This window comes from Bhargavaea sp. GQ12 (assembly GCF_059758705.1).
This window is the reverse complement of record NZ_JCAXEU010000001.1, coordinates 1-225379: the sequence shown is the minus strand read 5'-3', so window position 1 is coordinate 225379 and position 225379 is coordinate 1. Positions and strand designations below refer to the sequence as shown.

At 54.8% G+C, this 225379-nt stretch carries 228 protein-coding genes, 1 tRNA gene, 3 pseudogenes and 1 riboswitch (1 of these 233 cut by a window edge); of the genes and pseudogenes, 66 read left to right on the top strand and 166 right to left on the bottom strand.

Going from position 1 to position 225379, the window contains the following annotated elements; all coding sequences use genetic code 11:
• From AC6CHQ_RS01160 to AC6CHQ_RS00990, 35 genes are all read right to left on the bottom strand, one after another.
• Window positions 1-273: the 5' portion of a DNA-directed RNA polymerase subunit beta gene (locus AC6CHQ_RS01160; RefSeq protein WP_092054470.1), read on the bottom strand. It extends 207 nt beyond the left edge of the window; 273 of the gene's 480 nt are visible here — the first part of the coding sequence; its start codon is at window positions 271-273; its stop codon lies off the left edge, out of view.
• 27 nt (window positions 274-300) lie between these two features.
• Entirely contained in the window at window positions 301-1296 is a 996-nt protein-coding gene (locus AC6CHQ_RS01155; protein ID WP_092054471.1) for a rod shape-determining protein, read from the bottom strand.
• 153 nt (window positions 1297-1449) lie between these two features.
• The gene (locus tag AC6CHQ_RS01150; protein WP_092054474.1) at window positions 1450-1743 is read right to left on the bottom strand and encodes a sporulation transcriptional regulator SpoIIID; all 294 of its coding nucleotides are present in this window, start codon (window positions 1741-1743) and stop codon (window positions 1450-1452) included.
• Window positions 1744-2033: 290 nt separating this feature from the next.
• Window positions 2034-2702, bottom strand: coding sequence for a M23 family metallopeptidase (locus AC6CHQ_RS01145; protein ID WP_251239012.1), 669 nt, complete (start codon window positions 2700-2702; stop codon window positions 2034-2036).
• A gap of 30 nt (window positions 2703-2732) precedes the next feature.
• Window positions 2733-3716 carry a stage II sporulation protein D gene (gene spoIID, locus AC6CHQ_RS01140; protein WP_498080582.1) on the bottom strand — a complete coding sequence of 328 codons (984 nt, stop codon included), beginning with the start codon at window positions 3714-3716 and terminating at the stop codon, window positions 2733-2735.
• A gap of 185 nt (window positions 3717-3901) precedes the next feature.
• Window positions 3902-5203: a UDP-N-acetylglucosamine 1-carboxyvinyltransferase gene (murA, locus tag AC6CHQ_RS01135; RefSeq protein ID WP_498080581.1), complete on the bottom strand. Its 1302-nt coding sequence runs from the start codon at window positions 5201-5203 to the stop codon at window positions 3902-3904.
• Window positions 5204-5623: 420 nt separating this feature from the next.
• Window positions 5624-5860 (bottom strand): DUF1146 family protein, encoded by a 237-nt coding sequence (locus AC6CHQ_RS01130; RefSeq protein ID WP_092054486.1) that lies wholly within the window; start codon window positions 5858-5860, stop codon window positions 5624-5626.
• A gap of 123 nt (window positions 5861-5983) precedes the next feature.
• Window positions 5984-6388, bottom strand: a complete 405-nt coding sequence (locus AC6CHQ_RS01125; protein WP_251239010.1) for a F0F1 ATP synthase subunit epsilon — start codon at window positions 6386-6388, stop codon at window positions 5984-5986.
• Between the two features lie 24 nt (window positions 6389-6412).
• The gene (gene atpD / locus AC6CHQ_RS01120; RefSeq protein WP_092054492.1) at window positions 6413-7828 is read right to left on the bottom strand and encodes a F0F1 ATP synthase subunit beta; all 1416 of its coding nucleotides are present in this window, start codon (window positions 7826-7828) and stop codon (window positions 6413-6415) included.
• Between the two features lie 54 nt (window positions 7829-7882).
• On the bottom strand, window positions 7883-8740 hold the full coding sequence (gene atpG / locus AC6CHQ_RS01115) for an ATP synthase F1 subunit gamma (protein WP_092054495.1): 858 nt from the start codon (window positions 8738-8740) through the stop codon (window positions 7883-7885).
• 40 nt (window positions 8741-8780) lie between these two features.
• Window positions 8781-10292 carry a F0F1 ATP synthase subunit alpha gene (gene atpA / locus AC6CHQ_RS01110; protein ID WP_092054498.1) on the bottom strand — a complete coding sequence of 504 codons (1512 nt, stop codon included), beginning with the start codon at window positions 10290-10292 and terminating at the stop codon, window positions 8781-8783.
• A gap of 26 nt (window positions 10293-10318) precedes the next feature.
• A complete protein-coding gene (locus tag AC6CHQ_RS01105) occupies window positions 10319-10858 on the bottom strand; it encodes a F0F1 ATP synthase subunit delta (protein ID WP_498080580.1) in 540 nt (179 codons plus the stop codon).
• Complete coding sequence (gene atpF / locus AC6CHQ_RS01100) at window positions 10855-11391, bottom strand: F0F1 ATP synthase subunit B (RefSeq protein ID WP_177168373.1); 537 nt, start codon at window positions 11389-11391, stop codon at window positions 10855-10857. Before atpF ends, AC6CHQ_RS01105 begins: the two co-directional genes overlap by 4 nt.
• Window positions 11392-11532: 141 nt before the next feature.
• Window positions 11533-11745 carry a F0F1 ATP synthase subunit C gene (atpE, locus tag AC6CHQ_RS01095; RefSeq protein WP_008296656.1) on the bottom strand — a complete coding sequence of 71 codons (213 nt, stop codon included), beginning with the start codon at window positions 11743-11745 and terminating at the stop codon, window positions 11533-11535.
• Between the two features lie 62 nt (window positions 11746-11807).
• Window positions 11808-12518 carry a F0F1 ATP synthase subunit A gene (gene atpB / locus AC6CHQ_RS01090; protein WP_092054504.1) on the bottom strand — a complete coding sequence of 237 codons (711 nt, stop codon included), beginning with the start codon at window positions 12516-12518 and terminating at the stop codon, window positions 11808-11810.
• Window positions 12519-12525: 7 nt separating this feature from the next.
• A complete protein-coding gene (locus tag AC6CHQ_RS01085) occupies window positions 12526-12918 on the bottom strand; it encodes an ATP synthase subunit I (protein ID WP_251239007.1) in 393 nt (130 codons plus the stop codon).
• Between the two features lie 265 nt (window positions 12919-13183).
• A complete protein-coding gene (gene wecB, locus AC6CHQ_RS01080; protein ID WP_498080579.1) occupies window positions 13184-14305 on the bottom strand; it encodes a non-hydrolyzing UDP-N-acetylglucosamine 2-epimerase in 1122 nt (373 codons plus the stop codon).
• A 14-nt stretch (window positions 14306-14319) separates the two neighbouring features.
• Window positions 14320-14949 (bottom strand): uracil phosphoribosyltransferase, encoded by a 630-nt coding sequence (gene upp, locus AC6CHQ_RS01075; protein WP_251239005.1) that lies wholly within the window; start codon window positions 14947-14949, stop codon window positions 14320-14322.
• Window positions 14950-15365: 416 nt separating this feature from the next.
• The gene (gene glyA, locus AC6CHQ_RS01070; protein ID WP_498080578.1) at window positions 15366-16637 is read right to left on the bottom strand and encodes a serine hydroxymethyltransferase; all 1272 of its coding nucleotides are present in this window, start codon (window positions 16635-16637) and stop codon (window positions 15366-15368) included.
• Between the two features lie 3 nt (window positions 16638-16640).
• Window positions 16641-17258, bottom strand: coding sequence for a TIGR01440 family protein (locus AC6CHQ_RS01065; protein ID WP_092054522.1), 618 nt, complete (start codon window positions 17256-17258; stop codon window positions 16641-16643).
• Window positions 17259-17284: 26 nt separating this feature from the next.
• Entirely contained in the window at window positions 17285-17722 is a 438-nt protein-coding gene (rpiB, locus tag AC6CHQ_RS01060) for a ribose 5-phosphate isomerase B (RefSeq protein ID WP_092054525.1), read from the bottom strand.
• A gap of 82 nt (window positions 17723-17804) precedes the next feature.
• Complete coding sequence (locus AC6CHQ_RS01055) at window positions 17805-18251, bottom strand: low molecular weight protein arginine phosphatase (protein ID WP_424237122.1); 447 nt, start codon at window positions 18249-18251, stop codon at window positions 17805-17807.
• A gap of 29 nt (window positions 18252-18280) precedes the next feature.
• Window positions 18281-18778 (bottom strand): manganese efflux pump, encoded by a 498-nt coding sequence (locus AC6CHQ_RS01050; RefSeq protein ID WP_498080577.1) that lies wholly within the window; start codon window positions 18776-18778, stop codon window positions 18281-18283.
• 63 nt (window positions 18779-18841) lie between these two features.
• Window positions 18842-19873 carry an L-threonylcarbamoyladenylate synthase gene (locus AC6CHQ_RS01045; RefSeq protein ID WP_498080576.1) on the bottom strand — a complete coding sequence of 344 codons (1032 nt, stop codon included), beginning with the start codon at window positions 19871-19873 and terminating at the stop codon, window positions 18842-18844.
• 26 nt (window positions 19874-19899) lie between these two features.
• Complete coding sequence (locus tag AC6CHQ_RS01040) at window positions 19900-20469, bottom strand: stage II sporulation protein R (protein ID WP_251238999.1); 570 nt, start codon at window positions 20467-20469, stop codon at window positions 19900-19902.
• A gap of 65 nt (window positions 20470-20534) precedes the next feature.
• Window positions 20535-21401 (bottom strand): peptide chain release factor N(5)-glutamine methyltransferase, encoded by an 867-nt coding sequence (gene prmC, locus AC6CHQ_RS01035; protein WP_498080575.1) that lies wholly within the window; start codon window positions 21399-21401, stop codon window positions 20535-20537.
• Window positions 21388-22464, bottom strand: a complete 1077-nt coding sequence (gene prfA, locus AC6CHQ_RS01030) for a peptide chain release factor 1 (RefSeq protein WP_092054541.1) — start codon at window positions 22462-22464, stop codon at window positions 21388-21390. The genes prmC and prfA overlap by 14 nt, the downstream gene beginning before the upstream one ends.
• A gap of 149 nt (window positions 22465-22613) precedes the next feature.
• On the bottom strand, window positions 22614-23225 hold the full coding sequence (locus AC6CHQ_RS01025) for a thymidine kinase (RefSeq protein WP_092054691.1): 612 nt from the start codon (window positions 23223-23225) through the stop codon (window positions 22614-22616).
• A 195-nt stretch (window positions 23226-23420) separates the two neighbouring features.
• On the bottom strand, window positions 23421-23636 hold the full coding sequence (gene rpmE, locus AC6CHQ_RS01020; RefSeq protein WP_092054544.1) for a 50S ribosomal protein L31: 216 nt from the start codon (window positions 23634-23636) through the stop codon (window positions 23421-23423).
• A gap of 290 nt (window positions 23637-23926) precedes the next feature.
• Window positions 23927-25213 (bottom strand): transcription termination factor Rho, encoded by a 1287-nt coding sequence (rho, locus tag AC6CHQ_RS01015; RefSeq protein WP_498080574.1) that lies wholly within the window; start codon window positions 25211-25213, stop codon window positions 23927-23929.
• A 105-nt stretch (window positions 25214-25318) separates the two neighbouring features.
• The gene (glpX, locus tag AC6CHQ_RS01010; protein WP_251238994.1) at window positions 25319-26284 is read right to left on the bottom strand and encodes a class II fructose-bisphosphatase; all 966 of its coding nucleotides are present in this window, start codon (window positions 26282-26284) and stop codon (window positions 25319-25321) included.
• A 107-nt stretch (window positions 26285-26391) separates the two neighbouring features.
• Window positions 26392-27687 carry a UDP-N-acetylglucosamine 1-carboxyvinyltransferase gene (gene murA, locus AC6CHQ_RS01005; RefSeq protein WP_251238993.1) on the bottom strand — a complete coding sequence of 432 codons (1296 nt, stop codon included), beginning with the start codon at window positions 27685-27687 and terminating at the stop codon, window positions 26392-26394.
• 29 nt (window positions 27688-27716) lie between these two features.
• The gene (gene fsa / locus AC6CHQ_RS01000) at window positions 27717-28364 is read right to left on the bottom strand and encodes a fructose-6-phosphate aldolase (protein ID WP_251238992.1); all 648 of its coding nucleotides are present in this window, start codon (window positions 28362-28364) and stop codon (window positions 27717-27719) included.
• An 83-nt stretch (window positions 28365-28447) separates the two neighbouring features.
• Window positions 28448-29305 (bottom strand): class II fructose-bisphosphate aldolase, encoded by an 858-nt coding sequence (locus AC6CHQ_RS00995; RefSeq protein ID WP_251238991.1) that lies wholly within the window; start codon window positions 29303-29305, stop codon window positions 28448-28450.
• A 94-nt stretch (window positions 29306-29399) separates the two neighbouring features.
• Window positions 29400-29756: a response regulator gene (locus tag AC6CHQ_RS00990; RefSeq protein WP_251238990.1), complete on the bottom strand. Its 357-nt coding sequence runs from the start codon at window positions 29754-29756 to the stop codon at window positions 29400-29402.
• A gap of 165 nt (window positions 29757-29921) precedes the next feature.
• Between AC6CHQ_RS00990 and AC6CHQ_RS00985 the strand changes: the two genes are divergently transcribed.
• Window positions 29922-30440, top strand: coding sequence for a DUF2529 family protein (locus tag AC6CHQ_RS00985; RefSeq protein WP_498080573.1), 519 nt, complete (start codon window positions 29922-29924; stop codon window positions 30438-30440).
• 189 nt (window positions 30441-30629) lie between these two features.
• Here the strand turns inward: AC6CHQ_RS00985 and pyrG are convergent, their stop codons facing one another.
• The 17 genes from pyrG to speE all read right to left on the bottom strand — a co-directional run bounded on the left by pyrG (window position 30630) and on the right by speE (window position 52318).
• A complete protein-coding gene (gene pyrG, locus AC6CHQ_RS00980; RefSeq protein WP_092054558.1) occupies window positions 30630-32228 on the bottom strand; it encodes a CTP synthase in 1599 nt (532 codons plus the stop codon).
• Window positions 32229-32372: 144 nt separating this feature from the next.
• Entirely contained in the window at window positions 32373-32918 is a 546-nt protein-coding gene (gene rpoE / locus AC6CHQ_RS00975; RefSeq protein WP_498080572.1) for a DNA-directed RNA polymerase subunit delta, read from the bottom strand.
• A gap of 72 nt (window positions 32919-32990) precedes the next feature.
• Complete coding sequence (locus AC6CHQ_RS00970) at window positions 32991-33149, bottom strand: hypothetical protein (protein ID WP_177168376.1); 159 nt, start codon at window positions 33147-33149, stop codon at window positions 32991-32993.
• A 104-nt stretch (window positions 33150-33253) separates the two neighbouring features.
• Window positions 33254-36517, bottom strand: a complete 3264-nt coding sequence (gene icmF / locus AC6CHQ_RS00965; RefSeq protein WP_251238987.1) for a fused isobutyryl-CoA mutase/GTPase IcmF — start codon at window positions 36515-36517, stop codon at window positions 33254-33256.
• The gene (locus AC6CHQ_RS00960) at window positions 36514-37173 is read right to left on the bottom strand and encodes a TetR/AcrR family transcriptional regulator (protein ID WP_251238986.1); all 660 of its coding nucleotides are present in this window, start codon (window positions 37171-37173) and stop codon (window positions 36514-36516) included. The genes icmF and AC6CHQ_RS00960 overlap by 4 nt, the downstream gene beginning before the upstream one ends.
• Window positions 37170-38309, bottom strand: coding sequence for an acyl-CoA dehydrogenase (locus AC6CHQ_RS00955; RefSeq protein ID WP_092054570.1), 1140 nt, complete (start codon window positions 38307-38309; stop codon window positions 37170-37172). Before AC6CHQ_RS00955 ends, AC6CHQ_RS00960 begins: the two co-directional genes overlap by 4 nt.
• A 284-nt stretch (window positions 38310-38593) precedes the next feature.
• Window positions 38594-39730, bottom strand: coding sequence for an acyl-CoA dehydrogenase (locus AC6CHQ_RS00950; protein ID WP_251238985.1), 1137 nt, complete (start codon window positions 39728-39730; stop codon window positions 38594-38596).
• Between the two features lie 42 nt (window positions 39731-39772).
• Window positions 39773-40624 (bottom strand): 3-hydroxybutyryl-CoA dehydrogenase, encoded by an 852-nt coding sequence (locus AC6CHQ_RS00945; RefSeq protein WP_251238984.1) that lies wholly within the window; start codon window positions 40622-40624, stop codon window positions 39773-39775.
• Between the two features lie 2 nt (window positions 40625-40626).
• The gene (locus AC6CHQ_RS00940; RefSeq protein ID WP_424236663.1) at window positions 40627-41832 is read right to left on the bottom strand and encodes an acetyl-CoA C-acetyltransferase; all 1206 of its coding nucleotides are present in this window, start codon (window positions 41830-41832) and stop codon (window positions 40627-40629) included.
• Window positions 41833-42016: 184 nt separating this feature from the next.
• Window positions 42017-44173, bottom strand: a complete 2157-nt coding sequence (locus AC6CHQ_RS00935) for a (Fe-S)-binding protein (protein ID WP_424236664.1) — start codon at window positions 44171-44173, stop codon at window positions 42017-42019.
• Window positions 44174-44383: 210 nt separating this feature from the next.
• A complete protein-coding gene (locus AC6CHQ_RS00930; protein WP_498080571.1) occupies window positions 44384-45874 on the bottom strand; it encodes an adenosylcobinamide amidohydrolase in 1491 nt (496 codons plus the stop codon).
• Complete coding sequence (locus AC6CHQ_RS00925) at window positions 45867-46868, bottom strand: FecCD family ABC transporter permease (RefSeq protein ID WP_498080570.1); 1002 nt, start codon at window positions 46866-46868, stop codon at window positions 45867-45869. The genes AC6CHQ_RS00930 and AC6CHQ_RS00925 overlap by 8 nt, the downstream gene beginning before the upstream one ends.
• Window positions 46861-47841, bottom strand: coding sequence for an ABC transporter substrate-binding protein (locus tag AC6CHQ_RS00920; protein ID WP_498080569.1), 981 nt, complete (start codon window positions 47839-47841; stop codon window positions 46861-46863). The genes AC6CHQ_RS00925 and AC6CHQ_RS00920 overlap by 8 nt, the downstream gene beginning before the upstream one ends.
• Window positions 47842-47991: 150 nt before the next feature.
• Window positions 47992-48122, bottom strand: a riboswitch (cobalamin riboswitch).
• A gap of 252 nt (window positions 48123-48374) precedes the next feature.
• Window positions 48375-50045 carry an arginine--tRNA ligase gene (gene argS / locus AC6CHQ_RS00915; RefSeq protein WP_498080568.1) on the bottom strand — a complete coding sequence of 557 codons (1671 nt, stop codon included), beginning with the start codon at window positions 50043-50045 and terminating at the stop codon, window positions 48375-48377.
• Entirely contained in the window at window positions 50042-50476 is a 435-nt protein-coding gene (locus tag AC6CHQ_RS00910) for a YwiB family protein (protein ID WP_424236667.1), read from the bottom strand. The genes argS and AC6CHQ_RS00910 overlap by 4 nt, the downstream gene beginning before the upstream one ends.
• Before the next feature lie 130 nt (window positions 50477-50606).
• Window positions 50607-51479 (bottom strand): agmatinase, encoded by an 873-nt coding sequence (gene speB / locus AC6CHQ_RS00905; RefSeq protein ID WP_498080567.1) that lies wholly within the window; start codon window positions 51477-51479, stop codon window positions 50607-50609.
• The gene (speE, locus tag AC6CHQ_RS00900) at window positions 51476-52318 is read right to left on the bottom strand and encodes a spermidine synthase (protein ID WP_498080566.1); all 843 of its coding nucleotides are present in this window, start codon (window positions 52316-52318) and stop codon (window positions 51476-51478) included. The genes speB and speE overlap by 4 nt, the downstream gene beginning before the upstream one ends.
• A 214-nt stretch (window positions 52319-52532) precedes the next feature.
• On the opposite strand from speE, the gene AC6CHQ_RS00895 reads away from it, so the two are divergent.
• Complete coding sequence (locus tag AC6CHQ_RS00895; RefSeq protein WP_424236670.1) at window positions 52533-54593, top strand: transglycosylase domain-containing protein; 2061 nt, start codon at window positions 52533-52535, stop codon at window positions 54591-54593.
• Between the two features lie 277 nt (window positions 54594-54870).
• Here AC6CHQ_RS00895 and AC6CHQ_RS00890 read toward each other — a convergent pair whose 3' ends face one another.
• From AC6CHQ_RS00890 to AC6CHQ_RS00880, 3 genes are read right to left on the bottom strand one after another with little or no spacing between them, the layout of a single operon-like run.
• Window positions 54871-55389: a YwhD family protein gene (locus AC6CHQ_RS00890; RefSeq protein ID WP_092054625.1), complete on the bottom strand. Its 519-nt coding sequence runs from the start codon at window positions 55387-55389 to the stop codon at window positions 54871-54873.
• A 60-nt stretch (window positions 55390-55449) separates the two neighbouring features.
• On the bottom strand, window positions 55450-55956 hold the full coding sequence (locus tag AC6CHQ_RS00885) for a YwgA family protein (protein ID WP_092054627.1): 507 nt from the start codon (window positions 55954-55956) through the stop codon (window positions 55450-55452).
• A 19-nt stretch (window positions 55957-55975) separates the two neighbouring features.
• A complete protein-coding gene (locus tag AC6CHQ_RS00880) occupies window positions 55976-57274 on the bottom strand; it encodes an HD domain-containing protein (RefSeq protein ID WP_092054708.1) in 1299 nt (432 codons plus the stop codon).
• 211 nt (window positions 57275-57485) lie between these two features.
• Here AC6CHQ_RS00880 and AC6CHQ_RS00875 point away from each other — a divergent pair, with 211 nt between their 5' ends.
• Window positions 57486-58115 (top strand): RsfA family transcriptional regulator, encoded by a 630-nt coding sequence (locus AC6CHQ_RS00875; RefSeq protein WP_092054630.1) that lies wholly within the window; start codon window positions 57486-57488, stop codon window positions 58113-58115.
• Window positions 58116-58205: 90 nt separating this feature from the next.
• Here the strand turns inward: AC6CHQ_RS00875 and lipL are convergent, their stop codons facing one another.
• On the bottom strand, window positions 58206-59048 hold the full coding sequence (lipL, locus tag AC6CHQ_RS00870) for an octanoyl-[GcvH]:protein N-octanoyltransferase (protein ID WP_285858805.1): 843 nt from the start codon (window positions 59046-59048) through the stop codon (window positions 58206-58208).
• Between the two features lie 209 nt (window positions 59049-59257).
• Here lipL and hemQ point away from each other — a divergent pair, with 209 nt between their 5' ends.
• Complete coding sequence (gene hemQ / locus AC6CHQ_RS00865; protein ID WP_251238973.1) at window positions 59258-60010, top strand: hydrogen peroxide-dependent heme synthase; 753 nt, start codon at window positions 59258-59260, stop codon at window positions 60008-60010.
• Window positions 60011-60205: 195 nt separating this feature from the next.
• Here the strand turns inward: hemQ and AC6CHQ_RS00860 are convergent, their stop codons facing one another.
• Window positions 60206-61063 (bottom strand): hypothetical protein, encoded by an 858-nt coding sequence (locus tag AC6CHQ_RS00860; RefSeq protein ID WP_498080565.1) that lies wholly within the window; start codon window positions 61061-61063, stop codon window positions 60206-60208.
• 84 nt (window positions 61064-61147) lie between these two features.
• Here AC6CHQ_RS00860 and AC6CHQ_RS00855 point away from each other — a divergent pair, with 84 nt between their 5' ends.
• Both AC6CHQ_RS00855 and gerQ read left to right on the top strand, forming a co-directional pair.
• Complete coding sequence (locus AC6CHQ_RS00855) at window positions 61148-61567, top strand: cell wall hydrolase (RefSeq protein WP_251238971.1); 420 nt, start codon at window positions 61148-61150, stop codon at window positions 61565-61567.
• A 20-nt stretch (window positions 61568-61587) separates the two neighbouring features.
• Window positions 61588-61956, top strand: a complete 369-nt coding sequence (gene gerQ, locus AC6CHQ_RS00850) for a spore coat protein GerQ (protein ID WP_092054642.1) — start codon at window positions 61588-61590, stop codon at window positions 61954-61956.
• A gap of 234 nt (window positions 61957-62190) precedes the next feature.
• Here the strand turns inward: gerQ and AC6CHQ_RS00845 are convergent.
• The 17 genes and pseudogenes from AC6CHQ_RS00845 to AC6CHQ_RS00765 all read right to left on the bottom strand — a co-directional run.
• A pseudogene (locus AC6CHQ_RS00845) lies at window positions 62191-62448 on the bottom strand (DUF423 domain-containing protein); the annotation flags it as partial.
• Between the two features lie 201 nt (window positions 62449-62649).
• On the bottom strand, window positions 62650-63381 hold the full coding sequence (locus AC6CHQ_RS00840) for a hypothetical protein (protein ID WP_498080564.1): 732 nt from the start codon (window positions 63379-63381) through the stop codon (window positions 62650-62652).
• A gap of 1 nt (window position 63382) precedes the next feature.
• The gene (locus AC6CHQ_RS00835) at window positions 63383-63850 is read right to left on the bottom strand and encodes a hypothetical protein (RefSeq protein ID WP_498080563.1); all 468 of its coding nucleotides are present in this window, start codon (window positions 63848-63850) and stop codon (window positions 63383-63385) included.
• Complete coding sequence (locus AC6CHQ_RS00830) at window positions 63847-64194, bottom strand: hypothetical protein (RefSeq protein ID WP_498080562.1); 348 nt, start codon at window positions 64192-64194, stop codon at window positions 63847-63849. Before AC6CHQ_RS00830 ends, AC6CHQ_RS00835 begins: the two co-directional genes overlap by 4 nt.
• Window positions 64191-64316 (bottom strand): hypothetical protein, encoded by a 126-nt coding sequence (locus tag AC6CHQ_RS00825; protein WP_498080561.1) that lies wholly within the window; start codon window positions 64314-64316, stop codon window positions 64191-64193. Before AC6CHQ_RS00825 ends, AC6CHQ_RS00830 begins: the two co-directional genes overlap by 4 nt.
• Before the next feature lie 17 nt (window positions 64317-64333).
• On the bottom strand, window positions 64334-64516 hold the full coding sequence (locus tag AC6CHQ_RS00820) for a hypothetical protein (RefSeq protein ID WP_498080560.1): 183 nt from the start codon (window positions 64514-64516) through the stop codon (window positions 64334-64336).
• 117 nt (window positions 64517-64633) lie between these two features.
• Window positions 64634-65008, bottom strand: coding sequence for a cysteine-rich VLP protein (locus AC6CHQ_RS00815; RefSeq protein ID WP_498080559.1), 375 nt, complete (start codon window positions 65006-65008; stop codon window positions 64634-64636).
• Window positions 64995-65189 carry a hypothetical protein gene (locus tag AC6CHQ_RS00810; RefSeq protein ID WP_498080558.1) on the bottom strand — a complete coding sequence of 65 codons (195 nt, stop codon included), beginning with the start codon at window positions 65187-65189 and terminating at the stop codon, window positions 64995-64997. The genes AC6CHQ_RS00815 and AC6CHQ_RS00810 overlap by 14 nt, the downstream gene beginning before the upstream one ends.
• Window positions 65173-65727 (bottom strand): HNH endonuclease, encoded by a 555-nt coding sequence (locus tag AC6CHQ_RS00805; RefSeq protein ID WP_498080557.1) that lies wholly within the window; start codon window positions 65725-65727, stop codon window positions 65173-65175. Before AC6CHQ_RS00805 ends, AC6CHQ_RS00810 begins: the two co-directional genes overlap by 17 nt.
• A gap of 137 nt (window positions 65728-65864) precedes the next feature.
• Window positions 65865-66182 (bottom strand): hypothetical protein, encoded by a 318-nt coding sequence (locus AC6CHQ_RS00800; RefSeq protein WP_498080556.1) that lies wholly within the window; start codon window positions 66180-66182, stop codon window positions 65865-65867.
• 106 nt (window positions 66183-66288) lie between these two features.
• The gene (locus tag AC6CHQ_RS00795; protein ID WP_498080555.1) at window positions 66289-66510 is read right to left on the bottom strand and encodes a helix-turn-helix domain-containing protein; all 222 of its coding nucleotides are present in this window, start codon (window positions 66508-66510) and stop codon (window positions 66289-66291) included.
• Between the two features lie 100 nt (window positions 66511-66610).
• On the bottom strand, window positions 66611-67273 hold the full coding sequence (locus AC6CHQ_RS00790) for a hypothetical protein (RefSeq protein ID WP_498080554.1): 663 nt from the start codon (window positions 67271-67273) through the stop codon (window positions 66611-66613).
• An 85-nt stretch (window positions 67274-67358) separates the two neighbouring features.
• A complete protein-coding gene (locus tag AC6CHQ_RS00785) occupies window positions 67359-68780 on the bottom strand; it encodes a TOTE conflict system archaeo-eukaryotic primase domain-containing protein (protein ID WP_498080553.1) in 1422 nt (473 codons plus the stop codon).
• 3 nt (window positions 68781-68783) lie between these two features.
• The gene (locus AC6CHQ_RS00780; RefSeq protein WP_498080552.1) at window positions 68784-68969 is read right to left on the bottom strand and encodes a DUF5659 domain-containing protein; all 186 of its coding nucleotides are present in this window, start codon (window positions 68967-68969) and stop codon (window positions 68784-68786) included.
• An 80-nt stretch (window positions 68970-69049) separates the two neighbouring features.
• Entirely contained in the window at window positions 69050-69232 is a 183-nt protein-coding gene (locus AC6CHQ_RS00775) for a hypothetical protein (RefSeq protein ID WP_498080551.1), read from the bottom strand.
• 396 nt (window positions 69233-69628) lie between these two features.
• Window positions 69629-69847, bottom strand: a complete 219-nt coding sequence (locus AC6CHQ_RS00770) for a hypothetical protein (protein ID WP_498080550.1) — start codon at window positions 69845-69847, stop codon at window positions 69629-69631.
• Entirely contained in the window at window positions 69831-70058 is a 228-nt protein-coding gene (locus AC6CHQ_RS00765) for a hypothetical protein (RefSeq protein ID WP_498080549.1), read from the bottom strand. The genes AC6CHQ_RS00770 and AC6CHQ_RS00765 overlap by 17 nt, the downstream gene beginning before the upstream one ends.
• A 161-nt stretch (window positions 70059-70219) precedes the next feature.
• Between AC6CHQ_RS00765 and AC6CHQ_RS00760 the strand changes: the two genes are divergently transcribed.
• Window positions 70220-70540 (top strand): helix-turn-helix domain-containing protein, encoded by a 321-nt coding sequence (locus AC6CHQ_RS00760; RefSeq protein ID WP_498080548.1) that lies wholly within the window; start codon window positions 70220-70222, stop codon window positions 70538-70540.
• Window positions 70541-71139: 599 nt separating this feature from the next.
• On the opposite strand, the gene AC6CHQ_RS00755 is transcribed toward AC6CHQ_RS00760, so the two are convergent.
• The 7 genes from AC6CHQ_RS00755 to AC6CHQ_RS00725 form a co-directional block, all read right to left on the bottom strand.
• The gene (locus AC6CHQ_RS00755) at window positions 71140-71580 is read right to left on the bottom strand and encodes a hypothetical protein (RefSeq protein ID WP_498080547.1); all 441 of its coding nucleotides are present in this window, start codon (window positions 71578-71580) and stop codon (window positions 71140-71142) included.
• 1705 nt (window positions 71581-73285) lie between these two features.
• Window positions 73286-74044, bottom strand: a complete 759-nt coding sequence (locus AC6CHQ_RS00750) for a helix-turn-helix domain-containing protein (protein WP_498080546.1) — start codon at window positions 74042-74044, stop codon at window positions 73286-73288.
• Window positions 74045-74179: 135 nt separating this feature from the next.
• On the bottom strand, window positions 74180-75151 hold the full coding sequence (locus AC6CHQ_RS00745; RefSeq protein ID WP_498080545.1) for a tyrosine-type recombinase/integrase: 972 nt from the start codon (window positions 75149-75151) through the stop codon (window positions 74180-74182).
• Between the two features lie 106 nt (window positions 75152-75257).
• On the bottom strand, window positions 75258-75635 hold the full coding sequence (locus AC6CHQ_RS00740; RefSeq protein WP_251238952.1) for a DUF423 domain-containing protein: 378 nt from the start codon (window positions 75633-75635) through the stop codon (window positions 75258-75260).
• Window positions 75636-75657: 22 nt separating this feature from the next.
• On the bottom strand, window positions 75658-75921 hold the full coding sequence (locus AC6CHQ_RS00735; RefSeq protein ID WP_092054647.1) for a YwdI family protein: 264 nt from the start codon (window positions 75919-75921) through the stop codon (window positions 75658-75660).
• 80 nt (window positions 75922-76001) lie between these two features.
• A complete protein-coding gene (locus AC6CHQ_RS00730; RefSeq protein ID WP_092054650.1) occupies window positions 76002-76685 on the bottom strand; it encodes a uracil-DNA glycosylase in 684 nt (227 codons plus the stop codon).
• A 5-nt stretch (window positions 76686-76690) separates the two neighbouring features.
• Window positions 76691-77410 (bottom strand): DUF4230 domain-containing protein, encoded by a 720-nt coding sequence (locus AC6CHQ_RS00725; RefSeq protein ID WP_498080544.1) that lies wholly within the window; start codon window positions 77408-77410, stop codon window positions 76691-76693.
• Between the two features lie 191 nt (window positions 77411-77601).
• Here AC6CHQ_RS00725 and thiD point away from each other — a divergent pair, with 191 nt between their 5' ends.
• The 4 genes from thiD (at window position 77602) to AC6CHQ_RS00705 (ending at window position 81173) form a co-directional block, all read left to right on the top strand.
• A complete protein-coding gene (gene thiD / locus AC6CHQ_RS00720; RefSeq protein WP_251238948.1) occupies window positions 77602-78435 on the top strand; it encodes a bifunctional hydroxymethylpyrimidine kinase/phosphomethylpyrimidine kinase in 834 nt (277 codons plus the stop codon).
• A gap of 149 nt (window positions 78436-78584) precedes the next feature.
• Complete coding sequence (locus AC6CHQ_RS00715) at window positions 78585-78935, top strand: YojF family protein (RefSeq protein WP_092054659.1); 351 nt, start codon at window positions 78585-78587, stop codon at window positions 78933-78935.
• Window positions 78936-78948: 13 nt separating this feature from the next.
• Window positions 78949-79650 (top strand): bacillithiol biosynthesis deacetylase BshB2, encoded by a 702-nt coding sequence (bshB2, locus tag AC6CHQ_RS00710; protein WP_251238947.1) that lies wholly within the window; start codon window positions 78949-78951, stop codon window positions 79648-79650.
• 164 nt (window positions 79651-79814) lie between these two features.
• A complete protein-coding gene (locus AC6CHQ_RS00705; protein WP_498080543.1) occupies window positions 79815-81173 on the top strand; it encodes a YjiH family protein in 1359 nt (452 codons plus the stop codon).
• Between the two features lie 82 nt (window positions 81174-81255).
• Here AC6CHQ_RS00705 and AC6CHQ_RS00700 read toward each other — a convergent pair whose 3' ends face one another.
• Window positions 81256-82131: a GNAT family N-acetyltransferase gene (locus AC6CHQ_RS00700; protein ID WP_498080542.1), complete on the bottom strand. Its 876-nt coding sequence runs from the start codon at window positions 82129-82131 to the stop codon at window positions 81256-81258.
• A gap of 102 nt (window positions 82132-82233) precedes the next feature.
• The gene (locus tag AC6CHQ_RS00695; protein ID WP_251238944.1) at window positions 82234-83178 is read right to left on the bottom strand and encodes an L-threonine 3-dehydrogenase; all 945 of its coding nucleotides are present in this window, start codon (window positions 83176-83178) and stop codon (window positions 82234-82236) included.
• 184 nt (window positions 83179-83362) lie between these two features.
• On the opposite strand from AC6CHQ_RS00695, the gene AC6CHQ_RS00690 reads away from it, so the two are divergent.
• Window positions 83363-84010, top strand: coding sequence for a hypothetical protein (locus AC6CHQ_RS00690; RefSeq protein ID WP_251238943.1), 648 nt, complete (start codon window positions 83363-83365; stop codon window positions 84008-84010).
• Between the two features lie 24 nt (window positions 84011-84034).
• Window positions 84035-84193 (top strand): S41 family peptidase, encoded by a 159-nt coding sequence (locus AC6CHQ_RS00685; RefSeq protein ID WP_177168225.1) that lies wholly within the window; start codon window positions 84035-84037, stop codon window positions 84191-84193.
• Between the two features lie 55 nt (window positions 84194-84248).
• Here the strand turns inward: AC6CHQ_RS00685 and AC6CHQ_RS00680 are convergent, their stop codons facing one another.
• The 9 genes from AC6CHQ_RS00680 to AC6CHQ_RS00640 all read right to left on the bottom strand — a co-directional run bounded on the left by AC6CHQ_RS00680 (window position 84249) and on the right by AC6CHQ_RS00640 (window position 93302).
• The gene (locus AC6CHQ_RS00680) at window positions 84249-84536 is read right to left on the bottom strand and encodes a DUF6958 family protein (RefSeq protein WP_092049304.1); all 288 of its coding nucleotides are present in this window, start codon (window positions 84534-84536) and stop codon (window positions 84249-84251) included.
• 11 nt (window positions 84537-84547) lie between these two features.
• Complete coding sequence (locus AC6CHQ_RS00675; RefSeq protein WP_251238942.1) at window positions 84548-85738, bottom strand: glycine C-acetyltransferase; 1191 nt, start codon at window positions 85736-85738, stop codon at window positions 84548-84550.
• 50 nt (window positions 85739-85788) lie between these two features.
• Complete coding sequence (locus tag AC6CHQ_RS00670; protein WP_251238941.1) at window positions 85789-86103, bottom strand: DMT family transporter; 315 nt, start codon at window positions 86101-86103, stop codon at window positions 85789-85791.
• A complete protein-coding gene (locus AC6CHQ_RS00665) occupies window positions 86103-86438 on the bottom strand; it encodes a DMT family transporter (RefSeq protein ID WP_092049310.1) in 336 nt (111 codons plus the stop codon). Before AC6CHQ_RS00665 ends, AC6CHQ_RS00670 begins: the two co-directional genes overlap by 1 nt.
• A gap of 99 nt (window positions 86439-86537) precedes the next feature.
• Window positions 86538-87605 (bottom strand): hypothetical protein, encoded by a 1068-nt coding sequence (locus tag AC6CHQ_RS00660; protein ID WP_092049312.1) that lies wholly within the window; start codon window positions 87603-87605, stop codon window positions 86538-86540.
• Window positions 87606-87691: 86 nt separating this feature from the next.
• Complete coding sequence (locus tag AC6CHQ_RS00655; RefSeq protein WP_092049314.1) at window positions 87692-88324, bottom strand: YczE/YyaS/YitT family protein; 633 nt, start codon at window positions 88322-88324, stop codon at window positions 87692-87694.
• Between the two features lie 34 nt (window positions 88325-88358).
• The gene (ybaK, locus tag AC6CHQ_RS00650) at window positions 88359-88847 is read right to left on the bottom strand and encodes a Cys-tRNA(Pro) deacylase (RefSeq protein WP_092049316.1); all 489 of its coding nucleotides are present in this window, start codon (window positions 88845-88847) and stop codon (window positions 88359-88361) included.
• Between the two features lie 14 nt (window positions 88848-88861).
• Window positions 88862-91033 carry a DNA topoisomerase III gene (locus AC6CHQ_RS00645; protein WP_251238940.1) on the bottom strand — a complete coding sequence of 724 codons (2172 nt, stop codon included), beginning with the start codon at window positions 91031-91033 and terminating at the stop codon, window positions 88862-88864.
• 304 nt (window positions 91034-91337) lie between these two features.
• Window positions 91338-93302, bottom strand: a complete 1965-nt coding sequence (locus AC6CHQ_RS00640; RefSeq protein ID WP_251238939.1) for a cation:proton antiporter — start codon at window positions 93300-93302, stop codon at window positions 91338-91340.
• A gap of 142 nt (window positions 93303-93444) precedes the next feature.
• Here AC6CHQ_RS00640 and AC6CHQ_RS00635 point away from each other — a divergent pair, with 142 nt between their 5' ends.
• Both AC6CHQ_RS00635 and AC6CHQ_RS00630 read left to right on the top strand, forming a co-directional pair.
• The gene (locus AC6CHQ_RS00635; RefSeq protein ID WP_092049322.1) at window positions 93445-94485 is read left to right on the top strand and encodes a hypothetical protein; all 1041 of its coding nucleotides are present in this window, start codon (window positions 93445-93447) and stop codon (window positions 94483-94485) included.
• A 64-nt stretch (window positions 94486-94549) separates the two neighbouring features.
• On the top strand, window positions 94550-94735 hold the full coding sequence (locus tag AC6CHQ_RS00630; protein WP_092049324.1) for an SE1832 family protein: 186 nt from the start codon (window positions 94550-94552) through the stop codon (window positions 94733-94735).
• Between the two features lie 54 nt (window positions 94736-94789).
• Here the strand turns inward: AC6CHQ_RS00630 and AC6CHQ_RS00625 are convergent, their stop codons facing one another.
• The 3 genes from AC6CHQ_RS00625 to AC6CHQ_RS00615 form a co-directional block, all read right to left on the bottom strand.
• On the bottom strand, window positions 94790-96250 hold the full coding sequence (locus AC6CHQ_RS00625; protein ID WP_251238938.1) for a phospholipase D family protein: 1461 nt from the start codon (window positions 96248-96250) through the stop codon (window positions 94790-94792).
• 149 nt (window positions 96251-96399) lie between these two features.
• Window positions 96400-96951 (bottom strand): RNA polymerase sigma factor, encoded by a 552-nt coding sequence (locus tag AC6CHQ_RS00620; RefSeq protein WP_251238937.1) that lies wholly within the window; start codon window positions 96949-96951, stop codon window positions 96400-96402.
• A 1017-nt stretch (window positions 96952-97968) separates the two neighbouring features.
• Window positions 97969-99225, bottom strand: coding sequence for a hemolysin family protein (locus AC6CHQ_RS00615; RefSeq protein WP_251238936.1), 1257 nt, complete (start codon window positions 99223-99225; stop codon window positions 97969-97971).
• A gap of 157 nt (window positions 99226-99382) precedes the next feature.
• Between AC6CHQ_RS00615 and AC6CHQ_RS00610 the strand changes: the two genes are divergently transcribed.
• Window positions 99383-100774, top strand: a complete 1392-nt coding sequence (locus AC6CHQ_RS00610; RefSeq protein WP_092049331.1) for a dipeptidase — start codon at window positions 99383-99385, stop codon at window positions 100772-100774.
• On the opposite strand, the gene AC6CHQ_RS00605 is transcribed toward AC6CHQ_RS00610, so the two are convergent.
• Entirely contained in the window at window positions 100735-101334 is a 600-nt protein-coding gene (locus tag AC6CHQ_RS00605) for a nitroreductase family protein (protein ID WP_092049333.1), read from the bottom strand. The two genes, AC6CHQ_RS00610 and AC6CHQ_RS00605, sit on opposite strands and share 40 nt — an antisense overlap.
• Window positions 101335-101396: 62 nt before the next feature.
• Here AC6CHQ_RS00605 and AC6CHQ_RS00600 point away from each other — a divergent pair, with 62 nt between their 5' ends.
• Window positions 101397-101969 (top strand): glycerol-3-phosphate acyltransferase, encoded by a 573-nt coding sequence (locus AC6CHQ_RS00600; protein WP_177168226.1) that lies wholly within the window; start codon window positions 101397-101399, stop codon window positions 101967-101969.
• Window positions 101970-102110: 141 nt separating this feature from the next.
• Window positions 102111-102962, top strand: a complete 852-nt coding sequence (locus tag AC6CHQ_RS00595) for a DegV family protein (RefSeq protein ID WP_092049337.1) — start codon at window positions 102111-102113, stop codon at window positions 102960-102962.
• 61 nt (window positions 102963-103023) lie between these two features.
• On the opposite strand, the gene AC6CHQ_RS00590 is transcribed toward AC6CHQ_RS00595, so the two are convergent.
• Both AC6CHQ_RS00590 and AC6CHQ_RS00585 read right to left on the bottom strand, forming a co-directional pair.
• Window positions 103024-103524 carry an amidase domain-containing protein gene (locus AC6CHQ_RS00590; protein WP_251238934.1) on the bottom strand — a complete coding sequence of 167 codons (501 nt, stop codon included), beginning with the start codon at window positions 103522-103524 and terminating at the stop codon, window positions 103024-103026.
• 202 nt (window positions 103525-103726) lie between these two features.
• A tRNA-Ala gene (locus AC6CHQ_RS00585) sits at window positions 103727-103799 on the bottom strand.
• 71 nt (window positions 103800-103870) lie between these two features.
• Here AC6CHQ_RS00585 and AC6CHQ_RS00580 point away from each other — a divergent pair.
• Window positions 103871-104893 carry a DUF2804 domain-containing protein gene (locus tag AC6CHQ_RS00580; protein ID WP_251238933.1) on the top strand — a complete coding sequence of 341 codons (1023 nt, stop codon included), beginning with the start codon at window positions 103871-103873 and terminating at the stop codon, window positions 104891-104893.
• Between the two features lie 40 nt (window positions 104894-104933).
• Here AC6CHQ_RS00580 and AC6CHQ_RS00575 read toward each other — a convergent pair whose 3' ends face one another.
• The gene (locus AC6CHQ_RS00575; RefSeq protein ID WP_349773648.1) at window positions 104934-105656 is read right to left on the bottom strand and encodes a glycerophosphodiester phosphodiesterase; all 723 of its coding nucleotides are present in this window, start codon (window positions 105654-105656) and stop codon (window positions 104934-104936) included.
• Between the two features lie 136 nt (window positions 105657-105792).
• On the opposite strand from AC6CHQ_RS00575, the gene AC6CHQ_RS00570 reads away from it, so the two are divergent.
• Window positions 105793-106347 carry a YusW family protein gene (locus AC6CHQ_RS00570; RefSeq protein WP_092049343.1) on the top strand — a complete coding sequence of 185 codons (555 nt, stop codon included), beginning with the start codon at window positions 105793-105795 and terminating at the stop codon, window positions 106345-106347.
• Window positions 106348-106522: 175 nt separating this feature from the next.
• The gene (locus tag AC6CHQ_RS00565; RefSeq protein WP_498080541.1) at window positions 106523-107584 is read left to right on the top strand and encodes an acyltransferase family protein; all 1062 of its coding nucleotides are present in this window, start codon (window positions 106523-106525) and stop codon (window positions 107582-107584) included.
• 149 nt (window positions 107585-107733) lie between these two features.
• On the opposite strand, the gene AC6CHQ_RS00560 is transcribed toward AC6CHQ_RS00565, so the two are convergent.
• Window positions 107734-109557 carry an ABC transporter ATP-binding protein gene (locus AC6CHQ_RS00560; protein ID WP_498080540.1) on the bottom strand — a complete coding sequence of 608 codons (1824 nt, stop codon included), beginning with the start codon at window positions 109555-109557 and terminating at the stop codon, window positions 107734-107736.
• Window positions 109550-111280 carry an ABC transporter ATP-binding protein gene (locus tag AC6CHQ_RS00555; RefSeq protein WP_498080539.1) on the bottom strand — a complete coding sequence of 577 codons (1731 nt, stop codon included), beginning with the start codon at window positions 111278-111280 and terminating at the stop codon, window positions 109550-109552. Before AC6CHQ_RS00555 ends, AC6CHQ_RS00560 begins: the two co-directional genes overlap by 8 nt.
• Before the next feature lie 176 nt (window positions 111281-111456).
• On the opposite strand from AC6CHQ_RS00555, the gene AC6CHQ_RS00550 reads away from it, so the two are divergent.
• Genes AC6CHQ_RS00550 through AC6CHQ_RS00535 form a run of 4 tightly spaced genes read left to right on the top strand, consistent with a single transcriptional unit; the run spans window position 111457 to window position 114116 of the window.
• A complete protein-coding gene (locus AC6CHQ_RS00550) occupies window positions 111457-111831 on the top strand; it encodes a GntR family transcriptional regulator (RefSeq protein WP_251238929.1) in 375 nt (124 codons plus the stop codon).
• Window positions 111831-112736 (top strand): ATP-binding cassette domain-containing protein, encoded by a 906-nt coding sequence (locus tag AC6CHQ_RS00545; RefSeq protein WP_498080538.1) that lies wholly within the window; start codon window positions 111831-111833, stop codon window positions 112734-112736. Before AC6CHQ_RS00550 ends, AC6CHQ_RS00545 begins: the two co-directional genes overlap by 1 nt.
• The gene (locus tag AC6CHQ_RS00540) at window positions 112705-113433 is read left to right on the top strand and encodes a hypothetical protein (protein WP_498080537.1); all 729 of its coding nucleotides are present in this window, start codon (window positions 112705-112707) and stop codon (window positions 113431-113433) included. Before AC6CHQ_RS00545 ends, AC6CHQ_RS00540 begins: the two co-directional genes overlap by 32 nt.
• A complete protein-coding gene (locus AC6CHQ_RS00535) occupies window positions 113430-114116 on the top strand; it encodes a hypothetical protein (RefSeq protein WP_498080536.1) in 687 nt (228 codons plus the stop codon). Before AC6CHQ_RS00540 ends, AC6CHQ_RS00535 begins: the two co-directional genes overlap by 4 nt.
• 54 nt (window positions 114117-114170) lie before the next feature.
• On the opposite strand, the gene AC6CHQ_RS00530 is transcribed toward AC6CHQ_RS00535, so the two are convergent.
• Window positions 114171-115097: a DMT family transporter gene (locus AC6CHQ_RS00530; protein WP_498080535.1), complete on the bottom strand. Its 927-nt coding sequence runs from the start codon at window positions 115095-115097 to the stop codon at window positions 114171-114173.
• Between the two features lie 219 nt (window positions 115098-115316).
• Here AC6CHQ_RS00530 and AC6CHQ_RS00525 point away from each other — a divergent pair, with 219 nt between their 5' ends.
• A complete protein-coding gene (locus AC6CHQ_RS00525; protein WP_498080534.1) occupies window positions 115317-117008 on the top strand; it encodes a putative bifunctional diguanylate cyclase/phosphodiesterase in 1692 nt (563 codons plus the stop codon).
• Window positions 117009-117054: 46 nt separating this feature from the next.
• On the opposite strand, the gene AC6CHQ_RS00520 is transcribed toward AC6CHQ_RS00525, so the two are convergent.
• The 3 genes from AC6CHQ_RS00520 to AC6CHQ_RS00510 form a co-directional block, all read right to left on the bottom strand.
• A complete protein-coding gene (locus tag AC6CHQ_RS00520) occupies window positions 117055-117501 on the bottom strand; it encodes a threonine/serine exporter family protein (protein ID WP_092049363.1) in 447 nt (148 codons plus the stop codon).
• The gene (locus tag AC6CHQ_RS00515; protein ID WP_092049366.1) at window positions 117498-118259 is read right to left on the bottom strand and encodes a threonine/serine exporter family protein; all 762 of its coding nucleotides are present in this window, start codon (window positions 118257-118259) and stop codon (window positions 117498-117500) included. Before AC6CHQ_RS00515 ends, AC6CHQ_RS00520 begins: the two co-directional genes overlap by 4 nt.
• Window positions 118260-118332: 73 nt before the next feature.
• Window positions 118333-120471 (bottom strand): beta-propeller domain-containing protein, encoded by a 2139-nt coding sequence (locus AC6CHQ_RS00510; RefSeq protein ID WP_498080533.1) that lies wholly within the window; start codon window positions 120469-120471, stop codon window positions 118333-118335.
• A 171-nt stretch (window positions 120472-120642) separates the two neighbouring features.
• Between AC6CHQ_RS00510 and AC6CHQ_RS00505 the strand changes: the two genes are divergently transcribed.
• Window positions 120643-121956 (top strand): short-chain fatty acid transporter, encoded by a 1314-nt coding sequence (locus AC6CHQ_RS00505; RefSeq protein WP_251238922.1) that lies wholly within the window; start codon window positions 120643-120645, stop codon window positions 121954-121956.
• 387 nt (window positions 121957-122343) lie between these two features.
• On the opposite strand, the gene AC6CHQ_RS00500 is transcribed toward AC6CHQ_RS00505, so the two are convergent.
• The 4 genes from AC6CHQ_RS00500 to AC6CHQ_RS00485 all read right to left on the bottom strand — a co-directional run bounded on the left by AC6CHQ_RS00500 (window position 122344) and on the right by AC6CHQ_RS00485 (window position 127938).
• Window positions 122344-123537 carry an acyl-CoA dehydrogenase family protein gene (locus AC6CHQ_RS00500; RefSeq protein WP_251238921.1) on the bottom strand — a complete coding sequence of 398 codons (1194 nt, stop codon included), beginning with the start codon at window positions 123535-123537 and terminating at the stop codon, window positions 122344-122346.
• 15 nt (window positions 123538-123552) lie between these two features.
• On the bottom strand, window positions 123553-124719 hold the full coding sequence (locus AC6CHQ_RS00495; protein WP_092049376.1) for a saccharopine dehydrogenase family protein: 1167 nt from the start codon (window positions 124717-124719) through the stop codon (window positions 123553-123555).
• A gap of 21 nt (window positions 124720-124740) precedes the next feature.
• Window positions 124741-126219 (bottom strand): aldehyde dehydrogenase family protein, encoded by a 1479-nt coding sequence (locus AC6CHQ_RS00490; RefSeq protein WP_498080532.1) that lies wholly within the window; start codon window positions 126217-126219, stop codon window positions 124741-124743.
• A 177-nt stretch (window positions 126220-126396) separates the two neighbouring features.
• A complete protein-coding gene (locus AC6CHQ_RS00485) occupies window positions 126397-127938 on the bottom strand; it encodes a DHA2 family efflux MFS transporter permease subunit (RefSeq protein WP_245744204.1) in 1542 nt (513 codons plus the stop codon).
• Window positions 127939-128143: 205 nt separating this feature from the next.
• On the opposite strand from AC6CHQ_RS00485, the gene AC6CHQ_RS00480 reads away from it, so the two are divergent.
• The gene (locus tag AC6CHQ_RS00480) at window positions 128144-129037 is read left to right on the top strand and encodes a TetR/AcrR family transcriptional regulator (RefSeq protein WP_498080531.1); all 894 of its coding nucleotides are present in this window, start codon (window positions 128144-128146) and stop codon (window positions 129035-129037) included.
• A gap of 69 nt (window positions 129038-129106) precedes the next feature.
• On the top strand, window positions 129107-129898 hold the full coding sequence (locus AC6CHQ_RS00475; RefSeq protein ID WP_498080530.1) for a TIGR00266 family protein: 792 nt from the start codon (window positions 129107-129109) through the stop codon (window positions 129896-129898).
• A 70-nt stretch (window positions 129899-129968) separates the two neighbouring features.
• Here AC6CHQ_RS00475 and AC6CHQ_RS00470 read toward each other — a convergent pair whose 3' ends face one another.
• On the bottom strand, window positions 129969-130253 hold the full coding sequence (locus tag AC6CHQ_RS00470) for an AbrB/MazE/SpoVT family DNA-binding domain-containing protein (protein ID WP_092049384.1): 285 nt from the start codon (window positions 130251-130253) through the stop codon (window positions 129969-129971).
• A 134-nt stretch (window positions 130254-130387) separates the two neighbouring features.
• Between AC6CHQ_RS00470 and AC6CHQ_RS00465 the strand changes: the two genes are divergently transcribed.
• Window positions 130388-131902: a DASS family sodium-coupled anion symporter gene (locus AC6CHQ_RS00465; protein WP_498080529.1), complete on the top strand. Its 1515-nt coding sequence runs from the start codon at window positions 130388-130390 to the stop codon at window positions 131900-131902.
• Between the two features lie 61 nt (window positions 131903-131963).
• On the opposite strand, the gene AC6CHQ_RS00460 is transcribed toward AC6CHQ_RS00465, so the two are convergent.
• Entirely contained in the window at window positions 131964-133070 is a 1107-nt protein-coding gene (locus tag AC6CHQ_RS00460; protein ID WP_177168229.1) for an SEC-C domain-containing protein, read from the bottom strand.
• Between the two features lie 149 nt (window positions 133071-133219).
• On the opposite strand from AC6CHQ_RS00460, the gene AC6CHQ_RS00455 reads away from it, so the two are divergent.
• The 3 genes from AC6CHQ_RS00455 (at window position 133220) to AC6CHQ_RS00445 (ending at window position 135820) form a co-directional block, all read left to right on the top strand.
• Window positions 133220-133606 carry a UPF0158 family protein gene (locus AC6CHQ_RS00455; protein WP_092049388.1) on the top strand — a complete coding sequence of 129 codons (387 nt, stop codon included), beginning with the start codon at window positions 133220-133222 and terminating at the stop codon, window positions 133604-133606.
• 29 nt (window positions 133607-133635) lie between these two features.
• Entirely contained in the window at window positions 133636-134532 is an 897-nt protein-coding gene (locus tag AC6CHQ_RS00450; RefSeq protein ID WP_251238917.1) for an SDR family oxidoreductase, read from the top strand.
• A gap of 106 nt (window positions 134533-134638) precedes the next feature.
• The gene (locus AC6CHQ_RS00445; protein ID WP_092049392.1) at window positions 134639-135820 is read left to right on the top strand and encodes a M20 metallopeptidase family protein; all 1182 of its coding nucleotides are present in this window, start codon (window positions 134639-134641) and stop codon (window positions 135818-135820) included.
• 261 nt (window positions 135821-136081) lie between these two features.
• Here the strand turns inward: AC6CHQ_RS00445 and AC6CHQ_RS00440 are convergent, their stop codons facing one another.
• On the bottom strand, window positions 136082-137194 hold the full coding sequence (locus AC6CHQ_RS00440) for a mandelate racemase/muconate lactonizing enzyme family protein (RefSeq protein ID WP_498080528.1): 1113 nt from the start codon (window positions 137192-137194) through the stop codon (window positions 136082-136084).
• Between the two features lie 113 nt (window positions 137195-137307).
• Here AC6CHQ_RS00440 and AC6CHQ_RS00435 point away from each other — a divergent pair, with 113 nt between their 5' ends.
• The 5 genes from AC6CHQ_RS00435 to AC6CHQ_RS00415 all read left to right on the top strand — a co-directional run bounded on the left by AC6CHQ_RS00435 (window position 137308) and on the right by AC6CHQ_RS00415 (window position 140830).
• Entirely contained in the window at window positions 137308-137514 is a 207-nt protein-coding gene (locus AC6CHQ_RS00435) for a hypothetical protein (RefSeq protein WP_498080527.1), read from the top strand.
• A gap of 461 nt (window positions 137515-137975) precedes the next feature.
• Window positions 137976-138335: an early set domain-containing protein gene (locus tag AC6CHQ_RS00430; protein WP_498080526.1), complete on the top strand. Its 360-nt coding sequence runs from the start codon at window positions 137976-137978 to the stop codon at window positions 138333-138335.
• Window positions 138336-138484: 149 nt separating this feature from the next.
• Complete coding sequence (locus tag AC6CHQ_RS00425; RefSeq protein WP_498080525.1) at window positions 138485-139696, top strand: DUF819 family protein; 1212 nt, start codon at window positions 138485-138487, stop codon at window positions 139694-139696.
• 67 nt (window positions 139697-139763) lie between these two features.
• Complete coding sequence (locus AC6CHQ_RS00420) at window positions 139764-140126, top strand: SCP2 sterol-binding domain-containing protein (RefSeq protein ID WP_498080524.1); 363 nt, start codon at window positions 139764-139766, stop codon at window positions 140124-140126.
• 41 nt (window positions 140127-140167) lie between these two features.
• On the top strand, window positions 140168-140830 hold the full coding sequence (locus tag AC6CHQ_RS00415; protein WP_498080523.1) for an HAD family hydrolase: 663 nt from the start codon (window positions 140168-140170) through the stop codon (window positions 140828-140830).
• 50 nt (window positions 140831-140880) lie between these two features.
• On the opposite strand, the gene AC6CHQ_RS00410 is transcribed toward AC6CHQ_RS00415, so the two are convergent.
• From AC6CHQ_RS00410 to AC6CHQ_RS00400, 3 genes are read right to left on the bottom strand one after another with little or no spacing between them, the layout of a single operon-like run.
• Window positions 140881-141453, bottom strand: coding sequence for a 5' nucleotidase, NT5C type (locus AC6CHQ_RS00410; RefSeq protein ID WP_498080522.1), 573 nt, complete (start codon window positions 141451-141453; stop codon window positions 140881-140883).
• A gap of 1 nt (window position 141454) precedes the next feature.
• Window positions 141455-142567 carry a bifunctional diaminohydroxyphosphoribosylaminopyrimidine deaminase/5-amino-6-(5-phosphoribosylamino)uracil reductase RibD gene (gene ribD / locus AC6CHQ_RS00405; protein ID WP_498080521.1) on the bottom strand — a complete coding sequence of 371 codons (1113 nt, stop codon included), beginning with the start codon at window positions 142565-142567 and terminating at the stop codon, window positions 141455-141457.
• On the bottom strand, window positions 142554-143315 hold the full coding sequence (locus AC6CHQ_RS00400) for a GTP cyclohydrolase II (RefSeq protein WP_498080520.1): 762 nt from the start codon (window positions 143313-143315) through the stop codon (window positions 142554-142556). The genes ribD and AC6CHQ_RS00400 overlap by 14 nt, the downstream gene beginning before the upstream one ends.
• Window positions 143316-143499: 184 nt before the next feature.
• Between AC6CHQ_RS00400 and AC6CHQ_RS00395 the strand changes: the two genes are divergently transcribed.
• Complete coding sequence (locus tag AC6CHQ_RS00395) at window positions 143500-144030, top strand: helix-turn-helix domain-containing protein (RefSeq protein ID WP_251238909.1); 531 nt, start codon at window positions 143500-143502, stop codon at window positions 144028-144030.
• Window positions 144031-144091: 61 nt separating this feature from the next.
• On the opposite strand, the gene AC6CHQ_RS00390 is transcribed toward AC6CHQ_RS00395, so the two are convergent.
• The 13 genes and pseudogenes from AC6CHQ_RS00390 to AC6CHQ_RS00330 all read right to left on the bottom strand — a co-directional run bounded on the left by AC6CHQ_RS00390 (window position 144092) and on the right by AC6CHQ_RS00330 (window position 158409).
• Window positions 144092-144529, bottom strand: coding sequence for a hypothetical protein (locus AC6CHQ_RS00390; protein WP_498080519.1), 438 nt, complete (start codon window positions 144527-144529; stop codon window positions 144092-144094).
• Window positions 144530-144548: 19 nt separating this feature from the next.
• On the bottom strand, window positions 144549-145001 hold the full coding sequence (locus tag AC6CHQ_RS00385) for a DUF5085 family protein (protein ID WP_498080518.1): 453 nt from the start codon (window positions 144999-145001) through the stop codon (window positions 144549-144551).
• Window positions 144998-145453, bottom strand: coding sequence for a hypothetical protein (locus tag AC6CHQ_RS00380; protein WP_498080517.1), 456 nt, complete (start codon window positions 145451-145453; stop codon window positions 144998-145000). The genes AC6CHQ_RS00385 and AC6CHQ_RS00380 overlap by 4 nt, the downstream gene beginning before the upstream one ends.
• A gap of 36 nt (window positions 145454-145489) precedes the next feature.
• Complete coding sequence (locus AC6CHQ_RS00375; RefSeq protein ID WP_498080516.1) at window positions 145490-146242, bottom strand: hypothetical protein; 753 nt, start codon at window positions 146240-146242, stop codon at window positions 145490-145492.
• Window positions 146242-147798: a ribonuclease YeeF family protein gene (locus AC6CHQ_RS00370; protein WP_251238905.1), complete on the bottom strand. Its 1557-nt coding sequence runs from the start codon at window positions 147796-147798 to the stop codon at window positions 146242-146244. Before AC6CHQ_RS00370 ends, AC6CHQ_RS00375 begins: the two co-directional genes overlap by 1 nt.
• A gap of 18 nt (window positions 147799-147816) precedes the next feature.
• Window positions 147817-148143, bottom strand: a complete 327-nt coding sequence (locus tag AC6CHQ_RS00365; protein WP_251238904.1) for a YwqI/YxiC family protein — start codon at window positions 148141-148143, stop codon at window positions 147817-147819.
• A gap of 15 nt (window positions 148144-148158) precedes the next feature.
• On the bottom strand, window positions 148159-148515 hold the full coding sequence (locus AC6CHQ_RS00360) for a YwqH-like family protein (protein ID WP_498080515.1): 357 nt from the start codon (window positions 148513-148515) through the stop codon (window positions 148159-148161).
• On the bottom strand, window positions 148512-149063 hold the full coding sequence (locus tag AC6CHQ_RS00355; protein WP_498080514.1) for a type VII secretion EssA family protein: 552 nt from the start codon (window positions 149061-149063) through the stop codon (window positions 148512-148514). The genes AC6CHQ_RS00360 and AC6CHQ_RS00355 overlap by 4 nt, the downstream gene beginning before the upstream one ends.
• Window positions 149053-151908 carry a type VII secretion protein EsaA gene (gene esaA, locus AC6CHQ_RS00350; RefSeq protein WP_498080513.1) on the bottom strand — a complete coding sequence of 952 codons (2856 nt, stop codon included), beginning with the start codon at window positions 151906-151908 and terminating at the stop codon, window positions 149053-149055. The genes AC6CHQ_RS00355 and esaA overlap by 11 nt, the downstream gene beginning before the upstream one ends.
• Window positions 151905-156385, bottom strand: a pseudogene (gene essC, locus AC6CHQ_RS00345) (type VII secretion protein EssC). The gene esaA and the pseudogene essC overlap by 4 nt, the downstream one beginning before the upstream one ends.
• A gap of 38 nt (window positions 156386-156423) precedes the next feature.
• Window positions 156424-157730: pseudogene (gene essB / locus AC6CHQ_RS00340) on the bottom strand (type VII secretion protein EssB).
• A 69-nt stretch (window positions 157731-157799) separates the two neighbouring features.
• Window positions 157800-158039 carry an ESX secretion system protein YukD gene (gene yukD / locus AC6CHQ_RS00335; RefSeq protein WP_498080512.1) on the bottom strand — a complete coding sequence of 80 codons (240 nt, stop codon included), beginning with the start codon at window positions 158037-158039 and terminating at the stop codon, window positions 157800-157802.
• Between the two features lie 76 nt (window positions 158040-158115).
• Window positions 158116-158409, bottom strand: a complete 294-nt coding sequence (locus AC6CHQ_RS00330) for a WXG100 family type VII secretion target (RefSeq protein WP_092049442.1) — start codon at window positions 158407-158409, stop codon at window positions 158116-158118.
• Window positions 158410-158966: 557 nt separating this feature from the next.
• Here AC6CHQ_RS00330 and AC6CHQ_RS00325 point away from each other — a divergent pair.
• The 4 genes from AC6CHQ_RS00325 (at window position 158967) to AC6CHQ_RS00310 (ending at window position 165060) form a co-directional block, all read left to right on the top strand.
• Window positions 158967-161486: a bifunctional 2',3'-cyclic-nucleotide 2'-phosphodiesterase/3'-nucleotidase gene (locus AC6CHQ_RS00325; protein ID WP_498080511.1), complete on the top strand. Its 2520-nt coding sequence runs from the start codon at window positions 158967-158969 to the stop codon at window positions 161484-161486.
• A gap of 154 nt (window positions 161487-161640) precedes the next feature.
• On the top strand, window positions 161641-163098 hold the full coding sequence (locus AC6CHQ_RS00320) for an alanine/glycine:cation symporter family protein (RefSeq protein WP_498080510.1): 1458 nt from the start codon (window positions 161641-161643) through the stop codon (window positions 163096-163098).
• 86 nt (window positions 163099-163184) lie between these two features.
• Entirely contained in the window at window positions 163185-163598 is a 414-nt protein-coding gene (locus AC6CHQ_RS00315; RefSeq protein ID WP_251238895.1) for a pyridoxamine 5'-phosphate oxidase family protein, read from the top strand.
• 133 nt (window positions 163599-163731) lie between these two features.
• Entirely contained in the window at window positions 163732-165060 is a 1329-nt protein-coding gene (locus AC6CHQ_RS00310; protein ID WP_498080509.1) for a GTPase family protein, read from the top strand.
• 92 nt (window positions 165061-165152) lie between these two features.
• Here AC6CHQ_RS00310 and AC6CHQ_RS00305 read toward each other — a convergent pair whose 3' ends face one another.
• Together AC6CHQ_RS00305 and AC6CHQ_RS00300 are read right to left on the bottom strand one after the other, a co-directional pair.
• A complete protein-coding gene (locus AC6CHQ_RS00305) occupies window positions 165153-165809 on the bottom strand; it encodes a hypothetical protein (protein WP_092049454.1) in 657 nt (218 codons plus the stop codon).
• A gap of 116 nt (window positions 165810-165925) precedes the next feature.
• Window positions 165926-166447, bottom strand: a complete 522-nt coding sequence (locus AC6CHQ_RS00300) for a cupin domain-containing protein (protein ID WP_092050733.1) — start codon at window positions 166445-166447, stop codon at window positions 165926-165928.
• A gap of 319 nt (window positions 166448-166766) precedes the next feature.
• On the opposite strand from AC6CHQ_RS00300, the gene AC6CHQ_RS00295 reads away from it, so the two are divergent.
• From AC6CHQ_RS00295 to AC6CHQ_RS00275, 5 genes are all read left to right on the top strand, one after another.
• Window positions 166767-167294 carry a sigma-70 family RNA polymerase sigma factor gene (locus AC6CHQ_RS00295; protein ID WP_424236725.1) on the top strand — a complete coding sequence of 176 codons (528 nt, stop codon included), beginning with the start codon at window positions 166767-166769 and terminating at the stop codon, window positions 167292-167294.
• A 59-nt stretch (window positions 167295-167353) separates the two neighbouring features.
• Complete coding sequence (locus AC6CHQ_RS00290) at window positions 167354-167686, top strand: YflT domain-containing protein (protein WP_498080508.1); 333 nt, start codon at window positions 167354-167356, stop codon at window positions 167684-167686.
• 103 nt (window positions 167687-167789) lie between these two features.
• Entirely contained in the window at window positions 167790-168425 is a 636-nt protein-coding gene (locus tag AC6CHQ_RS00285) for a YfbR-like 5'-deoxynucleotidase (protein WP_498080507.1), read from the top strand.
• Between the two features lie 196 nt (window positions 168426-168621).
• Window positions 168622-170004, top strand: coding sequence for an NADP-specific glutamate dehydrogenase (gene gdhA / locus AC6CHQ_RS00280; protein ID WP_092049462.1), 1383 nt, complete (start codon window positions 168622-168624; stop codon window positions 170002-170004).
• Between the two features lie 144 nt (window positions 170005-170148).
• Window positions 170149-171117, top strand: a complete 969-nt coding sequence (locus AC6CHQ_RS00275; RefSeq protein WP_424236727.1) for a proline dehydrogenase family protein — start codon at window positions 170149-170151, stop codon at window positions 171115-171117.
• A gap of 61 nt (window positions 171118-171178) precedes the next feature.
• On the opposite strand, the gene AC6CHQ_RS00270 is transcribed toward AC6CHQ_RS00275, so the two are convergent.
• Window positions 171179-172318, bottom strand: a complete 1140-nt coding sequence (locus AC6CHQ_RS00270) for a M20 family metallopeptidase (RefSeq protein WP_498080506.1) — start codon at window positions 172316-172318, stop codon at window positions 171179-171181.
• A gap of 349 nt (window positions 172319-172667) precedes the next feature.
• Here AC6CHQ_RS00270 and sda point away from each other — a divergent pair, with 349 nt between their 5' ends.
• Window positions 172668-172814: a sporulation histidine kinase inhibitor Sda gene (sda, locus tag AC6CHQ_RS00265; RefSeq protein WP_498080505.1), complete on the top strand. Its 147-nt coding sequence runs from the start codon at window positions 172668-172670 to the stop codon at window positions 172812-172814.
• Between the two features lie 98 nt (window positions 172815-172912).
• Here sda and hutI read toward each other — a convergent pair whose 3' ends face one another.
• The 5 genes from hutI to AC6CHQ_RS00240 form a co-directional block, all read right to left on the bottom strand.
• Window positions 172913-174166: an imidazolonepropionase gene (hutI, locus tag AC6CHQ_RS00260; protein WP_498080504.1), complete on the bottom strand. Its 1254-nt coding sequence runs from the start codon at window positions 174164-174166 to the stop codon at window positions 172913-172915.
• A complete protein-coding gene (gene hutU, locus AC6CHQ_RS00255) occupies window positions 174163-175854 on the bottom strand; it encodes a urocanate hydratase (protein ID WP_498080503.1) in 1692 nt (563 codons plus the stop codon). Before hutU ends, hutI begins: the two co-directional genes overlap by 4 nt.
• Window positions 175855-176027: 173 nt before the next feature.
• Entirely contained in the window at window positions 176028-178046 is a 2019-nt protein-coding gene (locus tag AC6CHQ_RS00250; protein WP_251238882.1) for a TRAP transporter permease, read from the bottom strand.
• Complete coding sequence (locus tag AC6CHQ_RS00245) at window positions 178033-178509, bottom strand: DUF1850 domain-containing protein (RefSeq protein ID WP_251238881.1); 477 nt, start codon at window positions 178507-178509, stop codon at window positions 178033-178035. Before AC6CHQ_RS00245 ends, AC6CHQ_RS00250 begins: the two co-directional genes overlap by 14 nt.
• Entirely contained in the window at window positions 178506-179501 is a 996-nt protein-coding gene (locus AC6CHQ_RS00240; protein WP_498080502.1) for a TAXI family TRAP transporter solute-binding subunit, read from the bottom strand. The genes AC6CHQ_RS00245 and AC6CHQ_RS00240 overlap by 4 nt, the downstream gene beginning before the upstream one ends.
• Before the next feature lie 212 nt (window positions 179502-179713).
• Between AC6CHQ_RS00240 and AC6CHQ_RS00235 the strand changes: the two genes are divergently transcribed.
• Window positions 179714-181396 (top strand): DUF2207 domain-containing protein, encoded by a 1683-nt coding sequence (locus tag AC6CHQ_RS00235; RefSeq protein ID WP_498080501.1) that lies wholly within the window; start codon window positions 179714-179716, stop codon window positions 181394-181396.
• Between the two features lie 66 nt (window positions 181397-181462).
• On the opposite strand, the gene AC6CHQ_RS00230 is transcribed toward AC6CHQ_RS00235, so the two are convergent.
• Window positions 181463-182143 (bottom strand): LrgB family protein, encoded by a 681-nt coding sequence (locus AC6CHQ_RS00230; protein ID WP_177168232.1) that lies wholly within the window; start codon window positions 182141-182143, stop codon window positions 181463-181465.
• Entirely contained in the window at window positions 182143-182496 is a 354-nt protein-coding gene (locus AC6CHQ_RS00225) for a CidA/LrgA family protein (protein ID WP_092049490.1), read from the bottom strand. The genes AC6CHQ_RS00230 and AC6CHQ_RS00225 overlap by 1 nt, the downstream gene beginning before the upstream one ends.
• 162 nt (window positions 182497-182658) lie before the next feature.
• On the opposite strand from AC6CHQ_RS00225, the gene AC6CHQ_RS00220 reads away from it, so the two are divergent.
• The gene (locus AC6CHQ_RS00220; RefSeq protein WP_498080500.1) at window positions 182659-183450 is read left to right on the top strand and encodes an SDR family oxidoreductase; all 792 of its coding nucleotides are present in this window, start codon (window positions 182659-182661) and stop codon (window positions 183448-183450) included.
• A 179-nt stretch (window positions 183451-183629) separates the two neighbouring features.
• Window positions 183630-185033, top strand: coding sequence for a purine-cytosine permease family protein (locus tag AC6CHQ_RS00215; RefSeq protein WP_251238877.1), 1404 nt, complete (start codon window positions 183630-183632; stop codon window positions 185031-185033).
• A 94-nt stretch (window positions 185034-185127) separates the two neighbouring features.
• Here AC6CHQ_RS00215 and AC6CHQ_RS00210 read toward each other — a convergent pair whose 3' ends face one another.
• Window positions 185128-186657 (bottom strand): solute symporter family protein, encoded by a 1530-nt coding sequence (locus AC6CHQ_RS00210; protein WP_092049497.1) that lies wholly within the window; start codon window positions 186655-186657, stop codon window positions 185128-185130.
• Between the two features lie 2 nt (window positions 186658-186659).
• Entirely contained in the window at window positions 186660-187037 is a 378-nt protein-coding gene (locus AC6CHQ_RS00205; RefSeq protein WP_498080499.1) for a DUF485 domain-containing protein, read from the bottom strand.
• Between the two features lie 310 nt (window positions 187038-187347).
• On the opposite strand from AC6CHQ_RS00205, the gene AC6CHQ_RS00200 reads away from it, so the two are divergent.
• Window positions 187348-187653, top strand: coding sequence for a DUF3243 domain-containing protein (locus tag AC6CHQ_RS00200; protein WP_092049500.1), 306 nt, complete (start codon window positions 187348-187350; stop codon window positions 187651-187653).
• 83 nt (window positions 187654-187736) lie between these two features.
• Here the strand turns inward: AC6CHQ_RS00200 and AC6CHQ_RS00195 are convergent, their stop codons facing one another.
• The 7 genes from AC6CHQ_RS00195 to AC6CHQ_RS00165 all read right to left on the bottom strand — a co-directional run bounded on the left by AC6CHQ_RS00195 (window position 187737) and on the right by AC6CHQ_RS00165 (window position 193128).
• Window positions 187737-188264: a DinB family protein gene (locus tag AC6CHQ_RS00195; protein WP_285858751.1), complete on the bottom strand. Its 528-nt coding sequence runs from the start codon at window positions 188262-188264 to the stop codon at window positions 187737-187739.
• Complete coding sequence (gene pcp / locus AC6CHQ_RS00190) at window positions 188200-188817, bottom strand: pyroglutamyl-peptidase I (protein WP_251238874.1); 618 nt, start codon at window positions 188815-188817, stop codon at window positions 188200-188202. The genes AC6CHQ_RS00195 and pcp overlap by 65 nt, the downstream gene beginning before the upstream one ends.
• A gap of 6 nt (window positions 188818-188823) precedes the next feature.
• On the bottom strand, window positions 188824-189234 hold the full coding sequence (locus tag AC6CHQ_RS00185; protein ID WP_251238873.1) for a PaaI family thioesterase: 411 nt from the start codon (window positions 189232-189234) through the stop codon (window positions 188824-188826).
• A gap of 127 nt (window positions 189235-189361) precedes the next feature.
• Complete coding sequence (locus AC6CHQ_RS00180; RefSeq protein WP_498080498.1) at window positions 189362-190510, bottom strand: bifunctional cystathionine gamma-lyase/homocysteine desulfhydrase; 1149 nt, start codon at window positions 190508-190510, stop codon at window positions 189362-189364.
• Complete coding sequence (locus tag AC6CHQ_RS00175) at window positions 190473-191435, bottom strand: PLP-dependent cysteine synthase family protein (RefSeq protein WP_251238871.1); 963 nt, start codon at window positions 191433-191435, stop codon at window positions 190473-190475. The genes AC6CHQ_RS00180 and AC6CHQ_RS00175 overlap by 38 nt, the downstream gene beginning before the upstream one ends.
• Before the next feature lie 55 nt (window positions 191436-191490).
• Complete coding sequence (locus AC6CHQ_RS00170; RefSeq protein WP_251238870.1) at window positions 191491-192132, bottom strand: class I SAM-dependent DNA methyltransferase; 642 nt, start codon at window positions 192130-192132, stop codon at window positions 191491-191493.
• Window positions 192133-192696: 564 nt separating this feature from the next.
• Window positions 192697-193128, bottom strand: coding sequence for a hypothetical protein (locus tag AC6CHQ_RS00165; RefSeq protein ID WP_092049518.1), 432 nt, complete (start codon window positions 193126-193128; stop codon window positions 192697-192699).
• A 115-nt stretch (window positions 193129-193243) separates the two neighbouring features.
• Between AC6CHQ_RS00165 and hisC the strand changes: the two genes are divergently transcribed.
• On the top strand, window positions 193244-194302 hold the full coding sequence (hisC, locus tag AC6CHQ_RS00160; RefSeq protein ID WP_498080497.1) for a histidinol-phosphate transaminase: 1059 nt from the start codon (window positions 193244-193246) through the stop codon (window positions 194300-194302).
• 36 nt (window positions 194303-194338) lie between these two features.
• Here hisC and hisJ read toward each other — a convergent pair whose 3' ends face one another.
• Window positions 194339-195118 carry a histidinol-phosphatase HisJ gene (hisJ, locus tag AC6CHQ_RS00155; RefSeq protein ID WP_498080496.1) on the bottom strand — a complete coding sequence of 260 codons (780 nt, stop codon included), beginning with the start codon at window positions 195116-195118 and terminating at the stop codon, window positions 194339-194341.
• Window positions 195119-195217: 99 nt separating this feature from the next.
• Here hisJ and AC6CHQ_RS00150 point away from each other — a divergent pair, with 99 nt between their 5' ends.
• The 8 genes from AC6CHQ_RS00150 (at window position 195218) to hisIE (ending at window position 201450) form a co-directional block, all read left to right on the top strand.
• The gene (locus tag AC6CHQ_RS00150; protein WP_498080495.1) at window positions 195218-196045 is read left to right on the top strand and encodes an ATP phosphoribosyltransferase regulatory subunit; all 828 of its coding nucleotides are present in this window, start codon (window positions 195218-195220) and stop codon (window positions 196043-196045) included.
• A gap of 92 nt (window positions 196046-196137) precedes the next feature.
• Window positions 196138-196740: an ATP phosphoribosyltransferase gene (gene hisG, locus AC6CHQ_RS00145; RefSeq protein ID WP_498080494.1), complete on the top strand. Its 603-nt coding sequence runs from the start codon at window positions 196138-196140 to the stop codon at window positions 196738-196740.
• Window positions 196741-197988 carry a histidinol dehydrogenase gene (hisD, locus tag AC6CHQ_RS00140; protein ID WP_498080493.1) on the top strand — a complete coding sequence of 416 codons (1248 nt, stop codon included), beginning with the start codon at window positions 196741-196743 and terminating at the stop codon, window positions 197986-197988. It abuts the gene before it with no gap.
• Entirely contained in the window at window positions 197988-198560 is a 573-nt protein-coding gene (hisB, locus tag AC6CHQ_RS00135) for an imidazoleglycerol-phosphate dehydratase HisB (RefSeq protein ID WP_498080492.1), read from the top strand. Before hisD ends, hisB begins: the two co-directional genes overlap by 1 nt.
• Complete coding sequence (gene hisH / locus AC6CHQ_RS00130; RefSeq protein ID WP_251238863.1) at window positions 198557-199204, top strand: imidazole glycerol phosphate synthase subunit HisH; 648 nt, start codon at window positions 198557-198559, stop codon at window positions 199202-199204. The genes hisB and hisH overlap by 4 nt, the downstream gene beginning before the upstream one ends.
• Window positions 199201-199905, top strand: coding sequence for a HisA/HisF-related TIM barrel protein (locus tag AC6CHQ_RS00125; protein WP_498080491.1), 705 nt, complete (start codon window positions 199201-199203; stop codon window positions 199903-199905). The genes hisH and AC6CHQ_RS00125 overlap by 4 nt, the downstream gene beginning before the upstream one ends.
• A 143-nt stretch (window positions 199906-200048) precedes the next feature.
• On the top strand, window positions 200049-200837 hold the full coding sequence (gene hisF / locus AC6CHQ_RS00120; protein WP_251238861.1) for an imidazole glycerol phosphate synthase subunit HisF: 789 nt from the start codon (window positions 200049-200051) through the stop codon (window positions 200835-200837).
• Entirely contained in the window at window positions 200827-201450 is a 624-nt protein-coding gene (gene hisIE / locus AC6CHQ_RS00115) for a bifunctional phosphoribosyl-AMP cyclohydrolase/phosphoribosyl-ATP diphosphatase HisIE (RefSeq protein ID WP_251238860.1), read from the top strand. The genes hisF and hisIE overlap by 11 nt, the downstream gene beginning before the upstream one ends.
• A 179-nt stretch (window positions 201451-201629) precedes the next feature.
• Here hisIE and AC6CHQ_RS00110 read toward each other — a convergent pair whose 3' ends face one another.
• The 14 genes from AC6CHQ_RS00110 to AC6CHQ_RS00045 all read right to left on the bottom strand — a co-directional run bounded on the left by AC6CHQ_RS00110 (window position 201630) and on the right by AC6CHQ_RS00045 (window position 216440).
• Window positions 201630-203135: a class I adenylate-forming enzyme family protein gene (locus tag AC6CHQ_RS00110; protein WP_498080490.1), complete on the bottom strand. Its 1506-nt coding sequence runs from the start codon at window positions 203133-203135 to the stop codon at window positions 201630-201632.
• 166 nt (window positions 203136-203301) lie between these two features.
• Window positions 203302-204378: an ABC transporter ATP-binding protein gene (locus AC6CHQ_RS00105; protein ID WP_498080489.1), complete on the bottom strand. Its 1077-nt coding sequence runs from the start codon at window positions 204376-204378 to the stop codon at window positions 203302-203304.
• A complete protein-coding gene (locus AC6CHQ_RS00100; protein WP_498080488.1) occupies window positions 204375-206072 on the bottom strand; it encodes an ABC transporter permease in 1698 nt (565 codons plus the stop codon). The genes AC6CHQ_RS00105 and AC6CHQ_RS00100 overlap by 4 nt, the downstream gene beginning before the upstream one ends.
• Window positions 206073-206085: 13 nt before the next feature.
• Window positions 206086-207114 (bottom strand): ABC transporter substrate-binding protein, encoded by a 1029-nt coding sequence (locus tag AC6CHQ_RS00095; protein ID WP_498080487.1) that lies wholly within the window; start codon window positions 207112-207114, stop codon window positions 206086-206088.
• Window positions 207111-207878, bottom strand: coding sequence for a 5'/3'-nucleotidase SurE (gene surE / locus AC6CHQ_RS00090; protein WP_498080486.1), 768 nt, complete (start codon window positions 207876-207878; stop codon window positions 207111-207113). The genes AC6CHQ_RS00095 and surE overlap by 4 nt, the downstream gene beginning before the upstream one ends.
• The gene (locus AC6CHQ_RS00085; protein ID WP_498080485.1) at window positions 207856-208677 is read right to left on the bottom strand and encodes a sugar phosphate isomerase/epimerase family protein; all 822 of its coding nucleotides are present in this window, start codon (window positions 208675-208677) and stop codon (window positions 207856-207858) included. The genes surE and AC6CHQ_RS00085 overlap by 23 nt, the downstream gene beginning before the upstream one ends.
• Window positions 208674-209510: a PHP domain-containing protein gene (locus AC6CHQ_RS00080; RefSeq protein WP_498080484.1), complete on the bottom strand. Its 837-nt coding sequence runs from the start codon at window positions 209508-209510 to the stop codon at window positions 208674-208676. The genes AC6CHQ_RS00085 and AC6CHQ_RS00080 overlap by 4 nt, the downstream gene beginning before the upstream one ends.
• Before the next feature lie 266 nt (window positions 209511-209776).
• Complete coding sequence (locus AC6CHQ_RS00075) at window positions 209777-210664, bottom strand: class I adenylate-forming enzyme family protein (RefSeq protein WP_498080483.1); 888 nt, start codon at window positions 210662-210664, stop codon at window positions 209777-209779.
• 118 nt (window positions 210665-210782) lie between these two features.
• Window positions 210783-211523 carry a 3-oxoacyl-ACP reductase FabG gene (gene fabG, locus AC6CHQ_RS00070; protein ID WP_251238851.1) on the bottom strand — a complete coding sequence of 247 codons (741 nt, stop codon included), beginning with the start codon at window positions 211521-211523 and terminating at the stop codon, window positions 210783-210785.
• A complete protein-coding gene (locus AC6CHQ_RS00065; protein ID WP_251238850.1) occupies window positions 211520-211834 on the bottom strand; it encodes an alpha/beta fold hydrolase in 315 nt (104 codons plus the stop codon). Before AC6CHQ_RS00065 ends, fabG begins: the two co-directional genes overlap by 4 nt.
• A 307-nt stretch (window positions 211835-212141) precedes the next feature.
• The gene (locus AC6CHQ_RS00060) at window positions 212142-213524 is read right to left on the bottom strand and encodes an ABC transporter substrate-binding protein (protein ID WP_498080482.1); all 1383 of its coding nucleotides are present in this window, start codon (window positions 213522-213524) and stop codon (window positions 212142-212144) included.
• A 41-nt stretch (window positions 213525-213565) separates the two neighbouring features.
• Complete coding sequence (locus AC6CHQ_RS00055; protein ID WP_092050739.1) at window positions 213566-214378, bottom strand: carbohydrate ABC transporter permease; 813 nt, start codon at window positions 214376-214378, stop codon at window positions 213566-213568.
• Between the two features lie 2 nt (window positions 214379-214380).
• Entirely contained in the window at window positions 214381-215313 is a 933-nt protein-coding gene (locus AC6CHQ_RS00050) for a carbohydrate ABC transporter permease (RefSeq protein ID WP_251238848.1), read from the bottom strand.
• Entirely contained in the window at window positions 215310-216440 is a 1131-nt protein-coding gene (locus AC6CHQ_RS00045) for an ABC transporter ATP-binding protein (protein WP_498080481.1), read from the bottom strand. Before AC6CHQ_RS00045 ends, AC6CHQ_RS00050 begins: the two co-directional genes overlap by 4 nt.
• Window positions 216441-216600: 160 nt before the next feature.
• Here AC6CHQ_RS00045 and AC6CHQ_RS00040 point away from each other — a divergent pair, with 160 nt between their 5' ends.
• Window positions 216601-217509, top strand: coding sequence for a glycerophosphodiester phosphodiesterase family protein (locus tag AC6CHQ_RS00040; protein WP_498080480.1), 909 nt, complete (start codon window positions 216601-216603; stop codon window positions 217507-217509).
• A 323-nt stretch (window positions 217510-217832) separates the two neighbouring features.
• Entirely contained in the window at window positions 217833-219575 is a 1743-nt protein-coding gene (gene ggt / locus AC6CHQ_RS00035) for a gamma-glutamyltransferase (RefSeq protein ID WP_498080651.1), read from the top strand.
• Between the two features lie 57 nt (window positions 219576-219632).
• Here the strand turns inward: ggt and AC6CHQ_RS00030 are convergent, their stop codons facing one another.
• On the bottom strand, window positions 219633-221024 hold the full coding sequence (locus tag AC6CHQ_RS00030) for a YfcC family protein (protein WP_498080479.1): 1392 nt from the start codon (window positions 221022-221024) through the stop codon (window positions 219633-219635).
• A gap of 145 nt (window positions 221025-221169) precedes the next feature.
• Window positions 221170-222090, bottom strand: a complete 921-nt coding sequence (locus AC6CHQ_RS00025) for a patatin-like phospholipase family protein (protein WP_498080478.1) — start codon at window positions 222088-222090, stop codon at window positions 221170-221172.
• A gap of 141 nt (window positions 222091-222231) precedes the next feature.
• Here AC6CHQ_RS00025 and AC6CHQ_RS00020 point away from each other — a divergent pair, with 141 nt between their 5' ends.
• Window positions 222232-222708 carry a GNAT family N-acetyltransferase gene (locus AC6CHQ_RS00020; protein ID WP_424236753.1) on the top strand — a complete coding sequence of 159 codons (477 nt, stop codon included), beginning with the start codon at window positions 222232-222234 and terminating at the stop codon, window positions 222706-222708.
• A gap of 41 nt (window positions 222709-222749) precedes the next feature.
• Here the strand turns inward: AC6CHQ_RS00020 and rbsK are convergent, their stop codons facing one another.
• A complete protein-coding gene (gene rbsK, locus AC6CHQ_RS00015) occupies window positions 222750-223628 on the bottom strand; it encodes a ribokinase (protein ID WP_424236754.1) in 879 nt (292 codons plus the stop codon).
• Between the two features lie 120 nt (window positions 223629-223748).
• Entirely contained in the window at window positions 223749-224108 is a 360-nt protein-coding gene (locus AC6CHQ_RS00010; protein WP_251238842.1) for a SpoIIAA family protein, read from the bottom strand.
• A gap of 163 nt (window positions 224109-224271) precedes the next feature.
• On the opposite strand from AC6CHQ_RS00010, the gene AC6CHQ_RS00005 reads away from it, so the two are divergent.
• Window positions 224272-225309 carry a PTS sugar transporter subunit IIC gene (locus tag AC6CHQ_RS00005; RefSeq protein ID WP_251238841.1) on the top strand — a complete coding sequence of 346 codons (1038 nt, stop codon included), beginning with the start codon at window positions 224272-224274 and terminating at the stop codon, window positions 225307-225309.
• The last annotated feature ends 70 nt before the right edge of the window (window positions 225310-225379 follow it).

Here is a 225379-nt window from a genome sequence, read left to right as displayed (position 1 = left end):
TTTCGTTGCTTCCGCTTTTCCTGCAGGTTTCTTTTTGGCGGACACCCGTGCTTTTTCCCGTTCTGCCGTGCGGTTCGTCGCCTTGAACACCTTACCGCCTGCCTGTCCCGCAACCGGTACAGTTTTTGGCGCACGCTGCTGCCTTTTCTGGACTTTCTGGCGCTCGGCAGTCCGGTTGGACGCCCGCAACGTGCCTGTACCGGCTGAACCGGTGTTTTTCCGGTTAACGGACCGTCGGCCTGTATTCTGTTCACGCTTTTCTTTTTCAGTCATTGCAATCTCCCTAATCCATGCACTGATTTAGCCTTTGACGAATGCCGGCCTCTGCCTGTCCAGCATGATCCCTGTTCCTTTAACGACACATCCGAGCGGATCGTCCGCTAGGTAGACGGGAACTTTCAGCTGCTCGGACAAAAGTCCGTCGATGCCCTGAAGAAGGGCACCTCCACCGGTCAAGATGATTCCACGATCGATGATATCCGCCGACAGTTCCGGCGGTGTCTTTTCCAGGACGTTCTTCGCGCCCTGTACGATCGTCATAACCGACTCTCGGATGGCACCGGCAATCTTGTCCGAATCGACTGTGACAGCCCTGGGAAGGCCGCTGACAAGGTCCCTGCCCCGGATATCGACTGTCTTTTTCTCAGCACCCGGGAGTGCCGTCCCGACTTCTTTTTTGATGAACTCCGCAGTCGGCTCACCGATATGCAATTTTTCATGCTTCCGAATGTACTGAAGAATCATTGCATCAAATGTGTTCCCGCCGACCTTGACGGATTGGCTTGTGACGATACCGCCCATCGACAGGACCGCGATGTCGGTCGTTCCTCCGCCGATGTCGATGATCATGTTGCCGCTCGGCTGGAAAATGTCCATTCCGGCTCCAATGGCGGCCACTTTCGGTTCTTCCTCTATGTATACGCGCCTTGCGCCCGCCTTGAGCGCTGCGTCCTGGATCGCCTTCTGCTCCACGGCCGTCACTTCTACAGGGCAGCAGATCAGGATCCTCGGCTTTCTCAGAAAGCCTTTCACACCGAGACGGTCGATGAATTTTGTGAGCATCGCTTCTGTCATATCGAAATCGGCGATGACACCGTCTTTCATCGGGCGGATGGTCCGGATGGTTCCTGGCGCACGGCCGAGCATCCTGTAGGCCTCATCTCCGACCGCCAGCACCTGTTTTGTTTTCGGATCGATCGCGATGACCGACGGCTCGTTCAGTACGATGCCGCTCCCCTTGACGTGGATCAGCGTATTTGATGTGCCGAGATCGATTCCGATATCCTTGTAGAACATATCCGTGCTCCTTCCGTCCGGTTTCCGTACGTTTTTCTGCCTTGTCCCATTTTATCATAGCGGCACACCAATGAACATATAGGAATCAGGGAGTCCGTTTCATGAAAAAAGCGCCCCGGCGGACCGGCTGAATGCCGGACGCGGATCGCTTTTTCAGGATTTCGGGGCCGCCGGCTCCTTGCATCCGCCCGGACCGGTTCGGGTGCGGCGCCACTTGTCGCGCGTCGCTTCGCCGCCGCGGAGATGCCGGATCGCCTTGTGATAGGCCAGCACCTCCGCCACTTCCCTGGCAAGCTCCCCATCAACATTCGGGAGCCGCTCCGTCAGATCCTTGTGGACGGTGCTTTTGGAATACCCCGTCGAGCGGGCAAGTGCCCGGACGGTCGCCCTCGTCTCCAGCAGCAATTCCCCCAACTTCAGGCATCGGCGCCGGATATGTTCGTGCACGTTCTCTTCCTTTCCTCATGTAGGAACGCTTTTCACAACATATGCTGGCGCAAGGGAAATCAGACCGGTTGGAAGCAAATCGACTTAAGGAAGAAAAGCGGAGGCGGCTCTGTGTTGACGGATTTTCGATTGCAACGCTTCTTTATGTCAACGTCTCAGTCGGGTATGGCAACGTCTCAGCAGAGTATGGCAACGTCCCAATGTACTATGTTAACGTCTCACCCCTTACCGGTCCCCCCGTAACATTAAAAACCGGGCAGCACGACGCTTGGTCGGCTGCCCGGCTGAGATCAGAATGCCAGGTAATTCCCCGGATTCACCGCGACACCATCTTTTTTCACTTCGAAGAGCAAGTGATTGCCTGCAGTAGGATTCCACTCATTCGCCGCTGTTGTCGCAATTGTAGCACCTTGTGCGACCTGGTCGCCTTTTTCCACGAGAATGCCCGTCACCGAACCGTAGCTGGTCACAAGCCCATCAGCATGCTTGATGGTGACTTTGTTGCCCATGAATTCATCGACCACGACGTCTTCCACCGTTCCGCTCAGCGCAGCCTTCACCTCGAACGGCTCATCACCATTCGAGAGTGAGATCCCGCTGTTCGTCACATACGTCTGATTAAAGACGAGGAGGGCCTTTTCGCGCTGCTCTGAATCTGCTTCCATGTCATAGTATTCCTGCAGCACGGATACATTGTCGAGAAGGGCTTCATCAAACGGGAATTTCATCGTTTCGTTGGAGGCATTGGTTTCAAGAGTGACTTCCCCGCCTCCGCCGCCTGCCGGATCACCGGATTGCGACACTTGCGCCTTTTCTCCTGCATCGTCGTTCGTTACTGCCTGATAGGTCCAGACCATCCCTACGAATAAGACCGCGAAACCTGAATAGATGGCCGGCCACAACCAGCTTTTGCGATTCTTGTTCTTCTGAGAAGGATTATTCGGTTTCTCTTCTCTCATTATCATCACCTCAACCGCATTGTTGGCAGGTTAAGGGGATTTTAAACACTCCGGATCGTCAGCTTCCAATTTTTTTATTGTCGTTCCATCATAATAGTGGAATAAAATCTTTTCGGCAGGCCAACCTTCGCGCGCGTATGCTTCCGCACCGTATTGGCTCATGCCGACACCATGGCCATACCCCTTTGTGAAGACATGGACAATTTTCTTTTTCGGATCATAGGCGATGTCAAAGTCCGTTGAGCGGAGCCCGAGCTTTTCACGCATTTCCCGGCCTTCCATCGTAAAGCCGTCGGCCTCCGCCTGCTGCACACGGCCGGTCTCGTTCCGCTTTAGCCTCAGCGTTCCAAAACGTACCGCATCCCAGCCTCCCCCGAGAAGCTTGTCCCACTCACTCAGTGAAAATGTTTCCGAATCCTCGAACCTCGGAGAAACGTCGGCATCTTCCGGGCTGTCCACACTGCGGAGATATGGAATGTCCGTGCCGCCGTAATTTTTCGCTGTTTCGGTCTTGCCATTGCTGGTGGAGTGGAACATGGCGGAGATGAGTTCCCCTTCATGGATAAGTACCATGCCCTCCGTCTCGGCCACCGCTTCCCTCACTTTCTTCTCGTTTTCCGGATAGTCCTTGTCCCACTCATTTTTCCGCTCGGCCACCGGCTTGTACACCTGATGGGCCGTGTCTTTACGGATCGGCTCCTTGCCCCCGGCGGTCACCCGGAGTGCATATGTGCGCGCCGCAATGGCCTGCGCCTTTAATGCCTCCTTGCTGAAGCCGGGCGGCATTTCGCCCGAGACGACTCCTGCCACATATTCCTCAAGCGGTACCGGCTCCGCCTCCCCTTCGACCGTCAGAAGGACCTGGCAGGCTCCTGCCCCTTCCTCCGACACGGCGGCCTGTTCAGGTTCAGCCGTTGAAGGAAGGTTGTCCCCGACGGCTTCACTCGGCTTCTTGAATAGGATCGGTAAGGAGAACAGCATGATGATAAGCCCCAAAGCAATCAACTTTTTCATATCGGATTCTATGTATCGGGCTGAACGGATATGAAAAAGCGGACCGCCTATGGCCGGTCCGCTCATTCGTATAGATAAGGATAAGATCGATGATTACATGATTGGTATCGTAAGTGCGGCCACCGGCGGGAACCGGTCTGCCACGGACCGTTCATGGGAGGCGCCAAGTGCGCCCACCCGACTGATCATACGAGTTCTTTTTCCTTTTCGTCTGCAGTTTCGCCGTCATTGACACGGGTGATATCCGCTCCGAGACTCGCAAGCTTTCCGTGGAAGTCGACATATCCGCGGTCAAGGTGAATCAGTTCTGTCACCCGTGTGATGCCTTCAGCAGCAAGTCCCGCAAGGATCAGTGCGGCAGCGGCACGCAGGTCGGTTGCCGCCACTTCGGCACCCTGCAGGCTGGACGGACCGTTCATGATCACAGAGCGGCCCTCGATTTTCACATTCGCGTTCATGCGGCGGAATTCTTCGACATGCATGAAGCGGTTCTCGAATACGGTCTCAGTAAGGACTCCTGTGCCTTCCGCAGTCAGCATGAGCGCCATCACTTGGGACTGCATGTCTGTCGGGAAGCCGGGATATGGCATCGTCTTGATATCGACCGAACGCAACGGCTTTTCGGCACGGATCCGGAGACCATTGTCGGTGTCTTCGATTTCGATGTTCATTTCCTTAAGCTTGGCGATCAGCGCCGCATTATGCTCAGGTACCGCATTTTCAATCGTTACATCGCCCTTTGTGATCGCCGCGGCAACCATGAATGTGCCCGTTTCGATCCGGTCAGGGATGATGTGGTGAGTGGCCCCGTGCAGTGAACGGACGCCCTCGATGCGGATTGTATCCGTTCCCGCACCGATGATGCGGCCGCCCATTTCGTTGATGTAGTTCGCAAGGTCGACAATCTCCGGCTCTTTTGCAGCGTTCTCGAGGATTGTCGTCCCTTCCGCAAGAGCTGCCGCAGACATAATGTTCTCGGTCGCGCCGACACTTGGGAAGTCCAGGTAGATGCGTGCACCTTTCAGGCGGCCATCCACTTTCGCTTCTACGAAGCCGTTGCCAGTTGTAATTTCGGCGCCCATCGCCTCAAAGCCCTTCAGGTGCTGCTCGATCGGGCGGGAACCGATGGCGCAGCCACCCGGTTGTGCCACGCGGGCGAATCCGTTGCGCGCGAGCAGCGGACCCATAACGAGGATCGACGCCCGCATTTTCCGTACATATTCGAACTGTGCCTCGCTGGAAAGCGGAGCCGATGCATCGATCCGCACTTCATTGCGCTCCGCATCAAACTCGACCTTTGCATTAAGGCTCCTTAAAACTTCATTGATCGTGTATACATCAGTCAGAATCGGGACATCCTTGATGATGTTCGTCCCATCCGTGGAAAGGAGTGCCGCGGCAAGAACAGGCAATACCGCATTCTTTGCTCCTTCGACACGAACCGACCCTTTCAGCGGTCGGCCACCCTTAATAATAATTTTCTCCAATATAAGTCCCTCCGGCTTCTCTCTCGTATCCAAGTGTTCCATTGTCTGTTTTTACTTGCAACGTCAGGTGCGGCCCGCCCCTGGAAAGCCTATCCTATAGGGATTCCGCGGGTCCGTTCTTAAAAAAACACAAACCATAAACAGTTTACAATGCTTCCAGCCCTGTTTCAAGAGAAGAGCTGGCCTGCAGGCACTGACAATCGCAATTCGCCATACTTTCAACATACTATACGTCGAATCTTCGCGTTTTGTGTCGGTAAGCGCCCATTTGAAAGTGCAGGGCTTCTTGCCTATTTTTTTCATTCCCTATGAAATTTGTGTTAAACAGCTTCCTGTCTTTTTTCTTATCTGTCCTTCATGGACGGAGACAGGAACACACCATAACGGATGCTCCGCGCGCCCGTCCATGAAGGACAGCCCTCAGCCGAAAAGGCTGGGGAGCTGCCTTGACCAATAGGATATGTCCAGGAAGAAATTCGATACAGCGGAACCGATGGCGATACTTAGCAGAATATACAGGAGCTGTGCCTGAAACACTTTGTTCTTCCGGATCCAGCTTTCGGGCATAAGCGCCTGCAGTGCATAAAAAGCAACTGCGATGAAAAAGATATGGGAAATAAGCCCTGTCACAGACTGGAAGGCAAAATATTGATCCAACTCCGCAAACCGCCTTTCTGAATAGGTTCTCCTGAAGAATCCGGATTTCTCAGTCCTTCATGCCAAAAAATAAAAAGAAAGCGGGCAGATCAACTCTGCCCGCTTTTCTCTGTGAGGATATCGTTAGATTTTGCCTTTCGCGACGTCCAAACGGTTCATCGCGCGACTGAGTGCCAACTCTGCACGCTTGGCATCCAGGTCCCCCTGCTTTTGCTGAAGACGCTGTTCGGCACGCTTCTTCGCCTCAATGGCGCGGGCAGTGTCGATATCTTCCGCAAGCTCGGCGGACTGGGCGAGGATCGTGACCTGATCCGGACGGACTTCCAGGAATCCGCCGCTGACCGCCACACGTTCTGTGGACGAGTCTTTGTTCAAGCGGACGGCGCCGATTTCAAGCGGCGCAACCATCGGGATGTGACCCGGAAGAATACCGAGTTCACCGGTCGTAGTGACCGCGATGACCATGTTCGCATCCGAATCATATACCGGACCGTCGGGAGTGACGATATTCACTTTGATTGTGCTCATGCTTTTCCCTCCTGGTCAGGATAATCAGACTTCTACGCCCATTTCCTTCGCTTTTGCAATGACTTCCTCGATGCGTCCGACAAGTCGGAAAGCATCTTCCGGCAGGTGATCATAGCGGCCTTCGAGGATTTCCTTGAAGCCCTTGACCGTTTCCGCTACCGGAACATAAGAACCTTTCTGGCCGGTAAACTGCTCGGCCACGTGGAAGTTCTGGGAAAGGAAGAACTGGATGCGGCGGGCACGGTCGACGACAAGTTTGTCTTCGTCGCCCAGCTCATCCATACCGAGGATGGCGATGATGTCCTGGAGCTCACGGTAACGCTGGAGCGTCTGCTGGACCTGAGTCGCCACTTCGTAGTGCTCTTCGCCGACAATCTCTGGCGAAAGTGCGCGGGAAGAGGATGCCAGCGGGTCAACCGCAGGGTAGATCCCCATCTCGGAAAGCTTACGCTCAAGGTTTGTCGTCGCATCAAGGTGAGCGAATGTCGTTGCAGGAGCCGGGTCAGTGTAGTCATCGGCAGGGACATAGATCGCCTGGATCGATGTGACGGACCCTTTGTTCGTGGATGTGATCCGCTCCTGGAGTTTACCCATCTCGGTTGCCAGCGTCGGCTGGTAACCAACCGCGGAAGGCATGCGGCCGAGAAGGGCCGATACTTCGGAACCGGCCTGCGTGAACCGGAAGATGTTGTCGATGAAGAGAAGCACGTCCGCGCCTTTTTCGTCACGGAAGTGTTCAGCCATTGTCAGGCCTGTCAGAGCAACACGCATACGTGCGCCCGGCGGCTCGTTCATCTGGCCGAAGACCATCGCAGTCTTCTTGATAACGCCGGAGTCGGACATCTCGAAGTAGAGGTCGTTCCCTTCACGGGTACGTTCACCGACGCCCGCGAACACGGAAATACCGCCGTGCTCCTGTGCGATGTTGTTGATGAGTTCCTGGATGAGGACCGTCTTGCCGACGCCCGCTCCGCCGAAGAGGCCGATCTTACCGCCCTTGATGTAAGGAGCGAGAAGGTCAACGACTTTGATGCCTGTTTCAAGGATTTCAACATCAGTTGTCAGTTCCTCGAATTTCGGCGCATCGCGGTGGATAGCATCACGGGGTTCGGATGCAGGGATTTCCTCGTTAAGGTCGATTGTGTCGCCGAGGACGTTGAATACACGTCCGAGCGTTACGTCTCCGACAGGAACCGAAATCGGTGAGCCTGTGTCGGTGACAGCCGCTCCGCGCTGAAGGCCGTCCGTGGAGGACATGGCGATCGTGCGGACGGAGTCGTCGCCCAAGTGAAGGGCAACTTCAAGCGTCAGTGTTTGCGCCTCTTCGTTCGGGCGCGCAATCTGGACTGTAAGGGCATTGTAGATCTCAGGCATGTTGTCGCCGTCGAATTTTACGTCGACGACCGGACCCATGACCTGGAGGACATGTCCTTGGTTCATGCTGTTCCCTCCTGTCTGTATGCTGCGGGAGCCATGCATGGACAGGGCCGGCGCTTATTCGAGCGCCGCGACCCCGCCGACGATCTCCGTAATTTCCTGGGTGATCGCTGCCTGGCGCGCACGGTTGAATGAAAGTGTCAAATCGTCGATCAGTTCCTTCGCGTTATCGGTCGCCGCCTTCATCGCGGTCATCGACGAAGCGTGCTCGGAAGCCTTGCCGTCAAGCAGAGCGCCGTACATCAGGCTTTCCGCGTATTGCGGTAGGAGCACTTCGAGGATGGCTTCAGCTGAAGGTTCGAACTCGTAGGAAGCGGTCGATTTCATCGAAGAGAGGTCAGTCAGCGGAAGGACCTTTTTCTCGGTCACTTCCTGGCTGATCGCACTCACAAAGTGGTTGTAGTACATGTACAGCTCATCGTACTCACCGTCGATGAATTTGCCGACTGCTTCACGCGTGACGTCTTTGATTTCGGCAAAGGTCGGGTGATCCGAAACGCCGATGACGCTCTGGATCACGTTATATCCGAGCTTGTTAAAGAAATCAACGCCGTTGCGTCCGATGGAAAGGATGACGACTTCATCTTTGGATGTGTGCCGTTCACGGATTTTGCCGAGAGCCGCCTTCAGGACGTGGGAGTTATAGGCCCCCACCAGTCCACGGTCGGAAGTGATGACGAGATAGGCGGTCTTCTTGACCGGCCTGCTCTCGAGCATCGGATGCGTTGCGTCCGGTGCGCCGGCTGCAATCGCCCCGATCACCTCCTGGATCTTCTCCATATACGGGTTGAACGACTTTGCGTTCAATTCCGCCTTGCTCAGTTTTGAAGCCGATACCATGTGCATCGCCTTCGTGATCTGGCTTGTTTTTTTCGTGGAGTTAATCCGGCTCTGGATTTCGCGTAATGATGCCATCGGTTGTTCACCACCTTCTCGTTATTGGATCTGCCGGAACTTAGTCTTCGGAGCGGACGAATGTCTTCTTGAATGCGTCAAGCGCAGCTGTCATGTCTTCATCAGCCGGAAGTGCCTTAGTTGTACGGATGTGATCCAGAACGTTCGTGTGGTTGCTGTCGAGCCAGCTCAGGAATTCCGCTTCGAAACGGCGGATGTCCTGAACCGGAACATCGTCGAGATGACCGCGGGTCAGCGCATAAAGGATCGCAACCTGCTTTTCGACTTTGATCGGCTTGTTGAGGTCCTGCTTCAGGACTTCAACCGTACGCGCACCGCGGTCGAGCTTCGCTTTTGTTGCAGCGTCAAGGTCCGAGCCGAACTGTGCGAACGCTTCGAGTTCACGGTAGGCAGCCAGGTCAAGACGGAGCGTACCGGCAACCTTCTTCATCGCCTTGATCTGCGCGGAACCGCCGACACGCGATACGGAAAGACCCGCGTTGATCGCCGGGCGGACACCCGAGAAGAACAGGTCGGACTGAAGGAAGATCTGTCCGTCAGTGATCGAGATCACGTTCGTCGGGATGTAGGCGGAGATGTCCCCTGCCTGTGTCTCAACGAATGGCAGTGCCGTGATGGAACCGCCGCCGAGGTCGTCGTTCAGCTTCGCTGCACGCTCAAGAAGACGCGAGTGAAGGTAGAAGACATCACCCGGATAAGCTTCGCGGCCCGGAGGACGGCGGAGCAAGAGGGAAAGTTCACGGTAGGCAGCAGCCTGCTTGGACAGGTCATCGTAGACGATGAGGGCGTGCTTGCCCTGGAACATGAATTCTTCAGCCATCGTTACCCCTGCGTATGGTGCGAGGTAAAGAAGCGGTGCAGGATCGGATGCGCCTGCGGAGACGACGATCGAGTAGTCGAGTGCACCGTTTTTGCGGAGAGTTTCCACAAGGGCACGGACTGTCGATTCTTTTTGTCCGATTGCGACGTAGACACAGATCATGTCCTGGTCAGCCTGGTTGATGATCGTATCGACCGCAACAGTCGTTTTACCGGTCTGGCGGTCACCGATGATCAGCTCACGCTGCCCGCGGCCGATCGGAACAAGTGCGTCAATCGCCTTGATACCGGTCTGGAGCGGCTCATCGACCGATTTACGTGCCATGACGCCTTGCGCCGGGCTTTCGATCGGGCGTGTTTTCGTTGTGTTGATCGGGCCGAGTCCGTCGATCGGCATGCCGAGCGGGTTCACGACGCGGCCGATCAGTTCTTCACCGACCGGAACTTCCATGATCCGGCCCGTACGGCGGACTTCGTCGCCTTCCTTGATGTCCGTGTAAGGTCCAAGGATGACGATACCGACGTTGTTTTCCTCGAGGTTTTGCGCCATGCCCATGACACCATTGGAGAACTCAAGGAGTTCACCGGCCATGACGTTATCGAGGCCATGCGCGCGTGCGATTCCGTCACCGATCGTGATAACGGTACCGACATCGCTGACTTCCAACTCAGATTGGTAGTCCGCAATCTGCTGTTTGATGAGAGCGCTGATTTCTTCAGCTTTGATGCTCATGCATGTCACCCCTTCATTTCAAAAGATTATGCATTCACGAGATCACGCTTAAGGTGATCAAGTTTTGTTCTGAAGCTGTTGTCGTAGATCCGGTTCCCGATACGGATGCGGAGTCCGCCGATAAGCGAAGGATCCACAATGTTCACGATGCGGAGCGACTGCATGCCGACTTTGCCGGCGAATGCAGCGGAAAGCTCCTGCTGTTCCGTATCGGAGAGCGGCCGGGTCGAGTACACCTTTGCTTCCGCGATGCCTGCTACTTCGTCAACGAGAGTAATGAAGTTGTCTGCAACATTCACTGTCTCGGATAGGCGGCCGGCATCGGAGAGTACGTACAGTGTATTGAGCGTCAGCTGGTCCGAGCCGTTGAACAGCTTGGCCAAAAGCGCCTTTTTCTCCCGGTTCGAAAGTTTAGGGGAAGTAAGGAGCGTACGGAGTTCCTGCGTCTGCGCGAACACCTTGCGGATCTCGCCCATTTCTGCGCTGATGACTTCCGTCTTCCCTTTTTCGCGGGCCACTTCAAACAGCGCTAGCGCATAGCGCTTGGCTACAGTGGACTCGCTCATCGGCCTTCCCCTGCCTTCTGGATCGTCTCCTCGATGAGGGCACGGTTGTCCTCTTCAGAGACTTCCTTGCCAAGAACCTTCTCTGCCGCAAGGATGGACATCGAGACGAATTCTTCGCGTACGGCCTGGATGGCCTTGTCTTTCTCGTTGGCGATTTCCGCCGCCGCATTTTCTTTCAGGCGGGCTGCTTCCGCACGTGCGGTTTCCATGATCTCGGCACGCTGGGCATCACCCTGCTGCTTAGCATTCTCAACAATCGCCTGTGCTTCCGTACGTGCTTCTTTAAGGAGCGCGCGCTGCTCTTCAAGCAGCTTGGCGGATTCGGAGCGGCTCTTTTCCGCTTCCTCGATTTCGGAAGCGATCAGTTCAGCGCGCTGGTCCATGATGCCCATAAGAGGGCCCCATGCGAATTTTTTGAGAAGAAGCATGAGCAACGTGAAGAAGAAGAGCGTGGCGAGGATGTCACCGGTGTTCAATTTATCCAAAAACCCATCGCCGGCAGATGCCGCCAATACGAACTGGTCCAAAGACACGATTGTCTCACTCCCTTCGGAAACTAGGGAAGCCGGCGGACCGGCTTCCGTCTGATGGTGCTTCATTTCAAATATCCGTACATAAAGGAATGGCGAAGGGATTCAAAAGATGCTCTTCGCCATTTATTCATTGCCCTATGATTATCTGTTCATTACGATGAACGCGATAACGACTGCGATGATCGGAAGGGCCTCGACGAGTGCGACCCCGATGAACATGGTCGTCTGAAGGACGCCGCGTGCCTCTGGCTGACGTGCAATACCTTCTACTGTCTTGGAAACGATGAGACCGTTACCGATACCGGCGCCAAGTGCGCCCAATCCTACTGCGAGTGCTGCTGCAAGAAGACCCATTTTATAATTTCCTCCTAAAAAGTTGGTTTTGTTTTGTCGCCCGCTAAGCGGGAATTATATGATCAATGATCAGTCTGTACCTTGTGGGACATGTAGACCATCGACAACATAACGAAGATGAACGCCTGGATCGTCCCGATGAAGATCGAGAAGCCCTGCCAGGCCATTGCCGGGAGAATCGCGCCCAGGAAGCCGCCGACGCTTGCAGTTGCGAGGCCGGCGAGGAGTCCGATGAGGATCTCACCCGCATAGATGTTTCCGTAAAGACGGAGACCGAGTGTCAGCGTGTTGGCGAATTCCTCGATGATCTTAAGCGGCGTCATAAATGCGAGCGGCTTGGTGAAACCGAGGAAATAGTTTTTCACGCCTGCCATCTTGACGCCGTAGTAATGCGTCAGGACGAGTACCATGACCGCCAGGGTCATTGTGATGGTCGGATCTGCTGTTGGAGATTTCCACCAGAGCACATGGTCGTAAGCGATAGCGAATGGAAGGCCGAGCATGTTCGCGACAAAGATGAACATGATGAGCGTCAGGGCGAGCAGGTGGAACCGGCCGCCTGTTTTCCAGTCCATGTTGCTCTTGATGATCCCCTTCACGAAATCCATGACCCATTCCATGAAGTTCTGCATGCCTGTCGGCTTCAGTTTCATATTGCGGGTCGAGATGAACGCAATGAGGAAGACTACGAGGCATGTCACCGCCAACATCAGGATGTTGGACGGGTTGAACGTCAGCCCAAGAAATTCCCACTTGGGGTTTACGTGGTTCATTAAATGTTCACCTCTCTTTCCCCCCAGGATCCGGGTGTTTCAGTTGCGAGATGATCCGTTCCGCCAAAAGGAACAGATACGGAATCATCAGCCCGATCACCGTAGCGATCAGATTGAATGTCTCCGGCAGCGAAACCGCGATGGCCGCTGCCGCGATGCCTGATGCGAAGCGGAGTCCGGAGCCCAGGGAAGGCGCCTTTTTCCCTTCTGCCAGGTTGCGGTCGAACCGTTCCATCCTCCTGGTGAGAATCCAGAAGTTATACAGACCGAAAAGGACCCCGAGGATGAGCCCGGCAAATACAGTCGGCCATGGGGAAAATCCCCAACCAAGGGCAAGCATTGCAAGCAAAAAAAAGAGAGCCCTCTTCTGCCTATTATGGATTTGCCGTAAGTTCTCCATTTTTCGAGGTCCCCCGCATCATGATTTCCGGACGGTTTCCGTCTGTCGGAGCGAGTATGATAGAATGCAGTCAAAGCAAGCGGACAAGCGTCAAAAACGCCTGAAACCCTTGTCATTCTTACCCTTTCAAAGCATACAATAGGGGTATTTTGATGTCAATTGATTCCCGTGAAATTCTTCACAAGCGACCACCTTTGTCAAAGATTCGACAAATTCACAAAAGACATCCGCAACCGGCATTTGAGCCTTTTGCGGGTGTCTTTTTTTAGCGGTTTCGCCCGAGGTATTCCTTCAGGGCGCTGACGATCCGTTCAGATGCATGGCCGTCACCGTACGGGTTTGATGCATGCGCCATCCGGTCGTAGGCTTCACTGTCGCTGAGGAGTTCATCCGCAAGGCGGAAAATGGTCTCCTCATCAGTGCCCGCAAGCTTCAGCGTACCGGCTTCAATGCCCTCCGGCCGCTCGGTCGTATCCCTCAGGACAAGCACCGGCTTGGCGAGCGATGGTGCTTCTTCCTGGATGCCGCCGGAGTCGGTGAGGATAAGATGGGAGCGCGCAGCAAAGTTATGGAAATCCACCACTTCAAGCGGCTCGATCAGCCGGACACGCGGATGGCCCGCCAGGATTTCATCCGCCACTTCCCTCACTGCGGGGTTCAGGTGGACCGGATAAATGACCCGGGTGTCTTCATGCTTGTCCAGCAGACGGCGGATCGCCCGGAACATATGACGCATCGGTTCACCGAGGTTTTCCCTGCGGTGCGCCGTCATGAGGATCAGACGGCCTTCAGATGCCCAGTCAAGAAGCGGATGCTCGTAATCATCCCGCACGGTCGTCTGCAGTGCATCAATCGCCGTGTTTCCGGTGATGACGATGCGGTCTTCAGGCTTCCCTTCCGCAATCAGATTGCCGGCCGATTTTTCAGTCGGCGCAAAATGAAGGTCTGCAAGAACGCCGGTGAGCTGGCGGTTCATCTCTTCCGGATACGGGGAGTACTTGTCCCATGTGCGGAGTCCCGCCTCCACGTGGCCGACAGCGACGTGGTTATAGAACGCGGCGAGCCCTGCGATGAAAGTCGTCGATGTATCCCCGTGGACAAGCACGATATCGGGTTCGGCTTCCTTCATGACCCGGTCGAGGCCCTCGAGACCGCGGGCCGCCACATCGGTGAGCGTCTGGCGCGCTTTCATGATATTCAGGTCGTGGTCTGGCGTAATATCGAATGCCTCCAGGACCTGATCCAGCATTTCGCGGTGCTGGGCGGTTACAGTGACGATCGATTCGATCGTGTCGGGATGCTTTTCCAGTTCCAGGACGAGTGGCGCCATTTTGATGGCCTCCGGGCGCGTCCCGAAGATCGTCATCACTTTCCACCGTTTTGTCAATTCAGTCACACTCCTTACTTCGTTCCGTACAGCCGGTCCCCGGCGTCGCCGAGTCCCGGGACGATGTAGCCGTGTTCGTTCAGCTTTTCATCAAGAGCCGCGATGTAGATGTCCACATCAGGGTGAGCATCGGCCAGCACTTGTACCCCTTCCGGAGCTGCAATCAGGCACATGAACTTGATGTTCGTCGCGCCGCGAGCCTTCAGGGAATCGATGGCGGCGACCGCCGATCCGCCTGTGGCCAGCATCGGGTCGACTACGATGAATTCCCGTTCGCCTACGTCGGACGGCAGCTTGGCATAGTATTCCACCGGCTTGAGTGTTTCCGGGTCCCGGTATAGCCCGATGTGTCCGACTTTGGCAGCCGGAATCAGCTCCAGAATCCCTTCCACCATGCCAAGCCCGGCACGGAGAATCGGTACGATGCCGAGCTTTTTCCCGGCGAGCACATAAGATTCCGCCATCATGACCGGTGTTTCCACTTCTGTCTTCTGAAGCGGCATGTCCCTCGTGATTTCGTAAGCCATCAATGTGGCGACCTCATCGACCAGCTCCCGGAATTCCTTGGTTCCCGTATTGACGTCCCGGATGAACGTCAGCTTATGCTGGATGAGCGGGTGGTCGAACACATGCACTTTTCCCATCGTTTCACTCTCCTGTTCAGCGCCGGCAGGACCGGCCTGTTTGTTCAAACCGGGCCGTAGCCCGGCTTTTCTGTTTCAACCTCGTTCATTATAACAGTCGCACGGGCTCATGCACAGTGAAGGAGGAAACAGGTAATGAAGAGGTTGTCGGGAATGAACATGGAGGCGGGACGCGAGATTTTTCGTACTCGGACCTGGAGGCGCTGGATCTTTCGTAAGCAAACTTCCGCGATTCGCACGCGAACCCTGAGACGTTCACATACTTCACTGAGACGTTCACATACTCCACTGAGACGTTCACATACTCCACTGAGACGTTCACATACTCCACTGAGACGTTCACACACTCCACCCTACGGTCTCCTACTCTATGAAAAATAGCCATTCCCCGCTTTCGGGGAATGGCTATTTGCTGATCAGCGCTCTGCTGCTGCTGTTTCTTCTTTTGTTTCATAGAGAGGGAATTTCGAAGTAAGAGCAGCGACGCGCTCTTTAGCTTCCTGTTTCACGGCTTCGTCTTCGTGGTTTTTCAGGAGCTTGGCCATGATGGCGCCGATTTCTTTCATTTCTTCTTCCTTGAAGCCACGAGATGTGACCGCCGGTGTGCCGATACGGATGCCGGATGTGACAAACGGCTTTTCCGTATCGAACGGAATCGTGTTTTTGTTGACGGTGATGCCGACTTCATCAAGCACGTGCTCAGCAACCTTGCCGGTGATGCCCACGGAACGGAGGTTGAGGAGAAGCAGGTGGTTGTCTGTGCCGCCGGACACGAGATCGATGCCTTCCGCTTTCAGGGATTCGCCGAGCGCCTTGGCATTCTTGACGACCTGTCCAATATATTCTTTGAACTCCGGCTTGAGCGCTTCGCCAAATGCGACTGCTTTTGCGGAGATGACGTGCATAAGCGGGCCGCCCTGGAGGCCAGGGAAGATCGACTTGTCAATCTTCTTCGCGAACTCCTCTGTCGTCAGGATGATGCCGCCGCGAGGTCCGCGGAGTGTTTTGTGGGTTGTCGATGTCACGAAGTGTGCGTGCGGAACCGGGTTCGGGTGAAGACCTGCAGCGACAAGGCCTGCGATGTGTGCCATATCGACCATGAAGTACGCACCGACTTCATCAGCGATTTCGCGGAACTTCTTGAAATCGATTTCCCGCGGATATGCACTTGCCCCTGCAACGATGAGCTTCGGCTTGTGCTCGAGGGCTTTTTGGCGGACATCTTCATAATCGATCGTTTCGTCGCCTTCGCTGACGCCGTATTCGACGAAGTTGTACTGGACGCCGGAGAAGTTGACCGGGCTGCCGTGTGTGAGGTGGCCGCCGTGGCTCAAGTTCATGCCGAGCACAGTGTCGCCATGCTCAAGGATAGTGAAGTAGACAGCCATGTTCGCTTGGGCACCGGAGTGCGGCTGTACGTTCGCGTGCTCTGCACCGAAGATTTCCTTCAGGCGATCTCGCGCGATGTTTTCAACAACATCAACGTGTTCGCAGCCGCCGTAGTAGCGCTTGCCCGGATAGCCTTCCGCGTATTTGTTGGTCAGTACGGAACCTTGGGCTTCCATGACCGCTTCGGATACAAAGTTTTCGGAGGCAATCAGTTCAATGTTGTCTTGCTGGCGCTTTTTTTCTGCCATAATCGCTTCATATACTGCCTGGTCCTGGTACTTCACGTTTTCGAGTTGCATTCTTCATTCCCCTTCCATTTCATCTGTTTGTGATGATTCCAAATCGAAATCATCCATTTCCTCTTCATCCCGTTCGGGAACGTAGACCGCGCGGGCTCCACCGATCAGTTTAGGCCGGGTGGTGGCGGCTGTGACGACCGCCTCCCCGATCCGCTCGACAGTTGTACGGAGCGGAACGGCAACCTGGCGCAGCTGCATCCCTATGAGTGTCTGGCCGATATCAATGCCCGCATGCGCATGTACGCCTTCTACGACAACAGGGTCGTCCATCTGGCGATAGGCATGGGCCGCCATCGAACCGCCCGCCTTTTGCACAGGGATTACCGAAACTTCATCCAGCCCGTACTTCTCGGCCGCTTCGCGTTCAACTGTCACGGCACGGTTGATATGCTCACATCCCTGGAACGCGAGCCACAGTCCGTTCCGCTCCGCGAACTCACGGAGCGGGCCATAGAGGATCGCCGCAATATCCATCGCTCCGGCCGTGCCGATCCTGCTCCCCGCCACTTCGGACGTGGAGCAGCCGACGACAAACAGCCGGCCCGGGCGGAATTCCGCCTGTTCCTCAAGCTGGCCCAAGATCTCCTCCAGCTGCAGCTTCCATAATTGACGCGCATCCAAGAAGACCAACTCCCTTCAGGACGAAATCACTGTTCCATCTCTGTCAGCTTTTCGATTCGGCGTTCGTGGCGGCCGCCTTCGAACTCGCCTTCCAGCCAGGTCCGGGCGATTTCCCTCGCCAGCCCCGGCCCTACGACGCGTTCGCCCATCGCCAGCACATTGGAATCATTGTGCCCGCGTGTCGCCTTTGCGCTGAATACATCATGGCAAAGCGCGCAGCGGATGCCCTTGACCTTATTCGCTGCGATCGACATGCCGATGCCTGTCCCGCAAATGACGATACCCCGGTCGAATTCACCGTCCGCCACACGCTGCGCAACCGGCTTTGCGTAATCAGGATAGTCAACGGAGCCGTCATCTTTAGGCCCGAAGTCTTCATATTCAATACCCATCTCGTCCATCAGATCGATGATCTCGGCGCGCAAACGGTTGCCGCCGTGATCGGAAGAAATCGCTACTTTCATCCGCTTCCCTCGTTTCCGATATATTTCAACACCATCATATCATTATTTGACAAATAAAAATACAGCCCATAAATGGACTGCACTACATATTGCGCCGGAGCGAATCAGCCAAAACCGAAATCGCCTGCCGCAGTTCTTCGAATGTCTGCCTGTATTCTTCCTTACTGCCGCCATATGGATCAGCGATATCCCACTCCCCGACGCCTGTATAGGCATTGAGGGTGAAAGTCTTTCCGGATGCTTCCCGGACCGAACGTTCCAGCATCCGTTTATGGGCATCCGTCATCGTGAGAATGAGATCCGCCCACTCGACGGCTTCCCGGTCCGCCGGGGAAGACGTGCCGGGTTCATCAAAACCCGCCTCCCGGATCAGAGCCGCCGAATGGCCGGATACCGGCGCACCCGGATAAGCCGAGATGCCCGCAGAGCGGACAGAGACCCCCGTGATCCGTTCGGCTTTCAGTATCGCTTCTGCCATCGGGCTCCTGCATGTGTTCCCCGTGCAGACGAAAAGAATATTCAATCCCATCACCGCCCTAGCTTCCGATCTTCCTCCGCTCAGCCGATCAGCGGGAGAACTCCCATCGCGGCAAGGCCGAGACCGCCGGCCACCCGGAGCTTCCGTCCCCCGAGAAATGCGGCCGCCCCCCGGACATAGAGGGCTGCGCAGGACAGGACAAACGCGCTGACTCCTGCACTGAGGATGAATCGGACCATATCTAATTGAAGCATACCAAACGACACGCTAACCGAAAAGGAATCGATACTGAGCAGTGCCGCAAGCAGGTAGGGAGGCATCTTCACATCTGCGCCTTCCTCGCTCAGCATCATATGGATTCCGAGAAGAATCAGCATCAGTGCGGACAGGTAGACCCCCAGGCCGGCCAATAGTTCAGCCGCCGCTCCGCCCGCCACAAATCCGGCAATCGGAAAGGCCATATGAAGCACACCTGTCCAGACGGCAAGCATCAGGCGCTTTCGCCGGAGCGGCAGGACCGTATAGACCGCAGCCACATCCATCGCCGTCAAAAGACCCGCAACCGGTTCCTGCCACATCCGTTTTCCCTCCGTTCCGACTCTGTCCAGCTTATGCGGAACGGCATGGGCATATGTAGGGGTTCATCCGGGGTATCGGCGTCCTCCGGCCGCCTTGTTCAGGCGGTTCATGACGGCTCCGCCGATACCGGCGTCATCGACCGTCACGGCAAGCACGATGTCAGCTTCAGTCCCGTCGCAGGCGCGGAGTGAAGCATACAGTTCGGCGGAGACGGAGACAGGATCATTTAGCCTCCCTGTCGGGAAGTACCAATCCGCTCCCGACGCACCAAAACCTTCCGGCGCGACAAGGGCGACCTTTTTGCCCTCGCTGTGCAGCTGACTGACAGCATTTATGATCCGCCCCGCATCCGGTCCGATCATCCAGACCGGCGCCTCCGGTGAATAGTGAGTGTACTTCATCCCCGGCGAACGGGGGGCATTTTCCCCGGCATCGGCCGCTTCTGCGGAGTGGTTGACCTCACCGATGACAGGACGGAGCATGTCCGCTGTCACTGCACCCGGACGCAGGATGGCCGGCGGTCGGGAAGTGAGATCAAGGACAGTCGACTCGATGCCGATGCCTGTCGCGCCGCCGTCCAGTATGTAGGGGATTTTGCCGCCCATATCGGCGGCGACATGTTCTGCATGTGTCGGGCTTGGCTTGCCGCTTGTGTTCGCGCTTGGTGCGGCGACCGGAAGACCGGACGCGCGAAGCAGCCCGAGTGCTGCCGGATGATCAGGCATCCTGAGGCCGACTGTATCCAGCCCAGCCGTCACGGACGGTGCGAACACACCCGGCTTTGCCGTCACGATAAGCGTGAGCGGTCCCGGCCAGAATGCCTCTGCGCATTTTTTGGCGGTTTCAGGCACGTCCTCCGCGTAGCGTTCCAGTTCCCCGGCCGTACCGATATGCACAATCAGCGGGTTGTCAGAAGGGCGTCCCTTGGTACGATAAATGTCCCGCACAGCTTCTTCATTTGTGGCATCTGCCCCCAGGCCGTACACGGTCTCTGTCGGGAACGCGACGAGTCCGCCATTTAACAGGATGTCGGCAGCATCAGCAAATTTTGATTGATCGCCTTCTCCCGTGAGTTGTGCCATGACCGTTTCCATTCGGCATCTCTTCCTTTCTGCCGGTCTTAACCGAACAGCGACTTCAGCCATTCGATGATGAAAAAGGTGACCGGCTCCTCTTCTGTTTCCTCTTCTTCCGCTGCAACTTCACCCGGTTCGCATACATCCGAAAAAAGTGCGCACCACCAGTTGTCCCCGCGGCCGCTTCCGAGCATCACGACAAGAGAATCTGTCCTGGTCTGCGGGATGTAACCCCCGCCCACCACTTTAGGTGGGAAAAATGCCGACCCGTGCATCACGCGGACTGGTATGCCGCCTGATGCTGCTTCGGCGGCAAGTGTCATCTCCGGGATGAGCGCCTCGATTCCGGAAGGATCTGTGAGCGCGGCTTGGTTGAGCAGTCGGCTGACCTCGCCGGCCACGCCGGCTTTAACCAGCTGTGCCTCTGCAGTATTACTATCGGCGATGACCCGGACACGGAACGCTTCCTGCGCCTCTTCCCCTGCTGCTCCCGACAACAGGATCAGTGCGCATTGGAGTGCGATCAGCACGAGCATGAATTGAATAAATGGGAAGATGGCAAGCCAGATTTCCCGGCGGCTGCCTTTCCTCTTAATATTGTAATCTGTCAGCATCTGGAACGACCTCCTTGACCGCATTATGGGCAGGAGGCCGGCAACCTATTCAATCAAACTAGAATTTATTGCTGCTTTATCTCACAGAATACCATCCGGTCCTTGCCGTTGATGTCCCGGACGACTTCAACCACAGCATCCGGAAAAGCATGCTGGAACAGCTTCCGGACAGCCGATCCCTGGTCATGGCCGATTTCGACTCCGATCAATCCCGTTTCCGACATCAGATCCGGAAGCGAGTCGGCGAGCGTACGATAATGGGCAAGCCCCCTGTCCGCCGCGAACAGCGCACCATGCGGCTCGTGGCCGGTGACCGTATCGGACATGTCCATTTTATCCTGAGGATCGATATAAGGTGGGTTGGAAAGGACGATATCCCACCGGGTGCCGGCAAGCGGTGCAGCCATATCCCCTTCCAGGAACGAAACCTCCGCCCCCAGCTGCTCCGCGTTTTCACGTGCGACCCGGATCGCAGCAGATGAAATGTCCGTCGCCGTCACATCCGAATCCGGCCGCTCCAACTTGAACGTCACGGCAATCGCGCCACTCCCCGTTCCGATGTCGGCCATCTTCAGACCGCCTTTTGCGGGCCAGATCCGCCCGGCCCGGGCGAGCGCGCCCAAGACCAGCTCCTCCGTTTCCGGCCTTGGAATGAGGACATCCGAAGTGACCGTGAAGAGCCGACCGCAGAATTCTTCCTTGCCGGTCACATATTGTAGCGGAACACCTGCCGCCATTCGCGCAATCCCTGCAAAGAAGCGGTTCCGCTCATCTTCTCCGACCGGTTCACGCAGCCGGATAAGCAGCTGTGTGCGGCTCAGGCCAAGCACGTCCATCAGAAACAGTTCCGCTGCATGCGGTTCTCGGCCCGCTTTCATTAGTTGTTCTTTCCCATCCGCGAGAATCGCGGCAGCCGTATTACTCTGCCGCATCCAGCGACTCCAGACGCGCAGCCTGTTCTTCCATGATGAGCGCGTCGACCACTTCATCGAGCTTCCCGCTGATAATTTGGTCCAGCTTCTGAATCGTCAGGCCGATGCGGTGGTCGGTCACACGGTTTTGAGGAAAGTTGTACGTCCGGATGCGTTCGGAGCGGTCCCCGGACCCGACTGCGGATTTGCGAATTGCGTCATACTCCGCCTGTGCTTCCCGGTGAAACTTGTCATAGACCCTGGCACGCAGGACCTTCATCGCTTTTTCCTTGTTCTTGATCTGGGATTTTTCGTCCTGGCAGGAGACGACGATTCCGGTTGGCAAGTGCGTCAGCCGTACTGCGGACATCGTTGTGTTGACCGACTGGCCACCGGGTCCGCTTGACGCAAATGTATCCGTGCGGATGTCTTTATCATGGATGTCGATTTCAACTTCTTCCGCCTCGGGCAGGCAGGCAACCGTCGCGGTCGATGTATGGATACGGCCGCCTGATTCCGTCTCGGGCACTCGCTGGACGCGATGCGCCCCGTTCTCAAACTTGAGCCGGGAATAGGCGCCGCTTCCACTGATCATGAAAATGATCTCTTTAAAGCCTCCGAGCCCTGTCGGAGATGCGTCGATCACGTCGGTCTTCCAGCCTTTCGACTCAGCGTATCGGCTATACATCCGGAACAGGTCGCCCGCGAAAAGTGCTGCCTCGTCTCCCCCTGCCGCCCCGCGAACTTCCATGATGACGTTTCTCGAATCGTTCGGGTCCTTTGGCAAGAGCAGGAGCTTCAGCTTTTCCTCCATTTCCCCGATGTCTGTTTCTAGCCCCGAGACTTCTTCTTTCACAAGCTCCTTCATCTCGGCGTCCAGCTTATCCTCAAGCATCTCTTTTGCATCCGATAGCTCGTCGGAAGCTTTTTTGTAGGCCCTGTATACTTCGACTGTCTCGGCGATCTCCGACTGTTCCTTCGAGTACTTCCGCAGCAGGCCAGTGTCCTGCACGACCCCCGGATCGCTCAGCAGTTCATTGAGTTTTTCATAGCGGTCTTCAACCGCCTGAAGGCGTTCATACATAAGGGATTCCTTCCTCCCGCATCTTCAGATTGGCATCAGGGAGCCCCTACGGTCCCCTAAAGTCATTGTTCCGGTTCATTCATCCAATCATTATAACTCAAAAAGCACCCGGCCGTCATCGGCCGGGTGTATCGGTCATGCATTGTGGATTAGCTTTCTGCCTCTGAGCGATTTTTCACACTCACTCCATTCGGCACTTCATGGTGAAGTCTGCAACGCGGTTCATAGGCTTCCTCCGCGCCGACGAGGATGACCGGGTCATTATAGTGCGCCGGCTTCCCGTCGATCAGCCGCTGTGTCCGGCTTGCCGGCGACCCGCAAACCGCGCAGACCGCCTGGAGTTTCGTAACAAGTTCCGCGGTGGCCATGAGTTCCGGTATCGGGCCGAACGGCTCTCCGCGAAAATCCTGGTCAAGCCCCGCGATGATGACACGGTAGCCATGGTTCGCAAGTTCCGCAACGGTCTCTACGATCCCCTCATCAAAAAACTGGGCTTCATCGATTCCCACCACATCTACGGTATCATCGATATGGCGCCAGATATCGGCCGCTTTGGCAACCGGCAAGGCCACGATCTCATTACCGTTATGGCTGACGACCGCTGTCTCACTATACCGGTCGTCAATCGCCGGCTTAAAAACGGCGATTGATTGTTTGGCGAACTGGGCTCGGCGGACACGGCGAATCAGTTCTTCGGACTTCCCCGAAAACATGCTGCCGCAAATTACCTCGGCCCAGCCTCCCTGCATTGAAACGAACATCCGGTTTTCCCCTTTCGACCTCAGGGGCACTCCCCCGATCCTGGCTTTCCAGGTTTCCATCTTAACGGATTTCGAGAAGTATTTCCCGTCTTTATTTTTGTCGGTGGATATGTTATAGGAACTGCGTGACCCGCTTATCCAGCGCATGCAAAAACCCGCCCGCCGCGGGTGCGGCGGACGGGTTTTATGCAGGAATTACTCCTGGCCTTCTTCTTTGAGGCCATATTTCTTGTTGAAGCGGTCGATACGGCCGTCGGCTGCAGCGAACTTCTGGCGACCCGTGTAGAATGGGTGGCACGCGGAGCAGACTTCAACTTTGATGTCTTCTTTCACGGAACCAGTTTCGAAAGAGTTGCCGCAAGAGCAAGTAACTTTCGCTGTCTTGTATTCCGGGTGAATGGCTGTTTTCATGAAATTCTTCTCCTCTCGCCCTGAACCATCTGGAACAGAGTTAAATTATCGTACTGCAGCCTTACACGGCCATACAGGCGAGCCGTATATGCTGTCAGATAGTCGCAAACTTACACAGAACATTATAGCACCGTATCCGGGTTAATGCAAATGATAAATCCGGGTCCTTGCACAGGACTTTTCAATAATAAAATGGCCTCTGCCCGTTGTCAATCAGAGAATACCGTAAGGCTGATCCGAACAGGAAGTGCTCACATTCAAAGCTTTCCGATTTCCCCTTCCCGTCCTTATTATAGCAGTCCCTTGCCGCCCCGCTTTTCCTTCATTTCACGGTTCAGCAGCTCGAAAAATTCTTCGTTGGTTTTCGTGCCGCGAAGCTTTTTCAGGAAGCGTTCGGCAAAGTCCGGGGTGTCAGAGAAGGTGCGGCGGATGGCCCATAGCTTGTCGAGGCGCCCTTTCGGCAGGAGGAGTTCCTCTTTCCTCGTGCCGGAGCGGCGGATGTCGAGAGCAGGGAAAATGCGGCGCTCGGCAAGGTGCCGGTCCAGGTGGAGTTCCATATTGCCTGTTCCCTTGAATTCCTCATAGATGACATCATCCATCCTGGAGCCGGTGTCTACAAGAGCTGTTGCAAGAATCGTCAGGCTGCCGCCTTCTTCCAGGTTACGCGCAGCGCCGAAAAATCGCTTTGGACGGTGGAGCGCAGCCGGGTCGATCCCGCCCGACAGTGTCCTGCCGCTCGGCGGAATGACGAGGTTGTAGGCACGTGCAAGCCGGGTGATCGAGTCCATCAGGATGATGACATCCCTCTTGTGCTCGACCAGGCGCATCGCCCGTTCAAGTACAAGCTCGGCAACTCTCACATGGTGGTCCGGCAGCTCATCGAACGTCGAGCTGACGACATCCGCGTCGACGGAGCGCTCGATATCGGTCACTTCTTCCGGACGCTCATCAACAAGCAGGACGATGAGTTCCGCCTCCGGATGATTTTCAGTGATGGAATTCGCGATCTCTTTCAGGAGCTGGGTCTTTCCCGCCTTCGGCTGCGCGACGATGAGACCGCGCTGGCCGAATCCCACCGGGGAGACGATATCCATAATCCGTGTCGACAATTGATGCGGCTCTGTCTCCAGCTTGATCTTACGTTCCGGGTAGAGCGGGGTCAGCGCAGGAAAATGGACGCGTTCTTTCGCAGTTTCCGGGTCCTCCCCGTTCACTGCCCCGACCTGCAGCAGGCCGTAGTAGCGCTCATTTTCTTTGGGCGGCCGGACCTTGCCGCTCACCCGGTCACCGTTCCGCAGGTCAAAGCGGCGGATCTGGGAAGCCGAAATATAAATATCTTCCATGCTCGGCGAATAGTTGATCGGTCGGAGGAAGCCATAGCCCTCTGTCGGGATGATTTCCAGCACGCCTTCCATGAAGAAATAGCCTTCCTGTTCGGCGCGCGATTTAAGGATTGCAAAAATCAGTTCTTTTTTCGTCAGTTTGCTGTAGTAGGAGATATTCAGCTTACGGGCCAGGCCGTATAGCTCTTTAAGGGTCTTTTCCTTCATGCCAGCCAGTGTGAGTTCTTCCGCCATCGGGCGGTCACCTCTTTTCGTTCAGTTGGGGATATCAGCAGCCCGAGGGCGTATGCGAAGTGATGAAGAAGGAGATGCCCGGCGTTTCCGCCGGGCATGGGTTGATCAGTATTCCATGACGTAATGCGGCTTTTTCTGAAGGCTGTGACGGCCTTCGACAAAGCGCACTGTACCTGACTTGGCACGCATGACAAGAGAGTGGGTAGAGCCGTAGGCCCCTTTGAATTGGACACCTTTCAGGAGTTCGCCATCAGTCACGCCTGTGGCAGCGAAGATGGCATCATCGCCCTTGACGAGGTCTTCCATGCGGAACAATTTATCGATATCGAGCCCCATCTTGCGGCAACGCTCGATTTCTCCTTCGTTTGATGGGACGAGGCGGCCCTGGATCTCACCGCCGAGGCACTTCAGGCCGACTGCGGAGATGACCCCTTCCGGAGCGCCGCCGGAACCGAACAGGATGTCGACGCCTGTATCGTCGAACGCCGTGTTGATCGCACCGGCCACATCACCGTCATTGATCAGCTTGATGCGTGCGCCGGCATCCCGGATTTCCTGGATGATTCTGGCGTGCCGTTCACGGTGAAGTACCGTTGCGACCACATCTTCGATATCTTTGTTTTTCGCCTTGGCGACAGCCCGGAGGTTGTCGATGATCGGCGCATCGATGTCGACCTGGCCCACTGCCTCAGGGCCGACTGCGATTTTTTCCATGTACATGTCCGGCGCGTGCAGAAGGTTGCCGCGATCCGCTACAGCCAGGACCGCGAGTGCGTTCCAGCCGCCTGATGCCACAATATTCGTCCCTTCAAGAGGATCAACTGCAACATCTACCGCAGGACCGGACCCGGTACCGAGTTCTTCTCCTATGTAGAGCATTGGCGCTTCGTCCATTTCCCCTTCGCCGATCACGACAACGCCCTGCATCGGGATTGTGTCGAAAACGGTGCGCATCGCGCTTGTCGCCGCGTCATCCGCCTCGTTTTTCAAACCGCGCCCCATCCAGCGGGCGGAGTTTAGTGCCGCCGCTTCTGTGACACGTACAAGTTCCATCGATAAGCTGCGTTCCATCGTGCACTTCCTTTCTCCCCGCAATGCGGGAAAGCAAAATCTATTTTTGCGGTCCGTCCGGCAGGAATATCCTGCCGCCGGCCGCTTAAAAGTCAATCAGGTTACTGTCAGGAATTGCCTTTGTCCTTGCCGGATAAAGCGCCGGCAGGCACGCGCACTTTTCGGATGTCCGCCCCAAGGCCGCTAAGCTTGCCGATCAGGTTGGAATAGCCGCGCTCGATATGGTGGATTGCATGCACTTCTGTCTCACCCTCCGCAATCAGCCCCGCGAGCACAAGTGCGGCGCCGGCACGAAGGTCGGTCGCCCGCACGGAAGCTCCCTGGAGCTCAAGCGGTCCGGTGATGATTGCAGCACTGCCCTCGACACGCGCATCCGCATTCATGCGGCGCAGTTCATCGATATGCTTAAACCGCGCCGAGTAGATCGTGTCGGTCACGACCGACGTTCCTTTCGCCTGCGTAAGAAGGACGGACATCGGTTGCTGGAGGTCAGTCGCAAAGCCCGGATAGACGAGCGTTTTTACATCGATTGCACGAAGCGGCCGCTCCGGTTTCGGAATGATGATCCGCTCCTCTTCTTCAATGAGGTCCACACCCATTTCCCTCAGCTTCGCCGTTAGTGCCTCCACGTGGAACGGGATGACATTGTCAACCGTGACACCGGCTCCAACCGCTGCTGCCATGATCATGAATGTCCCGGCCTCGATTCGGTCCGGGATGATGGTGTGGGTAGTTCCCGACAGCGATTCGACGCCTTCGATCCGGATGATGTTTGTGCCGGCACCTTTGATGTTGGCACCCATGTTCGACAGGAGTGTCGCGACATCAATGATTTCAGGCTCTTTTGCCGCATTTTCAATGGTCGTCCGCCCCTCAGCGAGGACAGCGGCAAGCATGATATTGATGGTCGCCCCGACACTTGCCACATCAAGATAGATCTTGGCGCCGCGCAGCTTCTCTGCACGGAGGTAAATCGAGCCGTGTTCATTCGTCACTTTGGCACCCAGTGCCTCAAACCCTTTGATATGCTGGTCAATCGGCCGCGGTCCGAGATGGCAGCCGCCAGGCAGGCCGATTACAGCCTTGCCGAACCGGCCGAGCATCGCTCCCATCAAATAGTAGGAGGCACGAAGCTTTTTGACATTTCCATTCGGAAGCGGCATATCGACCATTCCGGTCGGGTCGATTTTCATCGTCCCGTCCCGGAATGTGACAGCCCCGCCGATTTCTTCCAGGAGCGCCTTGAGCGTAAAGACATCCGCGATTTCAGGCAGTCCTTCGATTGATACTTCCGAGCCGGCCAGGATCGAAGCCGGGATAAGTGCGACCGCGCTGTTTTTGGCGCCGCTCACTTTGATCGTTCCCTTTAATTCCCGTCCGCCGTTGATTTTGTAGACGTCCATATCGTTTCCCTCGTTCCGAAAGAGTTCCGTCACTCGGCAGTCCGCTTGTTCCAGTCTGAGAGGAACGCTTCAAGACCCTTTTCCGTCAGCGGATGGTTGAACATCTGCTTAAGGACCTTAAGCGGAGTCGTTGAGATGTGTGCGCCGTTCAGCGCCGCATCCGTGATATGCTGCGGGTGGCGGATTGATGCCGCGATGATTTCCGTTTCGATGCCGTGCGTGTCGAAGATTTCTGAAATGGTCGCAATCAGGTCCATCCCGTTGTGGCCGATGTCATCCAGACGGCCAAGGAATGGCGAGACATAGGTGGCTCCCGCGCGTGCTGCAAGAAGCGCCTGGTTCGCACTGAAAATGAGGGTAACGTTCGTCTTGATGCCCTCTTTGGCGAAAGTGGAGCATGCTGCAAGGCCATCCGGTGTCATTGGGAGCTTGACCGTAATGTTCGGTGCAATCGCTGCAAGTTCCCGTCCTTCACGGATCATTTCTTCCGCTTCAGTCGCGATGACTTCCGCGCTTACAGAGCCAGGAACTAGTTCCGCGATCTCTTTAAGCCGGTCATGGAACGGGACATTCTCCTTGGCTACGAGCGATGGGTTCGTCGTCACACCTGATAGGATGCCCCATGCGTGTGCTTCCTTGATTTCGTCAAAATTTGCTGTATCGATGAAAAATTTCATGTCTGTGTCCTCCCCGGAAGTTTCTCTGATGAATGGAAAGAAGGAGATGATGCCTTGCACCTCTCCCGCTTCTCCCCTTGTTTTTAAGCTTTCCCGGAACTGCCGAATTCACGCATCTTGCCTATGACGGTTTCTTTGATGGCTTCGCGTGCAGGACCGAGATATTTGCGAGGGTCATAGACCTCTTTGTCGTTGTCCAGGATTTCGCGGATGACATTGGTCGACGCGATCTGATTCTCGGTATTGACGTTGATCTTAGCCGTCCCGAGTGAAACAGCGCGCTGAATGTCTTTTGTCGGGATGCCCGTGCCGCCGTGCAGGACAAGCGGGAGATCCGACTGCTTCGAGATTTCTTCCATCTCTTTGAATCCGAGATTCGGTTCGCCTTTATAAGGGCCGTGAACCGATCCGAGCGCAGGTGCCAGGCAGTCGATGTCCGTCTGCTTAACAAGCTCTTCACACTCTTTTGGATCTGCATAGATCACGCCGTCCGCGATGACGTCATCTTCCTGGCCGCCTACGACGCCAAGCTCCGCTTCGACGGATGCGCCGTGTTTGTGGGCATACTCGACGACTTCGGATGTGATCCGGATATTTTCCTCAAGCGGTTGGGACGATGCATCGATCATGACAGATGTGAAGCCCGCATCAACCGCTTCTTTACATTTTTCAAAGGAAGAGCCGTGGTCAAGATGGATTGCGACCGGTACGCTCGTTCCGTAGGATTCCATTAGGCCGTTAACCATTGGCACAACCGCCTTGAAGCCACCCATATATTTTGCGGCGCCTTCGGAAACACCCAGGATGACCGGGGATTTCTCCTCCTCGGCCGCTTGAAGGATCGCCTGTGTGAATTCCAGGTTGTTGATATTGAACTGACCGACCGCATAGCCTTCTTTTCTTGCTTTATTTAGCATGTCCGTCATGGAGACAAGTGCCATACTCGATTCCTCCTTCGAAAATGGGAAGTCAATCTTTCGTTTTTACACCTTTCCATCATATCAAAAACAGGCAGTGTCCGCCACTGCCCGCCGGTCACGCCAGGATTCCGCCGATCTCGCTTCGGAGCTCATGAATGTCGAACGGCTTTGTGAAATACTTCTCGGCCCCAAGCGCTTTTGCCGCGTCAATCTGTTCCTGTTCACCATACGCAGTCATCATGAAAACCGAAATATCCGGCTTGGCTGACTTGAACTGTCTAAGGACTTCGATGCCATCCATGCCGGGCATTTTCATATCGAGCAGCACGCAGTCCGGAGGGGACTGTGTAAACAGTTCTATCGCTTCAAATCCGTTTTTCGCAACAGAGGTCTCATACCCGTCGCGCTTGAACACTTCCTGCAGCAGAAGACGGATGCCGTTCTGGTCATCAACAATCAATATCCGTTTCATATGGCCAGTCACTACTTTCATAATATTCTATGTTTTCTACCATCCGTAATAACCTTATCATTTTCTTTTCATTTGTGACACTTTTTCAAAGTGGAAATTGATGCAGCGGCGCCTGCTTGGACGCCTGAGCTCCGTCCTTTATAATGGAGCCGGAGGGATACTCATATGAAAATGCTGACTACACAAATGTCCGGACTGCTCCAGCGCATCGCCGGACGTGAAGAAGAGATGATCGGCATGACTGCCCGACTTCTCGCACAAGCAACCGCAGGGCAAGGCAGAGTGTTCATCGCAGCGTTTGGCGAGCTGGGCGCAGTAAGCGCAAACGCGATCCGCGGCCAGGAGCCGCTTAAGGGTGCCGTGCGTTACCGCGGAGAAGAAATCGACAGCACGGACAGAGTTTGGATTCTTGCAAGGCATGCATCCGACGAAGAAGCACTGACACTCGCCCGCCGGCTGGCTGAGCAGTTCATCCCGTTTGCCGCGGTGGCTGATGAGCCCGAAGATGACGAGGGCAATGAGCTCGCAGAACTCGCCACCGCTTATGTGTCACTTGGGGTCAAGCGCGGCCTGCTTCCGTCCGATGACGGCGGGCGAACCGTCTTTCCACACGCCCTTGCAGGGCTGTTTGTCTACGAAGCCGTCCGGATGGATTACGAGGAGCTGCTTTCCGAATTCGGCTGAACCCGGCGCCCTGTTATCAGACAGGGCGCTTTTATGTATGGATTGTTATGTAACCTATTTTAAAACAAAAGTGATATCGTGAATACCTCTATCTGTAAACTTATGGTTTATCTGTTGGAAGTCGGACTTCAGAGGACATAAAAAAAGCCAGGCCCCTGCCGTTTTGAGGGAACCTGGCTTGTCCTTTATTTAGTTATTGCCGATTGAAGCACGGATGAATTCTCTGAACAGCGGCTGAGGACGGTTCGGGCGCGACACGAATTCCGGGTGGAATTGGCATGCGACAAACCATTTATGTTCCGGCAGCTCGACAATCTCGACAAGTCGGCCGTCAGGGCTGAGACCGGAAAAGACGAAGCCAGCTTTTTCGAATGTCTCGCGGAATTCATTGTTGAATTCAAAGCGGTGGCGGTGGCGCTCATACACGAGGTCCTCGCCGTAAGCTTCGTGAGCCTTCGTGCCGGCCTTGAGCTTGCACGGATAGATGCCGAGGCGCAATGTGCCGCCGAGGTCTTCCAGGTCTTTCTTATCCGGCATGATGTCGATGATCGGGAACGCTGTCGACGGATCCAGTTCCGAGGAGTGCGCGCCGTCCATGTTCATGACGTGCTGGGCATACTCGACCGAAGCCAGCTGCATGCCAAGGCAAATGCCGAAGAATGGCACATTGTTTGTGCGCGCGTACTCGACTGCAGCGATCTTGCCGTCGATGCCTCGGTCGCCGAAGCCGCCAGGTACCAGTACGCCATCGCAATCGGAAAGGAGTTCCGCCGCATTGTCGCGGCTGATATCTTCAGCGTTGATCCAGTCGACTTCGATCTCAGCGTCAAATGCGAACCCGGCATGGCGCAGCGCTTCGACCACTGAGATGTAGGCATCCTGGAGTTCCACGTATTTGCCGACCAGGCCGATCTTCACTGTCTTAGAAAGAGACTTTACCTTCTGGACAAGTGCTGTCCAGTCGTCGAGCTCCGGCTTCGGAGCATCCAGGCGGAGATGGTCGAGGACGAGGTCATCCATGCCCTGAGCGTGAAGTCTGAGCGGGATTTCATAGAGCGTCTCCGCATCACGGGACTCGATCACTTCTTCCGGACGGATGTCGCAGAAAAGCGCGATCTTGTCTTTCATGTCCTGAGGAACCGGCTGCTCGGTACGGACGACGATGAGGTTCGGCTGGATGCCGAGGCCGCGCAGTTCCTTGACGCTGTGCTGTGTCGGCTTGGTTTTCATCTCACCTGCCGCGTGGATAAACGGAATCAGTGTGCAGTGGATGTACATGACTTCATTCCGGCCGAGGTCGGAACGGAGCTGGCGGATCGCTTCAAGGTAAGGCAGCGATTCAATATCACCGACGGTACCACCGATTTCGGTAATGACGACATCCGCATTCGTCTCTTTGCCTGCGCGCAGCACACGTTGCTTGATTTCGTTCGTAATGTGCGGGATGACCTGGACGGTTGCGCCGTTGTAGTCTCCGCGCCGCTCTTTCTTCAGGACGGTGGAGTAGACTTTACCGGTTGTCACCGCGGAGTATTTCGTCAGGTTGATGTCGATGAAACGCTCATAGTGGCCGAGGTCGAGGTCTGTTTCCGCGCCGTCTTCGGTCACGAACACCTCACCATGCTGATACGGGCTCATCGTGCCCGGGTCCACGTTGATATACGGATCGAATTTCTGGATGGTCACTTCCAGCCCACGGTTCTTCAGCAGACGGCCGAGGGATGCTGCGACAATCCCTTTTCCTAGTGAAGATACTACGCCGCCGGTTACAAAGATATACTTGGTCATTACAAAATCTCCTCCTGTCAGTCCCAAAAACAAAAAAGGCCCCCCTGCAAACCGTTCTGCAGGGGAGCGCATACGCACATTTTAATCTCCTCGATCAGAGGAGCCCGAATTAAATCATAAACCTGTGAAGATGATCCGTCAAGTTCAAACTTCCTCTTCATCCTCGTCGTCTTCTTCGTCCGCAAGATCGATCTCGCCGTCAAGGAGTTCATCCTCTTCATCGTCAAGTTCATCGACGTCTTCCTCGGCCTCTTCTTCCTCTTCATCGTCGATTTCGAAGTCTTCTTCCTCTTCATCAGCGAACTCATCAAAGTCCTCATCGAAGTCGACATCCTCGTCGTCTTCGATAATCTCTTCATCATCGTCTTCTACGACTTTAGCCTTGGCCTTCCGCTTGCGCACTTTGACCGACGGCGCAGTCTCTTCCTCGATCTTGTCTACCGGGTACCACTCACGAAGGCCCCAGCGACCGTCACCCAGGGCGAGGAACCGCCCGTCGATATTCATATCTGTATAGAAGCGGACAAGGCGTTCCTTGGCTTCTTTCTCGGACAGGCCGACCAGACGGCCGAGCTCTGCCATGAGAGCCGGAAACTCCATTGGCTCACGGCGCTCTTCCAAGAGGGCGAAAGCAAGGTCAATCAGGGCTTCTTCTTTTAATTGTTCCTGTGTCAGATCTTGAAGGTTCATCAGGAGCACGTCCTTTCTGCATGCGTTGGCATAATCACCATTATATACAATCCACTTCCCGCTATGCTACCTTCAACTTTTGTTTTTCAATGTCCGCCAGCCGCTGAAGAACAGATAAAACAGTTGTGCGGACAGCAAAATCAGCGGAGCAGCGGCAAGGCCGCGGTTGTACAGGGCTATGGACAGGACGATCAGGATCACCATAATGACCACGTGATAGGACGTTTTCAACGGGAGGCCCTCCTCTTCGCTTCTTCCTACATTATACAACAGAAGAAAAAATAGATGTCCCGCGGAAGCGGGACATCCGGAATTTTTTTCAACAGGCAATGCCCTTACATGTTTCTGCGGTATTGCCCGCCCACTTCGTAGAGGGCTGCCGTGATCTGTCCAAGGCTTGCAACCTTTACCGTGTCCATCAGGGCCTCGAAGATATTGCCGCCGGAGACGGCCGCTTTCTTCAGCCGGTCGAGAGCCTCCTGCGTTCGCTCTCCATTCCGTTCCTGGAACGACTTCAGATTGCGGATCTGGGTCTCTTTCTCTTCTTTCGTCGCGCGTGCAAGCTCCATGTTGTCGATATCATCCTCGGAAGGCGGGTTCGGGTTCAGGTAGGTGTTGACGCCGACAATCGGCAGTTCCCCCGAATGCTTGAGGTGCTCGTAATACATGGACTCTTCCTGGATTTTTCCTCGCTGATACTGGGTCTCCATCGCGCCCAGCACGCCGCCACGGTCATTCAGGCGATCGAATTCATCCAGAACGGCCTGCTCCACAAGATCAGTAAGTTCTTCTGCGATAAACGCCCCTTGGAGAGGGTTCTCGTTTTTCGAGAGCCCATGCTCTTTCGTGATGATCATCTGGATCGCCATGGCGCGCCGGACCGATTCCTCGGTCGGTGTTGTGATTGCCTCATCATAGGCGTTCGTATGGAGTGAGTTGCAGTTGTCCTGCAGAGCCATAAGCGCCTGCAGCGTCGTCCGGATATCGTTGAAATCGATTTCCTGGGCATGAAGGCTCCGTCCGGATGTCTGAATGTGGTACTTCAGCTTCTGGCTGCGATCGTTTGCACCGTACTTCTCCCGCATCGCAATTGCCCAGATTCGGCGGGCGACGCGGCCGATGACCGTATATTCAGGATCAAGGCCGTTCGAGAAGAAGAACGACAGGTTCGGTGCGAAGTCATCGATGTTCATGCCGCGGCTCAGGTAGTACTCCACATAGGTGAATCCGTTTGCCAGCGTGAATGCCAGCTGGGAAATCGGATTCGCCCCCGCCTCGGCGATATGGTACCCCGAGATCGACACAGAGTAGTAATTGCGGACCTGATGATCGATAAAGTACTGCTGGATATCCCCCATCATGCGGAGCGCAAACTCGGTCGAGAAGATGCACGTGTTCTGGCCCTGGTCTTCCTTCAGAATATCCGCCTGGACGGTGCCGCGGACAGTCTGGAGCGTCTTTTCGCGGACTTCCGTGAATTCTTCCACGGTCAGTGTGCGGCCGAGCTCCTCTTCTCTTTTCTTCACCTGCTGGTCGATTGCAGTGTTCATGAACATCGCAAGGATGATCGGCGCAGGGCCGTTGATCGTCATCGAGACTGACGTGGACGGTGCGCAAAGATCGAATCCGTCGTACAGCTTTTTCATGTCATCGAGCGTGCACACCGACACGCCGGATTCGCCGACTTTTCCGTAGATATCAGGACGGTATGCCGGGTCTTCGCCGTAGAGCGTGACCGAGTCGAATGCCGTGGACAGCCGTTTTGCATCGTCGTCCTTCGAGAGATAGTGGAACCGGCGGTTTGTCCGCTCCGGTGTCCCTTCTCCGGCAAACTGGCGCTTCGGGTCTTCCCCCTGGCGCTTGAACGGGAAGACGCCTGCCGTATACGGGAACGAGCCCGGCACGTTTTCCGCATATACCCAGCGGAGGATTTCCCCGTAGTCCTTGAACTTCGGAAGGGCGACCTTCGGAATCTTCAGGCCTGCAAGGCTTTCCGTCCTGAGGATCGTCCTGATCTCCCTGTCACGGACCTTCGTGACAAACTCTTCCCCGGAATAAGCTTCCTTCAGGCTTTCCCAGTTTTCAAGAATCCGCTTTGACTCCGTCGACAGCTCACTTTTCACTCCGTCGATCAGGGACTGGAGAGATGCTTCAAGCGCCTCGTCCACACCCTTTTCGCGGATCATGGAAAGCGTGCCTTCCAGCTGGAAAAGACGTCGTCCGAGCTCTGCCTGCTGCTCCGCGCGCTTGTGATAGTCACGGATCGTATCCGTGATTTCGCGCAGGTAATAGCGGCGGTCATTCGGGATGATGACGTTCTGCTTCTGGGTTTTGACGAACTGTTTGTAAGACGTTTCCCACCCAAGGCTGAATTTGTCGTTAAGCACATCGACGATTGCCGCGAACAGCGAGTTTGTGCCTTTGTCGTTGAACTGGCTGGCGATCGTGCCGTACACCGGCATCTCATCAACCTGGCGGTCCCAAAGCTGCCGGCTCCGCTGATACTGTTTCTGCACTTGGCGAAGGGCGTCCTCTGAACCTTTACGTTCGAACTTATTGATCGCGATCAGGTCTGCGAAGTCGATCATGTCGATCTTCTCAAGCTGTGTAGGCGCACCGAATTCGCTTGTCATCACATACATCGAGGCATCTGCGATTTCCGCGACTTCCGCATCCCCCTGTCCGATCCCGCTCGTCTCGACGATAATGAGGTCAAAGCCAGCGGCACGGACGACATCAAGCACATCCCGGATCGCTCCGGACAGTTCGGAGCGGGACCCGCGCGTCGCGAGGCTTCTCATATAGACACGGTCGCTGAAGATTGCGTTCATGCGGATCCGGTCGCCGAGGAGCGCGCCGCCCGTCTTCTGCTTTGTCGGATCGATCGACAGGATAGCCACCTTCTTGTCCGGAAGCTCGTGGAGGAATCGGCGGATCAGTTCGTCAGTCAGTGAGCTTTTCCCGGCGCCTCCCGTTCCCGTGATTCCGAATACCGGTGTTTCTTTCGACAGCTTGCGGACGGCTTCGAGCATCTTTTCCGCTTCTTCGGCCTGGCCCATATGCGCGTCTTCTGCCAGTGTGATCAGACCGGAAAGCAGCGGCACATCATTCGCGGAGAGCGCTTCCGGATTACCGAGCTGCTTCTTCTCGGACGTCTTGTAGTCGCACTGCTTCAACATCTCGTTGATCATTCCCTGCAGGCCGAGACGGCGACCGTCCTCAGGGGAGAAAATCCCGGAGATGCCGTAGTCATGAAGCTCCTTGATCTCTTTCGGAATGATGACGCCTCCGCCTCCGCCGTATACGCGGATATGCGGTGCGCCCTTTTCCTTCAGGAGGTCATGCATGTATTTGAAGTATTCGACGTGGCCGCCCTGGTAGGAAGAGATCGCAATCCCCTGCACGTCTTCCTGGATGGCTGCATTGACGACTTCCTCAACGGAACGGTTGTGGCCCAGATGGATCACTTCAGCACCGCTTGACTGCAGAATGCGTCGCATGATGTTGATGGAGGCATCGTGGCCGTCAAACAGGCTGGATGCCGTAACGAACCGGACATGATTGACCGGCTTGTAGACTTCGACTGGTGCCGTTGTCATTTTACTTCCCCCTTCTGCGGACGGCCCGCCACCCCGTAGAGCAGCTGGTCCGTCAGCATATCGATGAATTCCCCTAATGTGAACTGTTTGCGGAGCGTCCAGCGGCGGAATGCCCACATCTGTCCCTGGACGATGATATGGTGTGCCCCGAGCCGGGCTTCCTTCTCGGATAGAGTGATCTCCCCCGCTTCAGAACAGCCGGCAAGCATCCGCTCGAACAGGCCGGCCATCTCAAGCTCCTTCTCGAGCACATAGCTGAGCGCCGCCTTCGGCAGTGACTTCGTCTCCTGATACATGACTGTGAATTCGTCATCCATCTCATCGATCGTTTCGATATAGAGCCGGATGGCGTTTTTCAGTCCTTTGATTGTCCCCTGCTGTTCCGCAAGCGGTGCCAGCCGGTCATGCACTTCCTCATAAATCCTGTCACACACCAAATAGAGGACATCTTCCTTTGTCCGGATATATTCATAGAGTGTGCCGATGCTGAAGCCCGCTTCCTTTGCGATTTCCCGCGTGGTCGTGCGGTGGAACCCCTTCTCCCTGAACAGTTTCACCGCTCCGCGGATCATCTGGTCGCGGCGCTTCTCGATCAGTGATTCGTCTTTTACCGACGACTTCACCTCGTGGCGCACCGACGTCTTTTTTTCGGTCATTTCGTCAGCATGCGGGAGATGACGAGCCGCTGGATCTCCTGCGTGCCCTCATAGATCTGAGTGATCTTCGCGTCACGCATAAATCGCTCGACCGGATAATCCTTCGTATAGCCGTATCCGCCGTATACCTGGACTGCCTCCACCGTGACCTTCATCGCGGTATCGCCCGCCATCAGCTTTGCCATCGCGGATTCCTTGCCGTACGGAAGGCCGTTCGACTCGAGCCAGGCCGCCTGATAAGTGAGGAGTCGGGAAGCCTCGATCGAAGTCGCCATGTCGGCAAGCTTGAAGCCGATTCCCTGGTTCGCCGCGATCGGCTTGCCGAACTGCTCGCGCTCTTTCGCATAGGAAACCGAGTGGTCCAGTGCGCCCTGCGCGATGCCGACCGCCTGTGCAGCGATGCCGTTGCGGCCGCCATCCAGCGTCTTCATCGCAATGATGAAGCCCTGGCCCTCTTCGCCGAGGAGGTTTTCCGCAGGGACCTTGCAGTTATCGAAGATGACTTCTGTCGTCGGGGACGAACGGATGCCAAGCTTTTTCTCTTTCTTTCCGACGGAGAAGCCCTCGAAGTCCTTTTCCACGATGAACGCGCTCGTGCCCTTGTGCTTGGAAGAAGGGTCGGTGACCGCGAACACGATATACGTGTCGGCGATGCCGCCGTTCGTGATGAACATCTTCGAGCCGTTCAGGATGTAGTGGTCGCCGTCCTTTTTGGCAGTTGTCTTCATGCCGCCCGCATCAGAGCCGGAGCCTGCTTCCGTCAGGCAATAGGCACCGATTTTAGAGCCTTCCGCCATCGGACGGAGGTACTTCTGCTTCTGCTCTTCCGTGCCGTATTTAAAGACCGGCCAGCCGGCAAGCGATGTGTGTGCGGAAAGAACGACGCCCGCTGATGCATCCACGCGGGACAGCTCCTCGACTGCGATGACATAGGCGAGGAAATCGGAGCCGATGCCGCCGTACTCTTCCGGCCAGGGAATGCCTGTCAGGCCGAGTTCTGCCATCTTGTGAAACAGCTCGACGTCGAAGCGCTCTTCCTCATCGCGCTCTGCCGCTGTCGGTGCGACTTCCTTTTCTGCAAAATCGCGGACCATTTTACGGATCATTTCGTGTTCTTCGGACAGTTTAAAGTTCATTTTCGTCTTCCACCTTTCGGTAATCGGCAAGGCCGTAGATTGGAGTGGTAATGAAGTTTCTGTATCTGAATAACGGGGGGCGCCATTGTGTACTTTCGTCGGGCCATTGTGTACTTTCGGGACACTTTGGTGTACTTTCGGCGTTTCTTTATGGACTTTCACGACCACTTTGTGTACTTTCGGCACTCCATGGTGTACTTTCGCGCAAAGCGCTTGCGGGCGCAGAACACCTCACTTTGTGAGTGGCTTGCCGCCCAACGCTTTGCTTGTGGGCGCAGAACACCTCACTTTGTGAGGTGTTTGCTGATGACAATCCTCTGGATCTCGCTAGTGCCTTCATAGATCTGAGTGACTTTCGCGTCACGGAAGTAGCGCTCCACCGGATAGTCCTCGGTGTAACCATAGCCGCCGAATACCTGGATGGCTTCGATTGCGCAATCCATGGCCGCCTGGGAGGCGAACAGCTTCGCCATCGAGGCTTCCTTGCCTGCAGGCAACCCTTGGCCGTAAAGATCGGCCGCCTGATAGACGAGGAGGCGTGCTGCTTCGACGGATGTCGCCATGTCGGCGAGCTTGAATCCGATTCCCTGATTTGCCGCGATGGGCTTGCCGAACTGTACCCGTTCCTTGGCATAGGCGACAGCCGCATCAGTGGCGGCCTCGGCGATGCCGAGCGACTGGGCCGCAATTCCGATCCTGCCTGCATCGAGGTTGGCAAGGGCGATCTTGAATCCTTCACCTTCCTGGCCGAGCCTATTCTCCTCAGGCACTTCCATGTCTTCGAATGTCAGTTGGACAGTACGGGAGCCATGGAGCCCCATCTTTTCCTCGTCCTTGCCGATGATAAGCCCTGGTGTGCCTTTCTCGACGATGAACGCCGTTACGCCGCGGCTTCCCGCTTCCGGATTGGTGTTGGCGAAGACGATGTAGACATCCGCCTCTCCGCCGTTCGTGATGAACACTTTCGAACCGTTGAGCACATAGTGGCCGTCTTTTTTGGCCGCCTTCGTTTTCATCGCGCCGGCATCGGAGCCGGAAGACGGCTCGGTGAGGCAGAACGCGCCGAGATACTCGCCAGAAGCCATCTTCGGAATGTACTTCCGCTTCTGCTCTTCCGTGCCGAACTTCAGGATCGGGTTGATGCCGACCGATGTGTGGACGCTAAGAATCACGCCCATGACCGCGCTTACCTTCGACAGCTCATGGATGGCGATGATGTAGCTCGTGTAGTCCATCCCGGAGCCGCCATACTCCTCAGGAACCGTGATGCCCATGAGGCCGAGCCCGCCCATCTTTTCCAGGAGCGGGCGAGGGAACTCGCCCGCTTCCATCCTCGGGATAAACGGTTCCACCTCGTTTTTCGCAAAGTCACGCACCATCCGGCGCATCATCTTCTGTTCTTCGGTGAATGTAAAATCCATGCTGTACACCTCGCTTAATAAAAGCCGTGCGGACAAACCGGCTTATTCATAGACATAGAACCCGCGGCCGGACTTTTTCCCGAGCCAGCCGGCGTTGACGTATTTGCGCAAAAGCGGGCATGGGCGGTATTTCGGATCGCCGAAACCGTCATGCAGTACTTCCATGATGTACAGGCATGTATCCAGGCCGATAAAGTCCGCAAGCTGGAGCGGCCCCATCGGATGGTTCATACCCAGCTTCATCACATCGTCGATTGCTTCCTTCGTTGCGACGCCTTCATAAAGCGTAAAGATCGCTTCATTGATCATCGGCATGAGTACCCGGTTGGAGACGAACCCGGGATAGTCGTTGACTTCGACAGGCGTCTTCGAAAGTTTTTTCGTCATGTCTTCGACCGCCTGGTAAGTCTCGTCGGTGGTTGCAAGGCCGCGGATGATTTCGACAAGTTTCATGACCGGCACCGGGTTCATGAAATGCATCCCGATCACCTGCCCCGGGCGCTTCGTGACCGCAGCGATTTCCGTGATCGGCAATGCGGAGGTGTTGGTCGACAAAATAGCGTGCTCCGCCGCGTGCTCATCCAACTGCCGGAAGATCGACTGCTTGATCTCCATTTTCTCGACGGCAGCCTCGATGATGAGGTCGGCATCCTTTGCGTCAGACAGATCTGTTGATTTGCGGATACGGCCGAGCGCCGCATTTTTATCCTCTTCCGTCATCCGGCCCTTTTCCACTCCCCGGGAAAGGTTTTTCGAAATGACGCCGAGTCCCTTTTCGTACGCTTCTTCACTGATATCGTTCAAGGTCACATCGAACCCAGCCTGGGCGCACACCTGTGCGATGCCTCCGCCCATCTGTCCGGCTCCGATGACCATTACGTGTTTGATCTCCATGATTACTCCCCCTGTCCCTGTTTCGGTACTTCAATCATGACGGCATCCCCCTGGCCGCCGCCGGAACAGATTGCCGCAATGCCGATGCCGCCTCCGCGGCGCTTAAGTTCATGCGCGAGCGTCAGGATGATCCTGGCACCGCTTGCGCCGATCGGGTGCCCGAGCGCAACCGCCCCGCCGTTGACATTGACCTTCTCCGGATCGAGACCGGCAATCTTTGCGCTGGCAAGGGAGACGGCCGCGAACGCTTCGTTGATCTCGAACAGATCAATCTCATCAAGTGACTTGCCGGTCTTTTCCAGGATTTCATTGATCACAAGCCCCGGTGTCTGAGGGAAGTTTTCCGGCTCTACAGCCACTTCGGCGTGGGCGACGATCTCCGCCAGGACATCTTTGCCTTCCTGCTTCGCCCGGTCTGAATCCATCAGGACAAGCGCACAGGCACCGTCGTTGACACCCGGAGCATTGCCGGCCGTGATCGTGCCTTCCTTACCGAATGCCGGCTTCAGTTTCGCGAGCGACTCCGAAGAGGTATCGCGGCGTGGCGCTTCGTCTTCCCCGACATGGATTGTCTGCCTTTTGCGTGCCGGGACTTCGACCGGAACGATCTCCTCGACAAACAGGGCTTCATCAATCGCCTTCAGGGCACGTTGGTGGCTGCGGAGTGCCCATTCGTCCTGGGCAACGCGTGTGAGTTCCATCTTGTCGGCGGTGCTGTTCCCGTATGTGCCCATATGCACCCGATCCGGGTGGAACGAGCAGGACAGCCCGTCATGGATCATGCCGTCGATCAGCGGCGCGTCGCCCATTTTCAGGCCGAAACGGCCCTTCGGCATGTAGTACGGCGCATTCGACATCGACTCCATGCCGCCTGCCACGATTACTTGTTCTTCACCGAGGCGGATCAGCTGGTCGCCGAGCGTCACGGCACGCATGCCTGATGCACACACTTTGTTGATCGTCTCGGTCTTCACCTTCCACGGAATGCCCGCTTTGTTCGCTGCCTGCCGGGATGGGATTTGGCCCTGTCCGCCCTGAAGGACGGTGCCCATGATGACCTCATCTACATCTTCCGGTGATGTGCCGGTACGCTCAAGTGCTGCACGGATTGCCGTCCCTCCGAGATCGCTTGCCGTCTGAGAAGCGAGCAGCCCGCCGAACTTACCGAATGGTGTACGTGCCCCGCCGAGAATCGCCGTTTTTGCCATGATCGATTTCCCCCTTTTGATTTTGAGAGCGTTTTCATATCCTTTTCAGTGAATGCCGGGCGGCGTCTTTCTGTCAGAAGTGACTGAACGCTCGCTCGGCAAAATTCCTAACAAAAAGGGAGTGACCGGCACTCCCTCTTCCATTTGTTTCATTGTATCGAATTTTCAAAGAATCTGCAACGGCTTATTGGAGGATCGGTTCCGCTTCTTCCCCAGCCGGCTCGAGGTTATCCCCAAAGATCGAGAGTTCGAGAAGTTCCGCGACGTCGTAAGTGCCGACCTTGTCTTCCACTTCAACCGCTTTCGTGCCATCCGAGATCATGGTCAGGCAGTACGGGCAGGCTGAAGAGATGACGGACGGATTGACTTCGAGCGCCTGCTCGGTCCGTGCCACGTTGACCCGGTGGCCCTTGTCTTCTTCCATCCACATCAGACCGCCGCCCGCGCCGCAGCACATGGCGTCTTCGCGGTTCCTGGCCATCTCGACCAGCTCGACGCCCGGGATGGACTTCAGGATTTCACGCGGCGCATCGTACACATCGTTGTAGCGTCCGAGGTAGCACGAGTCATGGAAGGTGATCTTCTCATTTACAGCGTATTTCGGTTTTAGCTTGCCCTCCATCAGAAGCTTATGGAGAAACTCGGTATGGTGATAGACGATGGCCTGGTAGCCAAAGTCCGGATACTCGTTTTTGAAGATGTTGTAAGCATGCGGGTCGATCGTGATGATCTTCCTGACTTCGTTCTTTTCGAACTCCTTGATGTTCGCTTCGGCCAGCTCCTGGAACAGGAATTCGTTTCCGAGGCGGCGTGGCGTATCACCGGAGTTTTTCTCCTTGTTTCCAAGGATGGCGAACTTCACGCCCGCTTCGTTCAGAAGATGCGCAAACGACAGCGCGATCTTCTGTGAGCGGTTGTCGAATGCGCCCATCGAGCCGACCCAGAGCAGATACTCGAAGTCTTCGCCTGATTTCTTGGCTTCCTTCACCGTCGGGATGTGGAGATCCGGACGCGCATCGCGCCAGTTCTCCTTTTCCTTCCGGTTGAGTCCCCAAGGGTTGCCCTGGCGCTCGATGTTCGTCATTGCGCGCTGTGCATCCGCATCCATGCGGCCTTCAGTCATGACGAGGTATCGGCGGAGGTCGATGATCTTGTCGACGTGTTCGTTCATGACCGGGCACTGGTCTTCACAGTTCCGGCAGGTCGTGCACGCCCAGATTTCCTCTTCCGTGATGACATCGCCGATCAGAGCAGGATTGTAGATGTCATCGATGACCGCACCCTCGGCGCCAGCCGCCATCGCGAGCTGGTTGCCGCGCGTGTCACTGAACATGAACTGCGGGACCCACGGTTTCTGCTTTGTCGTGACCGCGCCCGTGTTTGTCAGGTGGTCACGGAGTTTCGTGATGAGGTCCATCGGCGACAGCATCTTGCCCGTGCCGGTTGCCGGGCACATGTTCGTGCATCGGCCGCATTCCACGCAGGCGTAGAAGTCGAGCATCTGGAGCTGTGTGAAGTCCTCGATCTTCCCGACGCCGATTGAAGGCATCTCTTCTTCGCCATCTTCATCATCGTCTTCCTCAAGCGCGGCGAAATCGATCGGCGCGAGTTTGCCGCGGCGGTCAAAGCGCATCAGGTAGGTGTTTGCAGGGCCTGCGATCAGGTGAGCGTGCTTGGACTGCGGCACATACACGAGGAACGCGAGAAGCGTCAGCAGATGGACCCACCAGGCAATGAAGAATACGACGGCCGCCGCAGTCGGCGACATCCAGCTGAATGCGGAAGCGATCGCCGATGCCATCGGCTCCGTCCAGGTCGTCTCATGTCCGCGCCAGATCATGTTCATGCCGTTCGCAACGAGCGTCGACAGCATAAGTGTCCCGATGAAGATGAGGACGAGACCGGCTTTCCAGCCACGGCGCAGCCGGACGAGCTTCTCGACGTAGCGGCGGTAGAACGCCCAGATAACTGCAACGAGAATCATGAAGACAACGATTTCCTGGAAGAATGTGAAGAACGGATACACCGGCCCGAACGGCAGATGGGAACCCGGCTTCAGCCCTTTCCAGATCAGGTCGATCGCCCCGAACTGGACAAGCAGGAATCCGTAGAAGAACATGACGTGGATAGCCCCGCTTTTTTTGTCCTTCAGAAGTTTTTTCTGTCCAAAAACGTTTGTCCAGACCGCGCGCAGCCGATCGTCGACCTTGGCATCAAACTCCTCTTTTTTTCCGAGTCTGATAAAGTCAACGCGTGTCTTGACCACGTATGTGAACAATCCGAGCGCGTACGCAGTGACGGCCAGGAACAAAATCCAGTTGGCGATAAGCAATGCGTTCACAATGGTCCCTCCCTTTCCGTTGCCGGAGCATTGAATCCGCTTTCACAGCTGACGGTTCTTAAGCAAAGTCCGGCATCTCTTTATGACTCCAGTGTAATAATGAATGAGCATTCAGTCAACAATATTTTTGAATTTTGTCCCGAATGACAAAAGTGAGGCATCCGTGTTCCCGATTGTACGGGAAAGCGGATGCCTCTGCAACGTGATTTTTTATTGGTATTCCGGGGGATTTCCGATGTTTTTGCCGGTATGGGCATACTCGCGCCTGATCGCCTCTTCCGTGCAATCGCCGACTGCCCGCCCGATCAGTGCGCCGAGCTCCGTAAGAGGACCGGCATACGGCAGTTCCGGCCCGGTCTGGGTTGCAGCAATCAGCAAGCTGTCGGTCGCCGTGCCTGTCGCAGGCGTGCCAGTCCGCGGATCACGGATTCCCATCCGGTTCAGCACGGCGGTCTTCGCTTCGGTGGCAGTGACCAGTGCCTGGACAAAAGCCTCATCCGGCAGCCTGCCGTTGATCATCACCCAGGTATTGATGGTACCCGGCCCTACTATCCGTTGCGATGGCTGTTGCCTCGAGGCATCCAGCGCATGGCCGGTGGAGGCCGTCACCATGACGGTGAGGCGGATCTCCCCTTCCCCGTAATCCCGGATGACGGCCCGACCGACAGGCACGGCGGTCATCATCGCAACCGTCTCAGCCGGCCTGCCGCCTGTTTTTGTGACGTACTGTGCCATATCTTCCCTGACATCGACTGTGCTGTAGTCCGGGTCGACCCGGCGATTGATGAACAATCGGGCCCACCCTGCTCCGGCATTCAGCACGGCGGAAGACACCGTCCTTAGCGGGCGGTCCGCCTCAAATCGCACTTCATCGGCGGTGACCGTGAAATCGGCAGCACGGACACCCGAAGCCGTTTTTTCCTGTCCGGCCGGAAGCAGCAGGATTTGCGGCTTCGGAATTTCCGGATGGAGCCTTGCGTTTACCCTGGCACCGTATACATCGCTGATGATCTCCTCCCGGACGACTTCCCCCGGAGTCCCTTCAGCCGCGATCCTTCCCTGTGAGAGGATGATGAGCCGATCGCAATAAAGCGCAGCGAGGTTGATGTCATGAAAGATCGAGACGACCGCGGTCCCCTGGTCTTTTGCCAGGTTTCTGACCGAATCGAGCAATTGCTGCTGATGGGCGATATCGAGGTGGTTGGTCGGCTCATCAAGAAGCAGGATCGGCGCTTCCTGTGCAAGGGCCTGCGCGACAAACACCCGTTGCCGCTCCCCTCCCGAAAGCAGGTCGATCCGCTTTTCTCCGAAACCGCCAATTCCTGCAGCATCCATCGCCCGGCCGACTGCCTGTTCGTCCGTTTCCTTCCAGCCCGGAAACAGTCCGGACTGGTGCGGATAGCGTCCGAGGGACACCGTCTCACGGACTGACTGGGAAAAGGCATTGTGATGCAGCTGCGGCAGGACGGCCACCTTCCTGGCAAATTCTTTCTTGGAAAAGCCTGATGCGTCCCGGCCTCCGATCCGGACAGTCCCTGACCGAGGGGGGAGAAGCCCGCTGATCAGCTTGATTAAAGTGGATTTCCCGCAGCCGTTCGGCCCGAGGATGCCGACAACTTCCCCGGCGGCTGCGGAAAACGAGATCCCGCGGATCACATCTTCCGTACCGTAGCCTCCGCGTATTTCATTTGCCTCAAGCATGGGCTGCCCCTCCCTTCCTGCGCTGCCGCCAGAAGACATAGGCGAAAACAGGCGCACCGATAAATGCCGTGATCACCCCGACCGGCAGTTCGGACGGGGAAATCACCGTGCGGGCGATCAGATCACAGATGATCAGCAGCGAAGCCCCGTTCAGGAAGGAAAGCGGCAGAAGGTGGCGATGGTCCGTCCCCCACATGAGGCGTGTCAGATGCGGCACGACCAGTCCGACAAAGCCGATCGTTCCCGAAACGGCTACCGCCGCTCCCGTCAGGACCGATCCCCCGATGAGGATCATCATCTTCCTCCTGGCGACATCGACACCAAGATGATGGGCCCGCTCCTCGCCGAACAGAAGCGCATTCAGCTCCCGACGGTTCAGATAAAGCAGGACTGCGCCGACCAGGATAAACGGCCAGACCATCCTGACATACGGCCAGCCCCTCATCGATACGCTGCCGAGAAGCCAGCCGATGATTTGGCGAAGCTCATCACCCGTCAGTGCAATCATGAGTGAAAGAACCGATCCGAGAAAGGAACCGAATATGATACCCGTCAGAATAAGGGTTTCCATCTTCATTCCGCGGTCTACGAGCCGCGCAAACCCCATGACCAGGAACATCGTAAGCGCGCCGCCCGCCATGCTGAATATCGGCAATGTATAAAGACCGAGAACCGGAATGGAAATTCCGAAAAACAGGGTCATGACCGCGCCGACGGAAGCACCTGAAGAGATCCCGAGCGTGTACGGGTCTGCCAGCGGATTCTGGAACAGCCCCTGGAAAGCCGCTCCGGCAATCGCAAGTGCCGCGCCGACCAGTCCGGCCAGCAGCACCCTCGGCAGCCGGATGTTCCAAAGAATATTGACCGCAATCTCATCCCCTTCCCCCCACAGCGCACGAAGCGGGATATCGACGGATCCGATCGATACGCCCGCCCATGCAGCAGCCAGGAAGATTGCGAATGAAACTGCATAGGCGGGTATCGCCTTATTCATTTCCCCCTTCAAAAGCTTCCGGGTAGACGGCTTTCGCGATCGCTTCCAGGCCTTCAGCCAACCGTGGTCCAGGTCGGCTCGTAATGTTCTCGTCCACTTGCACAACCTCGTCATTCTTCACTGCATTGACAGTGCTGTATCCTTCGCGTGCTTTAACGCCATCCACGGCGCCTTCCAGATAGCTGTACATCACAAGAATGACATCCGGATTCCGGCTGATGACTTCTTCCGGATCCATCATGATCCAGCCTTCCTGATCCCCGGCCATGTTTTCGGCACCGATCATCCCGAGCATTTCGTCTGTGAAGGTTCCGCCGCCCGGCGTGTAGATTTCCGGCGCAGGCGAGGTTTCGGCAAACACCGTCTTCGGCTCCATGCCTTCTGTCGCGCTGATGACTTCATCAACTTTGTTTTTCATTTCTTCAACGACATCCGCAGCTTCTTCCGCATTCCCGGTCAGCTCGCCGACCTGGCCGATCGTCTCGTATGCCGTCTCGAAGTCTTGCGCCTCTTCGATGACAAATACATTCAATCCGGCATCACGAAGCTGCTGAAGGCCGGCCTCATGCGTGCCCATGGCCGAATCGTGTGCCAATACCAGATCCGGGTCGAGGGAAAGGATCTTCTCCACATTGAACTCCAGGCCGCCGATTTTCTCGATTTCCTGGGCTTCCTCCGGGTAATCATCAAAGTCACCGACACCAACCACCGCGTCGCCCGCGCCTACCGCGAACAGGATTTCGGTGTTGCTCGGGATCATCGAGACGATCGCATCCGGCTCCTCTTCAAGGGTGATTTCGTTGCCTGTCGCATCGGTCATCGTGACCGGGAATCCGGCCTGTTCTGAACTTTGCTCCGTTTCCTGCTTTTGTTCATCCACAGGTTTTTCCGCCGCTTCTTCACCGTTGCCGCACGCTGCAAGCATCAGTGCTGCAGCCGGTGCCGCGAGCCATCTCAGCCATTTCTTATCCAAATCCAATTCCCCCTATTTTTTATGTACGGAACAGAAAAACCCCCGCACATGGCGGGGGCAGAAATGCCGGCAGGACGGACATGCGGAAAAACGACCGCAGCCTGCAATGGCAGGCGCCGTTCCACACCGGCCTGTCCTCGCAGGCGCATTCGGGTGTTTTCGGCTGAGGCAGGTTTCCTGACTTGCGGCATATAGCCGCTTACAGTGGCGGGACCGTGCCGGATTCTCACCGGCTTCCCTTTTACCCCCGTTATCGGGGCACCTCAGCGTCATCCGGCACAAAATCTTGCCGGATATTCAATTCCTACTCAATTTAATCAGACGGCGGCGGTTTTGTCGAGGTCTTCCGAAAAAATCAAGCCGTCATGGTATGTCAACGTCTCAACGGTATTTGTTAACGTCTCAGCTAACTATGTTAACGTCTCAATGAAGTATAGCAACGTTTCTAGCGAATACGGACGTTTCATCAAACTTCTCCATACAAGAAAACCGGCCCCTTCAGCCGAAGCTGTTCGGGGCCGGTCATGTTGCACTTACATCCGCTCCGGTGCGGAAACGCCGATCAGGCGAAGTGCGTTCGCGACTGTCGTGCGGGTTGCCGTGACGAGCGCCAGGCGTGCTTCCGACAGTTCCTTGTTGTCCGGGTCGACAACTTTGTCGGTAGAGTAGAACGTGTGGAATGCGGCAGCCAACTCCTGGATATATGTCGCAATCCGGTGCGGAGATCGAAGTTTTGCCGAGTCTGCGACCGTCTGAGGGAAATCGCCGATCTTCTTCATCAGGTCGATCGCCTTCTCGCTGTCCTGGAGCAGCCCTACATGGTCTGCAGAATGGAACAGGCCGGCATCGTCAGCCTGGCGAAGGATCGAGCTGATGCGCGCGTGCGCGTACTGCGCATAGTAGACCGGGTTTTCATTGGATTGTGAAACTGCTAGATCAAGGTCGAAGTCCATCTGGGAATCGCCGGAACGCATGATGAAGAAATAACGCACCGCGTCCAGTCCGACCATATCGACGAGCTCCCGCAATGTGACCGCCTTGCCGGTACGTTTGCTCATCTTGAACTTCTCGCCGTCCTTATACAGCTGCACCATCTGCGACACGAGAACTTCAAGAGTGTCCTTGTCGTAGCCGAGCGCCTCGATCGCCGCCTTCATGCGCGGGATGTAACCGTGATGGTCGGCTCCCCAGATGTTGATCAGCTTGTCGAAGCCACGCTGGAGCTTGTCCTCGTGATAGGCGATGTCCGGCGTCAGGTATGTGTAGGAGCCGTCCTGCTTGATGAGGACGCGGTCCTTGTCGTCACCGAATGTTGTCGAACGGAACCAAGTGGCGCCGTCTTCTTCGTAGACATGGCCGTTCTCTTTTAGCTTATCGAGCGCAGAATCGATCTTTCCGGAACCGTAAAGGGTCGACTCCGAGAACCAATTGTCAAAGTTCACACGGAAGTCGGCGAGGTCCTGCTTGATCTTGTCCAGCTCGATGCCGAGTCCGTGTTTGCGGAACCAGTCAAAACGTTCCTGTTCCGGCATCTTGGCGAACTTGTCGCCGTGTTCGTGCGCAAGCGCATTGGCGATCTCAATGACATCCTTGCCCTGATAGCCATCCTCCGGCATTTCGCGCTCCTCGCCGAGCGCCTGGAAATAGCGCGCTTCGATGGAAAGCGCCAGATTGTTGATCTGGTTGCCTGCATCGTTGATGTAGTATTCCCGGGACACGTCATAACCTGCAAAATCCATCACATTGCTGAGCGCATCACCGATCGATGCGCCCCGGCCATGGCCAAGGTGAAGGTCGCCCGTCGGGTTTGCCGAGACAAACTCGATCTGGACTTTCTGGCCGCCGCCCGAATCAGTGCGTCCGAATTCTGCACCTTTCTCCAGTACATCCTTCACGACTTCTCCGAGGTAGTCGGTCTTGACACTGATATTGATGAAGCCCGGGCCTGCAATGTCGATGGCTTTGATCGGTGTGTTGTCGGTCTCCAGATTGGAGAGAATCGCTTCCGCAATGGCACGCGGCGGCTTTTTCGCAATTTTCGTCAGCTGCATCGCGATATTGGTGGCGTAGTCGCCGTTTTCCTTGTTTTTTGGCGTCTCGAGCATTACATCCGGCATTTCTGCGCCTTCCGCAAGGCCCGCCTTGTCCACCGCGTTGCCGAGCGCGTCTTTAAGCTGCTGTTTGATCTGTTCCACTGTGCTCATGCTTTTCCCTCCGAATAAGTAAATTCAACGTCATAGGTGCCGACGGTCTCGTTGCCCGACAGCAGGTCGTATACGGCTAAAAACCGCCCCTTGGTTCCCGGTTCATAACGTACAGACCCGGTTTTCACAGTTAGGGGAAGCTCCATGCCTCCACTGCTGTAGCGGCCTTCTTTCCGCTCGCCCGGGACGAGCGGAAGCTTCATCGAAACGTCACCGTTGCGCATGATGAGCCCGTCTTCATGCCCCATGCGGACCATCATCCGTGTGCCGCGGCCTTCCGCATTTTCTTCGAAACTCAGATAGGTTCTGCCCGCTTTCTCGATCAGAAGGCCCTCCGCCCGGATAAAGTTCCGGAACGGCTTTTCGCCCGGCTGCCGGACTGTCGTCACAAGCCGGATGCTGACCGGCAATCCTTCCTCGGGTATATTCATCTGGATGCCCCCGTTCATAGTCATTTCCCTATTATATCCCGCAGGGGACGGGGATTTCAACGGAAGGGCAATCCACCATCACAAAACGAAAGGTGACGCGCAGGCTTTTCATGCGCATCACCTTTTCCGTTTATTTCACAAACCCGAGCAGCATTTCCCTAAACAGCTTGCTTGCCGTATTGACCGTCTGTTCGGACGGGTCATAGACGGGCGCGACTTCAACGAGATCAAAGCCGGCCACAAGCACACTGGAGTTTGCAATTTCGTGGATCGACGCGAGCAGCTCGCGGGACGTGATGCCGCCGCAGTCGACCGTTCCCGTGCCCGGCGCATGGGCGGGGTCCAGGACATCGATGTCGATCGTCACGTAGACCGGCCGTCCCGCAAGCGTCGGAAGCACTTGCTTAAGCGGTTCGAGCACATCGAACTTTGAAATGTGCATGCCGTTTTCACGGGCCCATTCAAACTCTTCCTTCATCCCCGATCGGATCCCGAACGAATAGACGTTGTGGGGACCGATCAGCTCAGCGATCTTGCGGATCGGGGTCGAATGCGAATGCTCCTCCCCCTCATATTCGGTACGGAGATCGGTGTGTGCATCGATGTGAATGATGGCAAGATCATCGTGAGCGGCCACCATTTCTTTCATGGCCGGGAGTGACACGAGGTGCTCGCCACCCATCCCTGCAGGGACCTTTCCGTCTGCCAGAAGCTGACGGACAAAACCGGCGATCAGGTCAATGGATTTCCCGGCGTTGCCGAACGGAAGGGGGATGTCCCCCGCGTCATAGTAACGGATATCGTCGAGTTCCCGGTCCAGATACGGGCTGTATTCCTCCAGCCCGATTGAAGCTTCACGGATGCGCGCGGGACCGAACCTGGAGCCCGGACGCCAGCTGACCGTCCAGTCCATTGGCATGCCATAGATCACCGCACTCGCTTCATCATAGCTGTCACCGCTCTTAATGAACACATTTCCGGAGTAGGCTTGGTCAAACTTCATTCGCCCTCACCTTCTGCCAGGTCACGCACGAACTTCGGCAGCACAAAAGCCGCCCGGTGCAGTTCGCTCGTGTAGTATTTTGTATCGATCTCGTGGAAACGCTCTTCCTTGACCTCCAGCGGGTCGTGCTTTTTCGAGCCAAGGGTGAAACACCAAAGTCCGCTCGGATACGTCGGGATGTTGGCCGTGTACATACGGGTAACCGGGAAGATCTCCTTGACGTCCTTTTGCACCTGGCGGATCAGGTCAGCCTTGAACCACGGGTTGTCGCTTTGCGCGACAAACAGGCCGTCTTCCTTCAAAGCCTTCGAGATACCGGCATAGAAGCCTTTTGTGAACAGATTGACCGCCGGGCCCACTGGCTCCGTTGAATCGACCATGATCACGTCATATTCATTTTCGGACTCGGCAATGTGCATGAATCCGTCGCCGACGCGTACATCCACGCGCGGGTCCTCAAGCTTGCCTGCGATTGAAGGAAGATACTTTTTCGAGTACTCGATCACCTTGCCGTCAATGTCGACAAGGACTGCCTGTTCCACTTGGGGATGCTTCAGAACTTCACGGATGACGCCGCCGTCGCCGCCGCCGACAACCAGCACCTTTTTCGGGTCCGGATGAGTAAATAGCGGCACGTGTGCAACCATTTCGTGATAAACGAACTCGTCGCGTTCCGAGGTCATCACCATGCCGTCGAGGAACAGCATATTCCCCCACTCTTCTGTCTCCGCCATCTCCAGCAGCTGGAAATCCGTCTGTTCGACGTGCAGTGTCTGCTTGATCTTCATCGTAACTCCGAAGTTGTCCGTCTGTTTTTCTGTATACCATAACCCTGCCATGGGCTGCATTCCTCCTTCATCAAAGGGAAACGTCCCGCACTGCCTGTATTCCCGGCCTTCACGAAACTAAGCTTCATTATACGGCCACAGGAAGGCGGTGCAACTGTTTTTTTTTGCTTATGTCGGCTTCCTGTTTCCGGCTTTTAAATCCGCCGGATGAAATGCCGCAAAACTGCCCATACTTGCGAAAAAGCGACGGAAAGGCGGGAACGCGGTGAAACGGTCCCATTTCAAACGGAAGCGGAAAAGGCGGACGCTCATGAAGCGGCTGCTGCTTTTAACCCTGAGCTTCAGCGTGGCCGGGCTGATCATGTACGGTGCGCTCCTCATCTATATCCATTCAGCCGGCCCCCCTTCCCTGAAGGTGCCGAACGCAACCGTCTTCCTCGACCGCAATGGCGATCCGATCGGTGACCGGCATTCGGGAGAGCGGCGCTACTGGACCAAGCTTGACGACATGTCCCCGTTTCTTTCCGATGCATTCGTCGCTGTCGAGGACAAGGACTTTTACGAGCATAAGGGATTCGACTATTCAAGGATTGCCGCTGCTGTTCTGAAGGACGTCAAATCGTTCCGCAAGGCGGAAGGCGCAAGTACGATTACCCAGCAGTATGCCCGCAATCTGTTCCTGACCCATCAGAAAACATGGACCCGGAAAATCAATGAGGCGGTCTATGCCAGGCGGATCGAGACCTTCTACGACAAAGATACGATCCTCGAAGGATATCTGAATACCGTCTATTTCGGCCACGGCATGTACGGGGCGGAAGCGGCCAGCCAATTTTTCTTCGGCAAGGAAGTGAAGGACCTGACTCTGGCGGAAGCGACATTGCTTGCAGCCGTGCCAAAGGGACCGTCCGTCTATTCTCCCGTCGATCATCCGGACGCTGCGGCGGACCGCCAGAAAATCATCCTTAGCGCCATGGTCCGTGAAGGATATGTGACGCGCGACCAGGCCGACCATGCCCTCAATCAGAGAGTCGCCCTGAAGCACGACCAGTGGGACACCGGAAATAAAGTCGCCCCGTATTTCCTCGACGAGGTGTGGCGGGAAGCAGAAAAACTCCTGAAGGAAGAGGGCCGCGACATCGCGGAGGGCGGCTGGACAATCCGGACGACGCTCGACCCGTTCCATCAGAAAACAGCCGAGGCCGCAGCAGGAAAATGGATGCCCGACAACGAGCTTCAGTTCGGGTTCGTCACGATGGAGCCGGAAAGCGGACATGTCACTTCGTTGATCGGGGGCCGTGATTATGCCGCGAGTCCCTTTAACCGGGTTACTCAGGCGGAGCGGCAGTCCGGCTCGGCGATGAAACCGGTCCTATATGCGGCAGCGCTTGAACAGGGATTCACGCCGCTCACCTTCCTGAAAAGTGAACCGACAGTTTTTACATTTGATGATGGCAGGCAGGAATACGAGCCGCAGAATGTCAACGGCAAGTTCGCGGAACGGCCGATCTCCCTTGCTCAGGCGCTCGCGATTTCGGATAACATCTTTGCCGTCAAGACGCTTGAGGAAATCGGCTACAAGCCTTTTAAGGACATGGCTGCACGCCTCGGAATTACCGGTAACTTCGTCGATGCACCTGCCACCGCGCTCGGCACAACGGAAGTCACCCTTTACGAGATGACAGGGGCCTACAACCGGATCGCGTCCGGGGGCAAACGTGTCATCCCGACGACCATCCTGTCCATTACTGATGCCGCAGGTGAAACCGTCTACCGGAGCAGTCAGGAGGAAAAAGAGAGGGACGTGATGGATCCGGCGGATGCCTATGTCCTCACACAGATGATGACCGGCATGTTCGATCCTGTTTTTAGCGACTACACCCCGGCTACAGGACTGTCAATACGTCCCGGACAAACGAGGCCCTATGCGGCGAAATCCGGGACGACCCTGTCCGACCAGTACCTGATCGGCTATTCCCCCACGCTCACTGCCGGTATCTGGGCCGGCTTTGATGAAGGCAGCCGTCTCACGGAAAACAGTGACAAGATGGCAGCGAAAAAGATGTGGATCGAGTTCATGGAAGGGGCACACGCCGGACTTCCGCCCGAATCGTTCAGCCAGCCTGAGGGCGTCACTGGAGTCATTGTCGACGTCGAGACTGGCGGGCTTGCTGTCGACGGTTGCGGGAAGCAGCGGCTCGTTTACCTTAAAGAACGGAATGTGCCACGGAAACTCTGCACTGACCCCGCCCTCCGCCAGGAACGTTCAAAGGATACAAAAGACGGCGGCCCGGTACGGCTGTTCCCGTTCTCATTCTTTGATTGAGGTTTAGGGGCTCCGTCATTAAGTGAGACGTTAACATACTGCAGTGAAACGTTGACATACCATCTAAAATGTCTGTCCCCCTAATTTAAGGCAACAAAAAACCAGCCCCGCCTCCAAATAGGAAGCGGGGCTGGTTGTGTGCACCGTTAGCTAGACGGCACACTGTCCTAGCTTGTATTCAGCAAGCGTTATACCAAGTTTACTCCGTTTTCCGGAGCGGTTCAACCGGCGGCGCCCCCGCCGGCGAAACTGTCAAAGATCGTTCATATTTAGGGAATCATCCGGATATGCCAAGCGCCTCCTGCAGCTCGGTGCTCCGCTCCCACAATTCAGGGTTCTCTCCTTGAAGAAACTCGGCAAGCACCTTTTTCGAGCGGTCGTCCATCTTGTCGACGATGACATGGCGCTTCAGCGCCTTGTCCAGAAGATTGACGTGCTCAGGCAGATTCTTATAGCCGCGCCGCTTTTCCCGGTTGACGACCATCTCGGCAGCCGTGACCCCGGCAAAGTAAGGGCCTTCTTCCTTGTAGTCGATCGCAACCCAGATAAGCCAGTATGGCTTGCCGCCTTCGGAATCTTCCCGATTCGGGGTGAACTTGACGCCCCGTTCCGTCTTGCTCCGGGCATGCAGCGCACCGATTTCAATCTGAGCAAGCTCTTCCTCCACATCGATGATGATGGGAGACACGTTCTCAAGCGAAATCGAGCCGATGCCGAACCCTTTGTGACCGGCAGTCGGGTTGTCGCGGATGATCGTAAACTCCATCTTCGGTTTTGGTTTTTCTCCGTTAGCCATGATGCTATCCCCCCTTCCCTGCATTATAGCCAATCCGCCGGCCGTGTTAAAACCGGCGGCTCATTGACGGATACAGCCCGCTAGCTCCCCGATAAAGGAAAAGGCCTCATCCATCTCGGCATCCGTAAAGTTCAGCTTGTTTTTGACAATATGTACTTTTGCGATCTGCTCTTCCCGCGGAAGGTGATCAAAATAAAGCAGAGTGGAGACGAGTTCCAGGAAACGTGAGCTTCTTTCCTTCATCCGGCCGATGCATTCGCCAAGCTTATCCGGAACTTCTTCTGCATCCCCGATGAAATCACGGCCTTCACCGGTCACGCTGTAGCTGTACTGCACATAAGAACCCTTGTCTTCACTGTTTTCCGCGAGAAAGCCCATCTCGCAAAGCTCCTCAATTCTGAGTGTCAGCTCTTCCGAATAAGGTCCGTAGAAGTGGAGCTGGTACTTTTCCTGGAACGGGAAATTCATCTTTTTGGCGATGTAGACCATTTTCTGCAGCTTCTTCCGCCCGGTTACACCGTCAGCCAGCGAAATGAACTGCACGACTTTTGCATGTTCCTGAAGCATCAAAAATGCCCTCCCTATTCTATGTGTTCAAGATGCTTAGGATTTGTTGCCTGAGCATTTTTTTCTTTTTGCCTTCCGTGAGCATGTCCTCCGGAAAATAGAGTTTGTGATCCGTCCGCCGCTTGCCGGATATTGCGTCAACGATATCTGATTCCCTGGACAGTTCCCGCAGCTCCCCGTCCCGCATAAGCAGGTGGATCGGCAGGCGCTCCTCTTCCTCGCCAGGACGATAGAAATCATACGGCAGGTCAGAGGACGAATCGACAACGAGATAATATTCCGGGTCGATCCCGGCTTTCCGGAACAGCCCTTCCAGTTCGCCGAGTTTCCTGTATTCCTTGGCCGGGTTGAAATCGATGTACTGGAACAGCCGTCGGTTAACAAACCGGTCACACAGGTCGGACAGGATCTCGTCGTCTTCCAGAATCCAAGTTTCAAAATAAGTCATCAGGATGTATTCATCCAGCGCAATATAATCCTTGAGATCGAACGTCTTGTCGAAGAACGACTTGAAGTGTACGGGTTCCTGCTTGAACCTATACCCTTCTTCGCTCAAAACTTTCGCCCTCTGCAAAATTTTAACGAGAATCACTTCTGCCGAGCGGGATACCGGGTGAAAATAAACTTGCCAGTACATCTGGTACCGGCTCATGATATAGTCCTCCACCGCGTGCATGCCGCTTTGCTTGATGACGGCCTGCTCCTCGGACGGGCGCATGACGCGCAAGATCCGCTCCATATCGAAGTGGCCATAGCTGACCCCTGTGAAATAGGCATCCCTCTGCAGATAATCCATCCGGTCGGCATCAATCTGACTTGAGATCAGGCTGACGACCAGCTTGTCCGGATAAGTTTTCCCGATGACGTCCGCCACTTTCCGCGGGAAATCCTCGCTGACCCGGCTGAGCACCGCATTCACATCCGTATCTCCAAGCAGGATTCTTTGCGTGAACTGCTCGTGATCCAAATCGAACACCTTCTCGAATGCATGGGAAAACGGCCCATGCCCGAGGTCATGGAGCAGTGCCGCACACAACGTCACAAGGCGCTCCGAATCATTCCACTGCGGACGCCCGCTAAAGCTGTCATCGATGATGCGGCGGACAATTTCATAGACGCCGAGCGAATGGTTGAATCGGCTGTGCTCTGCCCCGTGAAATACGAGGTAGGTTGTGCCAAGCTGATGGATGCGGCGCAGCCGCTGAAACTCCCTGGTCGCGATCAGATCCCAGATCACCTGGTCCCTCACATGGATGTAGCGGTGAACCGGATCTTTGAACACTTTTTCTTCACTTAATTTTTGTATGGCATAGTCCATCATCTGGCACCTCCCGGAAACAGTGGGTCCTTCCAGTATACCCTGTCCGGCACCTGTTTGGAACGGTCTCCGGTCTCCTTCCCCCTCCTAATATCAAATCCGAAAAGATGCGCATTCTCCGACATTTCCAAATGGAACGGTATAAAATGCGGAGCGGCGGTGCACACTGACACCAGGCAAACAGACTATGAAGATGGCAGGAGGTACACAAATGGTGAAAGTCAGACAGGATGCCTGGGTAGAAGAGAACGACCGGTTGCTTGCGGAAACGGTCCTTCGCCATGTGCGCGAAGGAAGCACGCAGCTTAACGCGTTCGAAGAAGCCGGTGACGCAATGAACCGGACAGCCGCGGCATGTGGTTTCCGCTGGAACGCGGTCGTCCGGAAAGAATACGAGAAAGAACTCTCTGAAGCGAAAAAGGAACGCAAGGCAAACCTGAAGGCAATGGGCAAAGATTTCAGACGCAAGAATTCCGGACTCTATGTCGTACCGGATGGTGCGGAAGGCGAAGGACGCGCGGCCATCCGGCTGTCGAACCTCTCGCTGGATGTCGTGATCGCCTACCTGATGCGTCTCCAGCATACGAATCTCGCGGATCAGGAGACAATGAAGTGGAAGCACACAGCGGAAGCGGCTGAGCGGCGCGTCAATGAGCTCGAGAATGAAGTTTCCCGGCTTGCCAAAGAAAATGACGAAATCCGAGATGACTATGAACAGTTTGTCCAAATCATGAACCGTGCACGCAAACTTGTAGCGTTCGAAGAAGATGAAAATGCGACCAGCTTCCGTATGGAGCAAAATGGGAACCTCGTGAATAGCGAGGAACAGCAGGCACACTGATGGCCGGCGTCTCCATAAAGAAACGGCAAGGACACCAGCGCCTGGTTCAGGCGGCGGAGTCCTTGCCGTTTCTTTGTTATTCTGCCAGGTTCACATGCCCTCCAGCAGTTTGGCATTCCGTTCGACGACCCGTTTCAGATACTTTGCATACAGGTCAAGTTCCTCTCCTTCGGGCAGGCTGTCGCGGACGTCACCCGACAGCGCATGGAGCAGCCGGCGAACACGGCTGTTCAGCTCGGGAACGGTGATCGGCACGCCGAGCAGTTCGGTGAGGGATGCCATGACGTCCGGCCGGATAGCCGGGTATACAAACTTCGTTTTTTCGCCCTTTAGTCCGGCATCATACATTTCACCGATAAGCCGGGCTCGCTCGGACCCGCTTCCTTCCACGCAGAGATAAATCTGTACGGCGATGCCGCCGCGGAGCCTGCGCTGGGAGATGCCGGCGAATTTCCTGCCGCCGATGCTCAGGTCGTACGAGCCGGGGCAATATGAGCCGACGATCTCGTAAGCCTCGATCCTATCTGCCGCTTCGGGCAGCAGCAGCCGGACAAACTCGAGCATGACTTCGTAGCCTGCCGGGATATCGATCGCCCGGTCTTTTTCCGACAGCGCGATCGTAATGTTCAGGACGCCATTGTCCAGGACAACGGCAAGCCCGCCCGAATTGCGGACAATCGGCCGCCATCCGTTGAGCCGCAACAGTTCAGTCGCGTCTTCGATATACGGCAGTCGGTGATCCTGGATGCCCAGGACGACGGTGCGGTCATGGACCCATGTGCGTACCGCCGGAAGACTTTTCAGCTGGCCGACGACGTGGCAAAGCATGTCGTCCATGGCGAATGATTCAAGGGCAGAGCGGCCGAGCCCGCTCACCGATTGGTCGATGAACCGCCAGGCGGGCTGGCGGAGTAGGTTAAGCAATTGTTCCATAATGATGTCTCCCATTTATCTGGTCTGTCCGCCCGGATTCATTCTTAAAGGCGGTATCGGTTTGATTTCCATTGTCAAGTTTACACAAGTTGAGGCAAAACGGAAAACGGAGGCTTTTTCACAAAACAGTGACAGAGGTACTTGCGCACGGACCCGGCCCGTCTTCTGTGATAGACTAAAACCATATGATCCCAAAGGAGTGTTCCCACATGAACGAAGCTGCAATCACACTGGACGGCTGGTATGTTCTCCATGACTTCCGTACGATGGACTGGGCAACGTGGAAAGCCGTTCCTGCAGAAGAACGGAAAGCGGCAACCGATGAATTCATCACTTTCCTCGACAAGCTCCAGACAGCCGATAATGAAAAGACCGGCAGCCATGCCTTCTATACAATCGTCGGCCAGAAGGCGGACTTCATGCTCATGACCCTTCGCCCGACGATGGACGAGCTCCAGCAGCTTGAGGCAGAGTTCAACAAACTCGCTATTGCAGACTACACGATCCCGACGTATTCCTACGTATCTGTAGTTGAGCTGTCCAACTACCTGGCTAAGGAGTCCAATGAAGATCCTTACCAGAACCCATACGTCCGCGGCCGCCTTTATCCGGAACTTCCGCGCTCCCAGTATGTCTGCTTCTACCCGATGGACAAAAAGCGCGAAGGCGATGACAACTGGTACATGCTCGATATGGACCGCCGCCGTGAACTGATGAGAAGCCACGGACTGATCGGCCGCAGCTACGCAGGCAAGGTCAAGCAAATCATCTCCGGCTCGGTCGGTTTTGACGATTATGAATGGGGCGTCACGCTCTTCTCGGACGACGTGCTCCAGTTCAAGAAGCTCGTCTATGAAATGCGATTTGACGAAGTAAGCGCACGCTACGGCGTCTTCGGCTCGTTCTACGTCGGCACCATCCTCCAGGGCGACGAGCGCGGCTCCTTCTTCGATGTCCAATAATGCACGATGAACTGCCCGGCGGCCACTTTGGCCGCCGGGCATTTTTGTCGGGATCCGTGATCGAGACTGCTAAAGTACACCTAAGCCCGTCGAAAGTACACCAAGGACCGCCGAGAGTACACCATTACATCGCGAAAGTACACCAAGGCCCACCGAAAGTACACTAAGGCAGAAATCCATCTGACCCAAGGCATATCAGCGTTTCAAGTAATCCATGAATTCTTCTTCAAGCGTCATGGTGTCCCAGTCGGTAAGGGCGGCATCCATGCCTCGGAGTTCAGCGCGGTGCTCCATAAAGCCGTCGGCTATATAGTAGCCAAGACGGCTATGGCCACTCCGCGAGCCGCCGGACAGGCGGAACCACTCCTTGTCCTTTTCCGCGCTCCAGGTTCCCCTCATGTCATTCATAAATTCTTCGTGCAGCCTTCTTTTGTTCCCCATATAAAAGCCGTAGCCTTCTTCGCCGAGTGCTCCGAAAGAGATGTAATCCGGTCTGCCTCTCCCGGGGACGGCCAGTTTGGACAGGTAAATGGCGCCGCCTTCAGAAACCAGCGTGACAAGCGGATGGTTCCATTGGACATCCTGCCACCAATCATCGCCGGCGGTCCCGGCGCTCATCCGGAATTGAATGATATGCCCCATTTCGTGTGCGGCGACAAGGCGGAGGTCGTCCGGCTCGGGTGACAGCATCTCAAGTGCGTAGAATATTTCGTTCTTTTTCTCACCTGCGACAAATGCACTCGATCCGAATGCACCGGCGAACAGATGATGGTCGACATCCGCGTCGATTCCGGTCAGGCCACGGTAAAGCTCCCTTGTGTTATCAATTTCCTCAGGAAGCCGCTGGCCGGCAAGTGAAATGTCTTCGGCCTTAGCCGGATACTGTTCGATCGCCCGGATCAGCCGCTCGTCCGTCTTCGGACAATAGTCCGGGAAGTACACCCCGAAAACTTCCGGATATCTCCTGAAATAATCCTCCAATCCATCCCTTGTCATTAAATCGCCTCTGTCCAGCCTCTCCATGAACTCATAGACCGTATTATTGATTGCCAATGGAATTCTCCTCCCGTCCAAATCTGCATATATGGAATGTACCCCCGTGTCCCCTCATATAGTCATTAGCGAGGGGGGCAGACGATGGCAGTTGTACGAGCAACTGAAAAAGAAGTGCAGCTGCTGGCGCGGCTGATGCGCGCCGAAGCAGAGGGAGAAGGAAATCTCGGAATGCTGATGGTCGGAAACGTCGGAGTCAACAGGGTCCGCGGCGACTGTTTGGATTTCGGGAACATCCGGACCATTCAGCAGATGGTCTTCCAGCGGCCAGGTGGTTTCGAAGCGACAACGAAAGGCTACTTCTATCAGCGCGCCCGCGAACAGGACATACGCCTGGCCCGCCGGGTCATCAACGGGGAACGGTTCCACCCGGCGACCCGCTCGCTCTGGTTCTTCATGCCGGAGGGCGACTGCCCCGCGCAGTGGTGGAACCAGTGGAACACCGGTCGTTTCAAGTCGCACTGCTTTTATTCGCCGTCAGAAAGTGATTGCCCGACAGTTTAATCGAAGAAAGGTGGAAACCCATGGTCCAATATTATTGGAACCCGAACATGCGGCCGGTGCCGATGCAGCCGGTCCAGCAGCCCCAGCAACAAATGGTCCCTCCGCAGGTGACACTGCCGACGGGCCGCCCGCCCCAGGGCGAGGAATCCTATATTGAGAATATTCTCCGTCTCAACCGCGGACAGCCCGGCACGTTCCATTTCTCGTTCGAGCATGGGGATCGGCAGGCCACAACGAAGGTTGTGCGCGGATTCGTGGAGGCGGCCGGGCGGGATCACGCCATCATCAGGGAAGCACGCACCGATCACCGCTTCCTGTTCCCGATGATCTACTTTGACTACGCGGAGTTCGACGAAGAGCTCAACTACTTCGACCAGGCACCGAGATAATATGAAAGAGCCATCCGCGGCGGATGGCTCTTTTGAGTGTGCACAGTGATGGGACATGGCGCAATGGGAGTCGGCTTGGATTATGTAACGCCCACTTGGGGCAACGGCATCCCGTTTGGAGTAATGACATTTCAATTGGAGTAACAGCGCCCCAATTGGAGTAACGCGTTGCCTTCGCCCCAGATAACGTTAAAAGCCGGGCGCCACATGACCATGGTGCCCGGCTTTTACAATTTAACCGACATGCTTGGCGACTGCGATGATCAGCATAATCCAGCCGGCGATAAAGGCAACGCCGCCGATCGGTGTGATGGCGCCGAGGATGCCGATCTGCGTTAGTGCAAGCACATAGAGGCTTCCCGAGAAGATGACGATACCCGCCAGCAGCAGCCAGCCTGCCCAGTTCAGCTGGGACACAGCACCAAGGAGTGCCTGGCTCTGAAGAATGCCGATGAGAATGAGGCCGAGTGCATGGTACATCTGATAGCGAATTAAACACGTATTTAGTTAAAGCCTTGCGGCTACTGCGTTTACAGAATAGATAGCGATATAATACCGCATTACGCCTAATTGGTACGCTTTAGGCGATTATAGCACACGGCCGACGACGCGCCAATATTTCGTTATGTATAAAAAAAGGGGCGACGCAATCCCGCGAAGGAATGCCCGCCCGTTAATTCGTTAATCACCGCTTCATCGTTTAGGCGGCGTGTAATAATGCGCTGGGTGTGCTTCTCGTAATACTTTAAACTGTCGATATTCAAAGTCCGGCGATAGTTTCCAAAGTTGATCCGCCGCCTGCCCCGCTGCCAATTCTGGCGCGTTCCGCATCTGTGCGACTTTCAGCACGTCCGACATATCGGCGCCTTCCGCTAATACGTTGCGCAGGTTCAATAGATGCGGCTGTACGGCTGCCCTCGCGCCGTCTTGCAAGCGTCCGATATCCGCGGCAAGCTCACGCAGGATGCCCGCCTGCCTGTCTTTGTACGGTGTCGCCGCCAGCCTTAGCGCGTATCTATTCGCTAACTGCTCACCGATTGCACGATCTGAATCGGACACTTGAACGGTGAATGCTGCCGCCGATTGTCGCGCTTGCTCCTCGATTTCAGCGCGTGCTGCCGTCCATTCTTCGGCGATCTGACCGATTTCTTCGTCCAATTGCTCACGGAGTTTGCGCAGTTCATACGCCTTAACCTCGTCAGTATGAATCGGATTATCGGATTTTTTTATCTTCGCTTCTTCTTTTCGGAATCGCGCCATTGCTGCCGCGGTCTTTTGTTCCGCTTGCTTATACGCGGGAAGATCCATAACCAGGCCCACGCCCTCCGCTTCCGCTTTTGCGGCTTCCTCCGGTGTTTTCGCCATCAATTCGCCCGCGTTGTCCCCACTCGTAAAGAATACAAATTCGCTGTTTTTGTTCGTCATATTAGTTGCGCCCCTTTCGGCGGAAAAGTCCGCCCGTCTGTTTTTTGTTCGATTTCTTGCGAATTTCCTGCATGATGCCCGGCGCTGACAATTTCAGACTGAAAGCAGCTTTCTTCGCTTCGTCCACGTCCGCGAATGTATCAACATCGAACCATTCCAGCACCTTCTCGACTGCCTGCGCATCTTGTCTAAATGCTCGCTCACTGTCTCCGCTAAAGAACGCCCGCACGATCGCTTCGCGCTTTGCTTGCGCTTCATGTTCCGCGATAACCGCAGCTTGCTCCGCCTTTAGCTTGTCTAGCTCCTGCCGCACCTTTTCAAATTCGGCTTTATAGTCGGTCGCGTTCTGCTCGCCTTCCTCCGCTGCCTTCTCGACCGCTGCCGCCGTTTCTTGTTTTGCCTTGCGTAGCTCCTGCGCAATCCGTTCGTTTAACTCCGCTTGCGTAAATGTCTGCTTTTCTTCGTTCATGGTTGATCGCTCCCCTTTTCGTTTGTATATGCCCGCGTACATAGCACGTTCAATGTCGCGCTGTTCCGCAGCCCGTTCTTTTGCCGGTATTCGATCCGGCTGTAACGCCTTTTATCCGGCATGGTAGCAGTCCAATCGTTCGTCCATACTTCCGCAATCTCCCCCGGCTTCAATAGCGACATAATCACGCGGCTGTAATCGCGGTATAGCTCCGCCCGGCTCGCCTTGCCCGCGTATCGGTAGCCACGCAATACATAACGCCCGCCGCGTTCCTCAACGAAGGCATAAGCGCGGGCGCCGTCTTCCAGTCGTCGCATTGTCCGCACAAGAAAGAGCCGCTTCATCGCCGGACGCGCCGCCGGATCTCCTGCGCCTTTTCCTCGCCGATGATGTCCGCAATCGTAACAGCCAAGCCTGCCGCCTTCTTGCGTGGCTTGCGTCTTTGCTTTCGCTTCTGCTCGCTCATTCTGTCGCCCCCTTGCGTCATTGATCCGCCGACGTTAGCCGCCGGGCGGTTTCTCTGCGTCCCTTCCGCCGCTTTGCTTGCGGCTTATCCTCATCCTCGTCTTGCGGCTTTAGTAGCTCGTCCAGCCACTTTTTATTGTCATGCGGGCTTTTGCGCCGTTTCCTGTCCGATTTCGGGCGTAGTTCTTCCCATCTGCTCAATGCATCCGCCCTCCTTTCGTTAGCATTTAGAACGCCATTTTTGCGGTTCATGAGTATTTGTTCATGGTCAAAATTAAAACGCCTGTAATCAAGCGCCAGGGCGTTTAAACGCTATATTTAATGCCCTAAATGCTCACTTTTCCCTCGTCTGTACGTCGCGTTATAGTCTAATTGCTTTCGTCTTCGCCGCCTGTTTGCGCAATCCGGGCATCGTTGCTGGCGGTTGCTGGTTTTAATGTACGGTTCGCGGCACTCGATACACTCCGCCATTCCCGCCGCATTCTTGCCGCGTCTCGCGTTGTAATGCGATTCAATGACAGGATCACCCGGCAAAACTGCACGCTCGGCGTATAAGCAACGCTTACCGATATCGAAGAAAAGCGGACATAGGCGCAAACCGCTCTCCGTCGTTTCAAGGTGACAAAGCCCATCGCGGTCATAGTTCGCGCAGTTGGCCGCAATGTATGCGCTGATTTTCTTATCGGGTTTCATTCGCGCCCGCCCCGCCTTCATCGCGCAAATACCGGCGCAAGCCCAGCGCGTCAATGTCGGCATCGTCCATCTCTCGCAAGCAGTAGACCGTCACCCATGAACCACTCGGCAAGTCCGGACGGTTTGGCGGTGGTGGCGCCGGTCGCTGCCGGTAAATGCCTGGCTTATCCGTCTTTTTCATTTCGCGCCCCCTCGTATCCTTCGTTTAGCTCGTCGATAATGACGTTATGGTCTACGCCGCGCCGCGTAGCCATCCGGTAGATAACGCCCATAATCTCGCGGCGATCGGCGCGTCCTTTCGTTTCAACCCAGCGGAGCAAGTTGCGGTTAGACTTCGATTTATTGCAGGTTTCGCAGACTGCGGCTAAATTCGAGAAGGTATTCGGCCCACCTTTCGCCAGTGGATGAATATGCTCGACGGTTAGCGGCTTGCCCTCTGTGCCGCAATATTGGCAGCCGGTGGCGGTGGACATCAAAAAGAAAATATCCATCATTTCGAGGTTGTCCGGCACACCGTATTTACGCGCGTTCTTCCTCGCCGTCTGGAATTGTGACGCCATCCGTCCGCGGTCTGTCCGAATGTATGCCGCCATACGCTCGCGGGCATCGGCACTATCACAAGCCCGGCACCAGCTACGACCCTTGCCATTGCCGTAAAACTCCGTTGTGTCCTTCGTGATTTTGCATTTTGAGCAGGTTTTAACGTCTACTTGCGTCATGCCGCCTCACCGCCCGTCTGCTGGCGAATGAACGCTTGCAGGGCGTCAGCTTCCATAAGGATCGCATCCATTAACTCGGTCATCTTTTCTGTTAGCTCGTTTAGTTCGATTGTCATTTTCGATTCTCTCCGTTTCGTTTAGTCGTTTTGTTCTGCGTATTTAATTTCGAGTTCTATTCCGTGTTCTTCGATCGTGTCTAAAAGCATCGTTAGCAGCGTTCCATGCGTCGCGGCTTTCCGTTCGTATTCATCCGCAAGCCCTTTACTGTTCGTTGTAACGACGACGCGGGCGCCCGGTACCTTGCGAAGTTGGATAATAAGCGACTTATACGCCGGGTAGATCCCGTTACTGTCGCGGTATATAGTCCGCTTTGGCTCGCCGTCGATCGTCATATTGACCGTATAGGCGCGGTCGCCGTCGCGGATAAGTTCTTGCGTGATTTCGATTGTCTGCATTCTTTCGGCTCCTTTTCGCTTGCATTCCGATGGGTTGCATAGTATGATTTAGATGGGTTAATACGTTTTATTTTCATTGTAAAAATAAAAAAGAAGAAGCCGCCCGTTATTCGGCTTTGTTATCCGGCATCCCGGCGTATTGTTCGCAGAACGCGTGAAAACCTTCCGTTTCGGGCAGGTTACGCGCATAGGCTCCGCGGACTTCTGGCGATACATAGCGCTTGCCGTTTTCCGCCGTGGATATTGTGCCAGTACTTAGCCCCGTTACTTTCGCGGCTTCTTTAACGGTCATCCCGTAGTAAAGGCGTAGGAGTTTATAATAGTTCATATTCCGTTCCCCCTTTTCATTCATTTAATAGGTTTTAAAAAATGGCGGCTTCACTCCGCCCCTACTTATATAGCAGAAAAATCCGCTTAATTATGCGATTTTAAGAAACTTTTTTAGAAATATTCCGCTTTGCATCGGCTTTCTTACGGCATTTATCGCTACAATAAACTTCGCGCCGGTCGTTCGCATAAAATGCGGCGAAACATTCACGGCACTCTTTCGCGTTCTGTGCCTTTAGCTTTCGCAATGCCTGCCGCACCTCGCCCGGCTCTTTGCCGTATTGCCGCGCAATGCGGACGCTGTGACGCTTTAAATCGCCTTGTAAGCGCATGATTGCCGCGATAAGGTCATCGGTCGTTATGGCGTCCGGTTCCGGCGTGTAGGCGCGCAGGCTGGCGCTGTTAAGCGATATTGTGCCGATCGGTTGCGCCGGTTCGCTGTCCGGGTCGCGGTCATATATGCGAACCTCCGTAAACTTGCGGTCATTCGCTTTAATGTCGATATGGCGCATGGTATAGGCGGGGGCTTCCTCCGCCTTTTCTGCTACGGTTTGACCGCGCAGCAGGTAATCGGCGATAATTTCCGCAATCGGGCGGCGGGGCTTGTCTCTGAAGTAGTCCGGGTGGTAGGCTTTGCGCGTCATTAGGTCGATTCCCTCCGCGTACAGTTCCTCGGTGAACGCGTTGGCGGCGCTCATTCGATCGGATGCGGCGGCGTGCCAAAAGTCGTTAATGCGGGTTTGTAGGTTGTCGGTGGCTTTCATTTTCGGTGGTTCCCCCTCGTGTTTTGTAGGTTTTCGGACTGAATATCATAATATATAGCTAATGACGTAGAATAACGGCACAACGTTAAGCACGCTTCCAACGGCTATCGAACTCCCAGCGACTGATAACGCGCTTAAGCTCTGATTGATCGCAAAGCATATGCGCGACTTCCATCATTGATTTATCGGGCTTTACGGTGACAGACTTCTCATCTGCGGCCGGCTTGTCAATTAGCAGGCTGTAAAGATTCGGCTTATGAACCGGCCGCCCTAATTCATGGCTGCGCGCCTTGTCCACTTCCGCTTTGCGTCGGTATTCCATGAATCCAACCGCGACCAACTTTTTAATTCCGTTGTTAACCGTGTCTCTCGATTTCGTACCTAGCATTTCCATTGCGGTATTCATCGTTAAATAGAAAACGTCGCCGAACCGTTTAGACGCAACCAGCATCGCATAAGCTAATTGCTTCTGCCGGAACGTGCCGACGCCTAGCACCGCCAAAATCTCGGATTTATAAATCGTTATTTCCTTGTCCGCGTTCCCCAGCGTGTAGCCCTTGCGGTAAGCGTCGTAAACTAAGCGCTCTGTTTCCTTGCGCCAATGTTCCGGCGTGCTTTTCTTGCCGAAGAACTCGCGCGGCGTATTAAGCAAAACGTCCATTATCTGCTCGATTGCGTCCGCTTCATCGACGCCCTGCGAATAAAAGAACTTCGCTAGCAAATGCGTTGTATCGTTCCGCGTGCCGCTTGCCGTCAATCTCCCCGCCTTCAATATCCGCGCAGCCTTCCGCATTGATTGCGTCGCCGTGACGGTCGTCTTGCTAACGTCGGTACGCTTTACAATCTCGCGGAACTCCGCTTCTTGCTCCGGCGTTAATTCGATTGCGCCGTCCACGATCAACGCGGCATCCATCGGCTCCACTGCGTTTAGATAGTCGTATGACTTAATCGGCGCGAACGTTTCATTATCGACGAACCAGCAGCGGCGCCCAGTCTTTTGGTGTTTGCCCAGCGGCAACTTAACGCCTTGCGTCCATGTCGGGCGGAACTCTACTTTATTCGGCGGTAGCTCCGCGGCGTTGATTACGTTCTGATAAAACCTGCGCGCGGTTTCGACTGCCAGCGGCTTATCGAAGAATAAATCGATATGATAGCCCTTGCCGCCGCTTTCGCTTACGTGAATATTGGCTCGTGCGATATGAAAATCGTTTATGATTACGTCGATCAGCTTTGCAGCAGCCCAGCGCGCCATTGGCATATCGTCCGCATAATCCACGTCGAACGTAATAAACTTATTTGCGTTGCCAGCGCTAAAGATTCCGTAAGTCGTGCCGCCGCTTAGGTGTAGCGCAAGCATCCCGTCGTTAAGCGTCCATACTCGATCACTATTGGCGCGGTCGAGCGTGATATAGCTATCCGCTGTCTGTACAAGGTACTTGCGGCGCGTTGTGATATAAAGCTCGTTTAGTTTTGCGATTGCTTGGGCGTTTTGCTTCGGTGGCGTCAATCGTCATTTCCCCTCTCGTTTATAATTCGGCTTCTGCGGTATGCTCGCCATTGCCGCGGCCAGCTCCGGCGTGTCCTCAAATATGAAAACGACATTGCCCGCGAATTTATGCGACGTTTCAATATCGACGACGTGGAAACCTTGCGCCAGCAGATACTTAGCGACGCGGAAACTTAAAATACATTTCATCGCTCTATCAATCTCCTTGTAGGTTTTCGGACTGAATATCATAATATATAGCTTGTAACGTAACTAACGCGGGTCTGCCGTCATGCGTAGTAAGTAGACGGATCATAGTTGCGTAGCTCGTCCGTGATATCTGCATCATTCGGAAATACGTAGATAATGCGGCCTTCGTATCGTTCGCTCGGCATCTGCGCGATTAGGTTATAGCCCTTGCGCATCAAGTCGCAGGCGACCGGCTCACTTATGATTAGCTGATATTTTTCCATCGGCGGTTATCCTCCTTCAGCGGTTTTTGTCCGTGACTGCTGCGGCGGTTAACTGGCGGGAAATGCGCCCCTACTCTAAACCGTAGTTTTGCGGGCGGTTTTTGCGACATAGTACCGGTGATTATTTCCCGTCCTAATATAGAAGGGGACGGTCGCGCCGCGATTTGTAACATGGTTCACCTCCTTTTAATGTCGAAACCGTTTAGAATATTGCAAGACGGCAAAATAAAAAGCGGAACCGTGCGGATGGCTCCCATATATACGCCCGTATGACAGCAAAATGCTCCCTCACTTATATAGATACATCCGCGCCCCTATACCGACTAACGCGACGCTGAATAAAGTTTGACCATCGTTGACTATTGCGCCAACAATCCGCCCGGCACCGCTTGTCCATCAGTCTGAATTGCCGTTTAACCGAATCGGCGCGCCCTGCGTTGCTCTTGCGCCGCCATACGCCCGCAGCAGCGTCATTGCCGAGTCCAGCCCGTATGCTTCCGATTCATCGCCGCGCTCTTTAGCGATTGCCTGCGCGTCCTCTAGTGCCGCCATAGCCTGCGCCATGTAGTCCTTCATATTGCCGCCACCCCTTCCGTGTTTAATTGACGCGTCCAACGATCCGCCTTGATTGACGCGTCCATACGTCCGCCTTGATTGTGCGCCATGTGTCCGTGCTGATTGCGACTGTGCCGTTTACTGCTCGCGGATGAATGCCGGCCAGGTCGCGGAATAAGTCGCCCCGGACGTTCAGAACCGCGCCCCCTGCGAATGTGCGAACGTTGAAGTAGCCGACGATTGTGCGATTGAATGATACGTAGATTTCCATTATTGCGCCCCCTATTTTCGATTTTGTATCGTTTATCCGATACATTAATTAAAGTGTAACGCATAACCGATACATCCGTCAACACTTTTTACGGAAAAATATCGTAAATCCGTTACAGTCGGTTATAATGTTAATACGACACGAAAAAGGCAGGCGATATTATGAAGGGTCAAGACGCAATAAAAGCGCTCTACGACGGGCATCAAGAGCCGCCGGAGCGCATGGTAATCGTTCTTAAATTCCGCGAAGCCATCGAGCAACGCGGTATATCGCAGCGCGCAGTCGCGGAAATGACCGGATTGCGACCAAATGCCGTTAACACATTGGCGCAAGGGCGCGTTAAGATTGAACGGCTTTCTCTGGATCATGTCGAGCGGATTGCTACCGCGTTAGGCATCGAAGACTTAACGGAACTAATCGAGCTTATGCCGGAAGGTGAAGCGCGCCAATACGAATACGGGCGCAAAGACGACGATAACTAAACGCATGAAAGGGCGGCCGGCCTGCGGTAATTAAACCGTAAGCCAGCCGCCCTTTTGCGTGCGCAGTCCTAAATGTGTCAACGTCGACACATTTGCCGATATTTCGCGACGTCTCGAAATTTGCGCTCACTTCACATTGTGGAAAGTTTTCCACTAAGTCCGACCGCTCTCCTTGCCACAGCCTTCCTTCCGTTGATCCAATGTTGGATCGTCGGCGTTCTGTGCTAACGTAGCTTCGCGCCTTGCCGATTCCGGCTTTCTTCGCGAGGACTTCGTTTGTTCTTCCGGTCTTACCCTGATCCAAATTCGGGTCAGGGTTCTTCACTCCGGATACCTCCCGACCGTCCAAATTTGGACACTCGGTATTTCCGCTGTTTCTCCGGATACCTCTATCGCCCTCTCCAAATCTGGAGTACCTTCGTCCAATCCTCCTTTACCCCCCCTCCAAATCTGGAGTAGGGTTTAACGGCTCCGATACGGAAAATTTTCCTACACGGGACGCGGACGGACTTATTGCCAGATTCGGAAAAAGGTTCAAACGCATATAGAACTCGCAAAGAAAGCGGCGGCAATGACCAACGCCGCTTTCTGTCCGGGCTTTAGGTCGTCGTACCGTCCGCGAGTGTGTGCGGCTGGTCGCGTTGTTCGGGCGGGAGGGTTGCGATGTGATAGAGCGCGTCCAGACCCCGTTGAGTAGACGTCAACTCACTCCGTCCGATTTCGTAGAGGGCTGCGACACCCAAACCGTGCAACGTTGCACGTTTTGATCCGCCCAGCTCCAGACGTGGTGACGTCACCACATTTCCTAAACCGGTGTACGTGCAACGATTTGATCCGACTTGTCGTGACGTCACGACATTTGAACCGCCGCCGATATGCGAAACTGATTTCGCATTTGCTTCGCCGATATTGTGCCACGTGGCATATTGCGTCCCGGGACGTGTTTTGATACGCAATCCTAAACCGTGGTACGTGCCACGTTTTGAATCGTCCAAATCACGATACGTGTCGCGTTTTACTTCGCCCAAATCACGAATCAATTCGTGTTTTCCTTCCTCCGATATCGTTCTTCGCCGATATTTGCGTTCGAACGCAAATTTGAATCCGCCAATTCATCCGCAATCCTAAACCGGTGTACGTGCCAACCTTCCGCGCCCCCTAACGTCGATTCTAACGCCATTTTTGCGGGGGCTGGCTGGCGTTCTAAGGCGCTCTGATGCGCAAGATGACCGATAGCCCCGGATGCGCTGAAACTGCGTTCTTAATGCGTAACGCTGCGCAAGCTAACAATGCGCAATTGTATGTTTTTGAACCGAATATCATAATATAACGATATAGGCGCAGGCAGGGCGACCCGATAGCGTGCACATATACGCCTATACCCTTTAAGGGAAGACGCAAGAAACCGCATAAGGACGGGCTTTGTCGGCTACTGCGTGCACATTTGTTGTGCCGATAGTTGGCGGATTCGTAGAATCAGACAACAAAGCTCTTAAAGATAGTCCTCAAATGCTAACGCATTTTCGGACGGTCTGCGCAAGATAAAACGCGATTACATACTAACGACATGGCGCGGGCAGGGCGAACCTCAAAGCGTTTAGATATTGCGCGATTTTAAGACGGCATGAAACGACTTTATTGCGTTGGCGATTTCGGATAAATGGCCGAATGATTGCGAAGCCCAAAGCGTTTTATAATTTCGCGATTTTAAGGCGGGCCAAAACGATTTCATAGTTCCCGCGCATCGGATCGGGCAGGACGCGGAGCTGGCGCAGGGAGACCGCCCCCCATTCGCGCGACTACCCGAGTTTAAAATCCGCCGGGAAATTTTCGCAGGCTTGCGCTTTAACGCCCCGAGTTCGATTTTTGTAAGCTATGTTCCGTAGTCAGACAAGACCGCGCCATCAACCGGTAGCCCCCGGCTTTCTTGCGTGAGCCTTGCGCAATGTATAACGTATGCAGTCGTAGCTTCCGAACATCGATATTATGTATACTAAAATATTCGCCAAAAGCCCGCCGTTATGCGGTTCTTGCCTTCCGCTTCACTGTTTGCGTTATACACCGTTTATGCAGTCGCTATAAACCGCGGTGCTATGCGCTTCCTGACCGTTGGTATTTTATGACATACGCAAGCAGTACGGCGAGTTATACACCGTTTATGCAGTCGCAGGCAGGCGATTCAAAGCGTTAGCCACCCCGCGCGCAGGCGCCGCAATGCCGGTCGTTTGACGTACTATGACGCAATGGTAATCGCCATTCTTTCTTATATTGCGCCCACTATCCGCTAATACGTCAAAGCGCGCTAAGAGTCCGATAGAGTCCGACGCAATGTAAAGCGTTGACAAGGGCGCGCGCGGCAAGCCATCGGCTGATAAATCGGAAGTAATCGGCGGCTAAAACTCCGCTGTACTATGCGCAATCATAATCGCCCTTCCTGCGTTCCTTCATATAATGCCGATAATTGCGGTCGGTTAAGTCGGAATCATAGCGCTATGACCCCGTGAGTTCCGGAAGGCGTCCGCCATGAGCGCCGAAGCCGGTAAATTCGCGTTTGACATTAATCGGACTCTAACCGCATGAATTCCGCCCTACGTTGCGCAATGTAACGCCGTAATATACGAACTTTAACGCTTTACTTCATTAAAGTATTCGTTTTCTATTCGTAAGCCTATTGCGCAACATTGCGGAGCCAGCCGCAAATAATCCCGAAAATGAAATCGCTAATCCGAAAATCGTCCCGGAAATCTATTGCGCTAAAGCGTCGGCGAATAAGCCGCGGATATGCAGCGCCTTTGTAGTCCGTTGTATAGCAGCGTATAGCACGGCGTCGAGACTGCGCACCTTGCCGCGTTTGAACGCAGACATGACGCCTGCTATCGCTTGCCTGAACGCGTCCTCATACGCTTCTATACGTAGGTCGGCGCTTACGCTTGCTTTAGCGCGATAAACAACGCCCACGGCGCGGTATAGGGCGTCTGCATCGTTGAAGAACGGCGCGAGTGCATGGCGCAGGACTGCCGGCAGGTGTGCGGCCAGACCGTCCTTAATAATCGCCTGCTTGCGCTCCTTGCGCGGCTTCTCCGTATCCCTTGTAATCTGTTTATCTCTCGGCTTATATTGCGGTTTCTTTGGCGTAACATTCCCGGTGTCACATTCCGGCGTAACAACGTTGAACACAATCGCATTAGACGATTGACGACGGTCGCCCGTGGCGCGCTTTAACGCGTGCTGTACGATGAAGCCAGCCGCCTGTAACTGCTTGCAGGCGCGTATAACCGTCATACGGCTGACGCCCAGCTCGTCCGCTATCTTTGCTTTGCTGCGGAAGCTAACGCCCGGATACTTCGCGGAATAGCGCGCCAGCACGTCAAACACGCGGCGGGCTGCCGGTGTAAGCTCGCGGAAGGCGTCCGACGATCGCATAGCGGATAGACTGCGGTTAAGTTCTTCGACGGATTGAAACGGCTGTAATTCGCGGTAAGTGTCAACGGTGTTTAATCGCATTGTAAGGCGCTCCCTTTTGCGCCATGACCTCCGCCCTTGAATTACGGCAAGATATGCGATAAAATTAACGTTGTCGAGGCGTCGTGTTATCGCTCTTTTGGGGGCGGTGGCATGGCGTTTTTTTATTTGCGGTGCTTAATCAATGCCGCGCTCTATGGCGGCGTCTAAGTCGTGCGAATAGATCGCGACATAGCGCTTTAATATCTCTAAATTCGAGTGACCCATTAACGCTTGCACGGTGAACACGTCAACGCCCGCCATTAACTTGTTTTTGGCGAAGGTTCGACGGAACACGTGCGGGCTTACTTGTATTTCTTTTCGCAGACCGGCCAGCTCGCCGTATTTCAGTACGCGCTGTTGTATATTGCGCCGTGAAAGCCGTCTACCTTGCGCAGTAACGAAAAGGGCGTCAATGTCCGGCTGGATGCCCCGCACGTCTAAATAAACCGTTAGAAGCGCTTTAAGCCGGTTTGTCAGCGGCAGGCGGCGCGCTATGCCGTTCTTCGTCCGCTGGATATGCAGCGAGCTTTCCGCAAGTTTCACGTCCTGCACATTCAGCGCGTTTAATTCCGTTAATCGGATGCCGGTATCTGCGAACATGGTCAGTATTGTTAGGTCGCGCAAGCCCTCGAATGTGTCCGGCTGCGGTACGGATAGCAGGCGCTTTAACTGCGATTTATTGAACGTAGCGCCCACCTGCTGGCGCTCCTTCATCCGCTTTACGTCGTCGGTCGGATTGCGCTTTATCCACTTCTTGCGTTCGCAGTAATTGAAGAAGGCGCGCATAGCCCGGATGTTTAAGTTAATCGTCGAATTCTGATAGCCCCGCGCCATTAGATCGCGTATGAATCCCTCGAAGTGTTCGGCCGTGATGCCGCGGATGTTTGCGCTGTTGATTTCGTGTAATAGTAGGTAGTCGCGGAATAGTTGAAACCTTGCGCCGTACATATCGAGCGTGTCGGGCGACAATCCGCGCATCTTGCAATAATCGAGAAACTTATCCGCCGCTTCATCGAATGACGGCGGTTTTGTTGATTGCGGGGCTTGTCCGGTGACTTTATTAACCGCGGCGAGTATCTCGGGAGTGACCGTTAGCTTTTTAGGCAACGCAAAAAACCCCTTCCGGCTACAAATTGCGTAACCAAAAGAGGTAGATGCGTGTTACTATATCGCCTATTTTCTGTAAGAACAATAACGCGCAGTGTGAACCGCTTTAAACGTGTTTAACCGCTGCGATGATCAGCATAATCCAGCCGGCGATAAAGGCAACGCCGCCGATCGGTGTGATGGCGCCGAGGATGCCGATCTGCGTTAGTGCAAGCACATAGAGGCTTCCCGAGAAGATGACGATACCCGCCAGCAGCAGCCAGCCTGCCCAGTTCAGCTGGGACACAGCACCAAGGAGTGCCTGGCTCTGAAGAATGCCGATGAGAATGAGGCCGAGTGCATGGTACATCTGATACCTGGCCGCTGTTTCCCAAATGGCGATGTAATGGTCCGAGACTTTCCCTTCGAGACCGTGGGCACCGAATGCACCTGTCCCGACCGAGATCATAGCGTTCACCGCACCTGCTATCAAAAAGAATTTCACTCTGTTCCCCTTCTTTCAGCCATTAAAAATCGAAGATGGAATCGCCGTTTGCGCCGTCCTCTTCACGCTTGGGGACGGCAGGACGAATAGCCTGCTGATCTGCCGGCGCAGCAAGCGGGACAGGCTTCACTTCGGGCATCCTGCTCTGTGGCCGGCTGCCGAGTGCCGCTTCGGACAATGCGCGAATGGCTGCAAGCGACTCCCTCTGCGAGGCCGGATCGCCTGCATTTTTGGCGGCCCGCAGATGGCGCTCCATCTCTTCGAGGATCCGTTCAATCGGAATCATTCGATCCCCTCCATTCCGTTAAAAGTGTATCATATAACGCTTTGCCTTCTGGCGCCGGAACCGTACAATCCCGTGACAATTCACCGGGCGATCGTGCGGCACCAGTCAATTTCTCCTTCGCCCCACTCCGAAAGAAAAGCATTCGCGCGGCTGAACGGCCGGCTTCCGAAAAAGCCCCTTCTTGCACTAAGAGGGCTTGGATGAGGGGATTCGATGACCGCGTGCCGCTCCGTATCGATCAGTTTTTTCTTTTCCTGTGCGGGACGGCCCCAGAGAATGAACACGATGGGCGCCTCACGCTCTGATAGCTTGCGGATCACTTCATCAGTAAGCGTTTCCCACCCTTTTCCCCGGTGGGAATGTGCTTCCCCTGATCGAACCGTGAGCACGGTGTTCAGCAGCATCACACCCTGCTCCGCCCAACCGGTAAGCGTCCCGTCTTCAGGAATATCGCAGCCGATGTCATCCTGCATTTCCTTAAACACATTCCTTAGGCTAGGCGGTTTCCGGATGCCTTGTTTCACGGAGAAGCTGAGGCCGTGCGCCTGGCCCGGCCCGTGATACGGATCCTGGCCGAGGATGACCACCCTGACCGACTCGTACGGAGTCAGCTCGAACGCTGTCCAGATGTCGTTCATCGGCGGATAGATTTCCCGGCCGGCATATTCCTCTTTAAGGAACTCACGCAACTCGAGGTAGTAGGGTTTGGCAAACTCGTCACCGATCACATCTTGCCAACTATTGTCCAAGATTGCCTTTGCCATATCAGTCACTCCTTGAACTCGACTTGTACATCATAGCCAGAGAACGAGTACAATTGTTTCAGAGTTTTTACCGCATTTTCTTTGGCCTGGTTGAGAACGCCCTGCTCAGTCGCCTCCTCGATCATCATCTCTTGGGCCTCTCCCGCGAGATCGTATCCTTTTTGGATATCCGGAGGGTCGCGGAACAGCCCTTCATGAGAAAACACTTCCATCTCATCAAAACGGATTTCGGGCTCTCCCAGGAACTCCGGCTCCGGCACGGTGAGTGTTACGGTCTGGGCATCTTCATCAATCGTTATATCATCCTCTTTTATTTTGCCGAAGTCGATGCCCGCCTTGACCGATCCCGGGATAATCACGAGAAACTCGCGCTTGGTTCCCGGAATATCAATGCCGAGACTCATTCCGAACAACTCATTATCCGACTCATCGATGATTACTTTCGTATAGGCTTCCGCTGTCACCAGTTCGCTCAGCTCCTGTACTCTCTCAACGACAGCTCCCTTTTGTTCGGTAAACGTACTGCCGCCGGTCAGCATCCGAAGCGCGACCACCGGGAGAATGACCGCAAGCAAGAGAAGAGGAACCGCAATCCACAGAAATCCCTTTAGCGCACGTCCCCGCCGCTTTCCTTCTCGTACCCCCGCCGGTGCATCCCAGGTTTCCTCCACCGTGACCGCGCTTTCCTCTTCGGCGCGGCCTTTTTTATTTTTCCCTTCAGCCATATCCTCTCTGCCTCCTCCCGCCAATCGGGTAAATCTTTCATTCTTCTACAATACCCGATGTCTCCCGCTTCACGCACTCACGACCATTTGGAACTGTCTTCTTTGCGTTAAAATCAATTTTTCGTAAAACGTCCTTTTTATTTGTTACAATAGGAACATTCAAATTAACTATCCAAAAGGAGCCCTCGCATATGACACTGAAAAAGACACTCACAATCGCAGGATCCGATACATCGGGCGGCGCCGGTATCCAGGCCGACCTGAAAACTTTCCAGGAGCATGGAACATACGGCATGACCGCGCTTACCGTCGTCGCGACGATGGACCCGGACAACAACTGGAGCCACGGCGTCTACACGCTTCCGATCGACGTCCTGAAAGCCCAGCTGAAGACGGCACTTTCCGTCGGCATCGACGCGGTGAAGACCGGCATGCTGAGCACCGAAGACGTCATCCGCACAGCTGGCGAAGGCATCAGGGAAACCGGCACGAACCATGTCGTCATCGACCCGGTCATGGTGTGCAAGGGTGAAGACGAAGTCCTGAACCCGGGTACGGTCGATGCAATGATCGAATACCTGCTTCCGCTTGCTGAAGTCGTCACGCCGAACCTGTTTGAAGCCGGACAGCTGTCCGGCCTCGGCAAGCTGACGAGCATTGACGACATGAAAAAAGCCGCGGAGAAGATTCACGGCCTTGGCTCGAAGAATGTCGTGATCAAGGGCGGCAAGCAGCTCCAGCATGACAAGGCTGCCGACCTTTACTATGATGGTTCCAAGTTCCTGCTTCTTGAATCCGAAAAGCAGGATACGCTCTACACGCACGGCGCCGGCTGCACATTCGCCGCTGCCATCACAGCGAACCTCGCGAACGGTCTCGGCGTAGAAGAAGCCGTCGTCGAAGCGAAAAAGTTCGTCGCTGCCGCGATCGCCCATGGCTGGAAACTTAACCAGTATGTCGGGCCTGTACTCCACGGCGCCAAAAACCAGCACGGTCCTGCGGAAGTCACCGTGACAGAAATCTGATGCATGCCAGACGGCCGGGATTCCCGGCCGTTTTTTTGTCGGGATGACCCCGCTGACCGGATTCTCGCATTTTCGAGCTCTCCTTTCGCATTCCCGGCTGATGTTCTTTATACTGAATACGATATAGGTACCAGAAGGAGGCCTGGAATATGGAAAAAGTGAATCCCGCAGAACTTCAGCGCCTCATCGATTCGTTCGCCGGCAAAGAGCTCTACATCCATCTGGAGACGACGAACGGGTCGTATGCGGCCCACTTCAATGAAGGATTCTTTAACGCCGGCGCATTTATCCGAAACGCCCAGATCCGTTTTGAACTGGGCAAGGTAGCCGGAGAAGCCCCGCACCGCGTCGGGCTAAAGCTGCCATACGGCTGGGTGTACGCACAGGGCATCACCCACTACGAACTTGATCAACACGGACGCCTGCTCATGGCAGGGCTTGACGGCGAAGGGAAGCTTGCCGTCGCTCTGGAACTGAGCGAGACGCCGTTCGCATACTAAGGAGGGAAACGATATGACTGTAACGATCGAAAAAGAACGCAGTGTCCTCGTCGTCTTCCCTCACCCTGACGATGAGGCCTTCGGCACATCCGGAACGCTGTCCAAATATGTGGATATGGGTGTGCCGGTCACTTATGCCTGTCTGACACTCGGCGAGATGGGCCGCAATCTCGGCATTCCGCCATTTGCAACGAGGGAAACACTTCCCGAAGTCCGCAAAACGGAACTGCAGGCAGCGGCGGATGCTATCGGTATCACCGATCTCCGGATGATGGGATTCCGTGATAAAACGGTGGAATTCGAAGACGACGAAAAAATGGTGAAGCTGATCACCGATCTGATCGATGAATTAGATCCTTCGCTCATCGTTACGTTCTACCCCGGCTACTCGGTGCATCCGGACCATGAGGCAACCGCCCGGGCGGTCGTCCGTGCGGTGCGCAGAATGCCTGAGGAAAAGCGGCCGAAAATGTACCTTGTCGCCTTCTCCAACGACACTGAAAAAGGGCTCGGCCAGCCGGACGTCGTGCATGAGGTCGCTGATATGCTGGACAGAAAACTCCGGACGCTGAAGGCACACTCCTCACAGACTGCCTATATGATGGAAGGCCTCGAGGCGGCGATAGCCGCCGGGGAACCTGAAGCGATTGACCGATTCTCCAAAGAACGATTTTATCATTATCGCTGGCATGAGGATTTCGAGGAATCCTTTTGACGCCGCACCCCCTCCCTGCTATTGTGGGGAGGGGGATTTTTTGTGCCGGAATTGGCTGAATTCACTTTCATTTGCAGGGGGATTTACTTATTCACGTTAGTGAATTATTATGTAAAAAAGTGAATGTCAAAACCGGTAAAATTAATATTGGGGGATAATAAAAAATGCAGAAAACAAGTGCGTCGACGTGGACATGGTTCCTCATCCCGTCGATCATCGGGGTCTTCCTATTCATGATTCCGATCAAATACAATGACGAATGGGTTGTTTCGATCGCCATCCTCGCCAACTGGCTGGCGGGCATCGTCACTCCATTCATTACTTGGGTCGCTGTCGCAGTCCTTCTGATTGCGGCCGCCGGTTCGGTCATCATGCTGTTTGCACCGAAAAAAGACTCATCAGAACGCGGTTTCTGGGAGAATCTGTTCGGCGTCACGCCTTTTTGGACGGTTGTCCGGATCATCGGGGCCATTTTTGCCGTCATGACTGCTTTCCGTCTCGGGCCGGAAATGATCTGGAGCGGCGGCACGGGAGGACTTCTCCTGGACCCTGCTGAAGGGCTTGTCACATTCCTCTTCACGATATTCGTTTTCGCAGGGCTGCTGCTTCCGCTGCTCATGAACTTCGGGCTGCTGGAATTCTTCGGCACGATGATGGTTAAGATTATGCGCCCGCTGTTTAAGCTTCCGGGCCGCTCTTCCATCGATGCGCTCGCTTCCTGGGTCGGGGACGGCACAATCGGCGTCCTTCTCACCGACAAGCAGTACCGGGAAGGGCATTATACAAAGAAGGAAGCCTCGATCATCGCGACGACTTTCTCAGTTGTCTCGATCACCTTCTCGATTGTCATCATCGGCACGGTCGACATGTCCGCCTACTTCCTTCCATTCTACGGGACAGTTATTCTTACCGGCCTGGTGCTGGCACTTATCATGCCGCGCATTTATCCGCTTTCCCGAAAAAAGCAGGAGTACGCTGACGGCCGTCCGTTCACCGGCGAAGAGGAGAAAGTGCCTGCCGGCTATAATGCGTTTACCCACGGTGTGGAAAATGCATTAAACAAAGCTTATGCCAACCGCGATATCGGAAAGATGTTCAAGGACGGCCTGAAAAACGTTTTGGATATGTGGTTCGGCGTCATCCCGGTCGTCATGGCATTCGGGACGCTTGCGCTCATCGTGGCCGAATACACAAGCTTCTTCCAGATTATCGGGAAGCCATTCGAGCCGTATCTTGCACTTCTCCAGATTCCGGAGGCTGCCGATGCGGCGCCGCTCATGATCGTCGGATTCGCGGACATGTTCCTGCCTTCGATCCTGGCAGCCGGCACCATCACTTCAGAAGTGACACTCTTTACAGTGGCCGTCATTTCGGTTGTCCAGCTGATCTACATGTCGGAAGTCGGTGGCCTGATTCTAGGCTCCAAGATTCCTGTGAACTTCTTTGAACTGTTCGTGATTTTCCTGTTGCGTACACTGATCGCGCTGCCGATCGTCGCACTGATTGCACATATGCTGTTTTGAATATGAGAAACCGCCCTTCCATTGGAAGCGGCGGTTTTTTTGCATTATTAAATCGTGTACCATCCGAATATAGCAGTTCAGCTCAGCTCAATTCCAGCCGGTAAGTATTCATCCGATGAAGCCGTTTAAACCCTGCTGCTTCGTAAAGGCCAATTGCCGTTTCGTTATCCGCTTCCACAGTGAGACGGACGTCTCGGATCGCCTCATGGCAGAACAGTTCGCCAAGCCCCGCCTGAAGAAGTTTTTTGGCGAGTCCCTGGCGGCGGTGTCCCTCCCCAACCGCGAGAAACTCGACGCTTCCGTCTCCGTGGATCGGGTCCGCCTCGGCATAGACGTATCCCTTCACGCCGGTTTCCCCGTCCGGAATGACGAGGAGCCTGTGGTGATCATCCCTGAGATCGAGAATTTCCGCAGCCGACAGATAGGTCCCCGGAAAGGCATGGTCATGGAGCGACCGGAACGCCGCTTCATGCTGCTCTTCGGCCGGAACGGCCGGATTCTCTCCTGTGGGCACCTCCCCTGACTTAGCCTGCAGGATCAGATGCCTCCCGGTATGTACCCCTCCCAGCTGTCCGACCATGGCCGGTACATCCGTGTTTTCCTCATTCACGAAAAACTGAAATTTCCTGATTTCCAGGCTCAGCATGGCCTCGCTCCACATCGGTGCTGCCACTTCCCTGAACGGCAGCTCTTCACTGACAAATGGGCCCCAAACTTCCGCGATTCCATCATCACTGTCAATGTCGAAACCCACTGCTCCGACGATGCGACCCTCATTTTCCGCAATAAAAAATGACTGTTCAAATCCTGTGTCGGAGAAATCGTGTTCCAGCGTATGCCGGATTTCCTTTTCCTCCTCACCGCAGTATCCAATATGATTCGTGCGGTGGCTGTTCAGCATCCCTATGAACTTGGCTGCCTCTGCGGTATTTACTGCCGGCCTTACCTGAATATCCATTATGCCGCCCCCCTTTTCCCCTACTTTACACATTGTGGGCAACTCATTCATCCCCCAATCACGAAAAGCCGCCGGGGATCCGGCGGCTCCGTTCTATATGATTTAGTCGGCCTGCAGTTTGCCTTTGAGCTTTTCAAGCATGTCGGCAGTCATCGACTCGAGGTCGTAGTTGGCCTCGAATCCCCATTCCGCAATAGCGGCGGACGGGTCGATCGAATCCGGCCAGCTTTCCGCGATGGACTGGCGCACCGGATCGACATCGTAGGTTAGTTTAAAGTCCGGTAAGTGCTTTTGGATCGCCTTTTCAAAATCTGACGGTTCCACGCTCATCGCGGTTACGTTGAATGCATTTCGGTGGATGAGTTTCGACGGATCTGCCTCCATCAGGTCAACAATCGCCTGCAGGGCATCCGGCATGTACATCATGTCCATATAGGTGCCTTCAGCGATAAACGATGAATACTTACCGTCCGAGATCGCCTTGTAAAAGATGTCGACGGCGTAGTCGGTCGTGCCGCCGCCGGGAGGCGTTACATATGAAATGAGACCCGGGAACCGTACGCCACGTGTGTCGACGCCGAATTTCTCAAAATAGTAGTCGCAGAGCAGTTCCCCTGACACTTTATTGACGCCGTACATCGTCGTCGGACGCTGGATCGTATCCTGGGGTGTATGTTTTTTCGGCGTGGACGGCCCGAACGCACCGATTGAACTCGGCGTGAAAAACTGGAGGTCCAGTTCGCGCGCCGTCTCCAGTGCATTGACCAGTCCGCCCATGTTCAGGTTCCATGCGAAAAGCGGATTTTTCTCAGCCGTGGCGGACAAAAGGGCGGCCATGTGGATGATCGTGTCTGCCCCGAACGATTTGGCAAGATCATGCATGCGCTCCCCGTTCGTAACATCCAGCTGTTCAAACGGTCCGTCCGCGAAGTCGGGTACCCGGATATCCGTTGCGAGGACATGATCCGCCCCGTACAGTCCCCTCAACTTACCCGTCAGTTCAGAGCCGATCTGCCCCAGTGCCCCGGTTATCATGATCTTCTTCATTCCCGTCACTCCCATTCATCCATTTGTATTTACAGCGTGGACATTATATAGCGGTGAAACATTGATTTCACTGTAATTTGATGTACCCTATTATAATTTGTATTCACAGCAAGTACAACCGCGGATTACTTTTCCCGAAAGCTCCGAGTTGGTATAATAGTGAAAAAATAGAGGAAGTGCCGTTTTGATTGCTGTTGTACAATTTCTTATGCTGCTCGCTATCCTGGTTCTGGCAGCACTGTTGCTGATCTGGCTCGGAGCGCCGTTCTGGCTGACAGTGCTCGTGCTCGCCGCCCTGTACATGACACTGACCACGGTTCCGACACTTGTGCTGTCGTATAAGTCGAAGAATCTGCGTGCGATTGACCGCTTCCTGCTGCGGAATTCCCGCAAGCCAATCTACAAATACGCCTATTCGGTGGCCCACGGGACCGATGAGGAGATCCGGGCTTCACTCAGGGAAATCATGAGCCGGTACAAGCAGCCGGACATCCGCCATGTATACGGCGCATTGCACGCCGTTTCGGAAAAGGACGGCGATGGGGTTTTGTCCCATGCAGAAAAAATCGGCAGCGAGCCGATGCAGTCCTATTACGACGCATATGGGCACGCCCTGAACGGGGATTATGGCCAGGCGGAAGAAGCTCTATCCCGCATCCCTGAAGGCTATGCTTGGATGAAGCATGCCATACGGGCGGTCATTGCGAACCGCAAAGGAGATCGTGATGCGTTCCGTAAACAAGCTGATGCCGCAAAAAACGATGCCGGGGGTATCCAGTATTACCTTCTGCATCATAACTTCAGAAAGATGGAGGAATCGGCTGCTCATTAAAAAACATACAGGAGGATGATTGCCATGATTCTTGTCGAGAACACTGCCGTTGAACTGAAGGACGGCCGCCGCGGGCTGATTGTTGATGTTCGGGACAATGGGGAATCCATCCAGTATGATGTGGAGATGGGAGACGGGGAGATCGTCACTGTCTTTGCCGAAGAAGTGAACCGCCCGGTCTGAGCCGGGCACAAAAAAACCGCCAGGTCACCGGTTAACACCGGTTTCCTGGCGGTTTTCATGTTCGCCTGATATATTGTTTTCCGCCTTGCCCGATACGCTTTAGTTCTCCTCTTGCTTCGAGATCAAGCTTGACGGCGGTGATATACCATGTCGTCTTGCCGTCAAAGTGGGAGAGCCGTTTCGGAGCGCGCTCAGTCAGATCCATGAATGAGATTTCACCGGAGGCATCCACTTCTTCCAGAATGGCCTTGCGGATGGCCTCATAGCGGCGTCTCAGGATTTTTGCGCCCTGCTTTCCTTCCGGATGGAGCAGCTGGATCTGTTCTTCATCTCGCTTTTTCAAGGAATCCCTCCTCAGCTGATGACACCCAGTTCCTTGCCGACTTTCTCGTAAACGGCAAGTGCTTCATCGAGCATTTCTTTCGTGTGTGCGGCGGTAGGCATATTGCGGACACGGCCGGTGCCCTTCGGTACAGTCGGGAAGACGATCGATTTCGCGTAGACGCCCTCTTCCATCAGGCGCTTGGAGAATTGCTGTGCCAGCTTTTCTTCACCGATGATGCACGGTGTGATCGGGGTTTCTGATTTGCCGATATCAAAGCTGAGCTTTTTCAGGCCAGCTTTCAGATAGTCTCCGTTCTCCCATAGCTTGTCCACAAGTTCACTCGATGCGAGAAGCTTGTCAACCGCTCCGATGACCGCTGCGACATCGCCCGGCGTCATCGCAGTCGAGAACAGGAACGGACGGGAACGGACTTTCAGCCAGTCGATCAGTTGCTGTTTACCGGCCACATACCCGCCAACGACACCGATCGCCTTGGAAAGTGTACCGATCTGGAAGTCGATGTCGCGCTCGAGTCCGAAGTGCTTGACAGTGCCTTTGCCGCCGCCCATGACGCCGGATCCGTGAGCGTCGTCCACGTACGTGATCAGGTCGAATTCCTTCGCAATCTGGACTGCATCGGGCAGATTTGCGACGTCGCCGTCCATCGAGAAAACACCGTCCGTGATGTACATGACTTTGTTATACTGGCCCGATTCCGTTGCTTCCTTCGCCTTTTTGCGGAGGTCATCCATGTCCTGGTGGTTGACGCGGATGATTTTCGCGCGGGACAGCCGGCAGCCGTCGATGATGGATGCGTGGTTCAGCTCATCGGAGAGGATTGCGTCATTTTTGTCCATGACAGCGGAAATCGCCGCCATGTTGCAGTTGAATCCGGACTGGTAACCGATTGCCGCTTCGGTCCCTTTGAACTCGGCCAGTTTCTCTTCAAGCTTTACATGAAGGTCGAGCGTACCGTTGATTGTGCGCACGGCCCCTGCTCCGACACCGTACTTGTCGATTGCGCCCTTGGCCAGCTGTTTCAGCCCTTCGTCAGTCGCAAGTCCCAGGTAGTTGTTCGAGCTCAGGTTGATGAGGTCGCGGCCGCCGACCTTGATCGTCGGGCCGTTCGGGCCCTCGACCGGGTCGATTTCATTATAGAGTCCTGCGCCTCTCAGTTCCTGGAGGTTTTCTTCGAGAAATTGATCTAAAATTTTCGCCAAAGGAATCTTCCTTTCCGACTTTGATGTATGTCCATTCTATCACAGCCCGTTCAGCTGAACAGCTTCAGGCCGGCCGCGCCGGCGATGATGAATGAGATGAAGAGCAGCCGCTTCCAGCCGGCCGGTTCACGGAAGAACAGGATGCCGATCAGGACGGCGCCCGCTGCGCCTAGCCCTGTCCAGATCGCGTACGCCGTGCCCATCGGAATCTCCCTCATCGCAAGTGACAGGAGCACGAAACCGAGGCCGAATGACAGGACGAGCGGAATAAGCCGCCACCATTTTTTGTCGGCCAGATACATGTTGATGAACATGACGCCGAAGATCTCGCCCAGACTGGCGAGCGCAAGAAACACCCATGCCATCAGTGCTCACCTCTTTCCGGTGCGGGGGCACTGTCCGTCAGTTTGATGCCGACGACGCCGACCAGGATAAGGGCGATGAAGAACAGCTTGACCGGCGAGAAAGGTTCTCCGAACACAAGCATGTCCACGACCACGATTGCCGCAGCCCCCGAACCGGTGAATACCGCGTAAACGGTGCCGGAAGGAATCTGTTCACAAGCCCGGATGATAAAGTAGAAGCTGAAGATGATGGCGACCGCCGTCCCGGACCATTCAAGGATACTGTCCGAGTGGGTCAGCCCGACCACCCAGAACACCTCGACGACGGCGGCGAAGAATACATACAGCCATGCCACCGGCCGTCACCTCTTTCCATTCTGATATCGTTTCCACTCTAACAGAATGGAACCTTTCGCACATAGCAAAACCGCCCGGGGATGTCCCCGGGCGGCCTGTCACAGCTGCTCCCTGATCGTCCTGAACTTTTCCTCCCACCGCTCCTGGTTGATGGCGCTGTCCATCCTGGCACGGATCGAGTGGATTTCCCTGACATGGGCATTCATATAAGCACTCGCGTCCAGCATCGCTTCCCGGTAGACCGCTTCAATCTCATCGGCCTGCTTTTCGAATGTCTCGTCATCCCGGCACATACCGAGCATGTCGACGATTTCGTCCCCTTCACGCTCCGGCCCGTATTCATGCGGCTTGGTCGCATCGAATACACAAACCGATAGCTCAGGGAGGACGATCAGGTCAACGCTTCCCGGGTCGAGCGCACACCATCCGTAGATGACATCCAGTCCCCGGGCCTCCGCCTCTTTCCCCAGCTTTTTCATCATTGTAGACTTGCCGGTGCCGGGATGTGCCTTGATAAGGAGCCGGCGCTTCAGGCCTTTTGTGACCGAATCGAAAAAGTCTTGCGCTCCCTCCGCGGTGAGTGTGCCGATGTACCGGTTCACTACTGAAGGCGCCTTATTAAGCGAAAGATCGCCGAACAGCGATCCGGCGAGGCTGTCCGAGAGTTTGTCCGCGAGCTCCCAGGACATGCGTGCCCTGTTTGCCTCTTCCCACCGGTCATGCAGCTCTTTCGCGCGCTTCAGTGAAGCGAATGTCTTGCGGAGCGCCTCCTCGGCCTTTTCCGCAGTTTCCCGGATGAATCCGTTCTGCAGCTTCAGCCGGTCCTCGTCATAGCCGTCGTAAAACGTCACCACACGGTGTGCGCCTCCGATCTGCACGGGCTCGAGTGCCACCGGATGGGAGGCCTGGACAAACAGGATTCCCGGTTTTACGACATGGACGGCATCAAGCCCGTCCGGGGTAAGCGGATCATGGAAAAGTTCAACGTCCCACCCGCGCTTCACATAATACTGTGCGACCTCTCTAAGAAGCACGGACAGGGCTCCTGTCGGGGGGGCCTTCAGGAGAAACGCCTTTGATGCCCCCGAAAGCAGCTCCCTGTAATTGTGCCGGATCCCCTCGGATGTGTAGGCCGTGCTCATATAGGATGTGATGGTCCCCTTCAAGCGATCACCCTTTCCTCTTGACGGGACAGTATATGCGCGGAGCCGCGAAAAAAGCACGGCGGGACATGTCCCTGCCGTGCTTTCCTCTAGTTCACGCCGACCTCTTCCACCGGCTTTGACAGTCGTTCAAGGAGCCCTTTGAAGTAAGGGATCGTGTACTGGAGCAATTGCCCGAAAAACAGCACGATGATGACTGTTCCCACGCCGACGGGACCCCCGATCAGCCATCCGGTCAGAGCAACGGTGGCCTCCAGGACGGTCCTGACCGTTTTCACACTCCAACCTGTCTTCTCCATCAGGACCAGCATCAGTGTATCCCTTGGGCCGGCCCCGATGCCCGGAGACACATACATGCCGAGTCCGATCGCCTGTACCGTGATCCCTGCCAGGAATAATGATATCTGTCCTGCGAGTGAATGGACATCGGGCAGGATCCAGTTGAAGAAATCAATGAATGAGCCGATCAGGAGCATATTGATCCATGTGCCGACCTGCGGCAGCCTGCGAAGATAGATGGACGTGGAGATGACGATAAAGAATCCTGTAAGAATCGACCATGTGCCGATCGTCAGTCCAAGCTGCTTGAACAGGCCGACATGAAGGACATCCCATGGGCTGATGCCGAGCAGGGCGCCTTTGATCGTCAATGTGATGCCAAGGGCCAGAAACAGCTGGCCAACCAAAAAGAATGTCCATCTCAAAGCCTGATATCGTTGCATTCAGGCACCTCCAGTCTGTTCATCCGGCAACGGATCATTTTCGGAGCGGTACAAATACCGCATCTGCGGCCGTTGCGAGAACTTCCGGCGAGAGCTTCACCTGGAGACCGCGTTTCCCTGCGCTGACAATGATCCGGCCAAGCTGTTTGGCCGATTCGTCGATGTACGTCGGAAAGGCTTTTTTCATGCCGACAGGCGAACAGCCGCCCCTGACATAGCCTGTCACGTCGGTCAGATCCCTAAGGTGCAGCATCTCGACTTTCTTTTCGCCGGCGGCTTTAGCGGCCTTTTTCAGATCAAGTTCATCTGCGACCGGAATGACGAAGACAAAATACTTTCCCGTGCCTGCGGTGGAAACAAGCGTCTTATAGACAGTCTCTTCCGCCTGGCCCGTCTTTTCCGCTACCGATACTCCGTCTATCCGGTCGTCATCCGTATCGTATTCAATCAGCTCATATTCGGCCTTTTGCCGATCCAGGATGCGGACGGCATTTGTCTTTTGGACTTTGTCCTTTTTCGCCAAACCGGACACCTCCGTCAGTCTTGGTCGCCAAGCAGTTTTTTCAGCTGGTCTGCAAGCGCCGTATTCACCGGTTCTTCATCCTTTTTCATGTACTTCTGCACGTCGCGTTTGGACACTTTCCCTTTGTTCGTCTTCGCCTTGCGCTTTTCGAATGCGGACAGCTTCTCGCGGTAGCCGCAGCGGCAAGTGAAGATCCGCCCTTCCCCTTCTCCTCGAAGTTCCAGCTTTTTATGGCAGTTCGGGCAGCGGGCATTCGTCAGCTGGGAAACCTTCTGTCGGTGTCCGCACTCCCGGTCCTGGCAGACAAGCATTTTGCCGCGCTTGCCGTTCACCTCGAGCATCGGCTTGCCGCAGTCCGGGCACATCTTGCCGGTGACGTTGTCGTGCTTGAACTTTTTCTCTGAAGCCTTCACTTCTGAAACGGCCTGCTTGGCAAAGCCGGTCATCTCTTTCATGAATTCCTTTTTCGACAGCCTGCCCTTTGCAATCTCTGTCAGCTTCTGTTCCCATTCTCCGGTCAATGCCGGGGACTTGAGATCTTCCGGAACCAGCTCGAGAAGCTGCCGGCCCTTGGATGTTGTGAAGATATCATTGCCTTTTTTTTCAATGACAAACGAATTGAACAATTTTTCGATGATATCCGCCCGTGTCGCAACTGTACCGAGTCCCCCCGTCTCACCGAGTGTCCGGATCAGTTCCTTGGATTCACCGGCCATGAACTGCGCAGGGTTCTCCATTGCGGCGAGAAGTGTCCCTTCGTTAAAGCGCGCAGGCGGTTTGGTCTGCCCTTCGGTCATCGAAAACGCACGGATGCCGAGTTTTTCGCCTTTCTCGAATGGGGGGAGCGTCTTGTTGTCTTCCTCCTCCGCATCCAGGCCATACACAGCGCGCCAGCCTTCGTCACTGATGGTCCTGCCTTTTGCATGGAAGCGCTCGCCTCCTGCACCGAGCACCGCAGTGACAGCCTCGTACTTGTAAGGACCTGAGAAGACCGCGATGAACCGCTTTACAATCAGGTCAAACAGCCGCTTCTCGCTGTCGGACATACGCTCGAGGATCGCCGGTTCCTCTGTCGGGATGATGGCGTGGTGGTCGCTGACTTTGCCGTCATCGATGACACCCTTCTGCGGCTTCGGGTTGCCTTTTTTCATGATTGCAGCAATGTCCTTCCGATAAGGGGCAAGGCGCACGGCCTCCAGCCGATCCTTCAGGGTAGACGCCATATCGGACGTCAGGTGCTTGGAGTCGGTCCGCGGATAAGTAACCGCCTTATGTGACTCGTATAGCCCCTGAAGGGTGTTCAGCGTTTCCTTCGCTGACCAGCCAAAACGTTTATGCGCTTCCTTTTGCAGTTCGGTCAGATCAAAGAGCGGTGGTGCCGGCTGACTTTTCGGCGTGCGCTTCACTTCTTCGACAATGCCTTCCCGAATGCTCTCCAGCTTGCCGAGGAGCGCCTCCGCCTCTCCTTTGTCAAAAGTACGGCCATCTCCCGATTTCGCTGTCCATTTGAACCTGCCGGAATCGGTGAGCGCTTCTATGCCGTAGAACGCCTTCGGCCGGAACTCACGGATTTGCCTTTCCCGCTCCGCGATCATCGCAAGCGTCGGTGTCTGCACGCGCCCCGTCGACAATTGGGCGTTATGCTTCACGGTCAGGGCACGCGTCGCGTTGATGCCGACAACCCAGTCGGCCTCGGCACGCGCTTCCGCCGCCTCGAAGAGATTTTCATACTCACGTCCGTCTTTCAGATTGCGGAAACCATCTTTGATCGCCTTGTCGGTGACGGACGAAATCCAAAGCCGCTTGACCGGCTTGTTGGCCTTCGCTTTTTCCAGGATCCAGCGGGCGACCAGCTCGCCTTCGCGCCCGGCATCGGTCGCGATGATGACTTCCCGGATGTCCCCTCGCTTAAGGAGCGCCTTGACGGCGTTGTACTGCTTGGTCGTCTGCCGGATCGGCATGAGCTTGAACGGCTCGGGCAGAATCGGCAGGTCCTCCATTTTCCAGTCCTTATATTTCGGGTCATACTGCTCAGGGTCGGCCTGTGTCACAAGATGGCCAAGCGCCCATGTGACGACATAGTCCTTTCCTTCCAGTGCGCCGTTCCGTTTATCGTTGCATCCGAGCACACGTGCGATGTCACGTGCAACGGAAGGTTTTTCTGCAAGAACCAATGATTTGGACATGTGCGTCCACTCCTCTCATACCTTCTGATTATACAAGACCTGCGGCGGGATTTCACCGCACCCTGCCGGTTTGACTTCGATGAGCACGGCAGGACGGATGGCGAAGTGCCGGGGGAATCCGGCATGTCCGAGTTTCTCCGGGGCCAGGTCCGGATTCCGATCTGCAAATCCGAGTCCTGCTTCCTAAGTCCGAATTTCCCTTTGTAAATCCGAGTCCTGACCGCTAAGTCCGAGCCTCTGAAGGCATTAACTCCTCCGGACAATCAGAAAAGCCGGGAGCGCACCTGCTCCCGGCCACAATGCATTATTTAAGTGCCGAGTCCGGTGCCGGGCCCGGGAGCGGCGGTTTCCCGCCGTTGCCGTCCCCGCCTGCCGGATTGTCGCCGTTCAGACGTTTCTCGATCTGTTCCTTGGTGGCAGATGTCCTGCCATCTGTTTTGTTCTCCAGCTTTTCCTTCACTTTTTCGACAGTCTTGTCCGGCGGACTCAGGGAGACAACCAGATCGCCTGGCTCCGCCGCCAGTTCCTTCCCCGGTGAGTAGAAATCGATTTTCCCGTCTTTCCGCAATATATAAAGGAGGACCGGACTCTCATCCCGCTCACGGAGGTACTGAGTGTATTTATAGCGTTCCGTAATCGGCGTTTTCCGGACAACATATCCATTACGGATACGTGAATCCAGCACGCCCACAGGGAGCGCCGGCTCGAACAGGAATCTGCCTGGCGAGCGGACGAGCCGATCTCTGTCGACCCCGTAGCGTTTCGGGTCTCCTTTCAGCCCGGAACGGTAGACGAACGTTGGACCGAAGTCATGGACGAAGTCACTGCAGATATGGGCGTTATACATATCCATCGGCGTCATCGACAGCAGGTTCTGGTAAGGCGCCAGGTCATACCTGTAGTCGACCTGCTCGGAAAGGATGTCTCCCGAGAGCACTTTGATCCCCTCCTTGCGCGCCTCGAACACATCGTTCCAGGCGTCGGTCATGAGAGCGACCGGTTTGCCGTCCTCTTTGATGGATGCGGCAAGCCGTGCTATGAAGGGTCCGCCACCGACGATCAGCGCACCGGAATTATCCGCCGCGACCAGGTTCAGTTTCTTGGCGAGCGGCCCGAGCGTGAAGCCATGCACCACAACAGTGCCGAAGACAAGCGCGAATGTCAGCGCCGTCAGAAGTTCCGCGTCCTCATAGCCCTGTTCAAGCAGAATCGAGGCAAAATAACCGGAAACGGTGAGTGCGACGATTCCACGCGGCGCAATCCAACCGACTAGAGTGCGTTCCTGCTTGGTTAGATCTGTGCCGATTGTCGATAGCCAGATCGACAGTGGCCGGACGACGAACAGCGTCGCGAGGACAAAAGCGATGATCCGCGGTTCAAAGATTGCCAGCAGCGTATCCACCGAAAGTGACGCTGTCAGCATCACAAAGATGGCGGAAACGAGAAGTACAGTAATGTTTTCCTTGAAGTGGCGAATATCCTCGATTGATGACAAGTGCATATTCGCCATTGCTACACCCATGACGGTGACTGCCAGGAGCCCCGTCTCATGCATGATCTCATCGGACAGGACAAACACGAACAGGACGGCCGCGAATAGCACCGGCGACTTCAGAAACTCCGGCACCTTGTCAGCTTCGAACAACTTGCCAAGTATCCAAGCGACAAACCAGCCGAGAATCCCCGCAAATGCCGAAGCCGCGAAGAAGATCAGGATGCCTGTGCCTGACAGGTCACCCTTCAGGAAGCGGATGGTCTCAAACGCAAACAGTGCAAGCAGTGCTCCGAACGGGTCAACGATAATTCCTTCCCATTTCAAGATCGCCCCGACCCGCGGCTTCAGCTTAGCCTGTCTCAGAAGCGGAAGGATGACCGTCGGCCCCGTGACGATGAACAGTCCCCCGATAACAAAGGCCACTTCCCAGCTGAGTCCGGCCACGTAGTGCGCAGCGAGCGAGCCGAATATCCAGGCGAGGAATGCACCCAGCGTTACGATACGGCCAACCGGCCTGAAAAACCCCCGGATTTCCCGGAGATCCAGATTCAGACTTCCTTCAAAAAGGATGATGGCAACCGCGATCGAGATGATTGGCGAGAAGAAGTCGCCCAGTTGCTGCTGCGGATTCAGAAGCCCCAGAATCGGACCGAGCAAAAGGCCCGCAATGGACATGACGACAATGGCCGGAAGACGGAGCCGCCAGGCCAGCCACTGAGAGCCGATGCCGAGTGCTGCGACCGCCATGAAGGAAAATAGGAATGAATCGAACATGGGAAATCCCCCCTTTTTCACGATAAAATAATATCCAGTTTACCATATTCAGCCGGGTCTTCTAGCCCAAATCCTCATATTCGCCAGGCTGGTCCCATATGTTGGACAGGAACCGATATTGCAGCCAGAAAGGGTGAGGGCCTTGACCGGACAACCGAAAAAGAAAGCGGTCTTTTACTGTACGGCAATTGATATTCCATCCGCCTACCGGACACGGCGTGCGCTGCGCATCGCTCATGCGCTTACTGATATTGAAGTAATCTTCCTTTCCGAACGCCCGCTCCCCCATGTCGAAGCGGCCGGATTCCGCGTCGATAAAATCCATGGAAAGGACGGGCTCAGGAAGGCTGCAGGAGATCTGCAGCCGGATATTCTGCTCAGGGACGGGCGAGCCGAACCGGAAGAAACAGCGGCGCTGAAGGAGATTGTCCCAGCCATTATACACTTTGATGACAACGGCGAAGATACTTCGCCTGCCGATCTCATTTTCCGGACATTCGGAGGCGAGACGAGGGGGGCGGTGCCTTCCAACGTCGTAGAGGGCCAGACGGGGTTCATTGCGGACCCGAGCCTGATCCGTCACCGCCGCGCCGGACTCGCCAAACATCCGCCCGGTGACCTGCCGCATGTAGTCGTCACCCATGGGCCGGCAGATCCGTCCAACCTGTCATACCGGACTCTTCGGCATCTGACTCAGTTGCACATCCCCCTGAAAGTGACCGTCCTGCTCGGTGAGGCTTACACCCATCCTGACGATCCTCTCATGATGATGGCGCTAGGTAAGCGAAATGTCACCATACGCAAAATGCCTTATGACTACGGCCGGGAACTTGCATCCGCCGATATCGTGATCTGTTCATCCGGCCATATACCTTTTGACGTCGCTTTCCTGAGCATCCCCTGCATTGTCCTTGCCCAGAATGAGGCAGAGTTGGGGCATGCACTGCCGAATGAGGAAAACGGGTTTATCCCCCTGGGTTTGGGACGCAAGGTCAAGCAGTCGATGCTGCTGAATGCGGTGATGGAACTGCTTCTGCATGAACCACTCAGAAAGCGCGCAATCGAGCGGCAGGCGGCACTCCGTGTCGAAGATGGAATCGATATGGTGAGCGAGGCAGTGCTGTATTATCTGGAATATCCGCCGCGGGGCGGGAAGCCTAATAGGCCGTTTCCACGGCATTGATTCGAATTTGCCTCCGACAGTCCGGGCTTTATGATACAATGTCCGCGACAAGGAGGCGTTCGAAATGGACAAACGATCCCTCGAAGCTGAAATTGCAGAGCTTAAGATGGATTATATCAGTCTGCAGGGCGACATCGAAAAACTCGAGTCGACCGGCCACGAAACCCAGGTAAGGAATGCTGAACAGCGTCTTGCCGCAATGGAAGACAGGCTGTCTGAACTAAACAAGCAGCTGGATGAACTCGACTGAGCATCCAAGAAGCCGGCCCGCGCATTTACATGGGATGCGCGGGCCGGTTTTTGGTCAGTAAGTAGTCAGCTTCAGCAGTTTTTGCAAGCCGTAGACGACCCGCTGGGCCTGTGAAAATCCGTCCAGCTTCTCTTCGGCTTCCAGTGTATAGAGGGCATCTTCGTTGTTCCAGAGGCGGCTGAAATAGCCATCGAGCTCCTCCACAAGCGGGCTGTCCGCCGGCGCCTCGATGCGGAGGTTGGCTTCGAGGTTGTAATCATCCAGCGCCCGCTCCGTCATATTCGCTGCACCACTCGAAATGTAGGCCTCTTCCCCGTCTTTCACGTAAACCAGCTTAGTGTGGTATTGGCCGATAACGGCATTGTAGAACCGGACCTCAATCCGGTCTTTGGAATCCTCGATCAGCTCTTCGGCTACAGGCATATTCGGCAGGCCGGTCTTTTTGTTTCCGAAAGCATTCTCGTTCGGATCCAGGATGATGCGCACCTGCGCACCCCGTTCAGCCGCTCCGATCAGAGCCGACAGGATGTCCCGCTTGGCGATATAGAACATGCCAAGCCAGACCTCGTCCCCTTCCCCTGCTTTTCCGATATCTTCAAGCAGGTGCTCCAGAATCGGCCGCTCCGTCACATACTGCACACCGTACAGTCCATCAGGGTTCTCTTCCGCTTCAGTGCGCGGGAACTCCTCAGGACCTTCCGAATAACGGGAAACCGCCTCTTCCGCTTCAAGCACGTCATTGATCACAGGTCCATCCGCCTTGAACGCGACATTCCCATGCCAACCGCTCGCGTCATGCGGATTGCCTGAGTTTACAAGGACACCTTCTTCTGTTGCAATCACTTTCCGGTGGTTCGCTTTCACGTTCAGCAGTTTCAGATAGGAACGGACAGTCATTTCAGGAGCATCTTCGGCCATCGGGTTCGGCAGCCACCCCTTTCCATCCTCCCCCCACCACTGGAAGAGGATCCGGTAGACTCCCGAATAGATCGGCGTGGAATCCCGGAGAGGATCGAGTGCAGTTACCACCACCTCGACGCCGGCTTCCTCCAGAAGCTTTATTTCCTTTGATCTAAATGATCCATAACCATTATTGACAGGATCCGTTATGAGTATGACCGGCATTTCCGGATTCTCTTTCTTTTTCTCAGCCAGCCGATCAGTGAGCGTGCGGGCAAGTTCCGGGAAATCTTCTTTTTCATCATAATAGCCGTTATAGAGGAAATAGTCTGCTACAACAAATTCCTCCGCCCGGTCGATCATCGCGAACACTTCCTCGAAAATCTCCAGCTCATGTACCATCCCTTCCTTTGAGCGGTCCTGCGAATAGGTCAGGTCCGTGTACATCTCGACATTGTCCGTCCGGTAAAGCGTACCGTCATGGGAGATGCCTTCCGGAAGCGGCTTATATGTATGATAAAGCACAATCCCGATGTAGATCAGGATAAACAGGCAGGCGATAATCGTCAGCACCCTCCGCCTGGTACTCCATTCTCTGATTCTCTTCTTGTCCATGCGCCTTCCCCCTTTGGTCCCCCTTCCATTCCCCTTTCCTGTTCGATAGAAAACCTGGCCCCAGAATGTTTTGCCGATCAAGAAAAAAGCCAAATAAAAATCGGGATTCCGGGCAACTTTCTGCCCGGAACCCCGTCCTAATGATTATCTTATCCGGCTGTGACATAGCCTTCGGCCTGCTCGTCAAGCAGCACCATTTCCTTCAGGCGCTGCTTGGCGCGGAAGAGGCGGGACTTGACGGTCCCGATCGATACTTTCATAAGTTCAGCAATTTCGTTGAGTGAGTATTGGTTAACGTAAAAATAAAGCACTGTCTTACGGTAAATGCCGTCCAGCTCATCCAGCTTCGACTGGACGATGTGGCGGATATCATCACGCTCAAGCAGATCGTCCGCGGTCGGTTCCGCACAAGGCACGAGGTCAAGAATCGGAACGTCGAGCGTTTCCGGCTGCTCCATGACATGCTGGCTGCGCCGGACCGTTTTGCGATAGCGGTCACGGAAAGTGTTCATGCAAATCGTAGTGAGCCATGCTTTGACATGGTCAACACTCTCCAGCGACTTCTCGTTGCGGACCACTTTCAGCCAGACGTCCTGCATCAGGTCTTCTGCCTCGTCTTTGTTGCGCGTCAGTTTCAGGCAAAGATGATAAATGAACCGTTCATATTCTTCATAGATGGTTTCGATATTACGACCGGCCATTGCCGATCCCTCCCGTTCGTACTGTTCTTTGTTGACCTTATTGTCCTATAGAAGAACCTTGCCCTCCATCGGATTCTCTTTCAGGTCCATTACAAAGATGTAAGAAACGGGGAAAGGTTGAAAACAAAAGCGCAAGCGCCCGTTCAGCAACGTACAAACTGGAGCACTTCGTAATAAGATAAAGGAAACACGGCGAGGAACGAGCCGATGTTGACTTATCGCAATGAAGAAGGGTGAAGTTTGCTAGTTGCTGAGCGCTGGAGCTGGACGGACCAAAAGCGCAAGCGCCCGCTTAGCAATGTACAAACTGGAGCCCTTCGCAATGAGATAAAGGAAACAAGGTCTATAGTGTGTAGTTGCTTTCCGTTCCGGCGCAGGCTTTCCGCGGGGAAGGCTAAGAGCCGGCGCCAATACGAAGGTTGGCGTCTGCGCCCAAAAGCACAGCGTTGGGCGGCACCTACTTGCAGGGTCTCTCCGCTCTTCCTTTTCCGCAGGAGTCCGCGCCTCCACTTCAAGCAATAATGTCAATTATGTTCGATTCAATTATTCATTCTATAATAGTTGCCGGGCACTAGAGCTGGACGCTGAATTATAGACTCCAATTGATACTGGAGGATTGAAACGGAGGGCCCGAGACACCTGCGGGAAAAGCGTTAGCCGAAGACCCCGCAGGATGTTGCGCAATGCTCCGCAACGCTGTCGCTTTTGCTCGCAGAAGATCTTCCGCTACGCGATGCACACAGACGCCAGTCTCCGTACTGGCGCCGGCTGAGGCAACGCCCGCGGACTAGCGGACACCGTCACGAAGAACGGCGTCTGTGGCCAAAGGCGACTGCGTTGTCCAACAATGATCTTCCTGCGACCAAAACGCAGTTTTGGTAAGCAAGGGCCCGCAGCGGAAATCCGGAGGATTTTCATGAAAAGAAAAAACTGCAGACAAAGGAGTAATCCACTCACTTTGTCCACAGTCTGAGCGCCTCCCTCCAGGGGAAGCGCTTTTTCGAGTTGCCGTTTCCTTTATTCTTCGACTGCGGCCGCCTCTTCATCAGGCTCCCGCTTGGTAATCATCATGCGGGTGATGCGGTTGCGGTCCATTTCCTCGATCAGGACATCCAGATTACCGTAGGAGAATTTCTCTCCCGGCAACGGGACATGTCCGAGTTGCTGAAGGACGAACCCCCCGATGGTATCATGCTCGTCCGGAAGTTCGGCCCGGAATGTCTCTTTCACGTCGTCCATCTCCAGGCGGCCTGAGCATACCAGATGGGTGTCCGTCATCTCATATACGAGCACTTCTTCTTCCTGGTCGGTCTCATCCTCGATATCCTGCCCGATCATCTCTTCAATGATGTCCTCATGCGTGACAATTCCGAGTGTGCCGCCGTATTCATCAAGCACGATGGCGATATGCTTCTTTTTTGCCAGCATCATTTTGAAAACACGTTCGACGCTGAGTGTCTCGACAACGAACAGCGGCTCTCGGTCCATATAATCTTCAATGGTCGAATCTGTGGCCATTGACCATTCGATGAGCTGCTTGGAATAAAATACGCCGACGATATTGTCCATATTGTCTACGTATACCGGATAACGCGTGTACCAATGATCCAAGATCGTATCCCGGACGTCTACATAGGTGGCATCATGCGATAAGCCGACGATCTCCGTCCGGTGGGCCGACATCACGTCGGACACGTCCTTTTCCGGGAAGTCCAGCACCCCTTTGAGGCGGATCGATTCCTCTTCCTCGAACGTTCCTTCAGTTGATGCAATGTCAACCATCGAGCGCAGATCTTCCTTTGTCAATGTCGCCTCCGTCACCGCACCGCGAGAGATGATGCGGATAAATATGTTCGTGAAGAGCGAAAGGAGATAGGTCAGAGGTGAAAGAAGGATGACGATAAAACGGATGATCGGGAATACCAGATACGAGACCTTTTCAGAAAACGTTGCCGCAATCGTTTTCGGCAACACTTCACCGAAGATGATGAGGGTGATTGTCAAAATCGTTGTCGCCAGCCCGACTTGCCAGCCCTTGTCGATTGCGATCGCCGTAAGGAGGGTCGGCAAGAGGATATTCACGATATTGTTCCCAATCAGAATCGACGTGATCATCCGATCGGGCTTGCTGATGAGTTTCAGCAGTTTCTCAGATTTCCTGTCTCCCTGGTCAGCACGCAGCTGCACCTTCATCCTGTTCGTGGCGGTAAGCGCCGTTTCGCTGCCCGAGAAGAAAAAGGACAGGAAGAGCAGGATTCCCAAGACGATAAACAAAAGCCATTCCCCCTGAAGAAACTAATTTACACGGAATTCAAAAACCTTATTGACCATCATACCATAAACACTTCCCCTGCCATGCCCATTTAAATCCGCTTTCTCTGTTTCTGGTATACTTATTCACGAAAACCAACGTGGAAAGAGGGATAAATTGATGGATCATCTGAAGGAACTTGACCGCCATTTCAGCGAACACCGCAAAGCGCATCTTGCAGAGCTGAATGACTTCCTGAGCATTCCGAGCATCAGCTCGCTCTCCGGGCATAAAGAAGATATGAAAAAAGCCGCCGAATGGCTGGCAGGGTCACTCGAGTCTGCGGGACTCGAGAATATTTCTATTGATGAAACGGCGGGTCACCCGGTCGTCTATGCGGACTGGCTGCATGCCGAAGGCCAGCCGACCCTCCTCATCTATGGCCACTATGATGTCCAGCCGGTCGATCCGCTGGAGCTTTGGGACAGCGCTCCGTTCGAACCGGAAGTCCGCGACAACAAACTGTACGCACGCGGGGCCAGCGACGATAAAGGCCAGGTGTTCATGCACGTGAAGGCCGTCGAAGCCCTGTTCAAGACGAACGGCAAACTCCCGGTGAATGTGAAGTTCTGCATCGAGGGCGAGGAAGAGATCGGCAGCCCGAACCTCCCGGCTTACGTTGAAGACAACAAGGACAAGCTTGCTGCAGATGTGATTGTCATTTCCGACACAGGCATGCAGGGTCCCGGCCAGCCTGCTGTCTGCTACGGCCTCCGCGGTCTTGCCGGCGTCCAGATCGACGTCAAGGGTGCCAAGGGCGACCTTCATTCCGGCCTTTACGGCGGTGGTGTGCAAAATGCGATCCACGCTCTTGTGGAACTTCTCGCCTCCTTCCGTGACAAGGAAGGTACAATCACGGTAGACGGTTTCTATGATGATGTGCGCCCCGCGACCGAAGAGGAACGTGAAGAATATCGGAAGCTCAGCTTCGACGAGGAAGCATTGAAAAAAGAGCTCGGCGTCAGCGAGCTCTTCGGTGAAACAGGGTATTCGCATCTCGAGCGCACTTGGACCCGCCCGACGCTCGAGATCAATGGCGTCTTCGGCGGATTTTCAGGCGAAGGGATCAAGACCGTCCTTCCCGCTGAAGCAGGCGCGAAAATCACGTGCCGTCTCGTACCGGACCAGGACCCGGATGACATCGTCCAAAAACTGCGCAGCCATATCGAGAAAAACAAACCGGCCGGCGTAACGGTGGACATCACCGAATTTGACAAGGGCAAGCCGTTTCTCACCCCTTACGATCATCCGGCCATCCAGGCAGCGGGTACGTCGTATGAACGGGTGTACAATGTTCCAACCGCCTATACGCGTGGAGGCGGCTCAATCCCGATTGTGGCGGCCTTTGATGAGATTCTCGGTCTCCCTGTCGTCCTCATGGGCTTCGGTCTGTCATCCGAAAACTTCCATGCGCCAAACGAACACTTCCATCTTGAAAACTTCGACAAGGGATTGCGCGTTATCGGCGACTATTATTTTGAAGTGTCGTCCGCGCTTTCCGGAGCGGAGTAAAACGTAACTTTTTCCTCGATCGGGGTGTGATCCCATTCCTTCGGCATCGTATCCGAATGCCCGAAGTGCAGCATGCAGATCACGCGCTCCCCGTCACCGGCGCCCAGCGCCTCGCGGAATTGGGGCTGATCCAGCCAGGCAGGTGTTTTGATGCATGTGCCGATGCCCTTGTCCCACGCGAGGAGCTGGGCGTTTTGCAGGAATGCGGAAATGGCCATATGGTCTTCGAGACGCTGCTTTTGGCGCATGTCTTCACGGACAATCGCAAAGACGATGGCTCCCGCGCTCTTGAACTTGGCGGATTGGCGCTCAAGGGCTTCTTCCGTCAGTTCACGCCAGTTCGGAATGGCGTATTCCCTGATCAGGCCCTGTACATCGGGAAGATTTTCTCCTGCTCCGACGACAAAGCGCCATGGTTCGCGCTTGCCGTGGTTAGGCGCGTATCTGGAATCGCACAGGACTTCCATGACATTTTCACGGGATACCGGCGTTCCGTTAAAATTCTTGATGGAGCGGCGTTCAGTAACCGCTTTCCGGACACTCATCTGCTGTTGGCTCATGTAAATTCTCCTTCGCTACCAGTAGTCACACTGATTATAGCAGACCCCATGGAGGGATGCCGATGAACGCCTTTAACCCGGAAATCATCCTATACCTGCTTTTCTGCTGGGTGGCGGGTTCAGTGCTGTGGGCCCGGGTACTCGGCCGCATGCTCGGTGCCGATCCGGCCGGGTCGGGGAGCGGAAATCCCGGTGCACGAAATGCGGGCAGGCTGTTTGGCGCTCCTGCTTTTCTGGCGGTCTTTGCCGGAGATGCCCTGAAAGGTGTTGCGGCTGTCGTTTCCGGGCGGTATCTCGGTTATCCGGAATGGCTTGTCGCTGCCGGCGGGGCACTTGCGGTTTTCGGGCATGTCTTCCCACTGTTCCGTGGAAAAGGCGGAAAGGGTGTATCAGCCTTTATCGGTGCAGCGCTAGCCTTCTCACCCGGTAGCCTGATCGGCTTTGCTGTCGGCACCGCGGCCGGACTGCTGCCGCTCCGAAGTGCCACGCTCGCCATGCCGGGCGGATTTGCAGCTTGGACCGCCGCCCTCTGGCTTTCAGGTGTTCTTTCCGTCTCCTGGCCGCTTGTTATGGCGGGAGGACTCGTGCTTTTCCGGCACAAACCGGATTTTCACGAAGCGCTGCGACGGCACTAGACATTATTCGATAGATAATAAAAACATCAAAAGACTTATATTATATCGCTATAATATAAGTCTTTTTTCTTTTCTTCCCCCTATTCATTTCCTAGTATGGTATAGTATTTTGAAAACGACAGCGCTTTCAGGGGGTTGAACATGCCGAAAAAACCGATTGCTTATATTGTGGACAGCACTGCCCATATTTCACATGAATTAGCGAACCATCCGGACCTCTACGTCGTTCCGCTCAATGTCCATTTTGGAGACAACGAATATGCGGACGGCGTCGGTATCCGGCCCGAAGAACTCTATGAGAAAATCCGGACATCCACAGAACTTCCGAAAACCTCACAGCCTTCCGCCGGCCGGTTCGCCGAACTGTTCGACCGCCTCAAGGAGGAATATGAGCAGGGTATCGCGGTGGTGCTTTCAGGAGAAATGAGCGGAACTTACGCCTCAGCCGTGTCAGGGGCAGACCTGAGCGGATTCGATGTCCGCATCGTCGACGGCAAGTCCCTGTCCTATGGAACGACCGGCCTCGTCCGGCTCGCCATGGAACTCGGGCAGGAAGGAAAAAAACGGGATGACATTGTCGATGCAATCAGCCGCCATATCGGAAAGGGCCGCTCCTATATCTATATTGGGCAACTGAACCAGCTTCATAAAGGCGGCCGGATGGGAAGCGTCCAGTTCTATCTTGGCAGCATGCTGCAGATCAAGCCGATCATCCAGATCACACCCGAGGGCACTCTGGATGTCACCGACAAAGTCCGCTCCGAAAAAAAAGCATTCCGCTATCTCGTCGATAAAGTGAAGAAGGCATATGATGAAGGCCGGCGAACCATACACCTCATGCATGCAGACAGCCCGGGTGAGGCTGACCGTCTGAAGGCGCAAATGCTCGAAGCCATGCCTGACTTAATAGTGAAGACAGGCGACATCGGCGCGGTTCTTGCCGTCCATGCCGGCGAAGGAACGATGGCTGTTATCTGGTACGATTTTGACTGATCATGGTTCCATATAGACGAAAATGACGGCCCCTGGCGTTCTGCCGGGGGCCGTCTGATATTCAATCAAACCGGTCATTGATCTTCCAGAAGATGTACGTGGCATCCGGCCGCCAGGCGTAAGAATCTTTATACGCCCAGTGCCTGTCGCGGACATTATACGTATGGGCATTCACATACGGAACGCCGTCCCTCTTCGACGTCACGATCGTCGTATGGTTGAAGACGCCATCCCCTTCGAAGTCGTAGGAAATGATGTCCCCCGGTTCAAGCTCCCCCGCCGACTGGACACGCTTCGCTGTCAGCCCGCGCTGCGAACCGGCCAAGTACCACCGGAGTGAATGGGACACGCTCCAGCTAAAGCTCCAGTTTCCTCCCCCGATCCACCATCCACGCTCCCTGTTCGGCGAACCCCACATCGGGGCTCCGCCCGCCCTCAGACATTGGGAGACATAGTTCGTGCAGTCGACCGCGAACTTTGGATATGCGGGATTATAGTCATTCCACCAGCGGTTCGCATAGGCAACAGCCGCCTCCCTGTCATAGACCGCCAACTTCCGCACCCCCTCTCCTGCAACCTATGCAAAGAAGGGAAATCTTTATGCTCCCAAAGAAATGACAACCCGTCATATACGGGCATTTCACAATCAGACTCCAGTTTCCGCCGCGATTTGTCCCCTGTTAGCGCCGCTTTTCAAACCATTTTTCCAAAAACAATAAAAACCGCCGGAATCCCTGCAAAGGAATCCCGGCGGTTTCGTATGATGGAGCATAGGGGGCTCGAACCCCTGACCTCTGCGCTGCCAGCGCAACGCTCTCCCAATTGAGCTAATGCCCCGTATCTCTGGTACAATGAAGAGTATATCAGCAAAACGAAAAATTGACAATAGCCGTTTTCGAGGTGATCACATGCAGCACAAAGAGCGCGAATTGACAGGGCCCGTCCGGCTATCCAACCCGGACGGGACTCTTAATCCGGAAGCGATCGGGTTCAGCCGGAATCCGATCATCACCGGCAATCTCGCCAAAAACTATATGCGTAAAAAACGCTGGAACTACTGGTGCGTATACAGTGAAGATGTGCTGTTTTCGGTGACAGTGTCCCACCTTGACTATGCCGCCTCCTGCTTCGTCTACGTATTCCATTATGAGACCCAGCGGTTCTTCGAGAAGACAGTCACCGTACCGCTGGGCCGAAATGTCCGGATGGACGACGAGGTGCTCGGCAATGTGTCATTCACCCATCCGGATATGAACATTCAGATGATCCACATCAAGGGCGAGACTCACCTGCTGGTCACCGTGCCGGACTTTGACGGCGATCTTCTCCATGCTGATTTGCATATCAGCCATCCGGAGGGTGAAGAATCCCTGAATGTAGTTGTTCCGTGGAACAGCAACCAGTATCAGTTTACAGCAAAGCACCATCTCCTGCCGGCCGAAGGCTTCGTCACGATCGATGACCGCCGTTTCCGGATCGGCAGGGAGGAATCGTTCGCCGTCCTTGATTTCGGCCGAGGCATCTGGCCCCGCAAAGCTGCGTGGAACTGGGCAATGGCCTCCCAGCAATATGGGCGCCGCCGCATCGGACTGAATTTTGGGGGACAGTGGACGGACGGGACCGGCATGACCGAAAATGCGGTGTTCATAGATGGAAAGATGTATAAGATCAGTGAAGACGTGCTGTTTGATTACGATCCGGATGACTACATGAAAACATGGAAAATACGTACCAAGTTCACCGATTCAGTTGACCTGACGTTCACACCATTTTTCGAACGCACCGCCGAAACTGATGCCAAACTCGTCAAATCGGAAGTCCATCAGATGTTCGGCTACTTTAGAGGTCGGATCCGTCTCCCCGATGCAGGCGTCAACCTACACCTCGTTAAGCTGCTTGGCTGCAGCGAGGAGCACAGGGCAACCTGGTGAAGAACAAGCACAGGCACCGCATCCCGCGGTGCCTGTGTTTTCATTTGAACAAATTGAGCATCCTATGCGGGTAATCCGTGAAAATCGCCCGCGCACCCGCTTCTCGCAGCATAAGGGCATGCTCCGGGTCATTGACCGTGAAGACCCGCAGCACGGACCCTTCAGCCGCTGCCCTGCGGCCGGGCTCCCGTAACGCGAAAGGCAGCGCCGGATGAAGGGCATCAGCTCCGATACCGGCTGCCGCAGAACGGGCATCAGCCAGGATTTCAACAAACAGCATTCCCGTCTCAATATCCGGAGCTTCACGTTTTGCCGCTTCCAGTGTCACGTGGTCGAACGATGACAAAATGACCCGATCCGCAATGCCGAATTCACGCACGAGCGCGATCACATTCTCCCGCAGACCCGGATAGGGAAACACATCCGATTTCAGCTCGATGTTCAGCCTCTGCGGCTTGCCCCGGAACAGCTCAAGCACCTCCCTCAATGTCGGGATGCGCTCATCAGAGTATTCATCCGCAAAGCGGCAGCCGGCGCTTAGCTGTTTTAATTCATCCAGAGTCATGTCTTTAACGTAACCGCTGCCGTCCGTTGTCCGATCGACCGATTCATCGTGGATCACGACCGGCACACCATCACTTGATAAATGGACATCGAATTCCACCCCGTCGATCGGCAATTCAGCAGCTTCCCTAAATGCGGCCAACGTATTTTCCGGCCGGATTCCGGATGCGCCGCGGTGAGCAAAAATTTCCAACGCCATCTTTCCTTTCCTTATCGCCTTTGTTTCCCTGATTATGACATACCCAAATACCGCCGGCCATGAAGAACGCTGTTTAAAATTCGCTGCAACAGGAAACATAAAGGACAAACAGATAAACCGAAAGGACGTGCACCTTATGAAATACAACATGCTCGGAATGACTGCCCTCGCCGCTGTTCTCACACTCGGCGCTTGCGGCAGCAACAATGATGCAATGGATGATGCTGCAGGTGGAGACAATGATGACCAGGCTCCGACGACCGAAGAAACCGGTGATGCGACTGAAACGGCGATCGAAGATGACAAAGCTGGTGAAAACCCGTCCGGCGGCAAGAACGACGGTCAGAGCGAAACAACACAAGGCTACGGCTTTAAGGACTTTGATCTGGAAATCGATGTAGACGGCAAGGATGCCGTCGATGCAAGTTACGAGACACAGGAAGACGGGACATTTGAAGCAGAATATAAAAACACACTTGAAGGCGTCGACTATGGCGATGACAACAAGCAGGAAGAAGCGATGAATGAGCTGGATGCCCTGTTCAAGGAAATCATGCTCGACCAGAATGTGAACGAGGAAGAGGCCAAGAAGAAAATCCTCAACGCCCTCGAAATTCAGGACTACACAAAATTTGAGCTCGAAGTAAATTTCGAAGAAGGTCCTAACCTGAACATCGAAGAAAATAAGTGATCCACCTTGGCGGCAGATTCCGATTCGGAACCTGCCGCCAATTTTTGTATCTTTTCAAAAGCAGCTTCAGGGTGTAAGATGCCCGTATTCCCCTGCCAGGTTTAAAAATGGCTAAAAAGGGGCAACTAAACCGGAGATAGAATCCAAGAATGATGTACCGACGGAGGTCCTCACTATGGCAAAACAGAGACTGACCTGGGTCGACGTCACGAAAGGATTTCTCATGATCCTTGTCGTCATCGGCCATTATCCCGGGGAGCTCGACTTCCCCCTATCCAAATATATTTACTGGTTCCATATGCCGGCCTTTTTCCTATTGAGCGGCCTGTTCTTCAAGGAAGTGAAAACAAGGGCGGAGGCAGGCGATTCCATATTGAAACGGTTCATGCAGCTGATCGTTCCTTATCTGTTTTTCCTCGTCGCCATCACTGCGGTGCGTTACGGAATGGAAATCGGATATGGAAACACCGATCTGCAATGGTATCTCAACGACCTGTGGACGCTCGTCGTCGGCGGCCGGTTTGTCCGGGGCGCCTACGGAGTGTTTTGGTTCGTGACGGCTCTGTTCGCCGTCTTCGTGCTGTTCACGTTCATGACGCGATTCTTTAGCCGCAAGGTCCAGATCGGACTCGTCGCCCTGTCTTACGTAGTCGCCCACACGGAGAGCCTGTTTGCCCAACGGGTGCTGGACGGCGATGTTGTCGAATCCGCACAGCAGATCCCCTTGCCGTGGAACGTCGATGTGGCGCTGATGGCACTCGTGTATTTCGCGATCGGCTATTACCTGAAGACATTCTGGATGGAGATCAGCGGCAAGTGGCTTGCTGCCGGAGCTGTCACGGTCGCAGCCTGCCTTGCCTTTGATGCTGCAGGATTGTTCGATTATCACCTCAGCATGAAATTTCTGCGCTATGATCACTTCTTCCTGGATCTGATCATCCCGGTCTCCTGCACGGTTGTCGTCATCGGACTGTTCCAGCGCGCCGCACAGAAAATGCCGCTGAACTGGCTGCAGTTTATCGATAAGCACTCCATCTCGATCATGTACCTCCATGTCTTTGCGGATATCGTCCTGAATGACTTCTTCAATTATGGCCTGATCGGCTTTACCGCAATCGGCCTTGTGCTGCCGATTCTTGTATCGGTGGCCCTTGAGAAGTTCGTTCCTTACGGCAAGATTTTTCTCGGCGGCTTCCGCCCGAGAAAGAAACCGGGATCCGCCGCTATGGTCAGATAAAGAAAACCGGAGAGGCTGCCTCTCCGGTTTTTCTGTGCGCATTTATTATGAAAGTCCGAGCAGGCGTCACGAGTGTATAAAGAGGAGCCATGAAAGACCAGGCATCCCCCGCATAACAAAACCCGGAGCTGCGCTGGCTCCGGGCTTCATTATAATTCCGCACCTTTCAGCATCTGGTCGTAGAGTCCTCCGCTGCCGATCAGGTCCTGCTGCCTGCCGGATTCGGCAAGGCGCCCGTCCTGCATGACGAAGATCATATCCGCTTTCCTCACCGTGTTCAGACGGTGGGCGATAATGAAGCTCGTGCGCCCTTCCATCAGGCGCTCAAGCGCTTCCTGAATCTTCATCTCAGTGACAGTATCGATCGAGGAAGTGGCCTCGTCCAATAGGAGAAGCACGGGATCGGCGACGAGCGCACGGGCGATGGAGAGAAGTTGTTTCTGCCCCTGGCTGATTTCCCCGCCATCTGCAGAAAGGATCGTTTCATATCCGTCCTCCAGCTTCATGATGAAGTCATGTGCATTGGCTTCCTTAGCCGCCGAAATCACTTCCTCATCAGACGCATCCAGACGGCCGTAGCGGATGTTTTCCATGACACTCGCCTCAAATAAAAATGGGTCCTGGAGGACAAATGCCGTCTGGCTTCTGAGCGTTTTTCTCGGAAGCTCGGTGATCGGAATGCCGTCGATCAGAATCTGGCCTTCGTTCGGGTCATAGAAACGGGCCAGGAGCTGCATGACGGTCGTTTTTCCGGCTCCGGTCGCCCCGACAAATGCCGCGGCTTCGCCTGGGCGCACCCGAAAGCTTACCCCTTCAACCGTATAGTCGCCCTCACCGTATCCGAAAGCGACATTGCGGAACTCAACATCCCCCTTAAGGATCGTGTCCGAATGACCTGTCGCGTCGTCCCGCTCCGGTTCCTCGTCCATGATGGCAAACACACGCTCCGCTCCGGCTATGGCTGAGAGCACGGTGTTGAACTGGTTGGCGAGGTCATTGAGCGGCCGGGTGAACTGACGGGCATACTCTGTGAAAATAACAATCGTCCCGATTGTGACCAGCCCATCCCCTGTGAGCGCGAGGATGCCTCCAATTCCGGCAACAACCGCGAACGCCCCGTTGTTCAGGAAGTTCATCACTTTCGGGATGAACCCGGCATAGGTCAGCGCCCAGAAACCGGTCCTGCGGAGGCGCTCACTTTTCTCGGTGAACTCATCCATCACACGGTCCTCCTGAGAGAAGGCCTTGACGATGCGCTGTCCGGAGATCGATTCCTCGATCATGCCGTTCATTTCACCGACTGCACGCTGCTGGGCTTTGTATAGCCGGCCGGTACGCTTCGTCACCCACCGGACAGCCGCAAACATGAGCGGAACGATCGTCATGGTGAGCACCGTGAGCAGCGGGCTCAGTGAAATCATGACGGCAAGCGTCCCGACAAGCGTCAGAATACTCGAGAACACCTGGATAAAGGAGTTGTTCAATGTCTGGCTGACGTTCTCAATATCGTTCGTCATCCGGCTCATCAGCTCTCCGTGCTGCCTTCGGTCGAAAAACTTCACCGGGAGCCGCTGGAAATGGCTGAACAGCCCGGTCCTCATCTTAAAGACCGCACGCTGGGAAATGCCGATCATCCAGAAACTCTGCAGGTACATCGCGACAGACAGTCCGGCGTAGACCGCGATCAGGACGATGACCATCCTTCCGAATCCGTCGAAGCGGCCCGCAACGATATATTCATCGACGATATGGCCGACCAGATAAGGCCCCAGGATGGACAGCCCCGAGCTCAGGGCAACAAGTACGAGCACCGTGATGAGAAGCGCACGCTGCTCATCGACAAGACGCCAGATGCGCAGAAGCACGTCCTTCCAATTGTTCGGACGTTCTCCCTTCTTTTCTTTCGGTTTCTTCAGGTCTTCCTTTGTGAGGATCGGCTCGTAACCGAACGGCCTTCTGATGAAATCAAACATCCCCGTTCACCTCCCCGGCATTCGTGCTCTGTGATTCAACGATCTGCCGGTACAGCTCCGACTGCGCAAGCAGTTCCTGATGCGTGCCATAGCCCGACACGCGGCCTTCGTCAAGAAGGAGGATCCGGTCGGCGCCGGCCGCGGTCCCGACTTTCTGCGTGACGACCAGCATTGTCGCCCGCTCTCCCTCAAGTGCTTCCCACAGGGCGTTTTCCGTCTTTACATCAAGCGCTGATGTGCTGTCATCCAGAATCAGGATTGACGGATGACGCACGAGCGCCCGGGCGATCGAGAGCCGCTGCTTCTGGCCTCCCGAAAGGTTGACCCCTTTCTGTCCGACCCGCGTCCCGTACTTTTCCGGGAAGCGCTCGACGGAGTCATGGATCTGGGCTTTCCGAGCCGCTTCCTCCAATTCATCCAGCCCCGCCTCCGAATCCCCCCATCCGAGGTTTTCATGGATCGAGCCGGTGAAGAGCATCGACTGCTGCGGGACATAACCGATTGCATTGCGGAGGTCCTTCAGCGGCCAATCCAGAATGTCACGTCCGTCCAGCAGCACCCTGCCGGATGTCGGTTCGAAAAATCTCGGGATCAGGTTCAGCAGTGTCGACTTGCCCGAGCCAGTGGCCCCCATGATCGCAAGCTTTTCTCCCGGCTTCACATGGAAACTGATTCCGTGAAGGACGTCCTTGTCGGCGCCTTCATACGTAAAGGAGACGTTTTCGAAAAGGAGATCTCCGGCAGGCAGGCGTCCGCTCCCGCTTTCCTGTTCCTCGGTGCCGCCGTCGGCCAGAAGCACTTCTTCCATCCGCTCTGCGGAGGCCTTGGCACGCGAGTACGCCACAATGATGAATGAGAACATCGAGAACGAGCCGGTCATCCGGAGCGCGTAGTTGACAATGGCCACCACTTCACCGACTTCCGCACCGCCTGCCCGGACTTCCTGCGCGCCGAACCACAGCACGGCCAGCAAACTGATGTTCATGACGAAGAGCAGAAGCGGCAAGATCAGCTCCATCAGGCGCACAGCCGAAACTGTATCCGACCGGAGTGCGCCCGCCACTTTGGAGAACCTGGACGATTCATACGTCCCCCTCAGGTACGCTTTCACCAGGCGCACCGCCTGAAGGTTTTCCTGAACGACCCGGTTCACCCGGTCCAGACGGCGCTGGACACGTCCGAACATCGCCACACCTTTCCTTACCATGAAGACGAGGAAAATGACGAGGAACGGCACGCCGATCATGAGAAACAGTGCAAGCTTCGGATTCACGATAAAAGCCATGATGAGACTGCCTGCTGCGGCAAGCGGTGCCCGGAGCATGATCCTCAAACTCATATAAAGCACGTTCGACGTCATCGTGATGTCGCTTGTCATCCGCGTCAGAAGTCCCGACTGCGGAAAGCGCAGGAATGTGGACATCGTGAACGACTGGATTTTCCTGAACATGGCGGCCCGCAGATCAAATGCGAAACTGTGTGCCGCGTGCGCCGCGAAAAACGAGTTCGTGATCCCCGAAGCGAAAGCTGCGAGCGCGAGGCCCATCATGACAGCCCCCCATGTCCAGACCGTTCCGGCATCTCCCGCGATAATACCGTCATCGATGATTTTTCCGATAACGAGCGGCTGGATCAGTTCGACCGCCAGCTCCACGAGCATGAGCAGGAGCGCAATGGCGATCGGCCATTTATAGGCTTTGGCATAAGAGAATACAGTTTTCAAAGTTTCACCCCAGATATCCTTCGCGTATCGAATCAACTGCTTCCTATTATGCCATATTCCTCCCTGGCCGGATAGGCACAGGGAGAATTTTCAGTCGATTGGTATTGACCGGATATTACTCAACATAGTATAGTACATTACAACAGTAATGCACCTAGCCACCTGGAGGTGAGTCCATGCCGATCAATCCGGAAAGCGGCACCCCGATCTATCTTCAGATTGCGGACTGGATAGAAGACGGCATCCTGACCGGCCTCTTCCAAGAAGATGAAAAGGTTTATTCCCAGTACCAGCTTGCCGAACAATACCGCATCAATCCCGCTACCGCAGCGAAAGGCCTGTCAATGCTGGCGGACCAGGGCATTCTTTATAAAAAGCGCGGACTTGGCATGTTCGTCTCCCCGGATGCCCGGAAGATCATTTTCACCAGGCGCCGGAACGGTGTCCTGCAGGAAAAGGTCCGGGATGCGATCACTGAGGCGCGCCTGCTGGGACTGACGGAAGTAGAGCTGATTACCATGATCAGAGAAGAAATGGGGGGAGAAAAGTGATGGAAGTGAATTTTCAGCAGGTGGTCAGGCAGTTTGGCAAAACAGAGGCGCTCAGCGGCCTGACGCTCAACCTGGCCGGCGATAAAATCATCGGCATACTCGGTCGGAACGGAGCCGGAAAATCCACAGCACTGCAGATCGCGGCCGGCCACTTGAAACCATCCGGCGGTAAGGTGAGCATATTCGGTGAGAACCCGTTCAACTCACTCTTCGCTTCGGCGAATACGCTCCTGGTCCATGAGGGGATGTCCTTTCCCCCGGCACTCCGCCTCAGTGCCATCCTCGGAGAGATGGAGCGTGCGTATCCCTCCTTCGACAAAAAGCTCGCACGGAGTCTTCTGGAGCATTTCGGCATCCCGGACAATGCGTTTCATATCCAACTCTCCAAAGGAATGAAAAACACGTTCAATATGGTAGCGGGAATTGCCGCGCGGACGCCGCTCACGATGTTTGATGAACCGCTGAACGGGATGGATGCAGGAGTGAGAAGTGACCTGCTTCAGGTGCTCCTGAAAGATTACATCGCCCGCCCGCGGATGATTCTATTGTCGGGCCATCAGCTGGAAGGCATGGAAGATCTGTTCGAGGAAGTCGTCATCCTGCACCAAGGCCGCCTCCTTCACCATGGCAATGCCGACGAATTCAAAGAAGGCTTTGCCAGGATCAGCGGTCCTGTGTCCGAAGTGCGGCAGGCCGCGTCAAAGGTACAGGTGCTGGAGCTTCACGAAACACTGCCGTGCATGGCGGAGGCGATCATTATGGTCCAGCCGGGAACCACGTTATTTATGAATGAAGCACAAGGAATAAGGGCCACCCCCGTCTCCCTCGGCGACGCATATGTCGCCATGACCCGAAAGAAAGGAGGAATCGACCGTGTCTACGCTGACGCAACCGACAGCAGGTAACGCCGTAATAAATCAGTTCATGCGCAATCTGTACGGCCGCTCCGGCATTTTGGGGTCACTTCTGGCTCTGCAGGTCATCGGCATCGCCCTGTCCTTTTTCGGAGGCAACGGTTTCGGGACCAGTGACGGACAGATCTCCATTAACGTGGTCGATCACTCGGCCAATCCGGTCATCGGGCTGACACTCCTGTGGGCACTCATCTCCCCTCTTTACTTGAGCGGCCGCGACTCGCTGCGGACAGATCTCACCTTTCCCGGAAGCCGGACGACCCGGCACACCGGGAATGTACTGTATCTTGCAGCGCTCGTGCTCGCCGGATCCCTTGTTGCCACTCTTGCCCATATGGCTTCGGTATTATTTACCGTCATTTCTGACCGTCCGCTTATCATGCCGGAAGGCGGCACAGCCCACTATGCCTCGTTGTTTGCTGTTCTTACCGGCTACTGCCTTTTGCTTGCAGCGCTCAGCTATTTTGCAGGAACTTTATTCAGTGTTTCGCGCATTGCCGCCTTTGCCCTGTTTGCGCTGGTCATGATTTTACTCAGGGTGACAGCATTGAATGAACTGCTTGCCGCCATCATCCGGTTTGCCGGAGAGGGTCCGGCATCGATGATCCTTCTCATATGCCTTCTGATTTCCGCGTTCCTCTTCCTGGCAGCGATGGCCGCCGGAAGCCGGCAGGAGGTGAGAGCATGATCGGACTTGCCGTTTTGCCCGTCATGCTTCTCATCCTGTTCCTGATTTTGGCGTTCCGGTGGCGGTACCCCGTCGCAGAAGGCCGGACGGTCCTCAGGCTGTTCGGCGCACTGATTGCCATTCTTGCCGTTCTGGCAATCGTGGCGCAATTTGTCCGTCCCGAAGCAGACAGTTTTCCTTATGTCGGTGAGGAAGCCGTCGGTGAGGAAGCCGCCGGCGAGCTGGATGATATCTACGGCAAAGTGATCATCGATGAAAATCCGGATGCGGTGCCTGAAGATCAGATTCTCACCCGGAAGACGTTCAAAGTTGCCGATGGCACCCTGACGCTCCGCGCCAAAGAAACGGCGGATGAGATGTCCTACATCCAGGCTGTCATACGGACCCACAATTCGGACGATGCAAGTCTCACCATTTTCCGCCCCGCATTGATTGCGAACGGGTATGATTTATCGGATGCCCTGCCCATTCCCGAGGCGGACATTTCGTCGGATGGGCAGATTCTGACGCTTGGCTCTCCGCTTCTTGAGTTGACCATCAATCAGATCAGCGAACCCGACCTGCCGCCCTTCTCAAAAAATGACGGCTTCTCCAGCTATCACAGGTTGCCGATTTATCTGATTACGATTCCTGAAGGCACCGAAGTGAAGACAGAAGGCCCGATTGACCTGATCGAAATCTGAGAAGCCCTCCCCCTGCACCGGTGCAGAGGGAGGGCTCATTGTTTACTCCGGCCATCACATTGTCTTCGGAGGCTCCGCCTCGACCTTGGACGCTTTGCTGCCTGCGACTGACAGCCAGACGACGCCAATCAGCATGACAGCCGTTCCGGCGAACTGCCACTGCCCAAGCAGCTGGCCGAACCAGAAGATAGAGACAACCATGGCCGTCAACGGTTCGAAGCTGGAAAGGACGCTTGTTTCGACCGGCGAGATATATTTCGTACTGCCGAGCAGCATGATAAATCCGGCCGTTGCAAACACGATGATCATGAGAATCATGACTAGCGCAATAGGATCGAAAAGTACCGGGATCATCCGGAATACGGCAAGCGGCTGTGTGATGAAGAGGGCCGTTCCCCCGATCACCATGGCCCAGGAGACGGTCTGGATAACCCCGTATTCGTGCATGAGACGCGCAGGATATAGCGTGTAGAATGCAAACGTGAATCCCAGGGTCACTCCCCAGGCCAGAGCTGATTTGGACACTTCGAGTGAAGACAGGGAACCGTTTGTCAGAAGCAGGACGAGCCCCGCGAGCGTCACTGTGATACCGAGAACCTGATAGACCGGCGGCCATCTTCTATGGCTGAATGTAACGAAGGCAATCACGAAGATCGGTGCCAGGAACTGCAGAAGTGTCGCGATGACCGCGTTGCTCTCCTCGATCGTCTTCAGGAAGGTGTATTGGACGCCCAGCATTCCAACAATGCCAAAGATGACGAGCTGGCGCGCCCAAGCTTTCTGCCGCCACACAAGACCGATCCTTTTTCCTTGTGAGCGTAAAATCAGGAGGAGCACCGCACCGGCGAGCAGCAGGCGCAACACGATGAACGGGGCGACCTCGATCGGCCTCTCCGCGAGCAGCCACTCCATCATCGGGCCGGTCGCCCCCCATAGCATTGCCCCGATCACGATCATGGCTATTCCTTTTATGCGTTGCATCCGCGGTCCTCCTTCCATTTTTCATGATTCGTTTTCGGCTTCATTTATTCTACACAAAATCCATATATGCGGAAGCCTTATATGTTTCTCTTCCCTCTCTGGACTCATTTCGTCCCCAAAGACCCGGACTTTTGCAGGAAAATGCCGGAAAAAGGGTGCCTCTTCGTGCGGTATCCTGTATATTGGATGAAAATAACCTGCTATTCAGGAGGTCGGAGCGTGTTGAAGGACAACCATCAGCTTGAGGAAAGCACAGCCACTTTTCCGCAGGAAAGCGCCTATGAAAGCTTGCTCGGAGGTCTGGACAAGAAATTCATGATCTACAAGATCGATGCGGAAGGACTCATTCTGGAAGCCAATACCAGATTTCTTGATAAAAGCGGTTGGACACCGAAACGCGTACTCGGAAAGCCCTTTCGCCTGATGTTCCCGGATACACGCGACGGCAAGGCAGAGGTTTTGAAAATCTGGCGCCGGATCCGGGCCGGCCGGCCTTGGCAAGGTGATGTGGAGCAGGTCACGAAAGAAGGCAGCCCCTATCATGTCATGCTGACTGCTCTGCCCGTCTTCTCGAACGGCAGCCTTCTTTATACAATCATGCTGGGAACTGACCGGACGGAAGAAAGAGAAGTCCAGAGAAAGCTTGAAGAAATTGCCTATATCGACCCCGATACCGGACTCATGAACCGTCATAAGCTTTCAGATGAGGCAGAACGCCTCATCTCGGAAGACCGGCACTTTACTTTTGTTTATCTTTCCATCGAAAATTTCCATACCCTCATCGAACCGGGCGACCAGGACGCGGAAAAGCGTATTCTGCAGGAATTTGTCCGCAGCATGAAGATTTATTTCCGAAATAGCCTGTTTGCCCGGATTGGCATGAATGAATTTGCTGTCCTTACCCCACTCGGAAGTTGGTTTGCAGAAGGGTTCCTGAGTTTCCTGGATGAGCATCCGATCCGATCGGAACTGACAGGCCTCCAAGTACGTGTGAGCGGAGGCATCGCAAAGTTCCCTGATGATCAGCAATCGTTCAAGCATCTTCTGAGCGCTTCATCGATGGCGCGCCACCGTGTCAGGATGGAAGGCGGCGGCCTGATCGCTTCCCTGCCAAAATCCGAGCAGCGCGCCGTTGCCCGGAAGCTTCGTATCGAGCAAAAGCTTCCCCAGGCGCTCAGGGAAAAGACGATTAAACCCGTTTTCCAGCCCCAGGTTGATATGAAAACCGGCAAAATCATCGCTGCTGAAGCCCTCGTACGATGGGAGGACCGGGATCTGGGTACCGTGAGTCCGGCTGAACTGATTCCGGTCGCGGAAGACTGCGGATTGATCGGCGCACTCGGAGAGCTCATGATTGAAGCGGCCTGCCGGCAGGCCGTCGCCTGGCAACAGGAAGGGTTCAGTGTCCGTGTCAGCTGTAACTCATCTGTCCGGGAATTCCGAAATGGCGGCATGACTTCGAGGGTCCGGGATATCCTGGATCGGACCGGCTGCCCATCCTCCCTGCTGGAACTCGAAATCACCGAACGCTTCGCCTTTGAAGCCGAAGCCGAGGAGGCCATTATGCATCAGCTTAAGGCTTTGCAGCAGGAAGGCATCTCATTGGCACTGGATGATTTCGGGACAGGTTCAGCCTCTTTCCGCTATATGCAGACCGTTCCCCTCTCCAAAATCAAGATCGGACAAGAGTTCATCGCCTCCTTCCCGACCAACGAACAGGTCGGCAGAATTGTCGATGGCCTGGTCCATTTCGGACATTCCCTCGGGATGATTGTCGTTGCCGAAGGCGTCGAGGATGAAATGGTGTGGAAAGCACTTGATAGAAGTGGCTGTGATGCAGTACAGGGCTTTTTCACCGGACGGCCGATGACCGCCGCCCAGCTGACAGAGCAACTGCAGGCCCGGCGATAACCCAACAATATTTAAAACCGCCTCCGGATTTTTCCGGGGCGGTTTTCTACTTTTCTGTGGACTTCTTTTTGAAGATCATCTGAATGATCACTTCCGCAAACACCAGGCCCATCGCGATCGAGCCTGAGATCATCAGGACTTCCATCGCGTAGACAGTAGCAGCATCATAACTTTTCTCCATGACATTGCGCATTGTATTATAGGCCGTCCCGCCCGGAACAAGCGGAATGATTCCGGCGACACTAAAGATGATCATGGGGGTCCGGTACCATTTGGAAAACAGATGGGCGACAACCGCGACTGCAAATGCCCCAAGGAAAGATGCTTTAACCGCATCCCCTTCAAGCAGCAGGTCCCGTGAGGCGAGGAATACCAGCCATCCGACCGCTCCGACGAATCCACAATGCAGCAGCCGTTTCCTCGGAGAGTTGAAGATGACGCCGAACATCGCTGATGCGAGAAAGCTGAACACTCCATGGATCACGTAAGTCACATCCCCACCCCCTGGAGCGATAGGATCAGCGCAATGCCGGAACCGATCGCAAAAGCGGTAAGGAATGCTTCCGCGCCTTTCGAGATACCGGCCATGAAGTGGCCGGCCATCAGATCACGGATTGCGTTCGTGATGAGGAGACCCGGCACGAGCGGCATGACCGAAGCAATTACGATGATATCCAGCTGGCTACCGAGTCCCGCGCTGACCGTCGCCAGTGAGATCAGGCCGATCACAGCGGAGCCTGTGAATTCCGAGAAGAACTTCACCCGTGTCCGCTCATGGAACTTTTCGGATATCGCAAAGCCGATGCCTCCCGCGACAAAAGCGAAAGGCATGTTCTCCCAATCTCCCCCGAAGAGGATGAGAAAGCTTGCACTTGCAACAGCCGCCGCCAGCACCTGTAGCCAGAACGGAAACATGAAGTTGCCGCGTTCCACCTTCTTCAGTTCCGCATATGCCTGCTCCAGCGTCATCTCTTTTGATGTCAGCGAACGGGAGATGGCATTGACACGGGCGATCTTCTCCAGGTCCGTGGCGCGCTTCCGGATGCTGGTCAGTTTTACCCGTCGATGCCCTCCCGGGGAGAAGATGATCCCGGTTGAGGTGGTGAACGAGTCGGCCCCCTCCATATCAAGCGTCGCGGCCATCCTGGTCATCGTATCATCAACGCGGTATGTTTCCGCCCCTGCTTCCATCATGAGCCTGCCCGCAAGCAGGCAGGCATCGATCCCCATCTCTTCCCTTGCATCGTCCATTCGCTCACCGCCGTCCGTTCCGATTCATTGAATTTCATCGTAGCGGAAACGGCCCGAAAACTCAACGACAGCGTTAGTCCTCAGAAGAACCGAGGCGGCTAAAATCATCAAGCGAGTACGCGGTCACTCCTTCGGGCGACACCGTAAATGCTGTATTGCCCGAGTATAAGATCCTGAGGATCCTCTCTTCGTAAACCGGATATCCCTGGGCGACCCCTTTATCAGAAACAAGATTAGCCTTGAGGCGGATTCCGTTTTCGGGAGTGATTTCATAGATCATCGCGCCGCTTCCCTCGTAGCGGACTTCCTCGCTTTCCGCGCTGCCCTCATAGAGGTAAACCGGGAATCCGTACAGGCCGAGTTCCCTATGTTCAAAAAGCGCCTTGTGGTCGTACTGCAACTCCGATTCGGTCCCCCTGCCCCCGATGATTTCCACCGCAATTTCCTTCGGCGAGGTCATATCCGATACATCAAACAAGGAGATTTTCATCCCCGCGTTCAGCAACCGTGGCTCCGGGCCATCCCCCTTCACGCTGACGATCTCCTGACCGAAACCGATGAGGTGGTGGTCACCGAGCGGGTGAAGGTAATTGCTGAAGCCCGGAATTTTCAGTTCACCGAGCACTGCCGGCGCGGCGGGATCCGACAGATCGATCGCAAACAGCGGGTCCGTCTCGCGGAATGTCACGACATATGCGCGGTCCCCCATGAACCGAGCGGAATAGATCCGTTCGCCTTTTGCCAGGCCCGTGACCGATCCGGTTTCGTTCAGTTCCGGATCAAGGACATAAACCGCTGATTCGGAAGGACTCCGTTCATCCCACATGTTGCCGTTGGTGACGGCGATTCGGAAGTGCCCCTCATGCTCATCCATCGAAAATTGATTAAGCGGAGTGCCCGGCACTTCCCCTGAGGCTGCGAATGTGACATTTGTTCCATCCAGCGCATACTTAAAGATCTTTGTGTTTGATCCGGTTGTTTTTAAGCCGTCTTCCTGAAACAGCTGTGCCTGGTGTTCCGAAGAAGCAAGATACAGGTTTCCCGTGGACATGTACACACCGCCGCCGCTTCCGATGAATCCTTCCGACTCAATAGATGCATCGGGCCCCCCATCAAGATCAATGGCCGTGATGATTGTATAGGAATCACCGGCCGGCCCCGGAAGAATGGTGATCAAATCGGTATCCATCGGTCCGTCTGTATCTTTACTTGCGCTGTCATACCGGTAAGGGCGTATATCTCCTTCATTCTCCATCCCCCGGTAAAACGGTGTCATCGAAGTGATGAGGTAGAGGATATTCCCGTTCAACCTGGAAGAGACATGCCAGCCTTCATTGCCCGCTTCCCGGACCAGCCTCGGTTCTGCAGGATTACTGACGTCATAGAGGCGGAGGGCAACCGCGCTGCTGCCGGTCGGCATGATGTCTGCAGGGCCTCCTGCTTTTCGGTGTTCAGGATCATACTGGAACCGATTTCCGATCACTGCCAGGATATCTCCAGAGAGATATAGCTCGATCGGCTGCAATCCTTCCTCCTCTTGGAGGGTGGCGATGTGCTCAGGATTTCCGCCTTTTCTGATGTCATAGACTTTCACCGTCATTCCGTCGGCAGTTGAATACAGATAGTCACCGTCCGTCTTGACGATGTCCCCCTCATCTATACCTGATACCTGGTTGTTCGTCATTGAATGTCCGGCGCCCCCATCCGGTCCTGCCGCACTATCCTCTGTCGTCGCGGTTTCTTCTCTTGGGTTACTTTCCCTGTAGAGCTCCATTTCCCGCTCCTGCCTGGCGGCGATCTTCCGGAAATGTTCCTCAAGCTCCTCAAGCGAACCGACAGGCGCGATGTCCTCCCTCACCGTGAACGGAATCCTTTCCTCCCCCGCCTGCGACAGCTTTCCAAATGCTTTCCCGGAAACATGGAGGATGTAATGTCCCGGCGCAAGTCCTCCCACTTCCAGCTGACGGCCCATCAGCTTCATTTCCGCATCCGCGGTATTTCCGTCTTCGTCCGTGAGTTTCAGCGCGCCGCTATCAGCGGCATCCCGCGCAAGATCGGCAGTGAACGCCGCCCGCCACAAATCCCCGCTGACCACGCTTGCATCCGCCTGCACCTCCGGCGTCTCCCGGATTGCCGCGTTGATTGCGGCAATCCCGGCAATGACCAGCAACGCCGCGAGCCCGAACCATATCGCCTTCTTGCCCTTCAGCATCAGGATCCCTCCCTTTTCTGATTAGTCTTTACATTGGCGGAAAGGGTTACATCCATCGATCATTAAAAGAGTTGGTATCACATACTATAAAAATAATCTGGCAATATGAATCTTCTTCGTCTACATTGGAATGGGGGATGTTCAACAACTTTCGACAAGGGGGAAAGAACTTTGAAAACATTAACGAGAATCTCAAACACGCTCATGGAACGGTTTCTGCCGGATCCGTACATCTTTGTCGCGGTCCTGACACTGGTCGTGTTTCTGCTCGGATTGGGTCTTACCGATACAGGGCCTATCGAGATGGTCGATTATTGGGGAGACGGGTTCTGGGGGCTTCTGGCCTTCGCCATGCAAATGGTTATCGTATTAGTTGCGGGCCACGTCCTGGCCAATAGCCCGTTCTTCAAGCGCCTGCTCAGTTCTCTTGCAGGACTCGCTAAATCACCGGGAGCCGCCATACTCCTCGTATCGGTCGTCTCCATCATCGCGAGCTGGATCAACTGGGGATTCGGATTGGTCATCGGCGCCCTGTTCGCGAAGGAAATCGCAAAAAAAGTGACGAATGTCGACTACCGACTGCTTGTGGCAAGCGCCTATGCGGGATTTGTCGTCTGGCACGGCGGCCTGGGCGGCTCTATTCCGCTGTCGATTGCGACGCCGGACCATCCGTTTGCCGGACAAATGGGCGTTATTTCAACAACGGAAACCATATTCACGACGTATAACCTGTTCATCGTCCTCGTTTTGTTCATTACCATTCCGCTTCTGAACCGCTGGATGATGCCGAAGCCTGAAGATACCGTGACGGTCGATCCGGCCAAACTTGAAGAACCTATCGAAGTGGAAGAGCCGTCCGAAAAGACACCTGCATCCCGTTTGGAAGACAGCGTGATCCTTTCGATGCTGATCGGCGCACTCGGTCTCATTTATCTCGTCCATCACTTTGTACGCAATGGCTTCGACCTGAACCTGAACATCGTCAACCTCATCTTCCTGATTCTTGGCATCATTCTTCATGGAACACCGCGCCGCTTCCTCGCTGCGGTGGCAAATGCAGTGAAAACTGCAGGCGGAATCATTATCCAATTCCCGTTTTATGCGGGCATCATGGGGATGATGACTTCATCGGGACTTGCCGGAGTCATCTCGGACGCTTTTGTATCCATCTCGAATGAACATACGTTCCCGCTGTTCTCCTTTTATGCGGCAGGCATCGTCAATTTCTTTGTGCCATCCGGCGGCGGCCAATGGGCTGTACAGGCTCCGATCATGCTGGATGCCGCGCAGGCGCTTGGAGTCGACTATGCAAAGACCGCGATGAGCATCGCCTGGGGAGATGCCTGGACAAACTTGATCCAGCCATTCTGGGCGCTTCCCGCACTTGCCATCGCCGGCCTGAAGGCAAAAGATATTATGGGTTACTGTGTATTTGTACTGGTCCTGTCCGGGATTGTCATCTCCATCGGGCTTTATTTCTTCTAAAAATATATGATCCCGAACGACGCCTGCCGGTAAGACCGGTCGGGCGTCGTTTGTGTTTATATTCATGATTAGCGTGACACAGAGCAACTAGCGTGGGGCTGTCCGAAAAGTGTATTACCAGCAAAAAAACAAACAGCAGTGGCTCTGGTCGCTTTCCGCGGGCGTTGCCTTAGCCTCCTCGGACTCCGTCCTGCGGGGTCTTCGGCTAACGCTATTCCCGCAGGAGTCTCCCGACGCCACTGCTGTTTGCCATAGATACAAGAATTTAATTACTAATTGGACAGTCCCAAACGAACGTACGACGCACTCCAACATTTCTGAACAATTATGTGCGTCTGTGCCGCCCGCACAAGCAAAGCCCCGCCGGCTTGGGCGGGGCTTAATACGTTATTCAGCAGAATCCCATGCGGGAAGCATGTTGTTAAGCGGTTTGTCTTGCCTGTATCCGAGCACGTAATCTGCCTGCATGATCGTATGGATTTCCCGGGTGCCTTCGTAGATGACGGGCGCTTTGGAGTTCCGCAGATACCGGGCGACCGGGTAGTCGTCAGAGTAGCCGTAAGCACCGTGGATCTGAAAGGCGTCGTCCGCCGCTTTGTTGGCGAAGTCGCACGCCTGCCACTTGGCAAGTGACGTTTCTCGGGTGTTCCGGACGCCGATGTTTTTCAGTTCGCCCGCCCTGTATACAAGCAGCCGGCTCATCTGGTATCCGGCTTCCATGTTGGCGATCATCTGCTGGACCAACTGGTGCTTTCCGATCGGCTTGCCGAAGGTTTCCCGTTCATGGCAGTATTTCACGCTTGCTTCGAGGCAGGCCTGGATCAGCCCGACCGCTCCCGCTGCGACAGTGAAGCGCCCGTTGTCGAGTGAGGCCATCGCGATCTTGAAGCCTTCACCTTCTTCGCCGAGACGATTCTCCGCCGGCACCCGGACGTTCTCAAAGAATAATTCTCCCGTGTTCCCGGCGCGGATGCCATATTTATTCTTGATGGCTTTTGAAGAAAATCCGGGCATCGTGCGCTCGACAATGAATGCAGTGATGCCGTGATGTTTTTTCGACTTGTCTGTATAAGCAAAGACGAGGAAATGGTCTGCCTGGTCACAAAGCGAAATCCATGTCTTCTGCCCGTTCAGCACGTAGTGGCCGCCGTCACGCACGGCGGTAGTCGACATCGCCGCAACGTCTGACCCGGCGCCGGGTTCGGTCAGCCCGAATGCGCCGATTTTCTCTCCCTTTGCCTGCGGGACGAGGTATTTCTGTTTTTGCTCCTCGTTCCCCCATTGCAGAAGCGACATAGAATTCAGACCGGTGTGGACAGACACGGCAGTCCGGAATGCCGTGTCGCCGCGCTCCAATTCCTCGCACAAGATCGCTAGAGAATTGTAGTCCATCCCGCTGCCGCCGTATTTTTCCGGGATGCAGACACCCATAAATCCGAGCTCGGCAAGGCGCTTCCATATCGCCGGATCAAACCCGCCCTCAGAATCCCACTTGGCGATGTTCGGCATGATTTCATCATCCGTGAACTTGCGAGCAGTTTTCCGCAGCATCTCCTGCTCATCAGTGAACCGGAAATCCATTGTTCCGTCTCCTCCCTAGACCGTGGCTGCCGTTTCTGATGACGTCTCAATGATTTCCACGCCCCGCTTTTTCATTTCGCGGATATAGGTATCACCGGGAACAATCAGCTCAGGCGGATGGACCCCCCGTTCCGAAATGGTCCCGTTTCCGATCATCTGGGCAACGACGGAGATCGTGTTTGCTGTGGCGCGGGCCATAGCGGTCACGTTTGTTTCTGCGTCCTTCTCGGTGATCAGGTCATACTCGTAGCTAACCGCGTCGCCGTTCTTTTTCCCTTCGACGATGACCCGCAGCAGCACCGCATCTTTTTTGTCTCCAAGCCTCAGCTTAGGCGTCAGATGTTCTCTCATGACGTCGCGGACTTTCACATGCTGACCGCCAACCGCCACCTCGGAATCACGCGCCAGAAGGCCCAGGTCGACAAGAAGCTGGAATTTCTCCGCATGCCCTTTATACCGGATCGTTTTGTACTCAAGCGTGTCCAGGTCAGGGAATGACTTCGACAAGGTGGATGTGCCTCCGGACGTATGGAATGCTTCAAGTTCCCCGTAGCCATCAAAGGTGATCGTCTCGATCTCGCTCAGGGAAGGCACCTCCCGGACCTCGCCATCGCGGATGACGAGCGAAGGGTCCGTGTAATGATCGAATACGCCTTCCAGTGAAAAGACGAGATTGTAGTTGAGCGGAGGTTCCGGTTCGACGGGAATTCCTCCGACATAAAGACGGACCGATTCTGCCCGGTCAAGCTTCCCTGCTCCATATCCCGACAGAATATTGATCATCCCCGGCGCGACTCCAAGGTCGGGAATGATCGTGACGCCCTTTTTAAGCGCCGCTTCTGATAGGCCGAGTACGGCATCGGTCGCGCCGCCGATGTGGCCGCCGAGATCGACACAGTGCACGCCTGCCTCGACTGCGGTACGGGCAACTTTTTCGTTGAATGTGTAGAACAGTGCATTGATGACTACATCGCCGAGCGACATGACTTCCTTCAGCTGGACATCATCCGATGCATCCAGCCTGAGGACGTCCAGCTTGTCCGACATGAGCTTTTCTGCGAAATCCTCCGCCTGTCGCACATTCAGGTCCGCCAGCCAGACCTTTTCGACCCCTTCGCTTTTCACCAGATCCCGCGCTGCTTCCTTCCCCATCAATCCCGCTCCGAGTACGACGACTTTCATACTGTCCTCCCCTTTCGCTGCTTATTCTGTATCGATCTGTGCCCGCTGCAGCTTGCCGCTGTAGTCCACGTAAATGCTCTTCCATTCGGTGAAGACGTCGAGTGCTGCGACACCGGAGTCCCGGTGGCCGTTGCCTGTCCCTTTCGTTCCGCCGAACGGCAGATGGATCTCTGCTCCGGTCGTGCCTGCATTCACATAGACGATTCCCGTATCCAAGTCCCGCTGTGCGCGGAATGCCCGGTTGATGTCACGGGTGAAGATTGAGCTCGAAAGACCGTAGGTGACACTGTTGTTCACCTCGATCGCTTCATCCAGGCTGTCCACGGCGATCAGGGAAATGACCGGGCCGAAAATCTCTTCCTGGGCGATCCGGCTGTCCCACTTCACATCAGTGAAGAGCGTCGGCTCATAGTAATATCCGTCTTTCAGGCTTCCGTCTTCAAGAACCCGGCCGCCGGCAAGCAGTTTGGCTCCCTCTTGTTTGCCGACTTCCACAAACCCATGGATCTTCTCAAGGGCAGAGGCATTGATGACCGGGCCGACCTTCACGGATTCATCGATTCCGTCACCGATTGTCAGGCCTTTCATCTGCTCGAGCAGCCGCTGTTCTAGCTCTTCCTTGACCGCGTTGTGCACGATGACCCGGCTGCAGGCTGTGCATCGCTGCCCGGCCGTCCCGAACGCGCTCCACAAGATGCCTTCGACAGCAAGATCAAGATCGGCATCATCCATGACGATGACTGCGTTTTTCCCGCCCATCTCAAGCGATACTTTTTTCAGATGGCGGCCGCCCAGTTCTGCGACACTGCGGCCGGTTTCCGTCGACCCTGTAAACGAGATGACCCGGACATCCGGATGCTCGATCATCGCCGTGCCGACCTCTCCTCCACTTCCGAAAACGACATTCGCGACTCCCGGCGGCAATCCGACTTCATCAAAAATCTTAGCCATTTCATAAGCCATCATCGGTGTCTCGGTCGCCGGCTTCCAGATAAACGTGTTGCCTGCGACCATTGCCGGGAACGATTTCCACGTCGCGATGGCGACCGGGAAGTTCCACGGAGTGATGAGACCGACAACACCGATTGGAGCCCTCACACTCATTGCAAACTTGTCCTGAAGTTCGGAAGGAACCGTCTCGCCGAACAGCCGGCGTCCCTCTCCGGCCATATAGAACGCCATGTCAATCCCTTCCTGGACCTCGCCGCGCCCCTCCTCGATCACCTTGCCCATTTCTTTCGTGAGCACTTGCGCAAGATGCTCTTTCCGCTCTTTCATGAGCCGGCCGATTTCATATAGATAATCCGCCCGTTTCGGAGCGGGGACGAGTGCCCATTCCTTTTGTGCCTTCTTTGCGGCCTTTACCGCCTCATCCACGTCAGATTTGCCTGAAAGCTTTACCTCGCATAGCGTCTCCCCGTTTGCAGGATTCACGACCGCCGTGTATTCGGCCCCGCCGCCTTCCTGCCAGGATCCGTTGATGTAGTTGTTCAGCTTCATGCCCAACTCCCCTTTCTCCGTTCTTTATTGAAACCGCTTTCATTGTCCTTTTTCGACAACTTCGGCCGGATTCCTTCCTGAATGAGTAAACTCTTTGTACTGCGGCACAATCAGTTGCACTGCCTGTCCATGAAAATAAAAAACCCGCAGGCTGATTTGCCTGCGGATACATCTTATTCAATCCGTCTGCGGAGTATGAGCACCGGTCTTGCCGGCTTTGACCGGATTCCCGCCTGCCGCCTTCATAGCCTCCGTCTTTTCCTTCGGCGGAATAACCCGCTTTACGAAGAATGTCAGGATCAGTGCGATGAAAACGAACACTGTACACACAAAGTATGCAAAGTTGATGCCGTGGAGCAAAGCTTCCTGGGCAATTTGCGCTTTTACCGCCGTGGCTTCTGCGTCGGGAAGCCCGGCCGCTTCACCGATCAAAGATGCGGTTTCCGCTTCTGTCCGCTTGTTCATGACCGTCATGAGGAATGCCGAACCGATTGCTCCCGCTACCTGTTGAAGCGTATTATTCATCGCAGTTCCGTGAGGGTTCATCTGCATCGGCAGCTGGTTCAGACCGTTCGTCATGATCGGCATGTTCACCATCGATAGGCCCAGCATCCGAATCGTGTACACGGCCATGATATAGAAGTAGCCGGAATCCAGTTCCAGACGGCTCAGCATGAACGTCGTGACAGTCGTGATCAGGAGTCCGGAAATCGCAAGTGTACGCGGTCCGTATTTGTCGAACAGCCGTCCGGTGATCGGCGACATGATTCCCATGATGATCGCACCCGGAAGCATGAGAAGCCCTGAGTGGAATGGTGAAATCCCCCGTACATTCTGCACATAGATCGGTGTCAGCAGCATTCCCGAGAACATCGCAATCGAGAGTACGACCATGATGATTGTAGACAACGTGAACATCGGGTGTTTATAGATCCGGAATTCCAGCATCGGCACCGGCATGCTCAGCTGCCTGCGTATAAAGGCGGTCAGGGCAATGGCACCGATTATGATCGTCACGTAGACCTGCGGGTCCATCCAGCCTTTGTCGCCGGCCATGCTGAACCCGTAGAGCAATCCGCCGAAACCAAGGCTCGACAGGATGATCGACAGGACATCAAGCCGGACATCCCTTGTTTCCATGATGTTCCGGAGCTTGAAGAACGCAATCAGAATAACGAGCACCGCAAACGGCAGCACCATCCAGAACAGCACCCGCCATGAGTATTGCTGGACGATCCAGCCGGAGAGCGTCGGCCCGATAGCCGGCGCCGTGATCATGACAAGGCCCAGGTAACCCATCGCAGTTCCCCGCTTTTCCACCGGGAAAGCGACGAGCATGACGTTCATCAAGAGAGGCATCATCATTGCGGATCCGGATGCCTGGATCATCCGGGCGATGACCAGCATGATAAACGATGGTGCGAGCGCCGCGGCCAGCGTACCGATCGTGAACAATGTCATCGCAGTCAGGAAGAGATTCCGGTTCGTGAACCGCTGGATAAAGAATGCACTCGCCGGGATAAGAATTCCGTTTACAAGCATATAGCCTGTCGTCAGCCACTGCACCTGTGCGGGATTCACCTGGAATTCCACCATGATGACCGGCAATGCCACGTTCAATAGAGTATTGTTCAAAAACGCAACAAACGCCCCGAAAAAGAGGACTGCAATCATTGCATACGGGGGTTTGGCGTGAAGTTCCTGCTGATTCAATTTCATTCCTCCGTTCAAAGCGACCTTATTGTTCCGTGAGCCGAATAAAATCGCATGCAAACTATTTTATACCGGTGGTTCAATCATTTCAACATATAAATCTCTTCCGGCCATAAAAGTTTGAGCAACTGCATGGAATCAACTATAATAAGGTTTATACTATCGGTATAAAAACGTTTTCAAATGTTGAAATACAGAAAGGTGACTGAGTTTGAACGAACGCAAACGGCACGTGCTCGATGCAGCCAGAAGGCTTTTCCTCGACAATGGATTTGCTGATACATCCATCCAGAATATTTTGGATGAGGCCGGCATCTCAAAAGGAACATTCTATAATTACTTCAGCTCCAAAAACGAATGCCTCATCTCAATCATTGAAGAATCGAGGGAGACCTCGACGATTCTCAGAGATGAACTTGCCGAGGGCAGACGTGATGGGCCGGAACTGCTGATCGATCAACTGCTTGTCCGACTTCGGATGAACCGGGAGCAACAGCTTATCCGACTATATGAGGCGATTCTCCACTCGGGTGATGCAGAACTTCGGAAGTTCATGAAAACCGTCCATCTTGCCGAGCTGGCCTGGCTTGAACGGCGCCTGACAGAGGTATTTGGTGAGTGGGCAGAACCATACTCAGCCGATGCGGCTCTCATGCACTTCGGGATGCTCGGCCAGTACCTGCAGTTTGCCCCTGACGTCACGTCGTCCGACGAGCTGACGAAGCGCATCCGCTTTGTTATCCGGCGAACAGAAGCCCTGCTCCGGGATATGGCGGAGCACCGCGAACATCTCCTTGAAGCGGATCAATTCAATGAGCGGGCAGGAGCACCTCCCCTCCCCTCTGCATCACAAACAGCAGGAGAAATCCGGCGGCTTGCGGCTTTTCTGTCCCCTGCAGACAGGGAAGCAGGACGGGAGTATGCTGATTTTCTGTCCGCTGAACTGGAAGCGGAACGCCCGAGGACTTCTCTTGTCAGAACAATCGCCGGTCCGTTCCGGAAGCTGTTTGATGGGACTCCACTGGAACCTGAAGTACGGACTGTCATGTCCGCGGTCTGGCAGCTGCTCGGGACTGCAGATGGAAAACCCGGAAAAGAAGATTGAAGAAGTTGAAACCTTTGTCCGGCCCATCCCGTATCTTTCATTAACAAAACAAGAAGCGGGGTTAAACAAATGAACAACCATGAAATCGATTTTGTCCTTCACGGAGACGACATGCAATTCGTGGAAGTCGAATTGGATCCGTCAGAGACGGTCGTCGCGGAAGCGGGGAGCCTCATGATGATGGAAGACGGTATCCAGATGGAGACGATCTTCGGCGACGGTTCGGGCGGAGGCGGAGGCCTGTTCGGCAAGCTGAAAGGGGCCGGCAAGCGGATGCTAACGGGTGAGAGCCTGTTCATGACAACTTTCACGAATACCGGCACAGGGAAAAAACATGTCTCATTCGCCTCTCCATATCCGGGCAAGATCATCCCGGTTGACCTGAGTCAGGAAGGCGGCAAAATCATATGCCAGAAAGACGCATTTCTTGCAGCTGCAAAAGGAGTTTCCGTCGGCATTGAATTCCAGCGCCGGCTCGGCACCGGATTTTTCGGGGGCGAAGGCTTCATTATGCAGAAACTTGGAGGTGACGGCATGGCATTTATCCATGCCGGCGGGACCATTCACGAAAAGACGCTGGCACCAGGAGAAGTCCTCCGGGTCGACACCGGCTGCCTCGTGGCGATGACACAGGATGTCGACTACAACATCGAAACCGTAAAAGGCATCAAGACGGCCCTGTTCGGAGGCGAAGGACTGTTTTTCGCGACATTGCGTGGACCCGGCAAAGTGTGGATCCAGTCCCTCCCGTTTTCACGGCTCGCAAGTCGCGTCTTTGCAGCGGCTCCGTACACACCGGGTGAGACCAAAGGCGAAGGAAGCGTCGCCGGCGGACTGTTCGACCTGCTCGGCGGGAAGTAACAGCAACGCAATAAACAACAAAACCGGCCTTCCGTTAACGGAAGGCCGGTTTTGTTGTTCGAAGTGCTGTTTATGGGTTCTGACGATTCTTCATGATGCGGAAAGACGCTTCATAGTTGTCCATCAGCTGACGGAACCCGTCACTCCTGTCTTCTGGGCCTGATGTGTTTTCATGCTTGTCCAGTGCGACTCGGCCGTCGTTGCCAATTCGAAATCGCACTTCGTCACCCGGACCCAGTTTAAGATGTTCCATTACTTTAGAGGGCAGTGTCACCCCATGGCTATTCCCGATCTTCGTGACTTTCCTCTTGATGTAATCTGATGCCATCGTGTTGCCGTACACCCTTTCGTCCAACTTCTTCCTTGGCGGGACCCTATTATAACAGACTTACCCTGATTTCAAACAATATTCATGCCGGTTACCACCGGCAGCAGGCGGGTATATTGTGGAAAAAGATGCCCGTATTCCGGGCGGAAAGGCGGAACCACATGGCAGAAAACAACCTGGATCAGCAGCCTCAGCCGGCTGAAGATCTTCAGTCAAAGAAAAAACAAAGCCGAAAAGCACTTTTTCTACTGCTGGCTTTTGCAGCATTGATTATCGTCCTCCTGTTGCCTACACCCGAAGGGCTGTCGGTCATGGGACACCGCGCGCTCGCCATCCTTGCATTTGCTGTTATTGTCTGGATGACAGAGGCCGTCACCTATCCGGTCAGTGCCGCGATGATTATCGGGCTGATCACCCTGTTGCTCGGGTTCTCACCGGACCCCGAGGGGACCGGTGAACTGCTCGGTACGAAAGAAGCCCTGAAGCTTGCGCTAGCCGGATTTTCCAATAGTGCGGTCGCTCTTGTTGCCGGTGCGCTGTTCATCGCCGCAGCAATGCAGGCGACGAACCTGCATAAGCGCCTGGCACTCTGGATCCTGTCCAGGGTCGGCACGAAGACTAACGCCATCGTCATGGGTGCCATCATCGTATCGATCATCCTTGCCTTTTTCGTGCCAAGCGCGACGGCGCGTGCCGGGGCTGTTGTGCCGATTCTCCTTGGCATGGTCGCGGCATTCGGTCTAAAGAACAACAGCCGCCTTGCCGCCCTTCTTGTGCTAACCGCAGTTAATGCTGTATCGATCTGGAACATCGGGCTCAAAACAGGAGCAGCCCAGAACATGGTCGCCATCGGATTCATCGAGGATGAGCTGGGAGAAACGATCGCCTGGAGTTCATGGTTCCTCTATGCTGCTCCGTTCTCAATCATCATGTCGATTGTGCTTTATTTCATCATGATCCGCCTGATCAAACCAGAGACAGACAATATAGAGGGCGGCAAGCAGGTGGTCCAGGATCAGCTCGCAGAACTTGGTCCGCTGAAACCGGTTGAGATACGCCTGATCGTCCTTTCCATCATTCTCCTTATTCTTTGGTCGACGGAAGAAAAACTGCACCCGCTCGATACGACAAGCGTAACGCTGCTCGCTGTCTCCGTTATGCTTCTTCCAAAAATCGGTGTGTTCGATTGGAAAAGCGCCGAGAAGCTGATTCCGTGGGGAACGATCATCGTCTTTGCCGTCGGAATCACACTTGGCACGATTCTGCTGAACACTGGCGGTGCTTCGTGGCTTTCAAACACAGTGTTCGGCTCATTGGGACTTGATTCGATGCCGCTCCTGGCAACGATTGCGCTCGTCTCGCTATTCAACATCTTCATCCATCTCGGATTCGCAAGTGCCACCAGCCTTGCGTCAGCACTGATTCCGATTTTTATCGCACTGACTTCGACGCTTGCGCTTGGCGAAAACAGTGTCGGGTTCGTTCTGATCCAGCAGTTCGTCATCTCGTTCGGCTTTCTGCTTCCGGTCAACGCGCCGCAGAGCATGCTCGCCTACGGTACAGGTGCATTTACAGTCAAAGACTTTATCAAGGCCGGTATCCCTCTCACGGTCGTGGGCTATCTGCTGATTCTGCTGTTCAGTGCCACTTACTGGAAATGGGTAGGGCTGCTTTAATCCGGAAGCCAAAATAAACGGGCTTGTCCATTGGAGACAAGCCCGTTTTTCTGTATATCAATTATTTCAGCCGGTCGGAGAAGACAGTTGCATATTTCTGTGCGGTGCCTTCCGATACACCAAAGCGCTTGGCGGCTTCCTTCGCGGTAAAGGTCTCGCCCGTAAGAATTTCTGCTTCCTGCGCAGCAAGATAGAGGCCGGCCACGATGCCGCCCGGTTTCCGGACGATCGGATTCTCCTCCCGGAAGTAGCGGATCATTGCATTCCGCAGGCTCTCAGTGCCACTCCGATCCAGATCGTCAGACTGCAGTTCCGACGTCAGCATGTCAACAGCTCCGCGCTGCCCGTCCGTCAGATCCTCAATCGCCTCCACTTCAGTGCTTTTTACAGAATCTATTGCTGCCGGAGCATCTGCGACGGCAACCTCTTCCTCCATCGCCTTTTTGGATTCTCCGTCGCTCATCTTGTCAGACTGCAGTTCTGCATCTTCCATAGGGGTATGCAGAATGGCGAAAATCTCCAGCAGATGGGACTCAAGAAACGCTTCATCCGCCGTTTCCCCTGCAGTTGCAGCAAATTCGCTGATCCGGTCCTTGACAGACGAATTTGGCACAGGAACCGAATAAAGAGTGGATACAGGCTGTATGGCATCTTCCCTCTCGCGCGGGTCTGCCAGCACCGTGCCAAACAGGAGGGTCCCTTCAGGGGAGGCGACGCGGTCGTTTTCCTTCATCGCCCATTTTCCATCCCCGAATACATCCTCGAGCAGGATATAGCCGTCTTCTTTGCCGGTCAGTTCCGCGAACATGATGAATGGCTCATTCCACGCCGCAAGTACCCGCTTCACTTCATCACGGGAACCGGAAGCAGAGGTTGCCAAGTGGCGTTGCCAAAGGTCGCGGCGGATGTTGAATGCGTAATGTTCATACGCTGCACCTTCGATTGCCCCTGATTTCATGAGTCCGCCGAGCCTGGACATCCATGTTTTCACAAGCAGTGACAGCTCGGTGCGGTCAGGGCCTGCAGCCGGCGTGCCGCTGATGTAATCCGCCATGATCCGCTTGAGTTCTTCTTCGGCAAGAATATGTGTGCCGTTTTCCGAACGGCCATGGCATTTCTTATATTTTTTTCCGCTGCCGCACGGGCACGGATCGTTACGTCTGACCACAGTCATCATTCCTTTTCATTGTCTGCATGTTCCATCTCCCCATTGTACCATCCTTCCCTACTTCTTTGTACCCATTGGGGCCCTGCGTTTATCTCCTCTCAGCAGCAGGGTATACGAATGGAGAAGTCAGGAAAGGAAGGGATCGGCGGATGGAGCACAATCGGATTGCATACCGCGACCTGTATGAAGCGGCCCATGATGAAAAGCCTTCCTGGTACGACCGGGAAACAGGTCAGGTCATCCAGCACGAGGCCGACTATGACCTGCCGCGTTATATCGAGCTTCCCCGTTTTGATGACACGGCCGAACAGCAGATGCGGGTGGCTTTCACACATACGATGCAGGACCACCCCGGACTTCAGGAAAAAATCGGCGAAATCTTCGCCTATAACCGGCCGGCAGAAGAATTCGAGGACATCCTAAAAAACGAAGGGCTTCTGCATGAGTGGAAAAATCACAGGGAGCTCTCCCGCCAGAAGCTCCTTAATGAATGGTGCAGCCGGAACGGCGTCCGTTTCGACATGGACGGTATCTGAATACGCAATCAATCAAGGAGGCGATCAGCATGACGGAAAACCAGAGCAACGGAAAAGAATACGAAAAGGCGGATCAGCAAGTCCCGCCCCAATCACAGCAGAGCCAGCCAGGCGTTGAAACAGAGATGAAACCTGAACCGATCTATGATGACCCCGAATATAAGGGCTCCGGAAAGCTCGAGGGCAAAGTCGCCCTCGTCACAGGCGGTGATTCGGGAATTGGCCGTGCGGTGGCTGTCGCCTATGCAAAGGAAGGCGCAGATGTCGCCATCGCTTACCTCGACGATGCCGAGGACTCGGATGCAGATCAGACTGTCCGGGACATCGAGAAATACGGCGGACGCGCGATGAAGATCAAAACAGATATCAGCAGCGAAGAAAATTGCAGGAATCTCTTAAAGAAAGTTGCGGATGAGCTCGGCGGATTGAACATTCTTGTCAACAACGCGGGCGTACAGTATCCTCAGAAAGATATCGAAGCGATCACCGCTGACCAGCTTAAGAAGACATTCGAGACGAACTTTTTCGGACTATTTTATCTGACCCGTGAATCGATGGCCTATCTTAAAGAAGGCGACAGCATTATCAACACATCCTCGGTAACGGCTTATAACGGTTCACCGGCATTGCTGGACTACTCCGCCACTAAGGGCGCCATCACTGCATTTACGCGATCGTTTGCGCAAAACATCGCCGGAAAGGGCATCCGTGTGAACGCAGTCGCACCGGGCCCGATCTGGACACCTCTGATCCCCGCGACTTTCGATGCCGGCAAAGTTGAAGAGCATGGTTCCACAACCCCGATGAAGCGTCGCGGACAGCCGGCAGAGCTTGCACCGGCCTATGTCCTGCTTGCATCCAAGGACGGCAGCTACATGACCGGACAGACCATCCACATCGACGGCGGCGATTTCAGCACAAGCTGACACCATATATTTTCCGGGAAGCGTTTTTCTGCTTTCCGGATTTTCTTTTTCCGCTGTCCTGCCCTCCTTCCGGTGATATAATCATTTCCGGAAGGAGTTGCATAGGATGGACCTGCAGAAAATCGACCGGAAAATCCGGGAATCGCTGGATGACATGATAGAAATCCGGCGTCATCTCCACATGAATCCGGAACTGAGTTTTGAAGAAGAGAAAACACCCGAATACATCGCCAATTACTTGGAACAGCTCGGTATCGAGGTGCGCCGCAACGTCGGCGGCCGGGGTGTCGTCGGCACGATCCGCGGCGGCAAGCCCGGAAAGACGATCGCGTTCCGCGCGGACTTTGACGCACTCCCGATCCAGGAAGCAACCGATGTTCCGTATAAATCGACCGTTCCCGGTGTCATGCACGCCTGCGGACATGACGGCCATACCGCTTCCCTCCTCGTGTTCGCCAAAGTGATGAACGAGTTCAGGGAAGAGCTTGAGGGCAACATTGTCCTGATCCACCAACATGCCGAGGAAGTGAATCCCGGCGGCGCCCTCGGCATGATCAAGGACGGCTGCCTGGATGGCGTCGACATGGTATTCGGTGCCCACCTGCAGTCATTAATGCCTGCAGGACATGTTTACAGCCGTGACGGCTATTTGCAGGCTGCGGAAAACACGATCCGCATCACCGTCAACGGGAAAGGCACACACGGTGCCGAGCCGCATAACGGACATGATCCGATTCTTGCAGCAGCCCATATCATGACCGCACTCCAGTCAGTCGTGAGCCGGAACGCGGACCCGCTTGGACAGCTGGTCATCTCGATCGGACAGTTCCACTCCGGATCTGCCGGCAACATCATTCCACAGACAGCCGAGATGGAAGGAACGATGCGCGTCTTTGATGAAGAACTGCGCCGCCTCGGCGCCCGCAGAATCCGTGAGATTGCGGAATTCACCGCACAGGCGCTCGGATGCACCGCGGAAGCCGATGTGGAATTCGGCTATGATGCGGTCAAGAACCATACCGAAGGCGTTCGCCTCATCGAGGATGCGGTCGGCAGTGTTTACGGCGACGGTGTGTACCAGGAAATTGATCCGGTCATGCCCGCTGAAGATTTCGCCTACTACCTCCAGCATCGCCCGGGGGCCTACTTCTTCGTCGGCGCCAAGGTCGAGGATGGACGTACTGCCTATCCGCATCACCATGAGAAATTCGACTTCCATGAGCCGGCACTTGAAATGGCCGCAAGGACCTTCGCGGGTATTTTCTTCGAAGCGCAAAAACAGAACTGAGAAGAACAAAAGCGCAAGCGCCCGTTCAGCAACGTACAAACTGGAACCCTCCGCAATGAGATAAAGGAAATACGGCGAGGAACGGGCCGATGTTGAACTTATCGTAGTGGAGAATGGTGAAGTTTGCTGGGTGCTGGAGCTGGACGGGGACGCCACGTGAATAGCCGTTATTCCAGAGTGACGATTTCTCATTTCCTAAGCAAACGTAAAAGGTTGTGCTTCCCGAAACAGGGGGGGCACAACCTTTTTGTGTGGTTTGGCTTATTGCACCGTTTCTTTTTTTACCGTCAGTTTTTCGAGCTGTTCTTCGTCCACCGTTATACCGAGGCCCGGCTGTCCGGACAGGAGGACCTGCGGCAGCTCGTATTTCAGATCGCCGATTTCTTCGCTGAACAGGAGCGGCCCGGTCAATTCGGCGGACTGGATGTTCGACCGGCTCATAACGACGTGATACCCTGCCGCCGATCCGACAGACGACTCCACCATCGATCCGACCTGACATGGCATTCCTGCCGCCTCTGCCGCTTTGCCGATATGGATCGCCGGATAGATGCCTCCGCATTTCATAAGCTTGATGTTTAACACATCAGCCGCCTCAAGACGAACGATCTCAAGGAATTCTTCCATGCCATGAAGGCTTTCATCTGCCATAACAGGTACAGTCACTTTTCTCCGGACATCCGCCAGCCCCCGGATGTCCCCCATGCGGATCGGCTGTTCGATCCATTTCAGGTTCTCCCCTTCGAGCTCCCGGATAGCCGCTGCTGCAGTCCCTGGAGTTTTCCAGCCCTGATTGACATCGACACGGATCGGGACGTCCGGGCCTACAGCTTTCCGCACTGCCTTGATGCGAGCGACATCATCTATCGGATCCCCTTTGCCGACTTTCAGCTTAAGCGAGGAATACCCGTCCTCCACTGCACGGACCGCTTTTTCAGCCATGATTTCAGGGGCCTCGATGCTGAGGACGCGCGGGTATTCAATCCGTTCATGGGCACGTCCTCCGATCAGATTGTACACCGGCTGTCCTGCCGCTTTCCCCATCAGATCATAGCAGGCAATATCGATGGCGGCCTTTGCAGCTGGATTTTCCGAGACCGCTACGTTCATCTTGCCGTGGATGCGCTCAATATCAAACGGGTTTTCTCCGATGACCGCCGGGACGAGCAGTTGTTTCAGAATTTCATACGCCGACAGGAAGTATTCTCCCGTCACATGTTCGTCCGTCACCGCTTCACCATAGCCGACAAGCCCGGTGTCTGTTTCCAGTCTGAGGATGACCGCCGGCATGTCCGGATAAGTCGCATAAGAGACGATGAATGGTTCCCGGAGCGGGAATCGGACCGCGTGAACGGTTGCTTTGATGATTTTCATGATGGACCCCCTTTTATCTTTTCAGTTTATCGGGAACACCGGGTCAAATCAATCTCACATCGGGCTGTTGCCGTGCCGGCCCATTGCCCACCGCATAATCTGTCAGGAGGGAGGTGCGGAAATGGATAAACCATTATCCGGCGGCGGAAGTGGCGGACAGCGGCATACCTGCCGAAAATGCGGCCGGCGTCATCGCAGGAGACAGGTTGCAGCAGCGGAACTTCATGGACTTCGTCCCTCTGACCGCCCGGCTCAACCGTTCGAACAGGAATCGCTTACCCTTCGCGGCGAGCGCGGGCCAAGAGGCTTCACCGGTCTAAGAGGTGAACCCGGACCGCCCGGACCGGAAGGGTTGCCGGGGCCGGAGGGACCGATGGGACCTGCCGGCGCCCAAGGCGCAAGAGGTGAAACCGGCCCTGAAGGTCCGCAGGGAATCCAGGGGCCAAAAGGTGAACCCGGAGAAATGGGGCCCGAAGGTGCTAGGGGTCCCAAAGGAGAACCTGGTGAAACCGGACCCCAAGGACCGGCCGGTACTGCTGGCCTACAAGGGCCAAAGGGAGATCAGGGGCCTGCCGGACCCGAGGGGGCTCCGGGACCAATAGGAGAAACCGGAGAAACTGGACCAGAAGGACCGGCTGGTGCTCCCGGCATACAGGGACCGAAGGGAGATCGGGGACCTGCTGGTGAACGCGGAGAGGTAGGCCCCCAGGGGGATGCTGGCGGAATTGCAGAATTCGCTTTCCTTTCCACCACCCCCGGGCTGCAAGTCGGCCAGGGAACTATGGTCAGGTTCAATGGAGAGTCTGTCCTGTCATCCGGGATTTCGGTCAAAGGCCGGAAAACTTCGGTTAAAGTCAGCCGGAGCGGCCTTTATGAAATGATTCTTGCGCTATCAGCAGGAGAAACAAGCCGGTGGGCCATTTTTGTAAACGGAGAAAAAGTTACGGGTTCAGAATGTCTGATCCGGGAGGACCAGCAGGAAGCTTTCCGGATGGCTGTTCTGCCTCTTAAAGAAGGAGATCTCGTGACGCTCAAGAACTGTGTGCCGGAAGAGGGCGAAAAGGGTCAATCCAAAGCCGAGGTCACGGCGGCAATGTCACTGAAGCTTCTTTCTTTCGCGCAGGATGAAGATATAGATTGAGGAGTGTAAAGAAATCTGGATCGGAGTGTGAATCTTGTACCTTCGGTCTTTTCTTATTTCCAGGACCAACGCCCCCCTACTCGTTTCGCTGCCCCCTCCCCCCTACTCCCATGTTCCTTTATAATAAGGGGAACAATAGGAGGTGCCGCATGGATACAACCTTGATCAAACCGGAGGACACTTGGCTGCTCTGGGCATTTCTTGCCGGATGGGCTGCCGTGAGCATCTATCTCGAACAGAAGTACAAATGGGCATCGAAGGTAACAGGGGCGATCATTGCGCTTGCCGGGGCACTGATCCTCGCCAACCTCAATATTATCCCCACCGATGCCCCTGCCTATGATGCCGTCTGGACCTATGTCATCCCGCTCGCCATTCCACTTCTCCTGTATCAGGCAAACCTGAAGCGTGTCTGGAATGAGAGCGGCCGGCTGCTGATTCTGTTCCTCGTCAGCTCTGTCGGAACCGTAATCGGTGCCTATATCGCCTTTTTCGCTTTAAGCGAGTTTATCCCTGAGCTGGCCCTGATCACGGCGGTCATGACCGGCTCCTACATCGGAGGAAGCGTAAACCTGGCCGCACTTTCCGCCAAGTTCGATGTCAGCGAAGGAATGCTCTCTTCCACAATTGTTGCTGACAATCTGATGATGGCGCTTTACTTTTTTGTCCTGATCGCCATCCCTGCTGTCGGCTTTTTCCGGCGTCGGTTCCCTAGTCCACATATCGACCGCGTCGAACAATCAACAGATGAAGAAGACGGCACGCTTGCCGCTTCATACTGGCAGCGCAAGGAGATTTCCCTCAAAGACATCGCGCTTTCGGCCGGAAGCGCATTCGCCATTGTCGCGGTGTCGTTTAAGATTGCCGAAATCTTCGGCTCGATCATTCCTGATGAAGGGGCAGGCTGGCAGCTGCTCGGCGGCCTGCTCGGCGACAAGTACCTGATGTTGACGACGATCACCGTTACCGCAGTCACCCTCATGCCGAAGTTTTTTGACAGCCTGAACGGAGCCCAGGAAATTGGCACGTATCTGATTTACATATTCTTTGTTGTCATCGGCGTCCCGGCCTCCCTGCCGCTCCTTATCCAGAATGCACCGCTACTGCTAGTCTTCGTCTTCCTGATGGTATTGACCAACATGCTTGTTACGTTCGGTGTCGGGAAGATGTTCAAGTTCAACCTGGAAGAGATGATTCTTGCAAGCAACGCCAATATCGGAGGGCCGACCACGGCGGCTGCCATGGCGATCGCGAAAGGATGGAAGGATCTGATTGTTCCCGTCATGCTTGTCGGCACGATGGGATACATCATCGGCAACTACATCGGAACCATCGTCGGCAATACGTTAAGCGGATTCTGAAGTTTGCCAAAATGTTCCGGATTCCATAAGATGAATGAGTAGTCATTATAATGTTGGGGGCATGAACATGGGCAATCCTCTAAATGCCCTCTCGCTTGACGAGATCTGGGCAAAAATCGGACAGGAACTGGAAGCAAAGCCGGAGCCTTATCAGGATGAACATATCCGATACGAATTTATCATCGATGAGAAAGGTGAAATCAGCCGCTGGCAGCTGCTGTTCGAGAATGGCCGGGCGGAAATATTCCCCGGAGTTGCGGGTGAAGCATCCTGTACACTGGAGATGAGCGGCAAGCACTTCCGGAAACTGCTGACAGGAGACCTGAACAGCATGGCGGCATTTGCGATCGGCAAGCTGAAGGTCCGAGGCAATGTCGGCTTCGCACTCAAGCTGGAAAATCTGCTTAAAGAATATCAGTTCGCCGGATAAGCGGGTTACGCCCGCCGGAAATGGAAAGGACGGTCCGCCTCATGCGCGTTGCGATCTTCGACTTTGACGGGACACTTTACCAGAACGAAACATTCGATTTTATGATGAAGCATCTAAAGAATCATTCCGAATACGGAAAGCTCTACAGCAAGTTTTTCAGACGGATTCTTCCGGTGTATACAGGCTACAAGATGAAGCTCGTCCCCTCTCCGGTGATGAGGGAAAAGTCGATGCAGGCATACCTTTCCCCCTTCTCCGGTTTCGCGGAAGCGGAGCTGAGCCGATTCTTTGGAGAGATGGCGGCAGCGATGCGAAACGGCTTCAACCCGGAAGTCGTACGGCGCGTTCGGGAACACGCGGAATCCGGTGACCGGGTCATGCTCGTCTCAGGCGCCTTCACTCCGCTTCTTCGCGAAGCTGTGAAAGATCTGCCATTCGATGACGTGATCGGAACCGATATCCCGTATTCCGGAAATACATATGACGGGCGGACAAACATCTACCATATCCGAAGCGAACGGAAAAATGAGCGCATCCTCGCCGCACTCGGAGACACTCCGGTTGCCTGGGAAGAAAGCTCCGCATTCGGCGATACTCTGTCCGACATGACGGTTCTCGAACTCGTAGGAAACCCGGTTGCTGTCCGTCCTGAGGAGGGCCTGCGGAATATTGCGGCTGAACGGGAATGGGAAATAATCGGATAACTGAAAGAAGGCACCTCCCGCACGATTGCGGAGGTGCCTTTTGCATGTGCTTATTCTGCTTTTTCAATTAGCAGATCGAATAGTTCGGACCACTCCGTGATCCGGGGTGTATTCAAGTGACGGTTGTAGGACTGGTTTTTCGCAAACACGTTCAGCGGAAGGTCCCTCAGTGTTTCAAGCACCGCCGGCTTATCGTCGAAATAATAGTCCAGTTGCAGATCTTTGATGATGTGGATTTTTTCTTCATCGTTCATGCCGTAAAAGAACTTGTCTTTTTGGACCGGAAAGCCGTTCTGGATCATCCATTCCATTGTGCGCTCGCCGTGTTCCTTTGGCCTGGCCGTTATATAGTAGATCTCATGTCCCTCTTTTTCCAGCCTCTGAAGCGTTTCGGCGGCATCCGGATACTGGGGACAGGAAGTGTAATAGATCTCTTCCAGCGAACCCTTCCACATCTCCCCGCCTTCTTCGGCGGTCATGCCGAACAGTTCGTGGATCTCCACCTTGTCCAATTCATGAAAAAGGGAGATGTCCACATTCCGGTTTAATTTCCGGTTGTAGAGATGAAAGGCATGCTCCCTCAGGTTGATCAGTGTGTCGTCGATATCAAAACCGAATTTCAAATCAGATTCCCTCATTTTGTTCAGTAATATAAACCGGATACCCTGTAAACTTAAAATCTTTTCCGATCTTTGTAATCTCCAGGTCGTCGAGCTCCACGGCATCACGCATCAGCCCGATGCCTGTGCCTTCGAGGAACGTGGGCGCCTGTGCGCCGCCGATCAATTTCGGCGCCAGATAGATCTCCACTTTATCAACGAGCCTGTTCTCCAGGAAAGCCGCATGAATCGAGCCTCCCCCTTCGACCAGGACAGAGGAGACAAACTGTTCACCAAGAATGCGAAGGACGTCCTCCAGGTCAACCCGTTCATCTCCTGAAGTCGGATAAACCGAAATCCCTCTTTCCTCCAAAACCTTCCTGGACTCCTGGTCATAATGTTGTGCGGTGAAGATCCAGGTTTCAGCCTGCCCGTCCGTGACCACTTTGGATCCGAGCGGGACCCGGAGCGTGGAATCCAGGATGACGCGGATCGGGTTTCGGCCGTTCGGAATCCTTGTCGTCAGTTCGGGATCATCCTCGATCACCGTATTGACGCCAACCAGGATTGCCTGGTGTTCATTCCGAAGCTGATGGACATCCTTGCGTGCCTCGTCAGAAGTGATCCATTTGCTGTCTGCTGTATGGGTGGCAATTTTACCATCCAGTGTGCTTCCCGCTTTCATGGTGATGAACGGCTTTTGTGTCACGATGAATTTGTTGAACACTTCATTCATCCTGCGGGATTCCTCTTCCATGACTCCGACTATCACTTCAATGCCTGCTTCCTCCAGGATCCTGACCCCGTTTCCTGCGACAACCGGGTTCGGATCAAGAGTGGCGACGACGGCTTTGCGTATCCCCGCTTCTACTATGGCGACTGCGCAAGGCCCTGTCCGGCCGTGATGCGAACAAGGTTCAAGCGTAACGTAGATGGTCCCGCCCTTTGCCTTGTCTCCTGCCATCCGAAGGGCATGGATTTCCGCATGCGGTTCGCCCGCCTTCAGGTGTGTCCCGATCCCCACGATCCGGTTGTCATTGACGATGACTGAACCGACAAGCGGGTTCGGATCGGTCTGCCCTTTCATTGCCCGGGCATTTTCAAGTGCAAGAGTCATATAGAATTCATGGCTGGTCATCTGGATCTGTCGTGCCTCCCTCCAAATGGCCAGATCGCTGGACCTTGGTCTGCAGATACTTTTCATTGAACTCTGAGCGATCTCCCCATAATGACTGACGTCCGGAGATCGGAAGGCCTGCCTTCTGCAGGGCATCCAGTTTTTTGGGGTTATTGGTCATCAGGGTCACCGGCTTTTCCCGAAGCGTTTTCAGGACGCGGATCGCATCGTCATAGTTCCTGGAGTCATCAACGAAGCCGAGGCTTTCATTTGCTTCCACGGTATCGTAGCCATGCTCCTGCAGAACGTAAGCCATTGCCTTGGAGAACAGGCCGATTCCGCGGCCTTCATGATTCGCGAGATAAAACAGGGCCCCAGTTCCATGATCCACGATATTCTTCATGGACTGCTTAAGCTGATAGCCGCAGTCGCACCGTTTGCTGCCGAAGATATCCCCGGTATGACAGATGGAATGCAGGCGGATCAGAGCATCATCCGCGTTTTCAAAATCACCATAGACCAGGACGCTCGACTGCTGGTATTCCGCCAGATTAGCAGAGGACAGCCGATCGATGATTTCCTGATAATCATCTGTCACCTGGCATTGGTTCAGCCAGCAATACCACTGGAACACGATAGTCTCCCCGTAAAGGTTCACAGGCAGTCTGATGGGGCCCACCAGGTAGATGGCACCTTCTCCGGTTTCTATCATTTGAATCTTTTCTTTCAGAACATCCAGAACTTTGGTTTCCAGCTTTGCTTGGACCATATAAAATCATTCCTTATATCGATAAATTTTTCTTAGATTGGCCATCCTAATGGGTTGTATACTCAAAGCAAAAGTATTCTTACATGAATATTTGTTTTCTATAAAGTAACACCGTATGATGGATAACGTCAATTTATCCATGTTACGATTATATGCGAAATCAAAATTTCAGGGAGGGCTGGATATGGAGATTGGTTCTAAAATACGTGCAATCCGCAAACGGAAAGGACTGACGATTGCGCAAATGAGTGAGCAGACAGGCCTGTCCAAAGGGTTCATCAGCAACATCGAAAACGACCATACTTCTCCCTCCCTCAATACACTGCAGGCCATCGCGGCATTTCTGGATGTCCCGCTGCCCTACCTGCTCCTTGAAAAAAAGGAGCACATGAAAGTTGTGAGGAAAGCCGAGCGGGTGTACACGTCGTTCAATGACATCAAGATCGAGCACCTCACTTCCCAAAGCGGCCTCCGGATGATGCACGTAGAACTGCCGCCCGGCACCTCGACCGGAGAAGCAATCGCCCATGAAGGCGAAGAGGCCCATGTCGTCCTGAAAGGCACCGTCCTGGCCGAACAGGGGGAAGACTCCGTCATCGCGGAAGAAGGCGATTCATTCAGCTGGAACGCCAGCGTACCCCACTTTGTGAAAAATATCGGAGACACCGAGGCCATCCTGCTCATTGCGGTCCAATCCGAGAAGGACGCTCAATAAGACATAAAGAGAGCCGACCCCCAGAGACATCTGGCGTGCGGCTCTCTTCTATTTCTCCAGTTTAACTGTTTTCCAGCCGGTCGTATGTAAAGAATTCCAACTCTCCGACCTGATTGCTATCTGTCATCCGGTCGAACAGCACCTCCTGTTCCGGTGAAAGATCAACCAGAAACGGCATGGCCCGGTCCGGCATGATGACACCCGTCTGGTCTTCGGAAAGAAGAATGCGGACCCGATTCCAGATCTGTTCCCCACTCCGCAGCCCCAGTGAGTAGACAAACGAGACATTTTTCACAGGGACGCCGAGCCGGTTTATTGCGTCGAACAGCATCGATGAGTTTGCCGTCACCCCGAGCACCTGAATGCTGAAATCCTGTTCGATGCCGCCGTCAGGATTCTCGGCAACCCACTTTTCAAGACCGGAATAAAGCTCCTCCGCTCCCGGGTCAGTGATTCCGGCCTCGTCGTATTTCTGCAGTTGGATCTTTAGAGGTTCCATGTGCAACCTGACCATCCTTTCACCGTACAGCACCGACACTCATTTCCACGTAAGTTCCGCCCTGCGGGGATTGCTTATACTCAACGAACACCGGAGTGGTCTGATGGAGTCCGCCCTCATTCACATATTTCGCTAGCTCCCAATAGGCGATCTGGGACTGCGCGTCGATATCTTCCATGAGACGGATCGTATGGAGATTGCGGATTTCGAAATAACTCCGGAACATCACTTCCTCCTCAGGCGGCAGCGTGATGTCGCCTTCTTCAATCCCCATGAACAGTTCCGCCGTCATCACATCGGCCGTCGGTTCACTCAGCATGGAAAAGAACAGCCTGCCATCCGGAGTTACGCCGTGCTGTTCCAGAATACCCCGGAAATCTTCAAGGGCGATCCCGATTTCTGACGGCACAAAACTGTACAGCTTGGAGACGACGTTGCGGTGTTTGATGGACCGATTTTCAGCAACGATCATTCCGGACGACCGCCTTCCAGCGGCACGACAAGATCGATCATGATATCACCATAGACATCGAGCAGGACACAATAGTACGTTTCGCCAAGGACAAGCCCTTCCTGTGCGGCAACGTCCTGAACCTTGACATAAGCCGCGTCAAAGTCGGCTTCCTGCTCCGCCTGCCGCATGACCAGCGCATCACCGGAATGAAAACGCTCCTCGTATCCGAAGCCATTATCTCCTCCGGTGTCCAGCGGACCGTTGACCGGCTGATAATAGGTGAACGTGCCGGTTGATTCGTCTTCCGGCTCCGGCACGAATGTGAAGAAAGCCGGCCCATTCTTGTAGACTCCTTTGTCGAGCACGAATGACTCCAGCAGACCAAGAGGTTCCTGCCAATCCTTCTTCCGCTGTTCCGTCCGATACGTCAGCACGTGATCAAAGACGAGCGGTCGCCGTTCAATCGCCATGTTCCCACTTCCTTTTCCGGATGTTTTATTGAATGATTATTTGGTGTAGTAGTTAAAACTCTTGAACCGGAATTTGCAGTATAGAATTACCAGCTGTTCCGGCAAAATGAATAGCATTACATAAAACAGGAACATGCCCACGAAGATGATCAGAAGAATGTCGGCACCCACAGAGTTTGTATGAGTGATCAGATAGCGAAGGATAAAGAACAGACCAAGGCCTCCGACAATAGCTGCCGGCAAATGGGATTTATATTCAAACCTGCCTCTAATCTCATCCTGGGCGGAACCTTCCCGGTACTTCCCTTTATAAATCCTTACAATCAGACGGATAAAGGTCAGTACGAGTACGATTGCACCCACGGTCAATGTCCACCGTGTCACTTCCAGAATAGACTCTGCAGACATTCCGTTTCCTTCCTCCGCTATCAACAGAAGTGCCCAAATATAAAACGACAAGCCGAAAAGATTCTGTGAAACAAGTATCGAGACAAGGTACTGAAGCTTTTCCGCCTTTTTGTAGAGTGTTGGAACCGCCAGAATTAATGACAAGCCAATCAAAACCCCTGTGAACCATGTGTGAACAGTCAACATTTCATCCTGCCATGGATGAGCGGTACCTGAAGCTGCGAAAAAATATTCCATGCCGACCATAAAGGCCGACAAAAACGAAGCCAAGATCATATTCCCAGCTAAGTTGGCAGGATTTTGGCGCCCTGATTCTAACGGTCTTCTGAATACAATAAACTTCTCTGCAGGATCTTCTACTAGGAATGAAGATTCGTTCATCAGCCGAACCATCCTTTGATATGATCCATAACGGATTTATCACTCTTGCCGATTTTGGCATTTAGGGCCATGTTCGCACCAATACCGGCTAACATGCCTATAGCCGTTCCGACACCGGGAATTGGGATCAGTGCAGTACCGGCGGCAGTAAAGCCTGCCTGGACTGCCCCGCCCACAGCCGTGTCAATTGCCGTATCTCTTGCGGCCCTTGCGTGAGCTTCTCCTCCGCTGAGACCGCTCGCTGTAGCATTCTGCAAGTTCGAGTTGTAGCTAAAAGCAGCGCCGACAGGTCCGAGAGCCTTTCCTGCCCCGCGGATGATTCCACTGGCAGCATTGACCCTTCCGCCCTGTGGAATTCGCTTGAATTCGTCCCTGATCCCCTTGACGTCAACCAGGTCTTTGAAAGCGCCCGTCGTTCCTTTAAGGGTTGCCGTACCGACTACCTTTGCTTTCTGGCCGGGTGTTGTCTGTGTTCCGGCAAACTTATCAAGGGACGGATGCGCTTGCTTGGCACGCTCCCCTGCGGAGGACCAACCGCTTTGTCCCGGCTTGGTCGTCGCATACTTCAACATGACCGTACCGTCACGCACATCCCTCGAGCTATATGGAATATTGAGTCGTTGCATAGCCTGAGGCGTCGCATTGATACGATATCCCGTCCCCCCTCTTGAAAGACGATGTTGCGATGTCGTGATGCCCCCATTCCTGCCCGCCCTGAACAGAGCCCAGGCAGAACCGAAGCTGTCAGCTGTCCCCAAATCACTTACTACACCAGCAGCTGACTGAACTGCCTTGGAAAGACTGGCCATGTTGAGCGTTGTGCCGGCAACATCCCCGGACTCTCCGGACTCATCCTTGTCCTCGACCGTTTCCGTCTCCATCGGCACGCTGTTCTGGCCCGTGTTTAATGGATGGACCTCGGCAAATGCCGCCCAATCTTCAGCCGGGAAGTCCACCGGAGACAGGCCGTCCTGCATGGCGCCTTCCAGGTCCAGCACCCACAGTTCCATCCGGAGAATGTCATTCTCTATCGAGGTCAGTGAATTTGTCTGTGTGGAATCGAACTCGTTCAGGTCGGTGACCGTGTCGTCTTTTTTCTTCCTGGCGTCACGGACTCCTTCTTGTACCTCGCTGTCATCCAGGTGCGGAAGTGCTACGATGTCGGCGACGGAGTCCATGATGCCATTCGCATCCGTGGTCAGGTTCGAAGTGGTTGTTGAAATGGTTGTCAGACCTGACTCGACTTCCCCTTCGAGAAAACTCTCCATGATGTAGCCGTCAGGTGCCGGCTCCAGCGTTTCCTGTGCAGATTTGATGCTGTTCATCGTTGTCTCAAACGTGCTCTTGAAATCCGCGAATGTCTCAAGCAGCGGCAGATGGCAATCCCGGTAAAACGCCTTGATTGCTTCTCCCCCGTCTCCGGTCAGGGAGTCCCCCAGGTCGGAAAGCTGCTGGGCAGCAGTCCGGATGGCATCCATCTCTTCCTGTATGCGCGTCAGTGTTTCCTGATTCCGGGCCAGGCCTTCCTGAAATGGCGTCACGTCCAATATCTTCATCGGATTCTCCTCCCCCGGTTAGCGGATCGGCACAGGACCGTTCGCGTGCGGCGCAGTGCCGCCGGAGGACCCGCCGCTTCCGTCGATGGCTGTGGCCACCTGGTTATCGGTCTCTTCCATGAACTCCACGGAGTTCTTTGTGGTTTCGATATTCGTCTGAAGGACGGTTCTGTACCGGATCAGCATCTGTTCAAGGTGCGTCATCAGGTCGTTCAGCTTGTCGGCCACGTCCAAGGTGTTCCCCGAAATCGGCTCCGGGGCGGACGGATCGAGTGCATTCGCTTTGCCCGACAGATCATCGATCACGGGATGGATGTCGTCATAAACCATTTTGATTTCTGTCATCGGTGATCCTCCTTATCAGGAATTGGCCGCTCTCGCCGCGGCCTCTGCAGCCCGCAGTTGAGCGACGATGGCTTCAAGTGAGGCGATTTCCGCTTCAAGCTCCGTAATTTTTGCGGAGATGGCCGAATAGGCCGCATCAAACTGGGGGCCGGACACATCCTGGTAAGGAGTCATGATGCCCGTTTCCCGGATTTCATCAAAGGCCGTGGCAAGATTTCCGTGCCACGTCTTCGGTGTCAGCTCCGGCTCCATGCACTTCGGCTCATTCTGCTGGAATTCGCCCTGCTTTCCCTGCAGTTCCCCCTGGCATGTATTCAGCCGCCGGATCTGCTGCCTTTTCAGCTCAATCAGCATCAGGTAGTAGCCAATCATGCAATCTTCCCCTCCGTTTCTTTTCTTCTTGCCGGCTGTACACCGTTGCTCCCGCCCTTCAGAAGGGCCGGAACGACGAAGGCGAACAGTCCCGCAACTGCGAGTATGATGACACCGATCAAGATCCAGTTGCGGAGCGGTGTCCCTTCTGTCTGCTCTTCCGTAATCTGCTGCGGCTCTTGGGCCGCGGCTTCTTCGGATACCGGGGCCTTTTCAGTGAACAGGCCGAGCTCCGCCGCTTTGGCGGCGGGCGTGCCGGTTTCGGACCTGCCCGGCTCAAGGAACAGTTCTGACACTTCGATCGGTGACGGGATACGGACTTCTTCCGAGAAGTCGAGGTTGATCTGCGATTCTGAGATGGTGTTTTTCATCTCGACCTGACCGCGGTCATGAAGATACTCCGTCTTTTTCTTGAATTCGAGTTCTTTGTATTCAAAAGGATCCAACGTCTCGGCAGGGTTTACCTCCGGTTCGTCTGCCGACACGGGCTGTGCGGCAATGACAGCTCCTGCTAGCAGGACAAGCGCAAAATTGCGCTTAAGCTTCATACGCCTCTTCCTCCCCGGCGGTTTCATTGCTTTTCCAGCGCTTCACCGCATACACGGCCACGAGGAACAGCACAGCAGCGATTCCGGCAATGGCCGCTCCGGTGTCAAAGAGTGTCACCGGGTCGTACTTGATCGACAGGTAGACCGGCGACAGGATGTCCGGAAGGTTTGCTTCGGGAACACCGAGAATCAGCAGCGGTGCGATGTAGATCGCCATAAGGACGATTGCCGCGATCCAGCCGATCGTCTCTCCGGCATCGAGCGCAGCCGTCACAAGCGCCGAACCTGCGATGACGACCAGGATGGTGAAGATGGTCCACTCGATGGCCCGGTGGTCATTGAGAACATACATGTTGATGCTGTACAGGCTGATGATCAGGCCGCTGATCAGGCCAAGAAGTGCCGGCATGGCCGTCCGGAGAAGCGGCGTACCATCCTTGATCTTGTGGCCGAAGTAACCGATTGCCAGGCTCGAGATGAGCATGATGACATACAGGATGACCGGCGGAACCTTTTCCATGTTCTCTCCGGCGACTGCTTCTCCCCTCACGCTGAGCGGGTTGATGAAGTGATCGAAGACGTAGCCGTTTTCCTGGCCGTCGACATAGGTGTTGTCGAGGAAGCCTCTTACATCCTCATTAAACGCCTGGATGGCTTCAATATTCCGCTCCCAGCGGTCGCTGAACACATCGGTCGATTCTTCGAATCCGTTGGCCTTGCCCTGGAGATCGGCGGCATAGCTGACGATGCTGTCCTGCCGGTCCGCCACTGCGTTCATCGTGCTGCTTAGCATGATCAGCTGTGAACCAATTGTGGCCTGCGTCGAAGCGACCTGGCCTGCGGAACCATCCGGCTCCGGCTCTCCGCCCGGAATGGCGTTGCCCGGATTCTGGATCTGAGACAGAATGGCGGATGCCTGATCTTCCAGGCCGTATAAATCCTGGAGGAGTTCGGCATGCTGGATGCCCACGGACTTCTCGTAGCCCGCCATGATGGCAGCAAATGACGAGTTCCATTCTTCCACTCTGGCCGATGTCTCAGGAAGGCCTTCGCCGACAGTTTCCCAGGCAACCATTTCTTCTTCCCCGAGTGCGGCGATGTCCTGCGTGAGCGTCTGGATGATTTCATCTTTCAGCACTTCGTCTTTCAGTGCCCCTTCGCGCTGAACCCCCTGGTCCAGTGCAAAACCGAGCTGTTCAAGAGCTGCGTGATAGGTCAGTAGCGCATCGAGATTTTTCGAAGCCGGCGCCTTTGCGAACAGCTCCTCGAGTGACGCTTTTCTTTCCGCAGTCAGCCCTTCGTGTTTAAGCAGGCCCGCTTCTTTTTTCTCAATCTCGCGGACGACCGCGACCGTGTCGGCCGGGTAGTCGTCCAGTGTATGGCGGGCAGAAGCATATGCACCATGGAGCGTTTCATAGGCCGCATACAGATTGTTGTACAGATTGGAAGCAGTTTTGGCTGCTTCTGCTTCCGACCCGCTGTCCCCCTGGAGGGCGGCGGTTTTCTCATTGATGGACTCGGTGATGCCCGCGAGCTTTCCGGCTGCCCCGTCCAGTTCTGCAAGGAGTGGTGATTCCGGCTGCTCGGCCGCAAGCTGCTCTTTCAGGCCCGCGATGGAAGCAGCAAGCTCATTGATGCCCGCCTTTTCTTCCTCGAAGGAAGGTGCCGGGTCTTCAGCCGGCTCCCCGGCCTGTTGCTCAAGCTTATTCTTGGCTGATGCCAGCTCTTCCTTTGCCGGAAGCCCTTCGGGACCGCCGGCTTCCGGGATGGCGGATCCTGCGCCTTCCCGGATTTTCTTCTGGACATTTCCGATGATCGAGTCATTGTAGCGCTCGATTGCAGTACCTTGTGCCGCCAGGATTTCATCAGCCTGCTTTGCGGCTTTTTCCTGGCGGATCTGCGCAAGTGCGTCAAACTTTTCCTTATTGGCTTCAATTTGTTCATTGACCTTCACCAGCTCCGCGGCAAGCTGTGCGTTGTTTTCCTCAAGCTCATTGAGGGTCTGCTGGAACTGCTCAGTCTGCTTGGCCGCCGCTTCCTGCACCTTTGCGATGCTGACTCCCTGCAGCTCTTCCAGAATGTTGCGCTGGGCCAGCTGGAATGTTTTATAGTCTTCGACATGGCCCATGAAGTTCGAGAGTTCGTTGCTGAAAGTCTCGACGCTGCTGATGCGCTCGTCATGGCCCTGGTGCACGTCACCGACGGTCTGGCGCAACTGCTCAACCTGTTCGCGCTGGCGCTGCATCTGATCGGCCAGCGCATTCGCCCCTGGCTCATAGTAGCCCACCATCGCGTCGAGGAATTCGCTTTCCTTATCGAGGATCGCGTTGAATTCCTTCTTGATGTGGTCCATCTCGGAGGCGACGTAACTCCAGTAGAGCGTGGCGATCCGGCTGTTAACGCGGTTGGTCGCACGGTCGATCTCCTCGATGATCGTCTCCTTCACATTGCCACTTTTCTGGCTCTGCACATGATAGGAGAATTCCGCCTTCTCAGGGTTGGCTTCATCATAGGACATGACCTTGTCCGAGAAGTCGGATGGGATATAAACGACTGCGTCATAGCGGTTGGCCTTCAGACCGTTCTCGGCCGACCCCCTCCCCGTCACTTCCCATTCGTAGGAAGAATCCTCTGAAAGGATGGACACGATTTCCCTGCCCATCTCGACCTCTTCTTCTCCCCGTTCGCTGCCGAGGTCCTCGTTGACAACAGCGATCGTGCGTCCCGGCGAATCTGCGAATGACAGCACGTTTCCGGACATGAATCCGAAAAACGCGACCGGAAGCGCCAGGATGACGATGAGCCCGGCAATGATTGCAGCGGGTTTTTTGTAATTTCTTTTCATGATCGTACTTTCTCCTTCTCCATCAGACAGAACGGCGTCATGATCTTCGTGCTTTTTCCGTTCAGAATATAGTGTGCGAATCCTGCCGGCAGCTCTTCTTCTTTCCGCTCATACGGAACGTTGAGGATGGTCTGTTCGGATTTCTTCATGAAGACCAGGGCCTGCCGGACAAGCTTCAGTTCATTGGTGAATGCATCATAGCCTTTCGATATCTCTGCATTGGAGCTTGAGACGATAACGTTGAAGCCGAGGTGCGAATAGTTTTTCATCAGCTTCGCCAGGCGGTCCTGGATACGTGCGTCCGCCGTCTGGAGGAATCTCGAGTAACCGTCGATGAACAGATAGGACGGGACTGTCTCCACCTGCGCTCCAGGTTCCCGGATTGAGGCGACATAGGCTGCCTCCGCTGCTGCGAAGTGCTGCTCCGCGTCCGCAATCCACGCTTCCAGGCTTTCTTTCGTGTCGGCATAGGTGATTCGGGAATCCTGTGCAAATGCCGAGAGTCCCCTGTCGAACGAGTCGAATACAGCGACGGGGCCGGTATCCTGAGAGCGGACCGCCCGGATCAGAACCTTCATCATGTTCGTCTTGCCGCGCTGGGCAAGTCCGATGATGAGAAGATGTCGGTTGCGGTTGAAGTCGATTGCGACCGGACGGACCGCTTCCTCGTCCAGGCCTGCAGGCACGATGCCAGGTCCGCCCGCTCCTTCCGCTGCCATTTCGAACTGTTCCAGCGTAAGTTCCGCCGGCAGCATCGGAATCGGCTGCGGCACTCCGGAGCCCGCGTAGCGCTCTTTCAGTGCGCGGACCTTTTCCTTCACGCTTTCCAGAACGGTGAAGTCATCTTCGCCGTCCGCAGGAAGGAACATCTGCATGAACAGGGCTTCTTCCTTCTTGAGGATTGCGCGTCCCGGAATCGGTTCCGGTGTATACGGCGGCCGTCCGACGATTCCGTACATCTCCGACGAGTCCATCAGATAGTGGACCACTTTTACCTTCAGGTTGTTCATGAGGGTCTGGCGGACGGACATCGGCCTTGTGGCTGCAAGCAGGATATGGATACCTAGCGACTGTCCGTCACGGCCGAACTGGTTCATCTGCATCTCCAGCTCTTCCATTTCGTCCCGGATGATGTCGTAGTTGTCGATGGCCAGGTAGACCAGCGGGAATTTTTCTTCCGCGATGCGGTTGTACATGGCGATCGTGCTTACTTCCGCCTTCTGGAAAGCGGCTTTCCGGCGGACAATCTCGTTCTTGATCAGCCGGATCAGCTTATCTCGCTTTAGTTCATCGTCCAGCGTCAGGTAGTCCGCCGTGTGCGGAAGCTGGCGGAGTGGCAACAGCGACCCGTTTCCGTAGTCCAGCATGTAGAAGTTTGCTTCCTCCGGCGTTTTTATGCCGGCGATGCCAAGGATGAGCGACTGGAGCGTATAGGATTTACCGTAGCCCGGCGACCCGAACACGCCTGTATTACCGTCCGCATCCGGATCGTATCCCACGGGGTACTGGCTTTGCTTTTCCGGCTCGTCAGCTATACCGATTGCAAATCCTCTGCCTTGTAACCGAACGGCTGCAGACTGTGTAATCCGGCCGTCAAGCGGAGGCAGCCAAGGGCTCGACAGACGATCTGCCCCGATCGACCTCGCCGCCTCCCCGATTTTGGCGGTTACCGCCTCGATCTGTGTCAGGCTGCTTTTCCTTCCTTCCGAGACGGAAAGCCCTGTAAGCGGTTCGAGACCGAGGTCGGTGACAATCGCCACTTCATCCTCGCCTTCATAAGTCTCGGTCAGATAAGGCGCACCGCTCCATCCGGACTGGAACAGTTCATATACTTCGTTGTTGCCGACCTGGAGGTATCCGCGGCCTGTGACCGTGATGGCCGCCGCATCGCCGTTTTTCAGGATTTCCTTGCTGTCCGCAGCATCCTGGACCTTTAGTGCGACACGGAAGCGTGCGTTACTCCAGATCTGGTCGTCGATGATGCCGCCAGGCTTCTGGGTGGCCAGGATCAAATGGACACCAAGGCTCCGACCGATCCTGGCTGCACTGACGAGCTCCCGGATAAAGTCCGGCTCCTCGTTTTTCAGCTCTGCGAATTCATCCGAGATGAGGAACAGATGCGGAAGCGGTTCTTCCGCCACTCCGCTTTTATGAAGAGATGTATATTCATCAATATGGGTGACCGTATACCGGTCGAACAGCCGCTGCCTGCGCTTGAGCTCACTCTTGATGGAAGCAAGTGCCCGCAGACTGAAGTTCCGGCTCCCCTCTATGTTCGTGATTGTTCCGAGCAGGTGTGGAATATTCTTGAACGGCTGTGCCATGCCGCCGCCCTTGTAGTCGATCAGCAGGAACGCCACCTCATGGGGGTGGAAGTTCACAGCGAGCGACAGGATGTAGGTCTGAAGGAATTCCGATTTTCCTGAACCGGTCGTTCCGGCCAGCAACCCGTGAGGACCGTGGGCCTTCTCGTGGAGGTTCAGCTCCAGCAGGTCTTCGCGGCCTTTATAACCGACCGGAACTGCAAGAGATTTTGCCGATTGGTTCGTTTCCCATTTTTCAATGATCGGCAGGTCTTCCACGTCGGTGACTCCGTACAGGTCAAGGAAACCGACTGACTCGGGAAGCGAGTTCGTCATCCCGACCTGGTGATCAAGTGTTCTGAGTGTCCTCGCGAACCTTTCATCCCCTTCAGGCACATAGCGGTCCAGCCTGAACCGGGTATCCGACGCCACACGGTCCCGGATGAGGATGTCCCCTTCCCTGTCATTCACATACCGGACGAGCATATGGACGTTTTCTGTAATCCGTTCTTTGGCGTCTGCCGTGAAGATTACGGAGATGCCGAGCGCCTGGTGATGCTTTCCCTCCAGGTATTCGAGGATGACATGTTCCCCGATCAGCCTGTAGTCGGACACAATGAACACAAGGTGTGGCATAAATACCACCTTGCCCCGGTCTTCGTGATTATCCCGTTCCCTGAGGATCTCATAAAGCGAACCGAGCAACTGATCACGAGACCGTTCATCATGGATGAAGCCCCTGGCATGCATGTGCGGCAACCGGAAATGCGGAAGCCACTTCATCCATTCAACCTGGTCATACTTACTGTCATTGAAAATATAGACAAACCGGACATCGTGGTAACTGTGGAAAAAGGAAAGCTGGCCGACAATCTGCGCAATTTCCTTCCTGATGACGTCTTCCTTCCCGAACAGGCCGATTATCCCTTTTGAAAGGTCAGCCGTGACAGGGGCGTTGTCCAGTTCGCTGAACACTTCCTCCATCTTTTTTGACTGCTCAATCAGATCGTCGACTTCCCGGTTGGCAAGATCTCCCGAAGAGAGATTAAGATTGTAACTTGCCTTGACCCGGCCAGTGCCAAGCCTGAAATGCAGAAAGTCATCATTTTCTCTTGTTTTTTCCCAGATGCGGCCGGATAGGCCATCCGTCATTTGCTTTAGTGCCGGGAAAGCCGGGTAGTGATAGTCCAGCATGCGTTGTTGCTTACCGCGCAGCTCATACAATTCCTCACGCATGTTTTCCAGGTAAGCCGTGTAGACCCTGCGGCGCTTTTCTTCCTGACGCTTCCGGCGCTTGCGTTCCCTGAAGTATTGGGCGGTCGATGTGATCAGCGTCACGATGAACATCGAGATCGAGATGATGATAAAAAGGCCTCTGGGGATAAAGATCACGACGAGCGACATGACGATTAGCATGACGAGCGGCGGCAAGATCACGAGCCAAAGCCCCCGTCCCTCATCCGTCTGTTCCTGTACCGGGAAAGACAGCGACACCTTGTCCTCCGGCGCTTCGTAGACGATCCGCGGCGTGCGCCGGTAGACCGGATAGGATTTCATCACTTCGGACTCGGGAGGCTGGAATGCCGGCAGTTTTGTCGTGAATGCACCTGTACAGGACAGCTCGATCACGTCCTTATCCGTCAGCCGGACCTGCATGCCGAGCCACAAAATGACATCCCCTGTCTGCAGGGGCACAGAACCTGACCGTTTCTTTCCGTTCAGGTAGAACGGACAGCCGAATTCCACGTCTGCATACCATTTGCCGCCCCCTTCAGGGAGACAAAACGCTTTTCTTCGTCACCCGTGATAACGGTATCCCTCAAATTCACCGTCGCTTCCATATTCCCTGCGCCGAATGTGATGTGGTCCGTATACCCGACGTAATATGTATGGCTCCGCCTGGGTGCGGGAAGGACCGACAATGTCAGGGAACGGCCCCGCTGCGTGACGGAGACCGGCTGGCCGATTTTCAGGTAACCGATTTTCCCTTGCCCATCCCGTATCGTGAAGCCCTCTTCCCCGCCTTCCAGCTGAAAGGCGCCCTTGACGAACGGAAAATCCAGCACCGTGATGCTGTCCCCGACAGAAGGGCCGACTGTCATCCGCTTCACTGAGTATTCATTGAAATCGAGCCGCTGGACGTGTTCCGCATAATGGACCCATAGTTGCTGCAATCATTTCACCTTCTATTCTTTCTGCGCGTCCGGCAGGATCATGGAGCCGGCGTTTCCGTATCTTCAGGTGTCTCCTCCGAGGCAGGTGCATCTTCTTGGGCTTCCTGCTCTTCAGGGGCTTTTTCCGCGTCAGCTTTTTCAGTGCCGCCAGATGGCTCTTCATCTTTCGCATCCGCACCCTTGACCGGCTCTTTTTCTTTCTCCGCCTCTTCCTCTGCTTTGTTCAATTCATCCATCGCCTTGCGGATCTCCTCGAGTTCGCTGTCCATTTCCCCGATCATTTCCTGCTTTTCCTCACCTGACAGGCTGTCATCCGAACGGATTTCTTCCTGGCGTACGGCAAGGGCATAGGCAAGGAGGACCGGGTCTTCCATTGCCCGGGCCAGATCGACGGCTTCTTCTCCCTCATCCCTGCCGATGTAGATCCAGTACTTCAGGTAGTCTTCATCAGTCTTCAGCGTGATGTTCGAGCGGATATTCTCCTTCTGCTCTTCTGTCAGCCGTTCATTGATGACATAGGAGTCGGCAAGCTCGTAAAGAGTCCGTCTACGTCGTACTTTGACAGCAGTGTCACCGTATCGCTGTATTTCATCGTCATGTAGGATTCATGGGCTTCCGTGATCGCTTCGGTTTTCGGTTTCTCGTAAGCGAAAGTATAGCCGGCAAGGGCGATGGACGGAATCAGCAGAATGCCCGCCGTAATGCTGAAGATCTTGGCCAGCTTCCACTTTTTCTGCGGCAGCCTGACATTCATGCTTTCTTTCTGGTCAATGGACCGGATCACCCCGTCGATATGCTTCAAGAGTTCATCCTGGTTTTCAGCCTGCATGATCGCCTTCGTGCGCGGTTTCAGGTCAAGCGTTTCATAATGTTTCAGAAAGTCCTCATACGGCCGGCTGTTGTCGACGGCCGCAGCTGCGGCAGCTTTGACCTCCAGCCATACACGATCCGGGTCCTGTCCGGCCGGCGGAAGGCTATCCTCCACTCCCCAGTGCAGGAAGTGAGGCTCCAGGCCGCTGCCGAACACAATATTTTCCGGGCAGATCACAGGCTGAAGACGGCTGTCCTCATCCGCCCCTGCTCTTTCCGCAAGGCGGCCCGCGAAGATCCACCGTGTCTTCTCGTCTTCTTCATGGATGGCGATAAAACGCCGGAACCGTTCGGGGAATTCTGCTGTAATGACCAGCTCATCCCCATCAATTTCTATCGTTTTCCGGATGACCGGATCAGCGGATCCGAGGAATGCGATTTCCGCTTCATTTTTCAGGCCGATCCGTTCCGTCTGGAAAACGAACGAACTCTGATAATCCCCGTGACGGATCGCGGCATCCAGCAGCGCTTCCATATATGTCTGTGTTCGATTGGCCATATCAGTGATGCTCCTTTGCCTTGTTCATCCCAAAAAACGTTGCTGTCAGAGAATCTCCAGCCGGTCACCGGACGTAATGCCGCAATGCGCCATCGTCAAATGTCCCGGATAGGTCCTATTTCTATTGGTGACCCGTACCCAATGGCCTTCCCGCTGATGTCTGGCGACATCTTTTGCTTCCCGGGCGATGTCCGCCAACTTCTTGAATGTGTGGTAGTCCGACAGCCTGAGGTCAAATACGCCACCCTCATATCGGGACAGATCCACAGTGACTTCAATATACATCCGAATACCTCCCATTAAATGAAGGAAAAGCGCCTTCCGGATAATTTGAAAGGCGCTCAACTATTCCATCCAGCAATCAGCTACGGATCTGGCTTGCAATCTGCTCGTCCGCATCACGCAGGGCATGGCCAGTGCGGTTCAGCTGTACAGCGATTTCAGAGAGAAGGTCCTGCATGTCGATGAAGTGCGGCTTCAGGCGCTCGTACTGTTCTGCAAATGCACGGCTGGAAGCCCCTTCCCATGCAGACTGAAGTTCAGCGATCATGCCGTCCAGGCGGCCGATCTGAGCCGAAACCTCGCTGGATTCGTTATTGTAACGGTTGGACATCGCTTCCAGTTCGGCAGGGGTTACGCGAATAATTCCTGACATTCCATCCATCTCCTTTTCAAACTTTCATATTAAAATAACTGCTGTCCGCAGGTATTTCCGGCTTTAGCTGCATGCACAAAAACAGCGCACAGCCTGTCGGGTGGTTCACAGAAAACATTGCAAAAGTGTTCCCGTCGGCGGGTACATCCTGAATGTTCCTTTTAATTGAATACCTTCCAGTCACAACAATGTCAAAAACACATCCGAAGACCCCTTGACCAAAACGTGACGAAAGACCTTCCACTGTCGAAATTACATGAGGTGAGAAAAGCATTTATTAAACAGACGCTTACATTCAATTAGACCTTTATCCCTACATAATCGATTTTTTCGGCTATAAAAGTCTGGTTCCAACCCAACATTCAAAGGCACAAAGTTTCATTTTCATTTTCTTATTCTTTCCATTTACCTTGAACTAAGCTATCTCTTATTCAAAGTAATATAGGGCTGAAAGTTTACCTAAACTTGGTCAAATTCATACAAACTTCATAGGCCGTTAACATTCGATAGTGATAGAATGAAAGGGATTTCAATTAACTGAATTGGAGGATCGATGGATGAACCATTCTAAAAAAGCGGTTAAGGTTACCGGGGCGCTGCTGCTGTCAGCCGGAATGCTGTTTGCATCGCCCGGACCCGTCAATGTACTGGCGGAAGTTCCGGGAGATGCCGTCAAGCTGAGGATTTTGGAGACGACCGACACTCACAGCAACCTCTTCAGCTACGACTACTATAAAGGTGCAGCCAACGAGAACTTAGGTCTTCTGAAGGTCGCATCAGCAGTGGAGGCGGCAAGAACTGAAGTGAAAAACTCTGTGCTTGTCGACAACGGGGACACCATTCAGGGGACACCGCTTGGCACGTATTATGCGACGGTCAACCCTGTCGGGGATGATGAAGTACACCCTGTCATCAAACTCATGAACCTGCTGGACTACGATGCAGCCGTCCTCGGCAACCATGAATTCAACTATGGCCTCGACTTCCTGGAAAAGACATACGAAAAGGCGGAATTCCCGTTCCTGAGCGCCAACGTGTATAAGGATGACGGGGATGACAATCCGGACAATGATGAGCTGATGTACGAGCCTTATGAGGTTGTTGACAAGGAAGTGACCGACGAAGCCGGCAACACCCACACGATCCAAATCGGTTACATCGGCTTTGTCGCCCCTCAGATTGTAAACTGGGACAAGTCCCACCTGGACGGCAAGGTCATTTCCAAGGACATCACGGAATCCGCCGAAAAATACATTCCAGAGATGAAAGAAAAAGGCGCTGATGTCATTATTGCGATGGCCCACTCCGGATTCGACAAATCGGCAGAAGCCGGAACAAAGGCTGAAAACGCGGTTCTCCCGCTTAGCCAGGTAGAAGGTGTTGACGCGATCACCTTCTCCCATGCCCATGACATCTTCCCGGCGCCTGCAGGCGGAACACTCGGCTCCAACTTCATGGACGGAGATGATGTCGTCGCCTCCATCGATGCGGAAAAAGGAACCATCAACGGCATTCCGGCAACAGAAGCAGGGTATGGCGGAGAATATCTCGGTGTCATCGACCTGACCATCGAACCGGACGGCGACGGCTGGAAAGTGACGGACGGCAGCTCAGAAGTCCGCGCAGTGAAGGATTACGAGATGCACGAGACATTTACGGAGGACATCAAGCCATATCATGAGGCGACTGTCGAATACACGGAAACGAAAATCGGTACGACCACCTCTCCGATCCACAGTTATTTCGCCCTGGTACAGGACGATCCGTCCATCCAGATCGTGACAGAAGCACAGAAGGCCTATGCCGAGGACTTTATCGAACTGAACGCTCCGGAATACAAAGACACGCCGATCCTTTCCGTCGGTGCACCTTTCAAGGCCGGCCGTAACGGCGCAGCGGATTTCACCGATATCGCAGCCGGCGACCTGACCATCCGAAGCGCCGCAGACCTGTATCTGTATGACAATACGCTGAAGGCGGTCCTGCTGACGGGCAGCCAGGTCCGTGACTACCTCGACCGCGTCGCGGCGAACTTCAATACGATCGAACCGGATGCGGAGGGGCCTCAGGAACTCCTGAATCCTGACTTCCGTTCCTACAACTTCGATGTGATCGATGGGCTGACCTACCAGTTTGACATCACAAAACCTGCGAAGTACGATGCCGACGGCAACCGCACGGACGCAGAAGAAAGCCGCGTCACCAGCCTTGAATACAACGGCAAGCCGGTAGAAGATACCCAAGAATTCGTTGTCGTCATGAACAATTACCGCCAGAGCGGCAACTTCCCTCATGTCGCGGGTGCCCCGCTGATCGTCGACTCCGCTGAGGAAAACCGCCAGGTGCTCATGGACTATATCTCGGAGCAGAAGGAACTCAATCCTGCAGCAGACAACAACTGGTCGATCGTACCGATAGAAGGAGATCCTGTCCTGACATTCAAGTCCAGCCCTGAAGCCGAGAAATACGCGACAGGCAACATCGCCTACACCGGCGAGACGGATGAAGACGGCTTCGGCATCTTCACGTTCGAGCTCGGCGGCAAGGTCATCCCTACTCCTGAGCCGATCAAGTCGTTCCCGGACGTAAGCGACCGCCACTGGGCGAAATCCTTTATCGATCACCTCACGTCGATGAAAATCGTCAAGGGCTTCCCGGACGGGACATTCGGCCCTGAAAAGCCGATTACACGCGGTCAGTTTATGTCGATGACGGTCCGCTCCCTTGGCCTGAGCGACGGCACCCTTCCGTTCGAAGAAGAACTCGATCTTGCGATTAAGGCCGGCATCACGAACCGGACAGCGGATAACTTCGGTGCGGCTAACCTGATCAGCCGTGAACAGATGGCGGCCATGGTCGTCCGGGCATACTCCGTGAAGATCGGCAAGCCATACGAGGCTACGGCCGAGGCTGACTATCTTGACGGTGATTCCGTCTCCCCTTGGTTCGAGGAAGAAGTCAATGCCGCTTATGAACTCGGCTTCATGACCGGCAGCGAAGATGGCAACTTCAACCCGCAGGGCCATGCCGTACGGGCTCATGCAGCGAAAGTCATCTCTCTATATACGAAGAAATAAGCCTTTATCCCCGCGCAACCTGACGTGCGGGGATGTTTTTATGTTAAATTATCTAAAAAATCTATTATTTTAGGCCAAATCACGCTATGATAGGTTCTATCTCCGGCAGGAAGATACATAGGTTTGAAAAATCGAGAGTTGAGGAGGAATGTCTGTGGATCTGTTATTGGAAAAAATCGTGGGGTGGCTCTGGGGGCTGCCGCTTATCTTCACGGTCCTGTTCGTTGCGCTGTATTTCACTATCGGAAGCAAGGTTTTCCAGCTTCTTCATCTGCCCCATATTTTCAAGGCGACTTTCGGCAAAGTGTTTTCGAAAGAGGAACGGAAGCGCTCTAACAATGAGAAAGGAATTCTCACGCCATTCCAGGCAGTAAGCACGGCAATCGGCGGCAGTGTGGGCGTGGGCAACATCGGTGGAGTGGCGACTGCGATTGCGGTCGGCGGACCCGGTGCGGTCTTCTGGATGTGGCTTACGGCCATTTTCAGCATGATGACGAAGATGGTCGAGGTCACGCTCGCCGTCCATTACCGAAGCACCGATGAGAAAGGAGACCCATACGGCGGACCGACCTACTACATGCAAAAAGGGCTCGGAGAAGAAAAGAACTTCAAGTTCTGGTGGATTCCCGCATTTCTCTTCGGCTTCGGGATCTTCTCGACTTTCTTCATTACGCTCCAGAACTATACGGTCGCCGAAGCAATCGATTCTTCGTTCGGTTTCGGGCTGATCCCGTCGTCCATCATCTACGTAGTCGGAATCTACCTGATCATCCTCGGGGGCATCAAACGGGTCGGTGAAACGGCCGCCAAGCTGATTCCGGCGATGTGCCTGTTTTATCTGGTAGCCGGACTGTATATCATTTTTTCGAATGCAGGAGACATCCTCCCTGTATTCGGCCTGATCTTTGACAGTGCATTCAGCGGCATGGCTGCAGTAGGCGGGTTTACCGGGGCAGCTGTGGCACAGGTCATCCAGATGGGTGTTGCCCGCGCAGTCTACTCCAACGAAGCCGGCTGGGGAACGTCCCCGATGATCCACTCCACCGCCAAGACCGACCACCCGGTCAAACAGGGCATGTGGGGCGCTGCAGAAGTCTTTATCGATACAATTATCATCTGTACAGTCACTGCGCTGACCATCATTATCACCGGGTTGTGGTCGAGCGGCCTGGACGGCGCATCGCTCACTCTTGCAGCTTTTGAAGAGGGCATCGGTGAAGTGGGCCGCTACGTCATCACGATATCCGTTTTCCTATTCGGCCTTACGACGACCAGCGGCTGGTACACATACTATGAAATCCTGTTAAGACAGGTTTTCGGAAAGCCTGAGCAGTCATCGCTGAAAAATAAAGTCCTGAAGTTTTTCCAGCTCGTCTATCCGCTTCCCGGACTCCTGCTCGTCATCTATGCGGTTTACTACGAGCTTCCAGGCAAATATGTCTGGTACTTTGCCGACATCACAACAGCCATCCCGACGTTCATCAACCTGGTTGTCCTTCTTTTCCTGAGCAAACGCTTCTTCGAGCTTCTCCGGGACTACAAAGCCCGCGAACTTGGAGTTGGCATCCCGGATCCAAATTTCAAAGTATTTTACGAAGACCGGAAAAAGTGATTCCCTCTTCCCCTCCATCGTGACCGTTTATTTGGATTCCCCCAGGGAATAGTAAAGAGAGAATTTCAAACACGGGAGGGATCCGGATGGACACGAAAGCAACTGCACAGAAAATACTTGATGAAAGCATGGTTGGCACAATGGCGACCGTCCAAGGCGGCAAGCCGTTTACCCGATACATGACATTTTTCAATGATGGCTTCACCTTGTACACGGCCACCTCGAAACAGACTGACAAAGTCGACGAACTTGAGGCCAATCCTCACACCCATATCCTGATCGGCTACGAAGGCGAGGGCTTTGGCGACGATTACCTGGAGATCATGGGCACCGTCAAGGTCACGGATGAAGAAGGCCTGATTGACAAGGTTTGGAATGATGCGATGGAAAGCTATTTCGAAGGACCTGATGATCCAAATCTTGTTATCCTGAAAGTACAGCCTGATGCCATGCGTGTCATGAACAAAAAAGGACAGCCGCCGCAAGACGTATCGTTTTAAGGAAAGCTCCAGCCCTTCCGGTTATTCTCCGCCGGAAGGGCTTTTTAGGATATTCCGGATGTCTCAGCCCTACTGTCACGGGGTATAGTTGGATAATTCATGCCGAGCGGTCCCCAGAAAAGGAGAGAATGATGTGAATCCCAAATTTGAGGAAATGCAAAAGCGTCTGAGCCATATCGGAAACCTGAACAACTACATAGAACAGCTCGTTGACAAGGTGCCGGGAAACCTGATCTCGCAAAAACAGCGGCGCAAACTGATCGACGCCATCACGGATGACGAGGATCTGAACGCCCTGCTGGAAGGACTCAAAAACCCGCGCCCTCCCCGCTTCGTTCTCGTCGGACGGACCGGCGTCGGCAAGAGCAGCCTGATCAATGCAATGAGCGGAAAATACCTTGCCGAAGTCAGTGACGTGGAGATTGGCACGAAAGAAGCCAGGAGGTTCACCTACGAGTCGGAAGGACAGGTTTACTTTGAAGTCATCGACACGCGCGGCATCGGAGAATCGGAGACCTTCGATACGAAAGCGGAGGATGAGCTTGCAGGCGTGATCCGTGAGTTCCGGCCGGACGCGCTCCTCTTTCTTCAGAAAGCGACGGAGCGGGCACATATCGACAAAGATGTCCTCGTCACCAAACAGCTCATGGAAAAAACGGGCGGCGAACTGCCGCTGATAGCGATCCTCACGCATATCGACGAATTGAACCCTTCCCGCATTAAGGAACCGGCCCTATATCCGGAAGACAAGATCGATCTGATCTCAGAAAAAACCGGGCAGCTGGAACGCATCTTCATGCAGTGCGGGCTGGATGCAACTGCGATTCTCCCGGTCTCCTCTTACATCGAATGGAGCCGGGATCCCGACAACGCCTCGGATGGCGAACATGACCATCCCGAAATCGCTTTTGACGGCCGGAAAGGCATTGAGGAACTTCTGGATTTTTTGGAGGAAAGCCTGGATGTCCGGGCAGCCATCCATCTTGGGCTGACGGTCCGGCTGAACCGGGTGGCGACCAGGATAGCTGAGCGCTTTATCCGGATCTTTTCCGCGCTCAGCGCGACCGTAGCCCTGAGCCCGATCATCGCGTCGGACATCGCCGTACTCCTCACCCTTCAGTCGATGCTCATGATGATCATCGCCTACCTGTCCGGCAGGGAACTGGAATTCAAGACAGCGAGGGATTTGCTGATCTCACTTGGCGGCATCGGTGCAACCGGCTTTACATTGCGAATGGTCGCCCAGCAGGGAAGCAAGTTTGCGAATCTTGTATTCCCTGGAGCCGGCTCGGCGCTCAGTGCCTCCATTGCCAGCGGTGGCACCTATGCCATCGGCAAAGCCGCCACCGCCTATTATTTGAGAGGTGTTCCCGAAAATGAACTCCAGCAGGTTGTCAAAGAGGCCCAGAAAGAGTTCGAGGAAGAACAGAAAAGTGAAAGCAAAACAAATCCGTTAGAGTGAATGAATATACACCCTTATGCAACGGATAATATGCAAAGTAAGTACCCGCACATTGAAAAAGACGGCTGCCCCAAATGCGGGTTGCAGCCGTCTTATTTCTTTTTGCCCATTTGACGGACCGGATACATGAGGAGATCACCGGCAAGCTCTGCGGCTCTGGACCAGAGAGCCCCTTTTCCTTCCACGAGGCGGCGAACCGTCATCTCCGCCTGTTGCTGGCGTTCCTGCAGTTTCAGCAGGGTATCAAAGCCGCTCCGGACCAGCCCTCTCAGCCTTTCCTGCATGCACTCGGCGACTTCCGGAAAGAATTCGCTGAAGTGATCTTCCCCGATCCACTTTTGTGCCTGCGCCGCTTTGTCGATTTCCTGCTTATAGTACACGGACTGCGACTCCATCAAGTAATACAGGTCAAGTGCATCATGGATCCGGCTTAGCTTGCCGTAGCCGATATTTTTGGCCCTGTACAGCTTCACTGCCTCGCGCACGTCTTCACCGCGGCTGTGGCGCCGGGGCTTGTCCTGATGAAGAACAGCGTAGCCGGAGTCGGGAAGGGCCGGATACCAGCGCCGGAACTTTTCCTCAAACTCCACCAGCACTGCCGCCATCTCTCTGCGTGCTTCTTTTTCATATTGCCCTTTCGGATAATAATAGTCCAAAAGCTCCGCACGTTTCTTCCGCCTAGCGAGCCAACCGCCTGCCTCCGGCCAATCCGGATACGGTCCCGCCGGACGCTTGTCCCTTTCTTCCATGATGCACTCCCCCTTTCATGAAGTCCTTTTCTCTCATTATACGGCTTTTTCCGCATATCTTCATCTTTTGGAGCCATAGGAAAAGCCTCCGCGGGCAGCGGAGGCCTGGCATTTGATCATTTGATCCACTTGTGGCGCATCGGACTCTGGTCGTCTTCTCCGTATACCGGATCCTGTCCGGGGATACCGGCATTGCCGATCGTATTTTTCGCCTGCGCTGCCTTGGCCGGATCGCGCTCCATCAGATTCGGTTCCGCCCCTTCGGGATAGGCGCCGACCACTTCGAAGTCGTCCGACGACTCCACTTTCATATGTCCCGTGCCGGCGGGCAGCAAAATCACATCTCCCGGTTTGACCTCGAGCCTCTGTCCGGAATCCCCTCCCGCCAGGATCGTCCCGGTTCCGCGTCGGACACCCAGCACTTCGTGTGTATTGGAGTGATAGTGCAGATAATCATAAACATCCCCAGACCAGCTGTTTGTCCAACCATGGCTGTTGAATGCCGCTTCGATCTCTTCGGGGCTGCGCCCGCCGTCTTCCCCGTCAAATGCATTCTGGTAGAAAATGACCGGAAGCGCCGGGTTATTCGGAATCTGTCCGTCTTCTTTCAGGAAAAACGATTGTACTTGAATATCCATCTGATCCGTCCTTTCTTCCATTCTTCCATAGTTGCTCTGTTTATCATTTACCCGTCTGCCGTTTCGCTAACCGTTTCCTTTTTCCGTACTGCCAAATTTCAATTTCAAAATACCTCCGGGACATTTAAATAGGTCTTTTCTCACTTAATAACGCCGCTTTCTTACAGGGAGATGCGCCAAAATCCAATTTTGGCACCTTCAAAATTGGATTTTGCTAATTTGACAATCACATTAGCCGATTCGACCTCCGCACATGCGTTTTATAGGCTGAACGTACCCGGGAAAACGTTGCGCCGTGCACGGCCGGAAAGGCCGACCGATGAATCCGAACACAGAAGATCTCATCATGCAATATGAACCTATGATTTCCGCCATGCTCCGACAGCTCAACATCCGCCGCGATCATGACAATTTCCGTCAGGCGGCGCGCCTTGCGCTTTGCCAGGCATACTCAAGATACGACAGCAACCGGGGCCATTTCGCTCCATTTGCGTACCGGACGATCCGCGGAGCGATGCTGGATGAACTGAAAAAAGAAAGCCGTCACGCGGATGCGGGTTCAGCCGTCGGTCCCGAAGTGCTTGAGGCATTGGCAGGACGGCATGGGCCCCATGCAGATGCGCCTGTCCCCGACGACCGGCTCCCGCTGCTGCGTCAGGCCTTAGCCCGGCTGCCTGAAGAGGACCGGCTCCTGCTCATCAGGCTCTTTGCGGAGCGCATGCCCTACGCCGAATGCGCACGGATTGCAGGAATCTCCATTCCCGGCATCAAAAAGCGGCGTGAACGTATTTTGGCAAGACTCAGGAATCAGATCACTGCGATGATCGAAGAGGAAGCTTCTGTTTAGCCGGATGTCCCGCGGGTAAAGATAACCGTAAATGATAAGAATTCCAGGAGGGATTGCAAATGGCAAAAGTGATCACAGTTGAAAACGGCCTGCAGGCACGCGAAGAAATCAATAAGCTCGTCACACAGGGATACGACAAGGAACACATTTATCTGTTCGCACACTCTGATGACCGGGAAAAAGACATCGCGGAAGCACTCGATGTAGAAACAGCAGGCATGAGCGATACCGGCTTCTTTAAAGGAATGAAGAATCTCGTCGCAAAGCGCGGCGATGAACTCCGCTCCGAATTCCAAGGTGTCGGGCTGTCCCAACAGGAAGCAGACGAGTACGAGAAGGTGCTGGATGAAGGTCGCCTTGTCCTCGTTGCCCAGGACGCAACGGACAAATAAGCAAGCTGAAACGCCGTCCGATCCGGGCGGCGTTTTCAGCACTTATAAACGGATGTGCATAAACTGATGAAAAGCCGCACAAATGAAGCAAGGAGGAAGCAGCATGGGCATTCACAGCTTTTTTACCAGTATGAACGACCTGGAACGGATCATCCGTGCACCCGGCAAGTTCAAATTCGAAGAACATAATGTCGCCGCGCATTCATGGAAAGTGGCACAATATGCCATGTTTTTCGGCACGCTTGAAGAAATGCACGGGGCGGATGTTGACTGGAAGTCCCTTTATGAGAAAACGATCAACCATGACTTTGCAGAAGTCTTTATTGGAGACATCAAGACGCCCGTCAAGCATTCCTCCCCCGAACTAAAACAGATGCTGGCCACAGTCGAGGAAAAGATGATGGAAAAGTTTATCCTCCGGGAAATCCCGGAAGAGTTCCAGGCGGTCTTTTTCCATAGAATGAAAGAAGGCAAGGACGGCACACTCGAGGGACGCCTGCTCGAGCTGGCCGACAAGCTGGACCAGTTCTATGAGGCTTACGCGGAACTCAAACGGGGAAATACCGAGCCTGATTTTATCCAGATGTATGAAATCGCTCTGACAAAGATCCTGGATATGCCGCTTAAACAGAGCGTGACCTATTTCCGTGATGTCATCCTTGAAGATGTCGTCAGCGAAAAGACAGCGGTAGACGTCAAAAGCCTCACCATTCGGATCCTGAATGACCAAAAAAATTAAGCGCCAAAAATGTGAATGTTGTTTGAACAATTGCTATTAAATGCCATAATCCGAAAATTCGGTATTGAAAACGCTTGAGCGGCTGTGTATAATTATGAAATCAGACTCATAGCATTTTCTGAGAAAACATAGACGGAAAAGAACGAGGAATCCAAGCAGGTTCCTTTTTTCGGTTCCAGGAAAGGAATGATGCAACATGCAGATGGTCAGAGACGTTAAGGAAGAGGCACGGCGCAACGCAAACGATTATGTCCATCAGGTCTTCGAACTCGTCAAACGGCGCAATCCTGGACAGAAAGAATTTCTCCAGGCGGTCCGTGAGATTTTCGATTCTCTCCGCCCTGTCTTTGCACAGCACCCCGAGTACATCCGGGACGGCATTCTGGAGCGGATCGTCGAACCCGAACGGATCATTTCATTCCGGGTGACGTGGGAAGACGACAACGGGAAGGTCCATGTGAACCGCGGTTACCGTGTCCAGTACAACAGTACGCTTGGACCGTATAAGGGCGGGCTCCGCTTCCACCCTTCCGTCAATGACAGCATCATCAAATTCCTGGGCTTCGAGCAGATTTTCAAAAACGCGCTGACAGGTCTTCCGATCGGCGGCGGCAAAGGCGGCGCCGATTTCGATCCAAAAGGCAAGACAGACCGCGAAATTATGCGCTTCTGCCAGAGCTTCATCACCGAACTGAGCAAACATGTCGGTCCGGATACGGACGTCCCTGCGGGCGACATCGGTGTCGGCAAGCGTGAGATCGGCTACATGTTCGGCCACTACAAGCGACTGCGCAACGCTTACGAAGCAGGCGTCTTTACCGGGAAGGATCCCGAAAGCGGCGGCAGCCTCGGTCGGAAGGAAGCGACAGGCTACGGCCTTGTCTATTTCACAGATGAGATGCTCAAGCACCACGGGCTGAACCTTAAGGACAGGACAACTATCGTATCCGGATCCGGCAACGTATCGATCTATGCGATGGAAAAAGCAATCGAATACGGCGCAAAAGTCATTGCCTGCAGCGATTCAAACGGCTATATATATGACCCTGCCGGGATCAATCTCGACACCGTCAAGCAACTGAAGGAGGTCGAGCGCCGCCGGATCAAGGATTACGTCATGTTCCACCCGGATGCGACCTACACGGAAGGCTGCGCGGACATCTGGTCAATCCCGTGTGAAATTGCACTTCCTTGTGCCACACAAAATGAACTCGATGAAGCGTCTGCTGCTAGACTCATTGAAAACGGCCTGATTGCAATTGCTGAAGGTGCGAATATGCCATGCGACCAGGAAGCGATCGACATGTTTATCGAGAACGGCATCCACTATGGCCCGGCCAAGGCAGCCAATGCCGGCGGCGTTGCAGTGTCCGCTATGGAAATGTCCCAGAACAGCATGCGCTATTCCTGGACAGCTGAAGAAGTCAATGAAAAGCTGCACCGCGTCATGAAAGACATTCATAAAAACTGTGTAGAAACTGCAGAGCAGTATGGCTTCAAGAATAACCTGATGGTCGGCGCAAATATAGCCGGTTTCAGGAAAGTCGCGGATGCCATGGTAGTCCACGGCCTGCATTGATGCAAATATTTTTTTCACCCCAACTCCCCTTTTTCGGGGAGTTTTTCTCTTGGGGGCAAAAAATCCTCACATGAAAGCCCATACAAGTCAAACTAGTGGTATAATAATTTCGAAAACGAATACATATGGCAAGGAGCCGTTGATATGCTTAAAGAATTCTTTATCGGTCTTTCCCAAAATCAGTTCCTGAACGCTGCCGCACAGAAATACGGCCTTCAGCTCGGCGCGCAAAGTGTCGTGGCCGGTACGGATATTCATGAAGCTATTGAAACAATAAAGGAATTAAATAAATGCGGAATATCCGCTACAGTAGATAATCTCGGGGAATTCGTCCATGACCGCGAGGAGGCGGCCGCTGCCAAGAATCAGATTCTGGGCGTTGTGGAAGCGATTCATGAGGCGGGAGTCGATGCGCATATCTCCCTAAAGGCTTCCCAGCTCGGCCTGGACATCGACTACGGCTTTGCCCTGTCCAACCTGCGGGAGATTGTCGGGGCTGCCGCAAAATATGACATGTTCGTCAACATCGACATGGAAGACTATGCCCGCCTCCAGCCATCGTTTGATATTTTGGATGAGCTCTCGAAAGACTACTCAAATGTCGGTACGGTCATCCAGGCCTACTTCCATCGGGCGGAAGACGATATCCGGGACTATAAGGACTACCGGCTCCGCATCGTGAAAGGTGCTTACAAGGAACCGGCAAACGTCGCTTTTACTGAGAAGGAAGAAATCGATCGCAACTTTATCAAATTGATCGAGTACCATCTTCTTCACGGTAAATTCACATCAATCGCGACGCATGATCACCATGTCATCGATCATGTAAAGAAATTCGCGGAAGAAAACCAGATTCCACGGGACAATTTCGAGTTCCAGATGCTTTATGGGTTCCGCCGTGATATGCAGCACGACTTGGCAGCCGAAGGCTATAATTTCACGACATATGTACCATTCGGCAAAGATTGGTACGGCTACTTCATGCGCCGTCTGGCTGAGCGTCCTCAGAACCTGAATCTGGTCGCCAAGCAGGTATTTACACCGAAGACCAATGCCGCCATCGCCCTGGCGGCAGGGGCCTTCCTGCTCGGTCGCGTGTCAAAGCGCCGCTGAGAATGAACAAGGACCGCACCCCGGATTTTTCCGGAGTGCGGTCCTTTTGTTCGTGCAGGGTTCATTTGTTTTCTGACAGCCGGACAATGGTTTCTGCAAGCAGCCGGCAGCGCGGGACGAACGAATCGATTTCCATATACTCGTCATCGCGGTGGGCATTCCCGCCGACGGGCCCCATTCCGTCAATCGTCGGGATGCCGGCAGCTGATGTATAGGATGCGTCGCCTCCCCCGCCTGTGGCGGTGTCCGTGACATCAACCCCGATTTCCGAGCCGATTTCCCTGATCAGTTTGATCAGACCGGCCGTCCCCTCAGTACGTTCCATTGGAGGACGGTTGATGGAACCCTCAACGGTAATAGTTGTTCCTTCCACGTCGGGCACCCTGCAGAGTTCGCGGATCTTGCGGTCTAGCGGCTCCGCCTGGGACAATTTCGTCGTACGGATATCCACATAGCCGACCGCCTCCGGTGTGACGACGTTCACTGCATCTCCCCCCTGGATGATGCCGACATTGACGGTGATGCCTTCCCTGTAGTCAGTCAGCGCATGGAGCTTGATGATTTTATGAGCGAGTTCTTCCGTAGCGCTCCGCCCTTTTTCAGGTTCGATGCCGGAATGCGCAGCAACTCCGTGTACACGGATCGTGTAGTCTCCTCCGCCTTTGCGGGCGCTGACGAGCGAACCGTCCTTGCGTGCCGGCTCCATGATGAGGGCAGCCTTCTTCCCTTTCGCATGTGCCTCAATCATCGGGCGGCTCGTGATCGAACCGATTTCTTCGTCGCTTGTGAGGAGAATTTCGATATTTTCGAGGCCAGACCGGCCGCTGTCCTTAATGGCCTGCACGGCATACAGGAGCGAGACGAGACTTGCCTTCATGTCGATGACTCCCGGCCCGTATGCACGGCCATCCCTCATTGAAAACGGCCGCTCCGCCGCCGTTCCGTCGCGGAAAACCGTATCCATGTGGGCGACAACCAGGATTTCAGGATCCTTAGCATCGTGATGCCGGATAATGAGGTGATCGCCCTGTACCTCCTGGCTAACGGTCTGGACGTCAAATCCGAGATTGACATACGCTTCTTTCAGGATGCTTCCGACCTTGTCGATTCCCGCTTTATTTCGCGAGCCGGAGTCAATATTGACAAGCTGCCCGAGCAGGACGAGCATCTCTTCCTGATGGCTTTTCAGAAATTGTTCCATTACCTTCACTCCATTCACTGCCTGATAGATGAATACTTCTCCATTATACCGGTTCACACTATTCAGATGAAACTGCCATTCTATGTAGCTGCAAGCAGAAAGATGATGCGAAAGGCAGAAAACTTTTCGACAAAATCCGACTTATCCAGATTCTGTGGATAACTCTATGCACATCATCCACACTGCCGAACGCGGAATGAGGCATCATTCACACACACTATCAACAGGTTATCCACCGGATTTTGTGGATAAAGGAACAGTTGTTCCCGAAATGTTTCTTTGGTAAATTGAATTTACGGGAACGGCGGCAGTCCGCACTTCCCAGACTGTTGTTCCGGAGGTGAACTGGTTGGAAAGATTGTCGGACGATCAGCTTATTGACACCTATCTCACGGCGATTGCACACGGGCTCAGTCAACGTTTTATTCTGCTACTCGAGAAAGAGATTATGCGCCGCACCTTCGTACAAGATAAAGACTTGTTGTGTCCGGCATGAATGTGAAGCAGATGGCACCGGTGTCGAGCATCAACTAGACACCGGAATGCTTTCTGCTTTTTGTGTGCACACAAAAAGCCGGGATTCTTCCCGACTGTTCAGACAACTCTTTCTCCCTTTTTCCAGACGGCACTGACATGGTTGACACCGAACAGGTATTGGAGTTCCTGATAGCTTTTCACATTCCACATGACGAGATCTGCCTGCTTGCCTTGTTCGATAGACCCGGCTTTGTCCTGCACCCCGATAGCATGTGCGGCATTGATCGTTGCAGCGACAAGGGATTCCGCCGGGGTCATCCTCATGGAAATGCACGCCAGGTTCATGACAAGCGGCATCGAAGTCGTCGGGGAAGAACCCGGGTTGCAGTCGGTCGAGATGGCGACCGGCACACCCGCGTCGATCATCTCCCTTCCCCTTGCAGCTTTTTCTCGCAGATACAGGGCCGTCGCCGGCAGGAGGCAGGCGACCACACCCGCTTCCGCCATCTTCCGGATCCCCTCATCGGATGCCTTTAGCAGATGCTCCGCAGAGATGGCACCGACTTCTGCGGCAAGCTCAGCGCCCCCATAGGGTTTGATTTCATCTGCATGGATCTTTGGAGTCAGCCCGTGTAGCTTGCCCGCTTCCAGAATTCGCCGGGACTGTTCGGGCGAGTAGACACCGACTTCGCAAAAGACGTCATTAAAGACAGCCAGTTTTTCCGATGTCACGGCCGGAATCATCTCATTGATGATGAGGCTGACAAATTCCTCTTCCCTGCCCTTGTATTCCGGCGGGATTGCATGGGCGCCCATGAAAGTCGGCACGATGTCGACCGGATGCCGTTCATTCAGCTGTTTCATGACATGAAGCTGCTTCAGCTCGGTCTCAAGCTCCATTCCGTAGCCGCTCTTCCCTTCTACCGTTGTCACCCCGTGACGGAGGAATGAATCCAGCCGAAGCTCCGCCTGCCGGTACAGCTCTTCCTCCGTCGATTCTCTTGTCATGCGTGCAGTCGCGTGGATTCCGCCGCCGGCATTCATGATATCCATATAGGATGCGCCCTCAAGCCGCATTTCAAATTCTTTCTCCCGGCTTCCTCCGTAAACGAAGTGAGTATGCGGGTCGACAAGCCCCGGCGTCACGAGCTTGCCATATGCCTCGAAAACATCCGCATCTTCCTCCCATTCCCCGAACTGCTCATTCAGCTCGGCGGTCGTGCCGACTGCCTTGATTTGACCGTTCTCGATCCAGATGCTTCCGTCTTCGATCAGGCCGAGTTCTGACATTTCCGGTCCTGACCTTGGTCCCTTGCCGCCTGCGACGGTCACGAGCTGGGCCGCATGCTTAATCCAGAGAGGTCTTCTCATGACGGATCCTCCTTCCTGAGCATCGGGATGTCGATACCCTTATCCCTTGCTGTCCGGATGGCGACGTCATATCCCGCGTCCGCATGGCGGGCGATGCCCATCCCCGGATCGGTCGTCAGTACCCGCTCCAGCCTTGCCTCCGCTTCCTTTGTTCCGTCTGCCACAATGACCATCCCTGCATGCTGGGAGTATCCCATTCCGACGCCTCCGCCATGATGGACGGAAACCCAGGTCGCCCCCCCGACGGCATTGATGAGGGCATTCAGGATCGGCCAGTCAGAAACCGCGTCGGAACCGTCTTTCATCGCTTCGGTCTCCCGGTTAGGAGACGCGACGGATCCGGAATCCAAATGATCGCGGCCGATGACGATCGGCGCCTTCAGCTCGCCTGACGCCACCATGTCGTTGATGATTTTACCGAAGCGGGCACGTTCACCGTATCCGAGCCAGCAGATCCGGGAAGGGAGGCCCTGGAATTCAATCTTCTCCTGCGCCATCCGGATCCAATTGCAGAGTTGGACGTTGTCGCTGAATTCCCGAAGGATCACTTCATCCGTCTTCCTGATGTCTTCAGGGTCGCCGGACAGCGCCACCCAGCGGAACGGCCCCCTGCCCTCGCAAAACTGCGGCCGGATGTAGGCCGGCACGAATCCCGGGAAGTCAAACGCCCGGGTGACGCCTTCGTCTTTCGCCACCTGCCTGATGTTGTTGCCGTAGTCGAATGTCACCGCACCCCTGTCCATCATGCCGATCATGGCACGGACATGGCAGGCCATCGATGATTTCGCCTTTTTCACGGCAAGTTCCGGGTCCGAAGCCCGTAGTTCCTCCGCCTCTTCCGCAGTCATTCCGGACGGAACATAGCCATTTAGCGGATCATGCGCCGATGTCTGGTCGGTAAGCACATCCGGGATGAATCCCCTGTCCAGCAGTCGGGGAAGTACATCTGCCGCATTGCCCAGCAATCCGATGGAAAGCGCCTTTCCCTCTTTCTTCGCTTTCTCTGCAAGGCGGATGGCTTCATCGGCGGAATCAGCCTTTTTGTCCAGATACCGCGTCCGGATCCGCTTGTCGATGCGGCTCTCATCCACTTCTATCGCGATGCACACCCCTTCCGCCATCGTGACGGCAAGCGGCTGGGCCCCGCCCATGCCCCCGAGACCCGCCGTGAGTGTAATGGTGCCTTTGAGGGAGCCGCCGAAATGCTGGCGAGCAAGTTCTGCGAACGTCTCATACGTTCCCTGCACGATTCCCTGGGAGCCGATATAGATCCAGCTTCCCGCGGTCATCTGCCCGTACATCATAAGTCCGTGACGGTCGAGTTCATGGAACGTGTCCCAATCGGCATAGGCAGGAACCAGATTCGAATTGGCGATCAGTACACGCGGCGCATCCCGGTGTGTCCTGAATACGGCTACCGGCTTTCCGGACTGGATCAGAAGAGTTTCGTCATTTTCCAGCCGTTTCAGCGCGGCGACGATTGCATCGAATGATTCCCAGTCGCGTGCTGCCTTGCCGATCCCCCCATACACGACCAGCCGGTCCGGATGCTCCGCCACATCCGGATGAAGGTTGTTCATGAGCATTCTCAGCGCAGCCTCCTGCAGCCACCCTTTCGTTTGCAATTCCATTCCGGTATAGGCAATCACTCTTCCGGCCGCACCACTTGTATGCGCTTTCAATTCCATCGCCTCCCCTTTTCCCCATTGTACAATGAATCCAGAAATGGGACATCAGGATCGGGATAATGTTCAGCGCTTTAATGAGGCAGCATACGAAAAAAGCCCCCCGAAACCGTTTTGCCGGGTCAGGCAAAAGATTTTAGGGGACTCATTATGTCGGTCTGGACAGATGTCGCTTGTCAGGCTGTGGCTGGACTGCTTTCCCGCCGCTCTTTCAGGAAGTTTATGACGAAGATCGCACCGACAATCACGATGCCGATCACATCGGAATAGGTTTCCGGGATAATCATTCCGACGGCCCCTGCTCCAAGCAAAATCCGGAAAATCAGATTCATGTCTGTCCGGAAATAACCTTCGATCGCTGAACTCAGTGCGATAATGCCGATCACCGCAGTAACCGTGATCATCAGGATATCCAGCGGCGCGGCCATCCCGAACTCCCTCGCATTCGTAGCGATGCCCTCTGTGTCCAGCATCAGCATGGCCGGGTTATAGACAAACAGATAAGGGATCAGAAAGCCGGCCGCAGAAAGCTTAAGGGCATGGAAGCCCGTTTTCATCGGATCCCCGCCGGAAATCCCGGCCCCCGCAAAAGCGGCAAGCGCAACAGGTGGTGTGATGTTGGCAAAGATTCCGAAATAGAACACGAACAGATGGGCGACGATAATCGGGATGTCGAACTCGGCCAGAGCCGGTGCTGCCATGGTTGCCGTTATGATATAGGCAGGAATCGACGGAAGCCCCATTCCGAGAACCATTGAAGCCAGCATAGTAAAGAACAGGGTCAGGAAGAGGGAACCCGCTCCAAGGCTTGCAATAGAAGAGGTCATCACGTTCCCGAAGCTGGTCAGGCTGACGACGCCGATGATGATTCCGACCACCGCACAGGCGACCATGACAGAAAGCGACTGCCTGGCGCCACTGTCCAGCGCGGCCAGGATGTCACGGAAGCCCATTCGGGTCTCTTTCCGGATCGCAGCGATAATGACCGTGGAAATAATCGTATAGATCGCAGTCTGTCCGACCGGAACCCCTTGGTATAGGAAGAAGACGAGCAACAAGATCGGAAGCAGTAGATGCCCTCTTTCTTTCATGACTTCCTTGACGCGCGGCAGATCGGCCTTCGGAATGCCTTTCAGCCCCCTGCGCCCTGCGCGGAAGTGGACCTGCATGATGACACCCAGGAAGTAAAGGAGAGCCGGGATCAATGCGGCCAGCGCGATCGTCCCGTATTCGACACCTGTCGTTTCGGCCATGATGAACGCGCTCGCGCCCATGATCGGCGGCAGGATCTGACCGCCGACAGAGGCACTTGCTTCCACGGCTCCGGCAAAGTTCTTCGAGTAGCCGATCTTCTTCATCATCGGGATGGTGAACGCGCCGGTACCCACTACGTTGGCCACTGCGGCACCATTGATGCTGCCCATGAAGCCGCTGGAGATGACGGCGACTTTCGCCGGTCCGCCCTGTTTGTGGCCCGCGAGAGCGAGCGCCAGGTCATTGAACAACTGACCCATTCCGGATTTGGCCAGGAAAGCACCAAACAGGATGAACAGGAAGATGAAGTTCACGGAAGCACCGATGGCCGTTGAATAGAGCCCTTCCGTCTTCAGGTACAGCTGGCCGAAGATATCACCCAAATCGAATGGCCGGGTCGCCATGCTGATGGGAACCCATGCCATATGACTAAAGAACGGATAAGAGAGGAATATCAGCGCGAGCACAGGCAGGATCCATCCGGTCACCCGGCGTGCAGCCTCCAGAACAAGCAGCACCGTCACGATCGCCATGACAATGTCAGCCGCGTTCGGGATCCCGCCCCTCGTCGTGACGATGGCCGTGTACTGGGAGATCAGATAGACGGCAGTCGCAATGGCTCCGATGAACAGCAGCCAGTCCAGCCATGGCACACGGCTGCGGTTCTGCTTTTTGGTCATCGGGTAAAGCAGAAAGATAAGCCCGGCCCCGACTGCCACGTGTACCGCGCGCTGCTGCAGCGCCGGTATCGGATTAAACGTCGTGTACAGGTGAAAAACCGAATACAAAATGGCGACAATCGAAATAAACAGCACAACTGTCCGTTTGCTGATTTTCCGTGTCCTGGAATCTGCATCAAACTTCTCAAGCAGCGCCTCCTGCTTTTGCTCATCCAGGAACTCCGTTTCCGCGGCAATTCCTTTTTTCTCAGTTTCGCTCATGATGGGCACCTCCGATCAGCCGCCAAAGCGGCACCTGTTGATGTGTAATTCTGACCGTCCACCGCTCCCCTCCGGGATCATAAAGAGGGCGATCGCCTTTTTCCGTGTATAAAGTCGTCCGGACATTGGCAGATGTTGAAATAGTCAGTTCTCCGATTTCCTGCTCGAGGGCCATGTGGACAAAGCCGTCATCCGACGGAATGATTTCCCCGTCCGATGGCACGCCTGCCCCGAATGTCTTAAACCGGGTTTTCGTGAGATAGAGCTTCCCGTCACGCACTACATAGGTTTCAAACCACGGCTCTTTTTCCACAGAGTGGATCCAGCCGACTTCAAACCGGTTAACGGGAATATCTTCTTGCCAGCCATCTGTGGTGACACGGATGGCGGAAACGCGTATTGAAAGAGAAAGAAGGAGCATAACGACCGCTATGCCCCCGAAGATGAAGCTTTTGGATTTCATTGCTCGTCATAGTACTTCTGCGCTCCCGGATGGACCGGTGCGACCATACCTTCCTGTGCCCCCTCCAGAGAAATGTCGGAAGCCGCCTGGTGGGAGTTCTCAAGTGACTCCAGGCTATCGAAGAATTCCTGCGTCAGTTTATAGACGTCGTCTTCCGACAGCTCGGCCGACACGACAAGGGCGTTCATGATGGCTGCAGTCGGAACGGCTTCTTCATTGCCGTATGTATCCGCCGGAATTTCCATAGAGATGAAATATGGCTGTTCTTCCGCGATCTCTTCAACTTTTGCCGGGTCGACAGAGACCATGCTCAGATTCAGGCTCTTCGACAGTTCGAGAACCGAGGAATTCGGAAGGCCGCTTGTCAGGAATGCCGCGTCAATCTGGCCGGAACGCAGGCCGTCAGCCGCCTCGGCATAGCCAAGGTAATCGACTTCAATATCGTCATAGGTGATTCCGTGTCCTTCCAGCAAGTTGCGGGCATTCACTTCGACACCTGAGTTCTGGTCACCCACCGCCACACGCTTGCCCTTCAGGTCATCTACCGTTTCAATGCCGGAGTCCGCCGTCGTCACAATCTGAACAAAGTTCGGATACAGCGCGGCAATTTGCTGGACCTGGTCGACCGGTTCGTTAAAGTTGCCGGTACCTTCAACCGCTTCCGTCAGGACATCACTCATCACAAATGCCATCTCAACTTTGCCTTCCTTGATCAAGTTGATATTTTCAACTGAAGCACCAGTTGTCTGCGGCTTTGAGTTGACGCCGTATGCATCTGAATATTCACTTGCCAGTGTGGTCCCGATGATGTTGTACGGGCCGGATGCACCCCCGGTGGCGATTGTCACGATCCGCGTATCAAGTCCTTCCGAATTACCCCCGCCTTCTCCGTCTCCTCCGGCAGAACCTCCGTCATCCCCGCCGCATGCAGCAAGCACCATTGCACTCAGCATGGTCCCTGCTGCGAGTGCTGTCCATTTCTTCTTTTTCACACAAAATCCCCCTTTTTGTTAGCCGTTCTTTGGAACTATTGATTGAAGCCATTATAGCAATAGAAAGAAAGCGCGAACAAGTCGAATAGCAAAGAACGTTCAGATTAATTGAATGTTCCTGACAAATCCAACTGCAATTCAGCAACGCCTGAAACCTGGGCAATGCCTGTCCCGTATAAATAGATAACCAAATTGAAAAGGAGGCGGTCGTGATGACCAGAATGATCAGAACCATCCTGACGGCGACGCTCCTGCTGTTCCTGTTTCCGGCCGCCGCGATGGCTGTTGACTTCGAAATCACGGACAGCACGATCGAAGCCAAAATGGACAAAAGCGGAAGGGTCAATGTAACCGAATATCACACTTACCAGTTTGATGGTGATTTTAATGGGATGACCCGGATGCTCGTCCCCAAAGAGGGCACCGACATCTCGGGATTCAGTGCCTTCGAGGATGGGCAGCCGCTCAAGACCGAGAGAGATGGAGACCTGTACAAAGTCTTCCGGGGCGGTGAAGACGAGAAGGTAACGATCGAATTACGTTATGACATTGAGGACTCCGTTACCCTTTATGAGGACGGGGCTGAGTTCTACTGGCCATTCTTCGATGACCGCAATGAAGCGGACTATGGCAGGATGATCATTAAGGTCGTACCTCCGGAACCTGCTTCCGGAACGGAAGTGATCGGCTATGATGAGGCGGCCGGGACCGGAACAGTCGAGTCTGACGGCAGTGCCCGGTTTGACCTGGGCCATGTCGGCTCTGGAGAAAACGGAGATATCCGTGTTGTCTTCGACGGTTCCCTTTTCCCTTCCCTGAATACTGAATCCGGCACTATCCGCAACACAATTGCAGATGAACGGGCACGGCTTGCCCAAGAACAGGAAGCTGCGGAAGCCCGCCACCGGAATGCAGTCCTGATCGGCAACATCATGCTGCCGGCTGCGGGGCTCCTACTCCTGGCCGTCATCTGGATTGAATGGAAGTCTTCTCGCCGTAAACGGGAAGCAGCGAGACTCAAGGCGGAAGAAAACGACTTCCGCACACCGGATGAAATCATCAGCATGCCTGCAGCCGTACAATTCACTTCACCGGCCGCCAGTGCCGAACCCGAGCGCCTTTCCGCGGCCCTGCTCGACCTGATCCGTAAAGGCCAGGTTGTCCAGGTGACTGAAACCCGGTTCGAAGAAACAGACCAGGCACCGGAACACAAGCACGAGGAAATCTTCCGTTCCATCCTCTTTGACAGCTTTAGTGACGGGACAGGCGCGTTTGATCTGGATGAGCTGAAGCGACGGACCGAAGACGATATGAAAGCCGGGGAGTACAGCAACCGGATGGTGGAGTGGATCGGCACCGTTGCCATGGAGATCAAGGAGGCTCGGCTGAGGGAAGCCCATCCCGGAACGTCCGGGCTCCTCGTCCTCACAGGAAGCGTCCTTGCCGGCACCGCCATCTACTTTGGCATATCCGGTGCACTGGTCCACCTTGCCATCGCCATACCGCTTGCCGCGGGCTGCCTGATCACGGCTGCTTTCCTCAGGCCGCTCAGCGACAAAGGACATCTTATTCGTGAACAATGGCGGGCGTTCACCGAAAAATTGGACGGCGTCGACTTGGAAGACTGGCAAGCCATGCCGCGCGAAGATCGTCTCCGCGGCTATATCTATGCGATCGGCACCAAAAATAAACACATCGATCTACCATTTGCGCGATTTGCGGAAACGCGGCAGGCTTCCCCGGAAGCGCCGGTCTTCTTCGGATACGATCCACTCATCATGAACCGCTCATTTGCCGTTGCCGGCACACATGCCGCCCACTCTTCAAGCTCCTCGTCCTCCACCAGCTCAGGCGGAGGCACCGGTGGCGGAGGCGGAGGATCTGGAGCATTCTGACTCCGGTCGCCATCAAAGAGAAAAGCTCCATTCCGGATCAGGCCGGAATGGAGCTTTATCATTTGTTCACATAAAAAACAGGGTACAGACGACCGTGATCAGGATCGCAGTCAGAATATAGGCAACCGTACTTACGGAGCCCTCTTTGTCACTTGTTTCAAAGAGTTTCGCGGTACCGAATCCGTGTGAGCCGATTCCGACACTGAGTCCCCGGGCAACCGGATGACGGATACCCATCTTGTCGAGAATCGGAATGCCGAGAACTGCACCGCCGATGCCGGCAATCATGACATAGACGACAGTCAGCGACGGGATGCCGCCGATCGTCTCAGACAGTTCGATGGCTATTGGCGTCGTGGCGTTTTTGGGGATTGTCGAAATGGCAACCGCTGCATCCGCCCCGAGCCATTTCGTCAGAAGATAGCCGCTGAAGAGGCCGAACAGCCCTCCGCCAAACACACCGAGCAGGATCGGACCGAAGTATTTCTTCACCATCGGCAGGTTAAAGTACAGCGGATAAGCGAGGGCAACAACTGCCGGCCCAAGCAGCCAGTTCCACAATTCTGCCCCCTTCATATAGGTCTCATATGAAATGTCAGCCGATAGCAGCAACAGCCCGATCAGGACAGTTGCTACAATCATCGGCTGCAGCCAGGTCTTTTTGTATCGTTTGTACAGATAGATTCCGATTGCGTATGTACCGAGCGTCATAAGCGCACCGAACAGATAGATGATCGTCGTGTTCATCATGCTTCCCCCTTCCCGACCGACCGTTCAATCACCCACGCGGTCAGAACGATTGTCAGAAGAGTACTCGCGAGCACCGCCACAAACGAAATCGCATTCCATGTCCTGAACAAGTCCAGGTAAAGGATGATGGCGACCGTGGTGGGGATGAAGAACAGTGTGAAATTGCGGATCAGGACGGATGCACCTTCGGCATGGGCATTCACCGACATGTTTTTGAACACGATGATGAACACAAGAAGCAAAAGAAGCCCGATGATGCTGCCTGGGATGGGCAAACCGAGCCATTCCTTGACCTGCACCCCGAAGAAATAGAACAGGAAGATCAGCGCGAGCTGAACGAATTTTTTCATGGACACCGGTCACCCCGCTTTGTTCGAAATTCAATCATTTCCTTCCATCTTACTCCTCCTCCCCCTGCCGCTCAAGGCAGTCCCAACAAAATGGAATGAATCCTGACCGAAACGCCGGTTTTCCGGTACAATCGGATTATTGGGGATAAAGGAGGAAATTTCATGGATCTGAAACTGAAGGACAAACATGTACTGGTCATGGCTTCAAGCAAAGGGCTTGGACGAGCTATCGCATTGGAGTTTGCAAAAGAAGGGGCAGCCGTCTTCCTGACGAGCAGGAGCGTTGAATCTCTTGAACAGACCGCAGGGGAACTCAAGGAGGAATCCGGAAATGACAATATCCGCTACCACCCGTGCGACATGTCCCGTGAAGAGGATATCTCCGAGCTTTTCCTTAAAGTCCGTGAAGCTTTTGGCGTAGTAGATGTACTCATCAACAACACCGGGGGGCCAAAAGCCGGAGGATTTGCAGATGTGGAAGATGCAGACTGGATCAAGGCATTCCAGCAGAACCTGCTGAGCTATACGCGTACTGTCCGGGAGGTCCTGCCGGGTATGAAGGAAAACAACTGGGGACGCATCATCAACATCTCCTCGTCTTCCACGAAGGAAGTAATCGACGGGCTCATCCTGTCCAATACGTTCCGTGCCGGTATGGTCGGCCTGTCGAAATCCCTTGCCCGCGAGTATGCATCTTCAAATATTCTCGTCAATACAGTCGGGCCCGGCAAAATCGAAACAGACAGGATCATCGAGCTGGACACCGTGCGCGCCAAGAAAACCGGCGTGACACCGGAAGAAGTCACCGAGAACGCCAAACAGAACATTCCGATCGGCCGCTACGGACAGCCGGACGAATTTGCCCGAGCCGTCGTTTTCCTGGCATCCGGCGCCAACACCTACCTTACCGGCCAATCCCTCGTCATCGATGGCGGCATGCTAAAGGCTCTTTAATTTCATCTGACCCAGAACACGGCAGGGATCGTTCACCCTGCCGTGTTCTGATTTAGGACAGCTTGCCGATATGCGATATTTTTGTTATGTTAATAAAGTTGCAGTTTGTGAAAACCATCACATGGGAGAGTGGTCTTTCTACAAAATTTATTAACTCAAATAGAATAAGGAGTGATTCAATGACTTCAGTGTCCGTAGACAACCAAACAACGGCACAAGAAGCACATACCGACGACTATTCATTGGACCGCGTCCCCCGTTCCGAACGGAAAATGGGATGGCTGAGCATCACGAATATTACATTTGGAATCGCCACTGCGATTTTCTACTTCCAGATGGGCAGTGTCATGGCTCTGCAGTTCGGCGCCATCAACGCCCTGATTTCCTCAGCGTATGCGATCATCGTCGCCGGCATCCTCGGTTCGTTTATCGCTTATTTCTCCGCGAAATCCGGCATGAACGTCAACCTGATGTCAAGAGGCGGCGGATTCGGCTATATCGGCGCCTCGCTCACGTCCCTTATCTACGCATCAAACTTCATCCTCTATGTTGCGTTTGAAGGACTGATCCTGGTCGCTGCCGTCTACACTTTCTTCCCTTCCATCCCTCAATGGGTGCTCATCGTCTTTTTCGGAACCATCGTCATTCCGCTGAACTGGTTCGGCATCAAACAGCTGGACAAGCTGCAGAAATGGTCGCTTCCGATCTTCTTCGTCTTCCTGATCGCTGCGATCGTCTTTTCATTCCTCACTCCTTCCGTATATGAAGGTTCGTTCTGGACCTACATGCCGGCAGGCGTTGAGGTAGGCGGCACAGCCCTTCTGGCGTGTATCGGAATGCATCACGGCATCATGGGCCTCACTGCCCTGCTCGCTTCCGACTACACCCGGTTCCTGAAGCCGAAGGACATCAAAAAAGGCTCCATTATTATCGGCTTCGTCCCGCAGTTTTTCTGCTTTGGTGTTATGGGCGGTCTCGGAATCTGGTTTGGCGTACGTCTCGGCGAAGCCAACCCGGGTGTCTACATCGTGACCCTCCTCGGCCTTGGCGGTGCGCTTTTCACGGCGCTCACCCAGCTCCGCATTAACGTGACGAACATCTACAGCGCCTCGCTGTCGCTTTCGAACTTCTTCGAGAACATGTTCCGATTCACGCCCGGTCGCCGTTTCTGGGTGGTCGTTGCCGGTGTCCTTGCCATCATCCTGATGCTTGGCGGCATTGTTGACCACCTGGGCGCCGTCATGACATTCCAGGGCGTCTTCCTTCTCGCCTGGGCAGCAGTGCTTGTCGCTGATGCGCTCATCGTGAAGAAGATGCTAAAAATCGGGCCGCTCTACTACGAGGCCCGCCAGAAATACCTGTATAAGTGGAACCCTGTCGGAACTGTTGCACTCATCGTTGCAAGTGTTCTCGGCACCATCGCCGCACTCGGCTTCATGGGTGAGTTCCTCGCCAGCACAGCGGCATTTTTCGCGGCCATTCTTGCCGCCATCCTGACCGTTGTCCTTGCGATTGCAACGAAGGGCCGCTACTACATGAGAAAACAGCCGGAGGAAGTTCCAGAGGAAGATTTCATTGCCTAATCTTTCGGCCGCACCGCTGCTCCCCGGATTCACAAATGCATAGAAAAACCGCTCCCGCCGGAAATACCGGCAGGAGCGGTTTTTTCGTTCAAGTTCATTCACGATATCCGGTATTGGCGCGTACCGATACCTCTGCAAAACGCCGGGCGTCCGACTCTTTCGAGAGAATCGTGCCAAGCCAGCCACCGAGGAATCCGAGCGGCACTGATACGATAGCAGGGTTCGTGAGCGGGAAGAGCGGTTCGCCAACAAACATCGCAGCACCTGCTTCCGGCGACAGGACGTTCGGGCTTACTGCAACCAGGACAAGCGCCGAAATCAGACCGAAAAGCATCGCCGTGATGGCGCCTGTCGTATTGAAGCGTTTCCAATAGATTGTATACAGGATGACCGGCAGGTTCGCGCTTGCCGCCACACAGAAAGCGAGCGAAACCAGGAACGCAACGTTCAGTGACTGAGCGCCGAGCGCCAGGAGAATCGAGAAGACCGATACCCAGAGGGAAGCCTGGCGGGCAGCCTTCATTTCCTGTTGCTGGGTTGCTTGGCCCTTCTTGATGATCTGACCGTAGATGTCATGTGCAAATGCCGAGGCACCGGTCAAGACCAGTCCCGCCACCACCGCCAGGATTGTAGCAAATGCTACTGCCGAGACGAAGGACATGAGCAGATCACCGCCAAGCGCTTCCGCAAGCAGCGGAGCGGCCATGTTTCCGGCCGGGTTCGCCGCCACGATGGCCTCATGCCCGACAAATGCAGCTGCCCCGAATCCGAGGAAGATAGTCAGGATATAGAAGATCCCGACAATCCAAGTCGCCGTAACAACAGAACTGCGTGCCGTCTTGGCATCCTTGACCGTGAAGAAACGCATCAGAATATGCGGCAGGCCGGCAGTACCGAGAACGAGCGCGAGCATAAGGGATATCGTATCAAGCGGAACTGTATACTTGAGTCCCGGCTGCAGGAATGCTTCACCGTGCGCGGTTGCTGTCTTAACCTCGCTGAACATTGTCATGACGCTGAAGTCAAAGCGGGCAAACACCAGCACCGCAATGACAACGGTACCGAGCATGAGCAGGACTGCCTTGACGATCTGCACCCAGCTCGTCGCCGTCATACCGCCGAACAGGACATAGATGGTCATCATGACACCGACAATGAGGACCGCTATCCAATAAGGAATTCCGAACAAAAGCTGGATCAATGCACCTGCGCCGACAAGCTGTGCAATCATATAGAAGATGACGATGGTGATCGTGCTGAACGCAGCCGCCGCGCGGACCTTTTTCGCGTCGAAGCGGGAATTGATCATATCCGCAAGCGTATACTTACCGAGGTTCCGGAGCGGTTCGGCCACGAGGAACATCACGACAAGATAGGCAATCAGGAATCCGATGGAGTAGAAGAATCCGTCAAACCCAAAAAGTGCGATCATCCCGGCAATACCGAGGAATGAGGCGGCAGACAAGTAGTCCCCTGCGATGGCAAGGCCGTTTTGCCAGCCGGTGAGTCCCCCGCCGGCCGTGTAGAACTCGCCCGCGGTGGTCGTGCGCTTGGCAGCCCACCACGTGATGAACAATGTGAGAAGTACAATAGATAAAAACAGGACTATGACTGTTGTGCTCAAGCTTATCCCCCCTTGATCTCTGTTTCGATAATTTCATCCGCTTCCTTGTCGAACTTCAGGAATCTCCTGACGTAAACCGTGCAAAGAACCCAAGTCATGATGAACTGTGCGCCTGCATAAATCCACGCCCAGGAAATATCACCAATAGCCGGCCTCTCCAGGACATTCGAGTAAGACGTCAGGATCGGCAACATGAAATAAAACACCATGAAAAAGATCGTGAGCGGTACAATGAACTTTTTCTTCTTCTTTATCAGTTCCCTGAATCTGCTGCTTTCCGTGACACGGACAAAATCCGTCTGAGCCTGACGTTTCGGCGCCGTGTTTGCTTCTGCATCCGAAATGCCACGCTCGCCGGTGTAAACGCTTCCAACTTTCAAAAAGATGACCTCCTTAATCAGTCCGAATAATAGGTTCATTGTAGAATAGAGAGGTAAAGTATTCAAAAGGTTTTTTACTTTCTGTTAAAAATGATCATTTGGTCATGGCCGCTTAATAAAAAGAACCACCTTTCTTGCCGAAAAAAAATCGCATTACCCCATCTATTAGGTATGCCTGTTCCGACAGACCCATGGATTTGGACCCATGCCCTTCGAACAACTCCACTCTGCATGGAGTTTACTCCTTTTCGGTTTTGGCGCAGGATACAAAGGAAATACTGAATATAGGAAAATTGAAAGGAGCCCGGGTATGGATCAATTCAAAGATCGGATCGAAAACGAAATGCAGGACTATAATAATGAGGAAAAAGACCAAATCCTCGATAACTTCAACCGCTTCAAGCAATTCCTCTCTCATAAAGTGGATAAAGGTGAAAAGATGGGCTTGAGCGAGGAGCAGCTCGCAAAAGGTGCGGAATGGGTGGCCAATTACCTCATGAAACATGAAGAGCCGCGAAACCGCGAAGAACACTTGCTCCAGCAGCTTTGGAAAGTGGCCGATAAGGAACAGCAACACACCCTCGCCCATCTGCTGGTGCGTCTGGTTCAACAATAGGAACATGTAACGCCGGAGACTTCTCCAAGCGTCTTCTTAACAAAAAAGCGGTATTCTCCTGAGATGGAGAACGCCGCTTTTTGCTATTCAAACAATTGGATTTCAGGGTCCTTCCCCATCCTGACAAGCATTGAATGCAACTGTCCCCGATGGTGCGCCATGTGCGTGAGGATTTGGACAAGCCAGCCGAGCCGGGTATCCGTCGTGCCCCACCAGCTTGTAGTGGTCACATTCAAATCCGTCTCGGTATATCCGCTGTACCGCTGTTTAAGACCTTTCAGGTTGTTCCGCAGTGCGCTGCGGACCTCTTCAGGCGAATTCACTTCCGCCGATTGATAGTAGTCCGCCATCTCCTTTTCCGATGCTTCATCCGATATCCGGGCATCGGCTTCGCAGATGAGGGCGATATGCGAAAGCAGTTCACCGAGCGAGCGCTTTTGCGGATCCGGGCGGAAATCCAAGTCTTCCACAGTCAGGTCGGAGGTCATCTGTATCACTGTTCCTGAAAGCCATTCAAGATGAAGAAAGATACGGCTGCAGGCCTCATTAACCCTTGGATTCCCCTGCGATGGTCTCCAGGCAGATCCTGACTCCCCCAAGCAGGTCCTCATGGCTCCAGCTGGGAATTTTCCCATGACGGATAGCCAGATCATGCGATGCAGGAATATGGATGAAGCCGGATTTCATTTCCGGGTTTTCTGTCTTGGCATAGTGAAGGCCTGCATACATGACATTGTTGCACAGATATGTGCCGGCTGTATTGGAGATTTCTGCCGGCAGGCCGGCTTCCAGCAGGGCGTCGACCATTCCCCGTACGGGAAGCGTCGAGAAGTAGGCGTCAGGCGCCTCTTCATCAATCGGATCATCGACCGGGCGATGCCCTTCATTGTCGGCAGCTCCGTCCTTCACGTTGATTGCGATCCGTTCAGGTGTGATTTTAAACCGGCCGGCAGCCAGACCAAGAGAAACCGTGACGTCCGGTTCCACTTCCCGGATCAGCCCGATGAGTCTGGCGGACGCCTTGCCGAAGTCGACAGGCAGGATCCGCGTACAAACCTGATAGTCCCCGATGCTCGTCCCGTCCAGCTCTTCCGCGATCCGCATCGTCGGGTTCACGGGATAGTCCAGAAACGGTTCAAAGCCAGTCAGCAATATTGTCTTCATGCACAATCACTTCCTTGTATTGGATACTTTGAATGTGGCAGTCGAATAGCCGATCAGTTCCCCTGCCTGGTTAAACAGTTTGCCCTCTATCAGGACAGTACTCCTGTTTTGGTTGATGAGTGCGGCACGCGCAGTCATGGATTCTCCGATGAGCGGCTTCAGGAACTGTGTCTGCATCTGGATCGTCACCGGTGCCTCGAAGCCCAGCTGACGGATTTTCAATCCCATCATCGTGTCGAGGACACTCATATAAACGCCGCCATGCACGGTGCTCTGGACATTGTCCAGCTCCTGTTTATACGGAAGGTACAGCTCGACATCTTCCTCATCGAGCCGGGTGATCCGGAGTCCAAGGTGCCGGAAAAACTCGCTCGTTTCAAAATCTGAACGGATCTGATCAAAGTCGGTTGCAATCATGTTGTCTTTTCCCCTTTATCTGCGGAATTGAATAGTTCCAGTATACCACTACGTTTCCTGCCGGTCGGCAGTCCCGACATACAAAAACGGAGACCGCCCCGGGGACGGTCTCCGCTTATTTGATCACTCAGACATGGATTTCGTTTGCGGCAAGCGCCTGTTCCAGATCTTCCACCAAGTCCAGAGGATCTTCCAGGCCGACCGAGATGCGGACGAGGCCGTCCTCGATCCCCAGTTCATGGCGCCGCTCTTTCGGGATGGACGCATGGGTCATAAGTGAAGGAATCGAAATCAGGCTTTCAACAGCTCCCAGGCTTTCCGCGAGTGTGAAGTAGCGGACTTTCTCCAGCAAGGATAGAGCCTTTTCCTGACTCTCCACTGTGAAGGAGATCATTCCGCCGAATCCGCCTGCCTGCCTCTGGTGCACGTCATGGCCCGGATGGTCCGCCAGTCCCGGATAATAGACCTTCCCGACTGCATCGTGGCCAGTGAGGAAACGGACAACTTCCTCGGTATTCTTCTCGATCTCCTCCATCCGGATGCCGAGCGTCTTGATGCCCCTGATCAGCAGCCAGCTATCATTGGGAGCCAACACGCCCCCGGTGGAGTTCTGGACAAAATGAAGCTCTTCGCCCAGCTGCTCATCTTTCGTGACGACCAGCCCCGCTACAACGTCACTGTGCCCGCCCAGGTACTTGGTGGCGCTGTGGAGGACGACGTCTGCGCCGTGGGCGATCGGATTTTGCCAATACGGGGTGCTGAATGTATTGTCGACAATCAGCTTCAGCCCGTTTTCTTTTGCGATTATGGAAATTGCCTCAAGGTCCGTGATCTTCAGGAGCGGGTTCGTCGGTGTCTCGATAAAGATCGCCTTCGTTTCCGGACGGACGGCCTTTCTGACCGCTTCCGGATCGCTTGTATCGACGAACGAAACGTCAACCCCGAACCGGCTGAAGATCTTATCCATCACGCGGAATGTCCCGCCGTACACATCATCCGTCACCAGCAGATGGTCCCCTGCCCTGAACAGCTGGACGGTCGCTGTGATGGCGGCCATGCCGGATGCAAAAGCGAACCCGCGGGCTCCGCCCTCCAGGTCAGCGATCAGCTTTTCGAGCGCTTCCCGGGTCGGGTTGCCTGTACGGGCATATTCATATTTAAAGTTGCCGACACCGTCCTGCTTGTATGTGCTGGCCTGGTAAATCGGGATTGAGACCGCCCCCGTATAAGGATCCCGGCTAACCCCTCCGTGAATTAACTGCGTTTTCTTCCTCATTTTTCATCACCTCATCATAGATTCCGCTGCTGATATAGCGCTCACTGCTGTCGGGAAAAATTGTGACGATATTTGTTCCGGGCAGGGCCGTTGCCGCCTCTCTCAGGCTTGCGGCAAGCGCGGCCCCTGAAGAACTGCCGACAAGCAGTCCCTCTTTTTTTGCGGCTTCCCTCAGCCGTTCAAATGCCTCTTCGTCGGAAATGGTATGGATGCCATCAAACAGACGCCTGTCGATAAACGGCGGGAGGAAATCCATCCCGATCCCTTCAGTACGGTGGGAATGAGATGGACCGCCGTTGAGGATGGAGCCTTCCGGTTCGACGATGACGCACTTCACGTTTTTCAGATGATCCTTCAGGTACTTGGACGTGCCGGTGAACGTCCCGCCGGAGCCTGCTCCTGCAACGAAGACATCGATCTTCCCGTCCAATTCTTCCGCCAGTTCCGGTCCGAGGCTTTCGTAGTACGTGTCGGGATTGGAAGCATTCCGGAACTGGCCCGGATAATAGGAACCGGGAATCTTCTCAAGCAGTTCTTCGGTCTTGGCAATGGCGCCTTCCATTCCGAGTTGGGTAGGTGTATTGACCACTTCTGCTCCAAGCGCCCGCATGAGCGTCTGTTTTTCAATGCTGAATTTCTCAGGGACCACGAAAATGGCGCGGACCCCGTACCGGATCGCCGCAATTGCAAGTCCGATTCCCGTGTTCCCTGCTGTCGGCTCAATGATGGTTCCGCCCTTTTCAAGCTTCCCTTCCAGGAAAGCCCGCTTTAGAAGGTATTGGCCAAGACGGTCTTTGACACTTCCGCCGGGGTTCATGTATTCAAGCTTTGCAAACAGCCTCACCCCGTCCGGCAGCGGGAATGATGTAAGTTCCACAACGGGGGTACGGCCGATGAGTTCATGGACATTTCGTGCAACGTTCATTTGGATCCTTCCTTCTTCGGATGCTTCTCCGATGTTGTACAGTTCCGGCACTCGTTCAGCCTTTCTTGACAGCTTCAATCAGCCAGACAAAGTCATTTTTCCGGATGAATGCGGACTCAAAGCCCACTTCCCCGAAGATTTCAGTAAGGACCGGGATTGTCGTGTAATACTCGGTCTGCAGATCCTGGGCCAGACGGCCGTAATTTTTGTCCAGGGAATCCCGGATCATCTTTTCTTTCGCTTCCTGATTAGCAAAAACCGTATCCGCGAAGATGATCTTTCCTCTGGGGCTGAGCAGTTCGTGAAAGCGGGTAATTGCAGTTTTCTTGTCTTCGTCAGTCAGGTGATGGAATGCGTAGGTGCTCACGACCGTGTCCGGTGCCCGGTCCGGTATTGGGAATTCCAGAAAGTCACCTTCGAAAAGGTGTAGTCCGGGCAGTTTCTGTTTGGCGATTTTCCGCATTTCCACCGATGGCTCGTAGCCAATCAGTTCTTTTCCCTGACTGAGGATCCGCTCGGTCAGGTTTCCGGTGCCCACCCCGAATTCCAGGATCAATCCATCAGCTCTGTCTGCAACGGATTGCAGAATATCTTCATAATGGGCGAACACCGCCCGGTACTCCGGGTCAGTACCGGCCACTGTATCATCATAGGTTTTGGACCAGTCATCAAATAGCTTGTTGAACTCAGACGCCATCCTTAAACCCCCTTTTCTGATTGTTTTACTCAGAATTAGAGTATGGCAATAATGTATCCTTTGTTCCTAAAAATAACAAGAGGACAAAAGAATTAAATTTACACTAACTTCGGACAAGACATTAACTGTCTGATCATAAAGCTGTATAGTGCGGATAAAAGTAAAGGGACTGCTTGAGTTGTCCAATGACTCCATTACTGGAATGAAAGGCGGCATGGCCGAATTTATAGCAATCCCTTTGAATGTTAAGCGAGAGCTCACCGGCCTTTATCGAAGCATCAAATAAAAAATGGGGCTGTCCGAAAAGTCGGATTCAGCACATGATATAGCAAACGGCACGGACGCCGGGAGACTCCTCGAAAATGCTTCGCATTTCCTTCGTGCGAGGCGGATTCGAGGAGGTTTTTCTGTCCTGCGGGAAAAGCCGGGCTGTCGAGACCCGCTTTACGCGGGGCTCGGCGCCGGCCCGCGGTAAGCGACCAGAGTCCGTGCCGTTTGCTGTTTTTATCGTATTAATGACTTATTGGACAGCCTCATTTGTATATGAGCAAGACCGGCATCTCGTCAAATCTTGGTCTGTCCTATGAGCCCTTTATCGGAGGAAATGATTTTTAAGAGGCCCTGGTTCTTGATCAGCACCGTCTTGAAGACCGGTTCATCTCCGTCCATGAAGAGCAGCACCCGATTACCGGGGTTGTCATTGGCGACGCGGATCTCATAATCTTCCGGCGTGAAATGTTCTTTCGCGTGCGTCAATTCCTCATAATTTGACGGATCACTGACTGGCTGGGCATGGTCTACTTCCTGTGCATGGATTTTGTGTTCACCGGATTCGTTTTCACTCATTTCTTCCGATTCTTGCGCCAGACTTTGGACGTCCCCGTCTGCTTCCACCTCCTCAGGGACATCCGGCAATGCTTCTTCCGGGTTCTGCTGTCCGCCACATCCGGAGAGGAACATGGCGGCGGCACCGATGAGGAACAGGTTCTTCTTCATTTTCAGGCATCCCCCTTTCACTAAACTACCCTATACCCTGGAATACCGTTGACAACACCTGATTATTCCGTTAACTTTAACGTGATAAATCATTAAAGCATGAGGAGCGATCGGCATGAGCAGATTTTGGAGTGAAATGGCGCGGCGGACAGAACCCTACGTCCCGGGCGAACAGTTGAACCGTGCGGAGATCATCAAGCTGAATACAAACGAGAACCCGTACCCGCCGGCACCGGGAGTGACGGAAGCAATTCGCAGTGCGGCTGAAGGACTCCGCCTTTATCCATCTCCGACCGCTGATCCTCTCCGGCAGGCCATCGCCGATGCAGAAGGACTCGGGCAGGAAAACATCTTTACGGCGAACGGTTCCGATGAAGTCCTGGCGTTTTCTTTCATGGCGTTCTTTGATCCAGGAAAGACGATCCGATTTCCTGACGTGACCTACAGTTTCTACCCGGTCTATTCAAATCTGTTCGGTGTGCCGTTTGAAGAAGTGCCCCTCCGGAACGATTTCACGCTGGACACGAACGCCTTCTTGGGAGCCGACGGAGGCGTCATCCTGCCGAACCCTAACGCCCCGACCGGCATCTATGAGCCGCTTGACGGCATCCGCCGGATTCTTGAAGGCAATCCCGATCGCGTCGTCATTATCGATGAGGCGTACATCGATTTCGCCGGCCCGTCGGCAGCAGCGCTGATCATGGAATACGACAACCTGCTTGTCGTGCGGACAACCTCCAAATCGAGATCGCTGGCAGGCCTCCGTGTCGGCTATGCACTCGGCAGCGAGGAACTGATTGAAGGACTGATCCGGATCAAGGACTCCTTTAATTCCTACACGACCGACCGGCTCGCACAGGCCGGCGCGGAGGCGGCTTTCCGGGATGCCGGATACTTCGAGGAGACGACCGCGAAGATCATCGCCACCCGCGGCAGCTCCGCGATGCGCCTTGCCGAGCTCGGCTTCACCGTCCTTCCTTCGTCTGCGAATTTCCTGTTCTGCACGCACCCGGAAGCTGACGCCGGACGGCTGTACTCCGAGCTGAAGTCCCGCAACATCCTCGTCCGCCATTTCGGCAAGCCGCGGATCAAAGATTATCTGCGGATCACCGTCGGGACCGATGATGAAATGGACAAGCTGTTCGGGGCACTTGAGGAGATTCTGCCAAATTAAAGAAAAGCCGGAAGTCATACCGACTTCCGGCTTTTTTCATCTCGTGTATCCCCTGCCCACATCCTCCGGAGAATGGGCATCCGAACCGGTCTGCAGCTTCAGTCCGAGACGCTTCGCTTCTGCAACCATCCACGGTTCCGGATAAGTCTCCCCGTAGTCCGGCTTCCGGAGGCCCGCATGGTTAAAGTCGAGCACGTATCCGTTTGCGGCCGCTTTTTCCAGTATACCCGTCCAGTTAATCGGATCCGTCTCCGGCCGGACACGCTTTCGGAATTTATGGATCAGGTTGACGTGGCCGAGCACGGGAGGATTCAGTTTACCGAACGGCATGCCGGCGGCCTTTTCCATTGCTTGTCCGTAAGCCTCATACAGGTTCTCAACGCTGCCTTCGCCTGCTTTTTCCGCGAAAGTGTCGGCACTGTAGTCGATGCAGAACCAGCCGGTGCCGGTTTTCACGAAGTGGACGCTCAGGATGGAGTTGGCTGCCTCTTCCGGATATTCCTCGAGGAAGCGGAGGGTCTCCTCCTCGAATCCTTCGATGTAATCCACCTCAAAGCCGCAGCGCACATCAACCCGTCCTGCATATTCCTTTCGCAGCCGGGCGCCTTCTGCCAGATAAGCAGCGACATCCTCACGCTTCATTGCGCTGTCTTTTTCGGGAACCGGATCGGTAAATCCGTCAGGCAGCGGCGCATGTTCGGTGAAGACGAGTACCTTAATCCCCTTCCGCTCCGCTGCCTTCACATACTCCTCCATAGGCGCAGCCGTGCCATGCGGACAGTACGGCGTATGGACATGCCCGTCGATGAATGTCATGTTTATCCCTCCTATTGCAATTCTGAATTCTCTATGCTATTATTTCATTCATCTACTACTTTATCATGATAAAGTAATGAAGTGAAGAGGTGTACAGAAATGACTTCATTCATTTATAATCCCGCACTGATCCGCCAGAAACAGCTTGAAGTCGAGTTCCTGTCATTCTTCCACGGCAACGGGTTCGATATCATCGACTTGCCCGTCGTGGAAACGTTCGACTGGCCGGGAATGACAGAAGACGACCTTCGGCTTATGCCCCAGCGTGAATCCTGGGTGCAGAACGGCACCGTCCACGCGCTGCGGCACGACTGGACCAACGCGATTGTCCGCTATCTCCATAAATACAAAATCGATGCTGAGCGGGCTGTTTACTCCGGTCCGGTTTTCCACTCCGGTACAGAAACCCGCCAACTCGGCATGGAAGTGTTTTCGGAAAGCACATCCCGCCAGCAGGAAGGGCTCTCACTCCTGATCAGATTCATGGATGAGCGCATGGATGACCGCCCGAAAACCGCAGTCATTAGCCACTACGCGCTTCTCCCGGCGATCCTGGGCGAAGAGAAGGTTGCGGACCCGGCAATCCGCCGTGCGCTGTCACAGCGGAGCACGTCCGCATTGCGCCAGCTGCTCGGTGACCATCCGCTGCTTGACCTGATCGGCGACCAGCCTGAATCACAAGTCCATAAGCTGCGGTCGACATTCCCGGAAATCCGCCAGGTGCTCGAAGAACTGACCGGATGGGAAGAAACCCTACGTGAAGCCGGTGTCGAAGCCGTCTATCCGGACATCACCGCCCTTCCGTCGCAATCGTACTATGACGGCGTGTTCGTCCGTCTTTACGGCGCCGGCCGAACGACACCGGTCGCCTCAGGCGGACAGTACACTGCCCGCTCCGAAGCATTCGGAATGGGGATTTTCTATTGACAGGCCGGAAGGTTTCTCTTTTGGCGCCAATCTAAACTCTCAAGTGCAAACGGGCAGCCTGCCCGACAAACGCATAGACAAAGGATGATTCCATGATTACGATTGCACTCTCAAAAGGCCGCCAGCTAAAGGATTTTCTCGCCTATCTGGATGAAAACGGCCATCCCCGCTGGCACGGCGCACTCAAAGCCGCCCAGCGCGAACTGCTTGTCGAGGCAAACGGCATCCGCTTTCTCCTCGTAAAGGGAGATGATGTACCGATCTATGTCGAAGAAGGCATCGCGGATCTCGGCATCACAGGGAGCGACATCCTCGCCGAGTACGACGCGGACGTGAACGAGCTGCTGGAGCTGCCGTTCGGCTACTGCCACTTCGCCATCGCTTCGAAGGAGGAGCTTCTCGAATACCGGACAATCGCCACAAAATATGTCAACTACTCCCGTTCCGTCTTTGAGCGGTCCGAAAAGCCTGTCAAAATCATCAAGCTGAACGGCTCAGTCGAGCTTGCGGCGGTGATCGGCATGGCCGATGCGATCGTCGATATCGTCCAGTCCGGCGAAACGCTCCGGATGAACGGCCTTCAGGAGCGTGTCCGCCTCGATGAGATCAGTGCTCGGCTGATTGCGAACAAACACGCGTTTTTTACGAAATCAGCGGAAATCCGCTCATTTATGAACGAATTGAAGGTGAACTGAATGCAGACCGCACAACAATTCATGCAATCCTACCGTCCTGCCGGTGAGGACAACCACGACATCGCAGGCAGAGTCCTGGACATCATCCGGGACGTCCGGCAAAACGGTGACGATGCGCTTGCCCGCTACACCAAGCAATTTGACGGCGAAGGCTCGGAAGTCCGGGAAATTTCGGCTGAAGAACTAAAGACGGCATATGAATCGATTTCTGACGAGCTCCGGCAAGCCCTCATCGCCGCCAAGGAAAACATTGAGGCCTATCAGTCGAAGATCAAATGGCAGCCGGCCGAACCCGAGGGCTTCTATCCCGTATTCCACCCGATCGGCCGAGTCGGAATCTACGTGCCCGGCGGCAAGGCGAATTATCCGTCGACTGTCCTCATGACGGCAATCCCTGCGAAAGTTGCGGGCGTCCGGAGCATCACCGTTGTCACTCCGCCCCCGGGCAACCCGGCAACCCTTGCCGCCTGTTATCTGTGCGGCGTCGACCATGTCTATACGGTCGGAGGTGTCCAGGGCATCGCCGCTCTCGCCTACGGGACGAAGACAATCGAACGGGTCGACAAGATATGCGGACCTGGGAATGCGTACGTCGCGATGGCGAAAAAGCTCGTTTACGGCGATGTCGGCATTGATTCCGTCGCAGGTCCAAGCGAGCTTGCGATCGTCGTGGACAGGTCGTCTAATGCCGAATGGGCAGCGCTCGACTTGCTTGCACAGGCAGAGCACGATGAGCAGGCACGCACTTATCTGATCTCACTGGACCGTGACAAGCTTGAGGAAGTCGGACGGCTTGCTGTCCATTTTGCCGAAGAGGCCCCACGGAGCGAAATCATCAAAAAGAGCCTCGCAGACAATCACTGGGCGATTCTCGCAGAAAACCGTGACGAAGCGGTGGAACTCCTGAACTTCGTCGCACCGGAGCATGCAGCCGTGCAAACGGAAGATGCCGAAAGCTATGCGGAAGACGTGACCAATGCCGGCGCCCTGTTTGTCGGCGGGTATTCCCCGGAAGCGGTCGGCGACTATTCCGCCGGGCCAAGCCACGTGCTCCCGACCGGAGGCAACGCCCGCTTCCAATCGGGCCTGTCCGTAAACGATTTCCTGACGGCGAATGCGGTCATCCGCGTTGATCAGAGGGACTACCGCCGCTATGCCGATGCAGGAATCCCGATTGCCAGGGCCGAAGAACTGTATGCACACGCGGCTTCGATGGAAGCCCGCCTGAACGGAGGTAATGACGACTGATGGCAAGTTATGAACGCAAGACCAAAGAAACCGAAATCCGCATGGAACTCAAAAAAGGAACCGGCGAATCCTCAATCGAAACGGGCGTCGGATTCCTTGATCATATGCTGACGCTGTTCGCCTTCCACTCCGGACTGGAAATCGACGTGAAAGTGAACGGGGATACCCAGGTGGACGATCACCACACAACAGAGGATACGGGCATCGTGCTCGGGAAGCTGTTGCGTGAGGTGATGGGCGACAAATCCGACATCCGCCGCTACGGCACCTCCTATGTCCCGATGGACGAAACGCTCACCCGCACCGTCATCGATATCAGCGGACGCCCTTACCTGAGTTTTAATGCGGAGATCTCCAGGGAAAAAGTCGGCACCTTCGACACCGAGCTGACGGAAGAATTTTTCCGCGGTCTCGTCATGAACGCGGGGCTCACCGTCCACATGGACCTGATCCGCGGCGGCAACGCCCACCACGAGATCGAGTCGTTCTTTAAGTCGTTTGCACGCGCGCTGCGCGAAGCGATGCAGCCGGGCGACGGACGGCTTGCTTCTACGAAGGGGCTCCTTGCATGAACACTCGTGAAACAGCTGCTGCAGAACTGACGGACGGACGCCGCATCGCCATCGTCGACTACGGCCTCGGCAATGTCGCGAACGTCCGGCGTGCACTGGAATTCCTCGGCCACCGGGTGGAGCTGACGAAGGATCCGGATGTGCTCCGCAGGGCGGATGTCCTCATCCTCCCGGGCGTCGGCCACTTTGCCGATGCGATGAAGCGGCTCGAAGCCGATGGGCTCATCCCGTTGCTGACCGAACTCAAAGAAGAAAAGCCTTTCATCGGAATCTGCCTCGGCATGCAGCTTTTGTTCGAACACAGCGAGGAAGGAGATGTCGACGGGCTCGGGTTCATCCCCGGTGCAATCACTCGGATTGAAACCCGCCTCCCGGTCCCCCACCTCGGCTGGAACGCACTAGCAAGTGACCGGCCTGAACTGGACGGCAAGGACATGTACTTTATTCACACCTATAAAGCGGCACCCGGGCCACACACGGTCGCGACAGCCGACTACGGCGGCGAGACTGTCACAGCGCTCGTGCAAAGCGGACAGCTGATCGGCATCCAGTTCCACCCCGAAAAAAGCGGGGACGCGGGACTCATATTGCTGCAGCAAGCCGTAACCGGAGGGTTTAGAGAGAAAGAGGAGGCATCCGAATGATCGAGATTTGGCCGGCGATAGACATTATCGATTCACAGAACGTCCGCCTGACTGAAGGCGACTATGATACAAAAGCGGCGATGGGCCGCACCCCGCTTGAAGCGGTGGCCTTTTACTCCGAACAGCCGCGTGTCGGGCGCATCCACACTGTTGACCTGATCGGAGCAAAAGAAAAAAAGCCCGCTGAGATGGACCTGTTCCGCGATATCATCAGGGCTACGCAGATCCCTGTCGAAATCGGTGGCGGAATCCGCTCCGAACAGACGATCCAAGAATACCTCGACATGGGTGCAGGCTATCTGATCATCGGCACAAAAGGCTTGACCGAGCCAGACTGGCTGATTGAAATGAGCCGGAAATACCCGGGCAAGCTCATGCTCGGACTGGATGCCCGCGGCGACAAAGTTGCTTTGAACGGCTGGCTTGAAACCGCGGAGACGACCGTTTTTGAAATGCTTGAACGCCTGGACGGAGCTGAAATTGGAGGCGTCATTTACACCGATATCGCCCGTGACGGCCGCATGGAAGGACCGAACGTGGAAATGACCGGAAAATTGGCGAAGGCTTCGAAATGGCCGGTCATCGCATCCGGCGGCGTCCGGAACGGCAGCGACCTTGCCGCTCTTGAAGCGGAAGGTGTTTTTGCTGCGATTGTCGGAAAAGCGGCAAATACGGATGAGTTTTGGGAGAGTATCCGGTGAAGGCTCGGCGAACTGAATGACGAGATTGGGCGCGTGAATGACGAAACTGCGGGCCCGAATGACGAAATTGACTGTGTGAATGACGAAACCGGACTCTTCAACAATAAAACAGGTACCAATATGCAGATGAAAGGAGTGTCACCATGATCAAAAAACGCATCATCCCCTGCCTCGACGTAAAAGACGGCCGAGTGGTCAAGGGCATCAACTTCAAGGGGCTCCGCGACGTTGGGGACCCGGTGGAAATGGCCGCCCGCTATAATGCGGCAGGCGCTGACGAACTCGTCTTCCTCGATGTCTCCGCAACTGACGAAGGCCACGACCTCATGCTCGATGTCATCAAGCGCACGGCGGAAGTGCTGTTTATCCCGCTCGCCATCGGCGGAGGCATCCGCACGGCAGACGACATCGGGCGCCTGCTAAAGGCAGGCGCCGACAAAGTCAGCATCAACTCCGCGGCACTTGCCCGTCCTGAACTGATCCGCGAGGCGGCGGAACGGTTCGGCAGCCAGTGCGTCTGCCTGTCGGTTGATGCCGGCTGGGACGAGGAAGCGCAGGACTGGTTCTGCTTTACGCATGGAGGCAAGAAAAAGACCGACATCCGCGTTCTCGACTGGGTCACCGAAGGCGAAAAGCTCGGTGCCGGAGAGATTCTCCTGACTAGTATGGAGGGCGACGGAACGAAAGACGGTTTCGACCTCCCCCTCTTGAAAGCCGTGGAAAAAGCCGTCACCGTCCCGGTCATTGCATCTGGCGGCGCCGGGAGTGCCGATGACTTTGTCGAGCTGTTCCGCGAAACAGATGTGTCTGCAGGCCTTGCTGCATCCATCTTCCACAACGAAGAAACGACAGTTGGCGAAGTGAAATCCCTTCTATCGGATGCCGGCATTCCCGTCCGCCTGACGGCCGGAGGTGTGCCGAATGAAGCCTGACTTTTCCAAGGGGCTCATCCCGGCAGTGCTACAGCACTGGACGGACCACACCGTCCTCATGCTCGGCTACATGAACGAGGAAGCCTACCAGAAGACGCTGGAAGATGGCGTCGTCTGGTTCTACTCCCGAAGCAAGGAACGTCTCTGGAAAAAGGGTGAATCCAGCGGACATATCCAGCGTGTCAAATCGATGACGCTCGATTGCGACGAAGACACCCTCCTGATCCAAGTGGAACCGGTGGGCCCTACTTGCCACACCGGAACGAAAAGCTGCTTCGGTGATGAACCTGCTTCCCCGCTCCTTTCGCTCGAAGCCATGATCCGTGACCGCCAGGCGGAATCGGACGAAGGCTCGTATACCAACTACTTGCTCGGCAAGGGGCTCGACAAGATTGCCAAGAAGTTCGGCGAGGAAAGCTTCGAAGTCGTCATTGCGGCGATGAAGCGCGACCGAGAAGAGCTGAAAAACGAAACTGCCGACCTGCTCTATCACCTGTTCGTCCTGCTGCATGAGCAAGGTGTCAGCATCAATGAAGTCGAGCAGGTGCTGCATGAGCGCCACTCCAAGAAAAACAACTTTAAGGGAGAGCGGCAAGACGTGGAGAACTGGTGAAACGTTGCTATATCGGAGTGAAACGTTGATATACAAAGCTGAGACGTTGCTATACTCCATTGAGACGTTGACATACTAAGCTGAGACGTTGCTATACCCTATTGAGACGTTGACAAAATACGATTCCATACCGATTAAAAAGGACCGGCAGACGCCGGTCCTTTTCGTTGTGTCTCATCTTATGCCTTCGCTTCTTCCGGTTTCGGTCGCAGGGTATGTTTCAGAACCTTGCCCGAAGCATTCCGTGGAAGGACATCCAGGAACTCCACTTCCGTCGGGAGCTTGAATTTCGCGAGGTTTTGGGCGCAGTATTCGATAATCTGTTCCTCGCCGAGTTTCTTTCCTTCCTTAACCACCACAAACGCTTTTGGCACCTCACCGTAAACCGGATGCGGGACACCGACGACTGCGGCTTCAAGGACTTCAGGAATCTGGAACAGCACTTCCTCCACCTCGAGCGGATAGATGTTCTCCCCGCCGCGGATGATCATGTCCTTTTTGCGGTCGACGATATAAAGAAGGCCGTCTTCATCGGTGCGCCCAAGGTCACCCGAATACATCCAGCCGTCCCGGATCGTACGGGCGGTTTCTTCTTCGTTTTTCAGGTAGCCTTTCATGACCTGAGGACCCTTGACGACAATCTCCCCCACCTGTCCCGGCGGGAGCGTGCGCCCCTCTTCATCAACGACACGCACTTCCGTTCTCGGAAGAGGCTCGCCGACCGAGCCGATCTTATCGAGGGCGTAATGGTCTTTAAGCGTCGTCGCGGCCGGTGTATTTTCTGTCTGGCCGTACAGGTTCTGGACCTTCACGCCCGGGAAAATCTCCTTCAGCTTTTTCACAAGCTCGTATGGCATCGGCGCGGCGCCGTAGCAGAACAGCCGCAGATCCGGGACATTGAGAGAACCGATATCCGGGCGGTTCAGAAGAATCGCGAACATCGCCGGCACACCGAAGAACATCGTCGCCCGGCTTCCCTCCAGTGTCTTGACTGTCTTATCGGGCGAAAACGCCGTCTCGATGATCAGTGAGCCGCCGCTGACCGACACAGCGTTCATGAACACATGACTTGCTGCGCAGTGGAACAACGGCGTTGTAATCTGCATCCGGTCAGCAGAGGTGACGTCCATCGCCTCTGCCCAGATCTCCGCCGTCTCCAGGAGATTCCGGTGCGTCAGCATGACGCCCTTCGGCTTTCCTGTCGTCCCGGACGTATACATGATGACAGTTGTATCGTCGGCCTTCGGCTCCACCGGTTCAGGGATGAGCGATCCGTCTTCGAGAATGGCATCGAACTCCCCTGAGCCGCCAATCTCCAGGACTTCCCGGAAAGATACGCCCGTTTCGTCTGCTGTTTTGCGCAGCGACTCGTCGACGATCAGCGACTTAGCCTCCGAATGCTCGAAGATATATCCGATTTCGCGTGCCGTCAGTTTTGTGTTGACCGGCATGAGTGTAAACCCGCCGAGCTGAACGCCGAAATAGGCGGCCACAAACGAGTCCGAATTTCCCGCAAGCAGCGCAATCACATCCCCCGGCTTATAGCCCTTCCGCTGGAAATAGGCAGCCACCCGTTCCGCCCTTTCCCGGAATTCCCCGTACGTCCACTCTCTTCCCTCGAACGAGGTATACACCTTATCGGGCTGTGACTTTCCGTACCCGACGACCTTTTGGGGCATGAACATAGGCATTCTCTCCTTTTTATCTGTTAGATAATTAAAACTATTCTATATATCACAGATGGATTCCTGCCATTCACCCGCCGTTTATGGTATTTCAAACAGTTTTTTGCCGGATTCCTTTTGCAAACAAAAAAAGGCTATTCCCGCTCACACGGGATAGCCCTCATGATCACCAGTATCCCACTTCTGCCTTTGCCGGGGATGAATGTGCCGGGGTTAGTCTGTATTGCAGAACGACCGGGTCGCCTACACTCAGCCGGCCGGCAAGGCCTGTCACCAGGTCCACCGTCTGCTTTCCGACGTCAATCGAATAATGGATCTCCCTTCCCTGGTAAAGCACATTCCGAACCGTTCCGCGGATGCCTTCGCCGGTGCCGAATGCCAGCTGTTCAGGACGAAGCGGGCATAGGCCGGTTTCACGGAAGGCCGGTCCGACATCCGGAACGTTCCACGCGAGCTCCGGACTTCCGAACGGATGGAAGCGGCTGCCCTTCCAGTCCCCCGGTATCAGGTTCGCCTTCCCGATGAATGTCGCGACAAATGGGGTTTCAGGCCGGGAATAGATCTCTTCCGGTGTCCCTGCCTGCTCGATTTTGCCGCCGTTCATGACGATGATCCGGTCAGCCATCGCGAGTGCTTCATCCTGGTCGTGCGTGACATAGACGATGGATGTCCCTGTCTGGCGGTGGATCGTCTGGATTTCATTCCGCAGTTCAAGCCGGAGACGGGCATCGAGGCTTGAGAGCGGCTCATCCATGAGTAGAAGTGATGGGTTTGGCGCAAGTGCACGGGCAATGGCGACACGTTGTTTCTGGCCGCCTGACAGTTCTGACGGCATGCGGCTGCCGTATTGGGCAAGGCCGACCATCGAGAGCATCTGCCGGACCCTGCCGGCGGTTTCCCTCTTCAGCGCTGGGTCGATAAACCGGTGGTGGCGGAGCGGGAAGGCGACCTGTTTGCTGACAGTCATATGCGGCCAGAGTGCGAATGACTGGAACACCATGCCAAGATCCCGTTTTTCGGGAGGTACGGCGATGCCAGCGTTCGCTACCGTACTTCCGCCCATCTTGATCTCGCCCGCGGATGGCGTCTCGAATCCCGCGATCAGCCGAAGGAGTGTTGTCTTGCCGCATCCGGATGGTCCGACGATGGCGACGAACTCCCCTTCACCGATCTCAAGGTCGATGCCTTTCAGTGCATCCGTCTCCCCGAATGTTTTCCAGATGCCGGCCAGTTCTGTTTTCATGGTGTATTCACTCTCCTATTCCGGATACGCAACAGCAGATGAGCCAGTCCGGCAATCGCTCCCATCAGAACCAAGACGACGGCCGAGTAGGCGGTAGAATGGGTCGTGTAGCCGGCCTGCTCAAAGTTGAAGATGATGATGCCGATCGTCTCGGAACCGCTTGACCAAAGAAGTGACGAGACGGTCAGTTCTGTAAGCGAAGTGAGCAGGACAAGCAGCGCTCCGCTCAGGATGCCGCCGGACAAAAGCGGCAGCAGGATTTTTCGCCACTTCTGTAGCGCTCCTGCACCCGAGATCCGGGCCGCTTCCTCCATGTCAGGCGATACCTGCGCCATCGCGGTCATACTGCCGCGTACCTGGAGCACCATGAAGCGTGTGACATAGGCGATCAACAGGATCCCGGCGGTGCCGTAAATGCCCGGATTCCATCCGGGTAAGGGCTCCATCCAGGCAAAAATCATTGCAAGGCCGAGCACGATGCCCGGCAGCGCATAGGGCAAGCCCACTGAAAGCTCGATATAGCGCAAGGTCCCTCCCGGCCTGCGTGTTCTGAAATACGCAATCGCCGTTCCAAAGACCAGACAGATCAGGGAAGCAGCCACCGCAAGTTTCAGGCTCGTGCCCATGGCTTCAAACGACTTACCATAGTCGAACAGGACATACCGGTAATGGTCAAACGTCAGGTTTTCCGGCATGAACGGCAGGCCGTATGCCCGGATGACTGACGTCTTCAGCATGGAAAGGAGCGGCACGATTCCGGTTCCGAGCACGAACAGCCAGAGCGCGGCCTCTACTAGCGGCCGCCTTTTTCCAAGGCGGACCCTCGGCTCAGTGTCCGGAGCTGCCGTCCCGTCCGTTGCCGATTTCCTCAGAAGCAGCCATTGGAGCAGAGTGCCGGCAAGCGCGACAATCGCCAGGATCACCGACAGCGCGGCCGCCCGCGAGAATGCCCCCGGGCCGAAGCCGATGACTTCCTGGTAGATCGCCGTGCTCAAGACGGTAATGTTCGCCGGGATACCGAGAAATGCCGGAATGCCGAAGTTATCGAGATTGGACAAGAATGCGATCATCGCGCCGCCGACAATACCCGGCAGCGCAAGCGGAAGCGTCACGCGGCGCAGCACAGTGAGGCTGCCGCCCCCTCCCGCCCGTGCCGCCCATTCCTGCTCCTTAGGGATGCGCCGGAGCACATTCGCCGTGAACAGGTGGACAAGCGGATAGTGGGTAATTCCGAGGACAAAAATGATGCCGCCCATGCTGTACAGGTTGATGTCCGCAAACGGGACGTCCGAGGCCAGCTGTGTCCAGGCAATCGTCACGATATAGCTGGGAATGATGAATGGCAGCAAGATCAGCACTTGCAGCACCTTCTTCATCCTGATGTCTGTATAGGCGGCGAGCCACGCTGTCGTCACTCCGAGCGCCAGAGAAAGACCCGTCGAACCCGCCGTGACGATCAGCGTGTTCAGAAACATCGTCCACGTGCCGGATTCATTGAGAAGTGAGCGGTAATGGACAAGCGACATCCCGCCCTCTTCCACGAAGCTCATATAAAACAGGCGGATGACCGGGACGACGAATAATAGCGTAACGAGCAGCACCGAAAGCCATAGCGGAACGTTCTTCAACAGAGAAGAGCGGCGTCCGGCCTCAGCCGCCTGCCGCCCTCCGTCATTCAGGGTGATCTGTGTCATCGTACCGCCCCCATTATTCTCCGAACAGTTCCTTGAACTCGCGCTTGTCGTCATCACGGCCGTTGCTCAGCTCGTCAAGCGGCGCGGTCAGGACGTTCATCTCGTCGATGGATTTCAGTCCTTCAGGTGCATCGACACCTGTACGGATCGGTGTGTATCCGAGTTCTGACGCCAGCTTCTGGCCTTCTTCAGACAACACGAAATCGATGAACGCCTTTGCCGCGTCTTCATTGTCCGTGTCCCTGATCATGCCGATCGGTTCCGTGATGACCGGTACACCCTCTTCCGGATAAACGAGGTCCACCGGCGACCCTTCCGCTTTGGCATTGGCGACGATATAGTCCACGACCATGCCGTATGTTTTCTCTCCGCTCTGGACCGCTTTCAGCGCCGCGCCATTCCCCTGGACGACTGATGTTCCGTTATCCTTCAATGCTTGATAGAAGGCCCAACCGAAGTTGTCCTGGCGGGTGAACACCCCTGCGTTGTAAGCGGCTGCCCCGCTATAGAGCGGGCTAGGCATGATTGCTTCTTCTTTCGAAGCGGTGTCCGTCAGCACATCCCATGAATCCGGCAGCTGTTCCGTTTTTTCCGTGTTGACGGCGAGGACAGTCGCCATCACTTTCGTTCCTGTATATGTATGGTCCGGATCGACGAAGTCTTCAGGAATCGCTTCGAGCTCTCCCGATTCGTACGGTTGCAGAAGATCCTGCTCCTTAAGACCCTCGAATGTTACGCTGTCGGCAATCAGAAGGACATCGGCCTGGACATCGCCGGCCTGCTCCTCCGCCAGCACCTTGCCGATGACTTCTTCCGTACCGGACCGGAAGACGTTCACATCCACATCCGGATGCTGCTCATTAAACGCATTCACCAGCGCAGTCGCATCCGTATCCGGCTGGGACGTGTAAAAGTCGAGCGTACCGCTTACTCCGCCTGCTCCTTCGGTACCCGATTCTGATTCGGCATCCGTTCCCGAGCACGCAGCAAGCATCAGGCTTGCGGCAACCCCCATCATCAGCATTGTCTTTTTCATCTTCATCTCTGTTTTCCCCCTATCGGTGTGATCTGTTTTTCATCGTGACCGGCGGCAAGGCCAATCTTCGATACCGTTATGTACCCTTCCCGCAGAAGGTGGAAATCACTGTTAGGCCGTGACGGTTCGAGCCATGCCTGACGGTCCCGCAGCCAGTAGAGAACTCCGCCTTCCGGCTGGTCCGCCGTCATATGGCGGTAGCGGTCCAGGGAAAAGTCAGGGACGGCTTCCGCGATTCCCGGGCAGGCCGACTCCGGAATGGCCGGCAGATTGATATTCAGGAGGCCCTCGATCGCTCCCTCTTTTCTGAGACTGGACAGCGCTGCATAGAACAGGCCCTTCGCCGCCCCAAAATCAGGTTCCGACGCATCGTGACGGTCCAGTGAAACGGCAAGAGACGGAATGCCTGTCAGGGAGCCCTCTCTCGCCCCGCCGATCGTTCCGGAATAATGAATGTCTCTGCCGATATTGGCCCCAGCGTTAATGCCTGAAACTACACAGTCCGGCTTTTCTTCAAACAGGACACCTAGCGCCAGCTTCACGCAATCCACAGGTGTACCGCCAACAATGGCGTAAGCCGGAACATTCCCGCCGAAAATCGTCATCCGCTCCGCCTTGAGAGGTTTCCGGAGCGTGATGGAATGACTTGCCGCGCTCCGTTCCCCGTCAGGCGCCACCACCGTGACTTCTCCGAAATGCTGGAGGACGTCCACGGCAGCGGCCAGGCCCGGGGCAAAAATCCCGTCGTCATTCGTCACCAGGAATCTCATGCATGATTTCCTCCATTCCGAATAACCCGTTCTTTTTCAGATACTCCACATTTTCTTCGAGCATCCCCGACTCCCCCAGATAATCGAATCCTTCAATCACCCGGAGGATCTTTCGCTCGGCCGCTGCCCGGATGGCCGGCTTCACATCTATCTTGCCCTTGCCGAGCGGTACATGGAACCGGTTGGCCGTGGCATCGCTGACATGAAGCTTGCCCACACGGCAGAGCGCATTCATTTCAATAAACGGGGAACGCGAAAACGGCACATGTGCCGTGTCGACCGTCACCGTGACAAACGGCGAGCGGTGGCGGACAAGCCGGTTCATCGTCTCCGGTCCCGTGATCAGTTCCCCGTCCCGATCTTCCATCATCTCGACGGACAGGGGCATCCCTTCGCGAATCGCAATCCCCTCCAGCCGGTCAAGCGATTGCTGCATTTTCTCGAGGTGCCATTCTGTCCAGCGCTCATTGACTGTGATCCGGCCCGGATGAATGGTCACATCTTCCGCGCCAAGGTCAGCAGCCAGCGCGACCGAGCGCTCGATCTCCGCCAAGGACTGCTCTCGGATGCCCTCATTAAGCGAGCAGATGTTGAGGTCCCAGCTCGGCGCATGCAGAGTCAGGCCGAGTCCGGCATCCCCGAGCACTTCCTTTACGGCATTTATCCGGAACCCGGAAAAACGGAACTGTTCTGTCCACAGCTCGATACCGCCGAGGCCTGCGGCTGTGAACTTGTCCGCGATCTGCCGGATCGTCCCGCCCCAGAGCAGTGTTGAGGATCCATACCAGTCCCTGCTCATCGTGACACCTCAGAGACCGGCATGATCTGGCTGAGCCAGCCGTGCACGTCCTCTTTGTCGTAATCGACGGAACCCGGCAGCTGCGGATTGCGCGTGACCTCGCCGTGGAAGTCGCTGCCTACGCTTTTCAGGAGGCCGAGCCGCTCCGACTCCGCCCACCACTGGACCGTCTCCAGTTCGGAGTGGCCGGCATAATACACTTCAATGCCGTCGAGCCCTTCATCCGTGACACGATCAATGCTGAAACCGAACCGGTAAACTCCCGGGTGCGCGAGGAAGGCGAAGCCGCCGCACTCATGGATCAGGGCAATCGCCTCTTCGGATGAAAACGTTTCGCGCTCGACATAGCCGGGGCTTCCTGATGCGAGCAGCCTGTCGAACGCTTCTTCCACATCATGAAAATACCGGTGCTCCACGAGGACTTTGGCAATATGCGTCCGTACGATCACGCCGCCTTCAGCCTTGGACCGGCAGTCTTCCCAGCAGATGTCGTAGCCCATCCGGTTCAGACGCCGAACGATTTTGCGGCTCCAAGACTCGCGTTCCTGACGGCGCCACTCGCAGTGCGCAGTCATCAGCGGATGATCCGGGTCGAAACCGTAGCCGAGTATGTGCAGTTCACCGTTCGGTCCGTACGTGTTCAGCTCGATTCCCGGCAGCACCCGTACGCCTGTACGCTCTTCATGGGCTTTCGCTTCCGAATAGGCGCCAACCGAGTCATGGTCCGTGATGGCGATGCAGGAAAGTTCCTGGATCGCCGCCAAATCCATCAATCCGCGCGGGGTCCGTTCTCCGTCCGAAAACACCGAGTGCATATGCAGGTCCACCTTCATCCGAAGCACCTCCTGTGATTAACTCCGCTTTCATCTTAACGCCCGAATGTTTTCAGAATGTTAAGCTGCTGTTGAAGTTCGTAAAGGGACGGTTAAGATGAAAACTGATCGGGCTTCACCTTTTTCGGGCAGACTTGTTAGTTTGAAGATTAGGCAGCCTAGCTCGAAGATTAGTCACCTGAGTTTGAAATTTAGGTGCCGTTGAAGAACCGCAAGCGTGAAGAATAGTTAGCCGCCCCCTTTTATGCACACAGCAAACACCCGGGTCAGCCGCTCTGACCCGGGTGTTGCATTTCTTCCTTTTTTAACTCTTCCGCCATGGTGGACAGCCGCTTTTTATCGATTTTTCCGATATCGGTCTTCGGCAGCTCTTCCACAAAGAAGAAATCTTTGGGCATCTTATAGCTTCCGAGCGTCCTTGCGCAGTGGCTCAGCAGTTCTTCAGTTTTGGGAACGTTCGCCGGATGGGCCACGACAAACGCCACGACCCGCTCCCCCCACTTCCGGTCGGCGGTTCCGATGAGCGCAATCTCTTTGACCCCGTCATGGTTGATCAGACATTGCTCGACCTCCTGCGGGTAGATGTTCTCCCCACCTGAGATGATCATTTCCTTTTTCCGGCCGAAGATAAAGTGATCCCCTTCTTCATCACGGCTGGCAAGGTCGCCAGTGCTGAACCATCCATCCCGCAACGAATCTCGGGTAGCCTCATCATTGTTCCAATAATGGGAGAACAGGTGGCGGCCCAGCAGTTGGTGCTCCCCCACTTCACCGGAGCTGCACAGTCTTCCTTGCGCGTCGACGATACGGACTTCATTGAACTGCATGCTTTTCCCGACGGCTCCCCTTTTCTTCATCGCCGTATCGGCATCGATGATGAAGTTATTCGGGCCTGCTTCCGTCATGCCGTACCCTTCCCTGAAGCGGACACCCATTTTCCGGTAGGCATCGTACGCGGTTGAAGGGCACGGCGCGCCTCCGGACAGGAAGACGTCTACAGAGGGAAAGTCGGTTTCCCAGAACAATTCGGTATCGAGCATCGCCTGGTGCATCGTCGGGACAAACAGGGAAATGGTCGTCCGGTGGTCATTCAGCGCCCGGATCGCCTCTTCCGGGTCGAACTTCCGGCCGATGACGCCGGTACCGCCGGCCATGAGAACCGGGAGGCCGTCCTGACGGCAAGCTCCCCGTAGGACCAGTGCTGTCCGGTGTGATTTCCGCCCGCTTCATGATCCATCCATGATCCGGGTACATTCCGCTCTCCTCCTTTTGTTACATCATGATGCCGCCGTCCACCTGGAGCACATGGCCGTGCACATAGGCGGATTCATCCGAAGCCAGGAACAGATAGGCGTTTGCGATATCCTCCGGCTGGCCGAGCCGCCTGAGCGATATGCCGCCTTCCATCTGCTCAATCACCTTCTCCGGCATTTTGGCGACCATCGCCGTCATTGTGAAGCCTGGGGCAACGGCGTTGACATTGATGCCCTTGCGGCCGAGCTCTTTTGCCCATGTCTTCGTCATGCCGACAACCGCCGCCTTGGACGCGGCGTAGTTGGTCTGCCCGAAGTTGCCGTACACGCCGCTTACAGACGAAGTGTTGATGATCTTGCCGCTTCCCCGCTCCGCCATATGGGCCGCGACTGCCTGCGTGCAGTTGAAAACGCCCGTCAGGTTGACATCAAGCACCTGCTGCCACTGTTCCGCGGTCATCTTCATGAGCGTCGCGTCCCTTGTGATGCCGGCATTGTTGACGAGCACGTCAATCCGGCCGGAGCCGCTCAGCGTCTCCTCCACCATCCGGTCGACGCTTTCACGGTCGGCGACGTTCACACAGATAAACCGGACGTCCAGGCCGTCAGCCTTTAGTTGCTCTTCCGCTTCCCGGCCTGCCTGTTCATCGTAATCAGCCAAGATGACCCTGGCCCCTTCTTCCGCAAAGCGTCTGCCTGCGGCAAGACCGATACCGTTCGCGCCGCCTGTGATAATCGCTGTTTTCCCTTCAAGCCTCATGCTGCTTCACCTTCTCCGCCAAGAATAGATTCCTTTAGTCCGTCCAGGTCATCGACCAGCGGGGAGTGGCCGTTGTCTTCCAGGGAGACGAACACCGCATTGTCCCCGAGGTCCGCCATGATTTCATCCGCCATCTCCTTGGTGACCACCAGATCGCGGTCACCTCGCAGAAAGAGTACGGGCACCAGAATGTGCTTTGCCTGATCCGTCCCTTGTGTCAGACCGTTGTGGACGCCGCTGATGTTAAACGTATTCAGCGCATGGTACACATCCGCCAGGTTCCGCTGTGTCAGCATGTCGTCGACATACATGTCATAGCGTTCCGGATCCGGCTGCCGCTTTGTTAAAAAGCCGCATTCCAGACTGCTTTCAGACCTTCCATGAACCGGGTCCGCTCATTGCCACAGACGATGAAGTCACCATTGCGGTATCCGCCGGCACCGGCGCGATCAGCTTGGTCATGATCAGCTCCTGCTCCGACATTCTGCTTCCCCCTTTCGTCTTGATCCTTTCATCGTAACACAACAATTATTTGAATTAAATGACATCTTCTTCATCAGTCCTATTGCCGCCAATACTAAAAGCCGGCCCTATAAAAGGACCGGCCGGTAAGCCTGTTTACTGATTGGTCTGGTTTGCGATCTCAATCGCGCGGTTGGTGCCTTCAACTGCCTCATCAAGAACCTGTTGCGGATCGGCGCCCTGATAGAGATTTTCAAGGGCGGTGACGATCTGCTGGCGGGATTCAGGGAAGACCGAGATGAGCGCTCCCTGTGTGACAACGGATGGCTCTGTGTCCTGAAGCTGGTTGACCGTCACCTGGAACTGAGGATATTCGGCCCACTTCTCCTTTACGATGTCCTCTTCATAGGCATCCGGATTGATGGCGAAGTAACCGGTGTCGAGATGCCATTTCGCCTGGACTTCCGGCGTAGTGAGATACTTCATGAATTCCCATGCGGCCTGCTGTTCTTCGTCCGCGATCCCCTTGGACATCCAGAGCGACGCGCCGCCGATGATGACACCATGGCGTTTTACTTCATCGGCATGCGGGATGTACGCCGCGCCGACTTCAAACGGCGAAGATTCGATCGCATTGGCGATGCCGGCCGATGAATCCATGTACATCGCTACTTTGCCAGACGAGAATGCCGCACGGATGTCGTCCCAATTTGTTCCGAAGTTGCCGAATGTACCTTCCTTATTCATCGTATCGAGGAAGCGGAAGACGTTCAGCCCTTCCGGACCGTTGAAGACGGCTTCGGTCGCATTGCCTGCGCGGCCGTTTTCTTCGTTCACGTAAAGGCCGCCCTGTGTCGCGAGCAGTTCCTCAAAGAACCAGCCGTAAGTGAGCATCGAGAATCCGGACATCTCATCAGTCTTCAGCTGGGAAGATGCGTGGATGACGTCTGCGAAAGTTTCCGGGGCCTTTTCAGGATCGAGCCCTGCCTCGCGGAATGCGTCTTTGTTGTATAGGAGGACCGGTGTCGAGGAGTTGAACGGCATCGAATACAGTTCACCGTCAACCGAGTAGTAGTTCAGGATGTTTTCCTCAAGCTGGGACAGGTCATAGCCGTCCTCATCAATGAATTTCTGGACCGGCTCGATGTAGCCGCTGTCGATCATGTACTTCGTTCCGATTTCAAACACCTGCATAAGGGCAGGCGCGTCTTTCGTGCCGCCGATGCTGCGGAGTTTCGTGAGAAGTTCTTCATAGCTGCCCTGGAATTCCGGTTTGACAACGTATTTGTCCTGGGATTCGTTGAAGCCCTCGGCGATGGCATCAAGCGATTCCTGACCGCCGCCGGACATCGCGTGCCAGAACTCGATTTCCACTTTGCCGTCTTCATTCACCGCAGCTTCCTGCTGCTCCCCTTCTTCCTGGCTGTCCGCATCTGCATCCGTTTCGGGCGCAGCATCCGGATCACTGTTCGTACATGCCGCAAGTACCAGCATGACAAAAGCCGCCATCACCAATAAGCCAAACCGCCACTTTTTCATCAGATTCTCATCCCTCTTTCTTTTTTATGAGTAAATCCCACTCACTTCAGTGCGCCCTGCGTCAGTCCCTTCTGCAACTGTTTTTGTCCGAGGAACAGAAGCAGGAGGGTCGGAATGATCACGACGATGACCCCTGCCATCACCACCCCCCAATCGGTTGCGACTTCCTGGGACTGGAGCTGTTTGAGCCCGATCTGGACTGTCCGGACCGAATCATTTGTCGTGACGAGGAGCGGCCAGAGATACATATTCCATGTCGTCAGGAACCCGTAAGCCCCGAGTGTCACCAGGCTCGTCTTCGATACCGGAAGAACCACCCGACGGAAAAACGCGAACGGGCCGAGTCCCGCGACCTGCGCGGCTTCATGCAGTTCTTTCGGAATCGTCTTGAAGTGCTGCCGCAGCAGGAATGTGCCGAATGCCAATGCAAAAAACGGCAGCGTCAGGCCTTGGTAAGTGTTCAGCCAGTTCAGGTTCTGGATGATGAAAAAGTTCGGGATCATCGTCGCTTCCCAAGGAATCATCATCGTCGAGATGAACAGGAAGAACACGAAATCCCGCCCCTTGAACGGAATAAAGACAAAGGCATAGGCCGCGAGCGAACAAACTGCGAGCTGGCCGAGCATGACTCCCGCCGATACGATGAAACTGTTCAGCAAGTAGTTCAGGAGCGGAAGCCTGTCAAACACCTTGATGTAGTTATCCAGATGGAACGACTCGGGCAAGAACTTCCCCTGCATGAGTTCGGGTCCCGTCATGAAGCTGATCAGAAATGCATAGACAATCGGGAAAAACAGCACGATCGCAGAAATCGTCAGCAGCGTGTAGAAGATCAGTTTTTTCGGAAGGCTCATCGTCACTGGTAATGCACCTTCCTTTCACCAAACTTAAACTGCAGGATTGTCACGACAAGGATGCACAAAAACAGGAAAACCGCCTGCGCACTGGCCGTCCCGAACTGATAGTTCACAAACGCCTCGCGGTAGATCGAGTAAACGATCAGATTGGTCGACTGCGCGGGCCCGCCCTTTGTCAGGATGTCAATTTGCCCGAATGACTGGAAAGCGTTGATCAGCGAAATCGTGATGATGAAAAATAAAGTCGGTGACAGCATCGGCAGCGTGATACGCCTCAGCTGATAAAAATAGCCCGCACCATCGATTTTCGCGCTTTCATAAAGATGCTCATCGATGTTCTGGAGACCTCCGAGAAGAATCAGGAAGCTGAAGCCGGTATTCATCCAGATGGTCGAGATGGCGACCGAGAACAGAGCCCAGTCAGGATCCAATAGCCACTGGATTTGTCCGATGTCGAACAGCGCCAGGAACCTGTTGAACATCCCGATGCTCGGGTGGAACATAAACAGCCATACGACAGAGGCCGCTGCGACTGACACACCCATCGTCGAAGAATAAACCGTCCTGAAAAATCCGATTCCCTTCAGCTTTTCATTGGCGAGCAGCGCAAGAAACAAGGCAATGACCACGCCCGCAGGAACGGTGTAAAGGACGAACAGAATCGTCGCTTTCGCACTGTTAAGGAACGCCGCGGACTCGAGGAGATAACGGTAGTTGTCCAGTCCGACAAAGACCGCCGCTTCCCCCCGCTGGTCAGTCAGGAAAAAGCTCAGGTAGATCGTGCGGAACATCGGATAAAAGACAAAGACACCAAAGAGGATGATTGATGGCAACAGGTAAAGGAGCGCCGTCCTGCCGCGCCTCGTGCGTGTCCATACACCAGGTCGCTTCTCAGCCGGCACTTGTGCGGCACCTTCCCGGATCGTGCTCACAGAGCTGCACCTTCCTTCGTGACCGTACGTTGCCGGTCAGCCGCCTTCCTGATCAAACGGCCGTCCTCCAGACTGAACAGGCAGGCTGAACCGGTGTCGACAGCGATCGGGATACGGTCACCCGGCCGGATTTGCCACTGGCCGTTCCACTTGGCCGTCCATTCCCCTTCTCCCGCAACAAAAGAAAAGACGGTTTCGTGCCCGAGCACCTCGACATTGGTGACTTCCGCATCGAACACCGGAAGTCCCTCCCCGGTTTCAGGCGGCATGAGAAACTCCGGCCGGATGCCGAGTGTCACCCGCTCTTCGGCAATTTCATCAAGTGACCCATTGGGCATGACGATTTGCGTCCCATTTGCCAGAACGAGCACACTGGCTTCCTTCCGGACATCCGCTTCCGCCAGGTTCATCGGCGGGGAGCCGATGAATGTTGCCACGAACGGATTAGCGGGATGGTTATAGATCTCGATCGGGCTGCCGATCTGCTGGATCTTCCCGCTATGGAGGATCATGATCCGGTCCCCCATCGTCATCGCTTCCACCTGGTCGTGCGTCACGTAGATCATCGTGATTCCAAGCCGCTTCTGGATACGGCGGATTTCCGAACGCATATGGGCGCGCAGCTTGGCATCCAGGTTGGACAGCGGCTCATCCATGAGGCAGATTGGTGCTTCGCTCACGATGGCACGGGCCAGTGCCACACGCTGGCGCTGTCCGCCGGATAGTTCGCGAGGCTTGCGTTTCAGATAGTCGGTCAGTCCGAGCATTTCCGCAGTATCAAGCGCACGTTTTTTCCGGTCAGCCTTCGGTACTTTTTTGACATCAAGTCCGAATGTGATGTTTTCCTCTACCGTCAAATGCGGATAAAGCGCATAATTCTGGAAAACCATGGACAGGTCGCGTTTGCTCGGAGGCAGACGGTTCGCTGTCTTTTCTCCGATTTTCAGCGTTCCTCCGGTGATTTCCTCCAGTCCTGCAATCATCCGCAACATCGTACTTTTCCCACAGCCCGACGGCCCGACAAGCACAAAGAATTCTCCCGGCTCGATTGTCACATTGATGTTTGAGATGACATCCTTTTGCCGGTCATAGGACTTGGATACATCAATCAGCTCTACCTTTTTCAAGCAGGCAGTCCCCCTTAACAGCAATAAAATCAGAATCTTTCCCCTTATCAGGTAACTTAATCGTACCGGAACATAAATGGAAAAACAATTGTTTTTCAGGATGGATTTTGCCTTTATGGTCGGTTACATTGAAAAGAAATCAGGAAAGGCGGAACGTCTCATGAAAAGACCCCTACTATACCTCTTATGGGTGTGCCTTCTTGCGGCGGCATCCTGCTCTCCGGAGGAAGAACGGATACCCGCAGCAGGTTACGCACAGCAGGAAAAACCTGTTGCTCTTCCTGAGGACCGCTTCCTTACCATTGCCCACCGGGGGGCTTCCGCCTACTTGCCCGAACACACTCTGCCGGCATACGCGCTGGCCGACGAGATGGGCGCCGACTACATCGAGCTGGATCTCCGGATGACTAAAGACGGCCGTCTGGCGGTGATCCATGACCATGAGCTGCAGCGTATGAACGGGACAGGCGGCCAAGTAAGTGACATGACGATGGACGAACTGAAGAACGTGTCCCCCGGTTTCGTATTTAATGAAGAAAATCCCGAACTCGCCCAGACATCGCATGAACAGCTCTCCATCCCCGAACTCCGGGATGTACTCATCCGGTTCGGAAGTGCTGTTAATTACTACATTGAGCTGAAGGCTCCACCGGAAGGCGGCCGGATGGAAGAAGCCGTGATCGGAGAACTCGAGCGCTACGGCATCACAGAAAAAGCCGGACAGCATGATCTGCCACCCGTCATTTTGCAGTCCTTCAGCGAGGAATCCCTGATCCGCCTCCACAAGATGCGCCCGAATATCCCGCTGATTCAACTTTATTCGTTCAAGGAGAATGCAGACCTCTCATCCAAAGACCTGGAGTATCTTCGGAGCTATGCTTCGGGTATCGGCATCCCGGCCGCTTCCGCGCATGCCGGATTTATCGATAAGGTGGAGGGCTGGGAACTTGATGTCCACGTCTTCACGGTAAATGAGGAACAGGATATCCTCAGGCTGATCCGCATGGGAGCCGATGGGGTCTTCACCGATCGGCCGGATGTTGCGCGCCGCATCAGTTCCTATGAATAGCGTATGTATAAAACCATCAATATGCGCTGCAACGACTATCCTACCTTTCATATGTTTAGCCGACGTTAAGAGAGTGTTCCAAATTGTAAAGATAACCATCTTTTTCCCTTACCATTCTTTTAGTTATTCCCTAGTGCCTTGTCCCCCTTGCCAGCCGGGCCGAAAGCTATAGCAAGTTCTATTAACCGCATGCCAGATGATTCAATTTTCTGATATCCGATTGCAGGCCTCTCCTCCCTTTTCTATAGTGGATGAGAACGATCATCTTTAGGGGGAGGGGTTTGTTTGTGTTAAAGAAGAAGTGGCCGGCATTTGTGCTGGGGATGACGCTGATCGCCGGGAGTTTCCCGGTGACGGCAAGCGCAAAGCCGCAGGGGGAAATTGACTATGACAGCTTTCCGGAGGTTGCGGAAGCAAATGGCGGGATGGTGGCGACCGCCCACCCGCTGGCGACCGAGATCGGCCGGGACGTCCTGAAAAAGGGCGGCAACGCGATTGACGCTGCCGTGGCCATCCAGTTTGCTCTAAACGTCACGGAGCCGATGATGTCCGGCATCGGGGGCGGCGGATTCATGATGGTCCATGACGGGGCGACCGGAGATACGACTATCGTGAACAGCCGCGAACGTGCCCCGGGAGGCGCGACACCGGATATGTTCCTTGACGAAAACGGTAATCCGGTCCCGTTTTCCGAGCGGGTGATGCACGGGACATCCGTCGGGGTGCCGGGCACGCTTAAGGGCCTTGAGGAAGCGCTAGACCGATGGGGCTCCCGTCCACTGGAATCACTGATTGGCCCGGCGATCAAACTGGCCGATCACGGATTTGCAATCGATCCGGTACTTGCGGAAGCGATTGAGAATAATGAAGAAAAGCTGAAGCGATCGGCGGCACGGGATGTGTTCTTCGATGAAACCGGAGAACCTCTCGATGAAGGCGACCTGCTTGTACAGGACGACCTCGCCAAGACACTAAAGCAGATCCGCGCCAAGGGGACGGAAGCCTTCTATGAAGGACCAATCGCCGATGCCATCGCCGAAACCGTACAGGAATTCGGTGGCTCGATGACACCTGATGACCTTGCCCGTTACGACGTAACAATCGATGAACCGATCTGGGGCAAATACAAAGGCTATGACATCGCCAGCATGCCGCCGCCAAGCTCCGGCGGGGTATTCCTTCTGCAGATGCTTGGCATCCTGGACGGTTTCGACCTTTCGCAGTATGACGTAAAGGCTTGGGAGAAGTACCATCTCCTTGCTGAAACGATGCACCTGGCCTACGCCGACCGGGCAGTGTATGCAGGCGATCCGGAGTTCGTCGATGTGCCGGTGAACGGCCTGCTGGACCCACGCTATATCGAGGAGCGCCGTTCACTGATCTCACATGATCAGGTAAATCAGAATCCGGTGGCAGGCGACCCTTGGAAATATGAGAGCGGCGGCACGCCGACTGCGGCAGTCGCTCAGCCTGAAAATACGCAGTATGGTGAGACGACTCACTTTACTGTTGCCGACAAATACGGCAATGTCGTCTCTTATACGACGACGATCGAGCAGCTTTTCGGCTCGGGTATCATGGTGCCGGGCTACGGCATCGTCCTGAACAACGAACTCACCGATTTTGACGCCATTCCGGGCGGTGCCAATGAAGTCCAGCCGTACAAGCGTCCGCTCAGTTCGATGACACCGACAATCGTCTATGAAGACGGCAAGCCGGTCCTCACTGTCGGCTCGCCGGGCGGCCCGACCATCATCACATCGGTCCTCCAGACGATCCTTTATGCGATCGAGTACGACATGGATCTGAAGTCCGCCGTCGAGGAACCGCGCATCTACACAAACAGCCTCACTTCGTACCGCTATGAAGACGGCATGCCTGCGGATGTACGGTCTCACCTGAACAACATGGGTCACCGCTTCGGAGCGTCGCCGGTTACGATCGGAAACGTCCAGAGCATCCAGATCGACCACGAGAACGGTACATTCCTCGGCGTCGCTGACTCCAGCCGGAGCGGATCCGCCGCAGGGATTGAACTGAAAGGGAAGAAAAAAGGCAAGCACTAATAAATGAAGCCGGGCCGCCTGATGTGGCGGCCCGGCTTTTATGTTCTTCCCCGCGATTCAGATTGGTCCCCAATTAATGAGTACCCCTACACTTAGCATGATCACGGCAATCAGCACCCAGATGCCGAACAGCGGCAGAATCCACTTAAACCACTTGACCCAGGCGACACCCGCGACGGCCAGACTGGCCATGAGCGGACCGGATGTCGGGAAGATACTGTTCGTAAACCCGTCACCGAACTGGAATGCCTGGACCGCCACCTGCCGGGTGATGCCCAGCATGTCGGCAAGCGGCGTCAGGATCGGCATGGCAATCATGGCCTGTCCGCTTCCGGAAGGCACGAGGAAATTCAGGGCACCGTTCGCTGCGAACATCCCGAGCGCGGCCAGGACCGGAGGCAATGTTTCCAGCGGAACCGACAGTGCATGGACAAGGGTGTCCAGTATGTATGCATTCTCCATGACAATCAGAATGGCCCTCGCCACCCCGATAATCAGGGCACCATAGACGAGGTTTTTACACCCTTCCATAAATGCCATCGTCAGCTGATTATAGTTCATCCCCGCAATGATTCCTGAAACCAGGCCGATAAAGATGAAGAACGCCGCCATGTGGTTGATCGTCCAACCCATCTTGATGGTTGCAAAGACGAAGAACGCCAGGGCAATACCTGCGAACGACAAAATCAGCTTATGTCTGCCTGTGAAAGGCGCATCCAATGACTCTTCCTGGTTCTCGTCATCCAAGACACCGATCAGGCTTTTTGAAGGATCGGCCAGTACTCGCTTCGCGTATCTCCACGTGTACCAAATCGTCGCCCCGACAATCAGGACAAACGCGGCGATCCTCAAGCCCATTCCGGAAAAAAGCGGAACGTCGGCGATCGTCTGTGCCACCCCGACTGTATAAGGATTCAGGAAGCCCACGTTGAATCCGGCAAACGTCGCACCGAACGTGATGGCGACGGCCACAAGCGCATCCAGTTTAAGGGCGCGTGCGATGATCAGCCCGATTGCGACAAACGGGATGACCGAGTTCGCGACTGCCCCGACTGCCCCGCCGAGCGCGAACAGGATGGATATGATGGCAATGAGCCAGAACTCCTTCCCTTTTGTCACGTTGACCGCACGTAAGATTCCCCCTCGGATGGCGCCGCTCCGTTCAATGATTTCAAAAGCACCGCCCGCGAACAGCACAAGAAAGATCAGTTCTCCCGACTCCACCATCCCCTGCTGCAGGGCAAGGAACAGATCCATGAAGCCTGCCGGATTTCCCTCCGTCTGGCTGTATGTTCCCGAAACGACCCGTTCGACGCCCTCCACGGTTTCCCTTTCAAATGAACCGGCCGGTACGATATAAGTCAAAACCACAGCCAACAACAAGACGGCAAACAGAATGACATATGTATCTGGCATTTCCCAACGTTTTTTCTTATTACCCTCTTTCATTTCCCCTTTTGTCTCCTCCCATAGAACGAATATTTATGAGTATAAACTTATATCTCACTCAATTCAAACTAGCTCGGAAATTCAATGGGTCATAATGAAAGCCGACCCGCATGATGATTGCGGCCCGGCTTGGTTTGTTGTTCTTTTATACTACCCGTACAGATGCCCGTCCCGGTGTGGATGTGTGCCGCCATGTTTTGAGGAACAGCCGGGTTCTGTCCCGTCCCCTCTCCATGAGTTTCTCCATCTGCTCAAGGTCCATGTCAAAGTCGGTCGCCTTTACATCGTCCATCGGGATGAAAACGACATCACGGGCATGTTCTCTCGAGATGTATCGCTCGTCATGCGCATTTTTCATCGTCGAGAACAATGCTTCAAAAAGATCCAGTGCATTACGGATCTCATGGGGCCGCCGCTCCTCCTGGCTCCGGCTCAGCTTCAGGCCGATCACCGGTCGCTCCCTTTTTCCTTTTTCATCATCAAAAATCCACATCGGAAAGTTGCTCAGCACACCACCATCCACGACAATCGCTTCCCCACCTGACGTGAACAGCCGGACCGGCTCGAAAAAGTAGGGAATCCCGCAACTCATCCTCAGAGCCCGCGCGACCGGAAACGTTTCAGCGGGGATGCCGTACTTCTCCAGATCATCCGGAAGCACGAGCATTTTGCCGTTTGTGAGGTCTGAAGCAACAAGCTTCAGTTTGCCCGGGGGAAGGTCACCGAATGTATATACCTGTTTCTCAAGAAGCTTTTCCGTGAACCAGTCCTCAAGTGCCTTCCCCTGATACAGTCCCATCCGCCAGTACAGGTTCAGCCACTTCATGAAACGTGTCGGCACGAGCGAAGCCCGCCGGTCGAGCAGTTCGCTGAAATCCTGTTCGGCAAGCAGATCAGCAATTTCCTTGGCAGTGAAGCCCGCTGCGATAAATGCCGCCAGGATCGAGCCGGCACTCGTGCCCGCAATCCTTTGGAATGTCAGTCCCTGGCGCTCCAGCTCCTCATAAGCCCCGACCAGCGCGAGCCCTTTCAGACCGCCTCCCGAGAACACACCGTCCACCCTCAACTCCCTCGCCCCTTTCCCGGAGGTCTTTCTTATAGGGTAAGTCTGTGGAGGCGGGATTAGAACCGTTGCTGAAGCCACCTTGCATGTTGGCGGTGAAGAAGATAGATTGGAAACAGGACGAATAAAATGAGGGATGAACCGATGAATATCCGTGAAATCGAAGAAAATGACAATCCTGTAATCGAACAGATCATCAAGCGATCGCTGGAAACTTTCGGGCTGGATATACCAGGTACCGCCTACTTTGATCCGCAACTGGGCAGTTTGTCTGACTACTATCGGGAACTGCCCAATTCAAAGTACTGGGTGGTTACAGATGAACTTGGCGAGGTCATGGGCGGTGTCGGGATTGCACCGTTTGGAGAACATGAGGGCGTATGCGAGCTGCAGAAACTGTATATCAAACCGGATGCACAGGGACTGGGCCTGTCAAAGCAGCTGATGGAAACCGCACTCGGTTTTGCCAAGGAGCATTATGCGCACTGCTACCTGGAAACGATGGAAAAGCTCCGGGTTGCCAATCGGCTATATGAACGGCTGGGCTTCCGAAAGCTGGACAAGCCGCTGGATGGATCCGAGCACGGGACGATGGATACGTGGTACATAAAAGAGCTATAAAACGAGGCATCACAGATTTTTTCTGTGGCGCCTCGTTTCTGTTATAGATGATGCTTCATACGCTCCACTGTTTGCCCGCGTCCCGGCATACCACCCTGGGCTCCGAACTGTTCGACAGAAAGTGAAGCAGCCGCGTTGGCGAAGCGGATGGCGTCTTCAAGCCGCATCATTTCCGCGAGCGCGACCGCCAGTGCGCCGTTGAATGTGTCCCCGGCCCCGGTCGTGTCGACTGCATTCACTTGAATGCCGGGCACAACGATATGCCGCTCACCGTCATAATAACGCGCTCCGTCCCTGCCAAGTGTCACGATCAGGCGGTTCGGATGCGCTTCTAGCGCCTGTTCCCAGTTCTCGCCGAACATCATCGCCGCTTCGCTCTCGTTCGGGGTGAGAATGGGCTCGTATTGCAGAAATTCGGGGCTGAAGCCGTCTGCCGGTGCGGGATTCAAGATCACCGGAACCTGATTCCTGCGGGCGATTTCAAGTGTGCGGAGAACGGATGGAATCGGGATCTCCAGCTGAAGGACGACAAGTTCGCTGGAAGCAATGGCCGCTTCACAATGATCGATGTCCTCAGGGGTCAATTGATGATTGGCACCCGGCACAACAATGATCCGGTTATCTCCTTCCGATAGGAGGATGTTCGCAATACCGCTCGGGCCCTCCACGCGCTTCACCTTGCTGACATCGACGCCTTCATTCTCCAGATTTGCGACGAGTTCATCCCCGAACGGATCGGTACCGACCGCGCCGATCATCCTGACTGTGCCTCCTAGACGGGCTGCCGCCACCGCCTGATTGGCTCCCTTTCCGCCCGGCACAGTCGTGTAGAGATTCCCGAGGACCGTCTCCCCCTGCTTCGGGAACCGCTCCGTCCCCACCACAAGGTCCATATTGATGCTGCCGACTACCGTGATCATCCTGCCACCTAACTTTCCAATCTTTTATCTAAGCGTACCAGAACGGGATGCAGGGTTCGATATCGGAAATCACTCAATAAAAGCGGCTGCGAACTTGCGCAGCCGCTCCCATGCTCCCTTTCAATCCTTCAGCCATTCCCATGCCGCGTCATACTCGCCCGGGTTGAAATGCATTGTCTTCAGCCTTGCAATCTCACCCATTCCCAGCCCTTCCGCGAACTGGAGCCAGTTCTGCTCACTTAAGAGGGCGACTTTATTAAAGGCCATCCATCGGCTCATATCAAAACGGACTTCCCTGAGCGCGTCGGGAATAGAAGCCAGGTCGACCGTTCCTACCTCGGCAAAGATATTAAAGGTTCCGTCCTCCGCTTGCTTGCGTGCAATTACCTCGTCCAGTTTCAGTGCATCTTCCTTGGTCAGCCGTCCGTCGAATTTAAAAGCGACAGTCCGCTCGTCCATACTAGGCATAAATGTCAGCAATTGATTTCCTCCCGTTGAAGCATTTGCCCTTCTTTTCCCTCCAGGCTATTTCTTAATCCATTCAAGTAAACGGTTACATTAAATATTCCCAAAATTAGCATTGACCTGACAATTTCATATGCCTATAATGAAACCCATCATCTTCAGAAGGAGTCCTGGCCTCATGAAAAATTTCTTCTCCAATCTGCTCAACGGAATGAGCATCGGGATTGTGGTCGCCCTCATCCCAAATGCCCTGTTAGGTGAAATTCTCAAATTGCTCATTCCTCACTTCCCCTCCCTCCAGCATTTGCTGGACATAACCATTTACGTGATGAGCCTGCTGCCGGTCATCATTGGGGTGATGGTCGGTGTTTCCTTTAAATTGACGCCGATTCAGACGGCGAGCATCGGAATTGCGGCCATGATCGGAAGCGGTGCCATCATCAAAAACGCAGAAGGGATTTTCACCCTGTCCGGAATCGGCACCACGCTGAATATCGGGATCACTTCGGCTCTCGCTGTCCTGTTCGTCAAACTCCTGGGAGACAAGATGAAAGAATATGCAATCCTCGTCATCCCGACCGCCACCATTCTCGTCCCCGGCATGATCGGCTATCTGCTGCTCCCTTACGTCAAGGGCGGATCAATGATCGTCGGCAACGGCGTGGAATACCTGACACAGTTGCAGCCTGTCTTCATGGGCGCGGCCATCGCTGTCGTCTTCTGCGTACTCATCCTTTCTCCTTTCTCGACAGTGGGCGTGGCAACAGTCATCATGCTGTCGGGCATCGGCGCGGGTGCGGCCAACCTCGGCATTGTCGCGGCGGGTGTCGGTCTCGCGATCGCAAGCTACAAAGCCAACTCGCTCGGAACCGCACTTGCCCACGTGCTCGGCTCGCCGAAGATCCAGATGCGCAACTTCCTCATGAAACCGAAGATCGCCTTTCCTATGATGGCTTCCGCAGCCATTCTCGGCGGGCTGGCCGGTGTCCTGAACATCCAGGGTACCCCGTACAGTGCCGGCTTCGGCCTGTCCGGCCTCGTCGGGCCGCTGAACTACATTAAGCTGGCGGAAGGCGGTTGGACCCTTGGGAATATTTCCATCATGCTCGGCACGTTCATCATTCTGCCGATCATCCTGAATCTTGGCTTAATCTACATCTTCTCCCGCAGACTGAAGATGATCCGGGAAGAGGATTACAAACTGAACTTTGATTGACTGCGGAGCCGGTTCCCAGATGGGGAGCGGCTCTTTCCTTTTCAACCAACAAAAAACGCCGGCGGGATGC

Excerpts from the sequence above, each read along its gene's own strand:
- AC6CHQ_RS01155 (WP_092054471.1), bottom strand. The coding sequence starts at position 1,296 with ATGTTCTACAAGGATATCGGAATCGATCTCGGCACATCAAATACGCTG.
- AC6CHQ_RS01145 (WP_251239012.1), bottom strand. The coding sequence starts at position 2,702 with ATGAGAGAAGAGAAACCGAATAATCCTTCTCAGAAGAACAAGAATCGC.
- spoIID (WP_498080582.1), bottom strand. The coding sequence starts at position 3,716 with ATGAAAAAGTTGATTGCTTTGGGGCTTATCATCATGCTGTTCTCCTTA.
- AC6CHQ_RS01125 (WP_251239010.1), bottom strand. The coding sequence starts at position 6,388 with ATGAGCACAATCAAAGTGAATATCGTCACTCCCGACGGTCCGGTATAT.
- atpD (WP_092054492.1), bottom strand. The coding sequence starts at position 7,828 with ATGAACCAAGGACATGTCCTCCAGGTCATGGGTCCGGTCGTCGACGTA.
- atpG (WP_092054495.1), bottom strand. The coding sequence starts at position 8,740 with ATGGCATCATTACGCGAAATCCAGAGCCGGATTAACTCCACGAAAAAA.
- atpA (WP_092054498.1), bottom strand. The coding sequence starts at position 10,292 with ATGAGCATCAAAGCTGAAGAAATCAGCGCTCTCATCAAACAGCAGATT.
- AC6CHQ_RS01105 (WP_498080580.1), bottom strand. The coding sequence starts at position 10,858 with ATGAGCGAGTCCACTGTAGCCAAGCGCTATGCGCTAGCGCTGTTTGAA.
- atpE (WP_008296656.1), bottom strand. The coding sequence starts at position 11,745 with ATGGGTCTTCTTGCAGCAGCACTCGCAGTAGGATTGGGCGCACTTGGC.
- atpB (WP_092054504.1), bottom strand. The coding sequence starts at position 12,518 with ATGAACCACGTAAACCCCAAGTGGGAATTTCTTGGGCTGACGTTCAAC.
- AC6CHQ_RS01085 (WP_251239007.1), bottom strand. The coding sequence starts at position 12,918 with ATGGAGAACTTACGGCAAATCCATAATAGGCAGAAGAGGGCTCTCTTT.
- upp (WP_251239005.1), bottom strand. The coding sequence starts at position 14,949 with ATGGGAAAAGTGCATGTGTTCGACCACCCGCTCATCCAGCATAAGCTG.
- glyA (WP_498080578.1), bottom strand. The coding sequence starts at position 16,637 with ATGCAACTCGAAAACGTGAAGTACCAGGACCAGGCAGTATATGAAGCG.
- rpiB (WP_092054525.1), bottom strand. The coding sequence starts at position 17,722 with ATGAAAGTAGCGATTTCTTCCGATCACGGCGGCAACCGTTTGCGCGCC.
- AC6CHQ_RS01055 (WP_424237122.1), bottom strand. The coding sequence starts at position 18,251 with ATGGGATTGAATATTCTTTTCGTCTGCACGGGGAACACATGCAGGAGC.
- AC6CHQ_RS01050 (WP_498080577.1), bottom strand. The coding sequence starts at position 18,778 with ATGTGGCAGGAACCGGTTGCGGGTCTTTTGACGGCGATGGATGTGGCT.
- AC6CHQ_RS01045 (WP_498080576.1), bottom strand. The coding sequence starts at position 19,873 with ATGGAAACGGTCATGGCACAACTCACGGGAGAAGGCGATCAATCAAAA.
- AC6CHQ_RS01040 (WP_251238999.1), bottom strand. The coding sequence starts at position 20,469 with ATGCTGACAGATTACAATATTAAGAGGAAAGGCAGCCGCCGGGAAATC.
- prmC (WP_498080575.1), bottom strand. The coding sequence starts at position 21,401 with ATGCGGCAGAGTAATACGGCTGCCGCGATTCTCGCGGATGGGAAAGAA.
- prfA (WP_092054541.1), bottom strand. The coding sequence starts at position 22,464 with ATGTATGAACGCCTTCAGGCGGTTGAAGACCGCTATGAAAAACTCAAT.
- AC6CHQ_RS01025 (WP_092054691.1), bottom strand. The coding sequence starts at position 23,225 with ATGTTCGTTTCAATGCAGGGAGGCTGGGCCGAGGTAATTTGCGGCAGC.
- rpmE (WP_092054544.1), bottom strand. The coding sequence starts at position 23,636 with ATGAAAACAGCCATTCACCCGGAATACAAGACAGCGAAAGTTACTTGC.
- rho (WP_498080574.1), bottom strand. The coding sequence starts at position 25,213 with ATGGCGGAAGAACTCACACTGGCTGGCATGAAGGAAAAGACCCTTAAA.
- glpX (WP_251238994.1), bottom strand. The coding sequence starts at position 26,284 with ATGGAACGCAGCTTATCGATGGAACTTGTACGTGTCACAGAAGCGGCG.
- murA (WP_251238993.1), bottom strand. The coding sequence starts at position 27,687 with ATGGACGTCTACAAAATCAACGGCGGACGGGAATTAAAGGGAACGATC.
- fsa (WP_251238992.1), bottom strand. The coding sequence starts at position 28,364 with ATGAAATTTTTCATCGATACAGCAAATTTTGACGAAATCAAGGAAGCA.
- AC6CHQ_RS00995 (WP_251238991.1), bottom strand. The coding sequence starts at position 29,305 with ATGGCACTTGTCTCCATGACGGACATGCTAAATAAAGCAAGAAAAGAA.
- AC6CHQ_RS00990 (WP_251238990.1), bottom strand. The coding sequence starts at position 29,756 with ATGAAACGGATATTGATTGTTGATGACCAGAACGGCATCCGTCTTCTG.
- AC6CHQ_RS00985 (WP_498080573.1), top strand. The coding sequence starts at position 29,922 with ATGAAAATGCTGACTACACAAATGTCCGGACTGCTCCAGCGCATCGCC.
- pyrG (WP_092054558.1), bottom strand. The coding sequence starts at position 32,228 with ATGACCAAGTATATCTTTGTAACCGGCGGCGTAGTATCTTCACTAGGA.
- rpoE (WP_498080572.1), bottom strand. The coding sequence starts at position 32,918 with ATGAACCTTCAAGATCTGACACAGGAACAATTAAAAGAAGAAGCCCTG.
- icmF (WP_251238987.1), bottom strand. The coding sequence starts at position 36,517 with ATGACAACGGCACCAGTCGAAGTCTACAAGCCGGTCAATCATGTCCGG.
- AC6CHQ_RS00960 (WP_251238986.1), bottom strand. The coding sequence starts at position 37,173 with ATGACCGAAAAAAAGACGTCGGTGCGCCACGAGGTGAAGTCGTCGGTA.
- AC6CHQ_RS00955 (WP_092054570.1), bottom strand. The coding sequence starts at position 38,309 with ATGAACTTTAAACTGTCCGAAGAACACGAAATGATCCGTAAAATGGTC.
- AC6CHQ_RS00950 (WP_251238985.1), bottom strand. The coding sequence starts at position 39,730 with ATGGATTTTACATTCACCGAAGAACAGAAGATGATGCGCCGGATGGTG.
- AC6CHQ_RS00945 (WP_251238984.1), bottom strand. The coding sequence starts at position 40,624 with ATGGAGATCAAACACGTAATGGTCATCGGAGCCGGACAGATGGGCGGA.
- AC6CHQ_RS00940 (WP_424236663.1), bottom strand. The coding sequence starts at position 41,832 with ATGGCAAAAACGGCGATTCTCGGCGGGGCACGTACACCATTCGGTAAG.
- AC6CHQ_RS00930 (WP_498080571.1), bottom strand. The coding sequence starts at position 45,874 with ATGCTTGAGGCAAATGAAATACGCGGAGGCTACGGTACGGAAGATGTG.
- AC6CHQ_RS00925 (WP_498080570.1), bottom strand. The coding sequence starts at position 46,868 with ATGAATAAGGCGATACCCGCCTATGCAGTTTCATTCGCAATCTTCCTG.
- argS (WP_498080568.1), bottom strand. The coding sequence starts at position 50,045 with ATGAGCACAGTGGAACAGATCAAACAGCAGCTTAAAGACGCGCTCGGC.
- AC6CHQ_RS00910 (WP_424236667.1), bottom strand. The coding sequence starts at position 50,476 with ATGAATATACCCGAGGAAGGATTGCCGGTCAGCATCCGGCTTGTGACG.
- speB (WP_498080567.1), bottom strand. The coding sequence starts at position 51,479 with ATGAAGTTTGACCAAGCCTACTCCGGAAATGTGTTCATTAAGAGCGGT.
- speE (WP_498080566.1), bottom strand. The coding sequence starts at position 52,318 with ATGGCAGGGTTATGGTATACAGAAAAACAGACGGACAACTTCGGAGTT.
- AC6CHQ_RS00890 (WP_092054625.1), bottom strand. The coding sequence starts at position 55,389 with ATGGCTAACGGAGAAAAACCAAAACCGAAGATGGAGTTTACGATCATC.
- AC6CHQ_RS00885 (WP_092054627.1), bottom strand. The coding sequence starts at position 55,956 with ATGCTTCAGGAACATGCAAAAGTCGTGCAGTTCATTTCGCTGGCTGAC.
- AC6CHQ_RS00880 (WP_092054708.1), bottom strand. The coding sequence starts at position 57,274 with ATGGACTATGCCATACAAAAATTAAGTGAAGAAAAAGTGTTCAAAGAT.
- AC6CHQ_RS00875 (WP_092054630.1), top strand. The coding sequence starts at position 57,486 with ATGGTGAAAGTCAGACAGGATGCCTGGGTAGAAGAGAACGACCGGTTG.
- lipL (WP_285858805.1), bottom strand. The coding sequence starts at position 59,048 with ATGGAACAATTGCTTAACCTACTCCGCCAGCCCGCCTGGCGGTTCATC.
- hemQ (WP_251238973.1), top strand. The coding sequence starts at position 59,258 with ATGAACGAAGCTGCAATCACACTGGACGGCTGGTATGTTCTCCATGAC.
- AC6CHQ_RS00855 (WP_251238971.1), top strand. The coding sequence starts at position 61,148 with ATGGCAGTTGTACGAGCAACTGAAAAAGAAGTGCAGCTGCTGGCGCGG.
- gerQ (WP_092054642.1), top strand. The coding sequence starts at position 61,588 with ATGGTCCAATATTATTGGAACCCGAACATGCGGCCGGTGCCGATGCAG.
- AC6CHQ_RS00840 (WP_498080564.1), bottom strand. The coding sequence starts at position 63,381 with ATGACGAACAAAAACAGCGAATTTGTATTCTTTACGAGTGGGGACAAC.
- AC6CHQ_RS00835 (WP_498080563.1), bottom strand. The coding sequence starts at position 63,850 with ATGAACGAAGAAAAGCAGACATTTACGCAAGCGGAGTTAAACGAACGG.
- AC6CHQ_RS00830 (WP_498080562.1), bottom strand. The coding sequence starts at position 64,194 with ATGAAGCGGCTCTTTCTTGTGCGGACAATGCGACGACTGGAAGACGGC.
- AC6CHQ_RS00825 (WP_498080561.1), bottom strand. The coding sequence starts at position 64,316 with ATGAGCGAGCAGAAGCGAAAGCAAAGACGCAAGCCACGCAAGAAGGCG.
- AC6CHQ_RS00815 (WP_498080559.1), bottom strand. The coding sequence starts at position 65,008 with ATGAAACCCGATAAGAAAATCAGCGCATACATTGCGGCCAACTGCGCG.
- AC6CHQ_RS00810 (WP_498080558.1), bottom strand. The coding sequence starts at position 65,189 with ATGAAAAAGACGGATAAGCCAGGCATTTACCGGCAGCGACCGGCGCCA.
- AC6CHQ_RS00805 (WP_498080557.1), bottom strand. The coding sequence starts at position 65,727 with ATGACGCAAGTAGACGTTAAAACCTGCTCAAAATGCAAAATCACGAAG.
- AC6CHQ_RS00800 (WP_498080556.1), bottom strand. The coding sequence starts at position 66,182 with ATGCAGACAATCGAAATCACGCAAGAACTTATCCGCGACGGCGACCGC.
- AC6CHQ_RS00795 (WP_498080555.1), bottom strand. The coding sequence starts at position 66,510 with ATGAACTATTATAAACTCCTACGCCTTTACTACGGGATGACCGTTAAA.
- AC6CHQ_RS00790 (WP_498080554.1), bottom strand. The coding sequence starts at position 67,273 with ATGAAAGCCACCGACAACCTACAAACCCGCATTAACGACTTTTGGCAC.
- AC6CHQ_RS00780 (WP_498080552.1), bottom strand. The coding sequence starts at position 68,969 with ATGAAATGTATTTTAAGTTTCCGCGTCGCTAAGTATCTGCTGGCGCAA.
- AC6CHQ_RS00775 (WP_498080551.1), bottom strand. The coding sequence starts at position 69,232 with ATGGAAAAATATCAGCTAATCATAAGTGAGCCGGTCGCCTGCGACTTG.
- AC6CHQ_RS00765 (WP_498080549.1), bottom strand. The coding sequence starts at position 70,058 with ATGGAAATCTACGTATCATTCAATCGCACAATCGTCGGCTACTTCAAC.
- AC6CHQ_RS00760 (WP_498080548.1), top strand. The coding sequence starts at position 70,220 with ATGAAGGGTCAAGACGCAATAAAAGCGCTCTACGACGGGCATCAAGAG.
- AC6CHQ_RS00750 (WP_498080546.1), bottom strand. The coding sequence starts at position 74,044 with ATGCGATTAAACACCGTTGACACTTACCGCGAATTACAGCCGTTTCAA.
- AC6CHQ_RS00735 (WP_092054647.1), bottom strand. The coding sequence starts at position 75,921 with ATGATTCCGATTGAACGGATCCTCGAAGAGATGGAGCGCCATCTGCGG.
- AC6CHQ_RS00730 (WP_092054650.1), bottom strand. The coding sequence starts at position 76,685 with ATGGCAAAGGCAATCTTGGACAATAGTTGGCAAGATGTGATCGGTGAC.
- AC6CHQ_RS00725 (WP_498080544.1), bottom strand. The coding sequence starts at position 77,410 with ATGGCTGAAGGGAAAAATAAAAAAGGCCGCGCCGAAGAGGAAAGCGCG.
- thiD (WP_251238948.1), top strand. The coding sequence starts at position 77,602 with ATGACACTGAAAAAGACACTCACAATCGCAGGATCCGATACATCGGGC.
- AC6CHQ_RS00715 (WP_092054659.1), top strand. The coding sequence starts at position 78,585 with ATGGAAAAAGTGAATCCCGCAGAACTTCAGCGCCTCATCGATTCGTTC.
- bshB2 (WP_251238947.1), top strand. The coding sequence starts at position 78,949 with ATGACTGTAACGATCGAAAAAGAACGCAGTGTCCTCGTCGTCTTCCCT.
- AC6CHQ_RS00705 (WP_498080543.1), top strand. The coding sequence starts at position 79,815 with ATGCAGAAAACAAGTGCGTCGACGTGGACATGGTTCCTCATCCCGTCG.
- AC6CHQ_RS00700 (WP_498080542.1), bottom strand. The coding sequence starts at position 82,131 with ATGGATATTCAGGTAAGGCCGGCAGTAAATACCGCAGAGGCAGCCAAG.
- AC6CHQ_RS00695 (WP_251238944.1), bottom strand. The coding sequence starts at position 83,178 with ATGAAGAAGATCATGATAACCGGGGCACTGGGGCAGATCGGCTCTGAA.
- AC6CHQ_RS00685 (WP_177168225.1), top strand. The coding sequence starts at position 84,035 with ATGATTCTTGTCGAGAACACTGCCGTTGAACTGAAGGACGGCCGCCGC.
- AC6CHQ_RS00670 (WP_251238941.1), bottom strand. The coding sequence starts at position 86,103 with ATGGCATGGGTGTTTCTTGCGCTCGCCAGTCTGGGCGAGATCTTCGGC.
- AC6CHQ_RS00655 (WP_092049314.1), bottom strand. The coding sequence starts at position 88,324 with ATGCAACGATATCAGGCTTTGAGATGGACATTCTTTTTGGTTGGCCAG.
- AC6CHQ_RS00645 (WP_251238940.1), bottom strand. The coding sequence starts at position 91,033 with ATGTCCAAATCATTGGTTCTTGCAGAAAAACCTTCCGTTGCACGTGAC.
- AC6CHQ_RS00640 (WP_251238939.1), bottom strand. The coding sequence starts at position 93,302 with ATGTTCGATTCATTCCTATTTTCCTTCATGGCGGTCGCAGCACTCGGC.
- AC6CHQ_RS00630 (WP_092049324.1), top strand. The coding sequence starts at position 94,550 with ATGGACAAACGATCCCTCGAAGCTGAAATTGCAGAGCTTAAGATGGAT.
- AC6CHQ_RS00625 (WP_251238938.1), bottom strand. The coding sequence starts at position 96,250 with ATGGACAAGAAGAGAATCAGAGAATGGAGTACCAGGCGGAGGGTGCTG.
- AC6CHQ_RS00620 (WP_251238937.1), bottom strand. The coding sequence starts at position 96,951 with ATGGCCGGTCGTAATATCGAAACCATCTATGAAGAATATGAACGGTTC.
- AC6CHQ_RS00610 (WP_092049331.1), top strand. The coding sequence starts at position 99,383 with ATGGATCATCTGAAGGAACTTGACCGCCATTTCAGCGAACACCGCAAA.
- AC6CHQ_RS00605 (WP_092049333.1), bottom strand. The coding sequence starts at position 101,334 with ATGAGCCAACAGCAGATGAGTGTCCGGAAAGCGGTTACTGAACGCCGC.
- AC6CHQ_RS00600 (WP_177168226.1), top strand. The coding sequence starts at position 101,397 with ATGAACGCCTTTAACCCGGAAATCATCCTATACCTGCTTTTCTGCTGG.
- AC6CHQ_RS00595 (WP_092049337.1), top strand. The coding sequence starts at position 102,111 with ATGCCGAAAAAACCGATTGCTTATATTGTGGACAGCACTGCCCATATT.
- AC6CHQ_RS00580 (WP_251238933.1), top strand. The coding sequence starts at position 103,871 with ATGCAGCACAAAGAGCGCGAATTGACAGGGCCCGTCCGGCTATCCAAC.
- AC6CHQ_RS00575 (WP_349773648.1), bottom strand. The coding sequence starts at position 105,656 with ATGGCGTTGGAAATTTTTGCTCACCGCGGCGCATCCGGAATCCGGCCG.
- AC6CHQ_RS00570 (WP_092049343.1), top strand. The coding sequence starts at position 105,793 with ATGAAATACAACATGCTCGGAATGACTGCCCTCGCCGCTGTTCTCACA.
- AC6CHQ_RS00565 (WP_498080541.1), top strand. The coding sequence starts at position 106,523 with ATGGCAAAACAGAGACTGACCTGGGTCGACGTCACGAAAGGATTTCTC.
- AC6CHQ_RS00560 (WP_498080540.1), bottom strand. The coding sequence starts at position 109,557 with ATGTTTGATTTCATCAGAAGGCCGTTCGGTTACGAGCCGATCCTCACA.
- AC6CHQ_RS00550 (WP_251238929.1), top strand. The coding sequence starts at position 111,457 with ATGCCGATCAATCCGGAAAGCGGCACCCCGATCTATCTTCAGATTGCG.
- AC6CHQ_RS00545 (WP_498080538.1), top strand. The coding sequence starts at position 111,831 with ATGGAAGTGAATTTTCAGCAGGTGGTCAGGCAGTTTGGCAAAACAGAG.
- AC6CHQ_RS00535 (WP_498080536.1), top strand. The coding sequence starts at position 113,430 with ATGATCGGACTTGCCGTTTTGCCCGTCATGCTTCTCATCCTGTTCCTG.
- AC6CHQ_RS00530 (WP_498080535.1), bottom strand. The coding sequence starts at position 115,097 with ATGCAACGCATAAAAGGAATAGCCATGATCGTGATCGGGGCAATGCTA.
- AC6CHQ_RS00515 (WP_092049366.1), bottom strand. The coding sequence starts at position 118,259 with ATGGACGATGCAAGGGAAGAGATGGGGATCGATGCCTGCCTGCTTGCG.
- AC6CHQ_RS00510 (WP_498080533.1), bottom strand. The coding sequence starts at position 120,471 with ATGCTGAAGGGCAAGAAGGCGATATGGTTCGGGCTCGCGGCGTTGCTG.
- AC6CHQ_RS00500 (WP_251238921.1), bottom strand. The coding sequence starts at position 123,537 with ATGGATTTCCGGTTCACTGATGAGCAGGAGATGCTGCGGAAAACTGCT.
- AC6CHQ_RS00495 (WP_092049376.1), bottom strand. The coding sequence starts at position 124,719 with ATGAAAGTCGTCGTACTCGGAGCGGGATTGATGGGGAAGGAAGCAGCG.
- AC6CHQ_RS00490 (WP_498080532.1), bottom strand. The coding sequence starts at position 126,219 with ATGAAGCTGAACAACTACATCAACGGATCCTGGCAGGAAGGCGGCGGG.
- AC6CHQ_RS00485 (WP_245744204.1), bottom strand. The coding sequence starts at position 127,938 with ATGAAATTGAATCAGCAGGAACTTCACGCCAAACCCCCGTATGCAATG.
- AC6CHQ_RS00475 (WP_498080530.1), top strand. The coding sequence starts at position 129,107 with ATGAACAACCATGAAATCGATTTTGTCCTTCACGGAGACGACATGCAA.
- AC6CHQ_RS00465 (WP_498080529.1), top strand. The coding sequence starts at position 130,388 with ATGGCAGAAAACAACCTGGATCAGCAGCCTCAGCCGGCTGAAGATCTT.
- AC6CHQ_RS00455 (WP_092049388.1), top strand. The coding sequence starts at position 133,220 with ATGGAGCACAATCGGATTGCATACCGCGACCTGTATGAAGCGGCCCAT.
- AC6CHQ_RS00450 (WP_251238917.1), top strand. The coding sequence starts at position 133,636 with ATGACGGAAAACCAGAGCAACGGAAAAGAATACGAAAAGGCGGATCAG.
- AC6CHQ_RS00445 (WP_092049392.1), top strand. The coding sequence starts at position 134,639 with ATGGACCTGCAGAAAATCGACCGGAAAATCCGGGAATCGCTGGATGAC.
- AC6CHQ_RS00440 (WP_498080528.1), bottom strand. The coding sequence starts at position 137,194 with ATGAAAATCATCAAAGCAACCGTTCACGCGGTCCGATTCCCGCTCCGG.
- AC6CHQ_RS00430 (WP_498080526.1), top strand. The coding sequence starts at position 137,976 with ATGGTCAGGTTCAATGGAGAGTCTGTCCTGTCATCCGGGATTTCGGTC.
- AC6CHQ_RS00425 (WP_498080525.1), top strand. The coding sequence starts at position 138,485 with ATGGATACAACCTTGATCAAACCGGAGGACACTTGGCTGCTCTGGGCA.
- AC6CHQ_RS00420 (WP_498080524.1), top strand. The coding sequence starts at position 139,764 with ATGGGCAATCCTCTAAATGCCCTCTCGCTTGACGAGATCTGGGCAAAA.
- AC6CHQ_RS00415 (WP_498080523.1), top strand. The coding sequence starts at position 140,168 with ATGCGCGTTGCGATCTTCGACTTTGACGGGACACTTTACCAGAACGAA.
- ribD (WP_498080521.1), bottom strand. The coding sequence starts at position 142,567 with ATGACCAGCCATGAATTCTATATGACTCTTGCACTTGAAAATGCCCGG.
- AC6CHQ_RS00400 (WP_498080520.1), bottom strand. The coding sequence starts at position 143,315 with ATGGTCCAAGCAAAGCTGGAAACCAAAGTTCTGGATGTTCTGAAAGAA.
- AC6CHQ_RS00395 (WP_251238909.1), top strand. The coding sequence starts at position 143,500 with ATGGAGATTGGTTCTAAAATACGTGCAATCCGCAAACGGAAAGGACTG.
- AC6CHQ_RS00390 (WP_498080519.1), bottom strand. The coding sequence starts at position 144,529 with ATGGAACCTCTAAAGATCCAACTGCAGAAATACGACGAGGCCGGAATC.
- AC6CHQ_RS00385 (WP_498080518.1), bottom strand. The coding sequence starts at position 145,001 with ATGATCGTTGCTGAAAATCGGTCCATCAAACACCGCAACGTCGTCTCC.
- AC6CHQ_RS00380 (WP_498080517.1), bottom strand. The coding sequence starts at position 145,453 with ATGGCGATTGAACGGCGACCGCTCGTCTTTGATCACGTGCTGACGTAT.
- AC6CHQ_RS00375 (WP_498080516.1), bottom strand. The coding sequence starts at position 146,242 with ATGAACGAATCTTCATTCCTAGTAGAAGATCCTGCAGAGAAGTTTATT.
- AC6CHQ_RS00370 (WP_251238905.1), bottom strand. The coding sequence starts at position 147,798 with ATGAAGATATTGGACGTGACGCCATTTCAGGAAGGCCTGGCCCGGAAT.
- AC6CHQ_RS00365 (WP_251238904.1), bottom strand. The coding sequence starts at position 148,143 with ATGACAGAAATCAAAATGGTTTATGACGACATCCATCCCGTGATCGAT.
- AC6CHQ_RS00360 (WP_498080515.1), bottom strand. The coding sequence starts at position 148,515 with ATGATTGGCTACTACCTGATGCTGATTGAGCTGAAAAGGCAGCAGATC.
- AC6CHQ_RS00355 (WP_498080514.1), bottom strand. The coding sequence starts at position 149,063 with ATGAAGCTTAAGCGCAATTTTGCGCTTGTCCTGCTAGCAGGAGCTGTC.
- esaA (WP_498080513.1), bottom strand. The coding sequence starts at position 151,908 with ATGAAAAGAAATTACAAAAAACCCGCTGCAATCATTGCCGGGCTCATC.
- yukD (WP_498080512.1), bottom strand. The coding sequence starts at position 158,039 with ATGTATATTGAAGTCACTGTGGATCTGTCCCGATATGAGGGTGGCGTA.
- AC6CHQ_RS00330 (WP_092049442.1), bottom strand. The coding sequence starts at position 158,409 with ATGTCAGGAATTATTCGCGTAACCCCTGCCGAACTGGAAGCGATGTCC.
- AC6CHQ_RS00325 (WP_498080511.1), top strand. The coding sequence starts at position 158,967 with ATGAACCATTCTAAAAAAGCGGTTAAGGTTACCGGGGCGCTGCTGCTG.
- AC6CHQ_RS00315 (WP_251238895.1), top strand. The coding sequence starts at position 163,185 with ATGGACACGAAAGCAACTGCACAGAAAATACTTGATGAAAGCATGGTT.
- AC6CHQ_RS00305 (WP_092049454.1), bottom strand. The coding sequence starts at position 165,809 with ATGGAAGAAAGGGACAAGCGTCCGGCGGGACCGTATCCGGATTGGCCG.
- AC6CHQ_RS00300 (WP_092050733.1), bottom strand. The coding sequence starts at position 166,447 with ATGGATATTCAAGTACAATCGTTTTTCCTGAAAGAAGACGGACAGATT.
- AC6CHQ_RS00295 (WP_424236725.1), top strand. The coding sequence starts at position 166,767 with ATGAATCCGAACACAGAAGATCTCATCATGCAATATGAACCTATGATT.
- AC6CHQ_RS00290 (WP_498080508.1), top strand. The coding sequence starts at position 167,354 with ATGGCAAAAGTGATCACAGTTGAAAACGGCCTGCAGGCACGCGAAGAA.
- AC6CHQ_RS00285 (WP_498080507.1), top strand. The coding sequence starts at position 167,790 with ATGGGCATTCACAGCTTTTTTACCAGTATGAACGACCTGGAACGGATC.
- gdhA (WP_092049462.1), top strand. The coding sequence starts at position 168,622 with ATGCAGATGGTCAGAGACGTTAAGGAAGAGGCACGGCGCAACGCAAAC.
- AC6CHQ_RS00275 (WP_424236727.1), top strand. The coding sequence starts at position 170,149 with ATGCTTAAAGAATTCTTTATCGGTCTTTCCCAAAATCAGTTCCTGAAC.
- AC6CHQ_RS00270 (WP_498080506.1), bottom strand. The coding sequence starts at position 172,318 with ATGGAACAATTTCTGAAAAGCCATCAGGAAGAGATGCTCGTCCTGCTC.
- hutI (WP_498080504.1), bottom strand. The coding sequence starts at position 174,166 with ATGAGAAGACCTCTCTGGATTAAGCATGCGGCCCAGCTCGTGACCGTC.
- hutU (WP_498080503.1), bottom strand. The coding sequence starts at position 175,854 with ATGGAATTGAAAGCGCATACAAGTGGTGCGGCCGGAAGAGTGATTGCC.
- AC6CHQ_RS00250 (WP_251238882.1), bottom strand. The coding sequence starts at position 178,046 with ATGAGCGAAACTGAGAAAAAAGGAATTGCCGCGGAAACGGAGTTCCTG.
- AC6CHQ_RS00245 (WP_251238881.1), bottom strand. The coding sequence starts at position 178,509 with ATGAAATCCAAAAGCTTCATCTTCGGGGGCATAGCGGTCGTTATGCTC.
- AC6CHQ_RS00235 (WP_498080501.1), top strand. The coding sequence starts at position 179,714 with ATGACCAGAATGATCAGAACCATCCTGACGGCGACGCTCCTGCTGTTC.
- AC6CHQ_RS00230 (WP_177168232.1), bottom strand. The coding sequence starts at position 182,143 with ATGAACACGACGATCATCTATCTGTTCGGTGCGCTTATGACGCTCGGT.
- AC6CHQ_RS00225 (WP_092049490.1), bottom strand. The coding sequence starts at position 182,496 with ATGAAAAAATTCGTTCAGCTCGCGCTGATCTTCCTGTTCTATTTCTTC.
- AC6CHQ_RS00220 (WP_498080500.1), top strand. The coding sequence starts at position 182,659 with ATGGATCTGAAACTGAAGGACAAACATGTACTGGTCATGGCTTCAAGC.
- AC6CHQ_RS00215 (WP_251238877.1), top strand. The coding sequence starts at position 183,630 with ATGACTTCAGTGTCCGTAGACAACCAAACAACGGCACAAGAAGCACAT.
- AC6CHQ_RS00200 (WP_092049500.1), top strand. The coding sequence starts at position 187,348 with ATGGATCAATTCAAAGATCGGATCGAAAACGAAATGCAGGACTATAAT.
- AC6CHQ_RS00195 (WP_285858751.1), bottom strand. The coding sequence starts at position 188,264 with ATGAGGACCTGCTTGGGGGAGTCAGGATCTGCCTGGAGACCATCGCAG.
- pcp (WP_251238874.1), bottom strand. The coding sequence starts at position 188,817 with ATGAAGACAATATTGCTGACTGGCTTTGAACCGTTTCTGGACTATCCC.
- AC6CHQ_RS00185 (WP_251238873.1), bottom strand. The coding sequence starts at position 189,234 with ATGATTGCAACCGACTTTGATCAGATCCGTTCAGATTTTGAAACGAGC.
- AC6CHQ_RS00180 (WP_498080498.1), bottom strand. The coding sequence starts at position 190,510 with ATGAGGAAGAAAACGCAGTTAATTCACGGAGGGGTTAGCCGGGATCCT.
- AC6CHQ_RS00175 (WP_251238871.1), bottom strand. The coding sequence starts at position 191,435 with ATGAACGTTGCACGAAATGTCCATGAACTCATCGGCCGTACCCCCGTT.
- AC6CHQ_RS00170 (WP_251238870.1), bottom strand. The coding sequence starts at position 192,132 with ATGGCGTCTGAGTTCAACAAGCTATTTGATGACTGGTCCAAAACCTAT.
- AC6CHQ_RS00165 (WP_092049518.1), bottom strand. The coding sequence starts at position 193,128 with ATGAAGAAGAACCTGTTCCTCATCGGTGCCGCCGCCATGTTCCTCTCC.
- hisC (WP_498080497.1), top strand. The coding sequence starts at position 193,244 with ATGAGCAGATTTTGGAGTGAAATGGCGCGGCGGACAGAACCCTACGTC.
- hisJ (WP_498080496.1), bottom strand. The coding sequence starts at position 195,118 with ATGACATTCATCGACGGGCATGTCCATACGCCGTACTGTCCGCATGGC.
- AC6CHQ_RS00150 (WP_498080495.1), top strand. The coding sequence starts at position 195,218 with ATGACTTCATTCATTTATAATCCCGCACTGATCCGCCAGAAACAGCTT.
- hisG (WP_498080494.1), top strand. The coding sequence starts at position 196,138 with ATGATTACGATTGCACTCTCAAAAGGCCGCCAGCTAAAGGATTTTCTC.
- hisD (WP_498080493.1), top strand. The coding sequence starts at position 196,741 with ATGCAGACCGCACAACAATTCATGCAATCCTACCGTCCTGCCGGTGAG.
- hisB (WP_498080492.1), top strand. The coding sequence starts at position 197,988 with ATGGCAAGTTATGAACGCAAGACCAAAGAAACCGAAATCCGCATGGAA.
- hisH (WP_251238863.1), top strand. The coding sequence starts at position 198,557 with ATGAACACTCGTGAAACAGCTGCTGCAGAACTGACGGACGGACGCCGC.
- AC6CHQ_RS00125 (WP_498080491.1), top strand. The coding sequence starts at position 199,201 with ATGATCGAGATTTGGCCGGCGATAGACATTATCGATTCACAGAACGTC.
- hisF (WP_251238861.1), top strand. The coding sequence starts at position 200,049 with ATGATCAAAAAACGCATCATCCCCTGCCTCGACGTAAAAGACGGCCGA.
- hisIE (WP_251238860.1), top strand. The coding sequence starts at position 200,827 with ATGAAGCCTGACTTTTCCAAGGGGCTCATCCCGGCAGTGCTACAGCAC.
- AC6CHQ_RS00110 (WP_498080490.1), bottom strand. The coding sequence starts at position 203,135 with ATGTTCATGCCCCAAAAGGTCGTCGGGTACGGAAAGTCACAGCCCGAT.
- AC6CHQ_RS00105 (WP_498080489.1), bottom strand. The coding sequence starts at position 204,378 with ATGAAAACAGAACTGGCCGGCATCTGGAAAACATTCGGGGAGACGGAT.
- AC6CHQ_RS00100 (WP_498080488.1), bottom strand. The coding sequence starts at position 206,072 with ATGACACAGATCACCCTGAATGACGGAGGGCGGCAGGCGGCTGAGGCC.
- AC6CHQ_RS00095 (WP_498080487.1), bottom strand. The coding sequence starts at position 207,114 with ATGAAGATGAAAAAGACAATGCTGATGATGGGGGTTGCCGCAAGCCTG.
- surE (WP_498080486.1), bottom strand. The coding sequence starts at position 207,878 with ATGAGATTCCTGGTGACGAATGACGACGGGATTTTTGCCCCGGGCCTG.
- AC6CHQ_RS00085 (WP_498080485.1), bottom strand. The coding sequence starts at position 208,677 with ATGAGCAGGGACTGGTATGGATCCTCAACACTGCTCTGGGGCGGGACG.
- AC6CHQ_RS00080 (WP_498080484.1), bottom strand. The coding sequence starts at position 209,510 with ATGAAGGTGGACCTGCATATGCACTCGGTGTTTTCGGACGGAGAACGG.
- AC6CHQ_RS00075 (WP_498080483.1), bottom strand. The coding sequence starts at position 210,664 with ATGGCCGGCGGTACCGGCGTCATCGGCCGGAAGTTCGACCCGGAAGAG.
- fabG (WP_251238851.1), bottom strand. The coding sequence starts at position 211,523 with ATGAGGCTTGAAGGGAAAACAGCGATTATCACAGGCGGCGCGAACGGT.
- AC6CHQ_RS00065 (WP_251238850.1), bottom strand. The coding sequence starts at position 211,834 with ATGTATGTCGACGACATGCTGACACAGCGGAACCTGGCGGATGTGTAC.
- AC6CHQ_RS00060 (WP_498080482.1), bottom strand. The coding sequence starts at position 213,524 with ATGAAAAAGTGGCGGTTTGGCTTATTGGTGATGGCGGCTTTTGTCATG.
- AC6CHQ_RS00055 (WP_092050739.1), bottom strand. The coding sequence starts at position 214,378 with ATGAGCCTTCCGAAAAAACTGATCTTCTACACGCTGCTGACGATTTCT.
- AC6CHQ_RS00040 (WP_498080480.1), top strand. The coding sequence starts at position 216,601 with ATGAAAAGACCCCTACTATACCTCTTATGGGTGTGCCTTCTTGCGGCG.
- ggt (WP_498080651.1), top strand. The coding sequence starts at position 217,833 with ATGACGCTGATCGCCGGGAGTTTCCCGGTGACGGCAAGCGCAAAGCCG.
- AC6CHQ_RS00030 (WP_498080479.1), bottom strand. The coding sequence starts at position 221,024 with ATGAAAGAGGGTAATAAGAAAAAACGTTGGGAAATGCCAGATACATAT.
- AC6CHQ_RS00020 (WP_424236753.1), top strand. The coding sequence starts at position 222,232 with ATGAATATCCGTGAAATCGAAGAAAATGACAATCCTGTAATCGAACAG.
- rbsK (WP_424236754.1), bottom strand. The coding sequence starts at position 223,628 with ATGATCACGGTAGTCGGCAGCATCAATATGGACCTTGTGGTGGGGACG.
- AC6CHQ_RS00005 (WP_251238841.1), top strand. The coding sequence starts at position 224,272 with ATGAAAAATTTCTTCTCCAATCTGCTCAACGGAATGAGCATCGGGATT.